This is a genomic window from Tepidisphaeraceae bacterium (assembly GCA_035998445.1).
Classification (GTDB): Bacteria; Planctomycetota; Phycisphaerae; order Tepidisphaerales; family Tepidisphaeraceae; genus DASYHQ01.
In genome coordinates, this window is the sequence record DASYHQ010000061.1 from 1 (window position 1) to 230,686 (window position 230,686).

General features: G+C 64.7%; 192 protein-coding genes and 1 tRNA gene (1 of these 193 cut by a window edge). 125 read left to right on the forward strand and 68 right to left on the reverse strand.

What is annotated here, in order from left to right; all coding sequences use genetic code 11:
• Positions 1-298: 298 nt before the first annotated feature.
• A complete protein-coding gene (locus VGN72_22420) occupies positions 299-1,846 on the reverse strand; it encodes a glycosyltransferase family 39 protein (protein HEV7302109.1) in 1,548 nt (515 codons plus the stop codon).
• Positions 1,847-2,041: 195 nt separating this feature from the next.
• On the opposite strand from VGN72_22420, the gene VGN72_22425 reads away from it, so the two are divergent.
• The 7 genes from VGN72_22425 to VGN72_22455 all read left to right on the forward strand — a co-directional run bounded on the left by VGN72_22425 (position 2,042) and on the right by VGN72_22455 (position 8,772).
• On the forward strand, positions 2,042-2,242 hold the full coding sequence (locus VGN72_22425; protein ID HEV7302110.1) for a hypothetical protein: 201 nt from the start codon (positions 2,042-2,044) through the stop codon (positions 2,240-2,242).
• A gap of 162 nt (positions 2,243-2,404) precedes the next feature.
• Positions 2,405-2,590, forward strand: a complete 186-nt coding sequence (locus tag VGN72_22430) for a hypothetical protein (protein HEV7302111.1) — start codon at positions 2,405-2,407, stop codon at positions 2,588-2,590.
• A 398-nt stretch (positions 2,591-2,988) separates the two neighbouring features.
• Positions 2,989-4,332, forward strand: coding sequence for a PEGA domain-containing protein (locus VGN72_22435; protein ID HEV7302112.1), 1,344 nt, complete (start codon positions 2,989-2,991; stop codon positions 4,330-4,332).
• Between the two features lie 114 nt (positions 4,333-4,446).
• Complete coding sequence (locus VGN72_22440) at positions 4,447-5,415, forward strand: hypothetical protein (protein HEV7302113.1); 969 nt, start codon at positions 4,447-4,449, stop codon at positions 5,413-5,415.
• Positions 5,416-5,984: 569 nt separating this feature from the next.
• Positions 5,985-7,439, forward strand: a complete 1,455-nt coding sequence (locus VGN72_22445) for a hypothetical protein (GenBank protein HEV7302114.1) — start codon at positions 5,985-5,987, stop codon at positions 7,437-7,439.
• A gap of 45 nt (positions 7,440-7,484) precedes the next feature.
• Positions 7,485-7,913: a YcfL family protein gene (locus tag VGN72_22450; protein HEV7302115.1), complete on the forward strand. Its 429-nt coding sequence runs from the start codon at positions 7,485-7,487 to the stop codon at positions 7,911-7,913.
• Positions 7,914-8,208: 295 nt separating this feature from the next.
• The gene (locus tag VGN72_22455; GenBank protein HEV7302116.1) at positions 8,209-8,772 is read left to right on the forward strand and encodes a hypothetical protein; all 564 of its coding nucleotides are present in this window, start codon (positions 8,209-8,211) and stop codon (positions 8,770-8,772) included.
• 114 nt (positions 8,773-8,886) lie between these two features.
• On the opposite strand, the gene fusA is transcribed toward VGN72_22455, so the two are convergent.
• Together fusA and VGN72_22465 are read right to left on the reverse strand one after the other, a co-directional pair.
• Positions 8,887-10,956, reverse strand: coding sequence for an elongation factor G (fusA, locus tag VGN72_22460; GenBank protein ID HEV7302117.1), 2,070 nt, complete (start codon positions 10,954-10,956; stop codon positions 8,887-8,889).
• A 174-nt stretch (positions 10,957-11,130) separates the two neighbouring features.
• Positions 11,131-11,403: a DUF2917 domain-containing protein gene (locus VGN72_22465; GenBank protein HEV7302118.1), complete on the reverse strand. Its 273-nt coding sequence runs from the start codon at positions 11,401-11,403 to the stop codon at positions 11,131-11,133.
• A gap of 184 nt (positions 11,404-11,587) precedes the next feature.
• Here VGN72_22465 and VGN72_22470 point away from each other — a divergent pair, with 184 nt between their 5' ends.
• The 4 genes from VGN72_22470 to VGN72_22485 are packed head-to-tail and all read left to right on the forward strand — an operon-like array spanning position 11,588 to position 14,698.
• Positions 11,588-13,051 carry a PLP-dependent aminotransferase family protein gene (locus VGN72_22470; protein ID HEV7302119.1) on the forward strand — a complete coding sequence of 488 codons (1,464 nt, stop codon included), beginning with the start codon at positions 11,588-11,590 and terminating at the stop codon, positions 13,049-13,051.
• 52 nt (positions 13,052-13,103) lie between these two features.
• Positions 13,104-13,853, forward strand: coding sequence for a polysaccharide deacetylase family protein (locus VGN72_22475; protein HEV7302120.1), 750 nt, complete (start codon positions 13,104-13,106; stop codon positions 13,851-13,853).
• Positions 13,854-13,889: 36 nt separating this feature from the next.
• On the forward strand, positions 13,890-14,324 hold the full coding sequence (locus tag VGN72_22480) for a GNAT family N-acetyltransferase (GenBank protein ID HEV7302121.1): 435 nt from the start codon (positions 13,890-13,892) through the stop codon (positions 14,322-14,324).
• 47 nt (positions 14,325-14,371) lie between these two features.
• Positions 14,372-14,698 carry a transcriptional regulator gene (locus tag VGN72_22485; GenBank protein ID HEV7302122.1) on the forward strand — a complete coding sequence of 109 codons (327 nt, stop codon included), beginning with the start codon at positions 14,372-14,374 and terminating at the stop codon, positions 14,696-14,698.
• 379 nt (positions 14,699-15,077) lie between these two features.
• Here VGN72_22485 and VGN72_22490 read toward each other — a convergent pair whose 3' ends face one another.
• On the reverse strand, positions 15,078-16,124 hold the full coding sequence (locus VGN72_22490; GenBank protein ID HEV7302123.1) for an SDR family oxidoreductase: 1,047 nt from the start codon (positions 16,122-16,124) through the stop codon (positions 15,078-15,080).
• Between the two features lie 318 nt (positions 16,125-16,442).
• On the opposite strand from VGN72_22490, the gene VGN72_22495 reads away from it, so the two are divergent.
• The 7 genes from VGN72_22495 to VGN72_22525 all read left to right on the forward strand — a co-directional run bounded on the left by VGN72_22495 (position 16,443) and on the right by VGN72_22525 (position 22,980).
• The gene (locus tag VGN72_22495; protein HEV7302124.1) at positions 16,443-18,191 is read left to right on the forward strand and encodes a phage portal protein; all 1,749 of its coding nucleotides are present in this window, start codon (positions 16,443-16,445) and stop codon (positions 18,189-18,191) included.
• Positions 18,192-18,384: 193 nt separating this feature from the next.
• Complete coding sequence (locus VGN72_22500; GenBank protein HEV7302125.1) at positions 18,385-18,561, forward strand: hypothetical protein; 177 nt, start codon at positions 18,385-18,387, stop codon at positions 18,559-18,561.
• A gap of 69 nt (positions 18,562-18,630) precedes the next feature.
• Positions 18,631-18,984, forward strand: a complete 354-nt coding sequence (locus VGN72_22505; protein ID HEV7302126.1) for a hypothetical protein — start codon at positions 18,631-18,633, stop codon at positions 18,982-18,984.
• A gap of 113 nt (positions 18,985-19,097) precedes the next feature.
• On the forward strand, positions 19,098-19,490 hold the full coding sequence (locus tag VGN72_22510) for a hypothetical protein (GenBank protein ID HEV7302127.1): 393 nt from the start codon (positions 19,098-19,100) through the stop codon (positions 19,488-19,490).
• Positions 19,487-19,747, forward strand: a complete 261-nt coding sequence (locus tag VGN72_22515; protein ID HEV7302128.1) for a hypothetical protein — start codon at positions 19,487-19,489, stop codon at positions 19,745-19,747. The genes VGN72_22510 and VGN72_22515 overlap by 4 nt, the downstream gene beginning before the upstream one ends.
• Positions 19,748-19,890: 143 nt before the next feature.
• Positions 19,891-21,384 (forward strand): argininosuccinate lyase, encoded by a 1,494-nt coding sequence (gene argH, locus VGN72_22520; protein ID HEV7302129.1) that lies wholly within the window; start codon positions 19,891-19,893, stop codon positions 21,382-21,384.
• A 162-nt stretch (positions 21,385-21,546) separates the two neighbouring features.
• On the forward strand, positions 21,547-22,980 hold the full coding sequence (locus VGN72_22525) for a hypothetical protein (protein ID HEV7302130.1): 1,434 nt from the start codon (positions 21,547-21,549) through the stop codon (positions 22,978-22,980).
• Positions 22,981-23,285: 305 nt separating this feature from the next.
• Here the strand turns inward: VGN72_22525 and VGN72_22530 are convergent, their stop codons facing one another.
• The gene (locus VGN72_22530) at positions 23,286-24,041 is read right to left on the reverse strand and encodes an FKBP-type peptidyl-prolyl cis-trans isomerase (GenBank protein HEV7302131.1); all 756 of its coding nucleotides are present in this window, start codon (positions 24,039-24,041) and stop codon (positions 23,286-23,288) included.
• Positions 24,042-24,289: 248 nt separating this feature from the next.
• Here VGN72_22530 and VGN72_22535 point away from each other — a divergent pair, with 248 nt between their 5' ends.
• Positions 24,290-24,469: a hypothetical protein gene (locus VGN72_22535; GenBank protein ID HEV7302132.1), complete on the forward strand. Its 180-nt coding sequence runs from the start codon at positions 24,290-24,292 to the stop codon at positions 24,467-24,469.
• Positions 24,470-24,528: 59 nt separating this feature from the next.
• On the opposite strand, the gene VGN72_22540 is transcribed toward VGN72_22535, so the two are convergent.
• The 4 genes from VGN72_22540 to VGN72_22555 form a co-directional block, all read right to left on the reverse strand.
• Positions 24,529-25,152, reverse strand: a complete 624-nt coding sequence (locus VGN72_22540) for an ATP-binding protein (GenBank protein ID HEV7302133.1) — start codon at positions 25,150-25,152, stop codon at positions 24,529-24,531.
• Positions 25,153-25,237: 85 nt separating this feature from the next.
• Positions 25,238-26,038 (reverse strand): DUF4198 domain-containing protein, encoded by an 801-nt coding sequence (locus VGN72_22545; GenBank protein ID HEV7302134.1) that lies wholly within the window; start codon positions 26,036-26,038, stop codon positions 25,238-25,240.
• Between the two features lie 12 nt (positions 26,039-26,050).
• Positions 26,051-26,746 (reverse strand): prepilin-type N-terminal cleavage/methylation domain-containing protein, encoded by a 696-nt coding sequence (locus VGN72_22550; GenBank protein ID HEV7302135.1) that lies wholly within the window; start codon positions 26,744-26,746, stop codon positions 26,051-26,053.
• Between the two features lie 72 nt (positions 26,747-26,818).
• Entirely contained in the window at positions 26,819-27,196 is a 378-nt protein-coding gene (locus VGN72_22555) for a hypothetical protein (GenBank protein HEV7302136.1), read from the reverse strand.
• 275 nt (positions 27,197-27,471) lie between these two features.
• On the opposite strand from VGN72_22555, the gene VGN72_22560 reads away from it, so the two are divergent.
• The gene (locus VGN72_22560; GenBank protein ID HEV7302137.1) at positions 27,472-27,948 is read left to right on the forward strand and encodes a hypothetical protein; all 477 of its coding nucleotides are present in this window, start codon (positions 27,472-27,474) and stop codon (positions 27,946-27,948) included.
• A gap of 42 nt (positions 27,949-27,990) precedes the next feature.
• Positions 27,991-29,493: a hypothetical protein gene (locus tag VGN72_22565; GenBank protein HEV7302138.1), complete on the forward strand. Its 1,503-nt coding sequence runs from the start codon at positions 27,991-27,993 to the stop codon at positions 29,491-29,493.
• Positions 29,494-29,706: 213 nt separating this feature from the next.
• Here VGN72_22565 and VGN72_22570 read toward each other — a convergent pair whose 3' ends face one another.
• Positions 29,707-30,894: an FtsW/RodA/SpoVE family cell cycle protein gene (locus tag VGN72_22570; GenBank protein ID HEV7302139.1), complete on the reverse strand. Its 1,188-nt coding sequence runs from the start codon at positions 30,892-30,894 to the stop codon at positions 29,707-29,709.
• A 99-nt stretch (positions 30,895-30,993) separates the two neighbouring features.
• Positions 30,994-31,740 (reverse strand): hypothetical protein, encoded by a 747-nt coding sequence (locus VGN72_22575; GenBank protein ID HEV7302140.1) that lies wholly within the window; start codon positions 31,738-31,740, stop codon positions 30,994-30,996.
• Positions 31,741-32,372: 632 nt separating this feature from the next.
• Between VGN72_22575 and VGN72_22580 the strand changes: the two genes are divergently transcribed.
• The 4 genes from VGN72_22580 (at position 32,373) to VGN72_22595 (ending at position 37,710) form a co-directional block, all read left to right on the forward strand.
• Positions 32,373-33,428 carry a rod shape-determining protein gene (locus VGN72_22580; protein HEV7302141.1) on the forward strand — a complete coding sequence of 352 codons (1,056 nt, stop codon included), beginning with the start codon at positions 32,373-32,375 and terminating at the stop codon, positions 33,426-33,428.
• Positions 33,429-33,591: 163 nt separating this feature from the next.
• Complete coding sequence (locus VGN72_22585) at positions 33,592-34,443, forward strand: rod shape-determining protein MreC (GenBank protein HEV7302142.1); 852 nt, start codon at positions 33,592-33,594, stop codon at positions 34,441-34,443.
• 173 nt (positions 34,444-34,616) lie between these two features.
• The gene (gene mreD / locus VGN72_22590; GenBank protein ID HEV7302143.1) at positions 34,617-35,144 is read left to right on the forward strand and encodes a rod shape-determining protein MreD; all 528 of its coding nucleotides are present in this window, start codon (positions 34,617-34,619) and stop codon (positions 35,142-35,144) included.
• 166 nt (positions 35,145-35,310) lie between these two features.
• A complete protein-coding gene (locus VGN72_22595; GenBank protein ID HEV7302144.1) occupies positions 35,311-37,710 on the forward strand; it encodes a penicillin-binding transpeptidase domain-containing protein in 2,400 nt (799 codons plus the stop codon).
• A gap of 303 nt (positions 37,711-38,013) precedes the next feature.
• On the opposite strand, the gene VGN72_22600 is transcribed toward VGN72_22595, so the two are convergent.
• The gene (locus tag VGN72_22600; GenBank protein ID HEV7302145.1) at positions 38,014-39,444 is read right to left on the reverse strand and encodes an NAD(P)/FAD-dependent oxidoreductase; all 1,431 of its coding nucleotides are present in this window, start codon (positions 39,442-39,444) and stop codon (positions 38,014-38,016) included.
• Between the two features lie 169 nt (positions 39,445-39,613).
• On the opposite strand from VGN72_22600, the gene VGN72_22605 reads away from it, so the two are divergent.
• Positions 39,614-40,477, forward strand: a complete 864-nt coding sequence (locus tag VGN72_22605) for an NAD(P)-dependent oxidoreductase (protein ID HEV7302146.1) — start codon at positions 39,614-39,616, stop codon at positions 40,475-40,477.
• Positions 40,478-40,630: 153 nt separating this feature from the next.
• Here the strand turns inward: VGN72_22605 and VGN72_22610 are convergent, their stop codons facing one another.
• Entirely contained in the window at positions 40,631-41,887 is a 1,257-nt protein-coding gene (locus VGN72_22610) for an acetylxylan esterase (GenBank protein HEV7302147.1), read from the reverse strand.
• Between the two features lie 238 nt (positions 41,888-42,125).
• Between VGN72_22610 and VGN72_22615 the strand changes: the two genes are divergently transcribed.
• The gene (locus tag VGN72_22615; GenBank protein ID HEV7302148.1) at positions 42,126-43,034 is read left to right on the forward strand and encodes an alpha/beta hydrolase; all 909 of its coding nucleotides are present in this window, start codon (positions 42,126-42,128) and stop codon (positions 43,032-43,034) included.
• An 86-nt stretch (positions 43,035-43,120) separates the two neighbouring features.
• Here the strand turns inward: VGN72_22615 and VGN72_22620 are convergent, their stop codons facing one another.
• Entirely contained in the window at positions 43,121-44,020 is a 900-nt protein-coding gene (locus VGN72_22620) for a hypothetical protein (protein ID HEV7302149.1), read from the reverse strand.
• A 291-nt stretch (positions 44,021-44,311) separates the two neighbouring features.
• Complete coding sequence (lpxK, locus tag VGN72_22625; protein HEV7302150.1) at positions 44,312-45,427, reverse strand: tetraacyldisaccharide 4'-kinase; 1,116 nt, start codon at positions 45,425-45,427, stop codon at positions 44,312-44,314.
• Positions 45,428-45,528: 101 nt separating this feature from the next.
• On the opposite strand from lpxK, the gene VGN72_22630 reads away from it, so the two are divergent.
• From VGN72_22630 to VGN72_22650, 5 genes are all read left to right on the forward strand, one after another.
• Entirely contained in the window at positions 45,529-46,956 is a 1,428-nt protein-coding gene (locus VGN72_22630; GenBank protein HEV7302151.1) for an aldehyde dehydrogenase family protein, read from the forward strand.
• Between the two features lie 148 nt (positions 46,957-47,104).
• The gene (locus VGN72_22635) at positions 47,105-48,178 is read left to right on the forward strand and encodes an ABC transporter ATP-binding protein (GenBank protein HEV7302152.1); all 1,074 of its coding nucleotides are present in this window, start codon (positions 47,105-47,107) and stop codon (positions 48,176-48,178) included.
• A gap of 636 nt (positions 48,179-48,814) precedes the next feature.
• A complete protein-coding gene (coaE, locus tag VGN72_22640; GenBank protein HEV7302153.1) occupies positions 48,815-49,435 on the forward strand; it encodes a dephospho-CoA kinase in 621 nt (206 codons plus the stop codon).
• Between the two features lie 571 nt (positions 49,436-50,006).
• Entirely contained in the window at positions 50,007-51,725 is a 1,719-nt protein-coding gene (gene rho, locus VGN72_22645; GenBank protein ID HEV7302154.1) for a transcription termination factor Rho, read from the forward strand.
• A 299-nt stretch (positions 51,726-52,024) separates the two neighbouring features.
• Positions 52,025-52,624, forward strand: a complete 600-nt coding sequence (locus tag VGN72_22650; protein ID HEV7302155.1) for a PEP-CTERM sorting domain-containing protein — start codon at positions 52,025-52,027, stop codon at positions 52,622-52,624.
• 124 nt (positions 52,625-52,748) lie between these two features.
• Here the strand turns inward: VGN72_22650 and VGN72_22655 are convergent, their stop codons facing one another.
• On the reverse strand, positions 52,749-53,360 hold the full coding sequence (locus VGN72_22655; GenBank protein ID HEV7302156.1) for a TetR/AcrR family transcriptional regulator: 612 nt from the start codon (positions 53,358-53,360) through the stop codon (positions 52,749-52,751).
• A 231-nt stretch (positions 53,361-53,591) separates the two neighbouring features.
• Here VGN72_22655 and VGN72_22660 point away from each other — a divergent pair, with 231 nt between their 5' ends.
• Both VGN72_22660 and VGN72_22665 read left to right on the forward strand, forming a co-directional pair.
• Positions 53,592-54,677, forward strand: coding sequence for a class I SAM-dependent methyltransferase (locus VGN72_22660; protein ID HEV7302157.1), 1,086 nt, complete (start codon positions 53,592-53,594; stop codon positions 54,675-54,677).
• Between the two features lie 725 nt (positions 54,678-55,402).
• A complete protein-coding gene (locus VGN72_22665) occupies positions 55,403-56,404 on the forward strand; it encodes an aspartate-semialdehyde dehydrogenase (GenBank protein ID HEV7302158.1) in 1,002 nt (333 codons plus the stop codon).
• A gap of 251 nt (positions 56,405-56,655) precedes the next feature.
• Here the strand turns inward: VGN72_22665 and VGN72_22670 are convergent, their stop codons facing one another.
• The 3 genes from VGN72_22670 to VGN72_22680 all read right to left on the reverse strand — a co-directional run bounded on the left by VGN72_22670 (position 56,656) and on the right by VGN72_22680 (position 58,123).
• The gene (locus VGN72_22670) at positions 56,656-56,901 is read right to left on the reverse strand and encodes a helix-turn-helix transcriptional regulator (GenBank protein ID HEV7302159.1); all 246 of its coding nucleotides are present in this window, start codon (positions 56,899-56,901) and stop codon (positions 56,656-56,658) included.
• 81 nt (positions 56,902-56,982) lie between these two features.
• Positions 56,983-57,456 (reverse strand): hypothetical protein, encoded by a 474-nt coding sequence (locus VGN72_22675; GenBank protein HEV7302160.1) that lies wholly within the window; start codon positions 57,454-57,456, stop codon positions 56,983-56,985.
• 226 nt (positions 57,457-57,682) lie between these two features.
• Positions 57,683-58,123, reverse strand: a complete 441-nt coding sequence (locus VGN72_22680; GenBank protein ID HEV7302161.1) for a LuxR C-terminal-related transcriptional regulator — start codon at positions 58,121-58,123, stop codon at positions 57,683-57,685.
• Positions 58,124-58,295: 172 nt separating this feature from the next.
• Between VGN72_22680 and VGN72_22685 the strand changes: the two genes are divergently transcribed.
• The gene (locus tag VGN72_22685; GenBank protein ID HEV7302162.1) at positions 58,296-59,891 is read left to right on the forward strand and encodes a glycosyltransferase family 39 protein; all 1,596 of its coding nucleotides are present in this window, start codon (positions 58,296-58,298) and stop codon (positions 59,889-59,891) included.
• 181 nt (positions 59,892-60,072) lie between these two features.
• On the opposite strand, the gene VGN72_22690 is transcribed toward VGN72_22685, so the two are convergent.
• The 5 genes from VGN72_22690 to VGN72_22710 form a co-directional block, all read right to left on the reverse strand.
• Positions 60,073-61,026 carry a lysylphosphatidylglycerol synthase transmembrane domain-containing protein gene (locus tag VGN72_22690; protein HEV7302163.1) on the reverse strand — a complete coding sequence of 318 codons (954 nt, stop codon included), beginning with the start codon at positions 61,024-61,026 and terminating at the stop codon, positions 60,073-60,075.
• A gap of 252 nt (positions 61,027-61,278) precedes the next feature.
• Positions 61,279-61,926, reverse strand: a complete 648-nt coding sequence (locus VGN72_22695; protein HEV7302164.1) for a class I SAM-dependent methyltransferase — start codon at positions 61,924-61,926, stop codon at positions 61,279-61,281.
• Positions 61,923-62,672 carry a methyltransferase domain-containing protein gene (locus VGN72_22700; GenBank protein HEV7302165.1) on the reverse strand — a complete coding sequence of 250 codons (750 nt, stop codon included), beginning with the start codon at positions 62,670-62,672 and terminating at the stop codon, positions 61,923-61,925. Before VGN72_22700 ends, VGN72_22695 begins: the two co-directional genes overlap by 4 nt.
• Entirely contained in the window at positions 62,669-63,874 is a 1,206-nt protein-coding gene (locus tag VGN72_22705; protein ID HEV7302166.1) for a glycosyltransferase, read from the reverse strand. Before VGN72_22705 ends, VGN72_22700 begins: the two co-directional genes overlap by 4 nt.
• Positions 63,871-64,959, reverse strand: a complete 1,089-nt coding sequence (locus tag VGN72_22710; protein ID HEV7302167.1) for a glycosyltransferase family 2 protein — start codon at positions 64,957-64,959, stop codon at positions 63,871-63,873. The genes VGN72_22705 and VGN72_22710 overlap by 4 nt, the downstream gene beginning before the upstream one ends.
• Before the next feature lie 96 nt (positions 64,960-65,055).
• Here VGN72_22710 and VGN72_22715 point away from each other — a divergent pair, with 96 nt between their 5' ends.
• Together VGN72_22715 and VGN72_22720 are read left to right on the forward strand one after the other, a co-directional pair.
• Positions 65,056-65,286 (forward strand): hypothetical protein, encoded by a 231-nt coding sequence (locus VGN72_22715; protein HEV7302168.1) that lies wholly within the window; start codon positions 65,056-65,058, stop codon positions 65,284-65,286.
• Positions 65,279-65,539: a type II toxin-antitoxin system RelE/ParE family toxin gene (locus tag VGN72_22720; protein ID HEV7302169.1), complete on the forward strand. Its 261-nt coding sequence runs from the start codon at positions 65,279-65,281 to the stop codon at positions 65,537-65,539. The genes VGN72_22715 and VGN72_22720 overlap by 8 nt, the downstream gene beginning before the upstream one ends.
• A 7-nt stretch (positions 65,540-65,546) precedes the next feature.
• Here the strand turns inward: VGN72_22720 and VGN72_22725 are convergent, their stop codons facing one another.
• A complete protein-coding gene (locus VGN72_22725) occupies positions 65,547-66,110 on the reverse strand; it encodes a hypothetical protein (protein HEV7302170.1) in 564 nt (187 codons plus the stop codon).
• 668 nt (positions 66,111-66,778) lie between these two features.
• Positions 66,779-67,348, reverse strand: coding sequence for a hypothetical protein (locus tag VGN72_22730; protein HEV7302171.1), 570 nt, complete (start codon positions 67,346-67,348; stop codon positions 66,779-66,781).
• Between the two features lie 265 nt (positions 67,349-67,613).
• Between VGN72_22730 and VGN72_22735 the strand changes: the two genes are divergently transcribed.
• Positions 67,614-67,811, forward strand: a complete 198-nt coding sequence (locus VGN72_22735) for a hypothetical protein (protein ID HEV7302172.1) — start codon at positions 67,614-67,616, stop codon at positions 67,809-67,811.
• Positions 67,812-68,131: 320 nt separating this feature from the next.
• Positions 68,132-68,833: a hypothetical protein gene (locus VGN72_22740; protein ID HEV7302173.1), complete on the forward strand. Its 702-nt coding sequence runs from the start codon at positions 68,132-68,134 to the stop codon at positions 68,831-68,833.
• A gap of 828 nt (positions 68,834-69,661) precedes the next feature.
• Here VGN72_22740 and trpE read toward each other — a convergent pair.
• Positions 69,662-71,167 carry an anthranilate synthase component I gene (gene trpE / locus VGN72_22745; protein HEV7302174.1) on the reverse strand — a complete coding sequence of 502 codons (1,506 nt, stop codon included), beginning with the start codon at positions 71,165-71,167 and terminating at the stop codon, positions 69,662-69,664.
• 139 nt (positions 71,168-71,306) lie between these two features.
• Between trpE and VGN72_22750 the strand changes: the two genes are divergently transcribed.
• The 3 genes from VGN72_22750 to VGN72_22760 all read left to right on the forward strand — a co-directional run bounded on the left by VGN72_22750 (position 71,307) and on the right by VGN72_22760 (position 73,682).
• On the forward strand, positions 71,307-71,831 hold the full coding sequence (locus tag VGN72_22750; protein ID HEV7302175.1) for a 6-carboxytetrahydropterin synthase: 525 nt from the start codon (positions 71,307-71,309) through the stop codon (positions 71,829-71,831).
• An 89-nt stretch (positions 71,832-71,920) separates the two neighbouring features.
• Positions 71,921-72,418, forward strand: coding sequence for a UvrB/UvrC motif-containing protein (locus VGN72_22755; GenBank protein HEV7302176.1), 498 nt, complete (start codon positions 71,921-71,923; stop codon positions 72,416-72,418).
• Positions 72,419-72,626: 208 nt separating this feature from the next.
• Positions 72,627-73,682: a protein arginine kinase gene (locus tag VGN72_22760; protein HEV7302177.1), complete on the forward strand. Its 1,056-nt coding sequence runs from the start codon at positions 72,627-72,629 to the stop codon at positions 73,680-73,682.
• 835 nt (positions 73,683-74,517) lie between these two features.
• Here VGN72_22760 and VGN72_22765 read toward each other — a convergent pair.
• Positions 74,518-75,063 (reverse strand): hypothetical protein, encoded by a 546-nt coding sequence (locus VGN72_22765; protein ID HEV7302178.1) that lies wholly within the window; start codon positions 75,061-75,063, stop codon positions 74,518-74,520.
• Positions 75,064-75,181: 118 nt separating this feature from the next.
• Here VGN72_22765 and VGN72_22770 point away from each other — a divergent pair, with 118 nt between their 5' ends.
• The 4 genes from VGN72_22770 (at position 75,182) to VGN72_22785 (ending at position 78,543) form a co-directional block, all read left to right on the forward strand.
• The gene (locus VGN72_22770) at positions 75,182-76,204 is read left to right on the forward strand and encodes a Gfo/Idh/MocA family oxidoreductase (protein ID HEV7302179.1); all 1,023 of its coding nucleotides are present in this window, start codon (positions 75,182-75,184) and stop codon (positions 76,202-76,204) included.
• A gap of 203 nt (positions 76,205-76,407) precedes the next feature.
• A complete protein-coding gene (locus VGN72_22775; GenBank protein ID HEV7302180.1) occupies positions 76,408-76,584 on the forward strand; it encodes a hypothetical protein in 177 nt (58 codons plus the stop codon).
• Positions 76,585-76,599: 15 nt separating this feature from the next.
• On the forward strand, positions 76,600-77,226 hold the full coding sequence (locus tag VGN72_22780; protein ID HEV7302181.1) for a YsnF/AvaK domain-containing protein: 627 nt from the start codon (positions 76,600-76,602) through the stop codon (positions 77,224-77,226).
• A 105-nt stretch (positions 77,227-77,331) separates the two neighbouring features.
• Positions 77,332-78,543 carry a YsnF/AvaK domain-containing protein gene (locus tag VGN72_22785; protein HEV7302182.1) on the forward strand — a complete coding sequence of 404 codons (1,212 nt, stop codon included), beginning with the start codon at positions 77,332-77,334 and terminating at the stop codon, positions 78,541-78,543.
• Positions 78,544-78,920: 377 nt separating this feature from the next.
• Here VGN72_22785 and plsY read toward each other — a convergent pair whose 3' ends face one another.
• The gene (gene plsY / locus VGN72_22790; protein ID HEV7302183.1) at positions 78,921-79,583 is read right to left on the reverse strand and encodes a glycerol-3-phosphate 1-O-acyltransferase PlsY; all 663 of its coding nucleotides are present in this window, start codon (positions 79,581-79,583) and stop codon (positions 78,921-78,923) included.
• A gap of 660 nt (positions 79,584-80,243) precedes the next feature.
• On the opposite strand from plsY, the gene accD reads away from it, so the two are divergent.
• A complete protein-coding gene (gene accD, locus VGN72_22795) occupies positions 80,244-81,089 on the forward strand; it encodes an acetyl-CoA carboxylase, carboxyltransferase subunit beta (protein HEV7302184.1) in 846 nt (281 codons plus the stop codon).
• 306 nt (positions 81,090-81,395) lie between these two features.
• Positions 81,396-81,716, forward strand: coding sequence for a hypothetical protein (locus VGN72_22800; GenBank protein HEV7302185.1), 321 nt, complete (start codon positions 81,396-81,398; stop codon positions 81,714-81,716).
• Between the two features lie 227 nt (positions 81,717-81,943).
• Here VGN72_22800 and VGN72_22805 read toward each other — a convergent pair whose 3' ends face one another.
• A complete protein-coding gene (locus VGN72_22805; protein HEV7302186.1) occupies positions 81,944-82,591 on the reverse strand; it encodes a response regulator transcription factor in 648 nt (215 codons plus the stop codon).
• Between the two features lie 543 nt (positions 82,592-83,134).
• Between VGN72_22805 and VGN72_22810 the strand changes: the two genes are divergently transcribed.
• From VGN72_22810 to VGN72_22865, 12 genes are all read left to right on the forward strand, one after another.
• Positions 83,135-83,692, forward strand: a complete 558-nt coding sequence (locus tag VGN72_22810; protein HEV7302187.1) for a hypothetical protein — start codon at positions 83,135-83,137, stop codon at positions 83,690-83,692.
• 131 nt (positions 83,693-83,823) lie between these two features.
• On the forward strand, positions 83,824-84,213 hold the full coding sequence (locus tag VGN72_22815) for a hypothetical protein (protein ID HEV7302188.1): 390 nt from the start codon (positions 83,824-83,826) through the stop codon (positions 84,211-84,213).
• 444 nt (positions 84,214-84,657) lie between these two features.
• On the forward strand, positions 84,658-85,800 hold the full coding sequence (locus tag VGN72_22820; protein ID HEV7302189.1) for a hypothetical protein: 1,143 nt from the start codon (positions 84,658-84,660) through the stop codon (positions 85,798-85,800).
• Positions 85,801-85,995: 195 nt separating this feature from the next.
• Positions 85,996-86,418 carry a hypothetical protein gene (locus VGN72_22825; protein HEV7302190.1) on the forward strand — a complete coding sequence of 141 codons (423 nt, stop codon included), beginning with the start codon at positions 85,996-85,998 and terminating at the stop codon, positions 86,416-86,418.
• Between the two features lie 123 nt (positions 86,419-86,541).
• The gene (locus VGN72_22830) at positions 86,542-87,579 is read left to right on the forward strand and encodes a hypothetical protein (protein ID HEV7302191.1); all 1,038 of its coding nucleotides are present in this window, start codon (positions 86,542-86,544) and stop codon (positions 87,577-87,579) included.
• 916 nt (positions 87,580-88,495) lie between these two features.
• Positions 88,496-89,434, forward strand: coding sequence for an NADH-quinone oxidoreductase subunit J (locus tag VGN72_22835; protein HEV7302192.1), 939 nt, complete (start codon positions 88,496-88,498; stop codon positions 89,432-89,434).
• A 97-nt stretch (positions 89,435-89,531) separates the two neighbouring features.
• Positions 89,532-89,840, forward strand: coding sequence for an NADH-quinone oxidoreductase subunit NuoK (nuoK, locus tag VGN72_22840; protein HEV7302193.1), 309 nt, complete (start codon positions 89,532-89,534; stop codon positions 89,838-89,840).
• Positions 89,841-89,920: 80 nt separating this feature from the next.
• Complete coding sequence (gene nuoL / locus VGN72_22845) at positions 89,921-92,191, forward strand: NADH-quinone oxidoreductase subunit L (protein ID HEV7302194.1); 2,271 nt, start codon at positions 89,921-89,923, stop codon at positions 92,189-92,191.
• A gap of 250 nt (positions 92,192-92,441) precedes the next feature.
• The gene (locus tag VGN72_22850) at positions 92,442-94,010 is read left to right on the forward strand and encodes an NADH-quinone oxidoreductase subunit M (GenBank protein HEV7302195.1); all 1,569 of its coding nucleotides are present in this window, start codon (positions 92,442-92,444) and stop codon (positions 94,008-94,010) included.
• A 179-nt stretch (positions 94,011-94,189) separates the two neighbouring features.
• Complete coding sequence (locus VGN72_22855) at positions 94,190-95,920, forward strand: NADH-quinone oxidoreductase subunit N (GenBank protein ID HEV7302196.1); 1,731 nt, start codon at positions 94,190-94,192, stop codon at positions 95,918-95,920.
• Positions 95,921-96,653: 733 nt separating this feature from the next.
• The gene (murA, locus tag VGN72_22860) at positions 96,654-97,961 is read left to right on the forward strand and encodes a UDP-N-acetylglucosamine 1-carboxyvinyltransferase (protein ID HEV7302197.1); all 1,308 of its coding nucleotides are present in this window, start codon (positions 96,654-96,656) and stop codon (positions 97,959-97,961) included.
• Positions 97,962-98,332: 371 nt separating this feature from the next.
• Entirely contained in the window at positions 98,333-99,208 is an 876-nt protein-coding gene (locus VGN72_22865) for a PEP-CTERM sorting domain-containing protein (protein HEV7302198.1), read from the forward strand.
• Between the two features lie 102 nt (positions 99,209-99,310).
• On the opposite strand, the gene rfaE2 is transcribed toward VGN72_22865, so the two are convergent.
• Positions 99,311-100,792: a D-glycero-beta-D-manno-heptose 1-phosphate adenylyltransferase gene (gene rfaE2 / locus VGN72_22870; protein ID HEV7302199.1), complete on the reverse strand. Its 1,482-nt coding sequence runs from the start codon at positions 100,790-100,792 to the stop codon at positions 99,311-99,313.
• A 417-nt stretch (positions 100,793-101,209) separates the two neighbouring features.
• Between rfaE2 and VGN72_22875 the strand changes: the two genes are divergently transcribed.
• The 5 genes from VGN72_22875 to VGN72_22895 all read left to right on the forward strand — a co-directional run bounded on the left by VGN72_22875 (position 101,210) and on the right by VGN72_22895 (position 108,244).
• Positions 101,210-103,195 carry a hypothetical protein gene (locus tag VGN72_22875; GenBank protein ID HEV7302200.1) on the forward strand — a complete coding sequence of 662 codons (1,986 nt, stop codon included), beginning with the start codon at positions 101,210-101,212 and terminating at the stop codon, positions 103,193-103,195.
• A 187-nt stretch (positions 103,196-103,382) separates the two neighbouring features.
• Positions 103,383-104,489, forward strand: coding sequence for an extracellular solute-binding protein (locus VGN72_22880; GenBank protein HEV7302201.1), 1,107 nt, complete (start codon positions 103,383-103,385; stop codon positions 104,487-104,489).
• 608 nt (positions 104,490-105,097) lie between these two features.
• Positions 105,098-106,732 carry a hypothetical protein gene (locus tag VGN72_22885; protein ID HEV7302202.1) on the forward strand — a complete coding sequence of 545 codons (1,635 nt, stop codon included), beginning with the start codon at positions 105,098-105,100 and terminating at the stop codon, positions 106,730-106,732.
• A 283-nt stretch (positions 106,733-107,015) separates the two neighbouring features.
• Positions 107,016-107,885 carry a hypothetical protein gene (locus VGN72_22890; protein HEV7302203.1) on the forward strand — a complete coding sequence of 290 codons (870 nt, stop codon included), beginning with the start codon at positions 107,016-107,018 and terminating at the stop codon, positions 107,883-107,885.
• A gap of 188 nt (positions 107,886-108,073) precedes the next feature.
• Positions 108,074-108,244: a hypothetical protein gene (locus tag VGN72_22895; protein HEV7302204.1), complete on the forward strand. Its 171-nt coding sequence runs from the start codon at positions 108,074-108,076 to the stop codon at positions 108,242-108,244.
• Between the two features lie 524 nt (positions 108,245-108,768).
• Here VGN72_22895 and VGN72_22900 read toward each other — a convergent pair.
• Positions 108,769-109,314: a hypothetical protein gene (locus VGN72_22900; GenBank protein ID HEV7302205.1), complete on the reverse strand. Its 546-nt coding sequence runs from the start codon at positions 109,312-109,314 to the stop codon at positions 108,769-108,771.
• A gap of 303 nt (positions 109,315-109,617) precedes the next feature.
• Here VGN72_22900 and VGN72_22905 point away from each other — a divergent pair, with 303 nt between their 5' ends.
• Entirely contained in the window at positions 109,618-109,953 is a 336-nt protein-coding gene (locus VGN72_22905; protein HEV7302206.1) for a hypothetical protein, read from the forward strand.
• 179 nt (positions 109,954-110,132) lie between these two features.
• On the opposite strand, the gene VGN72_22910 is transcribed toward VGN72_22905, so the two are convergent.
• Together VGN72_22910 and VGN72_22915 are read right to left on the reverse strand one after the other, a co-directional pair.
• Positions 110,133-110,585 (reverse strand): hypothetical protein, encoded by a 453-nt coding sequence (locus VGN72_22910; protein ID HEV7302207.1) that lies wholly within the window; start codon positions 110,583-110,585, stop codon positions 110,133-110,135.
• Positions 110,586-111,819: 1,234 nt separating this feature from the next.
• Positions 111,820-112,623 (reverse strand): SGNH/GDSL hydrolase family protein, encoded by an 804-nt coding sequence (locus VGN72_22915; protein HEV7302208.1) that lies wholly within the window; start codon positions 112,621-112,623, stop codon positions 111,820-111,822.
• Positions 112,624-112,750: 127 nt separating this feature from the next.
• Here VGN72_22915 and VGN72_22920 point away from each other — a divergent pair, with 127 nt between their 5' ends.
• The 4 genes from VGN72_22920 to VGN72_22935 all read left to right on the forward strand — a co-directional run bounded on the left by VGN72_22920 (position 112,751) and on the right by VGN72_22935 (position 119,786).
• Positions 112,751-113,719, forward strand: a complete 969-nt coding sequence (locus VGN72_22920) for a DMT family transporter (GenBank protein ID HEV7302209.1) — start codon at positions 112,751-112,753, stop codon at positions 113,717-113,719.
• A gap of 429 nt (positions 113,720-114,148) precedes the next feature.
• Entirely contained in the window at positions 114,149-117,277 is a 3,129-nt protein-coding gene (locus tag VGN72_22925; GenBank protein HEV7302210.1) for a VWA domain-containing protein, read from the forward strand.
• A gap of 72 nt (positions 117,278-117,349) precedes the next feature.
• Positions 117,350-118,645, forward strand: coding sequence for an H-X9-DG-CTERM domain-containing protein (locus VGN72_22930; protein HEV7302211.1), 1,296 nt, complete (start codon positions 117,350-117,352; stop codon positions 118,643-118,645).
• Between the two features lie 85 nt (positions 118,646-118,730).
• Entirely contained in the window at positions 118,731-119,786 is a 1,056-nt protein-coding gene (locus VGN72_22935; protein ID HEV7302212.1) for a MoxR family ATPase, read from the forward strand.
• 86 nt (positions 119,787-119,872) lie between these two features.
• Here the strand turns inward: VGN72_22935 and VGN72_22940 are convergent, their stop codons facing one another.
• Positions 119,873-120,442, reverse strand: a complete 570-nt coding sequence (locus tag VGN72_22940) for an LEA type 2 family protein (protein ID HEV7302213.1) — start codon at positions 120,440-120,442, stop codon at positions 119,873-119,875.
• A gap of 316 nt (positions 120,443-120,758) precedes the next feature.
• Here VGN72_22940 and VGN72_22945 point away from each other — a divergent pair, with 316 nt between their 5' ends.
• The 5 genes from VGN72_22945 to VGN72_22965 all read left to right on the forward strand — a co-directional run bounded on the left by VGN72_22945 (position 120,759) and on the right by VGN72_22965 (position 125,040).
• Positions 120,759-121,286 (forward strand): O-acetyl-ADP-ribose deacetylase, encoded by a 528-nt coding sequence (locus tag VGN72_22945; GenBank protein HEV7302214.1) that lies wholly within the window; start codon positions 120,759-120,761, stop codon positions 121,284-121,286.
• A gap of 88 nt (positions 121,287-121,374) precedes the next feature.
• Complete coding sequence (locus tag VGN72_22950) at positions 121,375-121,584, forward strand: hypothetical protein (protein HEV7302215.1); 210 nt, start codon at positions 121,375-121,377, stop codon at positions 121,582-121,584.
• Between the two features lie 3 nt (positions 121,585-121,587).
• Complete coding sequence (locus VGN72_22955) at positions 121,588-122,481, forward strand: DUF58 domain-containing protein (GenBank protein HEV7302216.1); 894 nt, start codon at positions 121,588-121,590, stop codon at positions 122,479-122,481.
• A gap of 93 nt (positions 122,482-122,574) precedes the next feature.
• Complete coding sequence (locus VGN72_22960; GenBank protein HEV7302217.1) at positions 122,575-123,009, forward strand: GIY-YIG nuclease family protein; 435 nt, start codon at positions 122,575-122,577, stop codon at positions 123,007-123,009.
• A gap of 3 nt (positions 123,010-123,012) precedes the next feature.
• On the forward strand, positions 123,013-125,040 hold the full coding sequence (locus VGN72_22965; GenBank protein ID HEV7302218.1) for a VWA domain-containing protein: 2,028 nt from the start codon (positions 123,013-123,015) through the stop codon (positions 125,038-125,040).
• Between the two features lie 660 nt (positions 125,041-125,700).
• On the opposite strand, the gene VGN72_22970 is transcribed toward VGN72_22965, so the two are convergent.
• Complete coding sequence (locus VGN72_22970; GenBank protein HEV7302219.1) at positions 125,701-129,099, reverse strand: valine--tRNA ligase; 3,399 nt, start codon at positions 129,097-129,099, stop codon at positions 125,701-125,703.
• Between the two features lie 255 nt (positions 129,100-129,354).
• Here VGN72_22970 and VGN72_22975 point away from each other — a divergent pair, with 255 nt between their 5' ends.
• From VGN72_22975 to VGN72_22985, 3 genes are all read left to right on the forward strand, one after another.
• Positions 129,355-130,524: an MFS transporter gene (locus VGN72_22975; protein HEV7302220.1), complete on the forward strand. Its 1,170-nt coding sequence runs from the start codon at positions 129,355-129,357 to the stop codon at positions 130,522-130,524.
• 441 nt (positions 130,525-130,965) lie between these two features.
• Complete coding sequence (kdsB, locus tag VGN72_22980) at positions 130,966-131,709, forward strand: 3-deoxy-manno-octulosonate cytidylyltransferase (GenBank protein ID HEV7302221.1); 744 nt, start codon at positions 130,966-130,968, stop codon at positions 131,707-131,709.
• A gap of 79 nt (positions 131,710-131,788) precedes the next feature.
• Positions 131,789-133,549 carry a CTP synthase gene (locus VGN72_22985; protein ID HEV7302222.1) on the forward strand — a complete coding sequence of 587 codons (1,761 nt, stop codon included), beginning with the start codon at positions 131,789-131,791 and terminating at the stop codon, positions 133,547-133,549.
• Between the two features lie 128 nt (positions 133,550-133,677).
• Here the strand turns inward: VGN72_22985 and VGN72_22990 are convergent, their stop codons facing one another.
• Both VGN72_22990 and VGN72_22995 read right to left on the reverse strand, forming a co-directional pair.
• Complete coding sequence (locus VGN72_22990; protein ID HEV7302223.1) at positions 133,678-134,883, reverse strand: aminotransferase class V-fold PLP-dependent enzyme; 1,206 nt, start codon at positions 134,881-134,883, stop codon at positions 133,678-133,680.
• A 237-nt stretch (positions 134,884-135,120) separates the two neighbouring features.
• A complete protein-coding gene (locus VGN72_22995; protein ID HEV7302224.1) occupies positions 135,121-135,765 on the reverse strand; it encodes a PEP-CTERM sorting domain-containing protein in 645 nt (214 codons plus the stop codon).
• Positions 135,766-136,085: 320 nt separating this feature from the next.
• On the opposite strand from VGN72_22995, the gene VGN72_23000 reads away from it, so the two are divergent.
• The 8 genes from VGN72_23000 (at position 136,086) to VGN72_23035 (ending at position 142,820) form a co-directional block, all read left to right on the forward strand.
• Positions 136,086-136,379 carry a type B 50S ribosomal protein L31 gene (locus VGN72_23000; protein HEV7302225.1) on the forward strand — a complete coding sequence of 98 codons (294 nt, stop codon included), beginning with the start codon at positions 136,086-136,088 and terminating at the stop codon, positions 136,377-136,379.
• 165 nt (positions 136,380-136,544) lie between these two features.
• The gene (locus VGN72_23005; GenBank protein ID HEV7302226.1) at positions 136,545-137,186 is read left to right on the forward strand and encodes a hypothetical protein; all 642 of its coding nucleotides are present in this window, start codon (positions 136,545-136,547) and stop codon (positions 137,184-137,186) included.
• Positions 137,187-137,304: 118 nt separating this feature from the next.
• Complete coding sequence (locus VGN72_23010; protein HEV7302227.1) at positions 137,305-137,934, forward strand: hypothetical protein; 630 nt, start codon at positions 137,305-137,307, stop codon at positions 137,932-137,934.
• 369 nt (positions 137,935-138,303) lie between these two features.
• Positions 138,304-139,284, forward strand: coding sequence for a hypothetical protein (locus tag VGN72_23015; protein HEV7302228.1), 981 nt, complete (start codon positions 138,304-138,306; stop codon positions 139,282-139,284).
• Positions 139,285-139,496: 212 nt separating this feature from the next.
• Positions 139,497-140,228, forward strand: a complete 732-nt coding sequence (locus tag VGN72_23020; GenBank protein ID HEV7302229.1) for a nucleotidyltransferase family protein — start codon at positions 139,497-139,499, stop codon at positions 140,226-140,228.
• Between the two features lie 156 nt (positions 140,229-140,384).
• A complete protein-coding gene (locus VGN72_23025) occupies positions 140,385-140,981 on the forward strand; it encodes an SIS domain-containing protein (GenBank protein HEV7302230.1) in 597 nt (198 codons plus the stop codon).
• A gap of 241 nt (positions 140,982-141,222) precedes the next feature.
• On the forward strand, positions 141,223-141,774 hold the full coding sequence (locus VGN72_23030) for an HAD family hydrolase (GenBank protein HEV7302231.1): 552 nt from the start codon (positions 141,223-141,225) through the stop codon (positions 141,772-141,774).
• Between the two features lie 323 nt (positions 141,775-142,097).
• Positions 142,098-142,820 carry a transaldolase gene (locus tag VGN72_23035; protein ID HEV7302232.1) on the forward strand — a complete coding sequence of 241 codons (723 nt, stop codon included), beginning with the start codon at positions 142,098-142,100 and terminating at the stop codon, positions 142,818-142,820.
• 267 nt (positions 142,821-143,087) lie between these two features.
• On the opposite strand, the gene VGN72_23040 is transcribed toward VGN72_23035, so the two are convergent.
• A complete protein-coding gene (locus VGN72_23040; GenBank protein ID HEV7302233.1) occupies positions 143,088-144,023 on the reverse strand; it encodes a DMT family transporter in 936 nt (311 codons plus the stop codon).
• Positions 144,024-144,236: 213 nt separating this feature from the next.
• A complete protein-coding gene (locus tag VGN72_23045) occupies positions 144,237-145,385 on the reverse strand; it encodes a TerC family protein (GenBank protein ID HEV7302234.1) in 1,149 nt (382 codons plus the stop codon).
• 991 nt (positions 145,386-146,376) lie between these two features.
• On the opposite strand from VGN72_23045, the gene VGN72_23050 reads away from it, so the two are divergent.
• The 8 genes from VGN72_23050 (at position 146,377) to VGN72_23085 (ending at position 154,960) form a co-directional block, all read left to right on the forward strand.
• Complete coding sequence (locus VGN72_23050; protein ID HEV7302235.1) at positions 146,377-147,405, forward strand: Gfo/Idh/MocA family oxidoreductase; 1,029 nt, start codon at positions 146,377-146,379, stop codon at positions 147,403-147,405.
• A 577-nt stretch (positions 147,406-147,982) separates the two neighbouring features.
• Entirely contained in the window at positions 147,983-149,503 is a 1,521-nt protein-coding gene (locus VGN72_23055) for a hypothetical protein (protein ID HEV7302236.1), read from the forward strand.
• 261 nt (positions 149,504-149,764) lie between these two features.
• Positions 149,765-149,977, forward strand: a complete 213-nt coding sequence (locus tag VGN72_23060) for a hypothetical protein (GenBank protein ID HEV7302237.1) — start codon at positions 149,765-149,767, stop codon at positions 149,975-149,977.
• 196 nt (positions 149,978-150,173) lie between these two features.
• Entirely contained in the window at positions 150,174-150,959 is a 786-nt protein-coding gene (locus VGN72_23065; GenBank protein ID HEV7302238.1) for a suppressor of fused domain protein, read from the forward strand.
• A 48-nt stretch (positions 150,960-151,007) separates the two neighbouring features.
• A complete protein-coding gene (locus VGN72_23070) occupies positions 151,008-151,421 on the forward strand; it encodes a thiol-disulfide oxidoreductase DCC family protein (protein HEV7302239.1) in 414 nt (137 codons plus the stop codon).
• 85 nt (positions 151,422-151,506) lie between these two features.
• Positions 151,507-151,998 (forward strand): SRPBCC family protein, encoded by a 492-nt coding sequence (locus VGN72_23075; protein ID HEV7302240.1) that lies wholly within the window; start codon positions 151,507-151,509, stop codon positions 151,996-151,998.
• A 244-nt stretch (positions 151,999-152,242) separates the two neighbouring features.
• Positions 152,243-153,934 carry a 1,4-alpha-glucan branching protein domain-containing protein gene (locus tag VGN72_23080; GenBank protein HEV7302241.1) on the forward strand — a complete coding sequence of 564 codons (1,692 nt, stop codon included), beginning with the start codon at positions 152,243-152,245 and terminating at the stop codon, positions 153,932-153,934.
• Positions 153,935-154,174: 240 nt separating this feature from the next.
• Complete coding sequence (locus VGN72_23085; protein ID HEV7302242.1) at positions 154,175-154,960, forward strand: PEP-CTERM sorting domain-containing protein; 786 nt, start codon at positions 154,175-154,177, stop codon at positions 154,958-154,960.
• A gap of 47 nt (positions 154,961-155,007) precedes the next feature.
• Here VGN72_23085 and VGN72_23090 read toward each other — a convergent pair whose 3' ends face one another.
• Positions 155,008-155,739, reverse strand: coding sequence for a family 16 glycosylhydrolase (locus tag VGN72_23090; GenBank protein HEV7302243.1), 732 nt, complete (start codon positions 155,737-155,739; stop codon positions 155,008-155,010).
• 510 nt (positions 155,740-156,249) lie between these two features.
• On the opposite strand from VGN72_23090, the gene VGN72_23095 reads away from it, so the two are divergent.
• From VGN72_23095 to VGN72_23110, 4 genes are all read left to right on the forward strand, one after another.
• Positions 156,250-156,936 (forward strand): hypothetical protein, encoded by a 687-nt coding sequence (locus tag VGN72_23095; protein HEV7302244.1) that lies wholly within the window; start codon positions 156,250-156,252, stop codon positions 156,934-156,936.
• 299 nt (positions 156,937-157,235) lie between these two features.
• Positions 157,236-158,417, forward strand: a complete 1,182-nt coding sequence (locus VGN72_23100; GenBank protein ID HEV7302245.1) for a hypothetical protein — start codon at positions 157,236-157,238, stop codon at positions 158,415-158,417.
• A gap of 749 nt (positions 158,418-159,166) precedes the next feature.
• Entirely contained in the window at positions 159,167-161,629 is a 2,463-nt protein-coding gene (locus VGN72_23105; GenBank protein ID HEV7302246.1) for a sigma-70 family RNA polymerase sigma factor, read from the forward strand.
• A gap of 159 nt (positions 161,630-161,788) precedes the next feature.
• Positions 161,789-162,856: an NADH:flavin oxidoreductase/NADH oxidase gene (locus VGN72_23110; protein ID HEV7302247.1), complete on the forward strand. Its 1,068-nt coding sequence runs from the start codon at positions 161,789-161,791 to the stop codon at positions 162,854-162,856.
• Positions 162,857-162,897: 41 nt separating this feature from the next.
• On the opposite strand, the gene VGN72_23115 is transcribed toward VGN72_23110, so the two are convergent.
• Positions 162,898-163,488: a hypothetical protein gene (locus VGN72_23115; GenBank protein HEV7302248.1), complete on the reverse strand. Its 591-nt coding sequence runs from the start codon at positions 163,486-163,488 to the stop codon at positions 162,898-162,900.
• A 144-nt stretch (positions 163,489-163,632) separates the two neighbouring features.
• Between VGN72_23115 and VGN72_23120 the strand changes: the two genes are divergently transcribed.
• Together VGN72_23120 and VGN72_23125 are read left to right on the forward strand one after the other, a co-directional pair.
• Positions 163,633-164,424 (forward strand): fumarylacetoacetate hydrolase family protein, encoded by a 792-nt coding sequence (locus VGN72_23120; protein HEV7302249.1) that lies wholly within the window; start codon positions 163,633-163,635, stop codon positions 164,422-164,424.
• Between the two features lie 84 nt (positions 164,425-164,508).
• Complete coding sequence (locus VGN72_23125) at positions 164,509-165,981, forward strand: hypothetical protein (protein HEV7302250.1); 1,473 nt, start codon at positions 164,509-164,511, stop codon at positions 165,979-165,981.
• 683 nt (positions 165,982-166,664) lie between these two features.
• Here the strand turns inward: VGN72_23125 and VGN72_23130 are convergent.
• The 5 genes from VGN72_23130 to VGN72_23150 all read right to left on the reverse strand — a co-directional run bounded on the left by VGN72_23130 (position 166,665) and on the right by VGN72_23150 (position 169,313).
• Positions 166,665-166,925, reverse strand: a complete 261-nt coding sequence (locus VGN72_23130; GenBank protein HEV7302251.1) for a type II toxin-antitoxin system HicB family antitoxin — start codon at positions 166,923-166,925, stop codon at positions 166,665-166,667.
• Positions 166,926-167,290: 365 nt separating this feature from the next.
• Positions 167,291-167,785 carry a DUF1259 domain-containing protein gene (locus tag VGN72_23135; protein HEV7302252.1) on the reverse strand — a complete coding sequence of 165 codons (495 nt, stop codon included), beginning with the start codon at positions 167,783-167,785 and terminating at the stop codon, positions 167,291-167,293.
• Positions 167,786-168,101: 316 nt separating this feature from the next.
• Positions 168,102-168,581, reverse strand: coding sequence for a tRNA adenosine(34) deaminase TadA (tadA, locus tag VGN72_23140; protein HEV7302253.1), 480 nt, complete (start codon positions 168,579-168,581; stop codon positions 168,102-168,104).
• On the reverse strand, positions 168,578-169,042 hold the full coding sequence (locus VGN72_23145) for a hypothetical protein (GenBank protein HEV7302254.1): 465 nt from the start codon (positions 169,040-169,042) through the stop codon (positions 168,578-168,580). The genes tadA and VGN72_23145 overlap by 4 nt, the downstream gene beginning before the upstream one ends.
• A gap of 46 nt (positions 169,043-169,088) precedes the next feature.
• Positions 169,089-169,313 carry a NifU family protein gene (locus VGN72_23150; GenBank protein ID HEV7302255.1) on the reverse strand — a complete coding sequence of 75 codons (225 nt, stop codon included), beginning with the start codon at positions 169,311-169,313 and terminating at the stop codon, positions 169,089-169,091.
• A gap of 483 nt (positions 169,314-169,796) precedes the next feature.
• On the opposite strand from VGN72_23150, the gene VGN72_23155 reads away from it, so the two are divergent.
• The 4 genes from VGN72_23155 to VGN72_23170 all read left to right on the forward strand — a co-directional run bounded on the left by VGN72_23155 (position 169,797) and on the right by VGN72_23170 (position 176,116).
• Positions 169,797-170,945 carry a glycosyltransferase family 4 protein gene (locus tag VGN72_23155; GenBank protein ID HEV7302256.1) on the forward strand — a complete coding sequence of 383 codons (1,149 nt, stop codon included), beginning with the start codon at positions 169,797-169,799 and terminating at the stop codon, positions 170,943-170,945.
• Between the two features lie 131 nt (positions 170,946-171,076).
• Positions 171,077-173,155 (forward strand): hypothetical protein, encoded by a 2,079-nt coding sequence (locus tag VGN72_23160; protein ID HEV7302257.1) that lies wholly within the window; start codon positions 171,077-171,079, stop codon positions 173,153-173,155.
• Between the two features lie 227 nt (positions 173,156-173,382).
• Entirely contained in the window at positions 173,383-175,134 is a 1,752-nt protein-coding gene (locus VGN72_23165) for a hypothetical protein (protein ID HEV7302258.1), read from the forward strand.
• 214 nt (positions 175,135-175,348) lie between these two features.
• Positions 175,349-176,116: a phosphoribosyltransferase family protein gene (locus VGN72_23170; protein ID HEV7302259.1), complete on the forward strand. Its 768-nt coding sequence runs from the start codon at positions 175,349-175,351 to the stop codon at positions 176,114-176,116.
• Between the two features lie 213 nt (positions 176,117-176,329).
• On the opposite strand, the gene VGN72_23175 is transcribed toward VGN72_23170, so the two are convergent.
• Entirely contained in the window at positions 176,330-176,833 is a 504-nt protein-coding gene (locus tag VGN72_23175; GenBank protein HEV7302260.1) for a hypothetical protein, read from the reverse strand.
• A gap of 68 nt (positions 176,834-176,901) precedes the next feature.
• On the opposite strand from VGN72_23175, the gene VGN72_23180 reads away from it, so the two are divergent.
• The 4 genes from VGN72_23180 (at position 176,902) to VGN72_23195 (ending at position 182,337) form a co-directional block, all read left to right on the forward strand.
• A complete protein-coding gene (locus VGN72_23180; GenBank protein HEV7302261.1) occupies positions 176,902-177,768 on the forward strand; it encodes an urease accessory protein UreD in 867 nt (288 codons plus the stop codon).
• 159 nt (positions 177,769-177,927) lie between these two features.
• The gene (locus VGN72_23185; GenBank protein ID HEV7302262.1) at positions 177,928-178,665 is read left to right on the forward strand and encodes an urease subunit gamma; all 738 of its coding nucleotides are present in this window, start codon (positions 177,928-177,930) and stop codon (positions 178,663-178,665) included.
• Between the two features lie 60 nt (positions 178,666-178,725).
• Positions 178,726-180,441 (forward strand): urease subunit alpha, encoded by a 1,716-nt coding sequence (gene ureC, locus VGN72_23190; GenBank protein HEV7302263.1) that lies wholly within the window; start codon positions 178,726-178,728, stop codon positions 180,439-180,441.
• Between the two features lie 717 nt (positions 180,442-181,158).
• The gene (locus VGN72_23195) at positions 181,159-182,337 is read left to right on the forward strand and encodes a prenyltransferase/squalene oxidase repeat-containing protein (protein HEV7302264.1); all 1,179 of its coding nucleotides are present in this window, start codon (positions 181,159-181,161) and stop codon (positions 182,335-182,337) included.
• 167 nt (positions 182,338-182,504) lie between these two features.
• Here VGN72_23195 and VGN72_23200 read toward each other — a convergent pair whose 3' ends face one another.
• Entirely contained in the window at positions 182,505-183,671 is a 1,167-nt protein-coding gene (locus tag VGN72_23200; GenBank protein HEV7302265.1) for a substrate-binding domain-containing protein, read from the reverse strand.
• Between the two features lie 436 nt (positions 183,672-184,107).
• Here VGN72_23200 and VGN72_23205 point away from each other — a divergent pair, with 436 nt between their 5' ends.
• Positions 184,108-186,423: a peptidylprolyl isomerase gene (locus tag VGN72_23205; protein HEV7302266.1), complete on the forward strand. Its 2,316-nt coding sequence runs from the start codon at positions 184,108-184,110 to the stop codon at positions 186,421-186,423.
• Between the two features lie 757 nt (positions 186,424-187,180).
• Positions 187,181-188,332 (forward strand): putative zinc-binding peptidase, encoded by a 1,152-nt coding sequence (locus VGN72_23210; protein ID HEV7302267.1) that lies wholly within the window; start codon positions 187,181-187,183, stop codon positions 188,330-188,332.
• A 235-nt stretch (positions 188,333-188,567) separates the two neighbouring features.
• On the opposite strand, the gene VGN72_23215 is transcribed toward VGN72_23210, so the two are convergent.
• Entirely contained in the window at positions 188,568-188,981 is a 414-nt protein-coding gene (locus VGN72_23215) for a PEGA domain-containing protein (GenBank protein HEV7302268.1), read from the reverse strand.
• A 265-nt stretch (positions 188,982-189,246) separates the two neighbouring features.
• Here VGN72_23215 and VGN72_23220 point away from each other — a divergent pair, with 265 nt between their 5' ends.
• Positions 189,247-190,464: a metallophosphoesterase gene (locus VGN72_23220; protein ID HEV7302269.1), complete on the forward strand. Its 1,218-nt coding sequence runs from the start codon at positions 189,247-189,249 to the stop codon at positions 190,462-190,464.
• A gap of 44 nt (positions 190,465-190,508) precedes the next feature.
• On the opposite strand, the gene VGN72_23225 is transcribed toward VGN72_23220, so the two are convergent.
• The 4 genes from VGN72_23225 to VGN72_23240 form a co-directional block, all read right to left on the reverse strand.
• The gene (locus VGN72_23225; GenBank protein HEV7302270.1) at positions 190,509-191,099 is read right to left on the reverse strand and encodes a DMT family transporter; all 591 of its coding nucleotides are present in this window, start codon (positions 191,097-191,099) and stop codon (positions 190,509-190,511) included.
• Positions 191,024-191,428 (reverse strand): DMT family transporter, encoded by a 405-nt coding sequence (locus VGN72_23230; protein ID HEV7302271.1) that lies wholly within the window; start codon positions 191,426-191,428, stop codon positions 191,024-191,026. The genes VGN72_23225 and VGN72_23230 overlap by 76 nt, the downstream gene beginning before the upstream one ends.
• A gap of 209 nt (positions 191,429-191,637) precedes the next feature.
• On the reverse strand, positions 191,638-193,908 hold the full coding sequence (locus VGN72_23235) for a vWA domain-containing protein (protein ID HEV7302272.1): 2,271 nt from the start codon (positions 193,906-193,908) through the stop codon (positions 191,638-191,640).
• A gap of 186 nt (positions 193,909-194,094) precedes the next feature.
• A complete protein-coding gene (locus VGN72_23240) occupies positions 194,095-196,083 on the reverse strand; it encodes a beta-galactosidase (protein HEV7302273.1) in 1,989 nt (662 codons plus the stop codon).
• Between the two features lie 270 nt (positions 196,084-196,353).
• On the opposite strand from VGN72_23240, the gene VGN72_23245 reads away from it, so the two are divergent.
• Positions 196,354-196,581 (forward strand): hypothetical protein, encoded by a 228-nt coding sequence (locus VGN72_23245; GenBank protein HEV7302274.1) that lies wholly within the window; start codon positions 196,354-196,356, stop codon positions 196,579-196,581.
• A 390-nt stretch (positions 196,582-196,971) separates the two neighbouring features.
• Here the strand turns inward: VGN72_23245 and VGN72_23250 are convergent, their stop codons facing one another.
• Entirely contained in the window at positions 196,972-198,282 is a 1,311-nt protein-coding gene (locus VGN72_23250) for an ABC transporter permease (GenBank protein HEV7302275.1), read from the reverse strand.
• Positions 198,283-198,404: 122 nt separating this feature from the next.
• On the opposite strand from VGN72_23250, the gene VGN72_23255 reads away from it, so the two are divergent.
• Positions 198,405-198,737 (forward strand): histidine triad nucleotide-binding protein, encoded by a 333-nt coding sequence (locus VGN72_23255; GenBank protein ID HEV7302276.1) that lies wholly within the window; start codon positions 198,405-198,407, stop codon positions 198,735-198,737.
• A 92-nt stretch (positions 198,738-198,829) separates the two neighbouring features.
• Here VGN72_23255 and VGN72_23260 read toward each other — a convergent pair whose 3' ends face one another.
• The 5 genes from VGN72_23260 to VGN72_23280 all read right to left on the reverse strand — a co-directional run bounded on the left by VGN72_23260 (position 198,830) and on the right by VGN72_23280 (position 207,113).
• A complete protein-coding gene (locus tag VGN72_23260) occupies positions 198,830-200,488 on the reverse strand; it encodes a HEAT repeat domain-containing protein (protein HEV7302277.1) in 1,659 nt (552 codons plus the stop codon).
• Between the two features lie 49 nt (positions 200,489-200,537).
• On the reverse strand, positions 200,538-202,202 hold the full coding sequence (locus VGN72_23265) for an ABC transporter permease (GenBank protein HEV7302278.1): 1,665 nt from the start codon (positions 202,200-202,202) through the stop codon (positions 200,538-200,540).
• Positions 202,203-202,230: 28 nt separating this feature from the next.
• Complete coding sequence (locus VGN72_23270) at positions 202,231-203,172, reverse strand: ABC transporter ATP-binding protein (protein ID HEV7302279.1); 942 nt, start codon at positions 203,170-203,172, stop codon at positions 202,231-202,233.
• Between the two features lie 92 nt (positions 203,173-203,264).
• Positions 203,265-205,757, reverse strand: a complete 2,493-nt coding sequence (locus VGN72_23275) for a hypothetical protein (GenBank protein ID HEV7302280.1) — start codon at positions 205,755-205,757, stop codon at positions 203,265-203,267.
• Positions 205,758-206,408: 651 nt separating this feature from the next.
• Complete coding sequence (locus VGN72_23280) at positions 206,409-207,113, reverse strand: lysophospholipid acyltransferase family protein (GenBank protein ID HEV7302281.1); 705 nt, start codon at positions 207,111-207,113, stop codon at positions 206,409-206,411.
• A 134-nt stretch (positions 207,114-207,247) separates the two neighbouring features.
• On the opposite strand from VGN72_23280, the gene VGN72_23285 reads away from it, so the two are divergent.
• Together VGN72_23285 and VGN72_23290 are read left to right on the forward strand one after the other, a co-directional pair.
• Positions 207,248-207,613 carry a hypothetical protein gene (locus tag VGN72_23285; protein ID HEV7302282.1) on the forward strand — a complete coding sequence of 122 codons (366 nt, stop codon included), beginning with the start codon at positions 207,248-207,250 and terminating at the stop codon, positions 207,611-207,613.
• A 58-nt stretch (positions 207,614-207,671) separates the two neighbouring features.
• The gene (locus tag VGN72_23290; protein ID HEV7302283.1) at positions 207,672-208,040 is read left to right on the forward strand and encodes a hypothetical protein; all 369 of its coding nucleotides are present in this window, start codon (positions 207,672-207,674) and stop codon (positions 208,038-208,040) included.
• Positions 208,041-208,099: 59 nt separating this feature from the next.
• Here VGN72_23290 and VGN72_23295 read toward each other — a convergent pair whose 3' ends face one another.
• Entirely contained in the window at positions 208,100-208,672 is a 573-nt protein-coding gene (locus VGN72_23295) for a hypothetical protein (protein ID HEV7302284.1), read from the reverse strand.
• A 90-nt stretch (positions 208,673-208,762) separates the two neighbouring features.
• Here VGN72_23295 and VGN72_23300 point away from each other — a divergent pair, with 90 nt between their 5' ends.
• From VGN72_23300 to VGN72_23325, 6 genes are all read left to right on the forward strand, one after another.
• The gene (locus VGN72_23300) at positions 208,763-210,694 is read left to right on the forward strand and encodes a 6-hydroxymethylpterin diphosphokinase MptE-like protein (protein HEV7302285.1); all 1,932 of its coding nucleotides are present in this window, start codon (positions 208,763-208,765) and stop codon (positions 210,692-210,694) included.
• Positions 210,691-212,193: a hypothetical protein gene (locus VGN72_23305; GenBank protein HEV7302286.1), complete on the forward strand. Its 1,503-nt coding sequence runs from the start codon at positions 210,691-210,693 to the stop codon at positions 212,191-212,193. Before VGN72_23300 ends, VGN72_23305 begins: the two co-directional genes overlap by 4 nt.
• On the forward strand, positions 212,190-212,915 hold the full coding sequence (locus VGN72_23310; GenBank protein ID HEV7302287.1) for an acylneuraminate cytidylyltransferase family protein: 726 nt from the start codon (positions 212,190-212,192) through the stop codon (positions 212,913-212,915). The genes VGN72_23305 and VGN72_23310 overlap by 4 nt, the downstream gene beginning before the upstream one ends.
• A 59-nt stretch (positions 212,916-212,974) precedes the next feature.
• On the forward strand, positions 212,975-214,015 hold the full coding sequence (locus VGN72_23315; protein ID HEV7302288.1) for an N-acetylneuraminate synthase family protein: 1,041 nt from the start codon (positions 212,975-212,977) through the stop codon (positions 214,013-214,015).
• Between the two features lie 34 nt (positions 214,016-214,049).
• The gene (gene neuC, locus VGN72_23320; GenBank protein HEV7302289.1) at positions 214,050-215,204 is read left to right on the forward strand and encodes a UDP-N-acetylglucosamine 2-epimerase; all 1,155 of its coding nucleotides are present in this window, start codon (positions 214,050-214,052) and stop codon (positions 215,202-215,204) included.
• Between the two features lie 137 nt (positions 215,205-215,341).
• Positions 215,342-216,214, forward strand: coding sequence for an HDOD domain-containing protein (locus tag VGN72_23325; protein ID HEV7302290.1), 873 nt, complete (start codon positions 215,342-215,344; stop codon positions 216,212-216,214).
• 459 nt (positions 216,215-216,673) lie between these two features.
• On the opposite strand, the gene VGN72_23330 is transcribed toward VGN72_23325, so the two are convergent.
• A complete protein-coding gene (locus tag VGN72_23330; protein ID HEV7302291.1) occupies positions 216,674-218,350 on the reverse strand; it encodes a HAMP domain-containing sensor histidine kinase in 1,677 nt (558 codons plus the stop codon).
• A gap of 241 nt (positions 218,351-218,591) precedes the next feature.
• On the opposite strand from VGN72_23330, the gene VGN72_23335 reads away from it, so the two are divergent.
• Together VGN72_23335 and VGN72_23340 are read left to right on the forward strand one after the other, a co-directional pair.
• Positions 218,592-219,989 carry a sigma-54 dependent transcriptional regulator gene (locus tag VGN72_23335; protein HEV7302292.1) on the forward strand — a complete coding sequence of 466 codons (1,398 nt, stop codon included), beginning with the start codon at positions 218,592-218,594 and terminating at the stop codon, positions 219,987-219,989.
• Between the two features lie 588 nt (positions 219,990-220,577).
• Positions 220,578-220,805, forward strand: coding sequence for a hypothetical protein (locus tag VGN72_23340; protein ID HEV7302293.1), 228 nt, complete (start codon positions 220,578-220,580; stop codon positions 220,803-220,805).
• Positions 220,806-220,975: 170 nt separating this feature from the next.
• Here the strand turns inward: VGN72_23340 and VGN72_23345 are convergent, their stop codons facing one another.
• Complete coding sequence (locus VGN72_23345) at positions 220,976-222,439, reverse strand: nucleotide pyrophosphatase/phosphodiesterase family protein (protein ID HEV7302294.1); 1,464 nt, start codon at positions 222,437-222,439, stop codon at positions 220,976-220,978.
• 62 nt (positions 222,440-222,501) lie between these two features.
• Between VGN72_23345 and VGN72_23350 the strand changes: the two genes are divergently transcribed.
• Positions 222,502-222,574 (forward strand) — tRNA-Phe (locus VGN72_23350).
• 184 nt (positions 222,575-222,758) lie between these two features.
• Positions 222,759-226,097, forward strand: a complete 3,339-nt coding sequence (locus tag VGN72_23355) for a PAS domain S-box protein (GenBank protein ID HEV7302295.1) — start codon at positions 222,759-222,761, stop codon at positions 226,095-226,097.
• Positions 226,098-226,368: 271 nt separating this feature from the next.
• On the opposite strand, the gene VGN72_23360 is transcribed toward VGN72_23355, so the two are convergent.
• The 5 genes from VGN72_23360 to VGN72_23380 form a co-directional block, all read right to left on the reverse strand.
• Positions 226,369-226,977, reverse strand: coding sequence for a nucleotidyltransferase family protein (locus VGN72_23360; GenBank protein ID HEV7302296.1), 609 nt, complete (start codon positions 226,975-226,977; stop codon positions 226,369-226,371).
• Complete coding sequence (locus tag VGN72_23365) at positions 226,970-228,076, reverse strand: XdhC family protein (protein ID HEV7302297.1); 1,107 nt, start codon at positions 228,074-228,076, stop codon at positions 226,970-226,972. The genes VGN72_23360 and VGN72_23365 overlap by 8 nt, the downstream gene beginning before the upstream one ends.
• On the reverse strand, positions 228,066-228,329 hold the full coding sequence (locus tag VGN72_23370; GenBank protein HEV7302298.1) for a hypothetical protein: 264 nt from the start codon (positions 228,327-228,329) through the stop codon (positions 228,066-228,068). Before VGN72_23370 ends, VGN72_23365 begins: the two co-directional genes overlap by 11 nt.
• A 157-nt stretch (positions 228,330-228,486) precedes the next feature.
• Positions 228,487-229,476 (reverse strand): FAD binding domain-containing protein, encoded by a 990-nt coding sequence (locus tag VGN72_23375; protein ID HEV7302299.1) that lies wholly within the window; start codon positions 229,474-229,476, stop codon positions 228,487-228,489.
• A 21-nt stretch (positions 229,477-229,497) separates the two neighbouring features.
• A protein-coding gene (locus VGN72_23380; protein ID HEV7302300.1) for a xanthine dehydrogenase family protein molybdopterin-binding subunit crosses the window boundary here: on the reverse strand, positions 229,498-230,686 show its final stretch. It continues 1,331 nt past the right edge of the window; only the last 1,189 of its 2,520 coding nucleotides appear in the window; its start codon lies off the right edge, out of view; its stop codon occupies positions 229,498-229,500.

Below are 230,686 nucleotides of genomic sequence, written 5' to 3' on the forward strand. Positions count from 1 at the left end.
CCCCCCTTGGGGTGCGCCGCGTGGGACGGCAACAGCGTCCGCACGTCCTCCCACACCACGTCGGGCAACAGCTCCTTCATCATGACCTCCGTGTCGTTCCACAATGGTAGGCACGCACCGGTTGTGAAACAGGCTCTAAGCAACCAGGCCAGTTCGTTTGGTGGTGTCGCGCTCTGGTCCCTCTCCCGGTACTCCGGGAGAGGTTAGGTGAGGGTGATTTCGAACTGCTGACGACAATGGAGAGAACAGATCACCCTCACCCAGCCTCTCCCGGAGTACCGGGAGAGGGGCCGGACCGTCACCTGGCAAACCGTAGCACGCGGACCAACCGCAACGGCGTTTCTTCGATCAATCTCCAGCGGGCGCGCAATTCACGCTCGGTCCGATCGTCCGGATCGGAAAACGCCTCGTGTGACAAAATCAGCACGATCTCATCCCAATTGCCCGAATCCATTTTGGCTCGCAGCGTGGCAAGGTCCGCGTCGGAGGTGACGCGCCGAATGGTCTTGGGTGGATCGAGGTCGAAGAACCCCGCGGGCGTGCCGGTGCGCGGCTCCGGTGGGCGCGAAGAATCGTGGGCGGCGTAATAGGCGAAGGGCAGTTCCCCCTCATTGGCCGTGAAGACGATCAACCGCCGCGGCGGGGGTGGCAACTGCGCCACGGTTGCGTACGCGCCGCGCCAATCTTCCTTGCGCGATTCCAACGACAACGCCGCGGTAGATACAGCCCCTAAGAGCAGTAGGGCGGACAGCATCGCGCTCGCGGTCCACCGCAGCGATCGCACGCGGTCGTGATCGATCGCCATCGCCAGCAGGATCGGCATCGCGGCGCTGCTGGCGATGAAGACGCGTTCCATGAAGATCGGCTGGCGCACCTGACTGTAGAGGAAGACGAGGACCACCGGCGCGATCGCGAACGCCGCCACCGCCAGCACGCACCGGCGGTGGGCCGCGTCGCGCGTCGACAGCGCGATCAATAGCAGGCCGAGCACGATCACGCCCACCGCCGTGCCGACTTGGCCCGCCGTCACACCGGTGCCGAACCAGCGCCATGCGAGGCCGGGTGGGGCGTAGACGTCGACGCCGGTGATCGCACTGGTGGTGACGCCCAGGTCGAACAGGTTTGGCCGCGTTGCCCAGAACGTGCCGGTCATCCACTTCATCTGTTGGAGCAACGTCGGCACCCACGGCAAGTACAGCACCACCACGATCCCATTCGCGATCGTGAGATCGATCAGTCGCGAACGCAGCGAGCGCTCGCCCGGCCAACACAGCCACGCGAGGTTCAACCCCACCAGGCAGAACATCATCATGTTGTGCGTGTACAACCCGACGATCACACACGCGACGAACCCGGCGATCGCGCCCCACGACCGCCGGCTGGCCAACGGCACTGTGCAGGCCAACGCCGTCATCGCGAGCAATGCCATTAGCGCGTAGTACCGGGCCTCCTGCGCGTACTGCACCTGCATGAACGAGATCGCCATCAGCAGCCACGCGGCGCCGATCGCCAATCGCGACTGCAGGACGCGGTAGGTGATATAGCCGAACGGCACAAGCGTCAGCGTCGCCGCCAGCGCGGACATTGCCCGCATCGCGGCCGCTGAGTCACCGAAAATCGTTTCCCACCCGCGCAGCAATAGAAAGTAGACCGGCGCCGCCACGTCACCGCGGATCGTGCGCAGCATTTCCGCAGGGGGCAGCGACGCCAGCCACCAGGTCATGCCCTCGTCGAACCAGAGGCTTTCCCGGCCCAGGCCGGTCCAGCGCAGCACGACCGCTACGATCGCGCAGATCGTCACCCAGCCAGTGGTTAGCCGCGCCGCCCGCGTCATCGTGCGGCACACAATACCGACAGGCGATTAAACGTCACGCGGTGGCGCTCGGTGGTGCGAGCATCCGGTTTGCTAACCTTTGCGTGATACAGACGTCATGCTTGTCATAGCCCGTCGCGGAAATCGCGCAGAAGGACGGTGGATCGCTGGTTTTCGGTGGGTCGGAAATATTGCCGTGGTAAAGTCAGCCCTATCAAGGAGACGCACATGATGGGGCTGATCAACGACTGGGTGTACATGCTGGAACGAACGTTCCCAAATCTTGCGGGGGCGAGTACGTTCCTCCTCGGTGCACTGCTGGTAATTGCCGTCTGTGCCGTGATGTACCTGTTCACCCGGCAGAAGGTTCACCTGTTGACGCTAGGCAGCGCCGCGATCTACATGGTTCCGCTCATGCTGAAGCATTGATTATCGGACTGCGTACGAAACGCCACCACAACTAATGGTGGAGCGACGAATGCGACGATGCTATGGACGACGTGGGTAAAGAAAATTTAGGTATATGTTAGGATCGGGTCGATAGCAACCGGCCATGGTCGATGAAGACCGTCGCGCACAGGAGCACGCATCATGATGAACACGATCACCCCCGGCCAAACCAGCATCGCCCAGCCCATCCTTGCGGCGCTGGGGCGTCTGAACCCCGCCCAGCAGCAGGCCGAGCGGGACAAGCGAGAGCAGTTTGACACCCCGGAACTCCGCGGCGCCCTCGAATCGCGTCTTGAAGATCCCGAGCGTTGGGACGGCATGGCGTAAGCCGACGTTCTTCCACTTGTCCGCGCGATACCCACCGGCCTGGTCGCTTGAGCGACCGGGCCAAACGCCCCGGGGGCACTTCCAACGCCTGTTTTGCCCAATCCGTCAGAATAAGCCTGTTTCACCCCGTTCTTTCTCTAATTCCCGACATTTTGGCGTATTCAGTCCTAACGTCCGCACCCAAACGTCGCGTCGGCTCGCGTGTCTTATCCGGTGTGCAGTTCGGCGACGGATGTTACCGATCCAAAGGCACGATATCGAAAAATTGCATATCCGTGGTGCGATTTTTTAGTAACTCGACATCGCGAACCGAATGACAATGACCGATTCGCAGTGCCGCCCGCGCAACACCTTTGAAGGTAGCGCGAGGGAGTACTGCGGTTGGCTTGGAGAAACAGATGAAGATCAGCAAATGGTGTCTTGTCGGATTGTTGACCGCGGCCGTACCGTCGTTGGTGCTGCCGCCGGTTCCCACGTTCGCCGCCGATGAAGCGACGACGCGGGACGCGAAGCCGCGCACGGTCGCGATCTTCGTGAAGAACCGCGCCAAGGAAATCGACGACGACAAGGTCACCGCGCTGGAAGACCTGATCGCGTCGCGGCTGACCGACCAGGGCTTCCAGATCATCAGCCGCGACGACGTGGTCAACGCCTTGAGCAACACGTATCGCACCGGCCCCAACGCCGGCAGCGCGACCGAGCCGGGCGCGATGATGGACGCGGTGCTGTCGAACAACACCTCGGCGTTGCGCCTGGCGCAGAACATGAACGCCGACTACGTGCTGGTCGCGTCGATCACCACGTTCGGCACCGACGTCCGCCGGTTCAATCGCGAGGGGATCAACACGGTCGTCACCGAGTCGACGATGCGCGTCAGCAGTCGGCTGTTGGACGGCGTGGTGGGTGGGTCGCTCACGGGCGACGTGGTCGAGGTGAGCGAGAAGGACATCGCCGACGCCGCCGGTCACACCGAGCGCGACGTGGTCAATGCGCTGCTGAACAAGGCCTCGGTAAAGCTTACCGACTCGCTCGGCGCCAAGGCCGCCAACAACCAGATCGCCGCCGCGCCCGCCGCGGCCAAGCTGGTCGACTTCAGCGTCGAGGCCAGCATGGCCGACCTTGCGATCCCCGAGATCGTGAAGGACGAGCAGGGCAACTACGTCATCCTGCCCAACAAGTACCGCATCGACGCGATGAGCGTCACCGTCGAGATGGACGGCGTGCTGCTGGGTTCCGCCCCGGGCACGTGGCAGGTCGCGCCTGGCCTGCACAAGGTGCGCCTCAGCCGCGAACTGTGCGAGGATCAGGAGACGACCGTCAACGTCGGTCGAAATGGCAGCACGTGGCGGCCCGCGATGAAGTTCAGCGAGGAAGGCCACGCCCGCTGGGCCCAGAACATCGCGTTCCTCGAGGAGATGCGCGACAAGGCCAAGCGCTCCGACGCCGAGATCAAGCAGATCGAGGCGATCGCCAAGATGTTCGAGCAGAGCGGGTTCCGCGTCGACAGCCGATCCGAAATCAAGGCCGACATCAAGGGCGACAGCCTCTGGCCCAAGATCGAGTACAACTCGATCGGCCGCGACGGACGCGATGGTCGGGACGGCCGGGACGTGCGCGAGGAACGGGAAGAGCGCGAGACGCGCGAGCAACGCGAACAGCGCGGGGCCCAGGAACGGGAGGATGCGCGACAGATGGTGCAACCTCCGGCCCCGGTCACGCCCGACGTGAAGCGTTTTGACTAACCTGCACCTTTGGCGTGCCCATATCAGTGGGCACGCCGAGAGCATCGCGAAGCTCGCAGGGGCAACTGCAACGAACAATGCGTCTCCCCACAGCAGGGGAACACGAGGCAACTCATGAACACGTTTAACAAGTCGATCATCGTCAGCCTGTGCGCCACCGTCCTGGCGCTGCCAACAATCGTGAGCGCGCAGGACACCACCAACGCACAAACGCCGCCCGCCGCGCCGGCGCCGAAGGGGCCGGACTCGGTCATCGTCACGCCCGCGACCGTTACCGAATCGCTCGCCGCCGCCAACGCGGCCGAGGGGCGCACGATTCAGATGAAGCGGGTCGCCGAGGCGCTGGACACGCAGCTGCGTTCGGCGCTGGGTGGCACGGGCAAGTACAAGGTGATCGTCGGCAGCAACTTCAAGCAGGTGGTCGACGAGATCACGCGCCAGCGCAACAGCGGCCTGTTCGATTCGGACAACGCCAACTTCCGCGGCATCGGCAGCATGGAACCGCCGAAGTACCAGATCGTGCCGAAGATCGACGACTTCCAGGACATCGCCGAGCAGGCCATGGTGGAAGGGCTCGAACTGACCGCCCGCACGCTGCGCATGTCGCTGGTCGTCAGCATCATCGACGCCACCGGCGCCGAGGTGGAGAATGCGAACATCACGGTCAAGAGCCCGCGCAAGAACACCCGCCGGGTGGAAGGCACCGGGCGCACCGGTGACGCCAGCGACGAACTGCTGATCGCCATGGCGCGCGAGGCCGCGATCAAGGTCGCCGACCGGTTGGTCGACGTCTCCTTCCCGGCCAAGGTCGCGGCGTTCAACGACAAGGAAGTGACGATCAACCGTGGCGACGGCACGAACGTCGCGCCCGGCCAGGTCTACAATGTCTACTTCGTCGGCGATGCCGTCACCGACCCCGACACTGGCGCCGTCCTCGGCAAGGAAGAGACCATGGTCGGCCAGGTGCGCGTCACCAGCGTGATGCCCAAGTTCAGCAAGGCCACTATCCTGACCAACAACGGCATCGACCGGGGTCACGTGCTGCGCCTGCACGAAGAACTGATCGAGGAACCGACGGAATAGCCATGCTGGGTGATTGAGGAATTGGCGCACTGGCGTGGTCGCTTGCGCGACCACGCCAGTGCGCAGTATGCGAACCAGCACTGCGCCATCTTTCAGAAAGGTCCGGAGAGGGCGCAGTCGGCGCATTTTACCTTACGCAATGCTCGTCATCCTGAGAGGGTGTTAATGAACAGTGCCGCGTCCGCTCCGACCGTGGCATGGGCGTCTCGCCCATGCGTGTCATGAGGCCGTAAGACTTGATTAGGGCCCGCGGCCTGATCGGCGCAGTCGCCAGCAAATGGAATTTCCCGTTCCAGTCCACAGGCATGGGCGAGACGCCCATGCCACGTGAAACGCGGACGCGAGCGCGTTCTTTACACCTCCGTGGTACTCCGAAAGATCTCTTCCGTCCCGCGACGAAGACGAAGAGATCCTTCGGAGTACCTCAGGATGACGGGTTCGCTGGGGGTTGTGGAAATTACATACGCGCCGCGCAGTCTTGATGGTCGTCCTTCTTCAAACCCGCTCGTTGAATTTCTCGTATCAATCCAGACGATACCGGTAGTCGGGGGCCCACGGAGCACGCACGCTTGAATCAGTCGGTCGTCAGCACACGAAAGAGCATCGTCCGCCGCGCCGTTGGCGTGGTGGTGATGTCGTTGCTGGGGCTGACGGGCTGCCAGACCAATTGGCACCAGAACTCGCACGAGTTCCTCGTGCCCTACGAGAACGGCAACTTCCAGCAGGCTGCCAAGGTGGTGACGACCCACGCCAAGAATGGCGTGGCGCACGACAAGGTGTTGCTGCATTTGGAGGAAGGCGCCATCCAACGCGCCGCCGGCAACCTGCAGCAAAGCAACGCCGCGTTCGACGCGGTCGACATGCTGGTCGGCGATTACGAGCAATGGCCGACCGTTCGCCTGAGCGAAGAGACCGCCATCGCGTTCACCACCGTGCGCAACGCGAACTATCGCGGCACGCTGACCGACCTGGTCTTCATGAACGCCTATCGTGCGCTGAACGCGATGGAAATGGGCAACGCGGAACTGGCGCGCGTGGCGCTCGTGCGGGCGGCGTTCGTGCAAGGGGACATCGCGGCCAAGTATCAGTCGGAACTGAACCGCGCGCAGGCGAAGCTCGACCAGCAGCGCAAGAGCAAGGACTACGACGCCGACCGGACGTTGAACGCCAAGGATGCCAGCGGCCTGAACATTCAGCAGCGCATCTCCGCCAGTTCCGGCCTGAACGAGCTGCAACCGTACGCCGACTACATGGGCCCATGGGCCGACTACCTGCAGGGCATCTTCTTCCTGGCCAAGGGAAGCGACGCATCGGACCGCGACCGGGCCCGCGTCGCCTTTCGGCGGGCCGCGGGCATGCTGCCCGGCAACGCCTACGTGGCGCAGGACGTCGCCGAGGCCGAACGCGTGAGCGAGGGTGGCCAGCGGTCGCCGATGACGTACGTCTTATTTGAAACGGGCCTGGCACCCCTGCGCGATCAGGTGCAAATCCCGTTGCCGCTGTTTCTGTTCGCCGCCCGCGCGCCGAGCATCGTGGTCGCGTTCCCGGTTCTGTTGGAGCGGGGCGGGCACGTTTCGTCGCTGAGCGTGTCGGCCGGGGGTGGCACGTTTCGCACGGAAATCGTCTGCGACGTCGACCGCGTGGTGAAGCAGGAGTTTAAGAACAACCTGTCGACCACGATCACCCGCATGGTCATCGCCGCCGTCACCAAGGCCGTGCTGGACGCGGCCACGCAGCAGGCGCTAAAGGATCAGGACCCGTCGGTGCAGGCGGTGGCCAGCCTGGGCATGCTGTTCTACCAGATCGCGTTCAACCAGGCCGACCTGCGCACGTGGAAGACATTGCCCAAACAATTTCAGGTGGCGCGTGTCCCTACTCCCAGCGACCGCGCGCTTACGCTGCACCTGTCCGACGGCGGGGGCAGCATTCCCGTGCAGCTGCCCGAGGGGCAGGTGAACGTGGTGTACGTGAAATCGGTGCGGGCCGGCGTGCGGCCAACGGTGCGCACGTTCATGCTGCGATAGCCGTTTCACCGAAGATGTACCAAGACCTCAGGAGCGAACCCGACTATGTTACGACACACACTCAACGTATCCCTGTTATCGGCCGTCGTGCTGATCGGCGGCTTTGGCTGCAAGTCGGTCAACACGACCGAACGCGCCCAGCCCACCTATGAAGCCGACCGCATCAAGGCCAAGAACGTCGTCACCGACGGCTACGCCCGCGACTACGCCAAGGTGCTCGACGTGCGCCAGTCGACCGTGTCGGGCGACATCATGAAGGTGCAGGTGGAGGTGCGCAACGACAACCTGCGCCCCGGCAATCTCGACTACAAGTTCGAGTGGTTCGACGAGAGCGGCATGATCGTCAACTCGCCGTCCAGCACGTGGCAGGCGCTGGAGATCCTGAAGGGCGAGACGAAGTCGCTGTCCAGCGTCGCGCCCAACTCGCGTGCCAAGGACTTCCGACTGAAGATCGAACGCCGGCGCCGGAACTAGTGGCGAGAAGCCGCTGATCCCCGTCATCCTGAGGTACTCCGAAGGATCTCTCCGCCTTTCCGTGGCATGGGCGTCTCGCCCATGCGTGTGGATTGAAACGGAGAGTAAAATTCATTGGCTGCTGCGCCGGCCGAGCGGTAGCTACAAAATTGAATCGCTTGGCCGAACAGCGAGCATGGGCGAGACGCCCATGCCACGGCCGGAGCAAACGCGGCTTTGTTCCTCCACGTCCTCTTAGGAAGACGCGAGTTCCCGTATGATATTTTCAGTACACGTAGAAGAAGAAGGCAGACTTATGACCAACATCCTCTCAACCAAGTTTCTCTCCCTCGGCGTCGCCAGCGCGCTCCTCGTCGCGCTCAACGTCGGCTGTGCCGATACGTCGGCGCGGCGCATCGAGACCGGCGGGCCCAACTCGATCACCACGGTCGACCAGATCGACGACCAAGATTGGGCCGAGGCCGCCAACACGCTCGTGGCCTCCATCGTCGATCAAGGCGAGATCACCGGTGGGCCCGGCGGGCGCAAGAAGCGGTTGGCGATCCGCAGGTTCGTCAACAACACCAGCCAGATGGTCGACGTGGACCTGCTGATCCGCCAGGTGCGCATCGGCCTGAACAAGACCGGCAAGGTCGTGACGATCGTGGAGGACGCCGAATCGCAGATGAACACCGGCGAGGTGCTCACGCCCGACTATCGCCTGGAAGGCAAGATGATCGAGAACCGCGCCCGCGCGGGGAACATCAAGCAGTCGACCTTCTACTTCCAGATGGGCCTCTACAACCAGGCGGGCGAAATGGTCTGGGAAGACCAGGTGCCGATCACGAAGGCCGGAAGCCGGAACTCGGTGGGGCTGTAGTCGTAAGGACGAACTTGAAACGTAGGGGCAGGCCTCCGTGCCTGCCCTTTTTTTGTTGCGCGGACGCCAGAAGCGGTTGAGGGCAGGCACGGAGGCCTGCCCCTACGGGAGGAATCACTCCTCCTCCACGTGCGGCTTGTACTGCGACACCACCTGCTGCTGCACCTGGGATGGCACGGCGTCGTAGTGGCTTAATTCCATCGCGAAGGAACCGCGGCCGCCGGTGACGCTTTTCAGCTGCGAGCCGTACTGCATCACCTCGCCCAGCGGCGCTTGGGCCGATACGACCGCCATCGCGCCCGTCGCGACGTCGGTCGAGTGGATCCGACCGCGCTTGGACGACAGGTCGCCGGTGATGGCGCCGACGGTCGTTTCCGGCACGGTCACCTCCATGTTCACCACCGGTTCGAGCAGCACCGGGTGCGCCTTGGCGAACGCCTCCTTGAACGCCATCCGGCCGGCGGTCTTGAAGGCGATCTCCTTGCTGTCGACGGGGTGGTGCTTGCCGTCCGTGACCACCACGCGCACGTCCTGCACCGGGTAGCCGGCCATCACGCCCTGGTCGATCACCTCGCGCACGCCTTTCTCGATCGCGGGGATGAACTGGCCGGGAATGCTGCCGCCGAACGTTTCGTCGATAAACTCAAAGCCCGTGCCGCGCGGCAGCGGCTCGACGCGCAAATACACCTCGGCGAACTGCCCCGCGCCACCGCTCTGCTTCTTGTGCCGATAGTGCCCCTCGGCCGGCGCCGACACCGTTTCGCGGTAGGCGATCTTCGGTGGCTTCGTGTCGACGTGCAGCCCGCGGGCGGTGAGCTTTTCGAGCACGAAGCGCAGGTGCATCTCGCCGACGCCGTTGATCACGATCTCGTGCGTCTGACGGTCGGTGTGCCACTTGAAGGTGGGGTCTTCCTCGGCCATGCGTGAGAGCACGGTGGAGATCTTCTGCTCGTCGCCGCGCGCCTTGGGCGTGATGGCCAGGCCGAACATGGGGGCGGGAAAGGTCAGCGGGCGCAGGTGGACGCTGTCGAGCGCGTGGTCGTCGTGCAGGACATCGTTGAGGTGGATGTCCTCGATCTTCGCCACGCCACCGATGTCGCCGGCGATGATCTCGTTGGCCTCGCGGTGCTCCTTGCCCTGCAGGTGGAAGACGTGGCCGAGCTTGATGCTCTTTTTGTTGTAGCCGATGTAGACGTGCGACTGGCCGGTGGCACGGCCCTGATGTACGCGGAAAATGGCCAGCTTGCCGACGAACGGGTCGTTGGTGACCTTGAACACGTGCGCCAGCAGCGGTTTGGTTGGGTCGTTCCAGTAGTCGAACGGTACCTCATCCTGCGGCGACCCCGCACGATCGCCGCCGCGATAGCTGAGGAACGGGCGCAGGTTGCCTTCTTCCGGGCTGGGGAAGTGCCGCGCGATCGAGTCGAGCAGCTCGGCGATGCCGACGTTGTTCTTCGCATCGGTAAACAGCACGGGCACGACGTGCGCCTCGTCCATGGCACGCTCGAACGGCGCGTGCAGCGCGTCGTAGTTGGGCTCCTCGCCGCCGAGGTAGCTTTCCATGAGATCCTCGTCCATCTCGACGATCTGATCGATGATGGCCGAATGCGCGGTCGCGACCGGTCCCAGGTCGCTGTCGCCGGCCTTGTTCAGCAGGCACTCGACGAGTTGCGTACGATTGGCCGCCGGCAGGTTGATGGGCAGGCATTCGCTGCCGAAGGTGGTGCGGATGTCGATCAGCAGGGCGTGAAGCTGGTCGGGATCGGTCGCGAGGTCGATCTTGTTGATGATGATGGCGCGCGGCAGGTTACGTTCGCGCGCGGCCTCCATAAGCCTGCGGGTGACGATGTCGATGCCGGCGGCGGCGCTGATGACGACGGCGACCGTCTCCACCGCGGGCAGACAGGCGATGGCTTGGCCGATGAGGTCGGGCGAGCCGGGGGTGTCGATCAGGTTGATGCGCGTGCCGGCATGGTCGGCGTGAAGCACGGCGGCGTAGATCGAGTGCTTGTGCTCCTTCTCTTCCCGCTCGAAGTCGCTGTAACTGGTGCCGTCGGTGACGCACCCCTTGCGCGTCACGATGCCGCTGGCCAGCAGCATGGCGTCGACGAGCGTGGTCTTGCCACTGCCGGCCCCGCCGGCGATGAGGAGGTTTCGGATATCTGCGGTGGTGTAGCTGAGCATGCGCCGTCTCCCGTGTGCACGAAAAACATCGACATGGCGGCCCCGCGATAGACGTGGAAACGATGGGGGCCGTCGGAACGACGTAAGCGTACAACGGTGGTGCGAGCCAGGGCAAGCGAAAGGTTACGTCGTCGTCGTCGGACGTGGAGGGACCCGATGCCTGGGAAACGCGTTCTAGATGCGGATCATTGAATCGACGAGCGCCTGCACCGCGACAGTCGCGTGGCGCACGTCGAAGGTTTGGCCTTCGATCAGCACGTGATCGCGCGCGTCGTTCGCCTGCGTGATCCACACCGTCCCGCGCACGCAGCGGATCTGGCGCACGCCGCGGGTGACGGTCCAAGCCGATCCGGTGCTCAGGCAGACGAACGAACAAGGCACGGCCTCCTGCGGCACGTCGCAGGCGGCGGGGCAGTCGAAGCGCGGTTGGTGGGGCGCCTTGGTCATACGAACACTATGACCCGGATCCGCCTTGCAGAACAGATGTAGGGCAGCACAATTGGCACCATAACAGTTGCGCGGTGGATGAACTGTACCTATCGGGATTCTGTGCCACTGTGATGGTGATTCCGACGGCCGTATCAGCGATCTTCATGGCACGATCGCAAAGTCCATCTTCACGGTGACGATCATGCCCACAGCAACGGCAGACAATCTCTACGAACAGACGGCGGCATACATCACGACGCTCATTGATGGTGGCACGCTGCGCGCCGGTGACCGCTTGCCCTCAGTGCGCAAGCTGAGCACGCAGCGTGGCGTCAGCATCGCTACGGTGCTCACCGCCTATCGCCTGCTGGAAGATGCCGGCCGCATTAAAGCGCGGCCGCAGAGCGGGTACTACGTCGCGCCGCGCGCATCGGGCGTGGCATCCGAACCGGGCATGTCGCAGCCGCGCGCCAAGGCGGGGCCGGTGAGCATTAGCGACCTGGTGCTGAAGTTCCTGCAGGAGAGCAAGGCGCCGGAAACCGTGGGCTTGGGCGCAGCCGTCAGTGGGTGCGATTTGCTGCCCACGCGCAAGATCAACCGCATGGCCGCCAGCATCGCCCGGCGAATGCCGCGGGCCGCCAGTGGGTATGACATGCCCCCCGGCTGCCCGGCCCTGCGCATGCAGCTGGCCCGCCGGGCCGTCGAGTTCGGCTGCGCGCTGTCGCCCGACGACATCCTGACCACCTGCGGCAGCCAGGAGGCGCTCTCGATCTGCCTGCGCGCCATCGCCAGGCCCGGCGGCACCGTCGCGATCGAATCGCCGACGTACTACGGCGTCCTTCAGACCATCGAGATGACCGGCCTGAAGGCGCTCGAACTGCCCACCTGCCCGCGCGAGGGCGTCAGTCTCGACGCGCTGCAGTTCGCGCTCGACCAGGGCGCCGTGCAGTCCTGCCTGTTCGTGCCGAACTTTCACAACCCGCTGGGCTTCTGCACCAGCGAGTCGCACAAGCGCAAGCTCGTGAAGATGCTGGCCGAGCGCGACGTGCCGCTCATCGAGGACGACATCTACGGCGACCTGCCGTTCGACAACAAGCGGCCCAAGGCCTGCAAGGCGTTCGACGAGAAGGGCCTCGTGCTCTACTGCTCCAGCTTCAGCAAGACGCTGGCGGCCGGGTTCCGCGTAGGGTGGTGCGCGCCAGGACGGTACTACGACGAGGTGGTGCGCCTCAAGCTCTTCACCAGCCTTGCCACGCCCACGCTCGCGCAGCTGACGATCGCCGAGTTCATGGCCACCGGTGGCTACGAGCACCACCTGCGCACCGTGCGCCGGCAGTATCAGAAGCAGGTCGCGCGGCTGTCGCAGCTGGTCAGCGAACACTTCCCCAAGGGCACCAAGATCACCCGGCCCGCAGGCGGGTTCGTCATCTGGGTGCAGATGCCGGCCCAGATCGATTCGATGGAACTGCACGACCGCGCCATGACCAAGGGCATCAGCATCGCGCCGGGCATCATCTTTTCGCCAAAGCAGAAGTACCGGAACTTCATTCGCCTGAACGCGGGGTTAGACTGGTCCGATCGCGTCGACTGGGCCGTTGCGAAGGTGGGCGAGATCGCTCACGAACTGCTGACCGAGGCATCGGCCGATGCGCGGCGTTCCAGTTAGTCGCGGCGCGGGTAAGATGCCAGCCGCAGTTTCGCACGCGCAGGAGCCCGACATGATCTTCCCAGGCAACCGTAAGGCCGCGCTCAGCATCACCTTCGATGACGCGCGCCCCAGTCAGCCCGACAATGGCTTCCCCATCCTCGACCGCCACGGCGTTCGCGCCACGTTCTACATCAGCACCTGGCTGATGGAAGAACGCCTCGACCGCTGGCACCAGGCCGTGGCGGCGGGGCACGAGATCGGCAACCACACGATGAGCCACCCGTGCAGCTTCAACTTTCCGTTCTCGCGGAAGAACGGCTTAGAGACCTATACGTTGGATCGCATGGCCAAAGAATTGGACGACGCCACCGCCGCCATCCAGCAACTGGTCGGCGTCACACCGACCACGTTCGCTTACCCGTGCGGCCAGTCGTTCGTGGGCATGGGCACCGAACGGCGCAGCTACGTGCCGCTGGTGGCCGAGCGGTTCACGATTGGCCGAACGTATCGCGTGGAATGGTCCAATCATCCCGATCTGTGCGACTTGGCCGCCGTGGGATCGACCGGGATTGATAAGCTGACTTGGCCGCAGGTGAAGGCCATCGTTGATCAGACGATCGACTCGGGCAGTTGGGGCATCCTTGCCGCCCATGATGTAGGAACGAACGACCGCCTGAGCCTGGATACCGACGTGTTGGACGCGCTGCTGCAGTACGTGCGCGAGCGCGAGGCCGACCTCTGGACCGACACGGTGGCCGCGGTGGGTGCCCACGTGCGCACGGCCCGTGCCGCGACGGCTTCGCCCGCAGTGCACCACTGAGACGCAATGGCCGACGGAACCCCTTCAACACGAACGATGCCAGCATTCACCGTCCGCACCGCAACGGCGGATGAGATTATCGACCTGCGGCATCGCATGCTGCGGCAGGGATTGCCGCGCGAGGCTGCCAAATTCGAGATCGACGCCAACCCGCATACCCTTCACGCCGCGGCTTTAGCGAGTGATGTCGTCGTCGGCTGCGCCACCTTCACGCCGTGCCCGCTGGACACCGAGCCCGCATGGCAACTGCGTGGCATGGCGGTCGACGGCGCCTGGCAGAACGCCGGCCTCGGCCGGGCGGTGCTGGCGTTCATGGAAGGGCAGCTCCGCGACCGCAGCGTTACCCTGCTCTGGTGCAACGCCCGCACGCCTGCGGTGCCGTTCTACCAGCGCCAGGGTTGGCGCGTGATCTCGGACGAATTCCACATCCCCACGGCCGGGCCGCACTTTCGCATGCGAAAGGATTTGTGAGGCAGAGTCGCTCAAGATTGGCGAGGCGTTCGTCCGATAAACAGAACATGCTCTCATTCGACCCGCTCGTCGCGAACCCTGGCCGCCTGTCGATCCTCACCGCGCTGGCGGTCGACGAACGGCAGGAGTTCGTCGCGCTTCGCCAGCGCACCCGCCTGACCGACGGCAACCTCGCCAGCCACGCCAAGCGCCTGCAGACCGCCGGCCTGGTGACGGTCGACAAGAGCTTCCGCGCCGGCAAGCCCGTGACGTGCTACTGCCTGACGCCGGATGGGCGTAGGGCGCTGGAAGTCCACGCCCGCCGGGTATTGGCCGCGATCAGCCACCGACGCATCGTGCCCCAGCCGGTCGAGACGCAGAATCTGGCGGCGTAATTGGTTCGTACGGATTCGGGAATTGAATAACGATACCGGCCCGGTTGCTTGAGCGACTGGGCCGGTGTCGTTTGTTTACGTTGGTTCATGCCGGTGGCGCGTCTCGCCGACCATGTCATCCTGATGGGAGCCTGAAGGCTAGCGGATTGAATCTTGTCGCATGGCGCTCACTTGTCATCCCGAAGGGAGCGGTAGCGACCTGAGGGATCTCGAACCACGGAAGGTTCTCGGCCTTGGGAGATCCCTCCCGTCGCCTTAGGCTCCGCTCGGGATGACATGGATTGTCATTCCCGCGGCGTTGCCCGTCATTCGAAAGGCACCCTCGCCTAACCTCTCCCGGAGAACCGGGAGAGGGACCGGAGTGGAAATATTCCACTGACTACCACATCCGCGCGTGGCGCTTACGCATTGGGCGTTTCGTCTCCCCGCTCACCAGTGCCGCGATCGCCAGTCCCGCGCCGGCCATTAATGCGCCGGACAGGAACGGGTGCATCTCGGCCTTGTTGTAGAAGCTCATCTTGGCGACGTGGCCGTCGTACTCGCCGCGTTCGGTCAGGTCGTTGCTCGGGCGGTCCAGCGCGTGTTGCGACCGGTCGCGCGGTGGCCGGCCGCTGTGCTGTTGCTTGAACATGGCCTTCTCCATGAACCGATCCGTCAACCGCGGCGCCCAGCTGCCCATGGCTGAGATCATCTTTCCACCGGCGCCGGCGAACAGGTCGCGCACCGGGTGCGTGGCGGCATACAAGATCGTCTCGGCGACCACGCCCGGCGCGTAGACCGGGGGTGGGTTCGTCGGCGCTTCCGACAGGTAGTTCTTCGCGTTCCGCGTGTACGGCGTATCGATGGCGGCGGGCTTGATCAGGGTCACCGAGATCGGCGCGCCCGCCTCTTCGATCTCCATGCGCAGCGCATCGGTGAACCCCTTCACCGCATGCTTGCTCGCGCAGTACATGCCCTGCAGCGGGATCGCACGATCGCTGAGCGTGCTGCCGATGTTGATGATCGCGCCACCGCCGCCGCGGTTGCGCAAATGCTCCATCGCCACCAGCGATCCGTTCACCACGCCCCAGAAGTTCGTGTCGAACAGTCGGCGGAACTCGTCCATCGGCACCTGGTCCAACCGGCCGTAGATCGAGACGCCGGCGTTGTTCACCCAGGTGTCGAAGCCACCGAACCGTTCGATCGCCACCTGGGCGACCGTCCGCAGTTCGCCCTCGTCGGCCACGTCGACCGCGACGTGGGTCGCGGTGCCGCCACTACCGTTGATCTCCTCGACCAGCTGCTGCAGCGCATCGTCACTGCGAGCCGCCAGCACCAGCTTCGCCCCGGCCTTCGCCGCCGCGCGGGCCGTGCTGAGTCCGATGCCGCTCGAGGCGCCGGTGATGACCATCGTTTGCTGCGCGAGGGGTTTCAGTATCGGGGTCATGAGTAAATTCCTTTCTCAAGATGAAGGCGCGTTCCAATCCGGAACCTATCGAACAGCAAGATTGGGACCAACCAAGCTCGCAACGCGACCGGCATCACACCGAGAAGCAGACTCGACAGGTTCATCGCCGTTAAACGGACCGTTGCGCGTTCGCATCACTTCACCAGCGCGTCGAACAAAGAAAAATCGGTGTATTCATCCTCGATTCGTCCCACAAATCCAGCCATTTCCGTTGCCCATCACGTGATTCTGACGCCCCGTGCGCAACACCTCCGGCAGGTTGTGATGACACCCAAACAACAACAACCCGGAGCAAGCATGATCCCAGACCCAAAGGTCCTCCAACAACGTCTGCGCGACGGCACCCAGCGGCTGCTCGCGATTGACGGCCCGCGGTATCGGCGGTTGTGGGCGTACTACCGCAACCCGATGCGCGTGGTCGCCGTCGACGCCGACGACAACGGTTCGCATCGCCCGTACCGGCAAGCGCAGGAGTGGGGCCTGCCGTCGCGCATCACCGGCGTGCGTAGCGCGACCGATCCCGATCAATCGCAGCAGGTTGACGGCGTGGCACGCAAGGAAGTCGTGGTCGAGAACGACATCGGCTGGCGCGTCGACACCATGGTCGACTCGCTGTTCGGCAAGCCGCTGGGCATCTCGTCGCTGGCGCCCGACCCGAATCGTCGCCAGATGATCAGCGAGCTGCTGCGCCTCATCGTGGCGCAGAACGGGGGCGTGTCGTTCCTGCAGCAGATCGCGCTGCTGGGCGGGGTGTACGGCTTCGTCGACGTGCTGGTGAAGCTCGACCGCACGCAGAAGATCCCGGCCGACGCGCTGGCGGCACTGTCGATGTGCGGCACAGGCGACCTGGGGCACGGCACCACGTGCGACGATCGCGCAACCAACGAATCTCCTGCCGCGGACGCGCCGTCGTCCGCATCGGCTGACTCGTCCACCATCACGCCGGTGGACGAGCCGGCGCCCGCCACCACGCTGCCCGTCACGGGGCTCGCGACGGTTGTCGACGATGCTGCTTCCGATGCGGCCCGGCACGCGACCCAAGCGGTGTCGCCCGATGTGCTGATGCACATCGCCCGGGTCATTCGGCTGGAGATCGTCGAACCGGCGCGGGCCCTGCCCGTCTTAGCCGACACGGACGTGCGCGTGGTGCAGGCGTACGCACAGGCGTACCACGCGCCGCGCATCACGACGGATAAACCGCAGCGGGCGTACAAGGCGCGCTGGATTGATCGCGTGAAGCGGTCGGCCGTCGGGCTGATGGGCGCACGCGACCCGCAGGACGCGCCACCCGCGGTGGGGGATGAGCAGGACGCGTTGATCATCGACCTGATCACGCCGACGCACTGGCAGCGGTACGAGGACGAACGGCTGGTGGCGTCGGGCATCAACGCGCTGGGCATCGTGCCACTGGTGCACGTGCAGAACGTGGCCGAGCCGTTCGCATACGAGGGCGCCAGCGACGTCGAACCACTGGTGCCGTTACAGGACGAGCTGAACACGCGCCTGAGCGACCGTGCCAATCGCATCACGCTGCAGAGCTTCAAGATGTACCTTGGTAAAGGCATCGAGGGATTCGGTGACCTGGCGGTGACGCCCGGGCGGATGTGGTCGACCGACAACATGGACGCCAACGTGATCGAGTTCGGCGGAGACGCCGCCTGCCCCAGCGAGGACGCCCACATCGCCGAGGTGCGCGAGGCGCTGGACAAGACCAGCGGCGTGACCCCGATCGCCGCCGGGGCCATCAAGGGGCGCATCGGACGGCTCACGAGTGCCGCGGCGCTGCGCATCACGCTGCAGGCGCTGCTGAACCGCACGGAGAAGAAGCGCACGACCTACGGCACCGCGATCGAGCGCATGTGCGAGCTGTCGCTCGCGTGGCTCGACGTCGCCGGCATCTTCAAGACCACGCCACAGGAACGCCGCGTCGAGCTGACTTGGCCGAGCCCGATTCCGCAGAACGAATCCGAACTGCTGGAGCAGGCGCAAGCCAAGCTGCGCGTCGGCGTGCCACCGACGACCGTGCTGCGGGAGCTGGGATATTGAGCTCGCCGACGCAGCACACTCCGGTCCCTCTCCCGGTACGCCGGGAGAGGCTAGGTGAGGGTGCCTTTTGTGCTGCCGAGAACCGTCAGCAGTTTGAAATCACCCTCACCTGGCCTCTCCCATGAGTACATGGGAGAGGGACCAGAAGCTCACGATCGCTTGACTGCAACATTCACTTTCTCAGGAGGTTTCCATGCCCAACGCCCCAGAGTCCATCACCGTCGATGCGCCACCCCCGGCCGATCGGCCAGTCGTTCGCGAGGGCGCCGATGCCCACGCGCGGCTGCAACGCCTGGCCAACGAGCTGACCGTGACGCACGATCGGCGGTACCTCATCGAGTACCTGCGTCTGCGGCGCGCCCTGCGCTAGCGGTCGCGGTTGCGTGCAGCAATTTCAACTTTCGATTTCCGAATTCCACCTTACCCACAGGAGATTCCCATGGCATTTACTGGAAAAGCAACGTACACCGCCGGCGCGAACCTGCCCGAGATCGCCGAGGACATTAGCGATTTGGTTGCGCTGGCCAGCCCGCACGAGACGCCATTGTTGGACGCGGTCGGCGACCCGGCGCGCGTGGCGCGGTCGACCGTGCACGAGTGGCTCGAGGACGAGCTGCTGCCCAACACCGATCGCGTGAACGACGCCACCTTCACCAGCGCCACTGCCGACACGAGCTTCGTGGTCGACCATGCCAGCCGGTTCCGCGTCGTCCGCCAGAACGCCGACGCGCTTGCGCGGCTCACCGTCACGCAGGAGCAGCTGTTGCACGAGCTGGAAAGGAAGGGGTCATGAAGAAGGATGAAGTGAGAAGGCTGAGGTCTGAAGGAAAGGCAAGAAGGAACGGGGCCGGCCGCATGCGCACGTCAAGGCGTCTGCTTTCAGCCTTCGTTCTTCACGCGTCGTCCTTGTTGATCACCGGTTGCGTGGCGTACACGCGGACGGAGATCGCGCTGGCGGATCAGGCGCGCAAGGGACTGACGCTGCTGCGCGCGGTGCACGCCGATCATGCGGCGCTGGCGGGGCGGTTGACGGAACTGCAGCGGAAGCAGTTGGACGCCGCGTTCGACACCGACGTGCGCGAGGCGGCGGAACTGTCGCCGGACTGGATCGTCGAACATCGCAAGGCTTACTCGGCCGGGCTAGACGCGTTGGCCCAGCAGCGTGCCGCCAGCACGAGCGCCGCCAGCGCTGCGGCCCGCAACGTGGAGGCCGCCGAGGCGGCGCTGTTGGAACTGCAGCGCCTGCAGAACGCGCGGCTGCGCCTCGAGAAGCACCTTTCACCGGAGCAGAGCAAATGAACACGCTGAACGTTCGCCCGTTGGTCGAGCAGGCGATCTCGAAGGAATGGCCCACCTTCGCCGCCGAGCACCCGCGCCTGGCCGCCATCCTGCACGATGATCTACTGTTGGAATCCGCCGTCGCCAGCTTGCACGACGACCCGGAGTATCAACAGGCCATGGCCCACGCCACCGCCGCGGGGCTGGCGGCGGATGCGCTGGGGGATTTGGTGGGGCGGGTGGTGCACCGGTTCCTGCGCGGTTTGTTGGGCTCGTAATCGAACGCGCGCCAGCGCGACGTCGAACGACTCTATATAGCCGCCGGCTTGCCGGTGGTCTTCTCTTCTGAGACGAAGTCAGAAGACCACCGGCAAGCCGGCGGCTATGTGAGTCCGGGGGGCCAGTCACTACAATGCCCGCCATGAGCAACGCCCCCGAGAAGCCGCAACAAGAGAAGTCCTGGCAGGCCCGCATTGGCGAGGCGACCGACGCCATCGCGCAGCAGTTCGTCGAATCGATGAGCTACGACTGGCGGCTGTACAAGGTCGACATCGCCGGCAGCATCGCCCACGCGACGATGCTGGAAAAGGTCAGCCTGATCACCGCCGCTGACCGCGAAGCGATCTTCGTCGGCCTGAAGGAGATCGAGGCCGAGATCTACAAGGACGGGCCGCGGTGGAAGGGGTTCAAGCCGGAACTGGAAGACATCCACATGTGCGTGGAGAGCGCGCTGACGGAACGCATCGGCGAGCCGGGGCGGAAGCTGCATACCGGGCGGAGTCGAAATGATCAGGTGGCGACCGATTTGGCGATGTGGTTGATCAAGGCGAATGACGATCTGTCTTCGAGCCTGCGATCGCTGTGCCTGACATTCGTTTCGCTGGCCGACAAGTCACCCGACGTCGTGCTTCCCGCGTTCACCCATCTTCAACGAGCGCAACCCATCTCCGCCGGCGCTGAGGCGCTTGCCTGGGCGAGCATGTTTGCTGCGGATCGGTCGCGGCTCGGCACGTTGTTACAGGAAACCATGAAAGAGTGCCCGCTCGGCAGCGGTGCGATCGCAGGGTCATCACTGCCGTTGGCACCGGTGGAAACGGTAGAGGCATTGAACGAGGCCGTTTTTGCAGGAGAAGCCGGCGGGTGGGAGGAGAACGAACGATTCGTACTGTTTGACGGCCCCCCGGGTAACAGCATCGAGCGCACTGCCTCCCGCGACGCGGCCTGCGACTTCGTCTACGCCTGCGCCATGATCGCCCAGCACCTTTCCCGCTGGGCCGAGCAGTGGATCATTTATATGACGACCGAGTTCGGGTTCATCAAGATCGCCGATCGGTATACGACCAGCAGTTCGATGATGCCGCAGAAGCGGAACCCGGACATGCTCGAGCTGATCCGCGGGCGGTGCGGCAACGTCTACGGCGATCTGTTCGCGCTCATGACGATCCTGAAGGGCCTGCCCATCGGCTACAACCGCGATCTGCAGGAGGACAAGCGCATCGTCTTCCGCGCCTACGACACCGTCAGCCAGTGCCTCACCATGGCGGCGGCCATTGTGAACAGCGCATCGTTCGACAAGGAACGCATCGAGCCCACGCTCGACAAGGGGTTCCTCGATGCGACGTCGCTCGCGGAGTACCTCGTGACGAAGGGCATCCCGTTCCGCACGGCCCACCACATCGTCGGCACGCTCGTGGCGCGGTGCGAGAAGGAAGGCAAGCACGCGCTGGGGCAGCTGTCGGTTGAGGCGTTCAACGAGGTGATCGAATCGACCAAGAGCGACGCGCGCGTGACGGACGACGTCTACACCTGCCTGGGTGCCGCCAACGTCGTCAAACGCTACCAAAGCGCCGGCGCAGCAGGGGGCAAGCCGTTCGAGGATCAGTTGAAGGCATGGAAGGAACGGCTCGGGGTGTAAGAACAGGGCCACGCACGCGACAATTTGCTTCAGCCCCGCCCTGGCATCTTCGACGCGGTGGCGACCCGTTTTCGGTTTTGTTGTATTGAGTATCGCTCCGCACCGACTAACCCTTCTGTCGTGTGAACTGTCCATTCAGTTGGTCGCTAGAAAGAGGTACGCATGTTCGGCAGGATGTTTATTGCGGTCGTGATGATGACGGTTTCACCACTGGTGCAGGCAAACGAGATCGCGTTCGAACTGGCGGCCCACCAGCGGCTGGATTGGGATGGGAAGGTGACCGACGCGAAGATCGAACGCAACTCGCACGGCGAAACCGACGAGAAACCGATTGGCATCGAGTTCAGCGTCATCCCCACGCGCCCGATGTCGGTCGCCACGTGGAACAACGCCGTCACCGGCGGGGTCGAACAGCGCCTCTGGGCGCGCATCGAGCACCCCATTCCCGTCCTGCGGGCTGCCCACGTGCGGTTCTACGACGGGGCGCCCGACCTGAACGCGCTCGCGGTGGATATCGTGCAGAAGGACGAGCACGAGGTCGAGGTGACGGCCGACAAGCCCATCGCGATCATCGGCGATGGCCAAGGGCGCGTCGTGATGATGACGTTCAGCAAGATCGAAATCCCGCAAGACCAGCCCGATCAGTGGCGGCTCGCGGGCACAATGAAGCCGATCACGCTCGTCGACCACATCGCCGACCCCGTCGCCGACCGCGGTCGGGCCGTGCTGGCGAAGGAGCCGCTCAAACTGGAGGGCTCGCTCATCTTCGGCCAGCGCGAAGACATGATGAAGCCGACGACGCTCTTCTCGCTGAACCTGGCCGGTGACGTGAACGCCAGTAAGCCGGACGTATTGGCGCGCGACATCACCGAGGGCCGCGTGGCGGACAACGGCACGGTCGTCGACCGCGTGGACATGCGCGTGCTGCGCGTCACCGATGCCAGCGGGAAGAAGCTGATCGAGCTTACCCAGGAGGACGAGATCGCCGAGTTCAACGTCGCGCGTGACGGCCGGTCGATCGTGCTGACGACAACGCTGCGGAAGGACCCGACCGACGACTGGTCGCCGCGCGATGTCGCGACGCTGATCTACTCGATCGACGGTCAACAGATCGCGAGGTTCTGGGCCTACGATGATGCGGCGTTCATGCCCGATGGGAACCTGCTGCTGACCGGAAAATGGTCGGACGACGGCCTGTTCATCGGCAACGTGAAGTCGGGCGAGGTGACGCGCATCGATCTGCGCGATGCCCCGAAGAACGAGGAGGAACGCGCCCCCGACTGGTGGGCGCGATCGCCCACGGTGTCGCCGGACGGCAAGCGCGTGGCGTACGTGTCGGGTCGCGGCGTGTACGTGGTGGGCACCGATGGCACGGGCTGGGCGCCCGTGTGGACGACCACGGGCGATCCCGAGCCGCAATCGGTGCCGGTCTTCTCGCCCGACGGCAAGTACATCGCGATGGTCGTAACGCCGTTGAACGTGATGACCGGGCCGGGCGAGGTCGTCGTGTTCGATGTGAACGCTCACGTTCGCCAGCACTTGCCGGCCAGTAAGGGCGTTGCCAACTCGGACATCCCGTTGACCTGGCGGCCGTAGTTTGGATTTCGGCCGCGGCCGACAGGATCGGGAGACGTGTCGGCGAACGACGGGACTGGGATCCGGCCGTGGCATGGGCGTCTCGCCCATGCTCGTTGTGAGGCCAAGAGATTTAATTGGTGGATGCCGCTCGGTCGGCGCAGCGGCCAATCAATCCCGTTTCCCGTTCCAGTCCAAACGCATGGACGAGGACGCCCATGCCACGATAAAAGCGACCGCGGGCGTGTGTTGTCACACGCCCGCGGCAGGATGATCGAACTGTCGTGGGCGGCCGTTGTGCGAACGGCCGAGTGCCGACGGGTCCGTTACTTACTCTCGATCCCCAGCAGTTCCACGTCGAACACCAGCGTGGCGTTCGGCGGGATGGGGCCTTGGCCACTGGCGCCGTAGCCGAGGGCCGGGGGAATGACGAGCTTGGCCTTGCCGCCGACCTTCATGAGCTGGAGGCCTTCGGTCCAACCGGGGATGACGCCGTTGAGGGGGAAGCTGATCGGCTCGCCGCGGTCGACGGAGCTGTCGAACTTCGTGCCGTCGATGAGCGTGCCGGTGTAGTGGACCTTGACGGTGTCGGTGGGCTTGGGCGAGGCGCCGTCCCCTTCGGTGGTCTTCTCGATCTGCAGGCCAGATGCGGTGGTAGTGACGCCGGGCTTCTTGGCGTTGGCGGCGCGGAAGGCTTCACCCGCCTCGGCGTTGGCGGCGCCCTGGGCCTTGGCGTTGGCCTCGCCTGCGGTGGCGGCCTGTTCCTGCAGGCGCTGCATGGCGGCGCGCAACTGGGGTTCGGGCACGGCGGCGGCCTTGCCACCGACCGAGTCGCGCAGGCCTTCGACGATGCGGTCAACGTCGAGCTTGAAGGGGGCCTGGGCGAGCTGTTGGCCCATGCTGTAGCCAATGCCGTAACTGGCGTCGTTGAGGTCGTTTTTCATGGTCTCTTGGGTGGTGGCGGCCGGGCCGGTCGTGGGCGACGTGGTCGCAGGGGCCTGCGTGGTCGTCTGGCCCATGGCGACGGTCGCGGTGGCGGCCAGGAACAGTACTGCAACGGTGGTCAACGGTCGGCTCATCATCTTCGGCACCTCGTTAGTCCGGCCACGCTAATCGCAGGTGACCTGTGCACGCAACCCCTCAAACTGGAAATTCATCATAGGCCAGGTGCCGTTGCCAGGCGCGAGGTTAGGGGGACGGGCTGATTGAAGTGAGCCCGCCGCGCCGGAGGAGGGGGCGTTCTTGTTTGCTGGTGAAGGGAGTTTTCAGGGAAAGCGAAAATCCCTCGGTCCCGGGTTTGCACGACGCGTGGGAACAAGGAGAGTCGCACATGGCGAAGACGAAACCCGCGGCCACGCAGGCCGAGCGAAACAAGCGGCAGGGCGACCGATGCTGGAAGGGCTACGAGCCCACCCCCGGCAAAAAGCCCGGTACCAAGGGCAGCTGCAAACCCACGGACGCGACGAAAAAGGCCAAATCCAAGTCCAAGAGTAAATCGAAATCGAAGTGACGCGGCTCCCCCTGGCGCGATCCGTGTGACGTAGTTCCCTTCGTCGCTGCGCGGCGGTCTCACTTCAGTGAGCCCGTCTTATCGCCCGCGCCTTGCGTCAACTTCGTCAGCACTTCGTCGACTGTGGCAATCTTGTCTGCCAGATTGGCGAATGCGCCGACATGCTTCAAGTTCGCGTGCCCGCCCCAAAGGCTCAGTAGCACCTTTCCGCTCGCCACGGCCGCCGGCGCGTCCTCGAAGCGGCAGGTGTTGCTCGCGTCACCGTCGTAAAGGCCAAGCGCCGCAGCGGTCTCCATCCAGATGATCGCGTCGTAGCGATTCAGCTCGCGCGCGTGCGTGGTGCCAAGGTCCTGCCAGTACGCCTCGGCTCCTTCCGGCCAGTAGGCGGCGCCGTCGATCGTGCCGCGATCGAGCAGCAGCACCTTCTGTGGATGCTCAGCCGCGGTGCGGTTTTCTTGTTCGACTTGGAGTCGGTAAATCTGCCGCTGCACGTCGCGCCGGCCGGGCAGGTCCAGCTTGTCCCAGCGCGTCTGCAGGCGGTCGTACACCTGCGTGGCCGCCTCTGGCACGCGCACGAAGCGATCGGGGTGGGCCGTCGCGAGATGGCTTGAGATGACCGATTTTCCCGCGCCGGGGCCACCCGTTAACACGATGCGTTGCACGATCGGTGTCGCGGGGGTCATCTGGGGCGCACTATAACGACATGCCCCTGGTCGCTAAAGCGACCGGGCCGGCGAGCTATCCGGCACCGGGCTGCGCTGCATGACGCTATTCTCCGCAACACGGACAGACGGCCGGCACGTACAGGCCGATGGTCGCGGAGTACTTCGTGCCGTCGTAGCCCTCCCCTTTGTCATCGTCGGCGTGGTGGGCGACGATCAGGTAGTAGTTGCCGTCGGTCGGCTCGAACGTGGCGTCGCCTCCGGCGTCGGTCTTGCGCTCGAACTTGTCGTCGAACCCGCTGGCGAGCGTGTGACCGCGCGGGATGAACGACACCCTCGTATCGGGCAGCGGCTTGCCCTTGTACAGCAGCCGAACGGTGATCGCGGTGCCGGGGCCCATCGGGGTGACGGGGTTCGTCTGCGGCACCAGTTCCAGTGGATGGCCGAGCACGCGATCAAAGCCGGGGTTGTCGACCGGCGGCTTGTCGAGGCTTTTCGATGCGACCAAGAACGCCTTGCCGCTCTTGATCGACCGCAGCGGCGCGTAGCTCACGACGGCGTCGCTCGTCTGCACGATCGTGTACATGCCGGGCTGGTCGGTCTGCAGGCGCGCGGTGTGGTAGCCTTCCTTGGGGGCGTAACCGAGGTCGGTCAGTGATGGCTTCAGGTCGCGCGACTGGCCGTCGGGCCCGATGACGTTCAGCGCAATCGTCTGGGGCGACGCCTTGCCGGCCAGCTTGAAGTCGCGGTGGTCGTTGCCGTGATTGCCGAGCATCAAATCGACGTGGACCACGTCGCCGACGCGCACGAGGTTGGCGTTGGTCTGCAGCCAGGTATCGTGCGCGTGGGCGACAAGCGAGGCGAGCGAGAGCGTGATCAGCAGCGTGATGAGCAGTGAGCGGTTCATGTGTGATGTCCTTTAGTTCAGGTCCCAGAGCGAGTCGGTGTAATTGGGATGGGCAGGGTCGATGATGCCGTTGGGCGTGTAGGTGCCGACCGAGCCCGGGTAAAATGGCGATCGCATCGGCAGGCGCTCGGCGTGACCGTCGACGAAGCCGACCGTGACCATCTGCTTCGGGTGCCGCCTGTGGTTGGGCCGACAGGATGACGCGGTCGCCGCCCGACCCGGTGGCCAACAGTGAGTTGCCAACGACGGGTTGCCTGCGGGCTGGTCAGCAAGGCCGGCGTCACACAGAGCGACGGCCTCGCTCCACATCCGTATCTTGTTCAGCCGAACACCGTTCAGCGTGACGTTGAAGCCGTAGCTGGCCTCGACGTCCACGCGATCGTTTGAAGGGCAGTGCCAGACCTGGTTGCCCACGTTGTCGGTGTTGTCCTTCCCCTGGCGCAGGTAGGGGTAAAGCAGTTCCTTACGGTCTTTCGCGGGCGTGGCACCGATCGGTGGCACGAAGGCGACGTAACGCTTTGTGTCTTGGGCGTACATGATGCCCGCAGTGGCGATCTGGCGAACGTTGGACATACAGGCGACGGCCCGTGCCTGGCTGCGGGCGGCGTTCAGCGAGGGCAGGAGGATGCCGATGAGCAGCGCGATGATGCCGATGACCACAAGCAGTTCGACCAGCGTGAACGCACGCGAGTACGGAACGGTCTTCATGATGAAGCTCCCGTTGATGGGGGACAGGTTGAATTGTGTCGAGACGCGCCCGCGGAATGGCGGGCGGATGGGTCAGGCAGTGACCGGTGGGGCGCGGCCGCTGTAGGGCTGGTGGGCTGGTGGGCAGACGATGCGATCGATAACGGGCGGCGCCAGCGAGCCAACGAGGCCGAGCTGAGCAAAGTCGAACGTCGCGGGCGGTGCGACCATCAGCGCCGCGGCGAAGTAGCAGACGGCGCACGCGGGTTTGACGGGGGACTGCTTCTGGTCGTCGGCCGGCGCGTGGGTCGCGCAGCAGCCGGCATCCGATGAAACGCGTCCGGGCGCATCGCCACCGCCACCGCCACTGCCCGGCATCTTGACGATGCCGCGCGTGTGGCCGGGCACGATCGCGCCGAACCAGACGCTGACGTAAAGCAGAATGAAGATGCGTAGGCCGCGGGAGCGCACTAGGGCTACAACCTAATGCGGCGCGGCAGCCTGTCAAAGCGGCAAAATGCCTTCAGGCGTTCTGCGATGCGTGAAAAGCTCGATAACATCGTCTTCAAGCACTGCGAGTCATGGTGTCTGTCCCCAGTTGAAGACGAAGAGATCCTTCGGAGTACCTCAGGATGACGAAACTTTCATGTGGGGCAGCAATGGAACGTGCCGCTGAATCGGCAAGCCCTCGGGGGTTCAGGAGGAACGGTTTGACACGCTTTTCCGTCACCTCTACGCTGGCGCCCATGCGTCTCCTGTGCGTGGTCCTGCTGTCGCTCTGCCTGTGCTCGTGCAAGTCGTCGCCGCGCGCCGCGGGCGGGCGGGGGGACCTGTTTCGCGCGACCGGCATGCGCGTCCACCCGATCTTCACCGGCGCCAAGGACTGGACCAACGACGGCAGCCCGGACGGCATCGAAGCCTTGGTGGAACTGACCGACCAGTTCGGCGACCCGATCAAGGCCAGCGGGCAGGTCGTCTTCGAACTGTTCCAGTTTCGCCGGTACAACGCCGACCCGCGCGGCCAGCCATTGCAGACCTGGACAATGTCGATCCGCACGCTCAAGGAACAACGCGAACATTGGCGGCGCATCGGGTCGGCCTACGCGTTCCAGCTGCCGTTCCCGCAGATCGACTCGTATTCCAGCAGTGTGCTGTCGGCCGAGGTGACGCTGGACAACGGTGGACGGCTGCGCGACCAGATCGTCCTGCAACGCCGCGATTGATCACCAGCGGCATACGAGATTTCGACTGAAGACACAGGTCCTATGACTCTCCCCAACCTGCTCAACCTCGAACCCGTCCCAACATTGTTGTCCCGCCTGCGGCAGGAGTTGTCGGCCGAATTTCCCGCCGGCAAGCCGGTGCGCATCAGCCGTGCGCCGGGGCGGCTGGACGTGATGGGGGGCATCGCCGACTACACCGGCAGCCTGGTGTGCGAGGCCACGCTCGACCGTGCCGCTGCGGTGGCGCTAAGCGAACGCGACGATCGGCAGGTGCAGGTCTTCAGCTTCAACCTGTTGGACGAGCACCGCCCGTTCACGCTGCGCGTGCCGCTCGATTCGCTTGCCACCGGCGACCTCGCCACGCTTCGGCGCGAGTTTGCCGAGCCGGGGCGCGGGTGGGCGGGTTACCTCGTCGGGTGCCTGTTCCTGCTGCACGAGCAGGGATACGTAAATCTGGCCGACCCGGGCATCAAGGGTTTGAACCTCGCGCTGCTCAGCACCGTGCCGCTGGGTGCCGGTGTCAGCAGCTCGGCGGCGATTGAAGTCGCGACGATGATGAACCTGTGCGCCCACTTCGGCATCGACGGCACGCCCGGCGTGCCGCAGCGCAACCGGTTGCAGATCGCCAACTGCAAGACGATCGACCCGATGAAGCTGGCCGCGATGTGCCAGGCGGTCGAGAACCGCGTGGTGGGCGCGCCCTGCGGCATAATGGATCAGGTCAGCAGTTGCTACGGCGAGTCAGGCGCGCTGCTGCGCATGGTCTGCCAGCCACACGAAATTCAGGAACCGCTCTTCCTGCCGCAGGGCATTCGGGCGGTGGGCATCAACAGCAACGTGAAGCACAGCGTGGGCGGTGGCATGTACGGCAAGACGCGCTGCGCGGCGTTCATGGGCCACAAGATCATCCTGGAAAAAATGCGCGAGATGGGCGCCGCGGCCGGCAAGACGCTGGTCGGCGACCCGATGAACGGCTACCTCGCCAATCTGGACCCCGACGACTACAAACGCCTCTTCCGCCCGTTCATCCCCGAGCTCGTCAACGGCGACGCCTTCATCGCCAAGTACGGCAGCACGATCGACACCGCGACCCGCGTCGAGCCCGACGTCGACTACCACGTGCAGCACGCCACCGACCATCACGTGCTGGAGGCCCGCCGGGTGCGCAACTTCACTGATTTCCTGCAGCAGGCCGCGGCGATGTCCGCGACCGACCCGTCGCGCAAGCTGCTGCTCGATAAGGCCGGCCACCTGATGTACGCGTCGCATCTGTCGTACACGAACGACGCGATGCTGGGCGCCGACGAGTGCGACCTGCTCGTCAAACTCGCCCGCGACCGCGAGCCTGAAGGTCTTTATGGCGCGAAGATTACGGGTGGGGGAAGTGGCGGCGCCGTTGCAATCCTCTGCGACATCAGCGACCGCGCCGATGCGGTGCTGGCGGAGATCATGACCGAGTACGAGAAGCAGACGGGCAAGAAGCCGGAGGCGTTCCTGGGTAGCAGCCCGGGCGCCTGGCATGCGGGGACGACGGTCGTCGTGTAAACAAGTCGATAAGTTCTTTGGGAAGCAAACCGGACTGGTCGCTTTAGCGACCAGTTCTTCCGCCACATACACCAGTGAAAAGAGAAAAGCCGGGGGGAGACACAGACAAGAATGTCTGTTCCACAGAAGACGGGGGGAGAGGAAGAGAGACAGGCAGGAATGCCTGTCTTACAGAAGACTTGATGCGTGCGTCTCGCGCGCTGTCGGGTGCTTTCAATCGAACTCGAACGCGGTGCGCGCCATCACCATGGGTCGGTTCTGACCGATGTTCAGCAAAAACCCAGCTGCGATAAAGCTGCTCAGCAGGCTGCTGCCCCCGTAGCTGACGAACGGCAATGTAATTCCGGTAACCGGGAAGATGCCGGTCGCCACGGCCAGGTTCAGGAAGGTTTGGCCGGCCAGCATCGTCACGATGCCCAGCGATACCAGCTTACCGAACGGTTCTTTGGTAGACGCGCTGATCTCGATGCCGGCGGTGAAGAAGACGATGTAAGCCCCCAGCAGCACGGCGCTGCCGAAGAAGCCGAACTGTTCGCCGACGAGCGCGAAGACCATGTCGTTGTGGCTTTCCGGCACGCGCCGGCCGATCGGGATCTCGCCGAAACCCTTGCCTGCCACACCACCGCTGCCAAGGGCGATCTTGGCTTGTTCCTGCTGGAAGCCAGTTTCCTGGAGCGTCTTGGGGTCGCTGCTGAACATCGCGTAGACGCGGGCGCGTTGGTACTCCTTCACGATCGCAGGCATGTGGCGGAAGATCGGGATCTCCTTCTGCCCGCTGAACCAGGCGAACGGCACGATCGCAAAGCCGATGCCCACCACGGCCAGCAGGTGCAGAAACTTCGCGCCAGCGGCGTACAGCATCGCGAACAGGCAGGGGATGAAGACCAACGCCGTGCCGAGGTCCGGCTGCTTCAGGATAAGGCCCAGCGGGATCAGCGCGATCGTGAACGGCAGGATGAGCCCGGGAATCGTGCGGTAGTTGCTGCGGAACCGCAGGTAGCGCGCCAGCACGAGGATAAAGCTGATCTTCATCAGCTCGGCCGGTTGAAGGCTGAACGTGCCGAAGTTGATCCAGTTGTAGGCGCCCTTCACGTTGCGAATGAGCGGCAGCGGGGTGTCACCCTGCCGGCCGGTGCCGAGGACCGAGCCCAGGACGGTGTAGCCGACCAGCAGGATGCTGACGACGTAGAAGACCCACGCGAGGCGCCCGAGGATCTGATAGTTGATCATCTGGATGCCCGCCATCACGCCGAGCCCGATGAAGATGAACAGCAGCTGCTTGCGCCCGTCGGCGTTGTCGTCGGCCCAGATCGAGATCACGCCCATGCCCACCAGAACCGCCGTGGCGGCCAGCACCGGCCAGTTGGTCGCGATCGCAAGTTGTTTCCAGAGGGCGTTCATGGGTTGATAACAGTGGGCGGTGGACAGTGGCCGGTGAAAGGCGGATCGACGTGTGGCCGTCTTCACGGCCCACGATCCACTGTCCACTTCATGCCTTCATCAACGATGGAACCATCCCGCGGCCACCATGCGGGCGGGGCCTTTGTGGATGACGGGGACCTCGTCGCCGGCCGACACGGAGGGGTGGCCGCTGGGCAGGTAAACGCTGGCGACGCGATTGTCGCCACCGTCGGTCAGCGTACAGCGGACGAGCTGAGACGCGGGCGCCAGCGCGGCATGACGAACCTCCACCACGCTGGCGGTGCTGGGTTGGCCATCGCGGTACAGCGAAAGCAACTGTCGGCGAGTCCAAAGGCCACCGGCCAAGCTCAGCAGTGCCAATGGCGCCAGCGTCCACGCCGCCACCAGCGCGGCGGCCAGGGAACTGGGCTGCGTGCGGCCGGTCCAGAGCTTGGGGTTCTTCGGATCGATGCGCAGCGGCACCGTGCTCTTGATGACGATTGGCTCGACGCGCCCCAACAGCGGGCCGATCACGTTGTGTGTGACACCCTCGTACTCGTACGTCAGGTTCACCGTCGTCTCCGGTGGCACCTTGGTGCCGGCGACGGAGAGGTTGTCGAACGACGACAGCACCACCGCGTCGACCGGTACGCCGACCGTCAGCAGTTGGTTTTCCTTGCGCCACGCGTTCACCTGCCCGTAGGCGAAGTAGGCCGCCACGAGCGCGATGCCGATGATCGCCAGCCACCACCCGCGCACGCGGGGCTCGGTGGTGGCGCGGGCCCGAACCTCGGACGACAGGGGCCGCGGGGGAGGGGGAAGGATATCGAGGGTCATGTTGCTCATGTGAAGGGTCCGGCGGCATTCTAAAGGCAGGCGGATGATATTGCCCGTCTGCCGCAGGCAATATCGACCGAGTCGGACTTGCCGATCCCCTATTCAGACGCGACCCGGGCGCGGTCACCGAACCGAAGCTGCCTTCCACGTTTCGCCGCAGGAGCAGCTTCTCGCTTTTTCGTTATCTCGTCAGACGAAAAGCCCGGAGCTGCGCTCCTGCGGCGAAAAGAGGAGGTGGCTGATACCGCTTCTGAAACATCGCGGGCCACAGCCTCGGCGCGGCTCGGCGACCCTCCGTCTGGTTTGCATCCCCCTCACAGTCCCTGTATTTTAACGCACGACCGGGCACCGGCTGACGTACATGCGTTAGGCGGTTAGGGATTGAATGGACGTCCGGGTTCCCGATGGATCGGGAAACCGCTGGTTTCTCGCTGAAAACGGGCTGTTTTGCCGTCGTGGGCTTTGCGGGCCAAAGGGCATTGCGAAGTTGGCGATCGGCGAGCAGGCACGCTTCGGCGCACGTCCCGATGAATCCTTTTTAATTGCCCGGCGATGCATCGCGTCTGTGGCGAGCGTCACTTTTCGATGTTTGGAGGGTGGCCGATGCCGGTGCGGTTGATGCCCCTTACGGGAGATGGCTTGTGATCTTCGATGGCCTGATGGGCATGTTCAGCATCGACATGGGGATCGACCTTGGCACCTGCAACACGCTGGTCTGCGTGAAGGGCGAAGGCATCGTCCTGAACGAACCGAGCGTCGTCGCCGTGAAAAAAGGCACGAACCGCGTGCTGCAGAACGGCAACGCGGTCGGCTTGGTCGCCAAGGAGATGCTCGGCAAGACGCCCGGCAGCATCACCGCGATCCGCCCGCTTAAGGACGGCGTGATCAGCGACTTCGAAGTCACCGAGGCGATGCTCGCCTACTTCATCCGCCGGGTGCATGGCCGTAAGCACTTCATCGGGCCGCGCGTCGTCATCGCGATTCCCTCGGGCATCACGGCCGTCGAAAAACGCGCGGTGCTCGATAGCGCCGAGCGCGCCGGTGCCCGCCGGGTGTACCTCGTTGAGGAACCCATGGCCGCCGCCATTGGCGCGGGTTTGCCCGTCACCGAACCGACCGCCAGCATGATCGTCGACATTGGTGGCGGCACGACGGAGGTCGCGATCATCTCGCTGGCCGACATCAGCGTGAAGGAGTCCGTCCGCACCGCCGGCGACGACTTTGACGACGCGATCGTCGCGCACATGAAGAAGACCTACAACATGGCGATCGGCGAGCAGATGGCCGAGCGCATCAAGATCGAGATCGGCTCCGCCGCCCAACTGAGCGACGACGAGCCCAGCATGGAAGTGCGCGGCCGCGACATGATCAGCGGTTTGCCGCGCAAGACGTCGGTGACGTCGGAAGAGATCCGCGAGGCGCTGCAGGAACCGGTCACCGCCATCATCGAGGCCGTCACCCGCACCCTGGAAATGGCCGAGCCCGAACTCGCCGCCGACCTGGTCGACAACGGCATCACGATGGCCGGCGGCAGCTCGCTGCTTCGTGGCCTCACGACCGTCATCAGCAACGCGACCGGCTTGGAAGTGAAGTTGGCCGAAGACCCCCTCACCTGCGTCGCCCGCGGCACGAGCGTGTACCTGGAAAATCTGGAACTCTGGAAAGACACCATGGAAAGCGACGCCGACGAGATGTAGCGGCGTCGGGTCCCCTCTCCCGGTACGCCGGGGGAGGGTTAGGGTGGGGGTGCATTTGACCTGCTGACGGTTCAGGAAGAACCAATCACCCCCTCCCAGCCTCCCCCGGCGTACCGGGAGAGGGGCCAGAGCAAGCCGCGGATTGCCTTCCCACTCCGACGCGATGAAACAGCTGAAGTTCCAACACGTCTTCACCGCGCTGATGCTCGTCAGCTTCGTCACCGCGTTTCTCTTTCCACGACAGACGACGCCACGGCGCCCACAGTTGGCGGGCTTGTTCGCACCGGTGTCGCGGCCGGCCAGCTCTTTTGGTGCGTGGTTTCGAGAACGATTTGATCGCAAGGAATCGACCGACGAGCGGACGGAAGAAGACGTGAAGGCCGAGAACGAGGCGCTGCGCGCGGAACTGGTCTACCAGGTGCGGCAACTCGACCTGCTGAAGAAGATCAACACCGACCGGGCGTTGCTCGGGTCGGTGCGCGAGTACTGCACGCCGGTGCGGGTCGTCGGTGGCGATCCACTGGCGGCCCGGCAGACGCTGTCGCTCAGCGGCTCCAGCAGTGATGGCCTGGCGACCGAGCAACCGGTGCTGTACGGCTTTTCGGTCGCGGGGCGCATCACCAACGCCGGGGCCGCCGGGGCACAGGCGCGACTCATCACCGACAAGGGCTTTGCCCTCAGCGGCGCGTTCTGCCGGTACGAGGCGACGCCCAACGGCGGCCAGGTGCTCAACCGCATCAACACGACCCCACCCGTGCTGGTGGGGGCTGGCCGCAACCGGTTGACGATCACCAACCTCTACATGAAGGAAGTCGAAGATCGCCAGGTGAAGATCGGCGACTGGGTGCTGCTGGAGGACGTGAAGTGGCCCGAACCGTTGCAGGGCCGCCTGATCGGCAAGATCGTCGCAATCAACCCGCTGCCCAGCGCCGCGTTGCACGCCGAGATCCACGTGGAGCCGGAAGCCGCCTTGTCGCGGTTGCGCGAGGTGATGGTGATGAACAAGGAGTTGTGAGGAGATGGCGATCGGGTCCCCTCTCCCGGTACGCCGGGAGAGGGTTAGGGTGAGGGTGATTTCGAACTGCTGACGACTCTCGAAAGAACGAATCACCCCCACCCAGCCTCCCCCGGAGTACCGGGAGAGGGGCCGGATCACGGCCGCGGAAGCTTCCTCGTACTGGTTCCCCTATGCGTCTCGTCCCCTACATCCTGCTGGCCTACCTCGCCCTGGGCCTCCAGGTCGGGCTGGGGCGGTACATGGAGTGGAACGGGGCGCAGCCGAACTTCGTGCTGCTGGCGGTCGTCTTTATCGCGGTGAACGCGCCGCGCGACGCGGCGTTGTTGGGTGGCTTCAGCATGGGCGTCCTGCAGGACCTGATGTCGCAGCAACCGCCGGGGTTGTACGGCATGGCGTACGGGGTGGTGGCGATGATCCTCAGCAACACGCAGACCACCGTCTACCGCGGGCACCCGCTTACCCATGTGTCGCTGGCGGCGCTGGGGGGTGTGGTGACGGCGGCGATGCTCTGGCTGCACTCGATCATCTGGGCCGGCAGCAGCGCCGCCGACCCGTCCCCGATCGCCGTCCGGCTCAGCCTTGTGCAACTGCTGCTGGCCGTCATGTACACCGCGTTGCTCGCCCCGTTCGTGATCGGGCCGCTGCAACGCATAAGGCGCGGGTTTGCGTTTACACCGAACCGGAAGGGAATGAGGTAGAAATAGTAGTCCGCCTCCGGCCCCTCTCCCGGTACGCCGGGGGAGGTTGGGTGGGGGTGATTTCGAGCTGCTGACAACCTTCGAAAGAACGAATCACCCCCACCCTAGCCCTCCCCCGGCGTACCGGGAGAGGGGACCGGATCACGGCTGCTGACATTGATAAGCCATGTTCGAACGTCGACTGAAAGTCGTGCTGCTGATCCTGTTTGCCATGACCGGCGTGCTGCTGGCCCGGGCTGCGCACCTGCAGGTGATCAACGGTGACGAATGGGCCGAGCGCGCCGAGGCGGCGATGAAGCGGCCGCAGTGGGTGGAGACGGTGCGCGGGCGGTTGCTGGACGTGAAGGGGCGCCCGGTCGCCGAGGATGTGGCCAGCACCGACGCGATGGTCGACTACCGCGCCGTGTTGCGCCCGCCGGACCCCAAGTGGGTCGCCAACAAGGCGATCGAGCGGTTGCGCCTGCGCATGGGGGACGGGTACCGCAAGGCCTCGCTGTCCGACCGGCGGTCGCTGCGGGACGACGAGGTGCAGTTCGTGCTGGCCGACATCGAGCGCATGTGGCTGCGGCTGGCGGACGTGTCGCGCCTGCCGAGCGAGACGCGCGAGCAGTCGGTCGCACGCATCGATGAGGTGCGGACGTCGATCATCGCCCGCGTCGAGATGCGCCGCCGGTACCTGTGGTATCACAACTACCACAAGGCGATCAAGGAACAGGAAGAGCAGCAGAAGCTGCGCGAGAACCAGAGCATCTGGGAGAAGTGGCTGCTGGACGCCAGCGCCACGCCACCGGACGTCGACAAGTTCATCATGACGGTCGCCGAGCAGGAACAGCCGCACGTCGTGCTGCGGGCGCTCGACCCGCACATCATCGCCGAGCTGGCGCGCGACGTGGAATCGCTGCCGGGCCTGTCGCTGTCGCCGAGCACGAACCGGTACTACCCGTTCCACGAGGTGGGCGCGCACCTGGTTGGCCGGCTGGCGCGCGTGGGGCCCGAGGACATCAAGAACGACCCGAACCGCCGCGGCACCGGTGGCGACGAGCTGCGGCAGTACTTCCCGAACGACTTAATCGGCCGGACCGGCTTGGAAGCGATGTGCGAGCCGGCGCTGCGCGGCACGCGCGGGCGCATCGAGCGCCGCGTGGACGCCGATGACGAGATCACCGCCAACGCCCACCCCCAACCGGGCAAGGACGTGCGCCTCGCGATCGACATGGACCTGCAGGCCGACCTGCAGCGTTTGTTCAAGCACGTGAACGTCGAACTGCTGGCCGGCGAGCGCGATCTGCCCCAGTTGTACGGCGCCGCGATCGTGATCGACGTGCCGACCGGTGAGGTGCGGGCCATGGCGTCCAACCCGTCGTTCGACCCCAACGAGTTCAACGAGAACTTCAACGCCTGGTACGACGACGCGATCAACCGCCCGCTGTTGAACCGCGCCACGATGATGGCGGTCGAGCCGGGGTCGACCGTGAAGCCGGTCGTCGGGCTGTCGGCGATCACCGAAGGGGCGATCGGCGTACACGAGGGCATCGAGTGCACCGGTTACCTGACCCTGGGCAAGTGGAGCTACCAGAGCGGGCGCTGTTGGACGGCCAACATGTACGGCAAGAAGTACCCCCACATGGTCGCCCATCACCAGCTGCCCGGTGGCTCGGCGCGGCACGTGGGACAGCACGGCAACCGCGACGGGTTCCTGACCTACGCCGACGGCCTCGAACGCAGCTGTAACATCTGGTTCGAAGTTGCAGCCGACCGGTTGGGGCCGGCGAAGATGCGCGACTGGATGCTGCGGTGGGGCCTGGGCCGCAAGACCGGCATCGGCCTGCCCGAGGCGTTCACGTGGCTGCCGAGCGACACGTGGCCGAAGAAGGTCGAACCGAAGACCGCGCACCTGCTGGCGGCGTTCACCGGCATCGGTCAGGGACAGATCACCGCCACGCCCATCCAGATGGCTAACGTGGCCGCGACGATCGCGCGCGACGGTGTGTGGAAGCGCCCACTGTTGGTTTCCACACAGAACAGCTTCGATGCGCTGCCGAAGATGGATGGTCCCGACGAGGTCGATCTGAAGCTGTCGCCCGGGGCACTGGCCGAGGCCAAGTTGGGCATGATGCGCGTCGTGAACCGCCTGTCGGGCACGGGCCACGATGCGTTCAAGAAGCACCCGGAACTGCTGACCCAGTTAAAGGTGGCCGGTAAGACCGGGTCCGCGCAGGCGGGCCGCGAGTTCAACGTTCCACTGCGCGACCCGGTGACCCGCGAGCCGCTGCGCGATGAGAAGGGGCGCGTCCAACGGCAGTACTTCAAGCCGATGGCCAAGGCGTTCGACAACGGCATGCCATGGTATCGCGGGGGTGGCGAGGACAACGACAAGCTCTCGCACGCGTGGTACATCGGCTTCGCGCCGCATGACAACCCGAAGATCGCGTTCTGCGTTTTCGTGGAGTACGGCGGCTCCGGTGGCCTTGCCGCCGGCGACATCGCCAGGCGCCTGCTTGAAGCCTGCCAGACCCGCGGCTACCTGCCGGGGGGCGCTATCGACGCGGGTATTGGGATGCGATGATCGGCGGTTTGGGCGGTCCCTTTGCGATTCCCATTCGGCACCCCGTGCGTTAGTTGTCATCCCGAACGGAGCCTAAAGGCTAGCGGACAAAACCTCCGCGCAATGCTCAACCTGTCATCCCGAGGGGAGCGGTAGCGACCCGAGGGATCTCCCATGGCCCACACCTCAGTTGATCGAGATCCCTCAGGTCGCTACCGCTCCCTTCGGGATGACATGGGGTTTTGTCCGTTGGCCCTAAGGCGACGAGAGGGATCTCGATTGACGGCCGCCTAGCGGCGATCCCTCGCATAACCCGGTTCCCCCTCATCCATTGGCCGCCGGCACTTGCGATTGCTGTGGCCGGCCGTCCGAGCCGTTGGCCCGTTCGCGCGTGGGGTCTTCGATTCGCGCCTCTTCCTGCGGCCGGGGCTCCGGTGGATCGCCGGGCGGGCGGCAGGCGACGTCCATCTTGACCAGGTCATTCTTGAAGAACAGCGTGATCGTCCAATCCAGCATAATGCGGATCTGGCGGTTGATGCGCGGCATCTGCATCAGGTAGTAGCTGCGCCACACCCACCACGCGATGAACCCCTTGATCTTGAACTTGTACACTTTGCCCACGCCCTTGAACTGCCCCAGCGACGCCAGCGTGCCCTTGCTCTCGTACTTGAAAACTTGGGTCGGCTTGCCCTCCATGGCGCACAGGATGTTGTCGGCCAGCAGGCGTGCTTCCCGAATCGCGTGCTGCGCCAGCGGGGGGTAGAACTTGTCCGGCACCGATGGGTCGGGCACCGCGGCGCAGTCGCCCAGCGCCCAGACGTACGGGTGCGACGTGCTGCGCATCGTGCCGTCCACCGCGATTCGACCACGGCGATCCTTGGCGAGCGGGAAGTGCGCGATCAGCGGGCTCGGCTTGACGCCGGTGCTGATGACGATTGTCTCGGCTTCGATCGTCTCGGTGTCGCTCACGATCACCTTGCCGCGCGCCATCGCCTTCACGCGCACGCCGTTGCGCACGATCACGCCACGGCTCTGCAGGATGCCCTTGGCGTAGCTGCTGAGGTCCTCGCTCATCTCGGCCATCAGCCGGTCGCCGGCCTCGATCAGGATGAACTGCTCGGCCCCCTCGGGGACGTTGCGGTAGTGCCGGGTAACGTTGGCGACGAACTCGGTGAACTCGCCGATCAGCTCCACGCCCACCAGTCCACCGCCGACGACGACGATGGTCATCAGCGCCTGCTTGCGCTTGGGGTCCAGTTCCACGTCGGCCCGTTCGAAGCAGTCGATGAGGTGGTTGCGCACGTGGATCGCGTCGCCCATCGTCTTGAACGTGAAGGCGTTGTTCGAGCCCGGCACGAGCGACGTGTTGGTGATCGACCCAAGCGCGACGACGAGCTCGTCGAACGGGGTGGTGTACTCGTCGCCGTTGGAGAGGACCGAGATGACGTTCTTTTCCTCAAAGTCGACGCGGGTGATCTCCCCCTCGACGAACTGCACGCGTTTGAACAGCGGGCGGATCGGGTTGACCGCGTGGCGCGGTTCGAGAATGCCCGAGCCGGCCTCGAACAGCAGGGGGGTCATCAGGAAGTAGTTGTCGCGGCTGATGAGCGTGACCTGCACGTCGTCGCGCCCTTTCAGCTTCTTCTGCAACCGCAGGGCCGTGTAGATGCCACCGAACCCACCGCCGAGAACGACGATGCGATGCGGTGTGCCTGCGGGCGCCTTCGCGGTGGTGGGCGTGGTGTCGTCGGTCATGATCTTCGTTTGTATGAGGCTTGGCGTGGTCAAGGCAAGGGTTAATCGCAGGTTTCACGAAAGCGCGACGGAAATGAACATGCGATGTTCCGAACATATGGACGAGGTGCGCGCATTCCCTTGGAACCGTCGCATCGCGTAAGCTTCCACCCGCCAAGGAGCAAGCAGCATGAAGAAAACCGTCGTGATCACCGGTGGTAGCGGCAAATTGGGCCGAGCCTGCGTCGCCCATTTTCTCGAGCACGGCTACAGGGTCGTGAACGCCGACCTCGTGCCGCCGGTTAAGCCTCAGGGCCTGTTCGTTAAGGTGGATTTGACCGATTTCGGGCAGGCAATCGACGCGCTGTCGGGCATCGACAACCGCCTGCAGGCGCCGGTGGACGCGGTCGTGCACTTGGCGGCCATTCCGGCGCCGGGCATGGAGACGAACGCGGTCACGTTTCGGCAGAACATCGTCAGCACGTACAACGTCTTCGAGGCCGCGCGGCGGCAGGGCGTGAAGAACGTGGTCTGGGCATCGAGCGAGACCGTCCTCGGCCTGCCGTTCGACGTGCCCCCACCCTACGTGCCGGTGGACGAGGCCTACCCCGGCCGGCCCGAGACGGCTTATTCGCTATCGAAGTATCTCGGTGAACAGATGGCCGAGCAGTTCTGCCGCTGGGACCCGGCGATGAAGATGATCGGCCTGCGCTTCTCGAACGTGATGGAGCCCGAGGCCTACCAAAACTTTCCGTCGTTCGAGCGCAACCCGAACGGCCGCAAGTGGAACCTGTGGGGCTACATCGACGCCCGCGACGCCTCGCAGGCGATCCGCAAGGCCGTCGAGGCCCCGCTGACCGGCGCCGACGTCTTCATTATCGCCAACGCCGACACCGTCATGACGCGCCCCAACAGCGACCTGCTGACCGAGATGTTTCCCAACGTGCCCGTGAAGGGGCAGGTGGGCGCCAACGAGACGTTGCTGTCGATCGAGAAGGCCCGCCGGGTGCTGGGGTACGAACCGCAGTACAACTGGCGCTCGGAGAAGGTGTAGCGGGTCGGCCGTGGCATGGGCGTTTCGCCCATGCATTTGAGAAGAACGCGAAGTGCCGTTCCGTACTATCGACGCCGGCCGCGCGGAAAATCACCCGCTCTGTCCTGTTTACGCGCATGGGCGAGACGCCCATGCCACGGTGCAGCGGCTCGGCTACATCTTCGGCACCGGCTCGCCGGCGCGGATCGCCTTGTTCCACTGGTTCACACGCGTGTAGTAGTCGCCGTGGCCCTTCGTGTGGTCGGCCGCTGGCAGGATGAGGATTTCCTTCGGCCCGTTCAGTTCGTTGTACATCGCGAACACGCCCGCGGGTGGGCAGGTGGCGTCGACCAGGCCCATGCCGACCAGCGTGGGCACCGTCACGCGCGATGCGAAGTTGACGGCGTCGAAGTACCGGCTGGTGTTCATGATCGCCTCGGCGTCGTCCCCCCTGGCGCGGCCCTGCCAGTAGGGCCAGCCAAAGGCGCGGTTGGCCTGCTTGGCCGTCGCGTCGCAACCGGCGGGCACGTTGGCCATGACGTGCGTGACCTTCGGGTGCAGCGCCGCCGTCACGATCGCCTGTAGGCCACCCTGGCTGCCACCGTTGACAATAAGGATCTTGCCGTCCCAGTCGTCGCGGGTGGTCAGGTACTCGGCCGCGCGGTGGCACGACAGGAACATGCGAAGGAAGTAGCTCGTCTCGCGATCGGTCTGGCCGATCGCCACGTAGTTGCCGATATTCAGCTTGGCGTACTCTTCCTTGGTCGAATCGAACTTCGCATCGTGCGCGGAAATGTTGAACGCCAGCCATCCCTCCTTCGCCCGATCAACCACCCAGCCCCGCTGTAGCGGATAGACGCCCGCCCACTGCACGATCAACATGGCCGAGAACTTCTTGCCCGGCTCGCTCGTGACCGGCTTGGCGAGCTGGCCGTAGACCTTGGAGCCGTTGATGTTGTCCAACGTAACGCGCGAATAGTCGACCTCGCTGATCTCGGCCACGGGTTCCAACTGCGCGTTTATCGGGATGGCCTGCAGCTGCGCGATCTTGCCGTCCCAGAACGCGTCGAAATCGTCCGGCCGGGGTGCCGACCGCTCGATCTGCTCGAACGCCACTACGGCACCGCGGCTGGCGACGATGGGCTTGGTCGTCGGCTGCTTCAGCGTGACGGCCACCTGCACCGTGCCGGGCTGGTCGATTGACGTCGACACTTCGGCGCTACCGTTGGCAAGATCGAGCGTGCCGGATTTCAGCGTCTCGCCGCCGTCGCGCTTTACGGTGTATTCCACTTCGCCCATGTCCGACGGCGCGTCGGCGAGGGATACGTCGAACCGAATGGTCTCGCCGGGCTTGTACTGTTCAGTGGGGCGATCGCCTTCGATCTTCAGGGTTGGCACTGCGACCTTATCCGGCGCGGTGGTCTGGCCCATGACAGGCGAAGCGAGGGCAAGCAGGGGCAACAGGAGCATCGCAGCGCCGCGAGGTGATGGGAAGGTCATGGCTATAGATTACGATGCTTTGAATCGCGTTTCACGTCCTCTGACTTCTTCGCAGGACGACGCACCCAATGCGGCATATCATGATGTGTCGCGGCCGACACCGGAGTGCAGACCGTAGCGTTGCGCTCGCCGCGTCACCCGACTTTCCAATGAAGGACACGCCGTGGAGATGAAGCTGACCATGCTGGTGGTCTCAGCCTTGTGCATGTTATTGATGAGCGTGGTTGCCGCGAACCCGCGCGGCACGCCGGTTTCGGGTGGGCAGGTCTATCGCGACCTGTCGTACGGCCAACCGGGGCAACGCCGGCACCTGCTCGACCTGTACGTGCCGCGCGGTGACCAAAACGGCCAGCCGCGGCCGGTGATCGTCTGGATCCATGGCGGCGCGTGGGAGCAGGGGGACAAGAGCCATGGCCCCGGCGCCGCCGGCATTCGCGCCGGATACGCGATCGCGAGCGTCAACTACCGCTTGAGCCAGGACGGGCCGTTCCCCGCGCAGATCCACGACTGCAAGGCCGCGGTGCGCTGGTTGCGCGCCAACGCGCAACAGTACGGCTTAGACCCCGACCGCATCGGCGTGTGGGGTGCCTCGGCCGGTGGACACCTGGCGGCGCTGCTCGGCACGAGCGCGGACGCGAAGGACCTGGAAGGGGAGGTCGGCGGCAACCTGGAGTTCAGCAGCCGCGTGCAGGCGGTGTGCGACTGGTTCGGCCCGACGGACTTGCTGGACAACCTGCGCGCCATCCGCAAGTTCGACCCGCAGAACGCGATCGTCGGCAAGACTGACGCCATTAGCCGCCTGCTGGGCGGGCCAGCGTTCGAGCGCGTCGACCTGGCGCGCCAGGCCAACCCCGCTACGCACGTCACGCCCACCACGCCACCGTTCCTGATCATGCATGGCGATCAGGACCAACTGGTGCCGCTGTCGCAGAGCCAGCTGCTGTACAAGGTGCTGAACGCGCAACAGGTCGAGGCCGAACTAGTCGTCGTAAAGGGCGGCGGCCACGGTGATGGGCCGTTCTATCAACCGGAACAGTTACTGCGCGTGATCGCGTTCTTCGACAGGCACTTAAAGTAGCAGTGCGTGGTCCGCTAGTGAGCTGTCGTCATCCTTCGGAGTACCTCAGGATGACAGGTGCTTCAGGAACTAACGTGCCTTTCACCTCACGTCGCCGCGGCGCAGGTCCAGACTGTTTTCCACTCGCAGCGTCCGCTGGGCCCGATGCGGGCGGCGGTGCCGTCTTTCACAGCCTGTTCAATGCGATCCGCCCGGCCGGTGGTCGCTTCAACGGCGACGTGGCGGTGGCTTTCCCAGCCGCCGGTGTTGATCCACACGCCCCAGTAACCGGTCGCGTCTGCCGAGGCATAGCTGATCTGCAGCTGGCGGTTTCGTTCGGGATAGTGCACGGTCGCGGTGCTGGCGATCGCGTCGGCCGAGTAGATCTTCCACCCGCGCTTCGCCGGCAGCGAGCTGGGTTGCGACAGGTCGTCACCCGCGGCTGTGATTGGCCAGGGGAAGGACTGATCGACCGGCTTTCCATCGTGGTCGTGGCTGATGGAGAACGGCGCGCCCTGCGGCATTCGCAGTTCGACGGGTGACGTCATCGACAGCAGCGCGTGTTGTGCCCAGACAAACCGAAACTCGAACGGCGACAAGTTGATCAACGTGTACTCGGCCACCACGCTCGGTCCGTCCAGGTACAGCTTGCGCGTCAGGCGGTAACCGAACCGCAGGCCGTACCAGACGGTGGTGACGCCGTCCTTCGTCGGCACCGCCACGGTCGACAGGCCCCACAGTTCACCGTGGTCCGGCACGCCGATGCCTTGGTATGGCCGGGCGGGATATGGCCCCGGCGCGATCGCGGGAAAGCACTCGTCCCAACCGGCGTACCAGCTGTCGCCGTAGGGGATGTCGTAGTAATTTTCGGTCGGAATTTCCGCGGGGAAGTTGAACAGCAGCTCGTGCCGGTCGGCCTTATCGATGATCGACCCCACCTTTCCGCCGAGGTTCGGGTAGACCTTGATCGCCAGATGATCGTTTTCGATTGAAACGGGTTGCTGCATTTCTCGTGGCCTCCGTGGCGGCCAATTGTAACCGCGGCCCCCGATGGCTAAAGGGGCGGAATTTGCGTCTCTTCTGTAGGACAGGCATTCCTGCCTGTTTCTCCCCCCGTATTCGCTCTTCTGTGGCAAAGACATAATACCTGTCCGGACCTATGCATTTGTCGAAACCTCGTCATCCTGAGGTACTCCGAAGGGTCTCCTTCTTCCCGACGTGAATATGGGGGGAGAGAAGACCGGGCGGAGAGACAGGCACGAATGCCTGTCCTACAGAAGAGGGGGGCGGCGGGCGGATCAGGCCGACCGGTATCGTTCGACGATCGCCTCGTACAGCCGCTGTTCATCGTCCCCCACGAACGCCAGCCCCACGTCCACGCGGTAGAACGGTACTGGCGACTCGCGGACGGTCGACAGGAAGACCAGCTTCGACCAATCCTTCTCCGTCGTCACGATCGCCGTTGCGCCGAGTTGGGTCGCGGTGGCGATCAGTCCCGAGACGTCGCCGTCCGTGTACGCGTGATGGTCCGGCCACCACGTGTGACCGACGAACGGACCGTCGAAGCCTTCCAACTGGCTCTGCAGCGACTGCGGGTGCCCGATGCCGGCGGTGGCGAAGAACGGCTGGTCGGTCAACGTGTTCAGCGGCACGTCGGGTGGCGCGTTGATCGGACACGTGGCGGTGCGCAGGCCCGCCAGCACGTGGTCGCACTGGTAGGTCGGCACGGCGGCGTTGGCGGCGCGAATGGTGGCGAGCGTTGCTTCGAGCGATGCGCCACCGCGCGAGGCGTGCGTGATCAGCACCGCGGTCGCCCGGCTCAGGCCGGTGATCGGCTCGCGCAGCAACCCGCGCGGGTGCACGTGGCCGTGCCCGAACGGGTCGGCGGCGTTGATCAGCACGAGGTCGAAGTCGCGCCTGGCCCGGCGATGCTGGAATCCATCGTCCAGGATGAATAGCTGCACCTGCGGATGCTCGGCCAGCGCCCGATCGGCGCCGGCGGCGCGGTCGGCGTTCACCATCACCACGCCGCCCGGTTCAATCGCGCGGGCGAGCAAATCGGCCTCGTCACTATGACCGGCGGCGCTACCGGCGTACCCGCGCGTCAGAACGGCGGGGATGATCTGGTCGGCCAGCAGCCGCTGGGCCAGCCAGCGCACGACCGGCGTCTTGCCAGTTCCGCCCGCGGTCAGGTTGCCCACGCTGATCGTCCAACGGCGAAGGTCGACCGACCGCTTCACGCCCCGGTCGAACATCGCGTTGCGCAGCCGCATGATGCCCGTGTATGGCAATTCCGCAGCCGCCAGCGCCACCCGCAACGTCGCTGGCCCCACCCCGCGGCGCTGGCCGGTGATCGTCTCGAGGTACAGCTTTTCCAGGTCGGCGGACACATGGGCGATGATACGGCTGCGCATAGGTAGGACAAAGCAGCCGCCGGTGGGGCGACCAATCATCGTCCCGTGAAGTCGCCCATCTGTCCGATCCCGGTGCCCTTGAATACAATGTGGACGTGCCCATGGACCTCTCTCATCCCCGCCTGTTGATCGGCCGCGATTGGGTGACTTCGCCCAAGTCGTACGACGTGGTTGACCCGTACACCGGAACGACGATCGCCAGCGTGCCGTTGGGCGACGCGGTGATGCTGGACCGGGCGATCGAGGTGGCGCACGCCGTCTTCGAGATCACGCGTCGCCAGCCGGCGTTCGAGCGGGCGGCGGTGCTGCATCGGGCGGCGGCGCTGATGGAGGATCGCAAGGCGCTGCTGACCGACACGATCGTCGCCGAGGCGGGCAAGCCGATCACCCTGGCGCATGCCGAGGTCAGCCGCGCGATCATGACGCTCACCGCCTCGGCCGAGGCGGCCCGGCAACCGAACGGGGAGGTGCTCGACATCGACGCCTTCTCCAGTGGCGCAGGGCATTTTGGTGTCGCCAGACGGTTTCCGATTGGCGTCGTCTACTGCATTACGCCATTTAACTTTCCGCTGAATCTGGTCTGTCACAAGCTGGGTCCGGTCATTGCGACGGGCAACACCGCGGTGCTGAAGCCGGCGCCGCGCACGCCGTTGTCGGCGCTGTTGCTGGCGGAAATTCTGCGGGATGCCGGCATGACGCCAGGGCAGGTGAACGTGGTCACCGTGCCGAACGAGCTTGCGAGCCGGCCATTGGCCGACGAGCGCGTGGCGATGGTCTCGTTCACCGGCAGTGTGAAGGTCGGCTGGTCGATTCGTGAGCAGGCGCCGCGCAAGAGGGTCGTGCTGGAACTGGGCGGCAACGCGCCGGCGATCGTCGAGCCCGACGCCGACCTGGAGACCGCCATCCCGATGCTGGCCACGGGTGGGTTCGGGTACGCGGGGCAGTCGTGCATCCACACGCAGCGCATCTATGTGCACGAGCAAATCTACGATGCGTTCCGCAGCCAGTACCTGGCGCAGGTGAAGGACAAGGTAAAGGCCGGCGACCCGCGCGACCCCACGACGCTCGTCGGCCCAATGATCGACCGCGGCAACGTCGACCGCGTGTCGAATTGGGTAAACGAGGCAATCGCCGGCGGCGCGACGTTGCTGTGCGGTGGCTCGGCCGAGGGTTCGACCTACGCGCCAACGGTGCTCGAAAACGTCCCCGCGTCCGCCAAGGTGTTGTGTGAGGAGATTTTCGGGCCCGTGGTGGTGCTGCAGCCGTATAAGACGTTTGACGAGGCAATCGAACTGGCCAACGGCACCCGCTACGGCATTCACGCCAGCCTGTTCACGCGCGATCTCAGCAAGGCACTGGCCGCGTACGATCGACTGGACTTCGGTGGCGTGCTGATCAACCAGGCCCCGACATTCCGCGTCGAAACGTTGCCCTACGGCGGCGTGAAGGACAGCGGCGTCGGCCGCGAGGGCGTGCGCTACGCGATGGAAGATATGACGGAGATCAAGGCGCTGGTGGTGAAGCGCTGATGGGTGAAGCGAACGCAAAGTCGCGAAGGTAGACACGAAGGGTACCGGGAGAGGGGACCGGACGAACGTGCGATGGAGTACGAATCGGATCGACATGACGGATAGCGCCAGCCCCATAGTTTCAACCTCGTCGTCACCGCCATCCGTCATGATCGACGTGCAGAACGTCACGAAGCGCTGGGGCAGCTTCACCGCGGTTGACGATGTGAACCTTCAGATCAAGGCTGGCGAGTTCATCACGCTGCTGGGGCCCAGCGGGTGTGGCAAGACGACGCTGCTGCGCATGATCAGCGGGTTCGAGGTGCCGACGGCGGGGCGGGTGATGCTGGACGGTCGGGACGTGACGAGCGTGCCGCCGTACAGGCGCGACGTGAACCAGGTCTTCCAGAGCTACGCGCTCTTCCCGCACCTGACCGTTCGCGACAACATCGCCTTCGGTTTGCGGATGAAGAAGGTCGCTCGCCGGGAGATCACCAGCCGCGTGGATGAGGTGGTGGCGATGGTCGCGCTGAACGGCATGGAGGACCGCCGACCGTCGCAACTGTCGGGCGGGCAACGGCAACGGGTCGCGCTGGCGCGGGCGATCGTCAACCGCCCCAAGGTGCTGCTGCTCGACGAACCGCTGAGCGCGCTGGACGCCAAGCTCCGCCATGCGATGCAGATCGAGCTGAAGCGGTTGCAACAGCGGCTGGGCATCACGTTCCTGTTCGTCACGCACGACCAGGAGGAAGCGCTGACGATGTCCGACCGCATCGCCGTCGTGAACAAGGGTCGCATCGAACAACTCGGCAAGGTCGACGACATCTACCACCGCCCGCAGACGGCGTTCGTGGCGCACTTCATCGGGCAGGCCAACGTGATCGACGTAACGGTGCGATCGATCGACAATGGCCGGGCCCGCATTCACCTCGGTGGCGACGTCGAACTGCTCGCCGACGCCGGCAACCTTGGAGCGGGCGCCACGCACGCCCGCGTCTCCATTCGTCCCGAAAAGTTCCACCTGACCAAGCACCCGCCGATTGGCGACAACGTCTTCCCCGCGACGGTGGTCGAAGAACTCTTCCGCGGCGCGATCGACGAGTTGCTGCTGCGCACCGCGTGGGGCCAGGAGCTGACCGCCGTCGTCGCCAACGAGGGCGGCATGACCGAATCGCTGCACGCCGGCGACGCGGTGTACGTGCAGTTGCACCCCGACGACATCGTGATCGTTCGGGATGAATGAGCGACTTCGCCCGATCGCACTCGCTAGTTGCCATGCTCTTCTGTAGGACAGGCATTCCTGCCTCTCTTCTGTGGCACAGGCATTCTTGCCTGTGTCTCTTCTGTCTTTGACTCTCTTATGGTGGGACGGACATCCTTGTCTGCCACGCGGCGGAGCCGCGATGGCGAAGAGGCAGAGACGCGAAGGCGCGAAGGACGCGAAGGCGGACGCGAAGAAAAGCTGAGCGCGTTGCGCTGAATCCACCTCAACTGCGCAGCGCGGGCGTAGAGATGGATAGCATGCTCTTTGACAACCGAATAGCCGACGAACTCGACAGCACCGTCGCGGTTACCCTCACTCGATGGTGCACAATGGTGCATAATGGTGCACGGATTCGCGTTTTCGCTTACCCAAACCGCCGCCGGTCCATCGGCCTGCAGAGTCTCCTTCGCGATTCCTTCGCGTCTTCGCGCCTTCGCGTCTCTGTTCGGCTGATGGAAGCGCAACGGTGGCGCGAAGCGAGACAGGCAAGACGGTCCGTCCTACCGAAAACGGAATACGGGGGGAGAGCGGGGGGAGAGACAGGCAGGAATGCCTGTCCTACAGAAGAGAGCGCGGGCAAGATATCGCGGGCGGTTCGGCTATCATCGGACGCACGTGTTCAACGGCAAACCCATCATCGGTGTCGCAGGGGGGATCGGCAGTGGCAAGAGCTTCGTCGCGCGGCTGTTCGGCGAGATGGGGTGCGTCGTCATCCACTCGGACGACCTCGTCCACCAGGCGTACGCGGACCCGCAAGTGCGGCAAACGGTGCGGCAATGGTGGGGCGAGGGTGTCATCCTGCCAGACGGAAAGGTCGACCGACGGGCGATCGGGCGGATCGTCTTTGCCGACCCCGCCCAACGGGAGCGGTTGGAAGGGCTGCTGCACCCGATCGTCGACCGCATTCGGCAGGCGCAAATGACGGCGGCGTCAGCTGGCACGTTGGCGTTTGTCTGGGATTCACCGCTGCTGTTCGAAACCGGGCTGAACAAGCGGTGCGACGCCGTCGTATTTGTGGAAGCTGACCCGGCGGTAAGGCTTGTGCGGGTAGCAGGGCGCGGTTGGGATGCGAACGAACTGGCCCGGCGGGAAAAAAATCAGTGGCCACTAGACAAGAAGCGTGCTTTAGCCGATTATGCCTTGGACAACACTGCCGACGCGGCCCAAACCCGCGATCACGTCAGTCGCCTGCTCTCCCGAATCCTATCGACTAACGCGAAGGAAACGGCCCGGTGAACCCCACCGAGGCGAGCGCAAGGAACTGAAATTGTCCCTTCCTCGGCAAAAGACGGGGCAACGCAGTGCGGTCGAACGTGTTGGGGTAGAACCTTCGAAGCGGTTTTGCTGTACTACTATTGGATTCGACCTTTTCCCCTTTGCATTAGCTGACTTCTGGCACGCGTCTCGCGTGTAGTGAAGTGCGTCTTTAGGCTGACCGCCGTCGTTTTCCCTTCTTCGATGAAGTGGATGAATCGACCGCGAGCAACTGAGGATGATGCAGGGACAGGACGAGGCGCGAGATCCGGGGAAGTCCGAGACTCATCGAAGTTCCGCCCGTTTCCCAGAACATATTCATGGGCCAACGATGGTGTTGGTCCAGCGCATCGGCGGTCGCTCCGCTGCCGGGTGCCGTGATATTCCGGAGCGCTTCCCAGGCGTCAATGACGTCGCCTGGTTCGATTCGATTTGTGCTTGTCTGAAGTTGATTCCACAGTCGAGCGGCCTACCGTTGCGTAGCCGCTGCCAAGCAAACGCAAATCCCAGTGAATTGAAACGTTTTTCATCCCCCCTTAGGAGGCCTAGCCACATGGCGAAGTCCACACCCCGTCCCCGACGGACTGCCGCGCAGTCCGAACCGGAAGTTCAAGACGCCCCACAGACCACCCCCGCCCCCGAGGCCACCGTCGCCGTCGCCGAGCCCCCCGTGGCCCGCGAAGAGCAGCGCCAGGAGCGCGCCCCTGCAGCACCCCGCAGCGAGCAGCAGCCCGCCCGCGCCGATCGCGGTGAGTCGCAGCAGCGCGAGGAACGCCCCCAGCAGCAGCGCGAAGAGCGCCCGCAGCAGCAGCCCCGCAACGACCGCGGCAATGACCGTGGCGGCGAGCGCAACGACCGTGGTGGCGACCGCGGTGACCGCGGGAACGACCGCGGTGGCCAGCAGGCGCGCAACAACAATAGCAACAACAACGACGGCGGCCCGACCGGCGCCACTGGTGAGGATGTTGGCTCGTTCGACGCCGAGACCAACGCCAAGTACGAGCAGGTGAAGGGCGGCAAGCTCTACATCAAGGACCTGCAGCAGATGGACACCATCGCGCTGCACGACATTGCTCGTCAAGAAGGCATTCAGGACTACGTCGGCCTGAAAAAGCAGGACCTGATCTTCCAGATCCTGCGCAGCCGCATCCGCCAGAACGGCCTGATGTACGGCGAAGGCGTGCTCGAGATTCTGCCCGACGGCTTCGGCTTCCTGCGCAGCCCCGAGTACAACTACCTGCCCTGCCCGGACGACATCTACATCAGCCCCAGCCAGATCCGCCGGTTCGGCCTGCGGAACGGGCACGTGGTGCAGGGTCAGATCCGTCCACCGAAGGAGAGCGAGCGCTACTTCGCGCTGCTGCGCGTCGAGGCGATCAACGGGGAAGACCCCGAGCGCATCACCGACACGAGCAACTTCGAAGATCTGACGCCGCTGCACCCGAACAAGCGCATCGTGCTCGAGTCCGACCCGAAGGATTTGAACATGCGCATCGTCGATCTGGTGACGCCGATCGGCAAGGGTCAGCGCATGCTGATCGTCGCGCCGCCGCGTACCGGTAAGACGGTGCTGCTGCAGAAGATCGCCAACAGCATCAGCGCCAACCACCCCGAGGTGGTGCTGATCATCCTGCTGATCGACGAGCGCCCGGAAGAAGTGACCGACATGGAGCGCAACACAAAGGGCGAGGTCGTCTCGTCCACGTTCGACGAGCCCTCCAGTCGTCACGTGCAGGTCGCCGAGATGGTGATCGAGAAGGCCAAGCGCTACGTGGAGTTCGGCAAGGACGTGGTGATTTTGCTCGACAGCATCACCCGCCTGGCCCGCGCCTACAACAGCGAGATCACCCACAGCGGTAAGATCCTGTCCGGTGGTCTGGATGCCAACGCGCTGCAGAAGCCCAAGAAGTTCTTCGGCGCCGCCCGCAGCATCGAGAACGGCGGCAGCCTGACGATCCTGGCGACGGCGCTGATCGACACGAACTCGAAGATGGACGAGGTGATCTTCGAGGAGTTCAAGGGCACCGGCAACGCCGAACTGCACCTGGACCGCCGGTTGGTCGACCGCCGCACGTACCCCGCGATCGATATCAACAGCTCCGGCACCCGCCGCGAGGAGCTGTTGCTGGACCGCAAGGAACTGGAGCTGGTCTACCGCCTGCGCCGCGTCCTGAGCGACATGAACCCGGTGGAAGCCGTGGAACTGCTGAAGGGTCGCCTGGAGAAGGTGCCGAGCAACGGACAGTTCTTGATGAGCATGAACCTGGATTAGGCGTCTGCTGTCCAATTCGATTTGACGAGAAGGGCTCGCCATGAAAATGGTGAGCCCTTTACTCATGGCGGATGACGACGGTGGCGTAGTTCGTCATCCTGAGGTACTCCGAAGGATCTCCCCCGTATGGGGTTCGGGGAAGAAGTGATCCTTCGGAGTATCTCAGGATGACGATGCTTCTTCAGGTCAAAAAAACTTCCCGCCCGACTTGCCCGATCGGGAAACCGGTATATATTGAATGCAACAGTTGTGGAGTGTTTCGGAACTCTGCGGCTGCACTTCTTTTCACGCGAGGGAAAATGGCACGTCTTGCAATTGCGTTAGCGGTCGGTGTCTCCATGTCCGCCGGGGCTGCCCACGGGGCGATCGTCAATTCGTGGGAGACCGGCGTCGAAGGATGGTCCGGGATCACAACGACCACCGGTACGGGTGTCACTCACGGGTCGTCTGCGGCCCTGCGCGATATGCCTGCTGGCTGGAGCAACACCATGCAGAGCGGCTACTCGAACGATATTCGGGTTGCGCTGACCGGTGAGAACCTGCTGAAGGTTGACGTGACGCCGGAGTTCGCGGCGCCTAGCTGGGCAACCTTCAGGATCACGGCGCAGGTGATCGCCAACGGTGGCGTCGATCAGCAACTCGGCGCGCAGTCGGTGATTGGCGGCGCGACTCAGACGCTGACGTGGGACTACAGTTCGATCAGCAGCGCGATCGACGCCGCCACCAGTTGGGGTCACGTTCGCTTCATCACCGAAGTGTACGGCGGCGTCGACGTTGGCAACGTCACCTTCGACAACCTGCGCACCGGTGAGGACGTGATGGTCCCCGAGCCCGGCGCGCTGGCGGCGGTCGCGCTCGGGGCGCTCAGCCTGACGCGTCGTCGTCGGCCAATCGCATAAGGAGTTACTTCCGATCGGGGTAGGTTTAGATCAGCGGCCCGCGCGTCACCACGACGCGTGGGCCGCGGTCGTTGTGGAGGGCATACCGTATCCGCTTCGGCGGGAGTGCGGACAGGCCGTGTGGTCAGACGGACAGAGCTGCCATCCCACGCCGCGGCGGGCATTCGGACGGTTCAAAGTAACGGTCGAGCAACGGCGTCGCGGTCTGTTTCGCGATGCGCGCGGCTTCCTTTCCACCACTGATATGCCGGTAAACGATCGCGCCGTTCAGCAGCAGCAATAACTGCTCGGCCAACACGCGCGGATGGCTGGCGCCAGCGAGGGTGGCCAGGTACTGCAGGTTCTCCATCACCGACTGCTCGTGATCGTTGGCGGCGATGTGGACCGGGTCGTGGTGGCTGGGGAACTCGGCGGCGGCGGTCAGGAAGATGCAGCCGCGGAACTCGGGCTCGTTGAACCACACCTCCAGCACGTCGAATAACGCGTACAACTGCGCTTTGGGGTCGGGCCCGGCCACCTGCTTGAACAGCTGCGCGAACTTCTTCGATTCCGCCTCGTGCCGCGCCGCCAGCACGGCCAGGATCAACTCGTCCTTGCTCGCGAAGTGGTTGTAAAACGTCTGCTTGCTCACGCCCGCGTCGGCGATGATGCGGTCCAGCCCGATCATGTGGAACCCGTGCCGGCCAAACAGCTCGTACGCGGCCTCGATCAACGTCTGTTTCGTGCTGCGTGCCATCGGATAACCCCTGTCGGTAAATGCGTGCGGTCGAAGGCGTGGCGACTGTTGCCAGGGGCGCCTGGTCAGACGCTGGGCAACCGCGAGCATCTTAAAACTATACCACAAGTCAAGCAAACTTAGACGAAGAGTAAAGTATCCCCTGCCCGTGGCGCATGTATGTTTCCTCGTCCAAGGGAAGCGAAGTGTTTCCCAATCGAAGCGAGGATCTGTTCCAACGGAGAACTTACGATGTGTACCGCATGTGCCCCCGCGATTGATACGACCGCAGTTGACGCCTTCGCCGAGAAGCTGATCGGCATGGTCAACGGCGCCGCCCTGATGCTGATGACCAGCATCGGCCACCGCACCGGGCTATTTGACACCATGGGCGACGGTGTCGCCCGCACCAGCACCGAACTGGCTGAGAAGGCCGGCCTCAGCGAGCGCTACGTTCGCGAATGGCTGGGCGCGATGACGACCGGCGGCATTGTCGAATTGAATACTGCTACCCGCCAATACACGCTGCCCGCAGCCCACGCCGCGCTGCTCACCCGCGCCGCCCGGCCGAACAACTTTGGCGTCACCGCCCAGTGGGTCGGCGTGCTGGCAAGCGTGGAAGATGAGGTCGTCGACGCCTTCTCGCACGGTCGCGGGGTGCCGTACTCGGCGTACAACCGCTTTCACGAGGTGATGGCCGACGAAAGCGACCAGACGGTCGTGGCGGCCCTGTCGCAGCACATCCTGCCGTTGGTGCCGGGGCTGCCTGCCAGACTCGAACAGGGCATCGACGTGTTCGACGTGGCCTGCGGCAGTGGTAGGGCGCTGTGCGAGATGGCTGAGGCGTACCCGAACAGCCGGTTCGTCGGGTACGACACCTCGCCCGAGGCCATCGCCGCCGCCAAGCGCGAGGCGGACCGCCTGAAGCTGACCAACGTCACCTTCGAGGCGCGCAGCGTCAGCGATTCGCTCGGCGAACGCCGGTTCGACCTCGTAACCGCGTTCGACGCCATCCACGACCAGGCGAAGCCCGAGACCGTGCTGGCGAACATCAAGAAGAGCCTCAAGCCCGGTGGGGCGCTGCTGATGCAGGACATCCTCGGCTCCAGCCATGTGGAACAGGACATTGCCCACCCGATCGGGCCGTACCTCTACACGGTCTCCTGCATGCACTGCATGAGCGTATCCCTCGCCAACGGCGGCCCCGGCCTGGGCGCCATGTGGGGCAAGGACGTCGCGCTGCGCATGCTCGGCGAAGCCGGCTTTGGCGACGTGCAGGTGCATACGCTGTCGCACGACATTAGTAATTACTATTACATCGCCGAAGCGGGGAAGTAGGCGGAAGCGAGAGGGTAAAAACTAGGAAAGGCTATGGCGCCCACAGTTGTCATCCCGAGCGGAGCCTAAAGGCTATCGGACAAACCCCTCGCGCTGATCAGGGACGTGTCATCCCGATGGGAGGCTTGCCGACCTGACCCATCTCCCAAGGCCGAGAACCGTCCGTGATTCGAGATCCCTCAGGTCGCCAAGGCTCCCATCGGGATGACAAGTGCGCGTGAGGCGACAAGGTGTTGTCCGCTCGCCTTAGTGAGGCGGGAGGGATCTCGACGCTACGATCGCCTCTTGGCCATTCGAGATCCCTCAGGTCGCTACCGCTCCCATCGGGATGACATTCTGCGCGCCTGCGACTGCGGCAGACGATGGATGCACGACACGGGAGCATCGTCGGAGTCGCCCTCGCCCAGCCTCTCCTATGCGTACACGGGCGAGGCGAGGGGCCCGGCGCACAGCGGCCGCGGTCGCTACCGGCCAGTTGCAGTCGGCCGATTCAGTTGCCATACTATTGCCACGAGACCGCCGCCTGGCGCAGTCGGCCGGTGGATCGTTGGTGTATCGAGTAACAGCCACGGCTAGCGGACCCGCATCTTGTTGACCACGACGACGAAAACGACGACGGCAAAGTGAACCCACCCGGTTCGCTCGCGGTCGTGTTTTGGTTCGTGAAGGTCAATAAGGTATCAGGTCGGCATCCGTGGCTGAACGTTTTTAGTGGAGCAGCGTAAATGTCCGTGAACCTTGCTGTCGTCGGCGTGACCGGTGCGGTCGGTCAGGAATTCCTGAACGTGCTGGCCGAGCGCAACTTCCCCATCAAGAACCTCAAGCTGCTCGCCAGCGCGCGCAGCGCCGGCAAGACGGTGGAGTTCAAAGGGACGACGTTCAAGGTCGAGGAACTGACCAAGGACAGCTTCAAGGACGTGCAGATCGCGCTCTTCAGCGCCGGTGGCAGCATCAGCAAGGAATTTGCCCCGGCGGCGGTGGCGGCCAAGGCGGTGGTGGTCGACAACAGCAGTTGCTTCCGCATGAAGGACGGCGTGCCGCTCGTGGTGCCGGAAGTGAATCCGGAAGCCATCAGCAAGCACGTCGGCCTGATCGCCAATCCCAACTGCAGCACGATCATCATGAACGTGCCGGTCTGGCCGCTGCACAAGGTGAACCGCGTGAAGCGCATGGTCGTCAGCACCTATCAAGCCGTCAGCGGGGCGGGCGCGTGGGGGCTGTACGAACTGGAAAAACAACAGCGCGACTATGCCAACGGCGAGCCGATCCAGAAGGAAAAGTTCCCGCATCAGATCGTCAACAACCTCTTCAGCCACAACACCACCATTGGTGACAACGGCTACAACGAAGAGGAGATGAAGATGGTCAAAGAGACGCGAAAAATCTTCGGCGACGGCCGGGTGATGATCAGCGCCACCTGTATTCGCGTGCCGGTGCCTCGCGCCCACTGTGAGGCGATCAATCTCGAATTCGAGCGGCCGATCACGCCCGAACAGGTGCGGCAGATTTTGAGCAAGGCCCCGGGCGTGCGCATCGTCGACAACGTGGCCGACAACCACTTCCCGATGCCGCTGGAGGCCAGCGGGCAGGACGACGTGCTGGTCGGCCGGATCCGCCAGGACATCAGCCGCGACGACGGCCGGGGGATTGATCTGTTCGTCGCCGGTGACCAGATCCGCAAGGGCGCTGCGACGAACGCGGTGCAGATCGCCGAGAAGCTGCTGTAGGGGATTGTGGGGAAACCTTCGGCGGATTGGCAGCGTGGTCTACTCGAAAGGCGTCGCGCCAAGAGGCCAAGTGCGCCAAGAAGTGAAGCGAGGCTAAAGCGCTTCCTCTAATTTGCCTTGGCGCTCTTGGCGAACTTGGAATCCCTGGCGCGATATCATCAAGATTCGAAAGCCGAAACACCCGCTAAACCGTCCCGTGTCTTCCCACCCTATTGTAAGACACGGGGCGGCTTTCGCCCTCGCGATCGCATTCACTCTCGCTTGCCACCGATGAACTTGGCCAGCAGCTCATTTCGCGTGTTCACCTGAAACGTGCGGTAGAGCGACTTCACGTACACGTGCACCGTGTGCGGCGACAGTCCCAGCGCGGCGGCGGCTTCCTTTTCACTGTCGCCGGCGAGCAGGCGGTCAAGGGTCTGGCGCTGACGCTCGGTCAGGCCGTCGATCTCCGGATGGGATGCGCTGGCGCCGCCATTGGGGTGGTAGAGCCAGTCCATCTCGCTGTGGATGACGTGCAGCAGCTCGCGATCGCGCCGCGAGAAGGCTGGCCCGCCACCGACGCGCCGGTAGAGGAAGATCTACGCCGACGTGTTCGTGCGCGGCAGCGGGTACATCGAGACGATGCACTCGTCGATCTTCATCGCTTGCCGGCGATGCCGGACCAGCGGGATCGCCGCCCACGCCGCCGCGTTGAAGAAGTCGCTCCGGCGGCAGGTCGCCAGGGCGTACCCGTTGCGCGCGGTGTGGTCGACGATGCGCTCGTACATCGGATCGGCACGGCAGTTGGCCTTGAAGTGCTGCGCCGCGGCCCGTTCATCGTCGGCGTGCGGCCAGCCGACCGTCACGACGCTGGTCTGGCCGTCGATGGGCTTCCCATCCCCCGCGGGCGAGGTGAGGTTCAGTCCGACGTGGGCGTTCAGCAGCTTGCAGAGCCCCTCGATCAGGTGCCGTCGACGGCGGTGCGGCGCGGTGGGCATCGAGTGCAGCTCGTTCGCCAGGCGCAACGCGCCGCGAATGTCGGTGGAGGTGAGCAACTGCAACGACGATCCCATAAAAACACCCCGCGGGCCTCTCTCGTACGTCCCTCTTCATCGGCCGGACGCACACCGCCCCTGACCGTTACAGCACGCGGAGTTATGCGCATTTTGGAAAAGATCGAAATTCACCTATTCAGGTTATCTGGGAAACTTGGGCTGAATTTGCCGGCTTTGTCGTGAGAATTCGGAGGGAAAGAACTTCGATGGCCCCCGTTGCGGTACGATTTCTCATCGATGGGGATCAACTGCGCTTAGTGACGCCGCGGGGCGCGGTGTCGCTGCGCTTCACCCAGCGCGCCAGCAGTTCGCCCCGGCTGGCGACGTTGAATCGCTTGTACAGCGCCTTCACGTACACGTGAACCGTGTGCGGGCTGATGTTCAGATGGCGGGCGACCTGCTTTTCGCTGTCCCCCTCGAGCAAACCGGCCAGCGTCTGGCGCAGGCGCGGCGGCAGGTCGGCGATGTCGTCGGGCGGTTGGGCGAAAGTCGCCGGCGGTGGGGTGCTTGCCTCCGGAGACGCAACGATCAGCCGGCAGAAGTCGGCGAGCATGCGGCGTTTCACGTCCAGCGGGTCGCCGGGCGCGTCCGGTGACGACGCCGCCGTCACGGCCCGCCGCGCCCGCACGCGGATCGCCACGTCACCGAGACCGGCCGTCTTCCGCGTTTGCTTTCGACTGGCCATCGCGCGTTCCCCTTACTCAAACAGGGTAATTGCATTCGCAGCGATGCGCGCCCCGTCGGTTCCGGATGATATCGGTTGAACCGCCGGCGGGGAACCGCCGCAGATCGGTATGTGACGGATTGTGCCCGCGCCTTCAACCGACGGGCGATCGCCGTTAGCATCACCCGCCCACATGACCGCACTGCCCCTGGAAGCTCGTCTGACCGATCGCCTGCTGCTCTGGGTCGACCGCTATCGCCACTTCATCTTCGGGGCGATCGCGTTGCTCTACCTGGCCGGCTACAACGCGCAATGGCGGGTGAACTCCGACAGCGCGCTGTACGCCGCCATCGCGCGCAACCTGGCGAGCGGGCAGGGGTACAGCTACCTGGGCCAGCCAGATCGCATCGTCGAACCGGGGCTGCCGTGGACCATCGCGCTGGGCTTTCGCCTGTTCGGCCAAGACAACTTCGTCCTGCCCACGCTCGTGCTGCTGCTGGCGGCGCTCGGGTCGCTGGCGCTCGTCTACCGCCTGTTCAAGCTGCACGTCGACCGCCCGACCGCGGTCATGATGGTCCTGCTGGCGGCGGTGGCGGAACGCGTCTACCGCTACAGCTTCGAGATGTTCACCGACATGCCGTTCTTCCTCGGCGTGATGCTCACGCTCGTCGGCTACGAACAAATCGTACGCGACCGCGGCGACGATGACGGCGACGTCGATCACAACTCGGGCCACGCCGCAGTGGGCTATCGCAGCCCGATCGCGTGGATCACCATTGGCCTCGGCTTGCTGATCATGAACGTGTTCCGCGCCACGTCGCTGACATTCATGGGCGCGCTGGCCTTGGCGATCGCGTGGCAGGTGTTGCGCGGACCGAAGCGGTATCGTCACCTGGCCATCGCCGGGCTGGCGGTGGCGATCGTGCTGGCGCTGCGGCTGATCGACCCGCGGCGGCAGCACGTCGATCAACCGCTGGCACGCGAGGCGCTGCTGGGCAGTTTGCTAACCGACCGGTTGTCGTGGGCGCTGAGCCGTACGTTCTTCGACTTCCTGCCGATGCTGACCGGCGAGACCGCGATCGAGGCCATCCTGACCTTCCGCATTGCGCCGGGCATCAACCACCTGTTCTGCCTGGGACTGGCCGCGATCGGCCTGTGGCTGTTCCGCCGGCGCGTGCTGTGGGGGTTGTGGGTGATGGCGACGCTGGCGCAGATGCTGGCGTGGCTGCCGCGCGAGCGCTACTTCCTGCCCATCCTGCCGCTGCTGCTGTTCGGTTTGTGGTCGGCCATCGTGTGGGTCAACCGCCGGCTGGACGCGCGCCGGGGCAACCTCGTGGCCGCGGTGGCGCTGGTGCTGCTGACCGTGCCGAACCTGATTCAGGTCGTCCGCTACATCGCCGTGCAACGCCGCACGCCGTTCTATGCGCATCATAACGATGGTGAGACCCAGCGCACGATCGACTTCGCGAGGCAGATGGGTTCCGCCACCCGTCCCGACGATCTGCTGGTGGCCGACAACGACCGCGTGCTGGCCTACTTCAGCGGGCGCACGGTGATCGCCTCGCCGTTCGCGCGGCGCATTCCACCGAGCGAGCGCGAACTGCAGGCCTACCGCGACCGACTGGCCGCCGCGCCACGGTTGCTGGTGCTGCTGCCGGGGGACAACGCCGAGGAAGCGGTCGAGGCGCTGGCCCTGCAGCCGCGCGAGGTAATCTTCGAGGGTGACGGACTTTCGTTATGGCAGACGATCGTGCCGATCGTGCTGCCAACGACCAAAATGACGGATTGAAGTTGATTCTGTGGAAGCGTCCACGCTCGCACCGATTGTCATCCCAATGAGAGCCTAAAGCCCAGTGAACAAAACCCCATGTCATCCCGAAGGGAGCGGTAGCGACCTGAGGGATCTCGACTGGCTGACGGTGCGGGCCGTGGGAGATCCCTCGGGTCGCTCTCGGGATGACATCGAATCGCTAGCCCGCCACCTGCGCCACGTGCGGCGACCTGCGCAGCGCCGGACGGATCATGCGGACCATGCCGACCTGGGCGATGAGGATGACGACCATGCTCCAGACCAGCCGATCGAGGATGGACGCCGCCAGCGCGACGTCGGGTGTCGTGTTCAGCAGCGGGGCCGAGTAGCTGATGGCCGCCTCGCGGAAGCCTAGGCCGGCGGGCGTGACGCTGACGAAGAACGCCAGATCGCCCAGCAGCGACGCCAGCAGCGCCGCCGGGTACGACACGGGCTGGCCGACGGCGTAGAACGACATCTGCACGCGCCACGCGCGCAGCAGCAGCATCGGCACGTTCCACGCCGCCGCGATGAGCACGGTACGCGGCTTGCCCATCTTGGCCCACCCTTCGCCTACGCGCTGCAGCACGCGCGCGATTCGCCCGCTCGGCTCTCGGCCGGTGGGCACGCGGATGAAGACCGTGCCGATCCCCACGATAAACACGGCCACGAAGCTCAACGTGATCGGCCACGGGGCCCGCGCGCCGTAGCTTAGCGCCAGCACGACCTCGCAGGCCAACCCGACCAGGCCGATCGTCACCAGTTGAAGCATGGTGGCGATCAGGCTCTGCGCGCCGAAGTCGGTGAATGGCACGCCGTGCGTCGCCTTCAGGTAGACCGCGGGCATGCCGATGCCCACGCGCGGCACCAGCAAATTCGCGTACGACGTGAGGATGACCAGCATCCACGCTTCGGCGAAGCCCACCGCGTACCCCAGCGCGCGCATGCAGACGCGCAACACCTGCCCGTTCAGCGCGCGCGTCGCCAGGTAACAGGCGATCATCGCCACGATTAGCCCCGGCGGCGCGTCGCGCAACCGATGCAGCTCGCCGTAGTACCGCCGGCCGAGGTAGGCGAGCGGCACGAGCACGATGATCGCGATGAGCAGTTTGAACAGGCGGGCGCGGGTGAGCAGGGGAGACCTCGCAAAGGAGAATGATCAAGCCCCAATGACCAACAAATAACCAATGATCAGATCCCAATCAGAGCGCGGTACGCTCTGGCTCCCTCTCCCGGTACGCCGGGGGAGGGTTAGGGTGGGGGTGATTCGTGGAATGACCAATGACCAAACCCGAATGACCAATCAAACTCCAAAGACCAGGATCCAATGGAAGCACATTTTCTTCCATGGTCATTGTGGCTTGGACATTCATTGGTCCCTTCCCACCTACGCTTTCACTTCCGCCAACACCACCGTCCACGGCGTGGGCGTGTGGCATTGCCGCACCGTCGCATGTTGCCCGACGAACTGCTGGAACTTGGCGCTCGACCAATGGTTCAAATGCCCCGGCGTGTTGCCGAGATCGGCAATGTACTTCAGGCGGGCCATGTTCAGCACGCGCCACATCGGCTCGCGCGGCACCGACGCAATTACCCACTTCCGCGACACCCGGCAGACCTCCGCCAGCGCGCGGGCGGGGTGGTCGAGATGCTCGAGGACTTCCAAGACGAAGACAAGGTCGTACGCGTTGTCCGGCCGGGCCAGGTCGTAGATGGACTCGCGGGCAATCGGGATGTGCGGGTTGCGCTCGCGGGCCTCGCGCACGAGGCGCTCTTCGATGTCGCTGGCCTCGAAGCGCGCCCCGGCCGGCAGCATCGCCTGCAGGCGGGCGGTGCTGAAGCCTTCGCCACAGCCGACCTCAATTGCGTTGCGCACGTCCAGCCCGCGGGTGGCCTGCGTGATCGCGCCGAAGAAGCCGTCGAGCAACCGGCGCGAGATGAAGTTCGTCTGCGTGTACTTCGAGCGAAAGTCGAAGCTCGTGTCGGCGACTTCCGCGGCGGCGTTTTGTGGATCGGTGGAAGGCGGCGGGTTCATCGCGCCTCCGGCTTCACCACTTGCCAGAACGTCAGGATGCGGGCCGGACCGGGCCAGACTTTTTCAATGCCGTGCAGCGTCCACGCCATCCAGCGGGGCAACAGGCGATAGGCGCGGGTCGGGATCACGTAAGCCGTGCGCCGTTGGCGCACTTCCAAGCCCAGTCCTTCAATGCCGCGGGACAACTCGGCGGGGTTGGCGAAATGCAGGCGCGTCGCGCCGTCCTTCTGCCGACCTGGGCTCGCCAGCGATGCCGCCCGGCGCAGCGAGAGCGGGTTGAGCGTGTCGAACACGATGCGCCCGCCCGGCCGCAACAACGGCGCGATACCGCGGATGATTGTCAGCGGGTCGGCATAGTGGAACATCAACCGTGAGATCAGCACCACGTCGAACGATTCATCCGGGAACGGCGGGTTGAAGATGTCGGCCCGCAGGACGCGGCCCGGGGCCTTGCGCACGGCCTCGTCCAGCATCGTCGGGCTGTAGTCGGCCGAGACGACGTCGAAGTCCAGTTCCTTTTGCAACTCGGTGAACCGCCCGGACCCGCACGGGATGTCGAGCGACCGCCCCGGCCCCTTGCCCAGCAGCGAGCGCACGATCTCCTCGTCGCGCTGCAGGGCATACCAGCCCATCTCCTGGATGTACGTGTTGATCTTGCCACGCGTCGCCCAGGCGTGGCGCTTTCGCTGGGCAGCTTCGTCGTCATCGGTGGCGGCGGGGGCATTGGCGCCTGAATCGGTCGTCACTGCGCGGCTCCTTCCGTGGCAGTAGAGGCGGGTGGCCTGACGCCCGGCGCCAGCATCGCCAGCACGCGGTCGCAGAAGACGTTGACCGCCAGTTCGCGCTCGAAAATGTCGCGGCAGACGCGGCCGCTCTCGTGGCGTTTCGACCCATCTGCCAGCATCTGCCGGATCGCCACCGCCAACGCCGGCGCGTCGCCCGGTGGGGCGAGCAGGCCGGTGATGTTCGGGCGAATCAATTCGCCCATGCCGCCGACGTCGGTCGTCACCACCGGCGTGCTGGCGGCGAAGCTCTCGAGCATCACCTGGGGCAAATGATAAATACTCGGGCTGACGTACGGAAGCACCGTCACGTCGCACGCGGCCAAGAAGACCAGCGGGTCAACCACGCCCAACTCGCGCGCCCGGCCACTGGCGATCAGCGCCTTGCGCTTCGCATCATGGTCAGCCGACAGTTTGCCCTTGCCGCTGTAGGCCAAACCGAGCACCGCGCCGGTATCAGCCAGATGATCGGCGGCATCCACCAGCACGCCCACGCCCTTGGCGGGGCTATAGTGCCCCAAGTAACCGTAGACGGGCTTATCGTCCCACCCCAGTTCACGGCGGGCCTCCTCGCGGGTGGGCACTGCCCGACTGGAGGTGAACCCCGCGCCCGGCAGCACGGTAATGTTCGACGCCCCCAGCGAGCGAATCTGCTTGGCCTGATACTCCGTGGCCGCGGCGAACCGCCGGTCGCGCCACGACTGCGGACGCGCCAGCAGCCGGCTCTTGCCGATGCCGTGCTTAATCGCCTGCCTGGTCAGCCCCGCACGCCGCAGATCCGCGGGCGTCGCCAGTGGCGTTAGAAAATACGTGAGCGTCGCCGCCGGTTTCGCAGACCAGCGGGCGGTGAAGCCCATCACCGGGTTGCTCTCGACCAGCAGCACCGCGTCGGCATCCTTTGATGCGGCCTTCAACGCCTTGCGATAGTTGAAGATGCCCTTCAGCCCGCTGTCGTAGAACAGGCTGACCACCGGCGAACCGACGAGCGGCTTGCCCGTGGGTGTCAGCACGTGAACGTCCCATCCGCGGCGCAGCATCTCGGCAGCGATGCCACGGATGAACGTCCCCACGCCCTCCAGCGTCACCGTGCGCGGGAAGAATGCAGCCACGAGCATGCGCGGCCGACCACCGGCGGTGGGGCGGGGTTCAACATCGGCTTGGCTCACAGCGCGGGCTCCTTGGCGACAACGGCGACAGAAGAGGCGAGGGCGGGCGCCGCCATTTGAGGCGACGTCAGCACCGCGGGATCGGTCGGCCCGTCCGACAGCGCCGGCATCGCCGACTGCACCGGCGGCTTGCTGCCAGCGCTGCCGGCCCGCAGCTGGTACAGCATCTCTTCGAGATAAATGCGGTGCCGGTCGAGCATGTCGCCGATCAGCCCCATGTAAAACATCATCAGCCCCAGCACCGCCAGCCCCGCACCCGTAAAGCCCGCCCACTTGTGCGGCGAGAACGCGCCCGTCGCCAAGTAGTGCCCGAAGAAGAAAATCTCCAGCACGATCGCCGGGATGATGAGCGCCGCAGCGATCTTCCCGAAGAACTTTAAGGGCCGATAGTCGCGATAGCACCGGAAGATAATGCCGCTGGTCTTCGTCGCGTACTGCCACAGGTTGCTCGCCACGCGGCTCTTGCCGAACTCGCGCTCGCCGCGCACCGGGATGGGCACCTCGGCGATCTTCAGCCCCTTAAACGCTAGGTTCAGGAAGACTTCCTGCGTGTACGTGAACTTGCCCAGCAAGTTCAAGCTCAGCATTGCCCGCCGGCTGTAGCATCGCATGCCGCATGACACGTCGTAATACGTGCCATCGGTCAGCCGCGACACCAGCCGGCTCATCATGCGGTTGCCCCAGAGCTTGATGCCCGGCATCACCGGGACGAGGGCCGGGTCCTTAAACCGCGACGCCGTCGCGAACTCCGCCTGCCCACTGACGACCGGCGCGATGAGCGTCGGAATGTCCGCCGGATTAAACTGTCCGTCGGAATCAATCGTCACCAGTAGATCCGCCCCCTGGCTAATCGCCCACGCCAGCGACGTATGAAACGCCGCCCCCACCCCGCGCGGCGTCGCATGGCTGACCACCGTCGCCCCCGCCGCCACCGACAGCGCCGCCGTCGAATCGGTGCTGCCATCGTTCACGACCAGCACGCGAATCTCCCCGACGCCCGGAATGCTGCGCGGAATCCCCCCGATCACCGTGGCGATCGTCTTCTCTTCGTTCAGGGCGGGCATGGAGACGACTAATTTCATCATGTTCGCATCGCTTCGCTTAAGCCCCCGAAGGTACCGGCGACCCCGACGCGACACAATCCGTTGCCCCACCGATTGCACGATCGCTATAATTCGATGATGAGCACCGCCACCCTGCGCAAAGAGCTGAAGGCGATGGTCGACGAGCTGTCGACGCCGCAGCTGCGCGTCGCCTCCGAGTTCCTGGCGTTCGTCCGCAGCCGCGACCTCGACCCCGCCACGCTCGAACTGCTCGCGATGGAGGGCTTCGAATCGTCCTACGCCCGCGGCGTCAAGGACATCAAGGCCGGCCGCACCACGCCCTGGCGCAAGGTCCGGTCCGATGTATAACGTCGAGCTGTCCCGCGAGGCCCAGCGGTTCTACGATCGCTGCGATCCGGCCACCGCCCGCAAGCTCGCCCGCTGCTTCCAATCGCTCGAGAAGAACCCGCGCCAGGGCAACAACGTCAAGCCGCTTAAGGGCCCGCTCGCCGGCTCCCTCCGCTACCGCCTCGGCGACCTCCGCGTCGTCTACACGATCAACGACCGCACCGTCACCGTCTTCGTCATCACCATCGCCCGCCGCGGCGACGTGTATGAGTGATCGCTCGTTAGGTCGCACCGGTGAGAGGGCGGCGGAGTTGATCGGCGATCCGTTGCGCAATTCGCTTGGGTAAATCAGGATCATCCGACGAGAAGCGAAATTGCAGGCGTCTGCCTTTCGATCGGTGAAGGTACAGGTCACCCGCCGTGCGCCACCACGCGATATTCCGGGTGATCGGGCGGTACTCGACCTTGACGATGTCGTCTGCGGCAACGGCGCGCTCGCGCATACGCCACATCCCCAGATCCGATACGACGAGCTGTCGGTCCGACACCGTGATGATCCGTGGCACCCGGCCCCACCGGCGGTACCGCCACCAGTGAAACGCGGCAATCGACCACCAGAACAACATCGCCAAACCGAGAACGGCGGCCGTTTTTGCCAGTTGCCATCGGATTTCCCCCGGCAACTGAAACGGGGCGGGCCCCAACCACCATATGAACCGGGAAAGCGCAAAGATTGCCGCACCCTGGCCAAAACCCGCAATCGCTCCACCGACTATCGGAAACACGTACACCCAAGTCGGATCAACCGGAAAGATCACGCGCACGGCACCATCCGCCTCTTCCATCCGTAGCGTCCGGGGCGGTGGCGGTTGTGGCTCGGCGTAAGGAAGCGTTCGACGGTCGGGCACGCGGGTAGGATACTGGGCCGGTGGCAAGTGATGTAGGGTTGGCAACGCCCTCCGTCGGTCCCGCATCATGGTTCTGGAACGCGGTGGGCTTCATCGGGTGATGAGGCCGCCCGTCGGCAGTCATCACTGACTCCTCTCCACTTCGAGTCGATCCACCCGGCCGTCCGGCGTGAAGTGCACGATCAGATTGTCGCGGCTACCTTCCGAACTCCACAACGGTGCGCTACCGAGATCATACCGCAACCCCGGAGCATGTTGTCCGTACGCTTCGGCCGAGTCCCCGCCCAGGCGGTCGATCACGGTGGACCGATCCCACCGCTCAGCAATCGCGACCTCTCGAAGGTCGGCGAGCATACGCTGGCGACGCGAATCCATCCCGCGGGACGCCTTCCACTCTTGAGAGTCGAAAGGAATCTCCCGCGGTGCGGTCCACTGGTACCACGCCACGATCAAGACGCAGGCTATGCCGAAACCGACGACCAGCCGGATCGACGTTCGTAGTCTGTGAGTAGATCGCAGTTCGTCACGGTCATTGAATTGCGATCTCGTTCGTACCATCGCTTCTCACTCGAAAGAGTTAACACACGCGGTGGGCGGTGCCGACCCTACGGCTCTGAACTCTGTGTGGTCGCCGGTGATGTGGTTAGTATTTGCCACTGATGGGTGCCGATCCACATTCGTGATCTTCCCGACTGCCCCTTCCACGTGATGACCTCGTCCGACTTATATCGATCTGGCCAAACGCTCAGTTGCCGGCCGTCATTGAAATGCCAGTTAATGATGCCAGTGCCTGACAACGGGTGCATCTGACCCGGCCCCAACTCTTCTACGATCGCACCTAATGTCACTCCGTCAGTAATGCGATCCAGTTTCGCCGCATCCAGAAGATGTGGCTGCGCGGCGGACCTTCGATAACTTCGAAACGCGGGCTTTGTCGATGGTTCCTCGGCCTGCGACATTGCCGCGGCAGCGTTGGCAGGTTGGGTGGCTGGTCGTGGCGCGGCAGACTGTGTTGTCGGCAACTCCGCGCCGCGGGCCTTGGTCAGACCGAAGATGCCGGTCAAGAGCAGTAGCGTGACGGTTGTGGAATGTAGAGTGGTGAACATGTTGACGTCTCCTGCGACGAGATTGGCAGGTGGCACGGGCCCGTCCGCCAACCCGTGTTTCACGTTCATCCCCGCGTGGTCGTTGGTCGGATTGTACGTGACGGCCGGCGGGGAGCCAACGATGGGCGTGCGGCGCGGCGCGTACCACGGGCGGCTCGCCCGTGTCTTTTGAGTCGGGGCCGAAGACATGGGCGGGCCGCCCATGGTACGGGGCGGCTGGCTCCCTCTCCCGCATGCGACGGGGGAGGGTTGGGGAGGGGGCGGGTGGCACGGTTTGGTACGCCAAGCCGTGTCTTCGGTGGGCAGGGGAAGACACGGCACGGGGTACCGTACCGTGGCACCCGACGAGTGGCAGGGTTGCGAAGTCATCGCGCAGATCAGCGAAGTCATCCTACACATCAGTCGGGTGGCCTTGCAGATGAGCCAGGCGACTTTGCAGATCAGTCGGGTCGCCTCGCAGGTCAGTCGGATGACCTTGCAGATGTGCGAAGTGACTTTGCAGATGTGCGAAGTGACTTTGCAGATGAGTTAAGTGATCTTGCAGATCAGTTGGGTGAGCGTGCAAATCTGTCGGATGGCCTTACTGCAGGTCGGCATGCCGTTTGGCATGCACGGCGGGGCGGGTTTTATCGGGTCGGGCGGGCGGCGCTGGTGGGTAGCGGGCGGGCGGGGCGGTGTTATCGGGTGGGGCGGATGGAAAGCAGAAGGGCGGTCGTGCGAGGATATTGATTGCAATCGTCGCAAACCGGTTAAGTGGAGGGCGCGTCTGGTCGAAACGAGTGATGCGGCTCACGGTCGGACGGCTTCGTCCGGGGTAGGGGCCGGGAGACGTCTTGCAGGACGAGGTGGATGATGGGCATTCCGAGAAGCGACGTGTTGCTGGCGCCGTACGTGACGAACTGGCACGCGCGCATCGCGACGGGGTTCGCGACGTACGGGCTGCGCAGCGAGCAGGCGGCGGCGTTCGCGGCGGTGTACGCGCCTTGGGACGCGGCGTGGACGGCGATGGTCGCGTCGCGCAGCGCGGGCATTCGGTCGGAATCGGAGACGTCCAATAAGGACAGCGCGAAGGCGCAGATGCTCCCGGTCCTTAGGGAATTGTACGCGATCGTGCAGGCGTCGCGCACGGTGAGCGACGGCGACAAGCACCTGCTGGGCGTGACGGTGCGATCGTCGGGCCGCGCGCCGCTGGCGGCCCCGGGACCGCTGTCGAACTTCACGGCAGAGATCAACGGCGATGGCTCGCTGACGATCCGCTGGGCGGCATCTAATCCCGCGGGCGCGCACGGGACGATGTACCAGGTATGGCGTCGCGTGGGCGCGGTCGGTCCGCTGGTGTATTGCGGCGCGACCGGGTCGAAGTCCTATACGGACGCGGCGGTGCCGGCCGGCGCGGTGGGCGTGATGTACCAGGTGCAGGCGGTGCGGTCGACGGCGGTGGGGCCTTGGACGCAGTTCAACGTGAACTTCGCCGCGGGCGGCAGCGGGGCGGTGTCGACGGGGCTGACCGTGAGCGCAAGCGGGTCGGCGACGTCGCCGAAGATGGCGGCGTGAGATGCGCAAGTCTGAAGGATGAAGTCTGAAGTGAAGATTGGGGCGCGGCCTGTGTGGCGCGCCCTTTCTTCGTTTCGGTTCGCGCCAAGATCGCCAAGACGCCGAGGACGCCAAGGGAAGGCGAAGCAAAGCAATTGTTTTCGCTCTTCTTTTCTTTCCTTGGCGTGCTTGGCGCTAAGTCCGATCGTCAACGGGTCCGGACCGGTGGCGCCTGGCCGGGCGATTTCATCCCGTCTTACGCGCTGCTCTGTGTCTGCCTCGGTGCTCTCTGTGTCCTCTGTGGTTCAAATTCTTCTTCGCGATGCCTTCGTGCCTTTGCGCCTTCGCGTCTCGTCCAGTTTGAGAAGGAAGAATAGAGACAGACAGGAATGTCCGTCCCACCCAATGCAAAGACAGAAGAGACACAGGCAAGAATGCCTGTGCCACAGAAGAGAGGCAGACAGGGGGAGAGACAGACAAGAATGTCCGTCCCACAGAAGACAGGGGGGAGAGACAGGCAAGAATGCCTGTCCTACAGAAGAAGGTCCGTGAGCGGGATGAATGCCACCCTACAACATTAAGGGTTGCGGTTGTAGCGAAGTAGAAGCGCGAAGTTCACCAAGCCGACAATGCAGGCGGCGGTGGAGAGGATTCGCCCTTGCAAAGTAGACGAGGGGCCCGGCGATACCCATGACCATATGACCATCAGCGGGAATACGACCACGCAAAACAGGTACACGTAGACCATTGACTTACGGTACAGGCCCATACCCCTACCCCTTCTTCTTGTATCCCGGCTTGCTGCGGGGTGATGCGCTTCACGTCCTCATCACTGATTTAAAACATGCTTCAAAACCCTTGGCCAGCGATCTCGACGGCCTTCAGCAACGCCTTGGCCTTGTTCATCGATTCTTCGTATTCACTCGCGGGGACGCTGTCGGCGACGACGCCGGCGCCGGCTTGGACGTCGTAGGTGCCGTTGCGCCAGACGATGGTGCGCAGGGCGATGCAGGTGTCCATGTTGCCGGCGAAGTCGAGGTAGCCGACCGCGCCGCCGTAGGGGCCGCGGCGGTGGGGTTCGAGTTCGTCAATGATCTGCATGGCCCTGATCTTCGGCGCGCCGCTGACGGTGCCGACGGGCAGGCCGACGCGCAGGGCATCCAACGCGGTGTATTGGTCGTCGAGGATGCCGGTGACGTTGGAGGTGATGTGCATGACGTGGCTGTACTTTTCCACGGTCATCACGTCGGAAATCTGCACGCTGCCGGTCTTGGCGACGCGGCCGATGTCGTTGCGGTGAAGGTCGACCAGCATGATGTGCTCGGCGCGTTCCTTGGGGTCGGCTAGGAGTTCCTTTTCGAGGGCGGCGTCTTCCTCGGGCGTGTCGCCGCGGCGGCGCGTGCCGGCGAGCGGGCGGCTGGTCATCACGCGGTCCTGCACGCGGCAGAGGATCTCGGGGGACGCGCCGATCAGCGTGCAGGCGGGCGTCTTCAAGTAGAACATGAACGGGGACGGGTTGATGATGCGCAGGGCGCGGTAGACGTCGAACGGGTCGGCGTCGCTGAGGACGCGCAGGCGTTGGCCGGGCACGAACTGGAAGATGTCGCCGGCCTTGATGTACTCCTGGCCCTTGCGGACGGCGTTTTCGTATTCGGCGCGGGTGAGGTTGCTGTCGAACTTGATCGTGAGCGGGGCGGTGGGGTCGATCTCGCCGAGCTTGCTGCTGGGGGGTTGCTGGAGCCGCTGGACGATGTCGTCGATGCGCCGGCAGGCGTCGCGGTAGGCGTCTTCGAGGGATTGCGGGCTATCCGATGAGCCGCAGTCGGCGTTGGCGACGACTTTGATCGTCTTGTCGACGTGGTCGAAGATGACCAGCTCGTTGTACAGGCCGAAGTGCAGGTCGGGCAGCCGGCGGTCGTCCTTCGGCGGGTTGGGGAGCTTCTCGCCTTCGTAATAGCGAATGGTGTCGTACCCCGCGTACCCCACGAGGCCGCCGGTGAAGGCGGGGAGGTTCTTCGCGTGGTGGTACGTGCGGCTGGGGAGCAGCTTGGCGAGGTCGGCTAATGGGTCGGTCGTTTGGAACTCGTCGGTCTTGCCGTTCCGGCGCGCGATGGCGGCGTTGGGGCCGGCGGCGGTGTAGATGAGGGACGGGCTGGTGGCGATGAAGCTGTAGCGGGCGATCTTCTCGCCGCCCACGACGCTTTCGAGCAGGAAGGCGTGGGCGTCGCGGCCGAGCACTTCAAACGCGCTGACGGGCGTGTGCCGGTCGGCGAGCAGTTGCCGGTAAACGGGGACGATCTGCGCGGTGGTGGCCGCCGTCTTGAAGTTGTCGAAGTCTGGGAAGTACCGCCGCATGGGGGGCATCTTAAAGAGGGGAAGGGCTAGGGGGTAGGGGTGAGGGGTTGGGAATTCGGGCGAGGCCAAGTGAGGGTGGCGTCCGAATGACCAATGAACAAATCCGAATGACCAATGAATGCCCAAGCTCCAATGACCAATGAAGAAACCTGTCGTTGGTCATTGGCAATTGGTCATTGGGGCTTCATTGGTCATTCTGGTTTGGTCATTCAAGCATTTTCCGCCGGTCGAAATGCACCCTCACCTGGCCTCCCAGCCCCTTGCGACGACGCTTCCCCCCGGCGTACCCTGCTCGTTCATGCCCTTCGAGATCACCACCACGCGCTTCTTCGCCGCCGCCCATGCGTTGCGGTTTCCAGATAAGTCGGTCGAGCCCATCCATGGGCACAATTGGCGGGTGAAGGTGACGGTGTCGGCGCCGCGGCTGGATGCACTGGGGTGCGTCATGGATTTCCACGAGCTGGAACGGCAGGTGGATGCGATCATCGCGCCGCTGCACAACCGGCACCTGAATGAACTGCCGCCGTTCGATGGGGAATTGAATCCCAGCACGGAAAATGTCGCCTATCATGTGGCAGTGAAACTAGCGTTGGCCGAACCGGTGATGTTGGTGTCGGTCGAGGTTTGGGAGACGGATACGAACTCTGCCGTTTACCGGCCGTAAGACGGGTTCCACGATTGACGTTCCCAACGCCGATAAATACGATTGGGCGAGGTACTTGTTCCCGTTCCCGCCCCTCACGCAAATCACCTATGAAGTGCGATAACTGCAACAAGGCCGCCGCCACCGTTCACCTGACCGAGATCAAGGGCGGCAAGAAGCTTGAAAAGCATTTGTGCGAGCAGTGCGCGGCCCAGAATGAAGGCCTGCCTGTCAAGACGCACACGCCGATCAATGAGTTGCTGACCAACTTCGTGCTGGCCCACTCCGGCCTGCAGAAGGAGACCGGCGTCGGTGGCTGCGAGCACTGCGGCATTACCTGGGCCGACTTCCGCCAGAGCGGCCTGCTCGGTTGCGAGCACGACTACGGCGTCTTCGAGAAAGATTTGACCCCACTGCTCCAGCGAGCCCACGAAGGGGCTACGCACCATGTGGGCAAGGTGCCGGCCCGCCGTGGTGAGGTGGGTGTGCCGATGAAGAAGTCGGTCGATCTGACGCGTCTGCGCAAGGACCTCAGCCGGGCGGTAGAGGCCGAGGATTACGAGAAGGCCGCGAAACTACGCGATCAGATTCGCCAGGCGGAAGAATAAACGCGGAGGCGCTGAGGGCGGAACGCAGAGAAGAGATCCCACGAATGGGCACGAAGGAACACGAATGAAGAATAAGACCGATTGCCTTGCCTTCATTCGTATCTTTTCGTGCTCATTCGTGGGCGAAAGTTTTCTCTCCACCTCTGCGACACTCCGCGTTCCCCACTCTGCGCCTCTGCGTTGAATTAGATAACGAGCGACACGAACCATGAAGTTAAGCGACCTCACCAATCACGCCGGCGAATGGCTCCGTGGCAGCGGGCCGATGAGCGAGATCGTCATCTCGTCGCGCATCCGGCTGGCCCGCAACGTCGCGGGGTTCCCGTTCCTGGCCAAGTCGTCGCGCGGGCAGCGGACGATGCTGGAAGGACGCATTCGCGAGACGATTTTGTCGTCGCAGATTGCGCCGCAGACGCTTTACGTCGACCTCGAGCAGGCCACCGACATGGACCGGCAACTGCTGGTCGAGCGCCACCTCATCAGCAAGCCCCACGCCGCCGCCGAGGGCAGCCGCGGTGTGGCGATTGGCGAGAACGAGACGATCTCGATTATGGTCAACGAAGAGGACCATTTGCGCATCCAGGTCCTCCGCAGCGGCCTGCAGTTGGAAGAGGCGTGGGAGCAGATCAGCAAGATCGACGATTCGCTCGAACGCCGGCTCGACTTTGCCTTCCACAACCGCTTCGGCTACCTCACCGCTTGCCCGACCAACGTCGGCACCGGTATCCGCGTCAGCGTCATGCTGCATCTGCCCGCTTTGAAGCTGACCGGTGAGATCGAAAAGGTCTTCCGAGCCGCCAAGGACATGCGACTGGCCGTGCGCGGCCTGTACGGCGAGGGCACCGAGGCGACCGGCGACTTCTACCAGATCAGCAATCAGACCACGCTGGGCAAGACGGAAGAAGAGATCATCAGCGACTTTAAGCACGTGGTGATCCCGAAGATTATCGATTACGAACACCACGCCCGCCGAACGCTGCTGAACGACCGCACGACGGCCCTCGACGACAAGGTCCACCGCGCCATGGGCCTGCTGAAGAGCGCCCGCCTGATCGCCAGCGAGGAAACGCTGTTCCTGCTGTCGCACCTTCGGATGGGTATCAACCTCGGCCGGGTGAAGGACATTGACGTGCGGACGGTCAACGAGCTGTTCCTGCTCACCCAACCCGCCCATTTGCAGCGCATCCAAGGCCGAAAACTGGAAGGCGACCTCCGCCGGGCCGTGCGGGCAGATTACATTCGCCAACGGTTGGGCGGGGTGTAGCGGACCTCGCTTCGGCGTCGGTTCCTCTTGTCTTCGCCTTCTGTAGGACAGGCATTCCTGCCTGTCTCTCCCCCCATATTCTCTCTGCCCCTCTTCTGTGGCACAGGCATTCTTGCCTGTGTCTCTTCTGTCTTTAACTCTCTGTAGTAGGGCGGACATTCTTGTCTGCCAAGCCGCGGAGCCGCGATGGCGAAGAGGCAGAGACGCGAAGGCGCGAAGGACGCGAAGGCGGACGCGAAGAATTGCGGATGGTGTTGCGCCAACCCCGCGTCTTCCGCGCAGCGCGGGCGTAGAGATGGATAGCGTGCTCTTTGATAACTGAATACGCGACGCGGTGAAGCTCGACAGTCGCCAACTCGACCACCCGATGGTGCAAAATGGTGCACAATGGTGCACGGATTCACGTTTTGCCTTGCCCAACCCGCCGCCGCGAACGGGCGTTGTCTTCTTCGCGGTTCTTCGCGTCTGCCCGTCGCGAGCTTCGCGTTCGCATTCTGAACGGTAGAGGCGCAATAGAGACAAACAAGAACGGACCTATGCACTTGACGAGACCTCGTCATCCTGAGGTACTCCGAAGGATCTCTTCCTTCACGAAGTGAATACGGGGGGAGATCCTTCGGAGTACCTCAGGATGACGAACTGCGAGGCCCTTTCGTCAAGTGCATAGGTCCGGACAAGAATTTCCGTCCCGCTGGCAGAGAAGACTGAGAGACACAGGCAAGAATGCCTATGCCACAGAAGAGAAAAGAATACGGGGGGAGATGAAGACGGGGGGAGAGACAGGCAGGAATGCCTGTCCTACAGAAGAGGCGGCTCGTCTCGGCGACCGAGCCAGCTACTTTCCCCGCAGCGCCAGGATCAATTCGATCTCACCGCGCGGCCGGTGCAGGCCGTCGGCGATCTCGGCGGGGCTGCGGCCTTGGTCGGCCAGGCTGTAGATCTCCTCGTGGCGGGGGTCGGTCGAGCGATTGCGGTCGGCGGGCACCAGCACGGGGGCGGCGTCGTCGGGATCGCGGTCGATGCGGAACCGCTCCCTGGCACTCGGGCCGGCGGCGGCGGAGAGGGCGCGCAGCTGCTCGATCTTGGCGTCGGCCTCTTCGATCAATAGCTCCAGCTTGGTCGCCCGGGTGTCGATCTGGGCCGTCATCTTGCGCGACATCTCCGACAGTTCGACCAGCAGATGCTGCATCTCCCGTTCCACGTGCCGCTGCTGGGCCAGCGTCTTTAAGGCGCTTTCCTCCTCCATCGGGTCCTTGGTCTTCTTGCGGCCCATGGGGCGCAGGACGAAGATGTAGAGCACGCCGATCACCAGCGCCGCCAGGGGCAGCCATTGCATGGTGTCGGTCGGAGGCGAGGCTTGCAGCAGGGTGAAGTGCATCACGCGTTAAATCAGAATGTCGCGATTGGCCGCGTTCGATGCAAGTAAATCGTCGGTTCGATTTCCCGCATTGCTGCGTTATCATCCCGGCCCCTCACTAAGGGGCAAACGGAAGGAACCTATGACCACGATCGCAGTTCTCGGCGTTAGTCACATCCACATCACCGGCTTTACGAAGATGCTGCAGGCGCGCAGCGACATCAAGGTGAAGAGCGTGTGGGACCCCAACCCCGTCCGCGCCAAGTTCTGGGCCGAGCAGCTGAACGCTACGGTCGTGGCGGACGAAAAGACCGTCTACAGCGACGCCGAGGTGCAGGCCGTCGTGATCTGCTCGGAAACGAACCGCCACGCCGAGCTGGTGGAGGGCGTCGCCGCGGCCAAGAAGCATTTGTTCGTCGAAAAGCCCCTCGGCATGGCCGCCGCCGACGCGTACCGCATGGCCGACGCGATCGAGAAGGCCGGCGTTATCTTCCAGACCGGCTACTTCCAGCGCGGCGCCGCCAATGTGCAGTTCCTGAAACAGCAGATCGACAAGGGGGCCTTCGGCAAGATCACCCGCGTGCGCGGCAGCAACTGCCACAGTGGCGCGCTCGGCGGGTGGTTCGACGCCAAGCCGGACGACGTCCCCCACGAATGGCTCTGGATGACCGACACCAAGCAGTCCGGCGTCGGCGCGTTCGGCGACCTGGGCACCCACTCGCTCGACATCCTCATCTGGCTGTTCGGCGAGATCGACACCGCCACCGCCCAGCTCGACAACGGCACCAATCGCTACGGCTGCGACGAGGCCGGCGAGGGGCTGATCCGCTTCAAGAGCGGCATCATCGGCACGCTTGCCGCCAGCTGGGTGGACACGACCGACCCGCTGAGCTACCAGATCACCGGCACCGAAGGCCACGCCGCCATCATCAAGGGGCAGTTGTTCTTCAGCACGAAGCACGACGCCAAGTACGACGGCAAGCAGCCGGTCGACCCCGCCGACATGCCCAAGGGCCTGCCGCACGCGTTCGAGCTGTTCCTCGACGCCATCACCGGCAAGAAGGATCTGCCGCTCGTGAAGCCCCGCGACGCCGCATACCGCAGCGCGGTGATGGAGGCGATGTACGAAGGGGCGCGCACCAACGCGTGGGTGAAGCCGAAGTAGTTCGCCTCCTGCCCCTCTCCCGGCCTACCGGGAGAGAGGAACGGACAACCGAAGCGACGACACGAGCCGTGGGTGCAACCCCGCGGCTTTTTCGTGCGCGGTCGCGTCCGTCTGCCGGGTCGTTTCGCGGCTTTCCGGTTGGCCTTTACACACCCGGCACTCCCGTTGCTCTAGAGGGATGCACAAACTGGAAAAGGAACCGCATGACCGTCCCATCGTCCGACAGCAACGCCGCCGTAACGTCGTCGTCCACGAAGCACGCCCGGGTGTACGAGCGCCCGTCGGCGTTCAAGCGGCTGTGGCCGCGCATCCTGCTGACCGTCGTGCTGATGATCGTCTCGCTGCTGCTGTCGTGGTGGTTGTGGACGAGCGTCTTTTGATCCCGGAGCAACCCCATGAACGATCCCATCAAAGTCACTTATCAGGATGAGTCCGTCGGCTCGGTCGACGCGACGGCTTGGCACCGCGACGACGACCAGCCTGTCGTGGTGCAACTGCGCGACGGCACGGAAGTGGTCGCCGAGCGAACTTTTTTTCGCAACGCCGCCGACGGCTCGCTGACCCTGCAACCGAGCGCAGGCAATCGGGCGACCACCCACGGCCAATCGTCCGCTGATGACGCCGCCGCGATGCAAGCGAACCTGGGCGAGCGGCTGGTCATCCCGCTGCTGCGCGAGCAGCTTGAGGTATCGAAGCGATCGGTGGAGCGCGGCCGCGTGCGCATCATCAAGAGCGTGCGCGAGGAGACCGAGACGATCGACCACCCGCTAATGAAGGAACGCGTAAACGTCGACCGCGTCGAGGTGAACAAGTTCGTCGACGGGCCGGTGCCCGTGCGCTACGAGGGGGACGTGATGATCGTGCCGGTGCTGGAGGAAGTGCTGGTCATCGAGACGCGGCTGATGCTGAAGGAGGAACTGCGCATCACGAAGACCGCCCAGCAGGTCCACGAGCCGCGCGACGTCACGGTGCGCATCGAGGAGGCGCGCGTCGAACGGGTGTCTAGCGAGGACAACAAATAATTCGATTCGGCACGGCAAGGCACGTCACTTGCAACGTACCGGACCGAAGCGTCGCACGGCGGCGTACGTGAACGAATGAACATTAGGGAACAAAGGAGTAGCGTCATGGCTAAGACAATCATTGGAATCTTCGACGAGATGGCGTCCGCCGAGCGCGCGGTTACCGCGCTGGAGCAGGCCGGGTTCAACCGCGATGACATCAGTGTCATTCGCAATCAAAACACCACTGGCAGCGGGACCACCGGCACCACCGGCACACACGATGAAGGCATGACGACCGGCGAGGGCGCCGCCGTCGGCGCCGGCACGGGCGCGGCGCTGGGCGCTGGCGCGGGCCTGCTGGCCGGGTTGGCCGGTCTGTTCATCCCCGGCATCGGCACGGTGTTGGGCGTCGGGCCGTTGGCGGCGACGATCATCGGTGGCGCGGGCATCGGCGCCGCGGCCGGTGGGCTCAGTGGCGCGTTGATGGCGTCGGGCGTCAGCGAGGAAGACGCGGCGATGTACACCGAGAGCGTCAAGCGAGGCAGCACGCTGGTCAGCATCCGCGCCGCCGACGACCGCGCCGATGAGGCCGCCGACCTGCTCGGCAGCTACGGCGCCGTCGACATCGACGAGCGCGCCGCCAGCTACCGCAACCAGCCCGTGCAGGACACCGCCGCCACCCGCACCACCGCCACCGGCGCCGCCCCGGCCGCGCTGGGCAGTGGCCGGCAGGACAACGCCGCCGCGATGCGCTCTGGCTCGCAGGAACTGCGCCAGGGCGAGGCCATCCCCGTGGTCGAAGAGCAGATCGCCGTCGGCAAGCGCCAGGTGAACAAGGGCGGCGTGCGCGTCTACTCGCACGTCACCGAACGCCCGGTCGAGGAACAGGTCACGCTGCGCGACGAGCACATCAACGTCGAGCGCCGCCCGGTCAACCGCGCCGCCAGCGAGGCCGATCTGGCCGCGTTCAAGGAAGGCTCGATCGAGGTCACCGAGACGGACGAGGAAGCCGTCGTCGCCAAGCGCGCGGTCGTGAAGGAAGAGATCGTGGTCGACAAGACGGTCGACCAGCACACCGAAACGGTCCGCGACACGGTCCGCTCGACCGACGTCGACGTGCAGCGGATCGAGGGCCAGCAGACGACCGGTTCCGCCGACTTCGACACCGACTTCGCCGAGTTCCGCAGCGACCGCCGATACGCTGAAGCGGGCTGGGACAAGGTGGAACCTGAGTACCGTCGTCGTTGGGAGACCCGCAACCCAGGCGGCACTTGGGAAGGCGTGAAAAACAACGCCCGCCAGGCGTGGGAACGCACGAAGAACAGCGTTCGGTAGTCAAGTGACACCCGCGGTGCGGGCGGCCCGACGATGATGTCGGCCAGCACGCTCCGCACGCAGCACCAACCGCTTGCGGTTTAGCTTTCCAAGATCGCTAAACCGCAAGCGGTTTCTTATGCGCAGTGCGGGCAATGTTTGTTGTTGAACGGCAGGCCTCAGGCGTGGTCGCGTCTTCACCGTGGCATGGGCGTCTCGCCCATGCGTGTAGGTAGCACAGGCGATCTGATTGGTGGCAAACCGCTCCGGCCGCGCGGTGGCTAGCTAATAAAAGCTGTCGGCCTCATCACACGCATGGGCGAGACGCCCATGCCACGGCAGGAGCGATCGCCCGCAAGCCGTGGGTCGCCATCTCGATGCACTGTCTTCCCGCGTCCCTACGCCTTCTTCCGCCCGAAGCGATGCTCGGTGCCATCGCGTAGCCGCGCGATGTTCGTGCGGTGTTTGTAGATCACCAGCCCCGCGATCGTCGTGATGAACGCCAGCAGCGGCCACTGCGCGCCGAACACCGGCCAGCCCAGCCACAGGCCAATGCCCATGTACAGCAGCGGGGCAGACGCGGCGGCGCAGATCGAGGCCAGGCTGACGTAGCGGGACAGCTTAAACACGATCGCGAACGTCGTTAGCGCCAGAATCCCCGGCACCGTGTAGTAGGGCCACAGCCCCAGCATCACGCCACAGCTCGTCGCCACGCCTTTGCCGCCTTTGAACTTCAGGAACAGACTAAACATGTGCCCGAGGATGGCCATCAGCCCGGCCCCCAGCCACAGCCAGTAGACCGCCGGCGTCTTCACCTCATCGTGCAGCAGCACCGCCGCGATCAGCATCGGCACGGCCCCCTTCAGGGCGTCCAGCACGAAGATCAGAAAGAACCACCGCTTGCTGCCGAGCATGCGGGCGACGTTCGTCGCGCCGATGTTCCCGCTGCCGAACTTGCGGGCATCCTTACCCTTGGCCAGGCCGACCAGCAGGCCGAACGGGATGGAGCCGAACACGTAGGCCAGCGGCAGCAGGGTCGCAAGTTGCGTCAGGGGCGACATATGGGGCGGCATGTTACCCCCAGCGGCCCGATAATCCATCACGCCCGATCGCGCCGCGGCAGGGGCGAAAGCAGCGGGCCGCACGGAAGTAGCTGCCGGCGCGCCGGAAGCATCTGCCGCCGAGGCAAAAACATCTGCCGTCGTGACGAAAACATCTGCCGTCGTGACGAAAACATCTGCCGCCGGGGCAAAAACATCTGCCGCCAAGGCAAAAACAGCTGCCGCCGAGGTGAAAACATCTGCCGCCGCGGTGAAAGTTGCTTCCTGCGCGCCGCACGTTGCGACATCTGGGGTTACGGACGCGACCGGCCAATAAAAAGCCGTGGTTCGCGGGCTGCAGACGACCAGATGCGGGCCGCGGGCCGTCTGACCCCTCTCCCATGGACCCATAAGGAAGGCTGGCTGGGGGCGTTGCAGAACGGCGAACGACCCACGAATGGGCACGAAGGATCACGAATGGGAACCGGCGAACGGGCTTGCCTGATTCGTGCCCAACCGCGAGCGGTATGCCGTTCGAATCACACCCACCTAACCTCCCCCGGCGTACTGGGAGAGGGACCGGAGCGGATCATCAGAACAGCTTTTATCGGAACGAGCCCAGCCGTGGGCTTTGTCTCCTGCTTCCCTTCCACGGCGTCTCTTGCGATAATGGGTCCCCTTATGTCGCAAGTGCCCTCCAACGACGTCGCCGTCCCGCCGCTTCGCATGCAGAAGGAGGGCATTCCCGAGGGGCTGTGGATGCGCTGCAGCGAGTGCGAGGAGATGCTGTACCGCAAGGTGGTCGAGGAGCACTTCAACGTCTGCCCGAGCTGCCAACACCACTTCCGCGTGAGCGCCCGCACGCGCGTGGCGCAGCTGGTCGACCCCGGCAGCTTCGAGGAGATGTTCGACGACCTGGCCCCGGTGGACACGCTGAAGTTCGTCGACAAAAAGAGCTACAAGGACCGCATCAAGGCCGAGCAGGACAAGACCGGCAACAAGGACGCCGTGGTGTGCGGTAAGGGGTTCATCAAAGGCCGGCCGATCATGCTGGGCGTGATGGACCCGACGTTCATGATGGGCAGCATGGGGAGCGTGGTCGGCGAGAAGCTGACGCTGACGATCGAGGCCGCCGCCGAGGAAGGTTTGCCGCTGATCATCGTCTCGTGCAGCGGTGGGGCGCGCATGCAGGAGTCGACGCTGTCGCTTATGCAGATGGCCAAGACCAGCGCCGCGCTCGCCAAGCTGGACGATGCCGGCGGCCTGTTCATCAGCCTGCTGGCCGACCCCACGACCGGCGGCGTGACCGCGAGCTTCGCGATGCTCGGCGACTTCATCATCGCCGAGCCCAAGGCCCTGATCGGCTTCGCCGGCCCGCGCACGATCTGGAACACGATTAAGGTCGAACTGCCCGAGGGCTTCCAGCGGTCGGAGTTCCTGGAAGAGCACGGCTTCGTCGACTTCGTCGTCCACCGCAAAGACCTGCGCAGCGAGATCGCGCGGCTGGTTGACTACTGCGGCAAGTAACGGCGCCGCGGAGCGGCGGTGGGACGGACGTTCGTGGACATTAACGTCATCAACGCCTGCGCCCGCAAGCACGCCCCTCCGGTCCCCTCTCTCGGTACGCCGGGGGAGGGCTAGGGTGGGGGCTCTGCCGAGCGCACGATTACGCCCAACGGTACATCACAAGACCCCCTCCCTAACCCTCCCCCGCGAGTACGCGGGAGAGGGGACCAGATTGTTCACCGCGCGCCCGCCCACTTTTCCCGTTGTCCCCTCACTGCGACAGCACATAGGCTCAAGCATGTGTGATGAGTTGTCTTAGGAGGCCGTATGATCCGCAGCACCTGTGCCGTCTTGATGTTGTGCCTGTTATCTACCGGTTGCGGCGGAACCAAGCCCGACCAGACGCTGTCGGTGAGCAACGCCGGCTACGCGCTCGATAAGCTCTTCACCGACCCCAACGGCTACAGCGTCTACCGCTTCTACGACCGCGGCGACTTCCGGTACTACGTCGTCGGCCCCAACGGCGCGCAAATGGTCCCCAGCAGCACGACGAACCGCTCCGGGCCTGAAGTGGGCTTGGGTTTCGGTGGCAGCACGGGGACTGGTGTAGGCGTGGGCGTTGGCGCGGGCATTCCGATCGGGCAGTGAAACGTCTTTCCGGGATAGACGACGTGACGGGCGGCGGCCTCTTCACGTAGCATGGGCGTCCCGCCCATGACTTCGGTTAGGGCCGGAGATTCTCTTTGTGGCTGCTGTTTGGTCGAAGCGGTCTGATTACTGCCGAGATTTCTATTTCAATCCACAGACATGGGCGGGACGCCCATGCTACGTGAAGCGCAGCGCGCGACGCCGATGGGCGCCCCTGGCCACGGACATCACAGCGACGTGATCCCCTCGCGCACGGCGAACTTCGTTAAATCCGCGACGCTGTCGATCTTCAGCTTTTCCATCACGTTGCGGCGGTGCGTCTCGGCGGTCTTCACGCTGACGCTCAGGTGCATCGCGACCTCCTTGGTGCTCTTGCCCTCGGCGATCAGCTGCAGCACCTCGCGCTCGCGGCCGGACAGGATGCTGTACGGCGAGGCGGGCTCGGCATCGTGGTTGCGCACGAGGTCGCCCACCACCAGACCGGCGACGGCGGGGCTGAGGTAGACCTTCCCCTTCATCACCACGCGGATCGCGTCGGACAGCTCCTCGAACGCCGCGTCCTTCAGCACGTAACCGACGGCACCGGCCCGCAGCATCTCGGTGGTCATCCGCTGATCGGTGTGCGACGACAGGCAGACGACCTTCACGTTCGGGTGGACGTTGAGGATCTGGCGGGTCGCCTCGATGCCGTTGAGCTCGGGCATGCGCAGGTCCATCACCACCACGTCCGGCCGCAGCTCGCGCACGAACGATACGGCCTCCCGGCCGTCGCCGGCCTCGCCCACGACCTTCATGTCGCTCTGAGCGCTCAACAGCGAGTTCAGCCCCTGCCGGATCATGCGGTGGTCATCAACGAGTACTAGTCGGATTTCCATGATTATGTCCTTCCCGTCCGCTCGGAGCATCAAAATAAGAACGGACGCTAACCAAACGACTTTACCGCAAAGCTAATCCTATTCGAAGGCACATTTTCCGCTATGCCCGATATTCCGAAAGGGCTGCGAAAGCGATGCTGAACGAGCGGGTAGCGCAGCGGTCTCCGCCATTGTTTGACGTGACAGACCGCTGATGTGTCCGTCATCCGCGAAGGCGCTGGTGACGCGGTGGGATGGCGGGCGTGTCGAGATGTCAGTCGCGAAGGACACGGCTGTCGCGGCACGAACTTGCGGCCGATCGTGCTCGGTCGCAAGCAGTTGATCTTTGACGATCGGCCACCCGTCGTCACGCGGTGCTGAAGGCGGCGCTCAGGATTTTGGATGACGTGCTTCGCCCATCAGCGCGACGCCGTTCATCCATTTGGCGGCGCGGGTGGCCGGGCAGCAATGGGGCACCCCAATTGCGTTGATTGCCCTGTGTAAATGACACGATCCGCCGCGTGGAAGAACGCCATGCATCGTGGGAACGAACGGAGTAGCGAGATGCCGAGCCCTGACGAGATTCACGCCGACCCCGATGCGGTTAACCTGCCCGACGCCGCGGCACAGTCGCCCAACACGTCACCGGCCGCCGCCGAGCGCATGCCCGTGCAGGCTGACACGCTCAACCCGCGCCCGACGACCAACCGGAGCGCCGATTCGCGCGATCGCGCCCGCGGCGTTGCCGACGACCACGACAACAACCCCGACGCCTCGATCGACACCGCTGGTCACGGGCGCTTCGGCAGGCGACCCGGTGACGTTGTCGATGCCCCTGATGCCACCGATGACGCAACCCGCACCCAGCCGGGCGACTCGGCCAACCAGCCGGGCGAGGGCGCGATTGACGCCACCGACGCGCTGGACACCGCCACCGTTTCGCTCGACACCGACGGCGACCGTGACCCGGCGGTTATGGGCGCGTCCGCGGGTGGCACGTCGTCCGGGCGCATCGAACGCGCCGGGGGCGAGCGACAGGCGACCGGCGCGCTCGACGAAGAGGACCTGCTGGCCGAGGACGGCTCGTCCGATCCCATCCCACAGAACGGGGACACCGACTAGGTCCGTTCCCGATCACCAACGAATCACCTGCAACGACATTCTGCAGGCGGGGCAACCGCCACGTGCGATTTGCCCCGCTTGCCATAGGACACCGCTCGACGTCGGTCGAGCAAAACAAAGGACTGTACTCCATGATCGCACTGCATGAGGAACCCGCCGCGTTGGAGAACGAACTGGCCCGCGTGACCCACGATTTGCTGGAGACGCCGGGCGCCCAGCGCGTGACCTTTGCCTGGGTCGACGCCATCACCGAACGGCTGTGCGTCAGCGAACTGCGCCCCGGCGATCGGGCCGAGGCATTCGACCCGCAGACCGATCGCAAGGCGATGTTCCTCGTGGGTCGCTTCCCGTTGGAAGGGGATGCCAGCAGTGGCGAGGTGACGGCCGCGATGAACGAACTGCGCAGCCGCGCCGGCCTGCCCCCGCTGCGCTGCACGATGTTCAGCCACCTGCACATGGGCGACAGCGGCCAGTGGGAAGGCGCGATCAAGATCAGCGCGGCCGTGGCGCTCGTGGCGTGACATGGAACACCTGGACTGACCGGGCGTCTGCTCTTCGTCACACATCGTCATCTTGAGAAGGCGCTAAAGAACACAGCAGCGTGGCTGCCTTGGCCGTGGCATGGACGCCAGAGCCCATGCATTGGGACTGGAATAAGATGCTTTATTTGTTGGCTGCTGCGCTGACCGAGCCGCTGCAACGAATGCTGTCTTCCTGCCCCAACACACGCATGGGCTCTGGCGCCCATGCCACGGTCGGAGCGGACGCGGCATCGTTCTTTGACACCGTCTCAGGATGACGAACTCGAAGAGGGATTCTCGCTTGGCGGATATTCACCTTCCTACTTCCCAATATGGCCGTCGCTGGCACAGCAATTGAAACGGTACGGCGATTCGGACGGCACGCGATTCTGGGCATGAGGCCTAAAAGATCGTGGCCGCACTACGACAAACTGGAGAGAACCGATGCGCCAGCCCAACCTACCGTGGTTCAAGGAAGTCATTGACGTTCACCAAGCCCCGTGCGTCTCGATCTACATGCCGATGCTGCGAGCCGCGCCACCGGCCAACGAGAATCAGCGGCTCTTTAACGAGCTGATCGACAAAGTGGCGGCTGAACTGGCCAGTGGGTACCCGAAAGAGGTCGTGGAGCCGCTGGTCAATCGAATCACGGCTGAAGCGAGCGGCACGGACTTCTGGATTGGCCCGCGCGACGGCATCGCGGTCTTCGCGTCGTCGGACTACCTGCGCATCGTCGACTTGCCGAGCCGGCCGGACGCGCGAGTGGACGTGGCCGACACGTTCCACGTGCGCCCGCTGATCACCAGCATGCAGGCCGACCGACGCTATCACGTGCTGGCGCTAACGCTGCGGCAGGCAGTTCTGTACGAGGGCAACCAGTACGGCGTGCGCCGCCTGGCGACGCCCGGTGTGCCGCAGGACCCGCACACGGTCTCGAAGATGCGCATGAGCCAGGAGATCGACGCCGCCTCGGACATCAAGACTGCCACGACCCAGTATCCGCAGGAGGGCACGATTCCCGCGGCCGTTAGCGAGGATCTGTTCCTGCGCGCGATCGACAAGGCGGTGTGGGAGCAGTTCTCGCGCGACGCGAAGCTGCCGCTGGTCCTGATGGCCGACGAAAATCGCAGTTCAGCGTTCCGCGCCATCAGCAAGAACACCTATCTGCTCGAGCAGGGCTCGATGGTCGACCCGCACCACCTCGCGCCCGAGCGCATCCATCAGGAAACGTGGAAGCTGATCGAGCCGCGCTTCGGCGCCGAAGCGCAGGACCTCGTTGACCAGTTCCAGGCCGCCCGCGCCCGAAAGCTGGGATCGGATGAGCTGGCGCCCGTCGTCGAGGCGGCGGCGGTGGGGCGCGTCGACACGCTGCTGATCGACGCCAACCGCCAGATCCCCGGCCGCATTGAGGACAGCGGCGACGGCGCCACGTTCCAGTTCAAGCCCGCGCCCGCCGGCGACCCGCGCGCCGATGACGTGCTGGATGACCTGGCGGAAATGGTCCTGAAGACCGACGGTGCCGTCATGATCCTGCCACCCGATCTGATGCCCAGCGACACCGGCGTCGCGGCGATTTATCGGTACTAGGTTGGAAGACGGACGAACTCGATCTATACGTTCTTGCGTAGGGGCAGGCCGCCGGGCCTGCCCTTTTCTTTTGGCTTGCCAAGCAACGAAGCGGATACCGCGCCTCTGGCACCGCCCGTGGTACGGCGAGAAATATCCGGCCGCTCCAAAAGTACCCCTCTCCGTTAGTCGAAGTAGGGAGAGTTAAGGAGCATTATGCCATCGACCGACATGCCGCCGTCCACGCTAGCGAACCCCCTGATCACCTGGCCGGAAGCGGCCCGGAACGTGCTGGCGGCGCTGGATAACCAGTTTCCCCCGCTGCAGGAACGCCGCAAGATCGCGCGGCATCGTTACAACGTCTCCGCCAAGCTGCAGTTCGGCGGCGCCGAAGGCAGCGAGATGTCGATCTACGTTCGCGACGTGAACGCCTGGGCGGTCGGGTTCCTCGTCCCCAGCCAGGTCGCGAGCCACGCCAAGGCCACGCTGACGATCGAGACGCCCGACGGGTCGATCATGAAGGCCAAGTGCCTGATCCGGCGTGCGCGTGAAGTAGCGCCGGGCTGGTTCGACGCCGTGCTGGAGTTCAACGTCGTGCAGCACGCGTTTGCGCCCGAGGCGCTGCGCAAGGTCGCGTAGTCGTCGGTCTTCCTATTGCACTGAACAACAAACACTGGCCTGGTCGCTTAAGCGACCAGGCCGGTTTTCGTTCATGCGCGTCCTGCGTCGATGGGCTAGACTATGGTCTATCCGGAGGCGCGCGTGAAGCTGATTGGCCTGATCCTCGTACTGTTGTTCTGTTCACCAGTGGTCACGGCTCAACCGAGCACCGCGCCCGCAAGCGACGAGCATCTGTTTGCCGACGACACGCTGCAGTTCACGGTGCCCGAGGGTTGGCGGCTATCGAAGATCAGCAACGACTCCCTCTGGGCGGAGATGAAGCGTGACGACGGGGGCGGGACGCTCGTGCTCAACACGACGCTGCAGACCGCCAGCCTCACGCAGAACCCCGACACGCGCATCAAGATCGGCGAGCAGATCGTCAAGCAGATGCACGACCAACTGGTCGCGCAAGGGCTGGAGATCGTCGATCGGCCGCGCATGAAACGGGACGACGCGTTCTTCCTGCGCGTCGAGGACCGCTACCGCGCCACCGCCACCGACGGCGGCAAGGTCGTCAGTCGGCTGCACGTTTACCGCGCGATGGGCATCCACTTCCTGATGGTGGTCGCCACCAGCTTCGACGAATCCCCCAACACAATCGCGGCCATCCACAAGGCGGGCGAGCAACTGCTGTACAGCGTCAAGCCCAACAAGGTCACCCGCAACCGCGGCGTGCCGACCGGCAACAAGCCGGCCCTGTTTCGTCAGGCAAAGGTGAAACTGTCGCCGGCCAAGGGATGGCTGGAGGACAAGAGCGACACGGCCGTCGGGACGATCGCGACCTATCGGCAACCGATCGGAGGCGCGGTCGTCACCGTGCGGGTGGTCCCGATGGCCGACCAGACGGACGCCCGCGACGTCGTCGCGGCCCGCATCGCTCGGGAAGACTTGGCCGCGATGATCGTCACTGACACTCAGGCGGGGCCGGTGGAGGCGGTGACCGACGACGCATTCATGAGTAAGTCCCGGCAAACCCACACCGGCGTCCGGCCCGCGGTGCGGGTGGAGAACCGCGTGCGGTCGGTGGGGAACGTGCTGTTGAGCGTCACGAGCTCGTCGGTCGAGGTGAAGGCCGACGCGGTGGGGACTTGGGCGGATGATCTTGCCAAATCGGCGGAAGTATTTGCGACGCGGTAGGTGCGGTTGGGTTTGCAGAGAAGCGAACACGAAGGGCGCGAAGGGCGGACGCGAAGGACCGCGAAGAAGAGGGTGAACCAGCGGGCGGCGGTCTGGGTAAGGCAAAACGCGATTTCGTGCACCATTTTGCACCATTGTGCACCATCCGATGTTGGTGAACGGACGGAGGAGGTTCCGCGGGTTGGCTATTCGGTTGTCAAAGAGCGCACTGTCCATCTCTACGGACGCGCTGCGCTATCGAGCACGAATGCGCGCAACAACCTTCGGATTTCTTCGTGTCCTCCTTCGCGTCTTCGCGCCTTCGTGGCTCTGCGCGTTTGATCGTTAGATCGCGGCTCCGCCGCGTGGCAGACAAGAAAGAATGTCCGTCCTGCCGAAAGGCTCGCGGAGAAAACTTTGTCGCATCGCGCGCACTTGTCATCCCGAAGGCAGCTTAAAGGCGGGCGGACAAATGCCCCGCGCAATGCCTAACCTGTGAGACCGAGGAGAGCGGTAGCGACCCGAGCGATCTCCCATGGCCGGCACCGTCAGTCAGTCGAGTTCCCTCAGGTCGCTACCCTCCCTTCGGGATGACATCCGGTTTTGTCCGCCAGCTTTTTAGGCAGAAGACAAAAGACAAAAAAGACACAGGCAAGAACGCCTGTGCCACAGAAGAAGGAATACGGGGGAAGAGACAGGCAGGAATGCCTGTCCTACAGAAGACCGCGAGGGTGCCTCTGATGGGCTGGGGTGACGGCACGGTGATTACCGGACCAGTTGCGGTAATACGGAGGCGTCACGTTCGTGAAAAGTCTCACAACCTATCTTGCAAAGGCTGGGGGCCACTCTTAGACTTCCGACCTTAGCGTCGGAGCACCGGCCGGTGGGGTCGCTCTTGGGAGCGATTCTGCGCGGGTCGGACCGAAGCGGAAATAACATGATCGCCCGTCTTTTCAACGCTGCCGACCCGTTCGCCTTCCTTGCCCAGGCCGTCGCCCCGGCGGCCAACGTCGTCGGGCCCGTCGCCGAGACTCCCAGCCCCATCGCGCCGATCATCGTGCTGGTGCTGTGCGCCGTCGCGGGCATCGGCACCGTGCTGCTGTTGCCCGGCAAGCGCGAGGCCTCAATCCGCAAGATCGGTGGCGTCGTGCTGGCGCTGGCGGCGCTGGTGTTCGCGGGCCTGCTGGCACGGGCCGCGGGGGGCATGGGGGCCTACTTCTGGATCTTCAGCGCGATCGCGATCGTGGGGGCCGTTCGCGTGGTCACGCACCCGCGGCCGGTCTACTCGGCGTTGTACTTCGTGATGACCGTGCTGGCGTCGGCGGGGCTGTTTGTGCTGCTGTGGGCTGAATTTATGGCCGCGGCGCTCATTTTGATTTACGCCGGCGCGATCCTCATCACGTATGTCTTCGTGATCATGCTCGCCGCCAGCACGACCAGCGACCGTGCCGCCGCCGCGGTGTCGGAGTACGACAACGTCAGCCGGGAACCGATCTTCGCGTCGGCCGTCGGGTTCGCGTTGATGGCGGTGCTGCTGTTCGTCATCTTCGACAAGAGCGTCCCGATTACTCCGCGTGGGGACGTGAGCACGCCCGCGGCGTATCGAGTGCAGGGAAACACGCAGCGTTTGGGTGCATATCTCTATCAAGATCAAGTGGTTAACCTCGAGATGGCCGGCCTGCTGCTGACGCTGGCGATGGTGGGCGCGATCGTGATCGCCCGCCGAAAGGTCTGGACGGGGCCGGCCAACGCCGGTCAGGCGCCCGGGGCCGCGCCCAACATCCACGATCGGAAGATTTTCGTCGACGACAACCCGCACTCGATCCCCGTGTACGGGACCGACAACCCGCGGCAAAAGGCGTATCCGGAAACGTAATAGGATTGCCAGATGCCGGTTGCCAAATGCCGAACGAAGACGAAGGGTTTGATGCCTTTCATTCGGCAATCTGCAATCGGCATTCGGCAATAACAAGATGTCCCAACTGGCCCTACAACATTACCTCGCGGTCGGGGCGATCCTGTTTGCGATCGGGATGATCGGGTTCATGACCCGCAGAAACCTGATCGTGATGTTCCTGTGTACGGAACTGATGTTCCAGGGCGTGGCGATCAACCTGATCGCGTTCGGCCACTTTCACGGGAACCTGAGCGGGCAGGCGTTCGTGATCTTCGTCCTGGTCATCGCGGCCGCCGAGGCCAGCCTGGCGCTGGGCCTGGTCGTGCTGCTGTTCCGCCAGCGCAACACGCTCGACGCGAACGCGTGGCGGGAACTTAAAGGTTGATGTAGGGGCGGCACTTGTGTCGCCTGGTGTGCTCAGCGGGACCGAACGAAAACGGGCGACACAAGTGTCGCCCCTACACCATGGAAAACTTCGCCATCCAATACGTCTGGCTGATCCCGCTGCTGCCCCTCATCGGGGCGGCCATCGCGGGATTCTTTGGCGCGCGGCACCTGCGCGGGGCGAGCCACTGGCCCATCTGGTTGACTGTCGGCGGTAGCGCCGTGCTGTCGATCATGCTGCTGGTCGCGCTGCTGGACCCGGCCAACACCGGGCGCGATGGGCTGGTCTACATCACAAAGACCGTCTTCACCTGGATTTCCGCCGGCGACCCGGCGACCGCAATGGTCGGTGGCGCAAGCGATTACCTCAACGTGAAGGTCGGCTACCTGCTCGACCCGCTGTCGGCGGTCATGCTCTGCGTGGTCTGCGGCATCGGGTTCCTCATCACCGTCTTCGCGGCCGGCTACATGAAGGGGGAGAGCGGCTACTGGCGCTTCTTCGCCTACCTCGGGCTGTTCATCTTCATGATGACCAATCTCGTCATGGGCGAGAACCTGCTCATGCTCTACCTGGGCTGGGAAGGCGTCGGCCTCTGCTCGTACCTGCTGATCGGGTACTACTACGAAAAGCCCAGCGCCCGCGATGCCGCGACGAAGGCGTTCATCGTTAACCGCATTGGTGACTTCGGGTTCGCGCTCGGCATTATGCTCTGCTTCGCGGCGTTCGGCACCGTTAGCTATCTGGGTGATGGCGTCGCGACGAACACGGGTTTGCTCGAGATGTTCGTCACGCCGTTCGACCAACTGAACAGCACGCAGCAGATGGCGGTGCAGTGGGTGCCGTTCCTGTTGATGATCGGGGCGTTCGGTAAGTCGGCCCAGTTTCCGCTGTACGTGTGGTTGCCGGATGCGATGGAAGGCCCGACGCCCGTGTCGGCGCTCATCCACGCCGCAACCATGGTGACGGCCGGCGTTTACATGATCGCCCGGTGCGGGACGATGTTCTTCCACAACATGCCCGGCGGCGCGTTCGACGCGCCGTTGTGGACGATCGCGATCGTCGGCGCCTTCACCGCGCTGCTGGCCGCCACGATCGCCATGCGGCAGTTCGATTTGAAGAAGGTCTTTGCTTACAGCACGGTCAGCCAGCTCGGTTACATGTTCGTCGCCGTCGCGGTGCTGGCGCCGGTGGCAGCCGTCTTCCACTTGGTCACCCACGCGTTTTTCAAGGCGTTGCTGTTCCTGGGCAGTGGCGTCGTGATGCACGCGATGGACGGCGAACTGGACATGCGGAAGATGTCCGGCCTCAAGAGCGTGCTGCCCAAGACGCGCTGGCTGATGCTGGCCGGTTGTGCGGCCTTGGCGGGGTTTCCGATCGTCACGAGCGGTTTCTACTCGAAGGACGAGATCGTAGCCGCCGCCTGGCACCACAACGCCATCCTCGCCGGCGTGCTGCTATTAACCTCGTTTTTGACCGCTTATTACACGTTTAGACTCTATTTCCGTGTATTTCACGGCCCCGTGGTCCTGCCGTCGCATCCGGCGGTCGACACCATCCCCAGCGAGGCCGAGGCGGGTGATGCGCCGGGTCACTTGGCCGAAGGACACAGCGGATCGGTCGCGGACAACCAGCATGGTCCGCATGGTGGACAGGCCGGACAACCGCATGGTCATGGTCATCACAACCACGAGCCTTGGCTGATGATCGCGCCGCTGGTCATCCTGGCGATTGGGTCGCTGATCGTCGGGCCGTTGCTCTACTTCGTGAAGTCCAACGAGGCGGGCGTTCCGAAGGAAAATCAGCAGAGCATTCTGTCGAACTTTTTGGGTAAGAGCCCGTCGTTCAACATCGCGTACACCGAGGCGAACCTAGCGTTCCCCAACGCCAGCAACGTCGCGTTCGGCGTCGTTCGGGATCGCGGGGGTTTGTTGGTGGAACGTGACGCCAGCGAGGTTGCCGACGAGAACCAGATGCACCTGTACATGATGATCGGCAGCGGCGTCCTGGCGCTGGCGGGCATCGGCATCGCGTACCTGCTGCACAAGAAGGACCGCCGACAGGCCGACGCGCTGGCCGACAAGTTCCGTGGCATCGCAACGGTGTTGGACCGCAAGTATTGGGTCGACGAGATCTACGACGCTGCCATCGTGCGGCCGCTATGGGCGGTCGGGCAGTGGTACGAGAAGTTTGACCGCTGGGTGATCGACGGGCTCGTCTGGGCCGTCAGCTTCGCCCCCCAGGTCGCTGGCTTCAGCCTGAAGCTCACGCTGCAACGTGGTTACCTACAGGGGTACGCCGCGGGCATGGTGTTCGGCGTTGTGGTGATTTTGGTGGCGATTTTTGTGCTGTGATTTATCCCTCCTCCCCCGGTACACCGGGAGAGGCTAGGTGAGGGTGATTTCAAGTAACGAGCGATTCGGGGCTGCAAAGGCAGGCGCATCCGCAGGTCGAAATCACCCTCACCCTAACCCTCTCCCGGAGTACCGGGAGAGGGGACCGGATCGTGTCCGTTGTGAAATGCGAAGATGTCAGTAGCCATTGTGCGTGCGGCTGCCAAGCGATGGCGCCCGACCACGGACAAGGGGTCACTGACCAACCATCATGCAATACCTCCTCCCCATCCTCCTCATCATCCCGCTGATCGGCGCGATCGGCGGGTCGTTGTTGCCGCACACGTTTACGGGCAAGTGGTGGGGCATCGTCGTCTCGATCGCCACGGCGATCGTCGGTGGCATCATCGCGTTCAACTACGACTGGGCGGCCGGTGGCGTGCAGTTCGCCTACGAGGGGGCGGTGTTCGAGCGGTTGAACTCGGGCATTCGGCTCGGTGTCGACTCCATCAGCATCTGGCTGGTTTTAATGACCTGCGTGCTGCACCCGCTGGCCACCACGGCCAGCTTCCGCAGCATTCGCAAGCGCACGAAGGAACACTACGCCTGGTTCAACCTGATCTTGTTCGCCATGATCGGGGCGTTCATCGCCCGCGACGGGCTGCTGTTCTACGCGTTCTTCGAGTTCTCGCTCGTGCCGCTGTTCTTCATCGTCGGCATCTGGGGCGGGCCCGATCGCAAGCAGGCGGCCGCCAAGCTGTTCATCTACACCTTCGCCGGCGGCGTCTTCACGCTGATGGCGATTTTGTACACCGGCCTGCAGGCTCACAGCTTCGACATGACGGCGATGATCACCCACGCCCAGACCGCCATGACCAGCACCGAGCGCTTCTGGGTGCTGCTGGGCCTGCTGGCGGGCTTTGGCGTGAAGACGCCGATCTTCCCGCTGCACACGTGGCTGCCCCTGGCCCACACCGAAGCGCCCACCGCCGGCAGCGTCGATTTGGCGGCGCTGGTGCTGAAACTCGGCACCTACGGCCTGGTGCGGCTGGCGCTGCCGATCGGCCTCGTCGGGCCCAACGGCACCGTGCTGTTCCCCGTCGTGCTGAACGTGCTGGCGACCCTCTGCGTCATCGGCGTCATCTATGGCGCATTGGTGGCTTGGGCACAAACCGACATCAAGCGCCTCATCGCCTACTCGTCCGTCTCGCACTTAGGCTTCTGCGTGCTGGGCATGCTGGCCTTAAATCAGGTCGGCGTGCAGGCGAGCGTCTTCTACATGGTGAACCACGGCATCAACACTGGCGCCTTGTTCCTCATCATCGGCATGATCTACAACCGCTACCACACGCGCGACGTGCGCGAGCTGAGCGGGCTCGGCAAGGCCATGCCGAAGATGGCGTTCTTCATGGTCCTGTTCATCATGGCCAGCGTCGGCCTGCCGGGCACCAACGGGTTCATCGGCGAATTTCTAACGCTGCTGGGTGCCTTCACCAGTGACCACCTGCACCGCGGTTATGCCATCGTCGCGACGATCGGTGTGGTGCTGGGGGCCGTCTACCTGCTGAAGCTGTCGGGCAGCATCCTGTTCGGCCCGCTGAACTATCCCCCGCTGCCCGAGAACGCGGAAGACGGTCACCGCACCGTTCACCCAAAGTACGTCACCGGCGGCGACATCACCGGCCGCGAGGTGCTGGTACTGACGCCACTGGCGATTTTGTCGATCGGCCTTGGCGTGATGCCGAGCTTTATGCTGCAGTCGATGGTCAACCCGGTGCGGGAGATCCTGGCCGGGCAACCGACGACCACGCAGAACGTGGCGATGGTGGTGGAGAAGTAGTTCGGCGTTCTTTGGACGCCGTGTCATGCGAATGGTTGTCATCCCGAGGGGAGCCGTAGCGACCCGAGGGATCTAGGACCGCAGACGACGTCAGCAGTGAGTCGCGATCCCTCAGGTCGCTACCGCTCCCTTCGGGATGACAGTAAAGCGCCACAGGGCGGAATGAATCCGAGTAAACGATGGATCAGATCATCCAAATGTTCTTCGCGCTGCTGCCCGAGTTCGTGCTCGCGGGGGCGGCGTGCCTGTTGTTCCTGATCGGCACGGCCAACTCGGCGCAGTACCGCCGTGGGGCGGCCATCCTGGCGCTGATCACCGTTTCGCTGGTCTTTCTGCAGCAGTTGATCGGGCACGGTTTCCTTCAACTCTTCAACGACGCCGGCGCCGGCAACGTCATCACCGACCCGTGGAACAGCGTACGGGTGACGGAATTCTCGAGCTTCGTGAAGCTGATCGCCTCGGGCATGGTCATCCTGCTCATCCTGCTCGCCTGGCCGACCAACAGCGAGGCAACCGGCGGCAACGCGTTCGAAGTGGGCCACGAGCTGGCCGAGTTTTACGGGCTGATGCTGCTGTCGCTGTGCGGCGTGTTCATCGTGGCCAGCGCCAACGACATCATCCTGCTGTTCCTGGGCCTGGAACTGGCCAGCATCCCGACCTACATCATGGTCAGCATCAGCCGGCCGATCCCGGTGGCGCAGGAAGCGGGCGTGAAGTACTTCTTCCTGGGCGCGATGAGCGCCGCGGTGATGCTTTTCGGCTTCAGCTACCTGTACGGCACGACGGGGCTGCTGAAGCTCGACGCGATTGCTGAGCAGTTCCAGTTGGCCTACCAGGCGTCGGGCGGCGCGTTGGCCGCCATGGGGTCGCTCACGACGTGGCAGGTGCTGGCGGTGCTGATGCTGCTGGCGGGCTTTGCGTTCAAGATCGCCGCGGTGCCGTTGCACAGCTATGCGGGTGACGTCTACACCGGCGCCGCGACCCCGGTGACGGCGTTCCTGGCGTTCGTGCCCAAGACGAGCGGCTTCATCGCGATCATCAAGCTGCTGTACGTCGTCGGCGGGGCGGATTGGGCGGTACCGGACGTGCTCGTGAAGCTGCTCTGGATCGTCGCGGTGCTGACCATGACGTTCGGCAACGTGCTGGCGCTGCTGGCGAGCAACGTGAAGCGCGTGCTGGCGTACTCGTCGGTCGCGCACAGCGGGTACATGCTGGTCGGCCTGACGGCGCTGGTATCGGCCCGCGGGAACCCCGAAGTGCAAAGCCTGGCGCTGCAGGGCGTGCTGTTCTACCTGGTGGCGTACGGCGTGATGAACATCGGCGCGTTCGGCGTGCTGTCGCTGATCCCCGCCCGCTTCCACTACACGTCGACCGCCGACACCGCCGCCAACCATCCCCCGGCCACCACGGCTGAAACGTACGAAGACTTGGCGGGCCAGGGTCGTCGGCACATCGGTCTGGGTTTGGCGCTGGCGCTCTGCTGCTTCTCGCTGACGGGCCTACCGCTCACGGTCGGTTTCTTCGGCAAGCTGTACCTCGTGCAGCCCGCGCTGGACCTTGGCGGCCCCGCGATGAACTGGCTGGTGGTGATCGTGATGATCAACGCCGCCATTAGCGCCGGTTACTACCTGAAGATCATCGGCACGATGTTCCTGCGTCCCGACCCGCACGGCCCGACCGTGCACGGCCACGCCACCGCGCTGCCGCAGATGCCACTGGACGCCCGCGCAACGCCCGTCATGGTCGCCGTCGCTTTGGCCGCCGTTGGCGTGATGCTCGCCGGTGCCGTACCGCGGGCCCACAATGCCCTCGGCGACCGGGTGAAGCGCGCCATCGCGATCGACCCCGTTCCGCCCGTGCCCGTCGCCGAAGCCGCCGCGGTATCGCTGCAAAGTCCCGCGGGGCGATAGTCTGTCGTCAGAGGCGCCGCAGCGCATGGTGGCGCCTCTGAATCTTCTGTAGGACAGGCATTCCTGCCTGTCTCTCCCCCCGTATGCTCTCTTCTGTGGCACAGATTCCTGCCTATGTCTCTTCCTATTTTCCCCCTTTGGTGGGAGGGACATTCTTGTCTATCTATCTTTGCTGCCTGTGCGCGCCAAGAACGCCAAGGCGCCAAGCACGCCAAGATTGAAGAGACGAGGAATAGGGCTGAAGACAATCCTCTTTTCTCTCTTACCTTGGCGACCTTGGCCTCTTGGCGTCCTTGGCGCGATGCGTCGCGCCGCAGAGGGGCATGAAGGTGAAGAGAGAAGAGACACAGGCAAGAATGCCTGTGCCACAGAAGAGAGGCAGAAAGCAATACGGGGGGAGAGACAGGCAGGAATGCCTGTCCTACAGAAGAGAAGCAACGGCGGCTCGCTTTCTGCCACCGCACCGAACCCGCATGCGCGCCGGACCGTACCACGCTTGCAAATCTTCCCGGTCAGCGTACTTTGGGAAGACGGACCCTCGGTCGCGGCGTTCGACAGGACGGCGCGACGGTGAGGCCGGGCTGAATCACGGGTGAGACAGCTTTCATTAAGAATCGGCCAATGGACTGGCCGATAGTCCGAATACCCGCCAGAACGGTCTTTGGCGGGCAAAGTTCGGGCCGCGAGCGTGGCGCAACGCCATCCGCGAGCCCCCAAGGATGGGATGTAATCAATGGACTCGTTCCTTATTCGCGGCGGGAACCGTCTCAAAGGCAAAATTGAAATCAGCGGTAGCAAGAACTCGGCGTTGCCGATTCTCGCCGCCACGCTGATGGCCGACGGCAAGACCACGCTTAAGGGCGTGCCGCGCCTCAGCGACATCGACTCGATGATCAAGCTCGTCGGCGAGCTGGGCTGCCACATCTACCGTCACGACAGCGACAGCGAAGCCGTCGGCGGTGGGCCGCAGCTCAACGGGCCGCTGGACATCGAGGTCACCGACGAATCGAAGGTTGAGGCCCGCTACGACATCGTGAAAACGATGCGCGCCAGCATCTGCGTCCTTGGGCCGCTGCTGGCCAAGCGCAAGAAGGCAATCGTCTCCATTCCCGGCGGTTGCGCGATCGGTGATCGGCCGGTCGATCTGCACGTGCGCGGGCTTCAGAAGCTGGGCGCCACCTTCCACACCGAGGGGGGCAACATCGTCGGTGAGGTGCGCGGACGCCTGAAGGGTTGCCGCATGTACCTCGGCGGCGCGCAGGGGCCGACCGTGCTGGGCACCATCAACGTGCTGTGCGCCGCAGCGCTGGCCGAGGGCGAGACCGTCCTCGTCGGCGCCGCCTGCGAGCCGGAAGTGTGGGATTGCGCGGAAATGCTCAACAAGATGGGCGCCAAGATCAAGGGTCACGGCACGCCGGAGATCCGCATCGAAGGCGTCGAGAAATTGACCGGCTGCGAGCACCGCATCATCCCCGACCGCATTGAGTGCGGCACCTTCATGATGGCGGCCGCCATCACCAATGGTGAGCTGGAACTGAAGAACTGCAATCTGGATCACCTGATCGCGGTCGTCGATCGGTTGGACGAGATCGGCGTGAAGACCGAGCGTCAGAACGGCACGATCTTCGTGTCGTCGTCCCGCCGGTTGAACCCCGTGGAAATGACGACCCAGCCCTTCCCCGGCTTCCCGACCGACCTTCAGGCGCAGCTGATGGCGCTGCTGTGCCTGGCTGACGGCATGAGCGTCGTCACCGAGCGCATCTTCCCCGACCGCTTTTTGCACGTCGGCGAGCTGAACCGCATGGGTGGCCGCATTCGCAAGGAAGGCCCGACCGCGATCGTGCAGGGCGTCAAAGAACTGGCCGGCGCCCCCGTGATGGCGAGCGACCTCCGCGCCAGCGCCGCTCTGGTGATGGCCGGCCTGGTCGCCAAGGGCGAGACCCGCATCGACCGCGTCTACCACATCGACCGCGGGTATGAAAAGATCGAACAGAAACTGCGGGCGGTGGGGGCGGATATCGAGCGCGTGAGCGATCGATAATCGCTTACCGACGATTGCAAAACGACTTCCGTGAAGCGCCGACCGATGAGGTCGGCGTCTCTCTGTTTAGGTTATGGATGCGCGACAATAGAAAGTTCAGCGACGAGCCCGTGGTAACGCCATTCCAAGTTCCATGTCATCCCGAAGAGAGCGGTGGCAATTTGGGGGATTCGTTCGTCCCCGAACCGGGGGCCAACGAAGTACCTGCCTTGACCCCGCGCTGGCGTCGATTGTCAATTGTTTCTCATATTGCGTAAGCTCCGCGATTTCCTAGGAGATATCGCAGCTGGCGAGGGTGACCTGCGCCCCGATCTGCCGAGAATAATCGGACTGAAATTTGCGATCGGCCAAACTGGGTATATATTTCGGAGATGGTAACTCAACTGTTGCGTAAGTGTCTATTCTCGGCGGTGGCCGGTGCGTTTGTGATGTCTGCTTCAAGCGCCCGGGCGGCGGTGCTTTACAACGAGTCGTTTGACACCGATGGCAGCATCGCCGACTACACCGGGATGGGCGAGCTTTTTCAGGGTTACGTGCAATCTAACGATGGAGGCCAGTCCGTTACGCGCAATGGGCTGAACCTGAACATCCTCCCGAACAACGATACGACCTCGGAGGATGGCAGCATGTATGCCGTCATCGGGTTGGGGGGTGTCAGATCACTTCTGTCGGTACAGATGGATTTCACTGGCATCACTTACAGCAGCGCTAGTTCGGCGTTCTCACTGTATGCCGGGACATTTGATCAGATCAGCGAGTTCAACCCGGGTGTCAATGGAAATGGCACCGGCCGAAACTGGGCGCGCATCAACGTCGCTGGCAATAATCCATATACCGTCCAGATGCGCGGTAATGAGTCGACGGGGCCCACAATGCAGGGTAGCACCGGCACGACCTACACATGGCGTGTGTACTTTAACGACTCGGGTGCCACGCAGACGTACGATGCACCGGACGGTACCGTTCATACGCTGAACGACAATTCGTTCACCATGTTTATCGGTGACGCGCTTGTAGGTGAGAACGTCGTCAAGGGTAGCACTGCTGGATACGCATCTGGTGCATTGGAGGGTTTGGCTCTCGTGGCCGGGCGTAATTTTGGTGGGGCGTCGTCCTCGACCACTCTCGACAACATCATCATCCGCGACGACCTCGCGTTGATCCAGACGGCCGTTCCGGAGCCCGCATCGATGGCGGTGTTTGGTGTAACGGGCTTGATGCTGATGGCACGCCGTCGCCGCGTATAACGAGCGGTCGATTCCGAGCCGAAACCAAATGACAACGCCGGTCCCGCTTTGGGACCGGCGTTGTCGCGTTCTAAGGGGGCTGCGGGGACGAAATACCGCGTTCTACGTGTACGCCGCCAGAATCCGCTGGATGACCGCCGAAGTGCTCTTGCCGTCGATGAGGGGGGCAAGCGAGACGCAGCCGCCGTAGGCTTCGACGAACTCCCAGCCGACGACCTGTTCCTTGGCGTAGTCGGCGCCTTTTACCAGCACGTCGGGGCGGATCGATTCGATGAGTTGCCGTGGCGTGTCCTCGTCGAAGCGGACGAGGTAGTCGATGCTTTCCAGTTCCTCCAGCACGCTGACGCGGTCGCCTTCGTTGATGATGGGGCGTTTGGGGCCCTTTAGCCGGCTGATGCTGGAATCGGTGTTCACGCCGACCACGAGCAGGTCGCCCTGGGCCTTGGCGTACTGGAAGTACTTCACGTGGCCAAGGTGAATGAGGTCGAAGCAGCCGTTGGTGAAGACGATGCGCCGGCCGGCGGCCCGGTGGCGGGCGAGCTCGGGGAGCAGGGTCTCCAGCGAGCGCTGTTTGCCAGCGTGCTCGTGATGCTCGGCCAGCAAGTCGGCGACGACCTCGTCCTTCGACACCGGCACGCAACCGAGCTTTTCGACTTCCAACCCACCGACCACATTGGATAACGCCGCGGCGTCGTGCCAATCGGCGCCGGCGGCGCGGGCGAGGGCGATCGCGACCAAGACCATGTCACCAGCGCCGGTGCCGTCGGCCACCTGGCGGGGGCGCGAGGCGAGCAGGGTACGCTCGCCGTCTGCGGTCGCGAGGTAGCAGCCTTTCTCGTTCAAAGTCATTACAACCGCGTCCAACTTCAGCGTGCTCAGCAGTTGCTCGGCGGCCGCCTTCAGGCCCTCGGGCGTGCGGGCGGATTGACCGGTGGATCGTTCGGTTTCCGGCCGATTGGGCTTTAGCAGCGTCGCCCCGGCGTACTTGCGATAGTCGGCCAGGCGGGCAGGATCGACGAAGACCGGCACGCCCTGCGCCTTAGCCGCCGCGATCAGCCGCTGGCAGACGTCGGCCGTCAGCACGCCCTTGTTGTAGTCTTCCAAGCAGAGCAATTTCGCCCCCGCAAGGGCCGCGGTCGCTTTGGCGACGATCTCATCCGCCACGCTCGCCGACACGGGTCCGGCGTCCTCGATATCCAAGCGGATCATCTGGTGGGGCGTGCGGTCTTCACTGGAGCCCAGAAAACGCGTTTTGGCGACGGTGGGGCGGTCTTTTACAGTGATAAGGCCCGCGGCGTCGGCGCCAAGCGCGTCCACGCGATGCCGCAGTTCCCGGCCGGCGGCGTCGTCACCCACCACGCCGATTGTTCGCACGTGCGAACCCAGTTCCGCCAATCCCGCCAGCACGAAACCGGCCCCACCCAGCCGGGCCTCTTCGCGCGCGTACTTCAGCACGGGAATAGGGGCCTCGGGGCTGATGCGCTCGGTGCTGCCGAAGATGTACCGATCGAGCATAAAGTCGCCGACCAAGACGACGGTGTGCCCGCTGAAGCGTTCGACGATTTCGATAAGCCGCGTTGGCATGGGCCGGCCAGTATAGCGGAAGGTGGGGAGGGAGCCACGGCGGCGCGAAGGCGGATCGGGAGCCTCGAATGCGCGAAGGCACGAAGGAGGACACAAAGGTGCGAGCGGCGGGGCATTGGCCGTGGCATGGGCGTCTCGCCCATGCTTGTGTCGAATGCGGTAATCATTATTTGTTGCAGACTGCGCGGACAAAGCTGGTTGCCACCAATCGAGCCCTACTGACCTTCCACACGCATGGGCGAGACGCCCATGCCATGGCTGGATCCGATCCTTCGTGTTCTTCTTCCTGCCTTCGCGTCCTCGTGGCTCCCCGCCATAATTCAGCAACTTCCCGCCGCGGACAGCGTCTATTTGGATGGCATTCGCCTGCAGGTCGCGCATAGAATGAAGACAGCTGTCCTTAGGGAGGATTCGACCATGACCCAGATCGATCGCCATGTCGCCGCCGTTCAGAACAAGCTGGCGTTTGCGCAGTTTCTGAAAGCGCTGGGATGGGCGCTGCTGATTTACGCCGGCATCGTCTGGATCAACATCCTGGTCGATCGGCTGTTCTCCGTGCGGCTGCCGTACTGGGGCATGCTGTTCTGGATCGGCTTGGGCGTCTCGGTGGCCGCGGCGATCGCGTACGCGGTCTGGCGCCGGCCCGACCCGCGCACGGCCGCGGTGGCGATCGACGAACGGCTGGGGCTGAAGGAGAAGTTCAGCACCGCGCTGTACGCCCGCAATCTGAAAGATCCCTTCGCCGCCGCCGCCGTTCGCGATGCAGAGGCGTCGGCTGCGGGGGTCGAGCTGCGCGGCAAGTTCAAGCTGGCGTTCCCGCGCGTCGGCTACGCGGCCTTGGGCGCGTTCGCCGTCGTGCTGCTCACGCATTCGTTCCTCGATCGGCAGAATTTGTTCGCGTCCCCCACGACGGTGACGAAGAAGAACGCCGAACAGGTCGAGCAGACCAAGCAGGCCAAAGAGGTCGTGAAGCGCGCCCTCAGCACGGTCGAGCAGGCGGCCAAGGTGGCGCCGGAGGACGAGAAGATCGCACTGGCCAAGAAGGACCTCGAGCAGGCGCTGAACCGTGCCGAGAAGGACCCCGTCGCCGCCAAGCGCACCGCGCTGAAGGCGCAGCAGGAAATGGAAGACGCGATCAAGCAGAAGATCAAGGACAACCAGAAGTTCGCCGAAGCGCAGAACAACGAGCGGATGATCAAGGGCGTCCAACCCCCGCCGACCGCGGAGAAGGGCCCCGTCGCCGACGCGCACCGCTCGATCGCCAAGGGCGAGTTCTCCAGCGCGGTCGAGGACATCTCCAAGGCCGTCGAGAATTTCGACAAGATGGACAAGGAGAACCAGGAGAAGGCCGCCAAGCAGATGGACGACCTCGCCAAGCAACTGCAGAAGATGGCCAACGACCCGAAGGTGCAGCAACAGATGCAGCAGCAGCTTCAGCAGATGGGCGCCAACCAGCAGCAGGCCCAAGACATCGCCAAGAAGATGCAGCAGGCCGCCAACGGCGACAAACAGGCCCAGCAACAACTGCAGCAGATGCAGCAGCAACTCACGCAGCAGATGAACAACGGCCAAGGCCCCACCCCCCAGCAACAGCAGCAGATCCAGCAGATGATGAAGCAGATGCAGGCCCAGGCCAACACGCAGCAGGGCGCCCAAGCCATGGCCCAGGCCGCCCAGCAGATGGCCCAGGCCATGCAGCAACAGGCCGGCCAGCAGCAGCAACAGCAGAACCCGAATCAACAGGGGCAGCAGCAGGCGGGCCAGCAGCAGGGCCAACAGGGCCAGCAGCAACAGGCGCAGCAAGGCCAGCAACAGGGTCAACAGCCCGGCCAGCAGCCGGGTGGTCAACAGCAGCAACAGCAGGCAATGGGCCAGGGCCAGCAGCAGATGCAGCAGCAGCTACAGCAGATGCAGGCGATGCAGCAGGACATGCAGCAGATGGCCGCCGCCCAACAGGCCGCCCAACAAGGCGCGCAGCAAGCGCAGAACGCCATGAACGGCCAAGGCGGCCAGCAGGGCCAGGGTGGCCAGGATGGTGAGGGCGAAGGTGGCCAGGGCCAAGGTCAGGCCGACGGTGGTCAGGATCAGCAAGGCCCCCCCGGCAACCAGAATGGCATGGCCGGCGGTGGCATCGGGGCGGGCGATCGCTCGGCCAAGCAGGCGGCACCGTTCACCGTGAAGCAGGAGATCAGCCAAAGCCAGGAGGACGACAAGGGCAAGATCCTCGCCAGTCGCTGGGTGAAGGCCGGCTCGATCAAGGGCGAAAGCAAGGCCGAACTCGCCGACGTCGCCGCCTCGGCGGAACAAGCCCAGACCGACGAGGTTGAACAGGAACGCATCACCGGCCAGGCCCGCGAGGCGCAGAAGCGGTACTTCAACTCGCTATCGCAGGATGCGGAGTAGTCGCAGCCATAACCTGTCATCCCGAGGGGAGCGGTAGCGACCCGAGGGATCTCGACCGACTGACGGTGCGGGCCATCGGAGATCCCTCAGGTCGCTACCGCTCCCTTCGGGATGACAACTTGCCATTGACGTGCGATGCGATAAACCGTGATTCATCTGCATTTGAAACGAACAAAAGGAATCGAGAATGGAGTCTCGGGAATCGAACGACCCCGCCGAACAGCGCAGGCGAAATCGGAAGCGGCACATCTCGCTGCTGTTGTTGCTGCTACCCCTGACGTTGCTGGCAGCGTTCATCCCCGGCAGTTGCTCGCGCGACAGCGATAGCGCTGCCCCCGCACCGGCGGCCAATGCGCTGGTGGTGTACACGAGCGTCGACGAACCGATCGCCACGCCGATCCTGAAGGCCTTCGAACAGAAAACCGGCATCCGCGTCGACGTGCGCACCGATACCGAGGCGACGAAGTCGGTTGGTCTCGTCGAACGCCTGATCGCCGAGAAGGCCAACCCGCGGGCCGACGTTTTCTGGGGCAATGAGGTCTTCCTGACCATGCGGCTGGCGGAAGAGGGCGTGCTGGCGCCGTACGAATCCCCCGCGGCCACCGACGTGCCACAGCAGTTTCGCGACCCGCAACATCGCTGGACGGGCAGCGCGTTGCGCGCCCGCGTCATCGTGGTGCAAGGCGCCAAGATCGTCTTCCCCAGCGGCGCGAGCTACCCACCGACGAAGCTCGCCGATCTGCTCGACCCATCGCTGAAGAATCAGATCGCGATCGCGCGGCCGACCGCCGGCACCACCGGTTCGCACGTGGCGGCGCTGTACGCGAAGCTGGGCGAAGAGCCGGCGGATCTGTTCTTCCGCGGGTTGCGCGCCAACGGCGTGAAAATGCTCGGCGGCAACTCGGTCGTCGCACGCGAGGTGTCGCAGGGCAACCTGCTGGCGGGCTTAACCGACAACGACGACGTCGCCGCCGTCAATGCCAGCGGTGGCAGCGCGCAGGCGATCCTGCCCGACCAGCAGCCCGCCGACGGCGACACCGCCGCCTTCGGCACGCTCGTGCTGCCCTGCACGGTCGGCGTCGTGAACGGCACGAAGCGCGACGCCGCCGCCAGACAACTGGTCGATTACCTGCTGTCGCCGGAGGTCGAGCAGCAGTTGATTGCCGCCAAGTTCGCGGCGTACTCCGTGCGCGACCCCGCATCGATCAAGACCATGGCCGTCGACTACCGCGAGGTCGCGCGGCTCATGCCCTTGGTCGTACCCCGAGCCATGGCGATCCTTGATGGCCGGTAGGGCGGATTCTGTGCAAAACCAATGTGCCACTGGCAGCTTGCCTGCCCGTGTCTTGCTTTGCTGATGGACAAAGACACAGGCGGGCAAGCCGCCGGTGGCACACCGCGGGACGTCCCCTAACCCGCCCCGCCGTCGTTCGCGTCGGTTTCTTCTCTTCTGTAGGACAGGCATTCCTGCCTGTCTCTTACCCCGCTCTCCCCCTGTATTCTCTCTTCTGTGGCACAGGCATTCCTGCCTGTGTCTCTTCTCTTTGGTCTTTCCTCCTGGTGGACTCTCTCTCTTCGCTGCTTCTGCGCGCCAAGGCCGCCAAGTCCCCAAGGCCGCCAAGGTCGAACAGGCGAGCGGCGAAAACAGTCCTTCTCTGCTTCTTACCTTGGCGGCCTTGGCCTCTTGGCGTCCTTGGCGCGATGCGCCGAGCAGTAGAGTGACAGACAGGAAGAATGTCCGTCCCAACAGAAAGACAGAAGACGGAATACGGGGAGAGAAATGCCGGGGGGCGAGACAGGCAGGAATGCCTGTCCTACAGAAGAATGTTGAACACGACCGCCGCTCGCCGCCGCGGCGTCCGTGTCCTTCCCGCCTGCGGGCGGTAAGCTTTCGGCCGTCGCATGATCGCTCGTCTGCCCCGCATCATCGTCGCCGTCCTCGTCGCGCTCTGCTGCGGCCTACCGACGGCGTGGGTGCTCTGGCAGATCGCGACGCACCCGGCGGCGCTGGGCGAAATCGTCGGCGATCAGTTCCGCCTGCTGCTGCTTGCCCGCACCGTCGGCTACAACGCGATCGCGGCAATCGTCGCGGTCCTGCTGGCGACGCCAGTCGCGATCGTGCTCGGACGGCGGCGAGGGCCATTGGTCGCGCTCATGTGGGCGGTGCTGCCGGGGTCGCTGCTGATTCCGTCGATAGTGTACTCGTACGGCTGGTCGCAGTTCCTATGGATCGTCAACTCCTATGGCTGGTCGCGGTTCTTCGGGCTAAGCGACGTCAAGCTCAACCCGGGATCGACCGCCGACATCGCCCGTTGCATCTGGTCGCTGGCGGCGTGGCTGTGGCCGATCCCCGCGGGATTGATGGGCCTCGCACTGCGCCGGCTTGACGGCAACCTGCAACAACAGGCGGTGATGGACGGCGTGCTCGGTCGCGTCACGCTGCGCCTGCTTTGGCCGACGATCGCCAGCGCCCTGGCCATCGTGCTCGTGCTGGCGATGCAGGAGTTCGCGGTCTACGAGCAGACCGGCATCAGCGTGATCGCCACCGAGGTGCGCACCGTCTTCGACACCGGCGGCGTGATGGCGCTGCTCGGGGCCGACGCCTGGCAGCCCGGCGGCGTGCAGTCGGCCGGCTTCAGCGGGGCGGACCAAGCCTCGCGCGCAGCGGCCGCCATCGTCACCGGCGCGCCGCTCGTGCTGGCGGTGGCATTCCTCAGCGGCATCGCGCTGTGGGGACTGTCGCGATTTTCGAACGATACCGAAGTCGACGTTGGCCCGCTGCCGGCGGTGTTGCGCGCAAGCTGGCGGTGGATCGTACCGGCGGTCGCCGTGCTGCTGATCGTGATCGCGGTGCCGGTGGGGGCCCTGGTGCTCTCGCACTCGGCGGCGCGATCGGTGGCGTTCATCTGGAACGAATTTCAACCGCAGGTCACCGGCACGCTGCTCATCGCGGGCCTCGCAGCCCTCTTCGCCAGCGCCGCGGCGCTTTTAGCGTGCAGCGGCAGGCAACGCATCGTCCTCATCCTCGCGATTGCCGCGTTCCTGATCGGCGGGCAGTTCATCGCGATCGCGCTCATCCGCATTTACAACCGCCCGTGGCTGCAATGGGCCTACGATGGGGTGCCGATCATGATCATCGCCTACCTCGCCCGCTTCGTCTGGATCGCGCTGCTGGCCGCCCGCGGCACCACCGGGCCTGCTTACCAACCCCTGCGTGACATGGCCGCGGTGGACGGCGCCACGCCCTGGCAGGCGACGGTCGCGATCATCTGGCCCATCGCCTGGCCCACGCTGCTGGCCGCCGGCGTGCTGGTCGGCGTGCTGGCGATGGGCGAGGTGCCCGCCACCACGTTGCTCTCACCCTTGCGCCCGCCGATGCTGGTGCCGAGCCTGATGACGTGGGTCCACACGGTGCGCTTCGACCCGATGATCGAGGCCAGCCTGCTGCTGGCCGGCCTTGCGATCGGCGTCGGGGCGGTCGTGGCGATGCTGGTGTGGCTGGGGCAACGAAACCGCGCGTGGCGCGTGAGGAAGTAGTGGCCGTTTACCGTGGCATGGGCGTCTCGCCCATGCCTGTGGACTGAAACGGGAAATACGATTGGTTAGGTGCCGCGCTGATCAAGCCGCTGAAACAAATCAAATTTTCCGACTTCACTACACGCATGGGCGAGACGCCCATGCAACGGTCGGAAAAGATTGTTGAACGCCAAGACGCCGAGAACGCCAAGAGAGGAAACGCCAAGTGCGGAGCGGTGAAGCAAAGAACAACTCCAACCACCCCCTCGCCTCTTGGCGCTCTTGGGTTGGCGTCCTCGGCGTCTTGGCGTTCACCCTCCTCGGCTGCGACCGCGGCAGCGCCCCCGACGCCGTCTGGCTCGAAACCGGCGTCGGCCCATCGCAGGTGATTTATCCTCGCGCCATCGCCTACGCGCCCGCCGACGACTCCTTCTTCGTCGTCGACCGCCGCGCCCGCGTGCAGCACATCGACTCGAACGGCGCTTTTCTGAACGACTGGATCATGCCCGAGCAGCGCTTCGGCAAGCCCACCGGCATCTCGGTCGGACCCGACGGCAACGTCTACGTCGCCGACACGCACTACAACCGCATCGTCGTCTACTCGCCCGATGGCCGCGAGCTGATGACCTGGGGCCACGAGGGCACCGGCGACGCCCAGTTCATCTGGCCCACCGACATCGCCTTCGACGACAAGGGCCGCATCTTCGTCAGCGAATACGGCGACAACGACCGCATCCAGGTCTTCGATGCCAAGGGCAACTTCCTCTTCAAGATCGGCTCCTTCGGCCAGGCCGACGGCCAGTTCAGCCGCCCGCAGTCGATCATCATCGACGACGGCACGCTCTACGTCGCCGACACCTGCAACCACCGCATCGCCGTCTTCACCACCGACGGCCAGTTCCTCCGCAACCTCGGCAGCGTCGGCGACGCCCCGGGCCAGTTCCGCTTCCCCTACGGCCTGGTGATGAACCCCGCCGGCCACCTCGTCGTCACCGAGTTCGGCAACAACCGCGTCCAATGGATCGACAAAACCACCGGCCAAAGCCTCAAACTCTGGGGCTCCCCCGGCCGCGACCTCGGCCAACTCGCCTACCCCTGGGCCACCGCCATCGACAAGCACGGCCGCACGGTGATCGTCGACGCGGGGAACAATCGGTTGCAGGTGTTGCGATAACGGATCAGCTATATACGACGGCGGGATGGCTACCACCCGTGACCGTTCCGCACTCGGGGCAGCGCCCGGTCGTGGCGCGAAGGTCATAGCCGCACGAAAGGCAGCATCCTCGACGTGATCGGCTGCGCCGTCGTAGAGCGACAACGGCCGCCGTCGCGCCAAACAGAATTGGATACACGGCACCGATTGTGATCAACGAAATCAGCAACCTTGTCGACGGCGTGCGGTACTGCTGGCTCGTGCTAAGCCACACGCCGCCCGAGCCTGGCGAACGGTATTCGGTCCCTCCAAGGACGGTCGTCGTCTTGGCCCATGCGCCGTACCACGACTCCCCGAAAGCGGTGCTGATGACTCGATAGGGCGCGGGTGATGGCGAAGGCAGCGTCGTCGGAACGCTCGCGTGCCTCGTGGCCACAAGCTGATCCTGCCATGGACTGATCTGCCAATCGCCAACTCGGAGATGGACTGAGCCAAATGGACCGAGGCCGAACCAGAGAACTCCAATCAAAATCGCCAGCGCAAAGCAAACGATCGTAAGCAAGAAAGGGAGCCGAGTGACGATCTGCCGCGAACGTCGCGTTGAGCCGCGCTCCGAGCACCATAGTACGAACAGTGCCAACCCGCCGCATACCAATACCAAGGCGAACGCTTGGACGAAGCGACCGCCGGGTATGTACCTCAGGTACTCGGTGTACGGAACGAGCAGCAACGCTTCGCCCGAGACAAGCAGGCCGATCGCCGCCACAAGCCGCCTAGGACCGGGAACGCCAAGAATGTCCACGAGACGGTGCCGGCGAGCCGTTGCCGCAGGTGGGGACGGATGGCGTGACATGCGGCCTCCAGCTTCGTAGCGTCCGCTGGTACGCCTGCGGACCATCTTCGCTCATCGTAAACCGAAACGGTCCGCAGGCGTACCAGCGGACCCTACAAGTCTGGCGATACGTGCGACCACTTCAGAATAGAATTGCTCTAGCTGGGCACGGGTCGGCTCGTCATGATACGGGCAGGACATTCGGAACTCACCGCCTTGGGCTCTAAGCACCACGACCTGTCTCGTTTTCCGCCCGGTCCGACGCCCGCCGCGTACCTGTTTGACCAATATGTGTACGGATTCGATCTCGCTATCCTTGAGCGAGACCGTCTTCCAGCAGTACCGCAATTCGATCCTATCGGGGTACACAGCAATCACATCCACCCCTGAAGAGCGAGGGATAGAAAACAGCAGAAATGTGACGACGCCGCCGACTGCCGCAAGTCCCACGGCCGCGATGGCATCGTCGCGTCGTTTCAAATTTACCTCACGTCGAAGGTGACGGATCGTCATGCGAAACGCCCCTGCGTAGAAGCCAAGCGCAAGCAGCCCGAAGAACACGAAGAAGAGAAGTGTTATGGCGGGCGAGTGCAGGACAATGAGGTTTGACGGTTCCATTGGGTCTCGTAGGGTTGGCACGGCCCACCGCGTGTGATGACGGCCAAGGAGAAACTACATTACTTCCTTCGTCAGCGTTTTGGCCACAAACGCAACCGCCGCGTCTGAACTGTCGGGCGAGGAAAAGGGGACATCCAGAATATCCACACAGGATCGTTGACGGGCCAACACCGCGAACGGATATTTTGGATGTCCCCTTTTCTGGTCCGTCCCCTTTTCTGGTCCCCGGACCGGCCGGGCGGTACGGTCCTTGTGTTTCCAACGCGGCTCGGCGCCCGGCCGGCCGTTGAATGCTGGTCCGTTATGCAGCAGCAGGCCCCCGACAGCACGTCGAACGATCTGATCGACTACCTGATGCAGCACTTCGGGCAGTTTGTCTCAGTCGATGAGAATCATGCGTTCTACCGTTACGTGATGTACGGGCCGCGCGATCCCGGTCCGCCGAACCCGGATGACCCAGAAGAACCCGGCCGTGCTGTCAGACAACTCCTCGCGGACGGCCCCGTCGAGTTCAAGCGGCGCATCGCCGAGCGCATTCTGCGAGAGCACGGGGAAGCCGTCTTCTTGAATCTCTGCCCGGGTTGCGGGGGATTGTGCCGGACCCCGAAGGCTCTGCAGTGCTTCCGCTGCGAGCGATAAAGGGGTCGCGGGGACGGAAAACGGGACATCCACCTTTGTTTTGCTCCTCGCAACCTGTGTTGTGCCGTACGGCCCGGTATCGTCGCCGATGCTTGATTGGATCGTCAAGCAGATCGATGCCACAGGTTGGGAGTACCCAACCCGTGCGACCCGCCGGCTCGGTCCACTGCATCGGCTGGTCATGTCCCCGTGCTCTCGATCCGAAGGATGACGTCTTCCCGTCGGTTTTCGTGCGTCAAGACAACCGGACGATCAACGACCTGCCCCAGCCACCTCATAAAGTCGATGAGCATGCAGACCGCGTCGTCGCTCTGCAAGTCGTTCGGCACGACGTCCAACTCGATTTCTTCCGCGGAGAAGAAGTGGCAGGCGAGGACGAGGTCTGGTGCCAGTGTGACGCGTAGAAGGGCATGATTCGTCTCGCGAAACTGCAAATCTCGGAAGCGGCTTAGCGGCTTGGCGGCCGACCGCTCCCCGTGCGTCAGTTGCCACCGGTACGGCGACCGGGGCAGTGCAGCTAGGAAACGGTCCCAATGCTGTTCGTCTGCTTTAAGGACATAAACATCGCGGAGCGCGCCATCGGGCTGCAGTCCCTCGCGAAGTCGTTGCCAGTCGATTGCGGAAGGGGACATAATGCAAATCCGTTCAGTGGCCGGGCCGGCGAGGGTCGTCCCACTGGCCTAGGGGTCGGTAAAGGGGTCGGAGGTCGTAAAGGGGTCGGGAGTCATTGTTCCCCTGGAGAAGGATAATAACGGGACAGGTCCAATTACTCATTTACCTGGACCTGTCCCGCTTTCTGTTTCCGTTTCTGTTTTCCCGCGGGCACGCCAGTTCCGCCTCCGGTAAGACGAAGGTGATGCACATCGAATCCGACTAATCGATCTGCGTCACCTTTTCCGTCTCCGACGATCTCCCGAGCGCGTGGCCATGCTACCGGCCTGAGGTGGGGAATCGTTGTTGGAGACCGCGTTTCGTTCGAGCGAACGTGAGTTTCCTTCGAGCAAAAGGGATTTTCCTTCGAACAAAAATGACTTTTGCTCGAACAAAAAAGACTTTTGCTCGAAGGAAAAAGACTTTTGCTCGAAGGAAACTACGTTTTGCGCGGGCGGTGGGTGGGGTTCAACGGGCGAGGCGGGGGATATCAGTACTGAAAACGCGGCTTGCGGGATCCGCGGTCGGGCGGGCGGCACAGGTTGGGTACTCGCAACCGGTGTTGTCGATCAGGCCGCAACGGCGAGGCGGTGGGGGCGCACTGAAGGTCCGTCTCGGTCGCACCCGTTGGGCGTACCCAACCTGTGCCACCCGGCACTGGTAAGGATGGTTTGTCGTCCACCACAGAGATTGCGTGGTCCACCACGGAAGTTCCGTGCACTTGCCCGGAAGTTCCGTGCACTTGCCCGCGAGTTCCGTGCACTTGCCCGGAAGTTCCGTGCACTTGCCCGGAAGTTCCGTGCACTTGCCCGGAAGTTCCGTGCACTTGCCCGGGAGTTCCGTGCACTTGCCCGGAAGTTCCGTGCACTTGTCCGGGAGTTCCGTGCACTTGCCCGGAAGTTCCGGGCACGTGCACGGAAGATTAACACCCCAGCACGGCGGCGGGAAAAACGGGATGTTATGGGGCGGCCGATCGGCGGCGGGCCAGGGCGGTTCTTATCGGGCGGGTCGGGCGGGGGGCAGGGTTTGTAATCAAACCTTGGCTCTCGACCTTTTATACGGATCAGGTTTGATCGCTGCGCGTACCACGGGCGGCCCGCCCGTGTCTTGCTTTAAGAAACACGGGCGAGCGCCCGTGGCACGTGAAGACGCCGCGCACGTATCGAGCCCGATCCGTATTGCCTCTCCTTCGGATCGAGGTCAGCCTTGGTCGGATTATCTCGCCGGTTGCGTCTGCCGCGACAGTAGGGCGGCCCAGGCCAGGTCGGCCCATTGGCGGTGCATCGGGTCGGCGTAATGCAGGCCGTCGGGCGCCAGCAGCGAGCCGGCATCGTCGGTGACCGAGCGGGACAGTGAGGTCACGTCCACGAACGAGACGTGGGCCGCGTCGGCGACATTGCGGCAGACGGCGTTGAACCGGTCGATGTCGGCCGACACGCTCGTGCCGCCCGCCGCGCCACCTCCGGTGTCGGCCGCGCCGCTCATGCTGCGGCCCATTCGGGTCGCGGACCAGTCGGGGATCGACATCACCACCACCCGCCGTTCGTCGCCACCGGCGCACGCGATCGCGCGCCGTACGAGGGTCGTGAGCTGCTCGCGGTAGGCGTCGATCGAGCGGCGCTGGAACTGGTCGTTCACGCCGACCATCACGCTGACGTAGTCGACCGCCCCCAGGGGTTCGGCCGCGTCGATGGCCGCCAGCAGGTCGCCGCTGGTCCAGCCGGTGGCGGCGATGATCCACGGTTCCTCGACGGTGCGGCCCTGCTCCCTCACGCGCGCCGCCAGGTGCACCGGCCACCGCGCCGCCGGCTCGACGCCTTCGCCGATGGTGTATGAATCCCCCAGTGCCAGGTACCGCACCACGCCCACCGGCCGCGTGGCTGGTGGGCGCGGCGCGGGCGCCGGCACGGCCGGGTACGCCCCGGACGGGCCGGTCTCCCGTGCCCGCTCGCCACGGTCGCAGCCGAGCAACAGCACGGCCCCAATCCAGAACGTCACGATCGCGCCAATGCATCGCATTGCGAACCTTACGCACGCCCGGGTCGAACGGATTTATAAGGCCCGCGGCCCGGGGAAAAACAAAGGCGGGTGGCACAGGTTGGGTCTGCCCAACCGCAACCCGGGGCGAGCGGGTACAGTCGCGGCGATGGATCACGGGCAATCACCTGGAACGATCGGCACGGGCGCGCCGGCAGCGCGGGCGGCGGCGGGGTGGCTGTTGCTGGCGTGCTTGTTCTGGGGGCTGAGCTTTACGTGGGCCAAGACGGTGGGGGAGACGGTGAACGGGGCGGTCGGGGCGGGGCCGGGGGCGACGCTGGGGCCGCTGTGGGGGTTGGCGGTGCGGTTTGGGATCGCGGCCCTTTTGTGGATCGCGATCGTGCCGGCGGCGCGAACGGGGTGGACGATCGGGGCGGTGCGGCACGGGGTGTGGTTGGGGCTGCTGATGTCGGCGGCGATCATCGTGCAGCATCTGGGGCTGGAGCATTCCGGGGCGGCCATCACGGCGTTTTTGACGAGTTTGACCGTGGTCTTTGTGCCGCTGCTGTCGTGGGCGGTGACGCGAAGGCGGCCGAGCAACGTCATCTGGATGGGCGTGGTTCTGGCGACCGTGGGCGTCTGGCTGATGACCGGGGCGACGGCGGAGGGGTTTGGCATCGGGGAACTGCTGGGGCTGATCTGCTCGATCTGCTGGGCGGTCTACATCTTCGTCATCGCCCATTCGGGCCTGCGCGAGCACCCGGCCCGCATGGTGGCGGCGCAGTTTATCGTGGCGGCGGTGCTGAGCGGTGGGTTGAGTCTGATGCTGGCGGGCGAGCGGTTGCCGGCGATGGTGGCCGCGACGATCGACCCGCGCGTGTGGCAGAACGTGCTGCTGCTGGCGCTCTTCGCGACGGTGGCGGCGTTTGGGATCTTGACGTACCAACAGCCGAAGATTGATGCGGTGCGGGCGTCGTTGATCTACCTGGCCGAGCCGATCTTCGCGGCGGCCTTCGCGTGGGCGTGGGCGGGGCATGGGATGACGGCGACGCAGATAGGGGGGGCGGTGCTGATTTTGGTGGCGAACGTGGCGGTGGAAGTGATCGCTGGGCGGGAATCGGTGGTGGTGCCGGATTGAGCGCTTTGGTTGGGGGATTTAGCGCCAAGAACGCCAAGACGCCAAGAGCGCCAAGGGGAGGAAAGGGTAAGAGGAGAGGGTGTTTTGTCCGGTCCCTCTCCCATGTACTTATGGGAGAGGCTAGGTGAGGGTGATTTCGAACTGCTGACGGTTCTCGACTGGTCGAAATCACCCTCACCTAGCCTCTCCCGGCGTACCGGGAGAGGGACCGGAGGGATTGGCTCGCGCTCTCTGTCTTCCTTGGCGAACTTGGCGTCTTGGCGTGCTTGGCGCTAAACAACGAACAGCGACCGCCCCCCAGATCTTCCATTAAGCCATCGCGAATCGCCCAACCACAGACTATGATCGTTCACGCACGGCGTAGGCTGGCGGACGGTTCAGCATCGGGCGGGCACCATCGAGCACCTTTCAGCGACAATCTCACCGCAGTTGGCCGTCGCGTGGCTCACGCTCGAGTATTACTCGTGGGGCACGGCTGCGCTGGCGTTCGCGGCGTTGGCGATCCCGGTCGTTCTGCTGGGCATCCGCTCGCTGAACGGGCTGGGGCCGGTGCGCAAGTGGGTGGCGATCGGCACGCGGCTGCTGGTCATCGCGATGATCGTGCTGATCCTGGGGGGCGTGCGCTGGCAACGGCAGCACAAAGATCTGGAGGTGATGTTCCTGCGCGACGTCAGCCAGAGCGCCGAACAGGTGCAGGACGCGCCGGGCAAGACCGTGCAGGAAGGCGTGGTGGCCTACCTGAACGACATCAGCCGGCGCACCGACAAGCCGCGCGGCGACCGGATGGGCGTCATCAGCTTTGACAACAACGCGGCCATCGACGCGCTGCCCAACACGTCGCTGGCGCTCAACACGAGCGCGATCCGCGAGTCCGGCAGCGGCACGAACGTCGCCAGCGCGATTCAGTTGGCATTGGCCACGATGAACCGCGACGCGATGCACCGCATGGTGCTGCTGTGGGACGGCAACGCGACCGCAGGTGACGTGAACACCGCCATCGCGCAGGCGGCGGCGCAGAACGTGCCGATCGACGTGGTGCCGCTGAGCTATCAGGTGCAGCGCGAGATCACGATGGACAACCTCGTCGCCCCCACCTGGCGGCGCGAGAACGAGCCGTTCTCGGTTGATGTCTTCCTACGCAATACCAACGACGGCCCGGTGACGGGCACGCTCACCGTTCGCCACCAGGGCGAGGCGATGGACCTCGACCCGTACACGGCCGGTGCGCAGACGACGCGCCAGGTGACGCTGAACCCCGGCACCAACAAGCAAAGCGTCGCGGTGCCGCCGTTGCGCAGTGGGGGCGTGCATAAGTTCCGGGCGACGTTTGATCCGGACCCGATCGCCGGACCGGGCGGCGAGCCGATCGTGGCGGATACGCTGGCGCAGAACAACGCCAGCGAGGCCTTCACGTTCGTGCGTGGCAAGGGGAAGGTGCTGTACGTCGACAACACCGGCGGCTCGGGCAGCATGCTGCGCGATGCGCTGGCGCGGGAAGACGTGCTGATCGAGAACACCGACCACATCACGCCCGATGGCTTCCCGACCGACCTCGTGCGCCTGCAGGACTACGACGCCGTTATCCTGGCCAACGTGTCGCGCGGGGCGGGGGGGCTAAGCGATGAGCAACAGCGCCTGCTCGCCAGCTACGTGCACGACATGGGCGGCGGGCTGGTGATGATCGGCGGGCCCGACACCTTCGGCGCTGGCGGTTGGCAGGGCAGCCGGCTCGAAGAGGTGCTGCCGGTCGAGATGGACATTCCCGCCCAACGGCAGGTGGGCAAGGGGGCGCTGGTCGTCATCGTCCACTCGTGCGAGTTTCCCAACGGCAACTACTGGGGCGAACAGTGCGCGATTAAGGCGGCCGAGACGCTGAGCGCCAAGGATGACATCGGCGTCGTCACCTACAACTGGGGCACTGGCACCAGCCAGTGGGACTACCCACTGAGCGAGAAGGGGGATGGCAGCCAGGTGATGGCGGCCATTAAAGGCATGCAGGTCGGGGACATGCCCAGCTTCGACAACGCGATGGACGTCGCGCTGAACGGCGGCAAGCCGGGCGTGACGGGGTTAAAGGACTCCAACGCGCGGCAGAAGCACGTCATCATCATCTCCGACGGCGACCCGCAGGTGCCCAACCCACAGCTGGTGGCCCAGTATCAAGCGGCCAAGGTGAGCGTGAGCACGGTCAGCGTCTACCCGCATACGCAGAACCCCGGGCAGATGCCGCCGAACATGAAGTACATCGCCGACAACCTGAAGGGGAAGGCCTACGGCCCGGTGAACGACAACTTCAACACGCTGCCGCAGATCTTCATCAAGGAAGCGACGATCGTGCGGCGTAGTTTGATCCTGGAAGACTCCGCGGGCATCCCACTCAAGCTAACGCCCAGCAACAGCGACGTGATTAAAGGGCTGGACTTCGGCGCGCCCGTCTTTGGAATGGTGCTGACGAGCAAGAAGCAGAGCCCGCAGGTCGAGATGCCCCTGGTGGCCGGCAAGAACAACGACCCCGTGCTGGCCCACTGGCAGAGCGGCCTCGGCCGGGCGGCCGTCTTCACGCCCGATGCGCACAACAAGTGGAGCGCGGGGTACGTGGGGTCGGACCAGTTCGGCAAGTTCTGGGCGCAGGTCGTCCGCACCGTCGCCCGCCCACCCATGAGCGGCGACTTCGACGTGCAGACCACGCAGGATGGCGAGAAGGGGCGCATCACCGTGGAAGCGCTGAACCGCGACAACGCGTTCCTGAACTTCCTGAACATCAAGGGCAACGTGCTGGGGCCCAACGGCGAGCCGATCGACGTGCGCATGGTGCAGACCGCCCCGGGCGTCTACACCGGCGAGTTCGACGCGCCGCAGCAGGGCACGTACGCCGTCGGGCTAACCTACAGCGGCACCAACACCGGTGGCACGCTGCGCAGCGGCCTGGTGGTGAATGATTCGCCCGAGTTGCGCGCCCTGCGCAGCAACGAGACGATTTTGCAGCAGATCGCAGACCGCACGGGCGGCCGGGTGCTGCCGGCGTTCGACGCGAGCGCCGCCGACGTCTTCACCCGCCTCGGCGTAAAGCAGACGGCCAGCCCGTTGCCGGTGTGGGACTTGCTGCTGCCGTTCCTGCTGGCGCTGTTGATTCTGGACGTCGCCATCCGTCGAATTGCCTGGGACTGGGCCAGCACGAAGCGGCTGGCGACCGCCGGCGCGAACGTCATTCGCGGCTTCACGGTAACGACGCGCAAGGTGGAGACGCCGAACCTGTTCGAGACCTTGAAGCAGACTCGCGAGGGCGCCGCCGAGCAAACCCAGCAGGCCGCCGCGACGGTAACCCCCGCGGCCCGGCCTGACCCCTCGCGCAAGTTCGAGGCCAAGCCCGGCGCCGCGGCCGCCGCCGATGGGGACATCGCCGACGTGATCGGCGGCGCAACGAACAAGCCGATCCCGTCGGCTCCGAAAGCCACCACCCCCAAGGGCCTGCAGCCCGACGCCGGCGGCATGGGCAGCCTGTTGGAAGCCAAACGCCGTGCGCGCGAAAAGATGAACCGACAGGACGAGGAGAAATGATGAACCTCGCTACCGACACGCTAAACGTCGATCACGGAATCGATCGATCTCATCAAGATTAAAGGGAGATTCATGTTCAAACGCATCGCCGTTGCCACCGTCGCGTCGCTGGTGTTCGCCGTGCAGGCATTCGCGCAAGACCTTGATGCCATCAAGCCGTTCCTCAGCGACAAGACGATCGTCGTCGTCGATGTGGACTTGGCGAAGTTCGACCTGAAAGCCTTTGAAGCTAAAGCCATCAAAGCGATGGAGGACGCCAAGGTCGGCGAAGCCCAGATGAAGCAGGCTCGCGAGGAGATGACGGCCAACATGGCGCGCGGGCAGAAGTGGCTCGACGCGCTGAAGGACGCCAAGGCCCAGCGGGCGTTCGTGGTCGTGTCGATGCCGCAGGCCGGGCCCGGCGGGCCGCCGATGTTCACCGTCGTGCCTACTGCCGACGATGCCGCTGCCACCGCGGTGGGCAAGACGATCGATGAAGCGATGGCCAGCGGTGAAGGTGAGGGCGGGCCTCCGCCGACCGCCACGCACGAGCGCATCGGCAACGCCGTGGTGATCGGCGAGGCTCCGACGCTGGCGGCGCTGAAGACGATCAAGCCGGTCGACCGCGCCGACCTGGCCACCGCCCACGCCACCGCCACCAAGGCCGGCGACGGCGCGATCCGCGTCGCGTTCGCGCCCACGGGTCCGATGCGCGGCATGCTGATGATGGCGGCCGACCCGGTCGTCGCCAACGTGGTGAACGCCGGCGTGCAGCATGCCGGCCTGAGCGTGGGCCTGCCGCCGAACGAGTCGCTGAACCTCACGATTCAATCGAAGGACGCCAAGTCGGCCGAGGCGCTGGCGAAGCTCATCAACGGCTTCATGCAGGACCTGCCGCCCGGCGCGCCACCGGAGATGGCGATGCTGCAGCCCAATGCCGCGGGCGATACCGTAAAGCTGTCGCTCGATCAGGCCGCGATGACGAAGCTCATCGACGGCGTTTTGCCGTCCATGATTCGGGCTCGCAATACCGCGTTCGCCGTGAAGTCGGCGTCGAACATCCGCACACTGCTAATGATGACCATCATGTACGCCCAGACCCGCGACGGGCAGTACCCCGACACGCTCGCCGACCTGCGCGAGGGCCAGCAAATGCCGCAGCAGGCCTTCGACGAGTTGATGACCAACCCCGCCCAGCCCACCATGAAGCCCGGCTACATCTACATCAAGCCGAAAGACGCCGCGGCGGCCCCCGGGGGTTTGGTCATCCATGAGGCGTTCGAAGGACCCTTCCCCACTGACGGCGTGAACGTCGGTTTCGGTGACGGCAGCGTGCGGAAGATTGGAGACGAGGCGCAGTTCAACGAGTTGTTGAAGGCAGCGAAGTAGTCCGCGCGTCGCACGGTTTTCAACCCGTGTGTCCGACCGAAATCACGGGTTGAAACCCCGTGCCGAGATCAAAGGAATAGAATCCATGTCCCGCACCAACACTCCCCCCCAGATCGACCCCGCCATCGAGCAGGCCACCGCCGACTTCCGTCGCGATTATGCGACGGTGAAGGCCGAGATCGGCAAGGCGATCGTCGGGCACGACGACATCATCGACGGCGTCCTCACCTGCCTGTTCGTCGGCGGCCACGCGCTGCTGGAAGGCGTGCCGGGGCTGGGCAAGACGGCCCTTATCCGCGCGCTGTCGCAGGCGTTGCACCTGAAGTTCGGGCGCATTCAATTCACGCCCGACCTCATGCCCGCCGACGTCATCGGCACGAACATCATCCAGGAGGACGAGCACGGCCGGCGGCAGTTCAAGTTCATGGAAGGGCCGCTGTTCGCGCAGATCATCCTCGCTGACGAAATCAACCGCGCCACGCCCAAGACGCAGTCGGCGATGCTGGAAGCTATGCAGGAACGCCAGGTGACGGCCGGCGGTGACATCCGCAAGCTCGAGCGCCCGTTCTTCGTGATGGCGACGCAAAACCCGCTGGAACAGGAAGGCACCTACCCGCTGCCCGAAGCGCAGCTCGACCGGTTCTTCTTCAAGCTGATCGTGCAGTACAGCGGCCGGCAGGAACTGCACGAGATCCTGAACCGCACGACCGCCGGCGCGCAGCCCGACCTCACGCCCGTGTTGGATGCAAAGCGCATCATCGCTTACCAGGAACTCGTCCGGCGGGTCGTCATCGCGCCGCACGTGCAGGACTACGCGATCAGGGTCACGCTCGCCACCCACCCCGGCGGCATGTACGCGATCCCCATGACCGGCCAGTTCCTGCGCGTGGGGGCCAGCCCCCGCGCCGCCCAGGCGATCACCCTGGCCAGCAAGGTAAAAGCCCTGCTCGACGGCCGTTTCCACGTCAGCTTTGCCGACATCAAGGCCGTCGCCATCCCCGCGATGCGCCACCGCGTCATTCTGAACTTCGAAGGCGAGGCCGAGGGCATGACGACGGACATGGTGCTGGAACGGATTCTCGCGGATACGCCCACGAGCGTGGAAGAAGGGGCCACCGTGGCAGCGGCGGGGCGGCGGTGAAGAACAGCTTCCGGCGTGCCCCCGGCAGTGACTCCCGTGCCCCCGGGAACGACCGCCGTGCCTCCGGGAATGCCTCCCTTGATCGGTTAGCGGCCGAGCGTCCCGCCGAGTGCGTTCCCAATCACCTTCTGCGCAAGCGCCCGGGCCGCCGGGCTTTGCAGGAGGATCTTCGGATCATTTAACACGTCGCGCAGCGGCAGGGTGCCGCTGTAGGAGAGGGGGACGCGGACGGATTGGCCCAATAGCGCGGTGCCGCGGCCGGCGCTCAGGCCGGCGTCCAAGGAAAAGGGGATGTTGCCGCCGGTCTTTACCAGGGCTTGCTCGGCGGCCAGCAGGTTCTCGAACGTGACGGCGACGGGCAGCACGAGCGACCGCGTGCCCTTGGCGGGCAGCTCGCCGCCGGGCTCGGCCTTTCCGTCGAGCACCTTCGTGCCGCTGATCGACAGCCCGTAGTCGGCCGCGGTTAAGGGGACGGCGAAGGCGTTGGGGTTGGTCACGTCGACGTCGAAGTTCATCGTTAGCCCGGTCGCGTTGATCGCCCCCAGCGACATGCCCTTCACGGCGGCCGTCGGCTTCTCCAGTCCCGCGCCGGCACAGGCCAGGGATAAGAGGCAGAACGGGACGAGCACGAGCATGCGGAGGGTGGAGGTGATCATGTTCCGCAGCGTACCGTTCGGCGGCGCGTTTCGGCAAATTGTTTTGGGCTTGGGCCTGTTTGGGTTCGCGCCAAGAGCGCCAAGACGCCAAGGTCGCCAAGAAGAGAGAAGACGAGATAGAAAAAATGGAGAGGGGCAGAGGGCGCACCCCTGCGCGCATGCGCTTAGCCGCGTTTCCGTCTGCGACTCTCTATCCTCGCTTCCTCTTCTTGGCGTCTTGGCGTGCTTGGCGCGAATCCCCTCTTACGGCATCGCCACGTCCCTCGACAACAGAACCAGCGCTCCGCATCGCATCATTCCGCATTACGATGTGAAGATGGAAGGCCTGCCCCTGGAAGTCATGCGCGGCGACATCACGACGCTAAAGGTCGATGCGATCGTGAACGCCGCAAACGAATCACTGTTGGGCGGCAGCGGGGTCGATGGCGCCATTCACCGCGCCGCGGGGCCGCAGTTGCTGGAAGAGTGCCGCACGATCGGCGGCTGCCCGACGGGTGAGGCCCGGCTGACCAAGGGGTACAACCTACCGGCCAAGTATGTCATCCACACCGTCGGCCCCGTGTGGCGCGGCGGTCAGGAGGATGAAGACCAAGCCTTGGCGGCCTGCTATCGCCACAGTTTGTCACTTGCGATGCGCACGCACATTCGCACGATCGCGTTCCCGGCCATCAGCACCGGCGCCTATGGCTTCCCGATTGCCCGCGCCGCGCAGATTGCCACCGACGAGACGGAGCGGTTCCTCGTGACCTATCCGCAGTACTTCGACCGCGTGATATTCGTCTGCTTCGACGACGCGAGCTACGCCGCCTACCGGCACGCCGTGGACGTGCTGGACGAGCGGTGAACGCAGCTTCGGTTTGCCCGGCGGTCGGGGTTGGACATAAGATAGACAACGCGGGGGCGGTTCCCCTTTTTTCACGAAGTCGCGTCTTATGCCGAAGATCATCGTTCCTCCCAATACCGGGTCCGTCCGCGTCGCCATGGGGTTGGGTGGCAAGTTCACCGTGTGGAACGGCAAGCAGGGCCAGCACGAGTTCAGCGTCGCGTGCCGCAACCGCGCCGCCGCCGTGAAGCTGGCCGCCGAGATCAACGCGCGCCGCAAAGAGGGGACGATCGAGGTGGAGTTCGACCCGGCGAAATAGCTTATGCCTGCCACCGACACCGACAAACTTCTCTCCACCGAGTTCATGGCCCGCCTGGACCAGTTGGACCTCGTGTCGCGCAAGATGCTGGCGGGCAAGCTGAAGGGCGAGCGGCGCAGCAAACGGCGAGGGCAGTCGGTGGAGTTCGCTGACTTCCGCAACTACGTGATCGGCGACGATCTTCGCTTCATCGACTGGAACATCTACGGCCGGCTCGATCGGCTGTTCCTCAAGCTGTTTTTGGAAGAGGAAGACCTCTCGCTGTACATCCTGGTCGATGTCAGCAAGAGCAGCGACTACGGCACGCCGAACAAGGCCGCTTACATGAAGCAGGTGGCTGCGGCGCTGGGGTACGTGGGGCTGGTCAACTACAACCGCGTGAACATCGTGGCGCTGTCGGACAAGGTGGTCGCCGAGACCGGCCCGCTGCGTGGTCGCCAAAAAGTGCGGCAGATGATCGACTTCGTCGGCAAACTGGAACCGCAGGGCAGCAGCCACCTCGCCGAGGCCGCCAAGCGGTTTGCCTTGGCCAACCGCGGTAAGGGCGTCTGCGTCGTGCTGTCCGACTTCTTCGACAAGGCCGGCTACGAGAACGGCCTGCGCTACGTCGCCACCGGCACGTACGATCTGTTCGCAGTGCAGATCCTGAGCCCGCAGGAGATCGACCCTGATTTACAAGGCGACCTGAAGCTGCGCGACCTGGAAGATGACGACCTGGCCGAGGTCAGCATCACGGCGCCGCTGATCAAGCAGTACAAGACGAACCTGAACGCCTATTGCATGAGCGTGAAGGACTACGTCACCAAGCGCGGCGGCAGTTACCTGTTCAGCAGCACGGCGGTGCCGTTCGATACGCTGGTGCTGAATTACCTGAGGGATCGGGGGTTGCTGGGGTAGCGGTGCCGTAATGCACCTTGTGTAGCCGTTGTATAGATTGTCATCCCGAGGGGAGCGGTAGCGACCCGAGGGATCGCGCACAGGGAAACCATCATGAAGCGGTACGATGTCTACATCCTCGCAAGCCCCTCGCGCGTCTTGTACGTCGGCGTGACGAGCGACTTGGCCGGACGCATGCACCAGCACCGCAACAGGCTCGTACCCGGGTTCACTGCGAGATACGGCGTCACGCGACTCGTCTTTCGCGAGACGTTCGGCGACGTGACGCAGGCCATCGATTGGGAGAAGAAGATAAAAGGCTGGCGGCGAGAAAAGAAAGTAAAGCTGATCGAATCCGTCAACCCGGAGTGGCGAGACCTCTACGATGATTCGACGGAAGGTGGACCGGGGCCATCGCTGACTGTGGCGATCCCTCGGGTCGCTACCGCTCCCCTCGGGATGACAACCGGAGCGGGTGGCGACGTACTTGATGGGCCACCGATGACCCTTCGCGACCCGCTGCATCCGATCCGCCGTATACTTGGGTGATACATGTCCTGGTTCCCCACCTTCCTCAACCCCCTCACCGCCCTCATCGCGGCGGCGATCGCGATTCCGTCGCTGCTGTTGCTGTACTTCTTAAAGCTCCGGCGGCGCGAGGTGGCGGTGTCGTCCACCATTCTTTGGCGCAAGGCGATTCAGGACCTTCAGGTCAACTCGCCGTTCCAGAAGCTGCGGAAGAACCTCCTGCTGTTGCTACAGATGCTGCTGCTGATCGCGCTGCTGCTGGCGCTGTCGCGGCCCATGGCGAAGCTGGCGGCGACGGCGGGGAAGACGAGCGTTATTTTGATCGACCGCTCCGCCAGCATGAGCGCGCCCGACGTGGATGGCGGCACCCGGCTGGATGAGGCCAAGCGGCGGGCCCGCGACCTCGTGAACACCATGGGGCGCGGCAGCAGCGCGATGGTGATCGCGTTCGACGACGTGCCGCAGACCATGCAGCCGTTCACCAGCGATGCGCAGGCGCTGCGCAACGCGATCGATTCCATCCAGCCCACCGACCGCAAGAGCCGACTGCAGCAGGCGTATCAGTTGGCGGATGCGCAGGTGCAGTTCCTGCCCGAGCAGAACCGCACGAACAAGGAACCGCCGGACGTGTGGTTGTATTCCGACGGCCGCATTGCCGATCCGGAAAACCTGCGGCTGACGGGTAACCTGAAGTACGAAAAGCTGGGTTCCGACGACACCTCGAACATCGCCGTGGTGGCGGTGTCGGCGCGGCGGAACTACGAGCGGCCGACGGAAGTGCAGGTGTTTGCGCGGCTGGCGAGCTTCGGGCCGCAACCCGTTGAAGCGCCCGTGCAGCTGTCGGTCGCGGCGATCGATCCGGCCGATCCGACGAACCTGAATTTTCAGGTCAACCGCGTTGCCGGCACGAGCCTGGTGCCGGACCGGTGGGGGACGGACAAGCGCGAGCAGGAGGTGAAGGCGCGAAATTTGTCGCCGCGCGAAGGCGTGGAGTTCACGCTGGAACTCGACACGGGTGCGGTGCTGAAGATCGAGCAGACGAACACCGATGGCGACGGCTTGGCCGCCGACGACGTGGCATACGTGGTGGTGCCTCCGCCACGAAATTTGGCGGTGTTGTACGTCGATGGGGGCGATGGCAACCCGTTCATCGAGCGGGCGCTGGACAGCCTGGACCTGAAGGACATGAAGCGGCTGACGCCGCAGCAGTACGAGGCCCAGATCCCGACCGAATTCGATGTCATCGTCTTCGATCGCTACTCGCCCACCGCGCTGCCCCCGGCCGGCAACTTCGTATATCTGGGTGGCGTGCCACCGAACACGAAGCTGACGGCCGAGACGAAGGAGGGCAAGCGCGTGGTGGCGGAGGGGGGCGAGGTGCTCGACTGGAAGCGCGACCACCCGATCCTGCGGCACCTGGTGCTGTCGAAACTCTACGCCGCCGAGATGCTGAGCCTGCAACCGCCGCTGGATGCCGAAGTGCTGATCGAGGGCGTGAACGGGCCCATGCTGGTCCTGTATCGCGAGGGGCGCGGCACGCACCTGGTGGTGTCGTTCGACACGCTGCAGAGCAACTGGCCCACCCGGCCGAGCTTTCCGGTGTTCGTCTACAACGCGATGCAGTTCCTGGCGCTCGGCACCGACATGAACGTGCGCCAGGCGTATGACCCCGGCGCGTCGCCGGTCATTCCCGCTCAGAACCTGCAGCGGGCGGGTGAAAGCGTTCGCCGGGTGCGGTTGAACGGCCCGGGTGGCTCGCGTGAGATCGACGTGCCACCGACCGGCGAGTTCGCGCTGCCGCCGTTGAACCAGGCCGGCATTTACACGCTGACGCCCGCCGTGCCACAGTTCGAGCAGATCGCGGTGAACCTGGTCGACCCGAGCGAGAGCAACCTGCTCCCCGTCGACACCGCGCCCGGCGGCGTCGGTGAGGCCGTCGCCACCACCAGTGGCCCGGCCCGCACGGAACTGTGGTGGTGGATCATCGCCTGCGTCGGCGTGCCGTTGCTGATGATCGAATGGTGGGTGTATACGCGGCGCGTGCACCTGTAGACCGCGTCTTCCACGTCATTCTTCTGTAGGACAGGCATTCCTGCCTGTCTCTCCCCCCGTATTTCTTTCTGCTTCCCTTTTGTGGCACAGGCATTCCTGTCTGTGTCTCTTCTCTGTCTTTCCGCCTTTCCGCTGCCGGTGGGGCGGTCCATTCTTGTCTGTCTCTCTTTCGCTTGTCAGGAAGGAAGAGACGCGAAGACGCGAAGGCGCGAAGGAGGGGGCGAAGGAAAACGAAGGGCGTTGCGCTAATACGACGTCTACCGCGCAGCGCGGGCGTAGAGATGGATAGCCTGTTCTTTGACAACCGAATACGCGATGCGGTGGACCGCACCGGCCACCGGATCGACCACCCGATGTTGCACAATGGTGCAAAATGGTGCACGGAATCGCAGTTTGTCTTACCCAAACCGCCGTCGCGAGTGGCTTTGTCCTCTTCGCGGTTCTTCGCGTCTGCCCTTTGCGACCTTCGCGTTCTATTCTGGTGCGCAAGAGAGACAGACAAGAATGTCCGTCCCGCCAAGAGAAGGAAGACAGTAGAGACACAGGCACGAATGCCTGTGCCACAGAAGAGAGAATACGGGGGGAGAGCGGGGGGAGAGACAGGCAGGAATGCCTGTCCTACAGAAGAGCATCCTGCCGGTCTCTCCGCCGCCGATGGTATCAACCCAGCTTGGCCAGTTCCGCCTCGGCGTCGGCCAGTTGTTGCTGCGTTTGCTGCACCAAATGCGGCGGGGCCTTGGCGGTGTAGGCGGTGTTGCTGAGGCGGCCCTTCAGCGCGGCGATCTGCTTCGCCAAATCGTCCCGCTGTTTGGCGATGCGGGCCTTCTCGGCGTTCTCGTCGACCAGACCCTCGATGTACACCTCGCACGCGCCGGCGGTGGCGCGCACGCTGTTAGCGGGGGGCGCCAGCAGTTCGTTGACGATGGCCGTCACCTTGCAGGTCGCCAGCGTCTCCACCAGTTCGGGATAGGCGGCGATCTGCTCGCCGCCGCACTGCGGCGCGACGATCGTCACGTTCACGCTCTTCTTCGGGTCCACCTTGTACGTGTTGCGCACGTTGCGGATGCCGACGATCAGCGCCTGGAACTGCTCCATGATCGCCTCGGCGGCGTCATCGGTCGGGCCGGCGGTGGGCCATTTGGCTTTGATCAGCCGCTGGCTTGGCGGGCAGTCGATCAAACTGGGCAGGCCGCGCGTGGGGCGGATTTCGTTCAACTGCCAGAAGATCGTTTCGGTGATAAACGGGATCATCGGGTGCAGCAGCCGCAGCGAACCGTCGATGATCGTCGCCAGCACGGCGCTCGTCTGCGGCGCGCGGGCGGGGTCCTTCATCGCGGGCTTGATGGCCTCCACGTACCAGTCGCAGAAGTCGCGCCAGAAGAAGTCGTAGCAGCCCTTGGCGTACTGGTCGAACCGGTAGACGGCCAAGGCCTTGTTCGCCTCGTCCACGGTGCGGTTGAAGCGACTGATGATCCACCGGTCGGCTAGCGACAGGCTCTGCGCCGTGGCATGGGCGTCTCGCCCATGTGGGTCAGCAGGCGAAAAGATTTGATTTGGGTCAGATGCTTTGGCCGCGCCGTTGGCAGAAATAGAATCGCTGGTTCCCTCCACAGGCATGGGCGAGACGCCCATGCCACGGCCGGAGGCGTCCATCCCCTGCAGGTTGCTCATCGCGAAGCGGCAGGCGTTCCACAGCTTCGTGGCGAAGTTCCGGCCAAGGTCGAACTTGTCGCTGGTCATGCGACCGAGCGGGGCATCGGGCGAACCCTTCAGCATGCCCAGCGGGCGGGTGACGGTCGTCTTGCACTTGGGGCAGGTCACCGTTTCGATCTTCGCGCTTTCCGGGTTGGCGATCAGCGTGCCGCAGGACGGGCAGACGATCTTCACCGGCATGCGGGCGTCCTGCGTCTCGGTCGCCATGGTGGTGAGGGTGAAACGCAGGGCATCGGCCCCGTGGGTGTCAATGATGTCGACGGGGTCCACCCCGTTGCCGGCCGATTTGCTCATGCGCTTGCCGTGCTCGTCGAGGATGGTGGGGTTGATCGCGACATGGGCGAAGGGGATGCCGAGCGCTTTCTCTTGTCCCCTCTCCCGGTACGCCGGGGGAGGGTTAGGGAGGGGGCTCCTGTCGTCTGCGGAGTTGCCAGCAGAACGGCCCCCACCCCTGCCCTCCCCCGGAGTACCGGGAGAGGGGGTAAGAGAGAAGCTGCCGCCCATGTTGTACATCCCCATCATCACCATGCGGGCGACCCACAGCGTGATGATGTCGCGGCCGGTGAGCAGGACGCTGGTTGGATACCACTTCGCCAAGTCCGCCGTCGCCGCCGGCCACCCGAGCGTGCTGTGCGGCCACAACGCGGAGGAGAACCAGGTGTCGAGGACATCCGGGTCTTGGGTGTACTCATCACCGAGCATCACGCCTCCACCCGGTTGCTCATTCGGCCCACTTAAGCACACATATGCGCGGACCATTCCGTCACCGATGCGTTCCGCGAAGAACGCCATCTCGCTTGTCGAGCCTGGAGGGGACCAGACGACCACTTTGCTGAAGGTCGTGGGGTCGTCGTTGTCATCGAATGCGTTTTCGCGTTGAAACTCGTACCAATCCGATCTGTATTCTTCTTCGGTTAAGGTTTCGCTCCACACCGGAATCCGATGTCCCCACCACAACTGCCGCGAGATCGGCCAATCGCGCTTCTCGCCCAGCCATGACAAATACTGCTGCGCGTGCCGTTCCGGGAAGAACTTGATCGTGCCGTTGCGCACCACCTCCAGCGCCGGTTCGGCCAGTGGGGCCATCTTCACGAACCACTGGTCGGACAGGTACGGCTGAATCGCGGTCTTGCTGCGGTCGGAGAAGCTGACGTTGGCCTCGTGCGGCTTGATGTCGGCCTCGGTCATATAGCCGCCGACGATCAGGTCTTCCACCACCTTCTTGCGGGCGGCGGTGAACGTGAGGCCGGTGTAGGCGGACCAGGACGCGTCGGCGTCGTTCACCTTGCCGTCGGGGGTCATCAGGTTCAGGATCGCGATCTCGGTTGGCGTGCCCTTGTGGCGGGCGTAGACGGCGTAGTCGTTGGGGTCGTGGGCGGGCGTCACCTTCACCACGCCGCTGCCGAAGGTCATGTCGACGAGAATCGGGTCGCCGATGATCGGGATCAGCCGGCCGGTCAGCGGCAACTTCACCTGCTTGCCGATCGCCCAGTTCCACCGCGGATCGTCCGGATGCACCGCGACGGCGGTGTCGGCGAGCATCGTTTCGGGGCGCGTCGTGGCGACGGTCATCACCGTGGCATGGGCGTCTCGCCCATGCATGTCAGCAGGCGAAGAGATCTTATTTGTTTCATTCGCTTCGGCCGCGCGGTTGCCACTAATTGAATTGCTTGGACCCCCTGCATGCATGGGCGAGACGCCCATGCCACGGTCATCCACGATCGGGTACTTGATGTGCCAGAGGTTCGTCTTCACCGTCTCGGTGTACAGCTCGTCGTCGCTGATGCTGGTGAGCAGGTGGGTGTCCCAGTTCACCAGGCGCTTGCCGCGGTAGATCAGGCCGTCCTTGAACAGCTTGAAGAACGTCTCGCGGACGGCGGTGGCGCACATCTCGTCCAAAGTGAAGCGCTGGCGGTCCCAGTCGCAGGAACAGCCGAGGCGCTTCAGCTGGCTGATAATGCGGTCGCCGTACTGCTGCTTCCAGTCCCAGATGCGCTCGACGAGGCCCTCGCGGCCCACGTCGTGCCTTGTCTTGTTTTCCTTCTCCTTCAGCTGCTTTTCCACCACCGCCTGCGTGGCGATGCCGGCGTGGTCGAGGCCGGGAATCCAGACGGCGTTCTTGCCCTCCATGCGGGCCTTGCGCGTCAGGATGTCCTGTAGCGTGTTGTTGATCGCGTGGCCCAAATGCAGCGCACCCGTCACGTTCGGTGGCGGGATGACGATCGCGAACGGCTCGCCGGCGTCGGTGGGGTCGGCGTGGAAGCATTTCTCGTCCAGCCACGTCTGATACGCGGCGGCTTCGACGGTGGTGGGGTCGTAGGTCTTGGGCAGTTCGGTGGCGGCCATAGCGCAGTCCGGCTTTCAATAAAAATCGGCAATCGACAATCGCAAATCGGCAATGAGAATACGGGGGTGGGGTTCAGCCGACAATCGGTCGGACAGAACCCTATCGTACGACGAGCGTGGGGGCGAGGCGGATCATTCGGATCTTACCTTATCGGCTGCGAAGACACCCGGCAACCCCATGCGCGGTGAAGGCGGCCCCGCGGCGCAGCTTCCGGCATGGTCAGCGGCGGGGCGGGCTGCTACCGTGGCCGCCCAATGCGGTCGCCGCCGGCGCTTTTGACCATTCTCGCGTTTCTGGCATACGTCAGCCTGGGCTTGCCCGATGCCGTTCCGGGGGTGGCGTGGCCATTTATTCGTGAAACGTTCAAACTGCCGATCAGCTCGCTGGGGACGCTGCTGGTGACCAGCATGGGGGGGTACCTTGTCGCCAGCTTTTACAGCGGAAGGCTCGTTAACCGCATCGGCGTCGGCGGTGTGCTGGCGGGCAGTGGGGCGTTGATCGTCGCAGGCATGACGGGGTACGCGCTGGCGCCCAACTGGCCGGTGATGGTGGGGTTCGCCGTCTTCGCGGGGCTGGGGGCCGGGGCGATTGACGCGTCGCTGAACCTGTACGCCGCCAATCACTTCCGGCCACGGTTGATGGTTTGGCTGCATGGGTGCTGGGGCGTTGGGGCGGTCATCGGGCCGCTCGTGATGACGGCGATGGTGACCTCGCGCTACGGCTGGCGCGGCGGGTACGCGGTGCTGGCGGTGATGATCGCGGCGCTGTCGATCGCGTTCCTCTTCACGCTTCGCCAGTGGGACGACGATCCGGAACCGGTAGAAGGCGCCCCGCCCCCGCCCGCCGCAGTCTCGTTCTCGACGGCGCTAACCGACGTGCGCGTCTGGCTGAACGTGCTGCTCTACTTCTTCTACACCGGACTGGAAATCTCGGTCGGCGCATGGATTACCAGCCTGATGCGCGAGGCCCGCCATGTGCCCGAAGCCCAAGCCGGCACGGCGACCGCGTTCTACTTCGCCAGCATTACGGCAGGGCGGTTCGTGATCGGGTCGATCGCCAACCGCGTGCCGTCGGAACTGATCGTGCGCGCCGCGACCTGGCTGGCACCGCTGGTGATTCTGCTGATCTGGCTGCCCAAATCGTACAGCATCAACGTCGTCGCCCTCATGCTGCTGGGATTCCTGATCTCCCCGCTGTTCCCCCTGTGGATGTCCCTGACGCCCGTGCGATTAGGCCCCGCAGTCACCGCCCACGCGGTGGGCCTGCAGATGGCGGCCGCGAGTTTGGGCATGTCCCTGATCCCCGGCGCCCTCGGCTACATCGCCCGCTGGCAGGGCTTAGAGGCCATCCCGATCGCGTTCCTGGCGCTGGCGCTCATCGTGCTGACCATCCACGAGTTCGCGAGGCGGATGACGGTGCGGTAGGGGAGCGTGGGCTTCAATCTTCTGTAGGACCGGCATTCTTGCCTGTCTCTCCCCGAATTTTCCAGAATCAAAATCCCAAGCCCCAATGGCCAAACAAATGACCAAGCACCAAATCACAATCGGAAAGACTCCCTGCTCTTGTGTCTGCCTCTGTGCTCTCCGTGTCCTCTGTGGTTCAACCTCTTCTTCGCGCTACCCTTCGCGACTCCTTCGCGGCCTTCGCGTCTAACTCTTCTGCATTGAATACGGGGGGAGAAGCAGACAGGGGGGAGAGACAGGCAGGAATGCCTGTCCTACAGAAGAGCGCACCGGGGGGTGCTATCGAAAACCTGACATCTGGCAGATCCGAAATTGACAGTCACCCGTACCCCCGTTAACGTCGCCCCACAGTTCAGAGTTGGCCCTGGCCACCGTTCGAACGGCCATTGAAAGGCGCGACTTTTGGCTGCGATCGTCGTCATCCCGGCACGTTACGGCTCTACCCGCTTTCCCGCCAAAATTCTCGCCGCAGAGACCGGCAGGCCGCTCGTTCAACACGTGGTAGACCGCGCCAAACGCTGCAAACGCGTCCGTGAGGTGCTGGTGGCGACGGACGACCCCCGCATCGTCGATGCGTTGCGGCCGTTCGAGACGAGTTGCGTGATGACCTCGCCGGCCCACCCCAGCGGCACCGACCGCATCGCGGAAGTGGCGGCCAACCGGCAGGACAACGGCGACGACATCATCGTCAACGTGCAGGGGGACGAACCGGAAATCGAGCCGGAGACGATTGATGCGCTCATCGAACGCCTGGAAACATCGCAAGACGACATGGCGACCGCGGCCACGCTGTTTCGGAATGATGCGGACGTGGCCAACCCCAACCTCGTGAAGGTCGTGATGGGGTTGGACGGGCGGGCGGTCTATTTCTCGCGCAGCCCGATCCCGTTTCGGCGCGAGGCGACCTTTTCCGAGAACGCGGCGTACTACTTGCATCTGGGCATATACGCGTACCGACGCGACTTCCTGTTAAAGTACGCCGCCTGGCCACCCACGCCCTTGGAACAGACCGAAAAGCTCGAGCAATTGCGTGCCTTGGAGCACGGCTGTTCGATGTACGTGCACGTCGTGAACCGCGCGACGCACGGGGTGGATACGAAGGAACAGTACGACGCGTTTGTCAGACGATTTAAGGAGGGTCATTAGTCATCGGTCATTCGTCACTCGTCCGGAAGAGATCGTCTTTCGCTAGTGACCAATGACCAATGACCAGTGACTAACAAAAATGAGCAACGAAGAACTACTCGCCAAGATCGGTCAATCGAACGCGGCCGACGAGACCGAGTTTTACACGCCGATGCCACCGGGCTACCGCAAGGGCCATCACAAGTACGTGATCGTCGTCGGCACCGTCATGAGCGGGCTGGGCAAGGGCATCTTCAGCTCGTCGCTCGCCAAGCTGATGAAGGACAAGGGGATGGTCGTCGCGCCGATCAAGATGGAGGGGTACCTCAACATCGACAGCGGCACGCTCAACCCGTACCGGCATGGCGAGGTGTTCGTGCTGGACGACGGCATGGAGACCGACATGGATCTGGGCACCTACGAGCGCCTGCTCGACCAGAACCTGGGGGCGGCCAACTTTACCACCAACGGGCAGATTCTGTCGGCCGTGCTGAAGAAGGAACGCGAGGGGGGCTACCTCGGCCGCGACGTGCAGGTCATCCCGCACGTGGTGGGCGAGGTGAAACTGAAGCTGCGCGAACTGGCGGCCAAGAGCAACGCCGACGTCGTCTTTGTCGAGGTCGGTGGCACGGTCGGCGACTACGAGAACTCGTTCTACCTGGAGGCCTGCCGTCAGCTGGCGTACGAGGAGGGGGAAGGGTCGGTCATCTTCGTCGCCCTTACGTACGTGCTGGAACCGGGCGCCCTTGGCGAGCAGAAGAGCAAGGCGGCGCAGCTGGGCATCAAGCGGTTGATGGAGGTCGGCATCATGCCGCACATCATCACGTGCCGCGCGAGCAACCCGGTGAAGGAGAAGGTCCGCGAGAAGATATCGATGTACACGAACGTGCCGATGAAGCGCGTCATCACGATGCACGACGTCGACAGCATCTACTCGATCCCCGAAAGTTTGCGCGAGGCCGGCATCGACCGAGAAGTGCTGACGCTGCTGGACCTGCACGACCGCGTGAACCAGCGCAACGAGGACCAGGCGCGCATGAAGTGGCGCTGGTTCAGCGAGAACATCGGTAAGGCCAAGAAGGACATCACGCTTGCCGTCACCGGAAAGTACGTCAGCCTGCGCGACGCCTACGCCAGCATCATCAAGGCCGGCGAACACTGCGGCGTGCACCTCGGCGTGAACGTGAACTTCAAGTGGCTCGACACCACCGCGATCGACCCGGCGAATGTCGTCAAACGCCTCGGTGACTGCCACGGCATCATCGTGCCCGGCGGGTTCGGCATTCGCGGCACCGAGGGCAAGATCGAGTGCATTCGCTACGCCCGTGAAGCCAAGGTGCCGTACCTGGGCCTCTGCCTGGGCTTCCAGATGGCGGTGATCGAGTACGCGCGCAACGTCATCGGCATCAAGGACGCCAACAGCACCGAGTTCGCCCCCGGCTGTCGCAACGCGCTGATCGACATTTTGCCCGAGCAGAAGAAGATCGAAGGCCTCGGCGGCAACATGCGCCTGGGTGGCAAGGACGTGCTGATCAAGCAGGGCACGCTGGCCGCCCGCTTGTTCAACAACGCCGAGAAGATCCGCCTGCGCTTCCGCCATCGGTACGAGGTCGACCCGCAGTACGTGGCGCAACTGGAAGAGGCCGGCATGATCTTCAGCGGCAAGGCGCCCGACTACCCGATCATGCAGATCCTGGAGCTGTCGCAGGACGTGCATCCGTACTTCATCGGCACCCAGGCCCACCCCGAGCTGACCAGCCGCCCATTGACGCCCCAACCGCTGTTCATGGGCCTGGTCAAAGCCGCCATGGAATACGCCGACAAGGGCGGCGTCCCCGAACGCGAGAAGCAGACGGTTTAACTCGTTTTTAACGCAGAGGCGCAGAGCAGCACGCCGAGTACGCAGAGGAAGAAGAAGCCAGGCAAAAAGGGCTTTGTCTTCCTCTGCGTCACTCTGCGCGTTTCTCTGCGCCTCTGCGTTGAACCGATCTATCGAGAGACGCCGGTCATGGCGACTTCGGCCAAAGCGTCGGTGGCGAAGCGGACGTCCTGCTTGCTCAGGAAGGGGCCGAAGCTGAAGCGGGTGGTGCCGCCGGTGGCGACGGTGCCGATGGCGGTGTGGGCGAGGGGGGCGCAGTGGATGCCGCTGCGGGTGAGGATGCCGTAGTGGGTTTCGAGGATCGCCGACAGTTCGTGCGGGTCGAGGCCATCGATGCGGACGCTGAAGACACCGATGCGGTCGCGGACGCCTTGGGGGCCGTAGTAGGTCAGGCCGTCGATCTCGCTGACGCCTTCGATGAAGGTGCGGACGAGGTCGAGGTCGTGGGCGTGGATCGCAGCGACCGTCTTCTCAAGCACGTAGCGGACGCCTTCGCTCAGGCCGGCGATGCCGATCGCGTTGTGGCTGCCGGGCTCGTACTTGTCGGGCATAAAGTCGGGTTGCGTGTCGTGCTCGCTGACGGAGCCAGTGCCCCCCTCCTTCAGCGGGCGCAGGATCTTTTCCAAGCCCGGTCGGATGTAGAGGAAGCCGGTGCCGAGCGGGCCGAGCAGCGCCTTGTGTCCCGGGGCGGCCAAGAGATCGATGCAGTCGGTTTGCACGTCGATCGGCAGGTGCCCGACGGACTGGGCGGCGTCGACGATGAACGGCACCGCCGCCTCGCGGGCGATCTGGCCGATGGCCCGGATGTTCTGCACGGTGCCAGTGACGTTGCTGACGTGCGTGATCGCGATCAACTTCGTGTCCCGCCGAACGGCCTTGCGGATGGCGTCGGGGTCGACCAGGCCGGTCTTCGGATCGACCGCGACGCGCGTCTGTTCGCACCAGCCGCGCTCGGCGAGGGCGTTTAAGGGTCGCAGGATCGAGTTGTGGTCGATGTGCGTGCAGATCGCGTGGCTCGACTTGGGCGTGGGGTCGATCAGGCCCTTGATGGCGAGGTTCAGAGCGTCGGAGCAATTCAGCGTGAAGATGACGTGCTCAGCCCGCTCGCCGTTGATGAGCGTATTGATGCGCTTGCGACAGTCGTGCAGAAGACGCGCCGATTCCACCGCCTCGGCGTAGGCGCCGCGACCGGCGCTGGCGCCGATCTCGGTCGCGTAACGCGTCATTGCCTCGATTACGCCACTGGGCTTGGGAAAGCTGGTGGCGGCGTTGTCGAGGTACAGGCGGCGCGGGGCAAAATCAGGTACGGCACTCATCGGGCCAAATCATAGGCCGATGGACGGTTGGGGGGAAGGTGAGGAGATGAAGCCGGAAGGACGGAGCCTGGATGGCGGGCAGAACGCCGCCCAATGCCAAACCTGTCATCCCGAGGGGAGCGGTAGCGACCCGAGGGATCTCGAAAGACGGAGACGCTTAAGCCAATGGGCGATCCCTCAGGTCGCTACCGCTCCCTTCGGGATGACACGGGTTGCCGGGGCCGCGTCTACGCCTCATCAACGCGTCGCCACGCGCGCACTACGCCGCAGGGCCAGTATTCCAATGGCCAGCAGCGCCAAACTGCTGGGTTCGGGGACCGCCGTCTCGGGGAATTCGATTGGCGTGGTGGCGGTGGCCAGCGGCGCGGCGATCGGGGTGGAGCCGAGGAACGACGGGCCGTCGGCCCCAACACCAAGCACGAAAGGGCTAAACGCTGGCGTGGCGAGGTCGCCTGTGGGGGCGTCACCATCAAAGGTGAGGCCCTTGCCGGTGATCTCCGGCAGGAACCGCTGCACGCCACCATTGCCACCGGGCAGTGAATCAGGCATCGCCGCGGGGGTCGAACGGGCGGGGGACCATTCGATCAACGGGCCGGGGACGGACGGGAACGTCAGCCCGTCGGTCACGCTGGGCATCCGCGGGGGCGGGCTCACGCGGATGGCCGAGCTGAAGAGCGTGGGCTTGGCGGCTTGGTCGAAAAACGAAGCCTGCATCGCAAGCGGGTCGACCGATTCGACGGCGGCGGGCTCGTTGGACCACGGGGAGGTCGTGTCGACGATCGCCACGGGTTCGATCGACAGGGCCGGCTGGACCCCGTCGGCCACCTCGTTGGCGATCGCGGTGGTGGCGAGCAGGAGCACGATGGTCTTGGTGTAACGCATGATTCGGGCGGCGATCCAACCCCAAGCCGGTCGCCGCTCCGAGTTTCGTATCGTCTAGTGGGTGGGGGGTGTTAACTGGAGGACATGAGAATCTGGAGAAAAAGTGCTGACAGCGTAGTTGAGGCCGGATTATCGGGCATCCAGTAGGGATGGCGGTGTCCACTAACGAGCTGAGCGAGCGTGGCTGGCGTGCCACCGGCGTCGGTGGTCCTTCGCTTGCGTCGGTGGTCAGAACGGGTTAAATTCTCCGCCCCTGTTCTGGCTGACGCTGCGCGACCTTTTCGCACGGCGCACGCTGGGACCGTTTGGAGCCGTATCCCATGAAAAAGAATGTTCATCCGAAGTACCGTCCGGTCGTGTTCCAGGACAACGGCGCCGGTTTCGCGTTCCTGACGCGTTCGACCATGCAGACGCGCGACACGATCAAGTGGGAAGATGGCAACGAGTACCCGCTGATCAAGGTCGACATCAGCTCGGCCAGCCACCCGTTCTTCACCGGCAAGCAGATGTTCATCGACACCGCCGGTCGTGTGGAACGCTTCAGCAAGAAGTTCGGCGGCACCTACAGCTTCCAGAAGGGTGCCGCTCCCGCGGCCGCCCCGGCGAAGAAGTAAAACGACGACGCTTTCGTCGTTCCCCGTTGTTGGCTTCATCCGTATAACCACGAGGGTGGAAGGCGGAAGACTGCAGATGACGATCGGGCCGTAAGGTCCGGGTCGCGTCTGGCGTCTTCGTCTTCCACCCTTGTTGTCGTTCGCGTTGACGTTGTACCCATCATTATGACGCCGTTGCCCACACGAGCCCCCGTCAATAGCCTGTGGGCAACGGCGTTCATTGTTGCGCTGATGGTTGGCGCGCTCGGGTCGACCGGGTGCAAGTCCAACCGCCCGCCGACCATTCAATCGCAGCCACCGGAACCGCTCGTGGGGTTGAACGACCCGACGCTGCGCGAGGATCTGCAAGCGCTGGTCGCGCCACCGCAGGGGTGGAACGCAGAGCCGATCAAGGCGTCGGGCAAACATACGCACCAGGTCTGGATCAGCCCGACCGGTCGCACGGCGTACGGGGTCATCAACTTCAGCCTGCCTTGGCCGGTCGGTCACGATTTGACGCTGCAGGGGTTCCTGCGCGAGATGAAGCGCACGGAGGGGGCCGCAAATCTGATTGAAAAAGAATACGATCCGAACCTGCCGGGCCTGCGGTTCGTTGCAGAGGGGGGCCTCTACCGCGTGCGTGGCAACCTGTTCGTACAAGGTTGGCGCGGTTGGGTCGCGTACGCGGGCACGAAGGTAAACGAAGCGATCGACGCGAAAGAGCTTGAAGTTGCCGAACAGGCAAGGGAAAGTACACGCATCGGGAACAAGGCCGTGCCGGGCAGCGCGACCTTACCCGCCAGTGAACCCAGCCAGAACCTCAATTAATCGCAAACCGGTGGTTGTGTCGATAAGACCACATCGGGGTTCGCGGCGCGATTGAAACCAGACGGCTGACCTGCGAAGACCAACCGACCGCGCGCCTCGCTCGTATTACGGAGACGCAATGGGCAAGCGTTTGACGTTCGCCACCGGCCTGGCGCCGGTGACTGTGCTATTCATCGGAATTCTGGGTCTGACATCGGGTTGTGCATCGCCGGCGTCGGTGGGGACGCATCGGTTGATCGAGCACCAGGCGATGATCGACTTCTCGGGCCTTGCGCCAACGGCCGAGAACCGGTCGCTTCGCGTCAACGCCGCCATCCCTGAGCGGTGGGAATCTCTTCCGATCCACGCGACCGCGCTATACACGCATCAGCAGTGGCGCAGCCCCGGCCGGATGACCGGCGTCGGCGTCGCGTACCTGCGCATGCCGTTGCCACTGTCCAGCAGCGCGATCCTCTGGTTCGCCAAGAACGAGTACAAGAAAAAGAAGACGCCCGAAGGCCGCACGATCGGCGAGTGGGTGGACGCCACCGGCCGGCACTGGTTCGAGGGCGAGAACGACAAGTACCACGTGCGCGGCTACGTGATCACTAAGGGCTTTGAGGCCTGGATCATCTATTTCGGCTACCGCATCCCCAGCATCCCCCACGCCGCCGAGCTGAACCTCGCCGCGCGGTCGGCCGACAAGATGCTGCCGACGCCACTGGTGTCATCGCGCACCCCAGAGACGAGCGCGGCGTCGGTGGACTAAGACGGCCGCGGAGCCACGAAGGCCCGCAGGGGAACACGAAGAACGAGGGCGCGTGGTCGACGCGCTCTTTACGTGGCATGGGCGTCTCGTCCATACGTGCGATGATGCCTGCAGATTCCATTTGGTTCATTCCGCGCGGTCGCAGCGATTTGCCACAAACAATAGTGCCATTTCATTCCACATGCATGGGCGAGACGCCCATGCCACGGCCGGAGACGCCTTCGCGTCCTCCTTCGCGCCTTCGTGGCTCCCCGTTTCCGCCATCATTCTCGGACGCGCCCGCGACAGCAGCCTACTCTTTCCCCGCCCGTAATCGATCGGTATCCTAGTCGTCTGTTAGAGCGAACCGAGGGATACCGGAGCAACTGAATGATCATCACGCGGAGTCCGCTGCGCATTTCACTGGGCGGTGGGGGAACAGATTTACCGTCGTACTATCGCAAGCACAGCGGCTTCCTGATCGCAGCGGCGATCGACCGGTACGTCTACATCACGCTGCACCAGACGTTCCAGCAGGAACTGATCATCAAGTATTCCAAGCTCGAGCACGCCGCCAGCGTCGCCGAGGTGCAGCACCCGATCGTACGGGAAGCATTGAAGGTCGTCGGCATCGATCAGCCGCACCTCGAGATCACCAGCATGGCCGACATCCCCTCGGGGACCGGGCTGGGCTCGTCCGGCAGCTTCACCACGGCGCTGTTGAAGGCGCTGCACGGCTACAAGAAGAACATCATCCACCCGCGCGAGCTGGCCGAGCAGGCCTGCGACATCGAGATCAACAAGCTCGGTGAACCGATCGGCAAGCAGGACCAGTACATCGCGGCGTACGGTGGCATCACCTGCTTCCAGTTCCTGCCGAATGATCGCGTGGAAGCCAAGCCGCTGAACATTACGTCGGAAACGCTTTACAACCTGGAAGACAACCTGCTGCTGTTCTTCACCGGCTTCAGCCGGGCCGCCGGCAGCATCCTGAAAGAGCAGGACCAGAAGAGCAAGCAGGCCGACACCGCCATGACCGATAACCTCCACTTCGTGAAGGAACTCGGCTACCAGTCGCAGGAAGCCCTCGAAACCGGCAACCTCGTGAAGTTCGGCGAACTGATGAACACCCACTGGGAACGCAAAAAACAACGCTCCGGCGGCATGAGCAACGGCAAGATCGACGAGTGGTACACGCTGGCCATGGAAAACGGAGCCATCGGCGGCAAACTCATCGGGGCCGGTGGCGGTGGCTTCCTCATGTTCTACACCGAAGACAAGACGCGCCTGCGCCACGCCCTGGCGACGACCGGTTTGCGCGAGGTGCGCTTCCGGTTCGACTTCGAGGGGACGAAGACGTTGATCCAGTAGAAGATACAGAGATGCGAAGCCGCGAAGGGGTCGCGAAGAAAGAAACGGATCGATCATGCGCATTTCGTCATCCTGAGGTACTCCGAAGGATCTCCCCCCGTATGACGCCCCGAAGAGATCCTTCGGAGTACCTCAGGATGACGAACTAAATCTTCTCCCTTAACTTCGGGATTCCTTCGCGCCTTTGCGACTTCGCGTCTCTTCTCCATCTCATGAAGCATTCACCCCTCGACAGTGCCACCGTCCCCGTCGCACTGCTTGCCGGTGGCCTCGCCACGCGGTTGCGGCCGATCACGGAGAAGATCCCCAAGGCGCTCGTCGACCTCGCCGGGCGGCCGTTCATCGATTGGCAGCTCGATCTGCTGGCCGAGAACGGCATAAGGCATGTGGTGATGTGCCTGGGATATCTCGGTGAAATGGTCCGTGATCACTGCGGCGACGGTTCTGCCCGCGGCATGCGCCTCGAGTACTCGTTCGACGGTGAAAAACTCATGGGTACCGGCGGCGCGCTCCTGCGGGCCCGCCATCTCCTGGGCAATGATGCCTTCTGGGTCATGTACGGCGATTCCTACATGGACATCGCCTACCGCGACGTGCTAGCCGCGTTCGCGCGGTCCGACGCGCTCGGACTGATGACCGTCCTCCGCAACGGCAACCAGTGGGACACCAGCAACGTCATCTTCCAGGACGGCCAACTGGTGCGCTACGACAAGAAGAACCGCACGCCGGAGATGCAGTACATCGATTACGGCGTCGGCCTGTTGCGCGCCAGCGTCCTCAATCGCGTACCGGCCGACCGCCCGTTCGACTTGGCCGAGCTATATACGGCATTAGTGGAAGAACGGCGGATGATCGGGTACGAAGTCACCCAGCGTTTCTACGAAATCGGCACCCCCGCTTCGCTGGAGGAAGCGCGGGTATATTTACAGTCGCGGAATCGTTAATACTCTTCTGTAGGACAGGCATTCCTGCCTGTCTCTCCCCCCGTTCTCCCCCCGGATTTCCGAGAGAACAAGACGGGGGGAGATGAAGAGAGACAGGCAGGAATGCCTGTCCTACAGAAGACTAGGCCGACAATTGGCAGTGATTAGAAAGTAAACATGTCCTTCTCCCAATCGTTCCTCACCGAAGTCACCCAGATCGCCCAATCCGTCGACGCCACGGCCATCGAGGCCATCGCCGACAAGCTCGCGGCCGTGCGGGTCAATGGCGGGCGGCTGTTCTTCCTGGGCGTGGGTGGCAGCGCGGGCAACTGTAATCACGCCGTCAACGACTTCCGCAAGATCGCTGGCTTTGAGGCCTACGCTCCCACCGACAACGTGAGCGAGCTTACCGCCCGCACGAATGACGAGGGCTGGGAAACCGTCTTCGTCGCCTGGCTGAAGGGCAGCCGGCTTCGCAAGGAAGACGGCGTCTTCGTCTTCAGCGTGGGCGGCGGCAGCCTGGAGAAGAACGTCAGCCCCAACCTCGTGCGCGCCCTGCAGCACGCCAAGGAAGTCGGCTCGACCATCGTCGGTATCGTCGGCCGTGACGGCGGCTACACCGCCACCGTCGCCGACGCCGCGGTGATCATTCCGACGGTCAACGCCGACCACGTCACCCCGCACAGTGAAGCGTGGCAGGCGGTCGTCTGGCACTTGCTCGTCAGCCACCCCAAGCTGAAGGCGGCGGTGACGAAGTGGGAGTCGACCAAGTGATCAAACAGGTGCGAACCACGAAGACGCGAAGGGCTTCAGGCCGTGGCATGGGCGTCTCGCCCATGCGTGTAGATAGGCAAAAGACCATAATTTGTGCAAGCCCGCTCCGGTCGCGGCGTCTGAAACAAATTGAATCAGCTGGCCTTATGACATGCATGGGCGAGACGCCCATGCCACGGTAGGAACGCTCGCTGCCTTTGTGTCGTTCTTCGTGCCTTCGTGGCTCCCGATAACGTGCGACATGCCCAGAGCCGTTTTTCTTGATCGCGATGGCGTCATCAACACCTGTACGGTGAAGGGCAGCACGCCGTATCCGCCAAACGGGGTGGACGAGCTCTGCGTCGAGCCCGGCGCCGCCGAGGCGATGGCGAAGTTGAAGGCGGCCGGTTACCTGCTGCTGGTCGTCACCAACCAGCCCGACGTGGCCCGCGGCACGCAGACCAAGGCGGGGGTCGAGGCGATCAACGAGGCGCTGCGCGGGCAGCTGCCGATCGACGACGTGGCCGTCTGCTATCACGACAACGCCGACAACTGCGACTGTCGCAAGCCCAAGCCGGGCATGCTGACGACGCTGGCGAAGAAGTGGCACGTTGATCTGCACCACAGCTTCATGGTCGGCGACCGCAGCGGCGACATTCACGCGGGTGAATCCGCCGGCGTGCGCACGTTCCTCGTCGACCGACCCTACAGCAAGGTCGACACCTGCCGGCCGGACTTCTGCGTGCGCGACCTAGCGCACGCCAGCGACATCATCCTGCAGATGGTCCGCATCGAACCGCCGCGGATGCCGTAGCATGGGCGGCTGCTCTTCGCGTAGCACGGGCGGCCCGCCCGTGGAGCCCCGGTACGCTGGGGTGTCGGGCCGTACTCGGCCCGAGCTAAAGAGCGCAAGCGATCTTCCATCCGGTGTCACGGGAACTCCCTTCGCTTGCGCGATCGAGGATTCGGACGGAGTACCATCCGACGTGCGTGGGTACACGCACCATGGGCGAGACGCCCATGCTACGGTAAAGATGCGCATGGCCGCGTCGTCTACTTCTTTGGCGTCCTTGGCGGTTCAATTTCCGCTGTGGTATCCTAGCGATTCGCTCAATAGAACTTTCAGGAGTCAGCCGTATGTCCAGCCCCAGCGTCGAACAGCTCAAAGTGAAGATTTACGCCGACGGCGCCGACCGGGCGGGCATGCTCGAGATGGCGGCCAAGCCGCACATCGCGGGGCTGACGACCAACCCCACGCTGATGAACAAGGCCGGCATCAAGGACTACCGCGCCTTCGCCAGGGACATCCTAAGCGTCATCAAGGACAAGCCGATCAGCTTCGAGGTCTTCTGCGACGAGTTCGAGGAGATGGAGCGCCAGGCGCGCGAGATCGCCAGCTGGGGCGACAACGTCTACGCCAAGATCCCCGTCACCAACTGTAGCGGCCAACCGGCGACGAAGCTGATCGCGACGCTGGCCAAGGCCAAGGTGAAGCAGAACGTGACGGCCCTGATGACGATGGCGCAGGTGCGCGACGTCTCGCTGGCGCTGGAAGATCATGCTCCCAGCAACATCAGTATCTTCGCCGGCCGCATCGCCGACACCGGCCGCGACCCCCTGCCCATGATGGCGGCAGCGGTCGAGATGATGAAGCCCTACAAGACGCAGGAACTGATCTGGGCCAGCCCCCGCGAACTGCTGAACATCTTCCAGGCCGACGCGATCGGCTGCCACATCATCACCGTCACCAACGACGTGCTGAAGAAGCTGTCGCTGGTGGGCAAGGATTTGAACCAATACTCGCTGGAGACCGTGAAGATGTTTTACGCCGACGCATCGGCGGCGGGGTTCAAGCTGTAGGGGAACGGATACCAGCGGTTGGCGGCGCGTAAGAGACGGGGCGGGTGGTGCAGAGTGTCATCCCGATGGGAGCCTAGGTACGGTCTGACGGATCAAAGTGAGTGCCCCTCCGAGCGGTTGTCATCCCGATGGGAGCCTAAGGCGACCTGAGGGATCTCGAACCACTAGAGTCGCTCGGCACTGGGAGATCCCTCAGTCGCCTGAGGCCCCGATCGGGATGACAGCTTGAATTTATCCCGGACGGACACGGACATTCGATGTCCACCGCTAATCCTCGATCAGCGCCGCCTCTTTCTGCATTTGCTGCATCTTCGGCCTTGATCGCATCACGACGATCACGCCGCCCGCCACCACTAGGGCGCTGGCGAGGTAGAAGCGGGCCTTGGGCACTTCACCGATGAAGATGAACGCCAGCACACCGGCGAAGACGAACTGACCGAGGTTGAAGATGCTGACGACCTGGCCGCGCAGGTGGCGCATCGCGTTGTTCAGCAGCGTGTGACCGACCACCGTGGGGCCGGCGGCCAGGGCGAATAGCAATGCGTAATCGCGGGCGCTGTAGTCGAACAGCGGGCGGGCGGTGGGGATGCACAGGCCGATGAAGAAGCAGAAGAAGCCCGCCATCCAATAAAGCGGCACGATGTACAACCAGAGCGATTCCCCCTCGCTGCGGTACCGCCTCGCGGCCAGCATGTAGAGGGCCATCATCAGCATTGACCCAAAGCAGATCACGTCGCCCAGCAGGTTGGGCCCGCCGAGGTGATAATCACCGGCCGTCAGCACGAGCACGCCCGCCAGGGCCAGGATGGAGCCGATGATCTCCCGCCGGGTGATGATCTCGCCCATCGCGGCCCACATCAGGAACGGCATGACGACCGGCACCATGTTCACCACGAGCGCCGCGTTTGCCGCCCCGGTCAGGCGGGCGCCGGTGTTCCAGCTGATGAAGTGCAGCGCCAGCATCGCCGCACCCGGCCCACTGCGGACCAGCAACTGCCGCATCGGCGTGACGCTTAGGCCCGACGCCCGCTGTTTAGCGCGAGCCCGGAAGAACAAAGGCGACAGCATGACGGCCGCCAGCAGCACGCGGTAGCTCGCCAGCAGCACCGGTGGCATCGTGTTCGACTTGATCATCACGACGGCCGTGGAACCAGCCATGACGGCGGTGATCAGCAGGACGTAATGGACGCTTTGGGCAGGCATGGGAAGAGAATAGGGGAGAGCGCTTGCGGGGTGGGAGGAGGGCAAAATCCCAAGCCCCGATGCCAAACAAATCACCGAGCACCAAATCCAAACCTCACCTCTCTGTGCCCTCTGTGGTTCAACTGCTTCGCCTCCACCGAATACGGGGGAAACGCGTACGGGGGGAGAGACAGGCAAGAATGCCTGTCCTACAGAAGAGGAACAGGCACCCCGCTACACCTCTTCAATCCCCGGCGGCGAGTGAAGCTTGCTGGCCTTCTCGTCGCGCTTGTTGGCCATAATCGAGGCGATCACGCCGGCGGCGAGGATTAGGAAGATGACGCCCAGCAGGTAGAAGTTGAAGTTGTCACCGACCCATTCCTTCAGTTGCTTGGCAATCAGCATCTTCACGCCCACCAGCGTCAGCACCAGCGCCAGCGAGATCTTGAGGTAGCGGAACAGGGTGATCATGCCAGCCAGCGCGAAGTAGAGGCTGCGCAGGCCGAGGATGGCGAAGACGTTGCTCGTGAAGACGATGAACGGGTCGCCGGTGATCGCGAAGATCGCGGGGATGCTGTCGACGGCGAAGACGAGGTCGGTGAACTCGACGACGATCAGCGCCAGCATGAGCGGCGTCAACATCAGCGTGCCGGCCTTCACCCCTTCCACCGCGGCGTCGACGGGACCGGTGGGAGTCTCGTAATTGAGCGTGTCACCCTTTTGCCAGACCTCCGGCTCGTGCGATGCTGCCGACCCTGCCCGCACGAAGAAGTGCTGGCCGTGATAGTTGTTGGTGACCGGCAACAGTCGCCGCGTCTGTCGAACGAGGAAGTTGTCGCCGATGTCGGCCGCGTCCTCTTCCTTGCTGAAGAGCATCTTCAGGCCGGTCAGGATCAGGAACCCGCCGAAGATGTAGATGATCCAGTGGAACCGCGCCAGCAGCACGGCCCCCAGGCCGATCATCGCGCCGCGCATCACCAGCGCGCCCAGGATGCCCCAGAACAGCACGCGATGCTGGTACATCGCCGGCACCTTGAAGTAGGTGAAGACCATGGCGATGACGAAGATGTTGTCGACGCTGAGGGACTTCTCGATCACGTAACCGGTGATGTACTTCACGGTCGCGTGATGGCCCTCCATCTCCTGCCCGTCGACGGGGTCGCGCGCGACGGTACCGTCGGCGGCCATGCCCAGGCCCATCCAGTGATTTTCGTAGCCGTAGTAGACGAACGCGCTAAAGGCCAGTCCGAGCGTGATCCACATCGCCGACCACTTCAGGGCCTCGCGAACGCCGATCACGTGAGCTTTGCGATTGAAGACGCCCAGATCGAGGGCGAGCATGAAGAGCACGAACAGGATAAACCCGGACCAGATCCAGAACATCACATCTCCAACGCTGGGGCGGGCGCGCTATGGCAGGTGCGCCCACTTGCGGGAAGGACCGGTGGTCTCGCCCGTGACGGTCCACGGGTGGACCGGTCAACCGCGCGGCCGGAGGGTCGATGGAAGACCCTCGTGTTGACGACCGGCGCAGCCCGCTTCAGCGGGGGGCTACTCCCCAACGTTAGTTGCTGCGCGCTAGATTAGGGGCGCAGCGGGGGGCCGTCAATGTGGGATGTAGAGCTGGCCGAGCCACCAGGCGCGGTGGGCCCGTTGGTCTTCACGTAGCATGGGCGTCTCGCCAATGCCTGTGGATTGAAATGGAGATCGACTTAGTGGCAACTCGCTTCGACCGAGCGGCGGCCACAAACGATATCCTTCGGCCTTATCACCGTCATGGGCGAGACGCCATGCTACGTGCGGAGCGACCGCGACTAGTTACAACGTCGCGGGTGAAAGCGATAAGGGACAACGGGTGAGCACCAATAAACAAGGCCTGGCTCTCCCCTGAGAAGCCAGGCCCTGCGACCCCTAAGGCGTACCAACTTGAAGGCGAACTTATAGTGCGGAACTGTGTGCGACGTATGAACGCGGCCGAAGGTTTCGAATAAACCCCCGGGCGAACGTGTCGTCCGACCGACCGTCGGCCGGACGACACTGCCCGTGGGAACCAACCGCGCTCCATGTTTTTTGAGCGGCCTAAGCCACTCATCACCGTCACCGCGACGGCAACGAATCTCCCTATAGAAAACGCGGTGCCAGAACCAAGATTGGTCGAGAATTTTCGCGGAAGCCGCGTTTCCCGCTGAATAACTCATGATTTGTCGACTCGCTCGCGCCGCAGTGCCAGTGGAAGGCGCGATGTGCATCGCGCGGTTCTTCGTCAATCAGGGTGCCGGTCGCCCAGAGATTGGGCAGACGATGCGCGCTTGTCGAATGTGCCGGTATTTCAGGCGTCTTGAAGGGGTTTCCCCGCAACTCTATGATTCTCGCCATGGTCGACAAAGCATTTCGCGTCGCGGTGGTGGGTTGCGGTAGCATGGCTAACGCGTGGGTCGAGACGGCACGGAAGGCACCGGGCGTGGAGGTGGTCGCGCTGATCGACCTGCGCCCCGAAGCCGCGCGCGCGATGGCCGACAAGCATGGCTTGCCGCACTCGGTGGTCTACGGCTCGCTCGCCGAGGCCGCGGCGACGGCCAAGCCGAACCTCGTGTTCGACGTGACGATCCCCGATGCCCACGAGCGCGTCGTCACCGAGGCCCTGCGGCTCGGTTGCGACGTGCTCGGCGAGAAGCCGCTGTCGACCAGCATCGAGTCCGCCCGCCGAATGGTCGCCACGGCACAGGAGACTGGCCGCATGTACGCGGTCATGCAGAACCAGCGCTACAGCTCACGCGCCGTGGCGGCGCGCGACTTCATCAAATCGGGTCGCATCGGATCGCTCGACGAGTTCCATGGCGAGATGTACCTCGGGCCGCACTTCGGTGGCTTTCGCGAGGAGATGCCGTACCCGCTGATCGTCGACATGCTCATCCACCTGTTCGACAAGGCCCGCTTCATGTCGGGCACCGACCCGGTCAGCGTCTACTGCCACTCGTTCAACCCAAAGCACAGCTGGTACAAGGGCGACGCCAGCTGCGTCGCGATCTTCGAGATGACCGGCGGCGTCGTCTTCAGCTTCCGCGCCAGCTGGTGTGCCGAGGGCCTGCCGGCCGACTGGGGCGGCGAGTGGCGCTTCATCGGCGCCGAAGGCACGATGAAGTGGGACACGCAGGGCCTGCGCGCCCAGGCCCGCAAGCCCGACGGCAAGCGCGAGTTCATGTACGAGATGGAAGACATCGCGATCCCGGAGACCGAGATGCCGCTGCAAGGCCACCCGGCGTTCATCACCGATGGCTTGGCCGCTCTGCGCGAGGGCCGCGCGCCGCAGACGGTCTGCACCGACAACATCAAGAGCCTCGCAATGGTCGAGGCCGCGGTGAAGAGCGCCAAGCAGGGGGCGAAGGTGAAGGTCGAGTGGTAGGGTCGCAACGGCCCGGGGGGCGGGGGATCTTCCCGGCGTCACGAAACGTCAGAGGGGGGCGAGGCACCGTTCCCCCTCTCCCGGTACCCCGGGGGAAGGCTGGGGAGGGGGCGCTCCGGCTATTCAAGTGTACTGCGTCGGGCGGAAGCCCCCTCCCCTACCCTCCCCCGGGGTACCGGGAGAGGGGGATCACGATCGGCTCGTATAAGCTGACCGACTACCCACCAAACCGCGTTGTATGTCACGTTAACGGCGTGGGAGGTCACGAAAACCCGATGTGCCGTCACGTTTCATGCATGCGCGGTCACGTTTCATGCATGCGGAGTCACGTTGCATGCATGTTGTGTCACGTTTGATGCATGCAAAGTCACGTTACATCGAGTTTTCGTGACATCGCATGCATGAAACGTGACACAACATGCCTCCCGCGTGACGTCGCAGGCATCGGCGAGACGTCCGTGCAACGCGATCGGCGGACGCGATGGTGATCGAGCGCCATCTCAAGCGGCGGGTGTTTCAGACGATGTGCGATCGCCGCGGCATAGGTCAACTTAACCTTCTGCGGTACGCTTTCAGCATGACGGCCACGCAACGAATCGTTTCCCGCACCACAGCCATCTGCATCTGCACGCTCGTCCTCTGCTGGGCCTTCGGGCTCGCCCCCTTGCCCGCCCGTGCCCAGGCCGCTGCCGCGCCAGCGGTGAAGTACAAGATCGGCCAGCTTGACCCCGCCATCACCGAAAGTTCCGGCATCGTCGCAAGTCGGCGGCATCCCGGCGTGTTCTGGACGCACGACGACAGCGGCAACGCGCCGCGCATCTTCGCGGTGAAGCAAGACGGCACGCTGCTGGCGACGTACACGATCGGTGCGAAAAACGTCGACTGGGAGGACATCGCGATCGACGATGACGGTCACCTGTACATCGGTGACATCGGCAACAACGCCCGCCGGCGCGATCGCGGGCCGGCGGTGTACCAGATCGACGAGCCTGACCCCAGCGTGCCCGTGCCCGCGGGCGCGCCGGCGCTGCGGGTGAAGGCGCGGTACCCGCTTGCGTACCCGGCCGACCCGTTCGACGCCGAGGCATTGTTCGTCTGGCAGGATCATGGCTACATCGTGTCGAAGCAGCGCGACGCGGCCGTGGCGCAGGTGCTGCGGTTCACATTGGCCGCGCCCAAGCCGGTGCCACAACGGATGGAAGCGGTGGCCGATTTGGCGTTGCGCACGCCCGTGACGGCCGCGGACATGTCGGCCGACGGGAAGGAACTGATGGTGCTGACGGTCTTCGGGCCGAACCGGTACGTGGTGAACGGCGACCCCGCCAAGGCCGCAACCGTGCCGCCGCGCAGCGTGATGTTCCTGCACCCGAACATGGAGGCCGCCACGCTCGTGCCCGACGGTGTGCTGGCGACCACCGAGCGCCGTGACATCCTGCTGTTCGACAACGCCGCGTTCGACGGCCCTCGGGCCGGGCAGGGCGAGCCGGCCAAGCGCATCGCGATCGCAGCCGCAACGATGCCGATCACGGTCGACGGGGCGCTTGACGACTGGACCGACCCCGCCACCCGGCAAGCCTTGTCCAGCGATCCCACCGACGCGCCCGACGCCGCCGCCGCCAAACTGTGGCTCGCCTGGCGGCCAGGGGGCCTGTACGTTGCCGCCCGCGTGCCACGCGGTGATCCGTCGGCATTGTTGACCGAGTGGTTCGGCGGTGACGCGATCGAGATCTTCGTCGGCCGACACGCGATCGACCGCCCTGCAGAATACGGAGCGGGCGACGACCGCTGTTACATCGGGTTCGCGCCACTACCAGACAAGGGCCGCGGCGCCGTCGTGCTGAAGTGGCCACGACGGTCCTCACCGCCCGTCGATGCACAGGTTGCCGGGCAAGTGAATGCCGATGGGAACTATGATGTTGAAGCGTTTCTGCCCGCCACGGCAATCGTTGCGGGCGACCCGCTGACCACGGGCCGCACGCTGCGATTGGAAGTGTCGCTGCTGGCCCGCCGGCCACGTGGGAACTGGTATCTCAGCGCCGCGAACGAAGCCGGCACGTGGATGAGCCCGCTGAAGTGGACCATCGCCACGTTGAAGTGAACCCCGGCTTGTCCTCGGGCGTAGGAACCACGGGTATCGAGTCGCGTCTGTTGGCGCCGACACACGTGTCGGCACTGATGGGGTGATCCGGCGGTTCAAGGTGCAAGAAATCCTTTGAATCTGCCGATCCTAATCGGTATGGTGCGCGGGACGGACGTTGTCGGGGCTGACGCGTTCGGAACGAGCCAACCTTGCGAACAACCAGACGCAGCCGAGCCGTGAACGGCTTGTGTGGCGTCGTTCTATCTTCGGGACACACGGATGCGTCAATTCATTCCCTCGGTGCGCGAAATCATCATCTTTGCGGTGCTGTCGATCACGATGGCGATCGTCGTCTCGTCGTTCATGAACGCCGCGTCGCACGATCTGGGCCTGTCGTTCCTGGCGATGCCGCTGTTCGTCTTCTCGGCCATCCTCGGCCTGCGCCGCAACTGGGCCCGCAACGCCGCCGAAACCGATAGCACCTCCGCCTGAACGAGCGTACGTCGGTGTGACGTTGGACGGTTGGCGGAGCGATCCTCAGGCCACGTCGCGTGGGAGCGGTCCGTCAGACGGTACTAAGTCGGTACTTGGCCGACGGGTATCGCAGTCCCATCGCATCGTTGCATTTTTCACTTGCATCGCGCCATGCCAGATGGAACCATCCGTACTCCACCAGGAGGGATGCGCGATGGCCGACGACAACGAGTACGACCTGAACCCTGAGCAATCCGCCGAACGCTCGCTGGCGGGTCAGCCGATCTATCGTCACAAGGAACGCACCAAACCGTTCGAGCCGGCGGTGGGGGACATGGAGACGATCGGCGCGGTCGAGGCGCACATCGCGGCCCACCTGGGCGAGGTCGACAGCGTCTTCCACGAGATCATCAGCGATCTGGTGCACATCGACGTGCACGTGGTAAAGCCGACCGATGATCGCCCATGGTACTCGCTGGTGACCAGCGGCATGAGCGACCGGCCGATGAACACGCCCGAGGGCGCGCACGACGTTCGCTTCGCCGAACTCATGATCAACCTGCCGGCCGATTGGCCACTGGAATCGAAGGACAAGCCCGGGCAGATCAACAGCGACCCCAAGGCGTACTGGCCGATCGGCTGGTTGAAGATGATCGCCCGCATGCCGCACGAGTACTCGACATGGGTTGGCTTTGGCCACACGATCCCAAACGGCGACCCGGCCGAGCCGTTCGCCGACAACACGAAGTTCATCGGCTCGATCCTGTTGCCACCGCTCCTGACGCCGGAGGGGTTTCACGAGCTGAAGCTGGAGGGGCGCACGGTCCACTTCTACGCGCTCTGTCCGCTGTACTCCGAGGAGATGGACCAGAAACTGAAGGGCGGCACCGAGTCGCTGTTCGCGGCCTTCGAGAAGGCCGGCGTGCCGCCTACGGAGGTGGAAGTCGTCACGCTGGGTCGAAAGAACGCCTGCAAGCGCAAGGGCTGGTGGCCGTTCTAAGGGCCGTTCGCGCACCGCGCGTCTTCAGATGGGCTATGATGGGGGAGAATGCCCGCAGCGCCACCGCGACAATCTCTCGTCGTCCTGTTCGACGGCCAGTGCAACCTGTGCAACGGCGCGGTCAACTTCCTGATCGATCGCGACCACGGTCGGCGGTTCAAGTTCGCCAGCCAGCAATCGGCCGCGGGCAAGGAACTGCTCGCCAGCTACGATCAACCCATCAATTTGAAGACTTTGGTCGTGATCGATCGCGGCCAAGCCTTCACCCGTTCCGCGGCCGTCTTGCGCTTGGTGCGGCACCTGCCGTTTCCATGGCCACTGCTCCAGGTCGGCGTTGCGATCCCGCGACCGATCGCCGACTGGCTGTACGATCGCGTGGCGGGCAACCGCTACCGCCTGTTTGGCCGGTCCGATGCCTGCCGTATGCCGACACCTGAGCTGGCGGATCGCTTCCTGGGTTAGCGGCTGGCCGACCCATCCTTTCAAAACCGGCGCGGACTTCCCCGCTGACACATCCAACCCGCCTCTGCCGTGCGTAGGATGGGGCGTGTATTACGAACTGACTGATGCCATCGTCGTGAAGACCGACCTGCAGGCCACTTGGGCGTTCTTCGGCCGGGCTGAGAATTTGCCCGACATCACGCCCCCATGGATGAACTTCGAGGTGCTGGCCGACGGGCCGATCAACATCGGCCAGGGCACGCACATCGACTACCGCATTCGCTGGGCGGGCATTCCGCTGCGTTGGCGCACGCGCATTATCGACTGGTCGCCACCGCGGCAGTTCATCGATCTGCAGCTGAGCGGGCCGTACGACCTTTGGCATCACCAGCACACGTTCGAACAGGTCGAAGACGGCACCCTCTGCCGCGACCGCGTGCTCTACCGTGTGCCGTTCGGGCCACTGGGCCGCATCGCCAACGCATTGATGGTGCGCCGGCAACTCATTGAGATCTTCGAGTACCGCCGGACGAAGATCGCCGAGCGAATGGGGCTGGTGAGGGCGGTGCAGGCGAAGGTGGAGATACGCAAAGTGTGAGCGAGCGCCGAGCGACCGGTCGGCGCAAGTTGTCATCCCGAGCGGAGCCCAGGGCGACGGGAGGGATCTCGATAGGCGAGCGATGTTCGGCCGTGGGAGATCCCTCAGGTCGGCAAGCCTCCCATCGGGATGACAGCCAATGCCGACTGACGGTGTCGCACGAAGCTAGCGGTTCGCCAACTCGTCCCCTCCGCCGTTCTGCGCATAGTCAACCGCCACCGTCACGGTTACGATTGCCGGCCTCATGAGCGAATCCCTCGGCACGCTTTGCATCGTCCTTCATGGTCACCTGCCGTACGTCCTGCACCACGGTTCCTGGCCGCACGGTGAGGCGTGGCTGTACGAGGCGGCCGCCGAGACGTACCTGCCGTTGCTCGACATGGTCGGTGAAGCCGCGTTGATGAAGTCGCGGCCGGCCTTAACCATCGGCCTGACGCCCATCCTGCTCGAACAGCTGTCGCACCAGCGCTTCAAGGACGGCTTCATCATCTACTGCAACGAGCGCATCGCCCGCGCCAAGCAGGACGAGGCCGACTTCAAGAAGGCCGGCGACGGGCACAAGGCCTACCTTGCGCAACGCTGGCAGGACTGGTACGGCAAGAAGCTCGAGCACTTCGACCGCATCGGCCGCGACATCCCCGGCGAGTTCGGCAAGCGCTTCCGGGAAGGGCACATCCAGATCCTCACCAGCAACGCGACGCACGCCTACATGCCGCTGCTGCTGAACGACCAGATGATGGCCGCCCAGATGAGCGCCGGCGTGAACACCAGCAAGCGCGTGCTTGGCATTCAGCCCCGCGGCATGTGGCTGCCCGAGTGCGCCTATCGCCCCAACTGGGATCACTGGATGCCCGCCGTCCTGTACGACAACCCGCGACAACGCCCCGGCGTCGAGAAGTTCATCGCCGACGCCGGCGTCACACATTTCTTCGTCGACACCCACATGGTCACCGGCGGCCAACCACTCGGCATCTACGAGAAGGGCAACTTCCGCACGGTTGGTGAACAACAGCTCCACTGGGACCAAAAACGCGGCTGGCGTCATCCGCTGGAACCCACCGGCGTTGCCAGCTGGCCCGAGGCCCCGAAAACCTTCGCCTTCGCCCGCCACCCCAAGATCAGCGAACAGGTCTGGAGCGGTTCCATCGGCTACCCCGGCGCCGGCCAGTACATGGAATTCCACCGCAAGCACGGCGACCGCGGCCTGCGCTACCACAAGGTCACCAGCAACAAGACCGCCCTCAGCGACAAGGAGCTCTACTACCCCGACGACATCCCCGCCAAGGTCTTCGAACACGCGCAGCATTTCGTCAACGTGGTCAAGCAGGTCTTAGGCGAATACAAGTTCTGGTCCGGCCGCGAGGGCGTCTGCGTCGCGCCGTTCGACGCGGAACTCTTCGGCCACTGGTGGTTCGAGGGCGTGCAGTTTTTACGCGACGTCATCCTCACCCTCGCCAACGACAGCCAGGTGAAGCTGATGACGGCTGAAGAAGCCATGTACCACCACCCGCCCGACAAGGTCATGCGCCTGCCCGAGGGCAGCTGGGGCGAGAACGGCAACCACAGCGTCTGGATCAACGACAAGGTCAAGTGGATGTGGGAGATCGAGTACCGCGCCGAAGGCCGCATGCTCAAGCTGCTCCACGAGCTGCCCTGGCAGACCAACGCCAAGGTCAAGGAACTGATGGACCGCGGCGCCCGCGAGTTGCTGCTGCTGCAAGCCAGCGACTGGCCCTTCGTCATCCACACCCAGGGTGCCGTCGACTACGGCATCCAACGCTTCAGCGGCCACGCCACCAACTACGACCGCATGATGACCCTCGCCGAGAAGGTCGCCAAGGGTCAGGAACTGGACGAGGTCGACAACGCCGAGATCCGCGAGGTCGATCTGCACGACAGCGTGTTCCTGGACGTGGACCTGAACTGGTGGATGTAGACGCGCAAGCTCTCCTTACGCTTCACTTTGAGTAGACGTTGCCGCCTGTGACGACTGCCGCTGCAGTACGCGGTAGCGGTCGGCCACGCGCTCGCGCATCCGCGTCGAAACGATTGCATCTCGTATGGGGACCGGGTTATACTCGGTCGTTAGGGCACGTATCACAAGTCCTACGGGCACTAATTAGGAATGAGGAGTCGCAGGTTGGCGCATGCGCCGTCTGCACAAGGGAGATCGACCATGCGCAATCGCGTTCTCGTGGGCCAACGGCGTTTATCTTTGGCACTGATGGCCTTCGCAGGCCTGTCTCTGGGCACGCCCGCGTTCGGGGCGAAGATCCTCATGGATTTCGGCAACACGGCGACCGGCACCGACGCGGTCGGGCGCGCGTGGAACAACATCGGGACGGCCAACGATACCGTGCCGAACAAGGTGCTGAACGACACCACGGGCACCGACAGCGGCTACCGGCTGACGATCGCCAACCCGCCCGGCACCACGAACGCCGTCGGCTTCAATGCCGAGAACACCAACGGCACGCCGACGCCGAGCGGCCAGGCGGCTGCGCGCAGCTATCCCAGCACGGCCACGGAAGACAACCTGTACGGCAACGTCGGTACGTTTAATGGCTTGGTCGTGCAGGGCGTCCGCCTGACGTTCTCGAACCTCAGCCCGACCGAGGTCTACAGCCTCGACTTCTTCGCCTCGCGCCTGTTCGTCTCCGACAACCGCGAGACCGAGTACGCCGTCACCGGGGCCGCCGGCACGACCAGCGTCTTCCTGAACCCGTCGAACAACGAAGGCAACGTCGTCGGCGTGTCGGGCATCAGCCCCGTCGAGACGACGTCCGGCTCGGGCCTGTGGCAGATCGTCGTCGACATCGACGCCGGCCCGAACAACAACAACACCAGCAAGTTCTTCCACGTCAGCGTCGCCGAACTGAACTCCACGCTGGTGCCGGAGCCGGCGTCGCTTGGCCTGCTGGGTGGGGCGCTCGTCCTGCTCGGCCGCCGTCGCCGCGTCTGACCGATGACGTGCAGCGGGGCGGGGCGATGTCGCCCCGCCCTGCGCCGTTACTCCTTCCGCCACACCTTCAGCGACTTCAGCACCATCGCGCCCGAGCCGTCCTCGTACTTCGACTCCGGCTTCGCCTTCACGGCGACGTTGGTTAATGGGTACCAGGTTTCGCCTTTAAAGGGGTTGGCGTACTGCATCGTTTCCACGCCGTCGACGAACATCGTGATCAGGTCCTCATCCACCGTCACGGCGAAGGTGTGGAAGTCGCTGTCGAGCGTGTTGGGCAGGCCGAAGGTCGACATCTTCATGCGCATGGCGGGGCGGGTGAACGTGCGCTGCAGCTTGTCGCCACCGTGCAGGTTGGTGGAGAGATCGGACGCGAAGACCCACGACCCGTTGTAGCCAAACCCCTCGTACACGTCGATCTCCGGCGGCCAGCCCGCCACCGGCAATAGCCACAGCGCCGGCCACGATCCCTTGCGGTTGGGCATCTTCGCGACCCACTCCACGCTGCCGTACTTGAAGTACGTCTCCGGCGTCTTATGGCCCGACAGTGCCGGGTGCCGGGTGCCACGGTTTGGTACTCCAAGCCGTGCTTGAGGCCGTGGGGAAAGACACGGCACGGAGTACCGTACCGTGGCACCCGGCGGGGCGGGGCGGGACGCGGCGGGCACGGGATTCCGGGCAGTGGGTCCGTTTGAAGTGGCACGGGTTTCCAACCCGTGTTCTGGAGCGAAGACACGGGTTGAAAACCCGTGCCACGGGGGAAGGTGTTGAAACTGACCCACTACCGGATTCCGATCCGGGGGCAGGGGATTCTATTTCATGGGCACGGAACGTCGTTCCATGGACACGGAATGGCGTTCGGAGGGTACGGAATCCCATTCCATAGGCACGGAACGTCGTTCCGGGGGCACGGGGTTCCATTCCGCGGGCATGGAACGTCGTTCCGGCGGCACGGGGTTCCGTTCCGCGGGCACGGAATGGCGTTCCGGGGGCACGAGGTGGCGTTCCGTGGGCACGGGGTGGCGTTCCGGGGGCATGGGGTGGCGGGTCGGGTGGGGGGCGATGGGGCTGGGGGGCGGTGGGGGCGGTTATTCTGGGACGGGGTGGGGGCGTGGCGACGGGCGGGGGGATTTGGTTGCGGCGGCGCTTCAGTCGCGCGGCGGGCGGGCCGATGGAAGGGGGGTGGGGCGATCGTCGTGATCGCCGTCGGCGGCGCGGCTGGTCGTGTGACCGGCGATCGCGCGGATCGGGCCGGGCGGCGGGCGGTGCCCAACGTGGAACGGAGTCGAATCATGGGAATGGTGCCCGAGAGGAAGCAGGAGAAGATCGCGTTCTTCGAGACGCACGTGCAGGCGTTGCTGACGAACGCCACGGCGATCGGGACGAGCACGGCGGCGGTGACGGACCTGCAGACGAAGACGCAGGGCGCGCGCACGCTGTATCAGGCGCAGCTGTCGGCGCAGGCGGCGGCGAAGCTGGCGGTGCAGGCGGCCGACCAGGCGGTGGAGCAGATGGCGATCGCCGGCGCGGCGGTCATCGAGCAGGTGCGGGCCAAGGCGCGCATGTCGGGCGACGGCATCTACACGCTGGCGGGCCTGCCGGCGCCGGCCACGCCCGCGGCGGTGGGCAACCCCGGCGAGCCGACGCAGTTGAAGGTGACGCTGAACACCAACGGCTCGCTCGACCTGCGGTTCGCCTGCAAGAACCCGGCGGGCTGCCACGGCGTGATCTACCAGGTCTACCGCAGGGTGGCGTCGACCGGCGAGTACCACTACATCGGCGGCAGCGGGCAGCGGTCGTTCACCGACACCACGGTGCCGGCGGGCGTGCCGAGCGTGATGTACCAGATCCAGGCGACGCGCTCGACGGCGGTCGGCAAGGTCGGCGAGTTCGTCGTGAACTTCGGCGTGACCCCCACCGGCATGACGACGACGGTGAGCAGCGCCAACACCGGCACGCCGGCGAAGATCGCGGCGTAGGCCGACGTCTGACATTTGCAGTTTGACGTGAAGAACGGGGCGCGGCCTGTGTGGCGCGCCCCGTTCCTTTGCGCGCCGAGATGCGAAGGGCGGAGCAGGAAGGGCAAGCCGCGCGTGCCACCGGCGGCTTGCCCGCCCGTGTCTTCGTTCCACAGAAACAGCCACGGGCGGGCAAGCCGCCGGTGGCACACTGCGGTCGGTGGGCGTCAGAGCGGTCCTCACTTCAGACTTCATTCTTCCGGGAACTTTCCGGATGGCGGTGCGTCCAAACGGGCAGACTTTCAACGAAGGAGCCGGTTATGCGGAAGCGTCGATTGGGATTGATGGCGTTGGTGGCGGCGGGGGCGTCGGTGGCATTCCTGCCGGGTGGGGTGGTGCGGGGGCATGAGCCGATCGTGGTGGATCATGGGCAGCGGCATCGGCAGCCGGTGATACAGATCGCGTTGCTATTGGATACGTCCAACAGCATGGATGGGTTGATCGATCAGGCCCGCACGCAGCTGTGGGCGATCGTCAACGAGTTCGCACGGTGCAAGCGGGACGGGCAGAGCCCGCGGTTGCAGGTGGCGTTGTACGAGTATGGGAACGACGGGCTGCCGAGCGCCAACGGGCACGTGCGGCTGGTGCAGCCGTTCACGGGCGATCTGGATTTGGTCAGCGAGAAGCTGTGGGGCCTGCGCACCAACGGTGGCAGCGAGTTTTGCGGGACGGTGATCGGGGCGGCGACCCGCGAGCTGGTGTGGGCCGATGAGAAGGACGCGTACCGCGCGATCTTCATCGCGGGGAACGAGCCGTTCACCCAGGGCGAGGTGGACTATCGCTCGGCGATCGGCATGGCGGTGGGCAGGGGCGTGATCGTCAACACGATTCACTGCGGCGATGACAACGCTGGCCGATCGGGCCAGTGGGCGGACGGGGCGCGGCTGGGGGAGGGGCGGTATCTGTGGATCGACCAGAACCGGGCGGCGCCGGCGGTCATCGCGCCGCAGGATGAGAAGATCCGCAAGCTGTCGCTGGAGCTGAACGAGACGTACGTGCCGTACGGCGATGCGGGGGCGGTCGGCGCCCTGCGGCAGGCGAATCAGGACATGGTCGCCACCAGTGCCCCCAGCGCCGCCGCGGCCGGGGCGGACGTGCAGCGGGCGGTGGCAAAGGCCAATGCGCAGTACAACAACGCCAAGTGGGACCTGGTGGATGCGCTGAAGGACGGCGAGGTGAAACTGGAAGCGCTGCCGGCCGAGGCGTTGCCCGAGCCGATGAAGGAGCTGTCGAAGGAAGAGCGGGCGAAGTACGTGGAAGGGCAGGCCACCAAGCGCGCGGAACTGCAGCAGCAGATCAACGCGCTGAACGATGAGCGTGGGAAGTACGTGGCGGAGAAGGAAAAGGAACAGGCCAAGGGTGGGGCGGAGACGCTGAACAGCGCGGTGATCAAGGTCGTCCGCGAACAACTGGCGGAGCGGCAGTTTGAGGTGGAGAAGTAGGGAGTGCGGGGAGGCGGCGGGAGACGCCGTGGGGCGGGCGTCTTCTGCCGGCCTTTGGGGAGGGGAAGCGAAATCCCAAGCCCCAATGCCAAACAAAATCCCAAAGACCAAATCCCAATCAGAGGGATTTCCTGCTCTGTGTCTGCCTCTGTGCTCTCTGTGTCCTCTGTGGTTCAACCTCTTCTACGCGCCACCTTCGCGATTCCTTCGCGTCTAACTCTTCTTCATTGAATACGGGGGGACAAGCAGACAGGGGGGGAGAGACAGGCAAGGAATGCCTGTCCTACCGAAGAGCCAAAGATCGCAGCTGACGCACGTTGTTCGCGCGGCGCATAAAAAAGCACGGACCGGCAGAGGGGCCCGTGCTGGTAACGAAGTGCGAGCGGCAACACACCACTCAGACGACCGACTCCTGGTTCGTCGGTACACCTCGTCTGCGATCGTCTCGGGCGTAAACCCGAATTGGCTGTCTGGTAGAGGGATGGCCCGGATTGGGGTCGGATGGCTGGCCAGCGCTGGCCGGGAAAGCCAGGTTGGCGTATGCTAGCCGTTACATCCTTGCGGGCCTTTGCTGCCCATAGAGACGACTGGCAGCGTGAAAAGTTACAACAAGGAAAGTTTTCCCGTTATCGCGGTCCTAGCGGCGTCGACTGTAGCCTTGGGAGGACGTTCTGCGCGCAACGAGTCTGATTGCTGATGAGCCTGTCGAGACCCTGCTGGCGGAGTTTTCCGCCAGTGGGCAGCAGCAGGTGTTCGAGGAGATCGTCCGGCGATACGCCGGGATGGTCTTCTCGGTCTGCCTGCGCACGTGTAAAGATGCCCACGATGCCGAGGACGCCACGCAGGCGGTCTTCCTGGCGCTGGCGGTACAGTGCAAAAGCGGCAACCCGGTGCGCCACTTGCCGGCGTGGTTGCGGCAGGTCGCCAAGCGAACCAGCCTAGACGTGCGCAAGAGCCGCAAGCGACGGGAAGCGCGCGAGGCCCGCCGCAGTGCGGAGAACAACGGCATTATCAACGACGACGATAAGCCGTCGGCGATGGACCTGAGCGAGATCGGGCACGTTCTAAGTGAAGAACTGGCCAAGCTGCCGGCGAAGTATCGGTTGCCGTTGGTGTCGCTGTACTTTGGTGGGTTGTCGCGCGAGGAGATCGCCGAACAACTGGGCCTGAAGCCCGGTGCGCTGGGCGTGCGGCTGCACCGCGCCCGCACGATGCTCGGCGAACGCTTGAAGCGTCGCGGGGCGATCACCGATGGCGCCGTGCTGTCGGCCGGCATGGCGCCGCTGCTGGAGACGGCGTTCGGACAAGCGCTGACGCAGCGCACGGTGGACGCGGCCGCGCAAGTGATGCTCGGGCACAGCCTGAGTGGCGCGGTGTCGGCCAACGTGTTGGCGCTGATGAACGGCACGTACACGGTGGTGTCGCTCGGCAAGCTGAAGATCGTCGCGTCCGTCGTGATGCTGCTGGCAACCGTAGCGGGGGGCAGCATGGCGGCGGTGCGGGCGCCGGAATCGATCCCCAGCCTCGTAACGCACGTACGGCAGTGGATCGAAGGTTTACGCTTCGAGTTCCACCTGCCCCGGTTTGAACTGCAGGCGTCGGCGAACGACCCGGTGCCACAGCCTGCCTTGCCGCAGGATCGTTACGCGACCGCGCCCGAAGGAATGTCGCCCGAGGCGATGATCGGCGACGTGGCGCACGCCCCGCAACCAACGACCTTCGTGCCCGCGCCGCAGCCTGCTCAGTCGCCGGCGCCCGCGCCGCGGACGACGCCATCCCTACTGCCGCCGCCAGGCCCGCGCGGCAACCCGTTCCCCACGGTGATCGCCAGCACGTCGACGTCGACATCCAGCAGTATGAACCTGCCCGACCCGATCGTTCGCGAGGACGACCGGGACGAGGTGGACGCGCAACAGCGCGCCGCGGCCAACGAACCCTCGCGTCGGCCGCCCGCGGCACCGACGGCGGGCTCGCCGGTGGATGGGCAGGATGCGATCGCGTCGATCGCGCCGACGTATGTCGGCACGAGCAGTGGGGCCGTCGGCGTCTCGCACGCGCCATCGCAGGGGTCCGCCTTCATCGCCTCTGCGGCCCGGCGGCCGATGCGCGGGCGCATCGCGGGGCCCACCGTTTCCGTCGGCGCGGCCGCCGGCACCTCCGGCACGCTTTCGATCGATGGCGGCACGCTCGTCGCGGGCCTTGAAGACATCGGCCGGGAGGGCCAGGGCACGCTCGCGCAGAACGGTGGGCTGAACATCACCACGCAGTTGCTGTTGGGCGAAGGGGCCGGCGGCTCGGGAACCTACCTGTTGCGGCGCGGCGAACTGCGCTTTGCGCGCAACGGGTCGAGCGCGTCCGTGGGCATGGTCGTCGGTGGGCGCGGCCGCGGCACGCTGCTGCTGGGCGATGCGCTCGGCAGCGGGAACATCACGACCGAGCCGCTCAGCGGCGTTCCCATCGGCACGCTGCCTCTGCCGCTCACGGATCGTCCGTTCGTGATCGTGCGCGGCAGCGACATGGGCTCGGGTGTCGTGCGCGGCTGGGGGCGCATCGACGCGCCCGGCGGCACGTTCGTCAACAACGGACAGGTGATCGCCGACGGCTACGGGCAGGACCGAGAACTGGCGCTGGCCGACTTCGCGCAGGTCGACAACCTCATCGAGAACCCGACCATCGGTGGCAACAACGGCTGGTTCGCGCAGAACCGCGGGCAACTCACGTTGCCCGCGCACGCGTCGGCCACTTCGCCGAACACGTTCACGTGGGGCGAGAGCCAAACCGACGTCACGCTGGATCTGGTGAACAGCGTTCGGCTGGTCATCGATCCGCCGCCGCAGATCGTGACGGTCTCGCTGCTGTCGACCGACCGCAGCGATATCCCGCAATTGCCCGGCGGGCACAGCTTCATCGGCGTCTGGTCGCTGGACACGGGTGACGTGGTGCCCGACAGCGTCGACGTCAGCGTTCGCTACGACGACGCGCTGGCGACCAACCGCGGGCTGGACGAGTCTGGGCTGAAGCTGTGGCGTTACGCCGACGGCGACTGGTCGCTGGTAACCGGGCAGACGTTCTGGCGCGATGTCGACAACAACCTCATCGGCGGCAAGACCGATGGGTTGACCTTGTTCGCCATCTCCGCGCCCGAGCCCGGCGCGGTCACGACGCTATTGGGTCTAGGTGCCGCGGCGCTGCTGCGTCGGCGACGGCGCTAATCCGTACCACGGGCGGCTCGCCCGTGCCTTTGCGTTCCAAACGAAAGAGCATGAACGGGCCGCCTATGGCGAGAGATGCCTGGTCGTCACATCGCGACGGCTTGAGACCTCCGCCGAGCGGTTCCAATCTTCCATTCACCAGCGCGCCTAGCATAGGCAATGTCCTCCGCTCAGCTCTTCGAACCGTTCCAGCTTCGATCGATCACCCTCCGCAATCGCATTGGCGTTGCGCCGATGTGCCAGTACAGCGCAACCGACGGCGTGCCCAACGACTGGCACTTCGTGCACCTGGGCTCGCGCGCAGTCGGTGGGGCGGCGCTGGTGATGAGCGAGGCGACCGCGGTTGCGGATATCGGCCGCATCTCGCCCGGCGACACGGGCATCTGGAACGATGAGCAGGTGGATGCGTGGCGGCGGATCACGCGGTTCATCGAGCAGCACGGCGCGGTGCCGGCGATTCAACTCGCCCACGCCGGTTGGAAGGCCTCTACCGCGGCCCCGTGGGATGGCGGCAAGGCCGTGGCGCCCGAGCAGGGCGGCTGGCAACCGATCGGCGTCGCCGGCGACGCGTTCGCGCCCCACTATCCTTCGCCGCGACAGGCGTCCGCGGCCGACATCGATTCGATCTGCCTCCAGTTCCGCGACGCCACTCGCCGCGCGATCGATGCCGGCTTTAAGGTCTTCGAGATCCACGCGGCCCACGGCTACCTGCTGCACAGCTTTTACTCGCCACTGTCGAACCGGAGGACCGACGACTTCGGTGGCTCGTTCGAAAACCGCACGCGGTTGCTGATGCAAGTCGTGCGCGACGTACGGCAGATCATCCCCGACCACCTGCCCGTAGTCGTGCGACTCTCCTGCACCGATTGGACCGAGGGCGGCTGGACGATCGACGACTCGGTGCGCCTCGCGACCCAACTGAAGCAGGCGGGCGTCGACGCGATCGACTGCAGTTCGGGCGGCGTCTCGCGCAGCGCGAAGATCCCCGTTGGCCCCGGCTACCAGGTGGAACTGGCCGCTGCGGTGCGGCGAGGCGCGGGCATCGCGACCGCCGCCGTCGGCATGATCACCGAGCCGCACCAGGCCGAGACGATCTTGCGCACCGGGCAGGCCGACCTGGTGTTTCTCGCGCGCGAGCTGCTGCGCGATCCCTACTGGCCGCGCCGGGCAGCTGATGCCCTGCGCGCGAAGATCACGCCGCCGGTGCAGTACGAACGTGCGTGGTAGCTCTACATGTTCGTGATGTTCGGGGCTGAGGGCTCTGAGGGCTAGTTATCGATCGTCCGTTCGAGCGTGCGTTCGCCGAGCGATACGTTGAGTGGGTACCGCTCCGCCATCGGCACGGTCACCTTCCACGCATGGCCATCAACCGACGCCTTCTCGCCCGCGACGCTGACCGAGGCGTCGGGGGAAACTTCGCCTTCGATCGTTGTCTTGCCGTCGGCGCTTTCCTTCTTCGTAACCACTACGAAAGGCGCCTTGGCGATCATTGCCTTGTGGTAATCGAACAGCACCTGCAGCTTCGGTGGGTCGACCGGCGCATTGCCCGGCCCGTCGGCCATGTTGTGGATCGCGGTCCTCAGCTCGGTGTCGTTCAGCTCGTCGATGGCCGCGTCACCGTAGGCTGAGCCATACTCGCCATGGCAGGTGGCGCAGCTCGTCTCGAAATAGGTGAACGCAGCGAACGACTGCACCGCGATCGGAGTCGCCGATGGAGTGGTCGTCGCACGGGTCGTCGCCGGTTGACTCGCTGGCGCGGCCGCCCTGATCGGCGTCACCTCAACTTGAAACGCCAGCGCAGCGGCGATGATCGCTACGGCGAGCACGATGAGGATGTTGCGCTTGCGTCGTTTCATCATTGGCATAGCACCGCTCCACACGAACAGGCACTGAACTTTAGCGATGCAGATCGCGTTTGTCGGCGGAGAAAGTCTGCCGGTGCCGGTCGCGCGTCACGGGCGGTTCCCTTGTCACCCGGCGAACCCTGCGTACCCTTAGCCGCCATGAAGATCGTTCGCTTTATCCACGCAGGCGCCACCCACTTTGGTCGACAGATCGACGATAGCACCGCCGAGATCATCGAGGGGGACCTGTTCAACTCGCTGCACCTCACCGGCCGCACCGTGCGCATCGAGAAATTTCTGGCACCGATCGTGCCCACGGACATCCTCTGCATCGGGCTGAACTACCGCAAGCACGCAGAAGAGAGCAACTCGGCCATCCCGAAGCACCCGATGCTCTTCATCAAGTCGAGCAACACGCTCAACAACCCCGGCGACCCGATCCGCATTCCACGCTTAAGCCGCGAGATCGACTATGAGGCCGAACTGACGGTGGTGATCGGCAAGACGGCGACCGACGTCAGCCCGGCCGACGCGCTGAGCTACGTCTTCGGCTACACGATCGGCAACGACGTGTCGGCCCGCGACTGGCAGCGCGACAAGAACCTCGGTGGTGGGCAGTTTGCGCGCGGCAAGAGCTTCGACGGCTTCTGCCCGCTGGGCCCGGCGATCGTCACCAGCGACGAGATCGAGAACCCCAACAACCTGTCGATCAAAACCACGCTCAACGGGCAAACCGTGCAGGACTGGACGACCGCCGACATGATCTTCGACGTCGCCAGCATTATTTCGAGCCTCAGCAGCACGATGACGCTGCGCCCCGGCGCGGTCATCCTCACCGGCACGCCGCACGGCGTGGGCTTCGCCCGCACGCCACCTTTGTGGATGACGGCCGGCGATCGCGTGGCGATCGAGATCGAGGGGCTCGGCCGACTGGAAAATCTTGTGGTCTAATCCCGCATTTTCCGATTGGCGGGCCGGGGGGTGGCGCGTACATTGTCGGTGGCAGAGGTTCCCCGGTTTGTCGGCCCACCCCTTATGCGAACCCTTTCCTTCATCATCGCGCTGGCCACCACTGCCGCCCTATCGAGCGGTGACACCATTCATCTGACCGACGGTCGCACGCTCACCGGTGACGTGAAGCGCACGCCCGACGGCTGGACCGTTGTCGCCGACGGGCAGACCCTGCAGCTGACGAACGACCAGGTGAAGTCGATCGAGGTGGGCTCGGCCGAGGGTGGCGCCACCGGCGACGCCGGGCTGGCGTCGCTGCGGCGATCGACGGCGTCGGCGACCGATCCGAAGACCGTCATCGACAAGTACGAGCGATTCATTACCGCCGCCAAGGGCAAGCCGGTCGCGGAGGTGGCGAAGGTCGACTTGCGCATCTGGAAGGACCGCGCCGACCGCGGGCTGGTGAAGTTCGGCGACAAGTGGCTGACGCCGGCCGAGGCGGATCAGGCCAAGTCGCAGTTCGACGACCGGCTAATCGAGGCGCGCGATCACCTGCTGCAGGGGCGCACGACCGAGGCCAGCAAGATCATCGATGCCGTACTGTCGGCCGACGCGCAGCAACCGGCGGCGCTGTACCTGCGCGGCGTGCTGGCGTTCGGCACGGGCGACGTGCCCGCGGCCCGCAAGGCGTTCGACGCCGCGGCCAATGCGCTGGGTCGCGACGTTCACGGGCCCACGCTGAACAACCTCGCCGTCGTCATGATGCGCCAGAACCAGACGCCCGCGGCGCTGAACACCTACGGCAGGGCGCTGACGGTGGCGCCGGAGGACATGCGCATCCTCGACAACGTCGCCGAGGCGCTGCAGGCCAACAGCCGCGACAACAAGCTCGCCGGCGCCGTGAAGAAACTGGCCGCCACGTTCTCACCGTTGGACATGGCGCTGGCCAAGCGCATGGCGAGCGAGGGCTTCTTCCGCTGGGGCGCCACATGGGTGCCGCAGGACCAGTTCCAGCACCTGCAGGCGATGGAACGGCAGGTGAACGAGCAGATCGCCGTCCACGAGCGCGAGTTCACCGCCGCCCAGGGCCGCGTGCGCGCGATCGACGACGAGGTGGCCGCCAACGAGCGATCGATGCGGCGCATCGAGGCCAACAGCGTCTTCCGCGACGAGACCGGCCAGCTCGTGCGGGTCGCGTACCCACCGGCGTACTTCGAGCTGCAGCGGTCCAACCAGGAACTGGCGACGGCCCGGCAGAAGGTGCTGACGGAGATCGAACAGATCCGCGTCGCTGCGAACCAGACGAAGGCGAAACTGCCGACGCCCCGGTATACCGGCGCACAGCGGTTAATCGGCCCCGAAGGCACGCCGAACCTGCCACCGGTTCCTGCAGAGGCCCCGCCTCAAGCGGCCGCGCCATCGCCCGCGGACCCCGCGGCGGCGCCACCACCACCGCCCCAACCCCTGGGTCCACCACCACCGGCCAGCGGCACCCAGCCGGCCAAGAATCCGCCATTGCCGAACCCGGGACCACCGCCGCGGTCGCAGTTGCCGTGAGGGTTCACGGTGGGTTGTAGGGCGGCGCAACGTTCGCGGTGCACTAGGCGGAAGAATGAACGTCAGCGCCGCGAAGAGCAGTCGCGAAGGGTCTCGCCGAAGACCGCGGTAGAACGTGGCGGCGGTTTGGGCAAGACAACGCGCGAATCCATGCACCATTTTGCACCATTGTGCAACATCGGGTGATCGAGCCAGTCGCCGGTAAGGCTCATCACGTCGCGTATTCAGTTGTCAAAGAGCACGCTATCCATCTCTACGCTCGCGCTGCGTAGAAGACGCGGGGTTGGCGCAACACCACCCGCATTTCTTCGCGTCCGCCTTCGCGTCCTTCGCGCCTTCGCGTCTCTGCCTCTTCGCCATCGCGGCTAGCGGCGCGTGGCAGATAAGAATGTCCGTCCCACCGAATAAGAAACACAGACAAGAATGCCTGTGTCACAGAAGAGAGAATACGGGGGGAGAGCGAGGGGAGAGACAGGCAGGAATGCCTGTCCTACAGAAGAGGGCGCGGGACGCGAGATCGGCGTTTGCGCGGTTCTTGCACCAGGGCCGCCGGACTGGCCGCTTTAGCGGCCAGTTCTTTCATCGCGCCAGAACACTCAGTCAACCCTTCGACGACACGGCGCGCGGACCGAATGTCGTGATCGATGAACGAACGCCAGGCATCCGACGCAAAACGTGCTGGGCTACGCCCACACGCGCATCAGGTATTGCATGTCGTCCTCGGGCGTCTCGATCTCGATCGTCTCGAGGAGGCACGAGGGGTCGAGCCCCATGCGGGCCTCGTCGCGGTGCGTCTCGAGCATCAGCGTCAGCGAGTCCTTGAGCTTGTGGCGGCACTCGTCCAGCGAACGACCGGTGGAGATCGTGCCGGGGACTTCCTCGACCCAGCCCACGAACCCGCCGTTGCTCTCGGGCTTGATGATGGTGTGGTACTGTTGTTTCATGGTTCACGTATTCTGCCGATGCGATTTGCGCCGTTGCAAGGCAATTCTGAGGGAAGCGTGAGATACTTTTGCCTGCGCGCGCGGGTCTGCGTGTGGCGCGACGACGCGTTGCCGGTCGTCAGGCGCGCTCAAGCGACCCTGCCAAGGGAGGCATATCGAGGTGTGCTGGGCGCCAGGTGCACGATCTAACGGCTGGCGGACAAAGCCCGTGCGTTGATCAGAGACGTGTCATCCCGATGGGAGGCTTGCCGACCTGAGGGATCTCGACCGAGTGACGGTGCGGGCCATGGGAGATCCCTCAGGTCGCCAAGGCTCCCATCGGGATGACAACCGGGCACGAGGAGACAGGGTTTTGCCCGCTAGCCTTAAGGCAACGTGATCTTCGGGTTGCGCGCATCACCCGTACGTTCCAGCGCGGCCTTGATGGCGTTAGCGATCACGTCGGCCTGCGCCTCCCCTTGGAAGCGCACCGCAACCAGCCTCGGCGACTCGTTGTACAGCGCCGGCGCGACGGACACGACGTGGATCTGCGCGTCGCGCAGCGCGTCGATCACGTCGTTCGACTCGTACTCGGCCAGGATGAACGTGCCGACGACGTTCGTCTTGCCGCACGGGCACATGAAGAAGTGAAACGTCGATTCGAGCCCCGCGGCCGTCGGGATGTCGCCGGCGTCGGGCGTCGACACCAGCAGGTCCTTCCGCGGCACGGTGACGGTGTAGACCGACTCCCGCTCGGTCCCCGTCAGCCCCAGCATCTTCGATAGCGCCGGCCAAGGCGACGCGGGCGCCGTCGTCGGCGCATCGGCAGCGAACAGCGGGACAGCGAACAGGACCGTGGCGAGGAAGAGGGTGAGTTTCATGGTGTCTCGTATTGTAACCAAACTGTTGTGGTCTCTGACGCTGGGAGCGTTTTATAACCCGCGATCGACGCCGCTTGCGGTTTCACGCGACGCCACACTGGCCCGTCTGCGAAACCCCAAGCGGTGTGGGCGCTTTACGTTACGGGAATCCGGACTCGACGCGTCAGCAGGCACAAATCGTCATCCTGTGGTACTCCGAAGGATCTCTTCCTTCACGAAGCGAATGCGGAGGGAGATCCTTCGGAGTACCTCAGGATGACGATGGGCTTGTAAAAGAGACGAGAACACGTTGCATATGCCTGCGCAAACAGAGCATCTACTGCTCCGGCGTCAACGGACTCTTCACGCGCCGGGCGCGGAAAAAGTCGCGTAAAAGCCGACCGGTTTCCTCCGCGCGAATGCCTGCGATCACCTCCAGCCGATGGTTCAGGCGAACGTCTTCGCACAGCCGGTACAGCGTGCGAACGGCACCGGCCTTGGGGTCGTCGCAGCCGTAAACCAGCCTCGGCAGGCGGGCGTTCACGATCGCCCCGGCGCACATCGGGCAGGGTTCGAGCGTCACCACCAGCGTGCAGTCGATCAACCGCCAGTGGCCCAAGGCTGTGCCCGCTTGGCGCATCGCGATAATCTCAGCATGGGCGGTGGGGTCGTGGTGGGTTTCACGCAGGTTGTGGCCGCGCCCGATGATCTGGCCGGTGGGGTGATGGACGATCACGCACCCGATCGGCACCTCACCCAGCGTGCCGGCCTTGGCGGCCTCGGCTAGCGCGTGCTGCATAGCGTCGTCGTCGGTCATTGGAATCGTCGGCGGGGGACGTCCTGGGTCGACAGGCTGGCGAACAGGTCGTTGATCGCCATCGCGCCACGCTGCAGCCAGCCCAGCTGGTCGGCGACGAGTGCCAGGGTAATGGTGACGAGCAGGACGGCACAGAAGCCGACGATGCCCCGTTCCACACGCTCGCCACGCCGGCGAGCCCGGCGGTTCGCCAGCAAGGCTGCGACGGCGGCAAATTGAATCACGGCAAGGGCGACCACCAGCACCTTGCTGCCGGCGCCAACGGTCTCGCGGCCCGCGTACGCCGCCGCCAGGCCACCGGCCAACAGCAGCACCGCGACGGCCGACAGCCGGTGGGCGATTTGCGATAAAACAGAACTGGACGGACGAGCCGGGCGGGCGGGAACATTAACGATCAGCGGAGCAGCCGGCGGGGGAAAGTCGCTGGCAATCGACACGTCTGCTATGGCAACGTCGGCCATCATTCACACCTGTGAACCAATCGGCCTCGCGCCAGGCGCGGCCGGCTTATACGACGGGGATCACCTTCGTCACTTCCGGCACGCGCTCGATCAGGTTGCGCTCGATGCCGTTCTGCAGCGTCATCGTGCTGCTGGGGCACCCATGACAGGCGCCGTGGAAGCGGATCGAGACGACCCCATCCTCGGCGACCTTCACGAGTTCGATATCGCCGCCGTCCGCCTGCACGGAGGGGCGGATGAGGTTGATGACCTCCTGAACTTTCTCAGTCACGCTTTGCGGTTGGCTCGTCGCTGTGCCCATCTGCAGACCTCTTGCGGTAAAGCAGGATTATAGCCGGTCGGGGATGGGATTGAAAATCCCAAGTGTTGATGGCCAACAAATCAAGCCTCAAGCCTCAAGCCTCAAATCCCAATGACCAACAAATGACCAAGCCCTAAATCCCAATCAATTCGCCTATCACCGGTTGAATGTCATCCCGATGGGAGCCTTGGCGACCTGAGGGATCTCGAAATACGGACGGTTCTCGGCCTTGAGAGATCCCTCGGGATGACAGGTAGCACATTGGGCTGAGGTTTTGTCCGCTAGCCTTAGGCGCCGCTCGGGATGACGGAGCGCGGCAAGCCGCGGGGCTTCTGATTTGGGATTTGGGGCTTGGTCATTTGTTGGTCATTGGGGCTTGGTCATTCTCTTCCCCATTCGCTCCCTCATTCTCCTTCCCCTAGTCACCTCCATGGTTTACGCTCCACGCGTCGCATGAAAATCGTTCACGTCATCACGCGCCTGATCGTCGGCGGAGCGCAGGAGAACACGCTGCTGAGCTGCGAGGGGCAGCACGACCTCGGTCACGACGTCACGCTCATCACTGGCCCGCCGGTAGGGCCCGAGGGGTCGTTGCTACAGCGGGCCCAGGCGTACGGGTACCGCGTGGACGTGCTGGACGAGATGAAGCGGTCGATCCTGCCGATCGCGGACTTGCGGGTCTACCACCGGCTGGTGAGCCGCTTCCGCGAGCTGCGGCCGGACGTGGTCCACACGCATTCCAGCAAGGCGGGCATCATCGGTCGCTGGGCGGCGCACCGCGCGCCGGTGCGGGGCATCGTCCACACGATTCATGGCCTGGCCTTCACCGCCAGCACCCGGCCGATCGTCAACCGGTTCTACGAGATGCTGGAACGGCAGACGGCCCCCATCTCGTCCAAGATCGTCTGCGTCGCCGACGCCATGCGCGACCAGTCGCTGGCGGCCGACATCGGCACCCCGTCGCAGTACGTCACGGTCTACAGCGGCATGGAGACGGCGCCGTTCGTCGATCCGCCCGTGCCGCGCGACGTTATTCGCAAGCAGCTGGGTTTGGCCCACGACGACATCGCCGTCGGCACGATCGCACGGCTGTTTCACCTGAAGGGGCACGACGATCTACTCGACCTGGCGCCGGAACTGTGCAGCCGATTTCCGAAGCTGAAGTTCATGTGGGTGGGGGACGGGTTGTTGCGGCCGGACTTCGAAAAGCGCATCAGAGCGATGAACCTGGTCGATCGCTTCGTGCTGACCGGCCTGGTGCCGCCGACACGCATTCCGGAACTGGTGAACGCGATGGACATTGTCGCGCATCCGTCGCGGCGCGAAGGCTTGGCGCGCGCGCTGCCGCAGGGGTCGCTGGCGGGCAAGCCGGTGGTTACGTACGACATCGATGGCGCCAAGGAGGGCGTTCTGGACGGGCAGACGGGTTTTGTGCTGCCGCCGTTCGATAAACGGCAACTGGGCGACAAGATCGCGGTACTACTGGAAGATGCCGAGTTACGATGGCGGTTCGGTGACGCCGGGCGGACGTTCGCGCTTGGGCGGTTCGACACGAAGGTGATGGTGGCGGGGCTCGAACGGGTGTACGCGGACTTGGTGTAGCCATCTACATAGCCCCCGGCTTGCCGGGGTTCTTCCGTCTTTTCCGAGAGATGGAAGAAGAGACCCCCGGCAAGCCGGGGGCTATGTGGGCGAGCAACACGATCGTCACTTGAGACAGGTGGAATAGATTGATGAAGTTGATCCCAATCCGACATGTCCTGCTCGCCGGCCTGCTCGCATCGCAGGCGATGGCGCAAACGCGCCCGCCCGCCCGGCCACCACGGCCGCAACCGCAGGAACCGGCCGTCGCTACCGCAACGCCGGAGGCGGATTCAAGAGGCTCGTACAAGCAGCAGCGCATCGACGCGATCGATGAGGAACTGGCCGTCCTGCTTCAGCGACGCGGCGAGACGGGCGTCGACCAGGCCATGCTCGAACTGCAGATCGACCTGCGCCTGCTCGCCCGCGGCATCGCCAGCATTATGCCCGACAAGCTGGACGGCAAGCCCGAGAACGCCGCTGCCTACCTGCGCCTGCAGCAGGTGGTGCGCGCCGGCGACGAGATCGCGCTCACCGTTCGCACGCTGACGCCACCCACGGAACCGCAGGCCAACGCGCTGAAGGCCCTGCACGAGCTGACGTATCGCCCAGCGCTCGATAAGCCGACCGTCGCGGCGATCGATGCGCTTACCAAGGAGATCGCGACGGCGCTGTCGGCGATCGTGCCCGCGCCGCCCGTCACGATGCGACCGCAGCGCGCCGTTGCACCGGCGACCGCGCCGGCCGGGAATGGCAGCCCGACGGAAGCGCCACTGGTGACGTTGTCGAACGCGGCGCGCCGGCTGAACGTCACGCCGGTGCTGCGCCGGCAGATCCTCACCCTCACCGAGGCCGCCAACGTCGCCAGTAGCACCGGCGACGCCACCGAGGCCCGCGTGCTGGCCGAGGGGTTGTCGGACGCCGTCGACCTGGCCTCCGGCCTGGCCGCCAACACCGCCGTCGCGATGGCGACGCGGCAGGAGATCGAAGGGCAATTGGCGCAGGGGCTGGCGCTGTTCACCGACCCGCGCACGCGCGACATCGGGCGCAAGCGCCTCAAGACGCTCGCCCCGTACCGCCAGACGCTGGCGCGCGTTGGTAAAATTGCGGAGAATCCGGACACGCGCCGGCTGGCCAAGCTGTTCGTCTGGGCGCAGGAGAATCCCGAGGACGGCCCGAAGGTGCTGAACGCCGTCGAGGCCTACAACCGTGTGGTGGCCGAGTTCGAGGGACGCCCGCGGCTCGCGTCGCTCCCACCGAACGTGAAGCGTGCCGCCGACGCCACCGTGCGCCAGTTTCAGACCGCCCGCGCGACGTTCATGGAAGAGGCGATCAGCCTGCCCGACGGTGGCATGATGGCCGCCACGCCCAAGCAGCTCAGCGACACGGTGGGTGAGATGTCGGCGGCGCTGGCGCAGCTGGATCTGATCGAGACGAGCCCGCGCTCGCTGGACGCGCTGCTGGCGTTCAAGCCACGGCCGATTGGGCTGCTCGACAAGCGCGTGATTGCGGCCGTCGGTGGGGCCGTGGGTGAAGGGAAGATGCTGCCCGAGGATGCGGTGGCGTTCCTGAAGTCCCTGCGCGGCCTGGCCGACGCCGCGGCGCGCATCGGCACCGATCTGCCCAAGGCCGCCACGGGCGCTGAGGCGTGGGCCGGCCAAGGCGCTGCGGCGCTGCAGGCCCGGTTGAACGCGATGCTGACCGAGGCCACCTCGACGTTGGCCAGCGCGGATGGGGTGGTGTCGCCCGACGTGCTGTCGCAACTGGCGATCGCCGGCGACCTGGTCGAGGCGCTGCGCGGGGCGGCGAAGATCGACGAGGCGATCGCGGCGTGCGCGCCGCTGGCGCGCTGGGCCGACTGGGGTGTGGACGTGCAGCAGCTGGAGGCGATCGTGAAGGCCTATCGCGACGGTACCGCGGCGGCGGTGGACGGGTTGATCGACGGCTCGAGCGGCGCGGTCGAGCAGTGGCCGCGCATGCGCCAGAAGTACCGGCCGGTGATTGAGTACCTGGAAGAGATCAGCGCGTACGCCCCCGCGTGCGCGACGCTACCGGAAGGGGCCGCCGGTCAGATCGCGGCGCTGGCGACGCCGTTCGACGCCGCGGCGTTTCGGGACGTGCGAATGACGGGCGCGACGCTCGGCATCTGGGGTGCCGCCGAGGTCGCCGCCGATCTTACGACTGCCGGTGAGGCGTCGGGGTTGGTGTCGAGGCAATTAAAGGCGCGGTAGGGGGATGCGATGCTTCTGTTCTACCCCGGTTAAGCCGGGAAACCCGGGCAGGTCCGGGGCTAGATGGGCTCTGGCGCACAAATTGCGTCGTTCGGATCGGTTACGTTTGCAGTTCAACCGTGCGATTGGCCGACAAGGGATAGATTGCCGGGTACAATCCTGAAGTGGCGCTGCAACTTATGCGCCCGCGGGTGCGTCCAATGAGCAGGGCCAAGGGAGTCGTCATCATGATGAAGCAACACAAAGCCATCCTGTCCGCCGCCGCCATCGGGGCGGCGCTCGCGGTGTCGTCGTCGGTCGCGGTGGCGCAGTACCGCGTGGGTAGCGACGGTCGGTTGAACGATGCCAACAACCGCATCGGCAGCAACGGGTACAACACTGGTGGCCCGATCATCCGTCCGTTGAACGGCGGCCTTGGCAACAACGTCGTCACCGGCAACGTCACCGGTGGCCGTGAGTTCCGCGGGCCGGTGGGATACACCGATCCTGGCGCTTTCCGCGGCAGTACCGCCGACGAGACGACCGACCGGTTTATCCGTGGATCGTCGGGCGCGTCGTTCACCGGCGCGCCGCAGAACAACGCGCAGAACGTGTTGCCGTTCTACGGCAGCAGTCGCGCCGCGCCACCGCCACCCGGGTTCGTAAAGCAGGGCCTCACCGATGCTTACATCCCCGCGCCGGCCATGGCGCGCCAGGGGAGCGATTTGCGCTTGGGTTCCGTCGTCACCACGCCGCAGACCGTGTTGCCGTCGCCGGGCGATCTCATGCTGCCCGGCCCCGTCAATCCCAGCACCGGCCTCAGCACGATCACCGCGTCGCCGTTGTACGGCGTTCGCCAGTGGCGCAGCGACGTGCCGGCCGAGCGCCAGTTCGTCGACCGCTTTGGTCAGGACCAGCGACCCGATGCGCCCGACCGCATGTCGCTGGACGCCAACACGCTCGAGCAGTACCGCGCCGAACTGCGCGTCTCCAACCGCCTGCCCGAGACGCCGGAGCAGGATGGAACCTCCAACGAGCTGGCGACCGGTGTCGACCTCAATCGCCCGCGCGTCGGTGAGGGGGACGCCACGGGTGCCAATCAGCAACTCGCCAACCAACCGCTGGCCAACAACGCGCTCGGCGGGCAGATCGGCCCCGATCAATCGACCCGCCAGGAGCTGATGACGCCGGCCGGCCAGAGCGCGCTTTACGCCCGGCTACAGGCGCAGTTCGACCAGCAGGGCGGTGGCGCGATCACCGACCAGGAAGCCCAGCGGCGCTTCGCGCTGCAGCGTAACCTACAGGCGAAGATCAACGCCGAAGCCAAGGCCGGCAAACCCGGTGAACTGCCCGAGCTGCCCGGCGACGCCGGACTTGATGGCGGTGACACCGGCGCCGGCGCCGGTGCCGGCGCGATCGACACCAGCAAGTTGCCCATGCAGGCGCAGCCGGGCGGCAACGGTGGCTCGAACGTCACGACCGAACCGGTGAAGGTGAACAACCTTGCGGAAGGTACGAACGCCAAGGGGCTGGCCAAACTGATGACCGGCGCCGAGGAAGCGATGCGTGCCGGCGAGTTCGGCACCGCCATCGACCGCTACGACGCCGCCGCCAGCGTCGCGCCGAACAACCCGCTGGTCACGCTCGGCCGTGCCCACGCGGAGTTGGGCGCGTCGTACTACGGCCGCGCCGAGGCCGACCTTCGCAAGGCGTTCACCAACGGCCCGGCGCTGCTGGCGGGTGAATATGATTTGATCACGTTCCTCGGCGCCGAACGCCTGCAGTTCGTCATCAAGGATTTGAAGGAGATCGCGAGCGCCGAGCAACAGCAGGCTGGCCCAACCTTCCTGCTGGCCTACATCGCCCGGAACATGGGCAACAGCAAGCTGGCCGCCGACTACCTGACGGAAACGGAGAAACGCCTCGGCGGGCCCGACCCACTGATCGACGCGATGCGCAAAGGCTGGCGCCTGCCCACCGCCGACGAGGCGGGAAAGTAGGTTAATAATCGGAAAGACACTTTAATTTCTAGGTATTCGGAAGGATTTTTCGGTCTTGCGACGCGGACGAAAAGATCCTTCGGGGTACCTCAGGATGACGCGTATATAGTTCTGCATTTCGTCGGGCAAGCCAGATCGGTTTTGCCCATGCTGCTGTTACCCTTCCACTTTTTCCTGCCCCTCCATACCTGAGATCGGTTAACCTCCCCAGCCCATGGGGCGGCTCAACATCATTCTGCAGGTTCGACAGTGGGGCGGCGATCTGCTGAACCTCTGCTACCCGGCCGTCTGCAGCGCGTGCGAGGCGCCGGCACCGGTGGGGGCATTTCTCTGTGAAGCATGCGAAGTGCAACTGGCGCAGCTGGCCCAAGCCGCAGCGTGTGAACGTTGTGCAATGCCGCTGGCAGTTCACGGTTCGCCATGCCCGTGGTGCGAGGGGGACGGGCTCAGGCCGTACGCGCGCATCGCGCGGCTGGGCACGATGTCATCGCCGTTGAAGCATCTGATTCATTTGGCCAAGTACAACCGCCGCTGGCCGATCGCGGAACGGCTCGCCGACCGGTTGATGGTCGATGCGCAGGTGCAGGCGATTTTGCGCGACACCGACGTGCTGCTGCCCGTGCCGCTGCACGCCTGGCGGCAGATGCGGCGCGGCTTCAACCAGGCCGACGTCATCGCGTCGCGCCTCGGCCGGTGCGGCAAGGTGCGCGTCGTGCGGCCCGTCGTCCGCTTGCGCCCGACCGACACGCAGACCCACATGCATGGACGTTCCAAACGCGCAGAGAACCTGAAGGACGCCTTCGGCCTGATCCGCCCGGCCGACGTCGCTGGGAAGCGCGTCACGGTCGTCGACGACGTGCTGACCACCGGCGCCACCCTGCAAAGCCTCGCCCGCACCCTGCGGCCCGCCCGCCCCGCGAGCCTGTCGGCCATCACGCTCGCAATCGCCGACCCGGAAGGACGACAGTTCGAGGTGGTGTAGGTTGGAGCGGATGCGGGTGAAGCCGTGAATGTTCGAACACGGTAGTGGCGACGCCTGCGTCGCGGTGCGGCGTAGCCGCATTCTCGTAACATGGGCGGCCCGCCCATGCTTTTGCCTTCCAACGCGAGAACACGGTCGGGCCGCCCGTGGTACGGGTGGACTCGATGCTGCGCATCGACCGCGACGCAGGCGTCGCCACTACGGGTGCATGTCTCACCGTGCTTGAGGTTTCGCGCTGCGCACCTCAAACCCCGGCGCCAGCTTCACGCCCTGCAGCACCGTGGCGCGCAGCGGCGCGAAGACGCGCCTCTCCGTGCGGAACGGCACGCCATACCGATCCAGCGCCTCCCGCGTCGGCCCGTCGGCGATCACGATCAATCGTCCGTTCGACACTTGGACCGGCACGTGCAGGTTGCCCAGTTCCAGCGCGACCGTCGCGAGCGCATCAGGATCAACCGGGTCGGTCACCCACACCTCGCACGCCGGCACGTGAACGCGTAGGACCGCCAGTTGTTCCCCCTCACGCGCAACGCCTGTCGCTTCAGCGGCAAGCACGTCGCCATCGCGCAGCGATCGTCCCAGGGGCAACAGGATGCGCACCTCCCGTCTCGCGCGCGTCGTCTTGCGCAACGCGCGAGCAGCGCACTCGTGCCACGCAATGTCGACCGAATCGCTCGGTTCGACGTCGGCGGAAGACAGGATGCGATCGTAAAGCATGACGGGTGGTGCCGACCGGCGGTGGCGCGTATGCTACCCGAGAACCGACCGCGCCGCCGCCACAGAGCATGCGATCCATCGCCGACGCCCAGCCCATTGCCCGCTCGCCAGCACTGCGTCATCGCGGGACCGGCCAGCTCGTCGCCACGCGCGTTGACGGCCAGACCGCCATCACCCGTTCCACCGCCACCAGTCCGCTGAAGCTGCTCGTCCCGCGCCCGCGTGGCGGTTGCGCCTGGGCGTTCGCCAGCACCTTCGGCGGGGGCCTGGTTGCTGGCGACGAGATCGATTTGTCCGTCACCGCCAGCGCTGGCACGGCGCTGCTGCTCGGCACGCAGGCGTCGACGAAGATCTACCGCAGCCCGCACAGCGTCGCAGCGATCCAGACGCTGAACGCCACGATCGCCGACGACGCGATCCTGCTCTCGCTGCCCGACCCCGTCAGCCCGTTCGCGACGGCCGTCTACGAACAACGGCAACGGTTTGAACTGACCCGCGGCGCGTCGCTCGTGCTGCTCGATTGGATCAGCAGTGGCCGGCTGGCGCGCGGCGAGCGCTGGGCGTTCACGCGGTACATGAGCCGCAACGATATCGTCGTCGACGGCCAGCACCTCGTGCGCGACGCGCTGCTGCTCGACGGCACCTTCGAGCCGATCGATGCGCCGCACCGCATGGGGCGGTTTGATTGTTACGCGACGCTGTTCCTCATCGGCCCGCGCGTGCGCGACGGCGCCGCGGCGATCTTGGACGAACTGAACGCCGCACCGGTGAAGCGAAACGCCGAGCTATTGGCCAGTGCCAGCCCCATCGGCGATGGCGGGGCGGTGCTGCGGGTGTTGGGGCCGTCACCGCAGTTGGTGGGTCAGTACCTGCGCGACCGCATGGCGTTCGCGTGGGCGATCGCCGGTGAGGATTTGTGGTCGCGGAAGTTTTAGAACGAGAGATGAATCTTCTGTAGGACAGGCATTCCTGCCTGTCTCTCTTGGTCTCCCCCCGTATTTCCTCTTCCGTCGAATACGGGGGGAAAGCGGGGGGAGAGACAGGCAGGAATGCCTGTCCTACAGAAGAAAGGCACAGACAGAGGAAACGACACGATGCATTTATCCCCCCGCGAGATCGACAAGCTGATGCTGCACAACGTGGGCTTCCTCGCCCAGAAGCGGCTCGCCCGCGGGCTGCGGTTGAATTATCCGGAGGCCGTGGCGCTGATCGCGGCGGTCTGCCTGGAATTCATTCGCGACGGCAAGCGCGTAGCCGAGCTGATGTCGCTCGGCCAGCAGTTGCTCGGCCGGCGGCAGGTGCTGCCGGGCGTGGCGGAGATGATCTACGACGTGCAGGTCGAGGGAACCTTCCCCGACGGCACGAAGCTCGTCACCGTTCACCACCCGATCGCATCGCTCGACGGCAAGCTGGAGATGGCCCTCTACGGCAGCTTCCTGCCCACGCCCGATCCGTCGCTCTTCGGCGACCTACCTGAAGACAACCCGGGCGAAGTTCAACCCGCCGCCGGTGAACTGGCTCTGAACGAAGGCCGCGACAGCGTCGACCTACCCATCACCAACGTCGGCGATCGCCCGGTGCAGGTGGGCAGCCATTACCACTTCGTCGAGACCAACCCCGCGCTGCAGTTCGACCGCGGCGTGGCCTACGGCAAACGCCTCGACATTCCCGCGGGCACCGCGGTGCGCTTCGAGCCGGGCGAGACGAAGAGCGTGCGCCTCGTCGACATCGCCGGCGACAAGGTGATCGCTGGTGGCAACAACTTCGCTTCGGGCCCGGTGACCGAAACCGGCCGTAAGAAGGCGATCGACGCAACGAAGGCCGCAACATGACGCGCTGTATCACGTTGCTGGGCCCGCAGAATCGAATCGAACAGTTGAGGTATCTGAACCATGTCCTACCGCATTCCCCGCTCCACGTACGCCGACATCTATGGCCCTACGGTTGGCGACCGCGTTCGCCTTGGCGATACCGGCCTTATCCTTGAAGTGGAGAAGGACTTCGCCGTCTACGGTGACGAGTGCAAATTTGGTGGTGGCAAGGTGCTGCGCGAGGGCATGGGCCAGGCGGCGGGCGTGTCGCAGGCGGATGCGCTCGACCTCGTCATTACCAATGCGCTTGTCGTCGACTACACCGGCATCTACAAGGCCGACATTGGCGTTAAGAATGGCCGCATCGCGGGCATCGGCAAGGCGGGCAACCCGGGTGTGATGGCGGGCGTGTCGGCGAATATGATCGTGGGCGTGACGACGGAAGTCATCGCCGGTGAAGGACTGATTTTGACCGCCGGCGGCATCGACGCGCACATTCACTACATCTGCCCGCAGCAGGCGTACGAGGCGATCGCGGCAGGCCTCACAACGATGATCGGTGGTGGCACCGGGCCGGCAGTGGGCACCTGCGCCACCACCTGCACGCCAGGCGCGTTTTACACGCAGATGATGCTGCAGGCGACCGATGCGCTGCCGCTCAACTTCGGCTTTACCGGCAAGGGCAACACGGCCCACCCGGCAGGGCTGGCCGAGCAGATCGTGTCGGGGCAGATCGGACTGAAGCTGCACGAAGACTGGGGCACCACGCCCGCGGCCATCGATTGTTGTTTAACGGTCGCCGAGCAGTACGACGTTGCAGTCACCATTCACACCGATACGCTCAACGAGTCCGGCTTTGTCGAATCGTCGATCGCGGCGTTCAAGAACCGCACGATTCACACCTACCACACCGAAGGCGCCGGCGGTGGTCACGCGCCCGACATCATCAAGGTCGCCGGGCTGCCCAACGTGCTGCCGTCGTCCACCAACCCCACGCGGCCATACACCGTGAACACGCTCGACGAGCATCTGGACATGCTGATGGTCTGCCATCATCTCGATCCCAGTCTGCCGGAAGACGTCGCCTTCGCCGAGAGCCGTATTCGTGGTGAGACGATCGCGGCCGAGGATATATTGCACGACCTGGGTGCCATCAGCATGATTTCATCGGATAGCCAGGCGATGGGCCGCATCGGCGAGGTCATCACGCGCACCTGGCAGACGGCCGACAAGATGAAGCAGCAGCGCGGCAAACTGCCCGGCGACCCGGCCGGCCACGACAACAACCGCATCAAGCGTTACGTCGCCAAGTACACCATCAACCCCGCGATCGCGCACGGCGTGGGGCACGTGGTCGGCAGCATCGAGGTCGGCAAGTTCGCCGACCTGGTCCTGTGGAAGCCGGCGATGTTCGGCGCCAAGTGCGAGATGGTCATCAAGGGCGGCATTATCGCCTGGAGCCAGATGGGCGACCCCAACGCCAGCATCCCCACGCCGCAACCGGTCTACATGCGCCCCATGTTCGGCGGCTTCGGCCGGGCGACGGGCACGGCATCGCTGGCGTTCGTCTCGCAGGCGTCGGTGGATGCGAACGTGGTGCAAGGGTACGGCCTGAACAAGCAAATCACGCCTGTAAAAAACTGCCGTAACGTGGGCAAAAAGGACATGAAGCTGAACGACGCGACGCCCGTGATCACTGTCGACGCCGAGACCTACACGGTGACGGCCGACGGCGAGGAACTGCGCTGCGAGCCGCTGGACGTTCTGCCCCTGGCGCAGCGGTACTTCCTGTTCTAAGGATGACGCGATTACCGGACGGATCGCGGGCTCGGCGTACCACGCCGTGCCGCCCGGCTTGCCGTCGCGTTCTGACTCACGGTGCGTCTCCCGCGTCTACAGCGCGCTTTCCATGCGAAGGGCGCGGCGCGGTTGTCATCGGCGCGGCGCGGTTGTCATCTGCGCGGCTAATTCTCCGCTTTAGAGCGGCTCTACCTCAGGTGTAGCGTGTCATCCCGAGGGGAGCGGTAGCGACCTGAGGGATCTCAAGTAAGGGAGGGCGCTCGACAGTGGCGATCCCTCGAGTCGCTACCGCTCCCGCTCGGGATGACAGGGTTGCGGCCAGACGCTACACCCGAAGTTGAACCGCTCTAGTGGTGGGAAACGGCGTTTTGCGACCGCGACAACCTGTCTCGACGAACGCCCTGCATCCGCGATCGCTAGAGCGTGTTATGCACTTTCCAGCTCAGAAACTGGCTTGGGTGCCACGGTTTGGTACTCCAAGCCGTGCCGGTACACGCAGACACGGCTTGGAGTACCAAACCGTGGCACCCAGCGTCGTCACGCCTGCGTTACTGGCCCCCAAAGTGGATAACACGCTCTAGGCTCTTGAAGGATGTCGAGACGCTCGACTGGTTCCCATAATATCCGCGTACACAGGCCGCCACTGAGCAACTTTTGTTCACACCCTGCGTATATTGAGGGGGGTACGGCTACAATGATTCCGGAGGTTCACCGATGACCAAGCCCCTGTTGATCTCGCTCGCGTTGTTCGCTGGTGTTGCGCCGATCGCTCACGCTCAAAATGCCCCTCAAGCCACGACGGCGGCCGCGCCGTTATCGGCCGAACGATTGCAGGAGGCGATCGACAAAGGGTTGGCGTTCCTGAAGTCGCAGCAGCTGCCCGATGGCGGCTGGGCAACCGAACGGCAGCCGCCGGCGATTTCGGCGCTCGTGCTGAGGGCGTTTGCGCAGGACCCGAAGACGGGCCCGCAGGCGGACTTCGTGAAGAAGGGATACGAGCGCCTGTTGAGCTTCCAGGTCGAGAGTGGCGGCATCTACAAGGATGCGCTGGCCAACTACAACACCGCCATCGCCGTCAGCGCGCTCGCGGCGGCGAACGATCCTGCGTACAAGGATCGGCTTGATAAGGCCGTCGCCTACCTCAAGAGCCTGCAGTGGACCAGTGGTGTCGTCGGCCCGAAGGGGGAATCGACGGCTGATGCAGACAAGGCCACGTGGGAAGGGGGCTGGGGCTACGGGCGCAACGGTCGGCCGGACTTTTCCAACACGCAGATGGCGCTCGACGCGATGCACGACGCCGGCCTGAAGCCCGACGACCCGGCGTACCAGCGCGCCCTGACCTTCATCCAGCGCACCCAGAACCGTAGCGAGAGCAACGACCAGGCGTTCGCCGGCAACGATGGTGGCTTCTTCTACACGCCGGCGCGCGGTGGCGAATCGATGGCGGGGCACATCGACGCCGCCGACAAGAAGGAACCGCGCAGCTACGGCTCGATGACCTATGCGGGCCTGAAGTCGTTCATCTACGCCGGCCTGTCCAAGACCGACCCGCGCGTGCAGGCGGCGTACGACTGGATCAAGCAGAACTACACGCTCGATGAAAACCCCGGCATGGCCGCCGCCGACCCCGAGAACGCGAAGAACGGCCTGTACTACTACTACCACACCATGGCCCGCGCCATGAACGCCTACGACGAGCCCACCTTCACCGACGCCAGCGGCAAGACGCACGACTGGCGCGCCGATCTAGCCCAGCAGCTCTTCTCGCTCCAGCAGCCCGACGGCAGCTGGGTCGGCGACAAGCGCTGGATGGAAGACAACCCGGTCATCACCACGTCCTACGTCGTGCTGGCGCTGCAGGAGATCCAGAAAGACCTGGCGGAGAAGCAGTAGGCCTGCTGTCTGACCGACGGATCGAGCACGTGGGTCAGCGTCTGTCATCCCGAAGGGAGCGGTAGCGACCAGAGGGATCTCGACGGGGCCAGCACAGTCCGCCGTGCCGATCCCTCAGGTCGCTACCGCTCCCGTTCGGGATGACATAGCGTTGGTGCCGGCCCTACCTACGTCGACTGATAGCTCAGCTTGCAACTCCTGCGGTACGCCGAGGCCGTCATGCCGACGGCGTTGCGGAAGACGTTCGCCATGCGCTCGGGGTTTGAGAACCCGCTGCCCTTGGCGATCGCGGGCATGGACAGGTCGGTGTTCGACAGCAACTGCTTGGCCTTCTCGATCCGCACCCGGCGAATCTCCTGCAACGGCGTGCGACCCAAATGCTGCAGGAACTTTCGCTCCAAATACCGCCGGTTCACCGTTACCACCTTCAGCAGCTTCTGCACCGTCACGCCCTCGTGAACGCGCTCGCGGATGTAGCGCAGCGCCTCGAGCACCTCGGGGTCGTTGATGTTCAACAGGTTGGTGCTTTGCCGTGAGATGACGCTGACCGGGGGGAACATGATCGCCTCGGCCGGTGGAGCGGCGCCGGACATCAGTTCGTCCAACAGTTTGGCGGCGGCGAAGCCGATCTTCTCGGTCGGCAGCGCGATGCTCGACAGTGGGGGGTGACTGAACTTGCTCACCAGCTCGTCATTATCGACGCCCAGCACGCAGACCTCTTCCGGCACGCGGATGCCGCTGTGCCGGCAGATCTCCAGGATCTCAGCGCCGGCCGGGTCGTGCGATGCGAAGATGCCGACCGGCTTGGGCAACGACTGCAGCCACGCCAGCACCGTCTGCGGGTCGCCCACCGGTGCCCGCGACCGCAGCGGTGGCCTGCCCTGCCTGCGGTAAAAACTGACCTCGATCTCCTCATCCTCCAGCGCGCTGGCGAACCCCTTTTGGCGGATCTCCGAGAACCCCGCGCCGGTCGGCCCGATGGTGCCGAAGTGGCGCAGGCCCAGGTCCAGAAAGTACTCGGCCGCCAGCCGGCCGACGGCCTCGTCGTCGGCGAGCACCGAGGGAAACGGTTGGGGCGGCCACCAGTTCGACACGTCGACCACAGGAATGTCCAGCTCGCGCAGCTGGTCGACGTAGTTCTTCTCGGAATAGGTGATGACGCCGTCGGCGCTACCGCGTGCGATGCCGTTGAGATATTGCGGCAACGGCAGGACGCGCGTCCACGTCCAGTCCGGCCGTTGCGTCAGGTACGCGGCGATCCCCAATTGCACGCCGTGCAGATATCCCATCCAGTTGTGCATCACGAGCAGTATGCGACGCTGCGGATCAGCCATGCACCAGTGGTAGCGAAGCAGTGACAATTAGGCAAGGCGTATTGTCGCAAAGCGGCAGTGCGATTGTTTCGTCTAACGCGGTGGTGGCTAGTGCCGCTCCTTGGCTGTGCGTTTTACGCGAGGAAGGGCTGAACTGAGAGCGCTAATTGGCTCGTCGCTGCTGGTAATTATTCGAGAAAGTGCCGGCGTACAACCGAAAAAACGGAAGCGAGCTGATCCGCGTTCGGACGGCGGCAGCTTTGTTGCGCAAAGCGGACTCATGCAATGTTCGTGGGGATCTGTAGTGCGTCGAGATCGGTCGTTCCGAAATTTGTCTTATTAAGGTAAAAGCTGCTCTGCCCAGTTCATCGTTGATGCCGATGGACTGATGTGGTACTAGTTTAGCACGCGTTGGCAGAGCGCGGCACGAGATACCCTTCCATTTTACGAGGTTTTGATGTCATTGCTTTCGCGTCCCCGCGCTAGTGCGCCCGTTGCTCCGATCGAGTCGCTCGAGTCCCGCCGTCTGTTGCACAACGTATTGCTGGCACCCATTGCGGACATGCAGGCGGTCGTCGGAACCGCGCAGACGGTCGACCTGAAGCAGCACTTCGACGATCCGGACGTCGCCCGCACCAAGGTGACGCTCGACACGAACTTCGGTTCGATCCCGCTCGAGTTGTACGACGACCTGACCCCGCAGACGGTCGAGAACTTCCTGAAGTACGTCGAGAGCGACCGGTACAACAACGTGCTGTTCCATCGCCTGGAGCCCGGCTTCGTCCTGCAGGGCGGTGGGTACACCAGCACCGGCGCCGAGGTCGAAGATTTCGGTAATGTCCCCAACGAATTCGACGCGAGCCACCCGAACGTCATGGGCACGGTCGCCATGGCCAAGGTCGGTGGTGACCCCGATTCGGCGACGAGCCAGTTCTTCTTTAACCTGGCCGACAACCGCGCGAACCTAGACAACCAGAACGGCGGCTTCACGACCTTCGCCGAAGCGCTGGACATGACCACGGTGAACAACATCGCGGCGCTCCCCACGAGCAACCAGGGCGGTGCCTTTAACGCCCTCCCGGCCGACGCGAGCGGCACCGTGCCCATGATCACCAACGCCACCCTGATGCCCAAGACGGCGTTCACCGTCATCAGCAGCAACCCGGGGATCCTGAACGCCTCGGTCGCCCCCGATGGCACGCTGACCATGACGCCGGTCTCCAGCGGCAACGCGACCGTCACCGTCACGTCCACGACCCTCGACGGCGACGTGATGAACGAGGCCTTCGCGGTCGACGTGGCCGCGCCGCCCGTCGTGCTCGGCACCGGTGAGGGTCAGTCGCGCTCCCTGGTCTTCATCGACGGCGACGGCACCCGCACCACCGTGCGGGCCAGCAACGCCACCGCCACGGTCCTCATGAATGGCACCGAGGTGGCCCTGAGCACCGTGCGCGGCGTGACGACCGTCACCGGTCTGAACCTCAGCATCGGCAGCATCGCCCTAAACGAAATCACCCGCGTCAGCAGCAGCCTGATCATCTCCTCGTCGGGTGGCGATAACTCGGTCGATATCGGTGACATCACCGCGGCCGGCACGCTCGGCTCGATCACGGCGACGCGCGGCAACCTCGTCGGTGACGTGAACGTCGACGGCGCGCTCGGCCGCGTTACCCTCGGGTCCATCAACGGTGGCTCGATCGCCTCGAACGTCGCCGGCACCGCGCTCACGCTTCGCGCCGGTGACGTGACCAACGCCAGCATCACGATGGTCAGCGCGATCCGCAGCATCACCGTCAACAGCTGGACCGACAGCGACGCCACGCCCGACGTTATCTCCGCGCTGGACATCACCACGATCAGCTCGCGCGGCGACTTCGGCGCCGACATCAACACGCCCGGCGGCCTGCGCAGCGCCAGCATCCGCGGCAACACGACCAGCGACAACTGGAACGTCGGTGGCACGCTGACCCGCCTGAGCGTCGGCAGCTGGGAAAACGTGGGTGGCAACGGTCAGGTGACGGCCGGTGACCTCGGCACGATCAGCTCGACCGGCAACTTCGGGCCCGACCTGACGGCCACCACTGGCCTGCGGTCGTTCTCGACCCGCGCCGACGTGACCGGTGGCGTGTGGAACATCGGCGCCGGCACCGCGTCGCGCGTCAGCGCGCTCAACACGGCGGCGGGCTGGATCGGCGTGTTCGCCGGGCCGGTCAGCTCCGTCTCGGTGCGCGGCACGCTCGACGGCACGCTGTCGGCCGGTTCGATGCGGTCTCTGTCGGTCGGCACGCTGGCGGCGCCGGTGTCGTTGACCGACGCCAGCGTCCCATACTCGCTGACCTCGTTCCGCGCGACGACGATGACCGACGCCGAGATTCGCTCGGCCGGGAGCATCCGATCGGTCTCGGTGCGCTCGGGCACGCTCCGCAGCGCGATCTTCGCCGGCGTCGCCGGTGGCGACGCCTCGGTCGAGGGTGCCGCCGACTTCGCCAACCCCAATGCTCAGATCGTCTCGGCCCGCTTCGGCGCGCCGCGCGGTCAGGTGGGCTTCAGCGAAAGCGCGATCATCGCGCCGACGCTGGGCAGCATCAACATTGGCACGATCGCCGACACGGCCTCCAGCATCCCGTTCCAGGGTGTGGCCGCCGACAGCCTGCGCCTGCTGACCTTCACGATCGACGGCCAGCGCGTCCGCCTGACGGACGCGACCCCGATCGACACGCAGCTGCAGGACCAGGGTGTGACGCTCAACAACTTTGAGGTCGTCGTGTTCTAAGTCGTCTGCCGAAGTTTGATTCACAAACCCAATCGCCCGTGGCAACCGCCACGGGCGATTTTTCGTTTCGGTTGGTTCAGGTGGCTCGCCACCGATCGACGTCGGTCCTCATCCTGTGCGGGTGCTTGTCGGGTTCCGGTCCCTCTCCCACGTACTTATGGGAGAGGGACCGGAGTGACGTCCTCCGAACTGAAGCGCGCACCTTCTCAGAGGGTGTCAAAGAACACGGTGCTGTTCGGTTTTCACCGTAGCATGGGCGTCTCGCCCATGGCCGTCTTGAGGCCGAGTAGGCATGTTTTCTTGGAGCCATTTCAGTCGAAGCGGGTTGCCTCAAATCCCATCGGTTGTCCTGCTGACGGACATGGGCGAGACGCCCATGCTACGGTCGGAGCGGACGCGGCGTCGTTCTTTAACACCCTCGCAGGATGACGCAGCTTGGAGCGGAACCATTTCTTCGGTCCTCTTTGAGCACCGTCCATTGTCGGCCACCGCGACAGCGGCGTCCGTTCCGGCCGTGGCATGGGCGTCTCGCCCATGCATGCGGGAGGCCAGCAGATTCAATTTGCATCTGTTGCGCGGTCGAAGCCGCCCGCCACCAATCGTGATTCCATTTCAATCCACAAGCATGGGCTCTGGCATCCATGCCACGGTTTAAGGCGACCCACGTCAGTGCCACCCACGCAAGGGCGTGCCTACACTTTCCCCGTATCGCGTTTCGATGTTGCGCGGTCGAATGCCCCCGGGAGTGTCAGCCACAATGCGCGTCTTTCACTGCGATCACTGCAACCACGCCATCTTCTTTGAGAACACGCTCTGCCAAAAGTGCGGCCACAAACTCGCGTACCTGCCCGACCTGAAGGTCATCGCCTCGCTCGACCTCGCCGGTAAAGCCAGGGACGGCAGCGACGAACTGTGGACCTCGCCGATCAAGCGGGCCGAGGGCAGGAAGTACCGCCTGTGCAAGAACTACGACCACACCGACGTCTGCAACTGGGCGGTGCCGGCCGATGACGACAACCCGCTGTGCCCGTCTTGCCGGTTGACGCGGACCATTCCGGACCTGAACGTCCCCGGCAACCTCGCTGCCTGGGCCAAACTGGAGACGGCGAAGCGGCGGCTCGTGTACAGCCTGATGGAGTTCGGCCTGCCGGTGAAGAACCGCATTGATGACCCGGGGGCCGGCTTAGCATTCGAGTTCCTGACCGACCCGCCGAACGGCCCGCGCGTGCTGACCGGGCACGACAACGGCGTTATTACGCTGAACGTGATCGAGGCCGACGACGTCGAGCGCGAGCGGGCGCGCGTCTCGATGCACGAGCCGTACCGCACGCTGCTGGGCCATTTTCGCCACGAGGTGGGGCACTACTACTGGGACCGGCTGATCCAGCACCGCCCGCGGTTGGAAGCGTTCCGCAAGCTGTTCGGCGACGAGCAGGTGAGCTACGCCGACGCGCTGCAATCGCACTACGCCAACGGCCCATCGCCCGATTGGCAGCAACACTTCGTGAGCGCGTACGCCAGCGTGCACCCATGGGAAGACTGGGCCGAGACGTGGGCGCACTACTTCCACATGACCGACACGCTCGAGACGGCCGCGGCGAGCGGGCTATCGCTGAAGCCCGACCGGGCAAACGAGCCGGTGATGGAGAAGCAGCCGCGCCTGCGCGCCAACGATCAGTCGTTCGACGACATCATCGGCAACTGGTTTCCGCTGACCTACGTGCTGAACGCCCTGAACCGTGGCATGGGCTTGCCCGACGCCTACCCCTTCGTGCTGCCGCCACCGACGATCGAGAAGCTGCGCTTCATCCACGACACGGTCTGCGAGGCGGACTGCACGAAACCGATGGACGAGACGGGGAACGCGCCACCGCCGGTCGCTTCATCGGATTTGGGGGCGCGACAGTAGCCGCACTTTAAGGCCAGCGGACAAGACCCCATGTCATCCCGATGGGAGCGGTAGCTGCCTGAGGGATCTCGATTGACTGACGGTGCGGGCCGTGGGAGATGGGTCGGGATGACAGGTAGCGCATTGGGCTGAGGTTTTGTCCGCTAACCTTTGACCTCGGGCTTGCCCGGGGATGGTTTGCACGTCGATCGCGGGCAAGCCCGCGGCTAGACGAGAGAGGTTTGGAGAGCCTCTCTTACGGACGCGCAGGCCGGGTCGCGGGCAGTCCCTGCTCAAGTTTCTCGGCCCGTTCGAGCAGCGCCTGCGCATCGGCAGGCTGCGTGGTGAGAGGCTTCAGGTCGTAATGCAGGCGTTGCCGGTCGTGCAGCGTGAACGGCATTGCGGTCGCGATCAGATCGAGCGGCACCCAGTTCCACCACGGCGCGATGACCACGCTTTTCGTCACCAGGGCCTGATGGCCCTCCCGGCGCACGTGAACGTCGTACGTGCCGTAAAACGTGAACTCGCGCGTGACCGGCGTACGACCAAACTCCACGTCGTTCAGGTAAACCAGCGCCCCCGGCGGGTCCGACGTGATCGTGATGGTCTGCTCGACGCACCCGCTTAAGGTGCCGACCAACAACAGCATAGTAACGAGCAAACGACCCATAAGGCCCGAGTATACGCCCGATCGGCCCGCGGATGTAGGGCACGACACGCAGCGCAATTCATGGAGATTTCGTTGTCCACCAGCGGCAGGCCACCACGAGCCTACAATCGGCACACGGTCGCAAGCTTGCGCTCCGACTGTAGCATGGGCGTCTCGCCCATGCCGTCATCAGTAAAGGTGACTGATTTTAACCGGGATGACGCTCGCGGCCGGTGCAACTAATCTCCGTCCCGATACTGCTGACATGCGTGGGCCGTAAACTCCTATGAGCACTTTCCTCCTGATCATCTTCACCCTGTTTGCCTCGAACTTCATCTGGTGGGCCTGGGCCGACGCCTGGCTGCGCAAGACCCATCGGGCCGTCGGCTGGCGCTTGGCCGTGGGGCTGTATGCGCTATCGCAGGCGGGGCTATTCGTCTTCATGATCTACGCCCGCATGGTCGACCTAGGCAGCGCCATGCCGCAGCCGTTGTTAATCGCGGTCTACGTGTGGCACCTGGTGATCCTGCCGGTGGTCATGCTCGCCTTGATCGGCCGCGGGTTGTTCAAGGGCGTCGCGGGCGTGGTGCGGGCGATTGCGGGGAAGAAGACGACCGCCGAACCCGAGACGTTGAGCAGCGACCCCGTGTTGGCCAACGGTCCCACGCGCCGGCAGATTTTGGCCGCCACGCTCGTCGCCGCGGCGCCACCGGTGGCGGAGCTGGCCGCCGTCACGACGGCCGTCACCACGCTGGGGTCGTTCCGCATCAACAAGATGGACATCGCCTTCCGCAACCTGCCGTCGCAGTTGGACGGCGTGACGATCGCGCACCTGTCCGACACCCACATCGGCCGCTTCACCCACCGCGGCGATATTCGCCAGATCGCCGAGGCGACCAATCGCCTGGACGCCGACGTCGTCGCCTTCACCGGCGATTTGATCGATTTCGACCTGGACGAACTTCCCAACGGCCTGGAGCTGCTGAAGGGGCTTCAGCCGCGCCACGGCGTGGTGGTGTGCGAGGGCAACCATGACTTGTTTCAGGACCGCAGCACGTTCGAACAGGGCGTGATGAACGCCGGCTTCCCGTTGCTGCTGAACGAGTCGCACACGATCGACATCAACGGCTATCCAATGCAGTTCCTCGGTTTGCAATGGGGCGAGGCCGCGCTGCGGCGCGATCCGATGCTGCAGCAATGGGCGGCGGTGGCGCTGGAGAAGCGACGCCCGGACGCGTTTGGCGTGATGCTGGCGCATCACCCGCACGCCTTCGACTACGCCGCCAAAGCCGGCGTGCAACTGACGCTCGCCGGCCACACGCATGGCGGGCAGCTGATGCTGTCCAAAAACGTCGGCCCTGGCCCGGTGATGTACCGCTACTGGTCGGGCCTTTATCGCCAGGGCAACGCGGCGTGCGTCGTCTCCAACGGCATCGGTAACTGGTTCCCACTGCGCATCAACGCGCCTGCCGAGATCGTCCATATCCGGCTGAGCAAGGCGTGATGCCAAAAGGCGTGCGAGGGCAAGCTGTCGGTGGCAGCTCTCGCTCAATCCCCCGCATTCGCGGCCGGCGGGGGAACGGCCCGCATGGCGACCTTGGGGGCCGTCGAGCCTTTCGATCGGTTAACGATGACCACGCCGAGGATCGCGATCGCGCCACCGATCATTGCCGGCGTGGTCGGCGCCTCGTGCAGCGTGACCCACGTCAGCAGGATCGTCATCGGTGGCATCAGGTAGACCAGCACCGCAAGCCGTGATGCCGGCACGTGGATGAGCGCGTACGCCCACAGCGTGTTGGCGATGGCCGCGGGGAAGATGCCGAGGTAGACGATGCCCAGCGTCGCGTGCAGCGGTGCCGCACGCACTTGTCCGATCAGGCTGCCGATCCACGGCGTCAGCAGCAGCGTGCCAAAGCAGATCGCGTAGGTGGTAACCCTGGTCGCGCCCACCCGCTGCGTCACCGGCCGCTGCACCACCGCCCAGATCGCCGCGAAGAACGCCGCCAGCAGGACGAAGAGCGCGCCGGTCGACAGCTGCAGGTGCCCGTCCTTGCCGACCGCGATCAGCATCGCGCCGGCGCAACTGACGGCAATGCCGATCCAGCCGACCGGTTGCAGGCGCTCGCGCAGGAACGCCACCGCAGTGCCGCGGTGAAGACCGGCGACGTGGCGATGATCATGGCGACCGTGCCGGCATCAACCGTCATCGCACCGTAGTTCAGCGACGAATGATAGAACCCCACGCCCACCACGCCGATCGTGGCCACGATCGGCCATTCGCGTTTCGGCAGGCTCAGCGAGCGCTTCGCGCCCGACATCAGCAGCATCGTCACCGACGCCGCGATGAACCGCCCGAGCGTCAACTCGAACGGGCCGTACCCGTTGGCCAGCGCATGGCGGATCATCGGGAACGCCGACGCCCAGAGAACCAACGTGATTGCCGCCGCCAGAGCCACCGACCCATTCATGTGCCGAATCGTATCGATGGCGACGCCGAAAGCACGCGATACGGAAAGGCTTGTCTGGCTTTCCGTGGCATGGGCGTCTCGCCCATGCATGTCATGAGGCCAGATGATTTGATTTGTTGATGCGGAACGGTCGGCGTGGTTTGCCACAAATAAAATCTGTCATTCCAGACTACACGCATGGGCGTCTCGCCCATGCCACGGCCGGAGCATCACGATCCTCGTCGCCAGGCAATTAGCGCCGTTGCGACGAAAAACCCGCCCAACATTGCCAGCGGTGGCGTGAGGCTGACGCGGTTCGCGTCGCGCGGGAGGTCGAGCGGTGTGACGACCGCGGGGTTCACCACCGCGCCGCCGGTGCGCTCGGCGAGGGCGCGCATGGCGGCGTAATCGTTGCCGATGGCCGCGAATTCCGGCGCATAGCGGGCCGGCAACGCGCGGCGGGCGATGACTTGGCCATCGTGCAGCACCGTCGCCAACGCGGCGCTCGGTGACGGATCGATCGTCAACTCATATCGTCCCGGCGCGACCTGCGGGACGGGCCGTGACTCCCCGGTGATGTCCAACACAACCGCGGCGCCGTTCAGCGGTCGACCTCGTTCGACGGCGTCAATGAGCATCCGCGTGCCGTTCTTCGACTCATCCCAACGCACCGCAAACCGCTCATCCCGCGGCGGGCGAGCCAGCCGCTCGGTTGCCAGCGCCACGGTCGCGGTGGGGGGCGTGTAGGCGAAGGCAATCACCCGACCCGTGCCGGCGTTCCACCAGGCCGCCAGCGGTTCGCCACCGGCAGTGTTCGTCGCGACGACCGTGGCGCCCGCGCGCGGCCAGAGCGGGTTCCACGGCGCCGCTTCGACATCGCCGGCCGTCGCAAGTTCGCCACTGAACCCGCCGCGAGCCGGAGACGTGCGAAGCTCGCCTGCAATGGCGGCGCGCAACAGCTGAGCCGCAGCGCGCGACCAGCGGGCGGGGTCGGCTTCCGTCACCACCGTGCCACCGGTCGCAACGGCGATCTGGGCAAGCGAGTCGCTCGCGGGGCCGTTGCCGATCGACAGAACGTTGAGCCTAGATGCCGCGTTGCGCAGTTGCTCGACGCGTGGCGCAACGTTTACCGGATCGGCGCCGCCATCGGTGATCAGAAGGATCTGGCGGGCCTTGGAACTTGGCGCCGCGACGATCGCGTCCAGCGCGGCCGCGAGGTTCGTCGGACCATTGGGCGCGATGGGTGGGGCGGTGGCGATCGCGGGCAGCGTGTCGGTGACGCTGCGGCCGGTGCTCCACCAGCGCACGTCGCGCGCGAACGAGCCGACCGACACGGTGTCGTTCGGTGGCAGCGCCGCCACCGCGGTGCGCGCAGCGGTGACGGCGGCATCGAAGCGCGTGCCGCCACCGCCTGCAGGGGCGGCCATCGAACCGCTGGCGTCGGTCAGGATCGTCCATTCGACCGTCGGTTGCGGCGGGGAACTAGCCAGCGGTGACAACGCGTCGAGCGCACTTCCCGCGTACCCACCAGCGGTGAACGCCGCGTCACCCCCGAGCAGGATCAGCGTGCCACCCAGCCGCCGGACGTAGCGGTCGAGCAATAGCTGCCGTTGCAGCGGCAACTCGTCGATCGACACGTTTTGCAGCACGATCACCGAGACGCCGAGCAACGCAGTGGCGTCGGTCGGCAGGTCGGCCGGCGCGAAGCGTCGCCACGGCGCGCCAGGATCGTCACGGCCAACCCACCAGCGTTCGAGATCGGTTGGTGGCGGTCGGACCGTCGCCATCGCGTCGTTCTCGGGCCAGTTGTCGCCGGTCGATAGACGCACGGCCGCACGATCGGCGTTTGGCGAGAGGTCGGCCTGTAGCGTGTAGTCGCCGGCGATGCGATCCGGAGCGGAATCGCTGACGCCGGTCCAAACGATTTCGCGCGGCGGACCATTGTTCGCGAACGCAGCTCGAAGCTGATTCATTTGCACGTCGACCGATGACATGCGCGCATCGACCGGGCGGTCCAACGCCGGGTCAATCACGATGTACGTCGGCGGGGCGGTCGCGGGAAGCTCGAAGCGCCCATCGCTGAAGACGATCGCGACGCCGCTGGCGGGTGGCGTGAAGATCGTGCGGTCGGCGGGCAGGTCGGGCAGGGGGTCGCCGGGTGGGGGCGTCGTGGTGGTTGTGCCGGCGAAGTATTGCAGTTGATACGGGCGGTCGCCCAGCAGTTGGCCCAGCCGGCGCTGGAGGGCTTGCGGGCCGCGGTACGTTGCGCCGCGCGTGCTTGCCGAGAGGTCGACCAGCACGGTGATGTCCTCGGCCGATGCGCTGCCGTCGTACGTCGGCTGGCCGGCGGCGATGGCGAGGCAGGCGGCGGCGATGATGGCAAGGATCTTTGTCGCGCGGGGAAGTGTTCGCCGCCACAGCAGCAGGGTGAAGATGCCCACCATCAGCAACGCGATCGCCAGCAGCGTCGGCGAGCGAAGTTGGATGAGGGGGAGAGACACGGCAATTGTAGAAAGGTCGCCACTTGCTTAGGAGATGCGCTCCGGTCCCTCTCCCGGTACGCCGGGAGAGGTTAGGTGAGGGTGATTTATTCGTATGTCCCAGAGTCGTCAGCAGTCCGAATCACCCCCACCCAGCCTCCCCCGGAGTACCAGGAGATGGGCAGGAATGGCGTTCGTTGCTGCTGGCTATGCCTCTTCCACCAGCGCGACGCCATAGCCCGGCAGGCGCAGTTCGCCGGTCTTGGCGAGGGTGCCATTACCACTGATGATCTTCGCGCCGAGCAAGCCATGAACGCGCTGGCCACCGGCGGCGTGGTTCAGCAAGGCGAGGTAGCGACGTTTGCCGTTCGATCGGGCGATCATCTCCACCGACTGGCTCGCCTGGGCCATCGGCTCTAGTGAAAGTTCCGCGGTCAAGTGCGTCAGCAGCGCGGCGACGGCGGCGGGCGTGGCGTATCCGCCAACGTAGTAGACGCGGCCCTTGCCGACCCTGTTGACGGTGACGGCCGGCGATTCGCCCAGCAGCGCGTCGCTGCCGGTCCACCAGGCCAGTGGCGTGGCGGCTAACGGGCGCAGGCGCTCGACGAACGCGTTGAACGGCAACGTGGCGCCGCTGGCCAGGCGGGCGTCGCGCGTCTCGTTGTCCGACAACGTCGTCCAGTCTTCAACCTCTACACCGGCCAGCTTGCGCAGCAGGCCGGGCAGCGGCATTTCCACGATGTGCAATCGATCGTCGTGCAGGCCCGACTGCGCCCCCAGCACCAGCGTGCCGCCGGCGGTGACGTAGTCGGTCATCTTCTTGGCGATCGCCTTGGTGACGATCTTCATGTGCGGCGCGACGAGCAACCGGTAGCCCGCCCAATCCGTCGCCGGCCACACCTGGTCGACGCTGAGGTGCCGCCGGCCCGCCTCGTGCAGCCATCGGGCCGATTCCCACGCGCCTTCTTTTACGTACGTGTTAATGCGACCCTCGTTGGTCTCGTTATCGAAGTCGCGCAACACCGCGATCGCCTTCACCGGCTTGGCTGCTAGAAATTCCTTCGGCAGCGCGAGGAATTCCTTGCCCGCCTGCACGGCTTCGCTCAGCCGACGGTTATCGCGGTCGTCCTGATCGAGAATGCCGTGCCAGTGCTGTTCGGAACCATACGGGCACGTGCGCCAGCGGAAGTACAGGACGCCGTTAGCCCCGTGCACGACCGATTGCCACGCGTACAAACGCATCTGCCCCGGGCGCGGGGTGCGCAGCAGGTAGTGCATTTGCCCGCCGGGGCCGGATTGTTGTTCCAGCACGGCGTACGGGAACGACAGGCTGCGCGCCTGCTGCAAGGGGAACGCGTACGACCACCAGTCGCCGTCGTTGTTGAAGTGTGGATATTGATCGTGGCTGAAAAAGTCCAGCTCGGCCGCCAGCTTCGGGCCGTCGATGTTCTTGAAGAGGCCGTTGTGGGTGATCTTCCACTTGCGGTCGTGGGCGCGCAGGATGTCGGCCTGCCGTTTGGCGAACGCCACGACGGTGTCGCTGATGAAGCGCACCTCGTCGAGCTGCGCGTGTGGGTTCTGGTACGTGGCGGTGGGGTGGGGCAAATCGATCTGGTCCCACGCGTCGTAGGTCTGGCTCCAGAACCGCGTGCCCCAGGCGTCGTTCAGCTTCTCCAGGGTCTTGTACTTGCCCTTGCACCAGGCGCGGAACGCCAGCGTGTCGCTGGGGGCGTAGCTGACATCCATGTGGCAGTTGAACTCGTTGTCCAGCTGCCAGGCGAGGATCTGGTCGTCCCCCTCGTAGTGCTCGGCCAGCGCGGTCACCAGGCGGTCGGACAGGTCCAGGTACTTCTGCGACGTGTAGTTGTAGTTTCGGCGGCTGCCGTGCGCCATGGGCTGGCGGTTGAAGTTCCAGCGGAGCACTTCCGGGTAGTTCTTCGCCACCCAAGCCGGGCCGGCGTAGGTGGGGGTGCCCATGATCACCTTCACCTTGTGCTTGCGGCACAAATCGATCACGCGGTCGAACATCTCGAACTGGTAACGGCCCTCCTGCGGTTCCCAGTAGCTCCAGGCCCCTTCGCCTAGTCGCACGACGTTGAACCCCGCTGCCGCGATGCGGGCGATGTCGGACGCATGGCGGGACGCGTCCCAGTGCTCCGGGTAGTAGCAGACGCCGTAGTGAAAGCGGTCGAGCATAATGCGAGGGGCTCCGGGTCTAGAGCAGGGGACATTCTCGCGTAGCGAGTGCCCGCTGGGTGCCACGGTTTGGTACGCCAAGCCGTGCCTGCCGCACGCCCGAGACACGGCTTGGCGTACCAAACCGTGGCACCCGAACGCTACGGCAAGGTGCGCCCTGCTCTAGAGGTCGCAGCAGGGTAACCCAGCGGAGCGGAAGCGAGAAGCGGTCGGCGGCTGGCGTGAGGACGCGCGGTCCGGCAAATCGAGCGTTGACAGCCCGAGCTTGCAATGGGAAAACCGCTCAAAATGGACATCACCCCCGCCGCGCCGCTTCCTCCGGAACTACCGCAAATGCCACCCACCGCACCCTGGAAGCGCCGGCTGCGCCTGGCAGGCATTATCGCAATCAACGGCGTGCTGGTCGCGATGATCATCGGCCTGCTCCTGGCTACCTGGATGCCGGCGTACATCTTCAAGAACCCGCAGATTGAAATCGGCGAGACGCGGAGCAAGTGAAGCACGACGTGGAAGAAATGCGCGGCGCGTTGCGCTAGCGTTGCATCGATCGCGCAGCGCGCCCGTAGAGATGGATAGTGTGCTCTTTGACAACTGAATAGCCGACGCGCGTGGCATGGTGAACGTTGTCGTCATCACCCGATGGTGCAAAATGGTGCATAATGGTGCATGAATCCATGTTTTGCCTTACCCAGACCGCCGCGGCCGCGATGATCGTGGCATGGGCGTCTCGCCCATGCGTGTGGAGTGGGATAAGAGGTGCAGTTTGTTGGCTGTTGCGCCGAACGAGATGCTGAAGCGAATTTTATCTTATGGCCTCATCACTAGCATGGGCGAGACGCCCATGCCACGGTTGAGTGAATGTACACCACCTCAACCAGCAACTGCCGTTCACTCGTGCCGCAGGGCTTCGATGGGGTTCATCCGAGCGGCCATCATCGCGGGGTAGAGGCCGAAGCCGATGCCGATCAGGGCGCTGACGACGAAGCTGCCGATGACGCTCCAGGGGGTGATGTTCGTCGGGTAGCTCTGCTCGCTGACGTACGCGACCATAATCGGCAGCAGCTTGGCGAACCCCATGCCGAGGCTGATGCCGATCAGGCCGCCACCGATGCTGATCGTGGTGGTCTCGATCAAAAACTGCAGCGTGATGTGCCGCCGTTTGGCGCCAAGGGCCCGGCGGATGCCGATCTCCTTCGTGCGCTCGGTGACGGTCGCGAGCATGATGTTCATGATGCCGATGCCGCCGACCACCAGGCTGAAGCTGGCGATGCCCACCATGATGAAGTTGAACATGCGGTTGAGCCGCTCGGCGTTGCGCAGGATCTGGATCGGCGCCTTTACCGTGAAGTCGACGTTGCGCTTGTGACCGATCTCCAGGATGTTCTGCGCGACGCTGGCGATCTTCTCGACGTCCTCGATTCGGTTGGCCTGCAGCCAGACCTCGCTGAGCTCGATCACCTTCCGTTCGACGCTGCCCGACTGGCGCTTCACGTTGGTGTCGCCGAACCGATCGGCCGCCAGCGACAGGGGGAAGTAGACGTCCTGGTCGAGGTCGCGATCGATGACGGCGGCGCCGTCGGAACCGGCGCGCAGGCCGGTGGGTTCGAGGACGCCGATGATCGTCAGCGTCACGTTGGCCGACGCGCTGGTGCCGACCTTCAGGGTCGAGCCGATCGGGTCCTGATAGGGGAACAGCTGCCGGGCGACGGTCGAGCCGATCACGCAGACCGCCTCGCTGCGGTCGTACTGCAGGCCGGTGAAGAGGTTGCCGCGTGACAGCTTGAGGTTGACGACCTCGAAGACGTTGGGCGTGGTGCCGATCGCGTTGGCGCCGAAGGCGCGGGTGTCGCCACGGCTGACGTTCTGCTCGGTGTCGCGAAGGGGGACGACGGCGGCCAGGCCGGGCAGCTCGCGCAGGCGGGCGAGGTCGATGCGCTTGATGCCGTACTGCAGCACCCGCTGCGCGCGACCGGACGACTCGTTCTCGGCCGGTCGGACCGACCGGATGACGATGTTCTTGGCGCCCAGCTTGTCCATCTGTTCGCGGGCCGACTGTTTGGCCCCCTCACCGATCGACACCATGATGATGACCGCCGCCACCCCGAAAATGATGCCCATCGCGGTCAGCAGGCTGCGCAGCTTGTGCAACCGCAGGTTGCGCAGCGCGAGGATCAGGGTTTCTTTGAGGAAGGAGAACATAGCGTCCGAGGTCAGTGGTTCGTGGTCAGTTGTGATGGGCGGCCAGATCGTGCATAGTCAGCAGCGCGGTGTGGAACACGTTCCCGCACGACGGATTACGGACCACTGACCACGGACATCCCATGACCATCTTCCAGAAAATCATCGACCGGCAGATCCCGGCCAAGATCGCGTACGAGGACGACAAGTATATCGTGATTCACGACGTCAGTCCGCAGGCGCCGGTACATTTGCTGGCGATCCCGAAAAAGCCGATCGCGACGCTGAACGACCTGCAGGCGGGCGACGCCGAGCTGGTGGGCGGGCTGTTCCTGGTGGGCAAGAAGGTGATGAACGAGCTCGGCCACACCGATTACCGCACGGTGTTCAATTGCGGCGCCGGCGCGCAGCAGTCGGTCTTCCAACTGCACTTGCACCTGCTGGCCGGCCGCGCGTTCACCTGGCCACCGGGCTGACGTCGACCGAGCCATCGCCGGACTGGCCGCTACAGTAGCCAGTGCCTCCCGCATCCCTGGCAACCCGCGAGCCCGCGCCGGTAGCGGCCTGCTTACCGTGTGAAGTCGCTCACGCTCACGTCGGCCTGCCAGGTCGATGCCGGCATCTCGAACGGCGTCACCTGCCCCCGCAGGCGGTCGCTCGACCAGTGGGCCGCAGCGGCCATGTCGCCGGACATCTGCACGGCCGCGGCCGACAGGATTCCCTTGGTCTTCTCGTGCTTCCGGTTGCCGACCGCTTTGATCGCCTCCATCTGAACGTCGGAGCTTTCCTCGAGGTCGCCGACGATGCCACCGAAGCGACCGAAGATCGCATCGACGTTGGGCGCGCCCAGCACGCCCACCGACCAGATGGCGGCGGCTCGGGTGCTCGAGGAGTAAGACTTCTGCGGAATCAGCTTGGAAACGGCGGCGCTGGTCGGTTCGTGACCCAGCAAAGTGCCGGCGACGATCGCGTTCGTCGCGGCGGCGTGCGCCGTCGGCTTCTGCTCGGTTGCGATCTGATCCGCCGTCGCCCGTTGGATGGCTGTCACCAGTGCCGGACCGGCCGCTGCGTCACCGATTTGACCGAGCGACCTGGCGACCTGCGCCACCAGCACCCAATCCGCGTCCTCCAGCAGCTTCACGTGCCGCTCGAACCCCTCGTGGCTCGCGAGCTGGCCCAGCACGTACGACCCGTCCTCGCGGCGGCGCGGGTTGGCGTGGTCCAACAGCGCCATGGCAGCGGCGGACGCGGGTTGACCGATCGCCACCAGCGCCTCACGCGCCGCTGTGTGCAACGGGGTGTACGGGTCGTCCAGCTGCTTTACCAACGGCTCGATCGCCGCCGGCCCCGGCACCTTTGCCAGCGCGATCGCTGCGGCGGTGCGGACGGATTCATCCGGGTCGCTCAGCATCGCGATGCCGCGCGTCCGCGCGGCGTCGGCGCTCAGCAGGTTCGGCAATGCCGCCACGGCATAGCGGCGAACGGTCGGGTGGTCGTGCTTCAACAGATCGACGACCCCTTGTGCATGCGGGGTCGCCTTCAGCGTGCCCAATGCCTCGATCGCGGACGACTGAACCAGCACGCTGTCGTCGGCCAACAGTCGCGCGATTGCGTCGGCCTGCGCGGTAACGCCCGCCCGTGCCAGCGCCGTGGCGGCCGCGGCGCGCAACATGGGATCCTCCGACGAAAGCTGCCCAGCGATGCCGGCGGCTTGATCGGCGCTGGCGACGGCAAGGGCGGCGGCGGCGACCGTGCGGTCGGCGTCATTCAAACCGGCGGTGACGAGATCGCCACTGCCCACCGCGGCTGCAGATCGGACGGCATTATCGCGCACGGTCGGGTCCGCATCGGTCGCGAGCCGCACGAGCGCGGCTGCGCTCTCGGGCGACTTGAACGTCCCCAGCGCCGCCGCGGCCGCCGCCCGCACGATGGCGTCGGGGTCGCTTGCCGCCTCGATGATCGCCGGCAGCGCAGCGGGCAGTTCCGTGGCGCCCAGGTCGCTAACCAGCTCGGCCCGCCGCTCGCGCGTCTGGCCCGGGCGCTTCAGCTCGGCCGCTAACAGCTGGGCGGTGCGCGGCACGGTCGTGTTGACGCGATCGGGCTGCGGTAGCCCCAGCGCGTCGGTGCCGAAGGGTAACGGCTTGTCGATCGGGGGCAGATCGACCGTCTTGGCTAGCGCCGGGCCCGCGAGCAGCAGCATTGCGATCAGGGTGCGATGGATGGGCATAACGTCTCTTTCGATGGACTTCCGAACCCCTTCGACTCTCCGGACCTCACTAACCCTGCTTCAGCAGCTGCCCCAGGCGCACGCGGGCGGCCAACAGCATCACCAGGCAAAGGCACGCGATGACGATCAGGTGCGTCTGCCACAGTTCCTGCACGGCCCGCGAGCCGGTGGGCATCAGGCTCAGGCCCATCACGAGCGGGCTGACCATCGACATCCACGCCGCGATGTTCTCACCGAGCTGCGTGCCCGCAGCGAAGTAGGGGAGCAGCGGCAGAATGAAGATCGCGGCGCAGATGAGGTACGCCGTCACCGTCGCGCGGGCGGTGTTGTCGAAGAAGCTGCTGGCGGCCAGGCCGACCGTGCAGCAGAGCAGCGCCGCCAGCGCGACGACCGGCAGCAGCAGCAGGAACCGCTGCGGATAGCTCGGATCGACAAAGCAGACCGCCCCGTATGCCGGCAAGAGCGCCAGCACGGGCAGCAGCGCCGCCGGTAGCGAGGGCAGCAGTTTGCCCCAGAAGATCTTGCCACCGCCTAAAGGCGTCAGGCGCAGCGTCTCGAACGTGCCGCTCTCGATCTCGCTGCTGATGCCGGGGCTGGTCAGGCTGGGGTCGATCAGCGCAATCAGGCCGAGCTGCAGCGCGACGAGCACGGTGGCAACGTGTGCTAACAGGTTGGTCTGCTCGACGCCGCCGTACAGGCTCATGACGGCCAGGCCGAGCGAGAGGACGAGCGACGCGTAGAACGAGCGGATCATCCAACGGCCGCTGCGCAGGGCGTTGGTGCGGTTCTCTTTGCCCATGATGGGGTTGAAGGAGCCGAGCGGCTTGCGCTGCTTCTTGTCGTCGATCAGGAACATGACCTTACGGCCGATCGAGCGGTTCTCCACCGCGATCGCGCCACCGGGCATGCGATCGCTTTCGGCCGGTGGCTTGCGCAGCTTGGCGACGATGGCAGCAAAGCAGACGGCGGTGACGATCAGCGCCAGCGGCACGAACGCCTGCCAGATCGGCACGAGGCCTTCGTCGGGCCGGCCACCGAACTGGGCGCCACCGGCATCCGGCCGCAGCACGCTGAGCGCAGCTGCGACGGGGGAGAGTGCGCGGGCGTAATGCAGCAGCGAAGCAAATGGGCCGCTCGTCTCGCGCAACACCAGCGCCGCCGGCACCAGCACGCCACCGCATAGCACGAGCACCGCGACGTACGAGATCACCAGCGCGTTGGACGTTTGCCGGCTGAAGGCTGAGACGGTAAGCGACACCATCGCCAAGAAGATCGCGGCGACGATCAGGATGATGTAGCTGTAGAGCAGGTTCTCGACGTTCACATCCCCGCGCCACACCAGCAGCGCCACGAAGGGCAGGCCCGCGATGATCAGCAGCACCGGAAAGCTGATGGCCGACAGGATCTTGCCGATCACGATCTGCCCGGCCGACAGCCGCGACGCGTAGAGCATCTCGAACGTGTTGCCGTCGCGCTCCCCCGAGATCGCGGTGGCCGCGATGCCGGGGACGAACAGCGTGAGAAGCACGAGCTGCCCGATCACGATGCCCAGCAGCAGGTCATCCCGCCCCTGCGCCGCCACCGCCAGCACGCCACCCTGCGGCCAACTGGTGAGCACCATGAACGCCAGCACCGCAACAAATGCGATCTGAATCGCCGCGACGCGCGGGAGGCGGAGGAGGTTGAGGAGGTCTTTTCTTAGTACTGGATTCATCGTTATCACTTCTTGAAGAACCGCGTCTCTACTTCGTCAGCGACATAAACACGTCTTCCAGATCCGCCGGCACTTCGGCGAAGTTCGAGACGGGGATGCCTTTCTTCAGCAGGGCAAGCAGCGCCATCGCCAGGTGCTGTTCGTCGGCCTGCACCTCGTAGCGAAGCACATTGGGCTCGTTCGACTCGATCGGTTCCCAGCCCTCCATGCCGGCCAGGACTTCCTTGGCGGCGTTCACGTGCTTGACGACCTGCACCTGCATCAGGCGCTTTTGACGCACCGTGCGCATGATGTCTTGAACCGCGCCGTTGGCAACCAGCTTGCCCTGCTGAAGGATGCCCACCGTGTCGCAGACGTCGGCCAACTCGGGCAGGATGTGGGACGAGACCAGCACGGCCTTACCCAGGTCGGCCAGCTCGCGCAGCAGGCGGCGCATCTCGATGCGGGCGCGCGGGTCGATCGTGGCGGCCGGCTCGTCGAGGATCAGCACCTGCGGGTCGTGCAGCAGCGTCTTGGCGATGCCGACGCGCTGCTTCATGCCGCGGCTGAGCGCGCCCACCAGCTTGTCGCGGAACTCGAACGAGTTGGCGATCTTCAGGCAGTAGTCGATGCGCTCCGGCCGGGCCTTACGCGGGATCTTGTAGGCGGCGGCGAAGAAGTCCAGGTACTCCCAGACGCGCAGCGTTGGGTAGACGCCAAAGTTGTCGGGCAAAAAGCCGACGAGCTGTTTAATGCGATCCTTGTCGTTCGTCACGTCCTCACCGGCGATGCTCGCCTTGCCCTCGGTGGGGTCCAGCAGGCCGCAGAGGATGCGGAACGTGGTCGTCTTGCCGGCACCGTTGGGCCCGATGTAGCCGAAGACCTCGCCCTTGTGGATGTTCAGCGTGAGGTTGTCCAGCGCCAGGTGTTGGCCGTAGCGCTTGGTCAGGTTCTCGGTCTGCAGGATGACTTGGTCGCGTTGAATGGGCATGTTCGAGGTTCCGGAGGTTGATGTGGGTCGTTTGATGCTGAATCGGTCGAGCAGACGTATGAGTACTGCGATCGGTCAAGATGCCAGGCGTCTCAGTCGCCGGACGGGGCGGCCGCGTTGACGCGCCCCTCGATGTCCAGGCCAAGGTCGTTGATGTTCCACAGCGGCACCACGCCGGCCGAAAGGGGGGGCGCCTCGATCTCCAGCGACAGCCAGACGGTGCCCGTCTCGTCGAAGTCGGCGGGCGTCAGGTCGAACGTCACCGGCTCGCGCTGGCCGAACGTGCGGTCCCACCGTGCGACGACCTCGCCGGTCGACATCGCGCTTTCGACCAGTTCGCCGTCGCGCACCTGGCCGCGGCGGACGATCATCGACTGCACGGGCAGCGAGACGTTGGCCCGCAGCGTGGCGCGCGTTGGCGTCAACTGGCCGATCTCGCGCGGCGGGCGGAAGCCGATCTGCCACAGCCCTGGCTGGCTCGAGGGCAGCCACGTGCCCGTCGTCACGTCCAGCACCGCAATCGCGGTCTTGCCCGTCACCGGCGTGTTGAAACCCGCATCCACCTTCACGGTGGTACCAGGTTCCGACGGTCGAAGGTTCACCGGAAACAGCGCCAGCCGCAGCGAACGGTCCAACTGCGGCGTTACGGACGGGTCGATGATCGACGGCAGCTCGCCGCCCTCAACCCAGCCACCAATCTGCAGGCGAGTGCCTCCGCTTGGTGGGGCGGCGCCGAGCGACTGGGCCGGCGTCAGGACCGACGACAGCACCAGCGCCCGCAGCTTGTCGGTATCGGTCAGGATCGGCCCGGCGTTCAGGTACTTCTGTGCCCGCGCCGCCACCTGGTCGGGTGACGACTGGGCCGACGAGCCGGACGAGTCGCTGGCGACGGCGCCACCGGTGTTACGTGCATCGGGCGCAACGGGCGTTTCCGATTTGCCCTGTTCCAGTGGCGACAAGCGGTAGACGCTGCCGCCGCTGGTTAATACGGGGGCCTGGAGTGCTGCACCCAGTTCGTTGTCGACCGACAGCCGCAGGCCCTCCTCACCGAACTGCCCCGTGGCGGTGGCGCCGATGCCGGGGGGCGTGCTGGCGCTGGCCTGCCAGACGCGGTCGATCCGGCGAGCGGCGGCGCCGGCGCCGGGCACGGTGAACGTGTCGGCGAGCAGGGTGGGGGCGTCGCTACCGTCGTAGGCGAACGGCTGCAGCGTAGCGCCGGGCAGGCGCGTGGTGAGCGTCAGGTCGGCCACGTCACCCGTGAAGGCGGCCATCTCCTGAATCAACCCGCCACGATCGGCCAAGTTCATGACCGACACGCGGCCGGCCGTCAGCGGCACTTGCTTTTGCGAGAGCAGCCCCATTCCCACTAGCGCCGCCGCCACGCCCAGCGCTACCACCGAGGTCGCAGCGAAGGCCCACGGCCGGCGCGCGCCGCGCCAAACCAACTGCAGTGCGACCACCACCACCGCAAACCCCGCAGCCAGCGCGACCGCGATCGTGCGCGGCGGGGCGGGCGTGCCGATCATCTCACCCAGGATGTCAGGCGATTGCGCGGGCAGGCGGCTCGCATCCCATGAGATCTGCGGACGCGACAGGCCCAGCAGCTCGGTCCAGAAGTCACGCATCCGCTCTTCGTCCCACTTGGGCGCGTTGACCGGGAAGCTGGTGAAGACGATGCGTCCCAGGCCCAACTGCCGGTAGGCGGCGTGCACGTAATGTTTGTCGGCCAGCAGAACCGTTGCCCCGTCGGCGGCGACCGCCTCGGTAATCTCGACCGGCTCGCGCAGTTCCACGGGGCCGGCCGTCGTCTGGATGCGGCCGGCCAATCGGTGGCCGATCGTGCGCACGGGCATCAGCGGCTCGAGCCACGTGCCGCGCACGTCGCTCTGGCCCAAGGGAGCGTAGATCCCCAGCGTGCCACCGGAGCGCACATATGAAAGCAGGGCCGCCTGCTCGGCGGGAGTCGCCTCGGCGACCGCAACATCCAGGAGATGGATGGCCCGGTACCCGTCGTAGGCGACCGGGTGGGGCGACAGGTTATCGGTGGAAATGCTCACGAGCGCCACCGGCACGCCCAGCGTTTCCGAAGCAGGCTTGCGCAGCGCGAAGGCGTCGTACGGGTCGCGGTCGTCACCCTCGCCGCCCTGTATGCCCAGCATTGTCGCGGCGCCGCCTTCGCCACCTTCACCGTCGGCCGCCGATTTCAGCAGCAGGTCGGTCTGAGCGAGCTTGCCGCCTCCCTCGAGCCACTCGAATATCGCCAGGGGTTTGCCACCCTGCCCGGCGCGCGGGCGATCCGGGTTTTCACCCAGCGGGGCGTACATGACGGTGTAGATGCGCGCGTTGGCCGGCACGGGAATGGCGGCGCTGAGCAGCAACGGCCCGTCGACGCCGGGCACGCGCGCCTCCACGCGGCCGTCGATGGCGCGGTTCGTGTCGTTCGTCAGCGTCACGCGCAGCGGCACCCACGCGCCCGGCACGTACTCCGGTGACCCGAAACGGTTCACCACCGATATGCTCGGTTCCGCCCATGCGTTGGGTGACGCCGTCACCAGCAACACCAGCGCAATCCAGAACGAACTCATCCAAAAACGCAAGCTCTGCGGCAGACGTCGCGATCGAATGGCAACCTCCGGCCAAAGGGGGAACGAGCCACGCGAGCCCGACCCGGGGAATTGAGTTCGGGAATCTATCAAAGCGGACGCTAACTGCAAAGATGGGAATCGCGAAGTGACGGATTTGGATTGAAAGGAAGTCGGTCACGGCAGTCACGCAAATCGTCCGAGCGCGCTTCGCACCTGACGGTCCGGCGACCGAAGCGGACGACATTGTTGTCGCGGCAGACTTCGGTGATGGAGGTTGCAGCCGATCTCGGTGCTCGTCCTGCTGATAGGCCAAGGGCGGGACGCCCACGCTACGTGAAGAGTGGACGCGACCAACTGCCCAACACCGCCGAAGGATGACGATTCGCGGCGGTTTCCCCGTTATGCGTAAACAAAAAAAGAAGACACCGGTGTTTCCACACGGTGTCTTCCGGAGGGGAGAAAATGCGCCATTGCGCAAGCGTTCTAGGTTGCCTATCTTAGCATAGCTAGGCTAGGTGGCTTGGGTCAATCTTTATTTTCAAAGCCAACAGGCCTTCCTAAAATCGATCGGCGAACGAGGTGCGAGTTCTCCAGCAAAAAGCGTTTGAATCGGTCCCACTTGAGGAACTTTATCCTGTTTACCGGGCCAAATTACGATTGTGGGGGTGACAGGCGCCGCCGGCGCGTGCCACTGGCCCGGCTGCGTTCCATGTCCTGTTTCAGGGTCTCGACGCCGTCGCGGATGCGGTCGGTCGCGGTTTCGAGCGACAGCCGCTCACCGTTGTCGGTCGAGAGCTTCACCGGGTCGCCGAAGCGCACGTGCGAACGCCCGGCGGTGCGGAATGCGGTCAGCATCTCCATGCCGCGCGGTGAGCCATCGAGGTACGCCGGGTACAACGGCACGCCGGTCTTCATCGCCATCATCGCGACACCGGTCTGAAATGGCATGAGGTTGCGGTCCGTCTCGATTTTGCCTTCCGGGAAAATGCCCAGCACCTTGCCGGCGTCCAGCGCCCGCAGCGCCGCGCGGGTGGCCGACGAGTCGCGCCCGTTGCGCGAGACGGGGATCGCCTCGATCATCCGGAAGAACCAGCCGATCGACTGGATCTCGTAGTACTCCTTGGCCATCATCCAGACGATGACCCGGTTCGACATCGCCTGCAATAGCAACGGGTCGAGCCCGCTCATGTGATTGCAGACCAGAATTGCCGGCCCGGTGCGCGGCAGCCGACAAGGCGTTTGCACCTGCAGTTGCTGGAACGTGCTGCAGTACAGCCGGTTGACCGCGCGGAAGAACCGCACCTTCGGGCGCGTTTCCAGCGGACGGGGATCGACGCGTTCACCTGTTGCTTCCACGCGCGAAGTTGTACCGCGGATGGACCGATCGCGGGAGGGCGCGGTGTGATTGTGAGATGCAGGCCGGGACTTCTCGGTACAATCACTACTGGGACCATTAAAGACACCGGTCGACGAGGGGCGGAAAGCCAGCCATGTCCTACTCACGCTTCAACACGCCCGGCCCTGCGGAAGACCCCGCGGTCAAACGCCGGAGGGAGCTGATCGGCCGCGGCACGCTGCTGGTGGTGGGGCTGTTGCTCATGTTTGCCGCGTGGAAGCTCTGGGGCGCCGCCGTCGAGTATGCCGAGCAGGACGCCAAGCTATACGAACATCTGAACAGCCGCAGCGTCGGCTTCCGCGGTCGCCGGCTGTCGACCAGCCCGTACCTGTATCCGCTGGCAGCGTTCCTGGGATTGGCAGGGCTGGCGGCGTCGATGATGGCGGTGATGTCGATCTCGCAGATGCACCGCGTCTTCCACCGACGCCCGCCGCGCACGCACGAGTTGGATGATTACTAATCGCTGATTCACACGCCTCCACTACAGCCGAATTGGGCCAACGTCCGATAAACCTGTTGTGAGCCTCTTCACCTGTTGCGAGCGATCGTTCAGCGCCTTATCCCGGGCCGCCGCCAAGAGCGCGGGATCGCGGATGCGTTCGATGGGGCTGTTGCCGACGCGGGTGAACTGGGCGGCCAGGGCGAGCCTGTGCGAGCAGTGCCCGCTGCGCCGCGTGCATCGCGGCGTCTCCTACTGTGGCCAACCGTTCTTCGAGAATGTGAACCGGGACCCCGTCACCGATGGCTGCGGTTGCCCCACGCGCGCCAAGGCCAAAGACCCGGCCGAGCACTGCCCCCTCAGCGCCCGCTACACCGCCGCCACGACCACGCCCGATGGCCATTGCAACTGCAAATGGTGTGCTTCAACCGCGTCCACGCTTTCGTAGGACGCCACGCTCGGAATCCGCCTACCATCTGTCCTGCATTTCGGCAGGGCTCGCCAGCCTTAAGGCGTCGGCAGCACCAGATTCCGGCTCACGTCATCGGGCGAGAAATTCTCCCGTGGCAGCGGCACGATGCGCGCCAAATACCACCCGTTCCCATCCGTCTGCCATTCGAAGCGCCAGTTTGACGGGTACGGGTAGGGCGCGATCTCCTGTTCACTCAACAGGCTGAGGTCCACCGTGATCAGCGATTGCGTCGGGCGGGCCTCGAGGTCCAGTATGCGCACCGATTGCAGGCCAATGCGATCGATCGTCTGCTCGGCCCCTTTCGAAAGCTGTTCCTTGCCGCGATAGACCAAAAGCGACGTCTTGCTGTCCAGCAGCGACGCGAAGGTCGTCCAATCACGATCCTCGACCGACGTGATCAGCAGCCGCGTTCTCCGAACGGCCGTCTCGGTGGGGGTGTCGACGAAATAGCCGATTGCCATCAGAACGACCGCCAGCAGCACCACGCCCAAGCCGACGTTGCGCAGCGTCGTGTCCTGCTTGCGATTGGCCGACCAGAACAGGTACGCGCCGACGGCAATGATGCCCAAGGGCAGCCACCACGGGGGATCGAACAGCATGTCGGACATGATGAATTGAACCTTTCCAAGGCAAACGTCCGATAAGCACGAAGTGCCCGGGCCCCGTTTCGCCGTGGCCGTTCTACTCGACGCGTGCCGATGACCGCAATTGCCGATCCCTCATTCGCCCACGTGCTACCGGCCGACGCGCCGTACCTGGCGAATCTCGCTGCGCTCTGGGCGACCGATCCCAAGCTCGCCGCTTCCATTGAAGCTGCGGGCGATATCGGTGTGCGCGTCGACCTCGCGAAGTCGGGCGAACCGACGCTGGCCGTTGAATCTACCACCGGCCAGCGAATCTATCTGCACAGCCGCTACCAACCCCTCGCCGAGGCCAAACGGCTGGCCGAAGCCGTCGACGTGAACGAACGGCTCGTCTTCTACTGCTACGGTTTCGGGCTTGGCTATCATATCGAGCACCTGTTCGACCGGGCGGGTGACGACGCGATCCTCTGCATCTTCGAGCCGCGCCTTGCGGTGCTGCGGGCGGCGTTCGAGCAACGCGATTTATCGAAATTGCTGATCAGCCGGCGCTTGATGTTCTTCACCACCGGCGACAAGGCCGATTTGTTCACCCGGCTGAACGACCGCATGGCGCTGGTGAACGTGGGCACCGCGGTGCTGGAACACTCGCCGAGCGTGCAGTCGTCGCCGGATTTCTTCGCAAGCTATCAGCAGTGGGTCGACGAGTTCGCGTCGCTCTGCCGCACAAGCATCACCACGCTGCTGCTAAACGGCCGGCGGACCGCGGAGAACATCGCGCGCAACCTCGGCTGGTACGCAGCCGTGCCAGGCGTGAACGCGTTGAAGGACCGCTACAAGTGCAAGCCGGCGATCATCGTCTCGGCCGGGCCTAGCCTGCGGAAGAACAAGCACCTGCTGCCGCAGGCCGCCGGGCAGGCGGTGCTGATCGCGGCGCAGACGACGCTGAAGCCGCTGCTGGAGATCGGCGTCGAGCCGAACTTCGTCACGTCGCTCGATTACTCCGATATCTGCACGCGCTTCTTCGAGGGCCTGCCGGACAAGTTGACGACCGAGCTGGTGGCCGAGCCGAAGGCGACGAACAAGATCTTCCAGATGCATCCCGGCCCAGTATCGCTGCTGGGCAACGACTTCGCCGACAAGCTGCTGCGCGAGATGACGCTGGACCGCGCCCGCCTGCCCGCCGGCGCGACCGTGGCGCACCTGGCGTTCTATCTCGCTGAGCATTTGGGGTGCGATCCGATCATCTTCGTCGGCCAGGACCTGGGCTTCTCCGACGGCCTGTCTTACGTGCCCGGCACCGGTCACGACGACGCCGCCCGCCCCGAATATGGCCGGTTCTACACGCCCGAGATGAAGCAGTGGGAACAGATCGTGCGCGACCGCCATATCCTGCGGCGAATCCCCGACGTGCATGGGCGACCGATGTACACCGAGGAACGCCTGTACGCCTACCTGCAACAGTTCGAGCGCGACTTCGGTGCCAGCCGATCGCGCGTGATCGATGCGAGCGAAGGCGGCGCGCTGAAGCGCGGCGCGACGGTGATGCCGCTGGCCGAGGCGCTGCGGGAGTTCTGCACAACGCCGCTCGATGCGATCGCACGCGAGCCCGCGCCACCACAGTGGGACCGGTTGCAGCAGTGCATCGATAGCCTGAACAACCGCCGCGACGAGGCGAGGCAGATTCAGGAGATCTCGCGCGACACGCTGCCGTTGTTGCGCGAGGTGAAGGACCACTTGGACGACCAGCCGCGCGTGAACCGCGCGATCGCCGCGATCGACGTGCTGCGGGCGAAGATGAACGGCTTGGGTCACTGCTACGACCTGATCATGCAGATGACGCAGCTGACTGAGATGCAGCGATTCCAGGCCGACCTGCGCATCAGTGCGTCGAAGCTGTCCGGCACCGAACGCCAACGGCGGCAGGTCGAGCGCGACATCGACAACTGCTGCGCCGTGCGCGATGCCGCCGGCGCGTTTCAAGCGATGATGGAGACGATCGTCACCGAACTGACGGCCCAAGGGGCTCACCGAAGCGAGGCCGCATGATGCGCGTCGCCGCCATCCTATCCATGCTGCACGAGCCGGCCGACGCCAACAGCGCCACCCGGCTGTTGCGCAACGCGCCGGTGTTGCAGTGGACGATCGACCGCCTGCGCAAGGCGAACGGTGTCGCGGGCATCGGCATCCTCTGCTGGGATGATCAACTGGCAGCCACCCGAATGTTCGCCGACCCCGGCACCGTCACCGTGCTTCCCAAGGGCGTTCGGCGGGCGATCCCGGAACTGGACCGCATCACCGTCGCCCGCACGTGGTCCGACGGTTGGCGCGGTGGGCTGCACAGCACGTGCGCGTTCGACGCCGGCTTCTACGCTCCATGGATCGTTGAATTGGCTGACTTGCTGAAAGCGGACGCCGTGCTGCTGGCGCCACCGAGCGCCGCTATGGTCGATCCACAGATTGCCGGTGCGCTGATCGAGCGTGCAACGTGCAACACGTCACTTGGCATCACGTTCTCCGCGGCGGCCCCGGGGCTGGGTGGGGCGGTGGTGACGCGGGCGCTGTTGAACACGCTGGTAACGCACGGGTCGCATCCTGGCCGGTTGCTGCACTACATGCCCGAACAGCCAATGCTGGACCCCGTGGGCGGCGAGGGGTGCGTGAGCGTGCCCGCAAGCGTCTCACGGACGCGCGAGAGCTTTTTAATCGACAGCGATCGCCGCGCCCGCCGCTTCACAGCGGCGGCCCATCCGCTGAATGGGCAGTTGATGACGACCGGGGCCGAAGAGCTCGCGCGACGGTTGTCTGCAGAACCGGCCGACGACGCGCCACCACGCGATGTGACGATCGAACTGAACACGACCCGATCGACGACGCCGATCTACCTGCCCGTGCGTGACGCGAGCGACGCCGGCGCAACGCTCGACCTGCGCGCGGTCTTCGGCCTGTTGAACGACCTGAAGCACACCGACGACATCCGCCTGACGATCGGCGGGCGTGGCGATCCGCTCGATAGCCCGATCCTGTTCGACGTGGTCGCAGCGGCGCGGGCGGCGAAGGTGGCGTCGATCCATGTCGAGACGGATCTGGCTACGTTCGACGCGAAGCAGATCGTGCAACTGGCCAGCAGCGAGGTCGACATCGTCAGCCTGTTCCTGCCCGCGCTGTCGCCCGACACGTACGCCACGGTGATGGGCACCGATGCGATGAAGCGTGTGCTGGACAACCTGAAGACGTTCGTCACCGTTCGCGCCGCGCGCGGCCGTGGCACGCCGCTGGTGGTGCCGACGTTCGTGAAGCTGGCAGCGAACCTGGCCGAGATGGACGCGTGGTACGACCAGTGGCTATCCGCTCTCGGCGTCGCCGTCATTGTGGGGCCGCGGGCGCTCGGCGCGGCACGACTGGAACTGGCCGACATGTCGCCCGCCATGGGTCGCAATGCCGCCGATCGGCCACTGCGCTTGTACCTGCGCTGCGACGGTAGCACGACGACGTGCGACGCGGATGTGATCGCACTTTCACCTCCTCTGGAGACGCAACTCGTATGAACACGCTCGGCGTCATCCTCGCGCGGGCCGGCAGTGTCGGCCTGCCGAGCAAGCACCTGCTGCCGCTGCTCGGCCGGCCGGTGATCTCGTACACGTTCGCCCACGCCCAGGCGGCGTTGTGGCTCACGCACGTCGTGCTCTCGACCGATTGCGCGCAGTTGCGCGGCATGGCCCAGGCCGTCGGCATTGATACCGTCGTCCGGCCGGCTCACCTGGCGACGTCGGACGCGTCGGTGCAGGACGCGATGCTGCACGCGATGGACGAGATCGAGTCGACCAGCGACTTCCACGCCGACGCGCTCGTCGTCCTGTACGGCAACGTGCCCGTGCGCACCGAAGGCGTGATTGACCGCGCGATCGAGATGCTGGAGCGCACCGGCTGCGATTCCGTCCGCACGTTCTGCCCGGTGGGCAAGTGGCATCCCGCGTGGATGTCGAAATTGTCCGACGATGGCATCGTCGAGGCATTGCACCCCGGCAGCATCCACCGCCGCCAAGACCTGCAACCGCTGCTGCTGCACGATGGTGGCGCGGTGGTGGTATCGCGCGAGTCGATGTTGCGCGGCCGTGCGATGCCGAACGATCCGCACGCCTTCTTCGGCGTCGACCGCCGGGGCGTTCGCACCGAGCAGGGCGACGTGATCGAGGTCGACCACCAGCGCGACCTATACTGGGCCGAGGCGGTACTGCGCGACCAGCAGGCGATGCGGAAGGCGTCGTAGCGGTCGGCGAGTTTCGCTTGGGTCTGGCTTGACGAACGAATCGAAGTTTCGGAACAACCATGCAAATCGCAGATCGACAAATCGGGATCGAGCACCGCACCTTCGTCATCGCCGAGATTGGTGTGAACCATAACGGGTCGGTCCGCCGGGCACTGGAACTGGTGGACCTGGCCGCGGCGGCGGGGGCGGATGCGGTGAAGCTGCAGCTGTTCTCGGCCGACCGGTTGATGAACGACGCCGCCCAGTTCGCGTCGTATCAAAAGTCGCGCGTCGACGCGGCGTCACCAGCGGCCATGCTGCGGCAGTACGAGCTGACGACGCTCGACACGCTGCGCGTCGTCGACGCGATCCGCAACCGTGGGCTGGTGCCGATCGCCACGCCGTTCTCGTTGGACGACGTGGACGCGGTCGTCTCGTTGAACCTGCCGGCGATCAAGATCGCTTCGCCCGACCTCGTGAACCGCCCGCTGCTGTCGCGCGCCGCTGAGACGGGCCTGCCGATGCTGGTCTCCACCGGCGCCGCGACCATGGGCGAGGTGTCGATCGCGACGGAATGGCTGACCGACCTGCAGGCGACGTTCGCGCTGCTGCACTGCGTCAGCAGTTACCCCACGACGCTGGCCGACGCGAATTTGCGATGGATCGGCGAGCTGGCGCGGTTCGGCTGCACGGTGGGGTATTCGGATCACACGACTGAACCGCTCGCCGGCGCGCTGGCGGTGGCGAGCGGGGCGAGCATTGTGGAAAAGCACCTCACCTACGACCGCGGCGCCGCGGGGCCCGATCACGCGGCCAGCGCCGACCCGGTCGGCTTCGCGCAGTACGTGAACGCCATTCGTTTGGCAGACACGGTGCGCGGCGCCGCGGGCAAGCGCGTGCTGGACTGCGAGCAGGACGTGCGAAAGGTCAGCCGGCAAAGCCTGGTGATCGCCCGCGCACTGCGCGCCGGTGAACGCGTGGGCGCAACCGATTTGATCGTGCAACGGCCCGGCGTGGGCATCCCCGCGGCGCAGTGGCCGATCGCGATCGGCAAGACCGTCCGCCGCGACGTGCCCGCGGGCACGATGCTGTCGTGGGAGATGCTCAGCGACGCGGCGTGATCTAAAGTGCGAAGTCGGAAAGTGAAAGGCGGAAGTGAAAGCGACGGCTCGCAAGCGCATCTGTTTCGTCACCGGCACGCGGGCCGAGTACGGATTGATGCGCTCCACGCTCGCGGTCATCGCGCAGCATCCAAGTCTAGAACTGCAGCTCGTCGCTACCGGCATGCACCTGCATCGGCGGTACGGACGAACGATCGATGAGATCCGGCGCGACGGGTGGACGGTCGACGCGACCGTGCCGTGGCCATTGGATGCTGACACGCCCGCGGCCGTCGCGGCCCGCACGGGCGCCGCGATGGCGAAGCTGGCGGCGACGTACGAGCGGTTGCAGACCGACGTCGTCCTCGTTGTCGGTGATCGCGTCGAGGCCTTCGCGGCGGCGGCGGCAGGGCAGGTGTCGCAGCGGGTGGTCGCCCATGTCCATGGTGGCGATCGGGCCGCGGGGCAGATCGACGACGCACTCCGCCATGCCATCACCAAACTCGCCCACGTCCACTTCCCCGCTACGCCTGCCAGTGCGGCACGCATCGTGAAGCTGGGTGAAGATCCTCGGCGGATCCATCGCGTCGGCGCGCCGGGCATCGATGGCATTGCGACCGCTGCGGCGCCGATGGCGGTGTTGCGCGAGCGCTTCCCCGGTTTGCGCGAGGGGCAGTTCGCGCTAATCGTGCTGCACCCGACCGACGCCACGGGCGAGACCGAGTCATCGCGCGCAAGTACGGTGTTGCGCGCCTCGCGGGCCGCCGGCATCGAGCAGGTCGTGGTGATCTACCCCAACAGCGACCCCGGTTCGCAGCCGATCATCCGTTGCTGGGAAGCGCGGCAGGCCGAGATCGACTTCCTGCTGCCCGACGCCCCGCGGGACGTGTTTCTCGGACTGATGCGCCGCTGCGCCGTGATGGTCGGCAACAGCAGCGCCGGCATCATCGAGGCCGGCGCCCTCGGGACACCCGTCGTCAACGTCGGCGACCGTCAGGCCGGTCGCGAGCGCGGGGCGAACGTGGCGGACGTCGGGTTCCGTGCCAGCGAGATCACGCTGGCGGTGCGAAGTGCGCTATCCATCGACCGAACAGGCAGGCCCGATAAAACGCATCCGTATGGTGGCGGGCGGGCGGGGGTTCGCATCGCGGCAGCGCTGGATCGCTTGATGATCAACAACCGGTTGCTGCGGAAGCTGATCGCGTACTAGCGGCCACCGTGACCGAGCGAAAGCATCTTCCCGCAAAAGCGGGGCGGGTCAGAATTAGGTTCAATCCGATGATTAAGCTCTGCGGGTTTCTGCTCGATACTGCAGGTAGCCGCTTAGTTTGTTCGAAGGATCGCTGAATGGGAACCACACCGCTGCCTGAATCGCAAAGCATTGTGTCCGACGCCGTGCGCAAGGTGACGATGCTCGCGACGTTGCCCGAGGTGACCTCGCGCATCATCCGCACCGTGGAGGACCCCAAGAGCACCGCCAGCGCGCTGCACAAGATCGTGTCGCACGACCCGGCGCTGGTCACCCGCATCCTGAAGGTCGTCAACAGTTCGTTCTACGGGTTGCCCGGGCAGATCGGCAGCATCGAGCGCGCGATCGTGCTGCTGGGGCTGAACGCGGTGAAGAATATCGCCGTCGCCGCCAGCCTCGGACAGATGTTCCGCGGCGCGACACTCTGCGAGGGATACACGGCCAAGGACCTGTGGACGCACTGCGTCGCGGTCGCCGTCACGTCGCGCGAGTTGGCCAAGCAGATGAAGGTCTCCCTGGCCGACGAGGCGTTCCTGGCCGGCATGATTCACGACGTGGGCCTGCTGGTGTCGCTTCAACTGTGGCCCGAGAAGCTGCGCAACATCTGCGACGCGTCGCGCACCGGCCAGCAGCCGTTCTGCGAGATCGAGCGCGCGATGGTCGGCGTCGACCACCAGCAGCTGGGCATGGGCCTGGCCGAGCAGTGGAAGTTCCCGCGGTCGTGCCAGCTGGTGGCGGGCTTCCACCATCAACCGCAGGTGCTGTCGGACGACAGCCGGACGCTGGTGACGATCGTCCACGTCGCCGACACGATCTGCTGCGGCACGGCGCACGGCTTCCCGCTGACGGCCGCCCATCAAACGCTCGACGCGCGCCTGCTGGCCGATGCGCACATCACGCCCGCAATCGTGGAAAGCGTGAAGGCCAGGCACGAGGAAATCCTTCAGGCCGCCGAGGCTTCGCTGGGGTGATCGTCGTTCTTCTGTAGGACAGGCATTCCTGCCTGTCTCTCCCCCCGTATTATCTCTTCTATCTTCTGTGGCACAGGCATTCTTGCCTGTGTCTCTTCCTTTCTTTTATCTTCCTGGTGGGACGACGGACATTCTTGTCCGGACCCATGCACTTGACGAAGGGCCTCGCAGTTCGTCATCCTGAGGTACTTCGAAGGATCTCCCCCCATATTCGCTTCGTGAAGGAAGAGATCCTTCGGAGTGCCTCAGGATGAGGAGGTTTCGTCAAGTGCATAGATACGGACAAGAATGTCCGTCCCACCAAGAGAATAGAGAGAAGAGACACAGGCCAGAATGCCTGTGCCACAGAAGAAAGAGGAGAAGACTACGGGGGGAGAGACCGGCAGGAATGCCTGTCCAACAGAAGAGGGGGGATTCTTCGCGGCCGTGGGTTTCCGTTGCCTTGGATCGACGAGCGCATTAAACCATCGTCGGTTGTCGGCGGACGTCCTTGGCGCCGCTGTCGATGCGCAGGGGAAGTTTGATCCAGAAGGTCGCGCCTTTGCCGGGTTCGCTTTCGACGCCGAGCGCGCCGCCGAGCAGGGTGGCCAGTTCTTTGGAGATCGCCAGGCCCAGGCCCGTGCCACTGTGTTGGCGGGTGACGCTGCCGTCGATCTGGCGGAACTTCTCGAAGATCATCTGCTGTTTTTCCGGTTCGATGCCGATGCCACGGTCGGCGACCGCGACGCGTACGCCGTCACCGTCGAGCCGCGCGGTGAGGTCGATGCGCTCGCCAGCGGGGGAAAATTTGATCGCGTTCGACAGCAGGTTGTAGAGGATCTGCTGCAGCTTGGCCGGGTCGTTCTGCAGGATCGGGATGCCGGCGGGCACGTCGATGTCGATCGAGAGTTTCTTCGGCTCGCACAGCGGCTTGAGGATGTTCGCCAGGCCCTCGAACAAATCGCTCAGGCTCAGCGGTTCCGATCGCACCTCCATCCGGCCGGCCTCAATCTTGGCCAGGTCCAGCAGGTCGTTAATCAGGTCCAGCAGGTTGCGGCCGCTCTGGGCGATGTTCTGCACGTAGCGCGTGCTCTTGGCGTCGGTGGGGGTCGTGTCCTTCAGCAGTTCGGCGAAGCCCAAGATGCTGTTGAGCGGCGTGCGCAGCTCGTGGCTGACGTTGGCGAGGAACTCGCTCTTCAACCGGTTCGACTCGTACAACGCCACGTTGCTCTCGGCCATCTGGCCCAATTTCAGGTCGAGGCTCTTGTTGATCGCGCGCAGCTGGTCGGCATTGCCCTTCAGGTTCGACAGCATCGTGTTGAACGTCTCCGACAGCTGTTGAAATTCGTCGCCGGTGCTGATGTCGGATCGAATGTTCAGGTCGCCACTGCTGACCTTCTCGGCCGTCTCCTGCAGCACGCGCACGGGCTGCAGGATAAGGCGCGTGATGATCAGGTAGAGCACGATGATCGCCAGCGTGCCCGCAAACAGGCCGGCCGCCAGCAGCAGCACGCGGTTCAGCAGCATCTGGTTGTCGTTCAACTGCGATTCGATGTCGACGCTGACGATGCCCAGCAGCGTGCCGCGCGTCGTCGGCTTCACCGCGGCGCTCGCGAGAACCCGCTGGCCGGCGGACAGGGTGCTGGGTGGCACCGCTGCGGTCGTCGGATTTGCGTTGCCGACACGTGCCGCTGGCGCGGTAGTTGCAAGACTGCTGACGGTCGCGTGGCAGCGCAGGCACTCGACCGTCGCGCGCAGCTCACGCGCGTAGCGGTATCCGATGCCGTCGGCACGGTCGTAACGCTGGTAAACGAAGTCCTGCTTATCCAACCGGCGCAACCGCGACGGCGCACGGCTCTCGAATCGCGTGAGCGACTCGGGATCGACGTCGCTGCCGATCAAACGGACGCCGTTGCGGGGCACTGTGGAACTGTCGTCGGGCCAGTCCAAGCGCGCGGTGGGATGGGCGATGTGATCGCGGATCGCCTGGTCGGCCAGCACGCTGGCGGCGCGGCGGTCAACGTCCTTCATCAACCCTTCGATCCGTTGGCCCGGCACCAGCAACGCTGCTGAAATGATCAGCACCACCGCGCCCCCGAACAGGAGCTGGCACTTGGCCGCAAGCGAGATGTGCGCTTCCCGGATCCGCTTGAACATGAGACCGCGATTCTACCGAAGGGGGCGGGGCATACCATTGATGTGCAGCTCAGCGAGTTTCGGGGAGCGTCTGAACCAGTACCGCTACCGTCCGCCGGCACTCATCAACCACCCCCCGTAGCTCCTGTGAAAGTAGTCAGATTTATCCAATCGCGAAGATTTGGCGTTGTCCGCCGTGTTCGGCATATGCTATGACGATTAGTCAGAGTCGTGCCATTTTACGCTTGAAAACGAGGACCCTATGGTCAGCCAAGGTCGTGTACTGGTTGTTGAAGATAACGAAACGGAACGGCGAGCGATTAGCCAACTGCTGAAGGCGGAAGGTTACACGGTGTTCGGCTCCGAAAGCGCCGATAAGGCCCTCAGCTATCTGGAAGAGAACATCGACGTCGTCCTTAGCGACCTCTACATGGGGGACGTCAGCGGTATCGATTTGTTGCAGCTCTGGAAAAAGCAGCGGCCCGAAACGCAGTTCATCCTCGTCACCGGTCACAGCAGTGTGAACTCGGCGGTCGAGGCGATGAAGGCGGGGGCGTTCGACTACGTCACCAAGCCGATCAACCTCGACGAGCTCGTCCTGTCCATTAAGCGGGCGATCGACGGGCTGCAGAAGGACAAGGAACTGGCCAATCTGCGCGAGCGGGTCGACCAGAAGTTCGGCTTCGACAACATCGTCGGCCAATCGAAGCAGATGAACGACGTGTTCGCCAAGGTCCGCAGGGCGGCGCCGGTGGATAGCACGGTGCTGATTCTGGGTGAGAGCGGCACCGGTAAGGAGCTGATCGCCCAGGCGTTGCACCACAACAGCCCGCGCAAGAAGGGCCCGTTCGTCGCGGTGAACTGCGCCGCGGTGCCGGCCACGCTGGTGGAAAGCGAACTGTTCGGCCACGTGAAGGGGGCGTTCACCGGCGCCACCGATCGCCGGGTTGGCCGGTTTGAACAGGCCGACGGTGGCACGCTGTTCATCGACGAAATTGGCGACTTCGAGATCGGCCTGCAGGCCAAGCTGCTGCGCGTGCTCGAGACGCTGCTGGTGACACCGGTGGGCGGGCACGAGGACCGCAAGGTGAACGTGCGCGTGGTGGCCGCCACGAGTCGCGACATTCGCAAGATGGTGGAAGATGGCACGTTCCGCGAGGACTTGTTCTACCGCTTGAACGTCGTGCAGATCTTGCTGCCCCCGCTGCGCACGCGTAACGACGACATCCCGATCCTGGTCGATCACTTCCTGAAGGAGATCAGCCAGAACAAGCACACCGCCCCCCGGCGGGTGTCCCCAGAGGTCATGCGCCGCCTGGCGAACTACCGCTGGCCCGGCAACGTCCGCGAGCTGCGCAACGCGCTGGAAAGCATGATGGTACTGGCCGACGGCGAGCTGCTGACCGAGAACGACCTGCCCGAGCGCATCATGCAGAGCGCCGTCGAAACGACCACTCCCAAGGAAGTGCCGACTGGCCTGACGATGGAAGAGCTGGAAAAGCTCGCGATCACCAAGGCCTTGGACCACTGCAACGGCAACCGTACGCACGCCGCTGGAAAGCTGGGGATCTCGGTCCGCACGCTTCAGCGGAAGCTGAGCCAGTATGCGTTGGAACAACGGGCTAAACCGTTCGTGAAGGACATGCTGACTGAAGTGTAGGGGGTGGTGAATCGGGGGAGTTCGCTCCGGTCCCTCTCCTGGTACTCCGGGAGAGGTCAGGTGAGGGTGCTTTCGAACTGCTGGCGCTTTCCGTCGATCGAAATCACCCTCACCCCTAACCCCCTCCCGGAGTACCGGGAGAGGGGACCAAACCGAATAATCACGCTCTCAGGATGACGGGGCTTCGTCAGGCGCATCGGGCCAGTTCTGACTGTCGCTTACGTTTTGCAGACGAATGCGTCTAGTTTTGCCAACGGCAAGCGATCAGGTTGCTTACGCTCGACTCCTCTAATTTCAACTAATCTGCGCCGCTCCGCAATTGGGTACGCAGCTCCGCGCCCTATATTTTACCTGCTTTACCACGACAAACTGAACGAACCACGACACGCTGCCGCGTCTGCGGCATCCTGTCGGGGTTCATAATGCGCCAATCTGTCAAAGACGGCTCAGAAACGCGTTTCTTGGGGGGCGGACTCAGGGAGTTCGGCCGTTCGGCGCGTCTGGTACAGCCTTTGATCTATGTCTCTCAGCTAACGGCTGGCGACGACAGATTAACGGATTGTAAAGCTTCAGTTGAAGGAGACTTATATGTCGATCGGGATGGATAAATTCGCGGCGCAAGGGCAGTTCCCGACGTACGAAGCGGTTCCCCGCATCAGTGCGAACGTGATGGTTTTCACGATTCAGTGCCGTTCCTGCGGGTACGAGCCGGATGACTCAGTTGTCGCACCGCGTCTTTGCCCCAAGTGCCACGGCAATGCCTGGGAACGCTATGCTCGTCCCGGCAGCATTCTCGAGAACGCCGATCGCTACTAAGCGATTCTTTATATCGGATTCCTGACACTCGCGGTCGGGCAGACAGTTCACTGCGATGCCTCGTGTTTCACGAGGTGTCGCAACGGACAGTTTGCCCGGCCGTTTACGTTGGTGGTGGGGCGGATTTTTGCCGGTTGAACTCGCGGCATTATCCGGCATTTCGGCCTAATTTAGTCTATTAAGTGGCGCATTAAGACGTTGCAGACGTCGGTCGCCGGCAGCATCTCCGACACGCCGATTTTTCGCGCGTTCGTCATTAACATGGGTCCTTCCCCAGCGCGCCGCGGCGCAACACCGTGCGATCCTTTGACCAAGGTCGCGTCGGTCGGGATGACTTCCATCAACGTCCGCATCCCCAGCTTTTTCTTTGCCAGCGTCAGCCCGATCTTCAGCTTCGGGTTGCGGATGGCCGGGTCCAGGAACAGTTCGACCGGGTCGTAGCCCGGCTTGCGGTGGATGTCGACCGTGTTGGCATAGTCGGGCCGGTCGGCATCGTACAGCCAATAGTAGTAGGTGAACCACGCATCGTGGTCCGCCACCGCGACCAGTTCGCCGCTGCGGTCGTGGTTTAGATGGACGGCCTGCTGGGCGTCGCGGTCTAACACCTGCGCCACGCCGGGCGTCGATTCGAGCAGCGCCCGCACGTCGTTCAGGATCGACCCATCATTCACATAAACATGCGCCAGCTGATGATCGACGGCTGCGAATGCCCGACTTGCGCCGGCGTCGAACACGTCCCGGCCCATCTCACGCCGAACGGCGATCCACCCGCGCTCGCGGAACAGCCGGTTGATGTGGATCGGCCGACTTACCGGGTAAATGCCGTACTCGGACAGGATGACGATCCGCGCGTTCTTGCCTTGGTAGTGGTCGATCAGCCCGCCACAGACGCGGTCGATGTCGGCCAGGTCCGTCGCGACCTTCGCCAGGTCCGGCCCGTGCCGCTGCAGGCCGTAATCCAGGTGGGGCAGGTAGATCAGCGTCAGCGTGGGGTCGTACTTGCGATCGGTGTGGATCGCGGCGTCAGCGATCCACTGCGACACCTTGATGTCGGTCGCGGGGCCCCAGAACTGGAACAGCGGGAACGTACCGAAGGTCGCCTGAAGTTCGTCGCGCAGTTCGGTCGGGTGCGTGTACACGTCCGGCACCTTCCGGCCGTCGGCGGGGTACATCGGGCGGGGGGTGACGGAGTAGTCGACCGACGAGTACATGTTGTACCACCAGAAGTGGTTCGCACACGTGAACGTCGGGTCGATCGCCTTGGCCATCTCCCACAGCTTGGGCGACTGCACCAGCTTGTTCGATTGCCGCCAGAACTTCACTTCGCACTCGTCGCGGAAGTACCACCCGTTGCCCACGATACCGTGCTCCGCCGGCCATTTGCCGGTCAGGTAGGTCGACTGCACGCTGCACGTCACCGCCGGCAACACATGCCCGATGCCGATTGGTGGATTCGCCTTCGCGAACGCCGCCAGGCGCGGGGTGTGGGGGCCGATGAGATCGGGGGTCAAGCCAACGACGTTCAGGACGACGGTCTTATGCACGGTACCGGGCAAGGTAACCGGTTCGGCCGTGCTCGGGTAGTTGAACCGTAGGGGCAGCCAGGGTCGACCGGTCGGGTGGGGTGTTGTCATCGGTCGGCCAATCCGCTACATTACCCGGTGTTCGGCGACTGGTTTTCCAGGTGTCGATCTGCGGGTCAGTAGCTCAGTTGGTAGAGCATGCGATTGAAAATCGCAGTGTCGCCGGTTCGACTCCGGCCTGGCCCATTCTTCCCTCCTCGCTTTTCACCCGTTTTGTCCCGGTAGATCCTCCTGCGAATCGGCGTTGTCCGACGCGCGGCCTATGATTACCGTGGTCGTCCCTCGTCCGGTTCCACCGCGGCGGCGGCGCAACGTGGGTTTGGTGCAATGACGGCCAATGGGTCGCGCACCGAAATAGGCTAGCCTGAACATGACGTCACCCGATTCCGAACCCCAAGCCGCGCCACCCACCGTGGCCGCCGGTGGCGACACCGCCATCGCGCCAACCGACTTGTTGCTGCGCCAAAGCGAGGGGCGCTTCCGCGCCGCGTTCGAGCAGGCGCCGCTGGGCATGGTGCTGGTGGACCTGAAGGGGCGGGTGCTGCGAACCAACGAGGCGTTCTGCAAGATCGTCGGTTACCCCGCCGACTACCTGATCGGCAACGACAGCTCGCGTTACACCCACCCCGACGACCGCCAGCGCAACATCGACCAACTGCAGCGCCTCGAGATGGCCGCCGTCGGCAGCGCGGTGTACGAAAAGCGATACGTTCGGCCGGACGGTCAGGTCGTCTGGGCGCAGGCGAGCCTCTCGCCCGTACGCGACGACGCCGGCGAGGTGATCGGCCTCATCGCGCTCGTGGAGGACATCACCGAGCGCAAGGCATCGCAGGACGCGCTTGCGCGCAGCGAGGGGCAGCTGCGCCTCATCCTGGAAAGCGTGACGGACCACGCGATCTTCACGACCGACCTCGATGGCCGCGTGACCAGTTGGAACAGTGGCGCCGAGCGGACGTTCGGCTACGCCGAGGCCGAGATCGTCGGACGAAGTGAGACCGTCCTCTGGACCGAGGCCGACCGCCAGGCCGGCAGCGACCAGCGCGAGCGCGACAGGGCCCGGCAACAGGGCAGTGCCGACGACCGCCGGTGGCACTTGCGGAAGGACGGCGCGCGCTTCTTCGCCGGCGGCGTGCTGCACGCGCTGCGCGACGCGGGCGGCCGGGTCGTGGGCTTCGTGAAGCTCTGCCGCGACGAGACGCTGCAGCAGGTCGCCGAGGAGCGCTTGCGCGTGTCGGCCGAGCAGCGCCGGCTCGCGCTCGACGCGGCACAGCTGGGCTGGTGGCAGATGGACGCCAACCGCAACGTCGACTGGGACGCCCGCGTGCGCGCGATCTACATGGAGCCGGACGAGGAGATGACCTACCAGGGCGTGATGGCCCGCATCCATCCGGAGGACCGCCCGCGCGTGGATGCGGCCGTGAAGGCCGCGATCGACCCGGTCGACCCGCAGCCGTACCGCGCGGAATATCGCGTGCGTCGCACGGACGGCAGCATCCGCTGGATCGCGTCATCGGGCAAGGCCTACTTCGACGGTGACGGCCCGAACCGCCGGCTGCTGAACTTCGTCGGCACCGCCGCCGACATCACCGATCGCAAGGTCGCCGAGCAGGCGCTGCGCGCCAGCGAGGCGCGCTTCCGCTTCCTTAGCGAGCTCAGCGAGGCCACGCGCGACCTGACCGACCCCGAGTCGGTCATGGCGGTGATCGCGCGCGACCTTGGTCAGCACTTGGCCGTCAGCCGATGCGCTTACGCGGAAGTGGCGCCGGACCAGGAACACTTCACGATTCGCCACGATTACGTGGACGGCTGCGCAAGCACCACCGGCGATTACGTGCTGTCGCTCTTCGGCCCGCGCGCCGCCAGCGACCAGCGCGAGGGGCGCACGCTGATCGTGCACGACGTGGACGGGGAGCTGCCTTCCGGCGAGGGGGCCGAGATGTTCAACGCGATCGGCATCAAGGCGATCGTCTGCTGCCCGCTGATCCGCGGTGGACGATTGGCGGCGATGATGGCGGTGCACCAGACCACGCCGCGCCGCTGGCAGCAGGAGGAGATCTCGCTGATCGAAGCGGTCGTCGAGCGATCGTGGGCGTACATCGAGCGCGCCCGCACGGCCCGCGCGCTGCTGCAGAGCGAGGCGAACTTCCGCCTGCTGGCCGACGCCATGCCGCAGATCGTGTGGGCCGCGCAGCCCGACGGCACGCTGGACTACTACAACAGCCGCTGGTTTGCCTACATCGGCCTGCCCGCGCACGCGATCGCCCATGCCACGTGGGACCGCTACGTCCACCCGGACGACCTGCCCGGCACCTACCATTCGTGGAAGCGCAGCCTGACGACCGGCGACGACTACACCGTTGAGTTCCGCGTGCGCGGCGCGAGCGGTGAGTACCGCTGGTTCCTGGCCCGCGCGTTGCCGATTCGCGACGCGGACGGAACGGTCGTGCGCTGGTTCGGCACCTGCACCGACGTGCACGACCAGAAGCTGCTTCAGGAACAGAACGAGCGCCTGCTGGCCAGCGAGCGCGCGACCCGCGCTGAACTGGAACGCCAGGGGCAAATGAAGGACGACTTCCTCGCCACGCTGTCGCACGAGCTGCGCACGCCGTTGAACGCGATCGTCGGTTGGTCGCAGATCCTGCGCAGCGGCACGTCCGACCCGAGCGATTTAGCCGAGGGCCTGGCGACGATCGACCGCAACGCGCGGGCGCAGTCGCAGATCATCGACGACCTGCTCGACATGAGCCGCATCATCAGTGGCAAGGTGCGGCTGGACGTGCAGCGCGTGAACCTGGCGAACGTCGTGAACAGCGCCGTCGAGACGGTGCGGCCAGCCGCCAACGCCAAGGGCGTGCGCCTGGTGGTGGTGATCGACCCGGCGGCCGGGCCGGTCAGCGGCGACCCCAACCGGTTGCAGCAGGTGATCTGGAACCTGCTCAGCAACGCGCTGAAGTTCACGCCGCGCGGCGGGCGCGTGCAGCTGGTGCTGCAGCGCGTCGATTCGCACGTCGAACTGAGCGTGGTCGACACCGGCATCGGCATCGAACCCGACTTCCTGCCCTACGTCTTCGACCGCTTCCGCCAGGCCGACTCGTCCACCACGCGCCAGTTCGGTGGCCTGGGGCTGGGCCTGAGCATCGTCAAGCAACTCGTCGAACTGCACGGCGGCACCGTGCGCGTGAACAGCGCCGGTCGCGACAGCGGCACGACCTTCGCGGTCTCGCTGCCACTGACCGCGCTGCACCCCGAGACCGATTCGGACGCCGAACGCCGCCATCCGACCGGTGGGCCCGACTTCGATCGCATGATGGAGGCCTGCCAGAACCTGACCGGCGTGCGCGTGCTGGTGGTGGACGACGAGCCCGACGCGCGAGCGCTGGTGAAACGCCTGCTGGACGAGTGCGGCGCCCAGGTGAGCATCGCATCGTCGGTCGACGCTGCGATGGCCGAATTTGCGCGCGCCGTGCCCGACGTGCTCGTGAGCGACATCGGCATGCCCAACGAGGACGGCTACTCCCTGATCCGCCAGGTGCGCGCGATGGGCCCCGCCCAAGGCGGCAACCTGCCCGCGCTGGCCCTGACCGCCTACGCCCGTGCCGAGGATCGCGTGAAGGCGATCCGCGCCGGCTACCAGATGCACGTGGTAAAACCCGTCGACCCGACCGAACTCATCACCATGGTCGCCAGCCTCGCGGGGCGCATGCGGTGATTGTTTCTGACGGTTGAGGCATCCCCAAACGCCCGGGTCATCCTGAGAGGCTGTCAAAGGGCGCGTTCGCCTTCACCATGGCATGGGCGTCTCGCCCATGCCTGTGGCCTGGAACGGGAAATGCGATTTACTGGCTGGTGCGCTGGCCAAGCCATAGGCTCAAATCTTATTGTCTGGCCTCACGACACGCATGGGCGAGACGCCCATGCCACGGTCGGAGCGGACACGGCCGCGCTTCGTGCTCAGGATGTCGGGTTGAATTCGTGCTTCATCAACTGCTTACGCTTGGCTTCACCGCCAGCAATGCCTTCAGCTGCGCCGCATCGTCCAAGTCAAACGATGCGTTCGGCAGCGTGACGTAAGCCGGCGACGCACGGGTTCCGTTGCGAAAGATGGCGCGAGCGCCCTGTTCGCCGCGCAGCGAAAGCAGATCCGGAAACATCGCCGCCGGCACGATCGCGGGCGGTCCCACGTAATCACCATCGGCCGAGAAGCACGCGTTCGCCGGCGTCGCCCGCCACGCGTGATGGAGCGAACGAAGGTCCGCGGACGTGATGCGGTACTGGTCGCACTGCAGCAACATCAGGGCGGCCGCGCCACCGTCGATGGCTGCTTGGGCGGCGCATCGCACCGAGGCGGCCAAACCTTCTTCCCATTGTTCGTTTCGAACAACCGCCACCGGCAAGTCGGCGATCGCGGTGGCGCACGCATCGAACTGACAGCCGAGCACAACGCCAACGGGGCCAAGGCCCGACTCGTGGGCCACGCGGCATTGCCGGTGCAGCAGCGTCTCGCCGTTCAGCGATACCAGTTGTTTCGGTTGCCCCAATCGCCGCGATGCGCCCGCGGCGAGGATGGCGATCAGCAGGTCGTCAGGCATTGCGCACCAGCGATGGGTGCCGGCCCGGCAGCGCTATTGGCAACGCTTGCGACAGTGGCCGGGCGTCGCAATCGTTCAACGTTGCCATGATGTCGGCCACCACCGCCACCGCGATGCCCGCGGCCGAGCGATCGCCCAGGTTCAGCCCGATCGGCCCGCGGAAGCGTGCGATGAAGTCGGCGGGCAACCCGGCGATCTCGCTCGCCTGTTCGATCAGCCACTGCCGACGATGCGGTGGGCCGAGCGACCCCACGTACGCCAGCGGCCGCGCTGCCAGCAGGGGCAGGATCGCGACGTCGTCCGGCAGGCTGTGCGTCATCAACACCACCGCGGTGCGCGGCGTCAGCCGAACGGCCCGCAGCACGTCTTCCCACGGGCCCGCCTGCACTTGATCGGCGGACGTGAACCGATCTGCCGTCGCCAATCGCGCCCGGCGATCGATTACGCTCACATGCCAGCCGAGCGAACGGGCGATGTCGGCGAGCGGCCGAGCGTCGTCACCACCGCCGCAGATGACGAGCCGCGTGATCGGCGGGACGTAGTGGGCCAGCACGCTCGTGTTATCGCTGATTGGCCCGTGACTGCTTCGGGCGTCGCTCGCCGCCCGTGCAGCCAACGTGCGAACGGCCTGATGATCGATGTCGGTACCTGCCGTCAGCCACTGGCGGAGCGCGGTGGGGTGGCCGTCGGATACGTCTAGCGTGCAGGCGAGCAGCGAAGGCGCGTCGGCATCGTGGGCCACTTGCAGCTGCCGCAGCAGGTCGAGGTGGATTGGCGTCAGGCGTTCGACGAGCACCTCGATCGACCCGCCGCAGCCCAGTATCGGTTTGCCGTCGTCACCATCCGGGTCGGCCGCGAAGCTGAGCACCTCGGCGGGTTGATGTTGCGTAAGCGATCGGCCGTGCCGCGCGACGTATTCCTCCAGGCAGCCGCCACTCACGCCACCGGCGATCAGGCCGGGCGGGCCGCTGACCATCATCGAGCCGAGCGGCCGATACGTGGAGCCGCGCGACGCGAACAGCGTCGCGAGCGTGCCCGGCTCGCCGGCGTTCAGCAGGCGCTCGGCCAGCGCGATCATGGCGGGCAGTTCATGCCGCATCGTCGCTGCCCTCCTTCGGTTCGTCTGCTGCCGGTGGGGGCGTGAAGCAGATGCGCGGGTGGACGCAAACGTGCGGGTGGACGTACGAATCGTCCGGCCCGGTGGCGTCGGCGGTCGCTAAACACCAAAACGTGGCGGTGGAGATGTAGCCGGCGTCGAAATCCACCGACGGCGAGTACGTCACCCCCGGCGTCCCCTTCGACCGCAGCCGGCGGCAAACGGTGGGGCGCTGCGAATCTGGTAGCGAAGGCAATTGCATCTTCGGCACGTAGCATGGGCGTCTCGCCCATGACTGTGGACGGGACGAACAATAGCATTGATGGCAGACCGCTTCGACCGGGGCGGTCAGAACAAAAACCAGCTTCCGGCGTCATCGCGGTCATGGGCGAGACGCCCATGCTACGGTCCATTCACGCCATCTCCGCCGCCTTCAGAATCGTCCGGCGAACGACCGTCTCCAGCAGCGCCACCTTATACCCGTTCTTAGACAACGGCGTCGCGCCCTGCACCGCCGCGGTGGCGGCCCGGCGGGCGAGGTCTTCGGTGATCGGGTGGCCGACCAGCATTTCCTCGGCGGCCGTCGCGTGCCGGGGCACGGGCGCGACCCAGCCCATCACGATCGAACAGCTGCCAACCTTGTCGCCGTCCATCACCATCACCACCGCGACATCGCAGATGGGCCAGTCGTAACTCTCCCGCTCGGTCTGCTTGTGATACGCCGCCTTCGCACCGGCAGGCAGCGATGGTACGAGCACGCGCGTCAGCACCTCGCCCGGCTCGATCTTCGCATCCACCGGCCGTTGCATGTCGGGTGGCAGGAAGAAGTCGGTCAGCTTCACGCTGCGCGTCTTGCCGTCACCGTCCGTCAGTTCGACACCGGCATCGTACGCCACGAGCGCGGTCGCGGGCGTGCTGGCCTGCACCATGGCGGTCTCGTTATTGTCGAAGATCGCGTGATACTGGTTCTGCCCGGCCTTCACGCGTTCCAGCGCATCGCCTTCCACGTTGTGGAAGTGGTCGTGCCGGTAGTACCAGCAGCGCGGCTTCTGCAGCAGGTTGCCACCGATCGTCGCCGCGTTGCGTACCTGCGGTGTGGCGGCATGACCGGCGGCTTCGGCGAGCGCGACGTATTGCTGGCGGATCTGCGGGTCGTTGTCGATGCGATGCAGCGTGACGAGCGCGCCGAGCGACAGGCCGTCTTTGTCGACCTTGATGTCGCGCAGGCCGTCGATCGTCTTCAGGTTGATCAACCGCGCCGGCGCGATCACGCCTTCCTTCATCAGGTCCAGCAGATCCATGCCGCCCGCCTTGGCCATCACGAGCCGGTCCGGCTTCGTCTCCGCCAGCAGGTTGGCGGCCTGCTGCACCGACTTGGCGTCGACCCATTCGAAGGTTTGCATGTGATATCCTTTCGGCGCTACTTAAGCTTTCAATGCCGCCAGCACGTTGGCCGGGTTCATGGGCATCGTGCGGATGCGCTTGCCGGTGGCGTTGAAGAACGCGTTGCCGATCGCCGCCGTCACGGCGACGTTGCTGGCCTCGGCGATGCCGCGGGCGTCGGTGGACGATTGGGCGCCCAGTTGTTCCAGCACCACGACGTCGATCTGCGGCATCTCGCGCGAGCCGACGATCTTGTACTGGTCCACGTTGGCGTTCAGCTGATGGCCACTGCCGGGATCTAGAATGCGGTCTTCATAGATCGCGTAGCTGATGCCCTGGATCACGCCGCCTTCAATCTGGCTTCGCACCAGCATCGGGTTGATCGGCCGGCCGCAATCGTGGACCGCAACGATGCGGTTCACCTTGATGACGCCCGTTTCGGTATCCACGGTGATGTCGGCGAACTGCACACCGCCCAGGCCGTGCTTGCTGATCGATGTGGAGCCCTTGATCGCAAAGCCTTCGTAATCGTCGCGCCGGCCGGCCATCGTGGTGATCTCACCGAAGCGGGCCTTCTTCGCGGCCTCTTTCAGTGGCACGGCACTGGAATTGTCGCCGCGCAACATGGCCTTACCGTCGGCGAAGATGATGTCGTCGGGATTGGCGTCCTTGAACACCGGCCCCGCGAGTTTGGCGGCCAGCTCGCGGGCGGCCTTGTACGCGGCGTTGCGGGCGGCGGGGGTGACGGAGCTGGTGACCTGGCTGCCGCCCGACGGTGGGCCGAACGGGAACCGCGTGTCGCCGATGTACACGCCGATCTCCTCGGGTTTCAGGCCGAACTCCTCGGCCACGGTTTGCGCCATCACGGTGCGCGTGCCGGTGCCGATGTCCTGCGTGCTGTTGTAGATCGCCACCGAACCGTCGTCGCTCACGCGCACCTCGACGTTCGTGCGCGTGTTGATCAGGTACAGCCACTGCGACTGCGCGAAGCCCATGCCGCGCTTGATCGGCCCCGCGTCGCTGCCGGCCGGCTTGCGATTGGCCCAGCCGATGCGCTCGGCGCCCACCTTGCGCTCGTGGGCGCGGGCGAACATGTCATCGGTCGGGTCGGTGTCGATCTTCTCGCGGTACGCCAGCGGATCAATCCCGATCTCGTGGGCAACCTCGTCGATCACCTGTTCCAGCGAGAAGATGCCCTGCGCCTGCCCAGGCGCGCGGAACGCCGCACAG

Coding starts and splice junctions, on each gene's coding strand:
- VGN72_22465 (HEV7302118.1), bottom strand. CDS start 11,403: ATGACCAAGGCGCCCCACCAACCGCGCTTCGACTGCCCCGCCGCCTGC.
- nuoK (HEV7302193.1), top strand. CDS start 89,532: ATGTCCCAACTGGCCCTACAACATTACCTCGCGGTCGGGGCGATCCTG.
- VGN72_22560 (HEV7302137.1), top strand. CDS start 27,472: ATGCGTCTCCTGTGCGTGGTCCTGCTGTCGCTCTGCCTGTGCTCGTGC.
- VGN72_23130 (HEV7302251.1), bottom strand. CDS start 166,925: ATGAAACAACAGTACCACACCATCATCAAGCCCGAGAGCAACGGCGGG.
- VGN72_22635 (HEV7302152.1), top strand. CDS start 47,105: ATGATCGACGTGCAGAACGTCACGAAGCGCTGGGGCAGCTTCACCGCG.
- VGN72_23160 (HEV7302257.1), top strand. CDS start 171,077: ATGAAGTTGATCCCAATCCGACATGTCCTGCTCGCCGGCCTGCTCGCA.
- VGN72_23260 (HEV7302277.1), bottom strand. CDS start 200,488: ATGCCCATCCATCGCACCCTGATCGCAATGCTGCTGCTCGCGGGCCCG.
- VGN72_22570 (HEV7302139.1), bottom strand. CDS start 30,894: ATGAACGCCCTCTGGAAACAACTTGCGATCGCGACCAACTGGCCGGTG.
- VGN72_23100 (HEV7302245.1), top strand. CDS start 157,236: ATGCGGAAGCGTCGATTGGGATTGATGGCGTTGGTGGCGGCGGGGGCG.
- VGN72_22995 (HEV7302224.1), bottom strand. CDS start 135,765: ATGCGTTACACCAAGACCATCGTGCTCCTGCTCGCCACCACCGCGATC.
- VGN72_22475 (HEV7302120.1), top strand. CDS start 13,104: ATGATCTTCCCAGGCAACCGTAAGGCCGCGCTCAGCATCACCTTCGAT.
- VGN72_23365 (HEV7302297.1), bottom strand. CDS start 228,076: ATGCGGCATGAACTGCCCGCCATGATCGCGCTGGCCGAGCGCCTGCTG.
- VGN72_22815 (HEV7302188.1), top strand. CDS start 83,824: ATGATCGCACTGCATGAGGAACCCGCCGCGTTGGAGAACGAACTGGCC.
- VGN72_23195 (HEV7302264.1), top strand. CDS start 181,159: ATGACCAAGCCCCTGTTGATCTCGCTCGCGTTGTTCGCTGGTGTTGCG.
- argH (HEV7302129.1), top strand. CDS start 19,891: ATGAGCAACGCCCCCGAGAAGCCGCAACAAGAGAAGTCCTGGCAGGCC.
- VGN72_22930 (HEV7302211.1), top strand. CDS start 117,350: ATGTTCAAACGCATCGCCGTTGCCACCGTCGCGTCGCTGGTGTTCGCC.
- VGN72_22650 (HEV7302155.1), top strand. CDS start 52,025: ATGGCACGTCTTGCAATTGCGTTAGCGGTCGGTGTCTCCATGTCCGCC.
- VGN72_22800 (HEV7302185.1), top strand. CDS start 81,396: ATGATCCGCAGCACCTGTGCCGTCTTGATGTTGTGCCTGTTATCTACC.
- VGN72_23215 (HEV7302268.1), bottom strand. CDS start 188,981: ATGGGTCGTTTGCTCGTTACTATGCTGTTGTTGGTCGGCACCTTAAGC.
- VGN72_22950 (HEV7302215.1), top strand. CDS start 121,375: ATGCCGAAGATCATCGTTCCTCCCAATACCGGGTCCGTCCGCGTCGCC.
- VGN72_22855 (HEV7302196.1), top strand. CDS start 94,190: ATGGATCAGATCATCCAAATGTTCTTCGCGCTGCTGCCCGAGTTCGTG.
- VGN72_23170 (HEV7302259.1), top strand. CDS start 175,349: ATGGGGCGGCTCAACATCATTCTGCAGGTTCGACAGTGGGGCGGCGAT.
- VGN72_22750 (HEV7302175.1), top strand. CDS start 71,307: ATGAAGAAACCTGTCGTTGGTCATTGGCAATTGGTCATTGGGGCTTCA.
- VGN72_22850 (HEV7302195.1), top strand. CDS start 92,442: ATGCAATACCTCCTCCCCATCCTCCTCATCATCCCGCTGATCGGCGCG.
- VGN72_22480 (HEV7302121.1), top strand. CDS start 13,890: ATGCCAGCATTCACCGTCCGCACCGCAACGGCGGATGAGATTATCGAC.
- VGN72_23310 (HEV7302287.1), top strand. CDS start 212,190: ATGAACACGCTCGGCGTCATCCTCGCGCGGGCCGGCAGTGTCGGCCTG.
- VGN72_22915 (HEV7302208.1), bottom strand. CDS start 112,623: ATGCGATGCATTGGCGCGATCGTGACGTTCTGGATTGGGGCCGTGCTG.
- VGN72_23040 (HEV7302233.1), bottom strand. CDS start 144,023: ATGCCTGCCCAAAGCGTCCATTACGTCCTGCTGATCACCGCCGTCATG.
- VGN72_23375 (HEV7302299.1), bottom strand. CDS start 229,476: ATGCAAACCTTCGAATGGGTCGACGCCAAGTCGGTGCAGCAGGCCGCC.
- VGN72_22535 (HEV7302132.1), top strand. CDS start 24,290: ATGGCGAAGACGAAACCCGCGGCCACGCAGGCCGAGCGAAACAAGCGG.
- VGN72_22680 (HEV7302161.1), bottom strand. CDS start 58,123: ATGGCCAGTCGAAAGCAAACGCGGAAGACGGCCGGTCTCGGTGACGTG.
- VGN72_22630 (HEV7302151.1), top strand. CDS start 45,529: ATGGACCTCTCTCATCCCCGCCTGTTGATCGGCCGCGATTGGGTGACT.
- VGN72_22655 (HEV7302156.1), bottom strand. CDS start 53,360: ATGGCACGCAGCACGAAACAGACGTTGATCGAGGCCGCGTACGAGCTG.
- VGN72_22775 (HEV7302180.1), top strand. CDS start 76,408: ATGACCGTCCCATCGTCCGACAGCAACGCCGCCGTAACGTCGTCGTCC.
- VGN72_23030 (HEV7302231.1), top strand. CDS start 141,223: ATGCCCAGAGCCGTTTTTCTTGATCGCGATGGCGTCATCAACACCTGT.
- VGN72_22820 (HEV7302189.1), top strand. CDS start 84,658: ATGCGCCAGCCCAACCTACCGTGGTTCAAGGAAGTCATTGACGTTCAC.
- lpxK (HEV7302150.1), bottom strand. CDS start 45,427: ATGCGCAGCCGTATCATCGCCCATGTGTCCGCCGACCTGGAAAAGCTG.
- VGN72_23175 (HEV7302260.1), bottom strand. CDS start 176,833: ATGCTTTACGATCGCATCCTGTCTTCCGCCGACGTCGAACCGAGCGAT.
- VGN72_22810 (HEV7302187.1), top strand. CDS start 83,135: ATGCCGAGCCCTGACGAGATTCACGCCGACCCCGATGCGGTTAACCTG.
- VGN72_22600 (HEV7302145.1), bottom strand. CDS start 39,444: ATGACCGACGACACCACGCCCACCACCGCGAAGGCGCCCGCAGGCACA.
- VGN72_23010 (HEV7302227.1), top strand. CDS start 137,305: ATGGGCAAGCGTTTGACGTTCGCCACCGGCCTGGCGCCGGTGACTGTG.
- VGN72_23355 (HEV7302295.1), top strand. CDS start 222,759: ATGACGTCACCCGATTCCGAACCCCAAGCCGCGCCACCCACCGTGGCC.
- VGN72_23205 (HEV7302266.1), top strand. CDS start 184,108: ATGTCATTGCTTTCGCGTCCCCGCGCTAGTGCGCCCGTTGCTCCGATC.
- VGN72_23300 (HEV7302285.1), top strand. CDS start 208,763: ATGACCGCAATTGCCGATCCCTCATTCGCCCACGTGCTACCGGCCGAC.
- plsY (HEV7302183.1), bottom strand. CDS start 79,583: ATGTCGCCCCTGACGCAACTTGCGACCCTGCTGCCGCTGGCCTACGTG.
- VGN72_23125 (HEV7302250.1), top strand. CDS start 164,509: ATGCGAACCCTTTCCTTCATCATCGCGCTGGCCACCACTGCCGCCCTA.
- VGN72_23005 (HEV7302226.1), top strand. CDS start 136,545: ATGACGCCGTTGCCCACACGAGCCCCCGTCAATAGCCTGTGGGCAACG.
- VGN72_23020 (HEV7302229.1), top strand. CDS start 139,497: ATGAAGCATTCACCCCTCGACAGTGCCACCGTCCCCGTCGCACTGCTT.
- VGN72_23285 (HEV7302282.1), top strand. CDS start 207,248: ATGTCCTACTCACGCTTCAACACGCCCGGCCCTGCGGAAGACCCCGCG.
- VGN72_22485 (HEV7302122.1), top strand. CDS start 14,372: ATGCTCTCATTCGACCCGCTCGTCGCGAACCCTGGCCGCCTGTCGATC.
- VGN72_22720 (HEV7302169.1), top strand. CDS start 65,279: ATGTATAACGTCGAGCTGTCCCGCGAGGCCCAGCGGTTCTACGATCGC.
- VGN72_23330 (HEV7302291.1), bottom strand. CDS start 218,350: ATGTTCAAGCGGATCCGGGAAGCGCACATCTCGCTTGCGGCCAAGTGC.
- VGN72_22440 (HEV7302113.1), top strand. CDS start 4,447: ATGAACACGTTTAACAAGTCGATCATCGTCAGCCTGTGCGCCACCGTC.
- VGN72_22495 (HEV7302124.1), top strand. CDS start 16,443: ATGATCCCAGACCCAAAGGTCCTCCAACAACGTCTGCGCGACGGCACC.
- VGN72_22730 (HEV7302171.1), bottom strand. CDS start 67,348: ATGAACGTGAAACACGGGTTGGCGGACGGGCCCGTGCCACCTGCCAAT.
- VGN72_23275 (HEV7302280.1), bottom strand. CDS start 205,757: ATGAGTTCGTTCTGGATTGCGCTGGTGTTGCTGGTGACGGCGTCACCC.
- VGN72_22945 (HEV7302214.1), top strand. CDS start 120,759: ATGGAAGGCCTGCCCCTGGAAGTCATGCGCGGCGACATCACGACGCTA.
- VGN72_22910 (HEV7302207.1), bottom strand. CDS start 110,585: ATGTCCCCTTCCGCAATCGACTGGCAACGACTTCGCGAGGGACTGCAG.
- VGN72_23045 (HEV7302234.1), bottom strand. CDS start 145,385: ATGTTCTGGATCTGGTCCGGGTTTATCCTGTTCGTGCTCTTCATGCTC.
- VGN72_22905 (HEV7302206.1), top strand. CDS start 109,618: ATGCAGCAGCAGGCCCCCGACAGCACGTCGAACGATCTGATCGACTAC.
- VGN72_22670 (HEV7302159.1), bottom strand. CDS start 56,901: ATGGACTGGCTCTACCACCCCAATGGCGGCGCCAGCGCATCCCATCCG.
- VGN72_22615 (HEV7302148.1), top strand. CDS start 42,126: ATGAAGCTGACCATGCTGGTGGTCTCAGCCTTGTGCATGTTATTGATG.
- VGN72_22525 (HEV7302130.1), top strand. CDS start 21,547: ATGTTCGGCAGGATGTTTATTGCGGTCGTGATGATGACGGTTTCACCA.
- VGN72_23180 (HEV7302261.1), top strand. CDS start 176,902: ATGCGATCCATCGCCGACGCCCAGCCCATTGCCCGCTCGCCAGCACTG.
- VGN72_23210 (HEV7302267.1), top strand. CDS start 187,181: ATGCGCGTCTTTCACTGCGATCACTGCAACCACGCCATCTTCTTTGAG.
- VGN72_22960 (HEV7302217.1), top strand. CDS start 122,575: ATGAAGCGGTACGATGTCTACATCCTCGCAAGCCCCTCGCGCGTCTTG.
- VGN72_22505 (HEV7302126.1), top strand. CDS start 18,631: ATGGCATTTACTGGAAAAGCAACGTACACCGCCGGCGCGAACCTGCCC.
- VGN72_23050 (HEV7302235.1), top strand. CDS start 146,377: ATGGTCGACAAAGCATTTCGCGTCGCGGTGGTGGGTTGCGGTAGCATG.
- VGN72_22665 (HEV7302158.1), top strand. CDS start 55,403: ATGTCCGTGAACCTTGCTGTCGTCGGCGTGACCGGTGCGGTCGGTCAG.
- VGN72_22880 (HEV7302201.1), top strand. CDS start 103,383: ATGGAGTCTCGGGAATCGAACGACCCCGCCGAACAGCGCAGGCGAAAT.
- VGN72_23295 (HEV7302284.1), bottom strand. CDS start 208,672: ATGTCCGACATGCTGTTCGATCCCCCGTGGTGGCTGCCCTTGGGCATC.
- VGN72_22900 (HEV7302205.1), bottom strand. CDS start 109,314: ATGGAACCGTCAAACCTCATTGTCCTGCACTCGCCCGCCATAACACTT.
- VGN72_23360 (HEV7302296.1), bottom strand. CDS start 226,977: ATGCCTGACGACCTGCTGATCGCCATCCTCGCCGCGGGCGCATCGCGG.
- VGN72_22985 (HEV7302222.1), top strand. CDS start 131,789: ATGAGCAACGAAGAACTACTCGCCAAGATCGGTCAATCGAACGCGGCC.
- VGN72_23325 (HEV7302290.1), top strand. CDS start 215,342: ATGGGAACCACACCGCTGCCTGAATCGCAAAGCATTGTGTCCGACGCC.
- VGN72_22425 (HEV7302110.1), top strand. CDS start 2,042: ATGATGGGGCTGATCAACGACTGGGTGTACATGCTGGAACGAACGTTC.
- VGN72_23135 (HEV7302252.1), bottom strand. CDS start 167,785: ATGAAACTCACCCTCTTCCTCGCCACGGTCCTGTTCGCTGTCCCGCTG.
- VGN72_23095 (HEV7302244.1), top strand. CDS start 156,250: ATGGGAATGGTGCCCGAGAGGAAGCAGGAGAAGATCGCGTTCTTCGAG.
- VGN72_23185 (HEV7302262.1), top strand. CDS start 177,928: ATGCATTTATCCCCCCGCGAGATCGACAAGCTGATGCTGCACAACGTG.
- VGN72_22805 (HEV7302186.1), bottom strand. CDS start 82,591: ATGGAAATCCGACTAGTACTCGTTGATGACCACCGCATGATCCGGCAG.
- rho (HEV7302154.1), top strand. CDS start 50,007: ATGGCGAAGTCCACACCCCGTCCCCGACGGACTGCCGCGCAGTCCGAA.
- VGN72_22955 (HEV7302216.1), top strand. CDS start 121,588: ATGCCTGCCACCGACACCGACAAACTTCTCTCCACCGAGTTCATGGCC.
- VGN72_22755 (HEV7302176.1), top strand. CDS start 71,921: ATGAAGTGCGATAACTGCAACAAGGCCGCCGCCACCGTTCACCTGACC.
- VGN72_22760 (HEV7302177.1), top strand. CDS start 72,627: ATGAAGTTAAGCGACCTCACCAATCACGCCGGCGAATGGCTCCGTGGC.
- VGN72_22430 (HEV7302111.1), top strand. CDS start 2,405: ATGATGAACACGATCACCCCCGGCCAAACCAGCATCGCCCAGCCCATC.
- VGN72_22470 (HEV7302119.1), top strand. CDS start 11,588: ATGCCCACAGCAACGGCAGACAATCTCTACGAACAGACGGCGGCATAC.
- VGN72_22970 (HEV7302219.1), bottom strand. CDS start 129,099: ATGGCCGCCACCGAACTGCCCAAGACCTACGACCCCACCACCGTCGAA.
- accD (HEV7302184.1), top strand. CDS start 80,244: ATGTCGCAAGTGCCCTCCAACGACGTCGCCGTCCCGCCGCTTCGCATG.
- VGN72_22770 (HEV7302179.1), top strand. CDS start 75,182: ATGACCACGATCGCAGTTCTCGGCGTTAGTCACATCCACATCACCGGC.
- VGN72_22740 (HEV7302173.1), top strand. CDS start 68,132: ATGGGCATTCCGAGAAGCGACGTGTTGCTGGCGCCGTACGTGACGAAC.
- VGN72_22595 (HEV7302144.1), top strand. CDS start 35,311: ATGTTCGAACGTCGACTGAAAGTCGTGCTGCTGATCCTGTTTGCCATG.
- VGN72_22965 (HEV7302218.1), top strand. CDS start 123,013: ATGTCCTGGTTCCCCACCTTCCTCAACCCCCTCACCGCCCTCATCGCG.
- VGN72_23080 (HEV7302241.1), top strand. CDS start 152,243: ATGAGCGAATCCCTCGGCACGCTTTGCATCGTCCTTCATGGTCACCTG.
- VGN72_22605 (HEV7302146.1), top strand. CDS start 39,614: ATGAAGAAAACCGTCGTGATCACCGGTGGTAGCGGCAAATTGGGCCGA.
- VGN72_23155 (HEV7302256.1), top strand. CDS start 169,797: ATGAAAATCGTTCACGTCATCACGCGCCTGATCGTCGGCGGAGCGCAG.
- VGN72_23015 (HEV7302228.1), top strand. CDS start 138,304: ATGATCATCACGCGGAGTCCGCTGCGCATTTCACTGGGCGGTGGGGGA.
- nuoL (HEV7302194.1), top strand. CDS start 89,921: ATGGAAAACTTCGCCATCCAATACGTCTGGCTGATCCCGCTGCTGCCC.
- VGN72_23145 (HEV7302254.1), bottom strand. CDS start 169,042: ATGGCCGACGTTGCCATAGCAGACGTGTCGATTGCCAGCGACTTTCCC.
- VGN72_23315 (HEV7302288.1), top strand. CDS start 212,975: ATGCAAATCGCAGATCGACAAATCGGGATCGAGCACCGCACCTTCGTC.
- VGN72_22825 (HEV7302190.1), top strand. CDS start 85,996: ATGCCATCGACCGACATGCCGCCGTCCACGCTAGCGAACCCCCTGATC.
- VGN72_23335 (HEV7302292.1), top strand. CDS start 218,592: ATGGTCAGCCAAGGTCGTGTACTGGTTGTTGAAGATAACGAAACGGAA.
- VGN72_22610 (HEV7302147.1), bottom strand. CDS start 41,887: ATGGGCCAGACCACCGCGCCGGATAAGGTCGCAGTGCCAACCCTGAAG.
- VGN72_23060 (HEV7302237.1), top strand. CDS start 149,765: ATGCGTCAATTCATTCCCTCGGTGCGCGAAATCATCATCTTTGCGGTG.
- VGN72_22540 (HEV7302133.1), bottom strand. CDS start 25,152: ATGACCCCCGCGACACCGATCGTGCAACGCATCGTGTTAACGGGTGGC.
- VGN72_23115 (HEV7302248.1), bottom strand. CDS start 163,488: ATGATGAAACGACGCAAGCGCAACATCCTCATCGTGCTCGCCGTAGCG.
- VGN72_22935 (HEV7302212.1), top strand. CDS start 118,731: ATGTCCCGCACCAACACTCCCCCCCAGATCGACCCCGCCATCGAGCAG.
- VGN72_23340 (HEV7302293.1), top strand. CDS start 220,578: ATGTCGATCGGGATGGATAAATTCGCGGCGCAAGGGCAGTTCCCGACG.
- VGN72_22685 (HEV7302162.1), top strand. CDS start 58,296: ATGACCGCACTGCCCCTGGAAGCTCGTCTGACCGATCGCCTGCTGCTC.
- VGN72_23070 (HEV7302239.1), top strand. CDS start 151,008: ATGCCCGCAGCGCCACCGCGACAATCTCTCGTCGTCCTGTTCGACGGC.
- VGN72_23250 (HEV7302275.1), bottom strand. CDS start 198,282: ATGTTCTCCTTCCTCAAAGAAACCCTGATCCTCGCGCTGCGCAACCTG.
- VGN72_23025 (HEV7302230.1), top strand. CDS start 140,385: ATGTCCTTCTCCCAATCGTTCCTCACCGAAGTCACCCAGATCGCCCAA.
- VGN72_23035 (HEV7302232.1), top strand. CDS start 142,098: ATGTCCAGCCCCAGCGTCGAACAGCTCAAAGTGAAGATTTACGCCGAC.
- VGN72_22550 (HEV7302135.1), bottom strand. CDS start 26,746: ATGAAGACCGTTCCGTACTCGCGTGCGTTCACGCTGGTCGAACTGCTT.
- rfaE2 (HEV7302199.1), bottom strand. CDS start 100,792: ATGCCAACGCGGCTTATCGAAATCGTCGAACGCTTCAGCGGGCACACC.
- VGN72_22715 (HEV7302168.1), top strand. CDS start 65,056: ATGAGCACCGCCACCCTGCGCAAAGAGCTGAAGGCGATGGTCGACGAG.
- VGN72_22620 (HEV7302149.1), bottom strand. CDS start 44,020: ATGCAGCAACCCGTTTCAATCGAAAACGATCATCTGGCGATCAAGGTC.
- VGN72_22490 (HEV7302123.1), bottom strand. CDS start 16,124: ATGACCCCGATACTGAAACCCCTCGCGCAGCAAACGATGGTCATCACC.
- VGN72_22885 (HEV7302202.1), top strand. CDS start 105,098: ATGATCGCTCGTCTGCCCCGCATCATCGTCGCCGTCCTCGTCGCGCTC.
- VGN72_23165 (HEV7302258.1), top strand. CDS start 173,383: ATGATGAAGCAACACAAAGCCATCCTGTCCGCCGCCGCCATCGGGGCG.
- VGN72_22695 (HEV7302164.1), bottom strand. CDS start 61,926: ATGAACCCGCCGCCTTCCACCGATCCACAAAACGCCGCCGCGGAAGTC.
- VGN72_22835 (HEV7302192.1), top strand. CDS start 88,496: ATGATCGCCCGTCTTTTCAACGCTGCCGACCCGTTCGCCTTCCTTGCC.
- VGN72_22455 (HEV7302116.1), top strand. CDS start 8,209: ATGACCAACATCCTCTCAACCAAGTTTCTCTCCCTCGGCGTCGCCAGC.
- VGN72_23345 (HEV7302294.1), bottom strand. CDS start 222,439: ATGACAACACCCCACCCGACCGGTCGACCCTGGCTGCCCCTACGGTTC.
- VGN72_23120 (HEV7302249.1), top strand. CDS start 163,633: ATGAAGATCGTTCGCTTTATCCACGCAGGCGCCACCCACTTTGGTCGA.
- VGN72_23220 (HEV7302269.1), top strand. CDS start 189,247: ATGAGCACTTTCCTCCTGATCATCTTCACCCTGTTTGCCTCGAACTTC.
- VGN72_23200 (HEV7302265.1), bottom strand. CDS start 183,671: ATGGCTGATCCGCAGCGTCGCATACTGCTCGTGATGCACAACTGGATG.
- trpE (HEV7302174.1), bottom strand. CDS start 71,167: ATGCGGCGGTACTTCCCAGACTTCGACAACTTCAAGACGGCGGCCACC.
- VGN72_22575 (HEV7302140.1), bottom strand. CDS start 31,740: ATGAGCAACATGACCCTCGATATCCTTCCCCCTCCCCCGCGGCCCCTG.
- VGN72_23305 (HEV7302286.1), top strand. CDS start 210,691: ATGATGCGCGTCGCCGCCATCCTATCCATGCTGCACGAGCCGGCCGAC.
- VGN72_22585 (HEV7302142.1), top strand. CDS start 33,592: ATGAAACAGCTGAAGTTCCAACACGTCTTCACCGCGCTGATGCTCGTC.
- VGN72_22500 (HEV7302125.1), top strand. CDS start 18,385: ATGCCCAACGCCCCAGAGTCCATCACCGTCGATGCGCCACCCCCGGCC.
- fusA (HEV7302117.1), bottom strand. CDS start 10,956: ATGCTCAGCTACACCACCGCAGATATCCGAAACCTCCTCATCGCCGGC.
- VGN72_23055 (HEV7302236.1), top strand. CDS start 147,983: ATGACGGCCACGCAACGAATCGTTTCCCGCACCACAGCCATCTGCATC.
- VGN72_22785 (HEV7302182.1), top strand. CDS start 77,332: ATGGCTAAGACAATCATTGGAATCTTCGACGAGATGGCGTCCGCCGAG.
- VGN72_22530 (HEV7302131.1), bottom strand. CDS start 24,041: ATGATGAGCCGACCGTTGACCACCGTTGCAGTACTGTTCCTGGCCGCC.
- ureC (HEV7302263.1), top strand. CDS start 178,726: ATGTCCTACCGCATTCCCCGCTCCACGTACGCCGACATCTATGGCCCT.
- VGN72_22675 (HEV7302160.1), bottom strand. CDS start 57,456: ATGGGATCGTCGTTGCAGTTGCTCACCTCCACCGACATTCGCGGCGCG.
- VGN72_22940 (HEV7302213.1), bottom strand. CDS start 120,442: ATGATCACCTCCACCCTCCGCATGCTCGTGCTCGTCCCGTTCTGCCTC.
- VGN72_23085 (HEV7302242.1), top strand. CDS start 154,175: ATGCGCAATCGCGTTCTCGTGGGCCAACGGCGTTTATCTTTGGCACTG.
- VGN72_22435 (HEV7302112.1), top strand. CDS start 2,989: ATGAAGATCAGCAAATGGTGTCTTGTCGGATTGTTGACCGCGGCCGTA.
- VGN72_22515 (HEV7302128.1), top strand. CDS start 19,487: ATGAACACGCTGAACGTTCGCCCGTTGGTCGAGCAGGCGATCTCGAAG.
- VGN72_22450 (HEV7302115.1), top strand. CDS start 7,485: ATGTTACGACACACACTCAACGTATCCCTGTTATCGGCCGTCGTGCTG.
- VGN72_22780 (HEV7302181.1), top strand. CDS start 76,600: ATGAACGATCCCATCAAAGTCACTTATCAGGATGAGTCCGTCGGCTCG.
- VGN72_23265 (HEV7302278.1), bottom strand. CDS start 202,202: ATGAATCCAGTACTAAGAAAAGACCTCCTCAACCTCCTCCGCCTCCCG.
- VGN72_23110 (HEV7302247.1), top strand. CDS start 161,789: ATGTCCTCCGCTCAGCTCTTCGAACCGTTCCAGCTTCGATCGATCACC.
- VGN72_23255 (HEV7302276.1), top strand. CDS start 198,405: ATGACCATCTTCCAGAAAATCATCGACCGGCAGATCCCGGCCAAGATC.
- VGN72_22875 (HEV7302200.1), top strand. CDS start 101,210: ATGACCCAGATCGATCGCCATGTCGCCGCCGTTCAGAACAAGCTGGCG.
- VGN72_22710 (HEV7302167.1), bottom strand. CDS start 64,959: ATGATGAAATTAGTCGTCTCCATGCCCGCCCTGAACGAAGAGAAGACG.
- VGN72_22865 (HEV7302198.1), top strand. CDS start 98,333: ATGGTAACTCAACTGTTGCGTAAGTGTCTATTCTCGGCGGTGGCCGGT.
- VGN72_22565 (HEV7302138.1), top strand. CDS start 27,991: ATGACTCTCCCCAACCTGCTCAACCTCGAACCCGTCCCAACATTGTTG.
- murA (HEV7302197.1), top strand. CDS start 96,654: ATGGACTCGTTCCTTATTCGCGGCGGGAACCGTCTCAAAGGCAAAATT.
- VGN72_23065 (HEV7302238.1), top strand. CDS start 150,174: ATGGCCGACGACAACGAGTACGACCTGAACCCTGAGCAATCCGCCGAA.
- VGN72_22725 (HEV7302170.1), bottom strand. CDS start 66,110: ATGGAAGAGGCGGATGGTGCCGTGCGCGTGATCTTTCCGGTTGATCCG.
- tadA (HEV7302253.1), bottom strand. CDS start 168,581: ATGACCGACGACGACGCTATGCAGCACGCGCTAGCCGAGGCCGCCAAG.
- VGN72_23270 (HEV7302279.1), bottom strand. CDS start 203,172: ATGCCCATTCAACGCGACCAAGTCATCCTGCAGACCGAGAACCTGACC.
- VGN72_23000 (HEV7302225.1), top strand. CDS start 136,086: ATGAAAAAGAATGTTCATCCGAAGTACCGTCCGGTCGTGTTCCAGGAC.
- VGN72_23230 (HEV7302271.1), bottom strand. CDS start 191,428: ATGAATGGGTCGGTGGCTCTGGCGGCGGCAATCACGTTGGTTCTCTGG.
- VGN72_22660 (HEV7302157.1), top strand. CDS start 53,592: ATGTGTACCGCATGTGCCCCCGCGATTGATACGACCGCAGTTGACGCC.
- VGN72_22975 (HEV7302220.1), top strand. CDS start 129,355: ATGCGGTCGCCGCCGGCGCTTTTGACCATTCTCGCGTTTCTGGCATAC.
- mreD (HEV7302143.1), top strand. CDS start 34,617: ATGCGTCTCGTCCCCTACATCCTGCTGGCCTACCTCGCCCTGGGCCTC.
- VGN72_22920 (HEV7302209.1), top strand. CDS start 112,751: ATGGATCACGGGCAATCACCTGGAACGATCGGCACGGGCGCGCCGGCA.
- VGN72_22990 (HEV7302223.1), bottom strand. CDS start 134,883: ATGAGTGCCGTACCTGATTTTGCCCCGCGCCGCCTGTACCTCGACAAC.
- VGN72_22545 (HEV7302134.1), bottom strand. CDS start 26,038: ATGAACCGCTCACTGCTCATCACGCTGCTGATCACGCTCTCGCTCGCC.
- VGN72_23245 (HEV7302274.1), top strand. CDS start 196,354: ATGGGAAAACCGCTCAAAATGGACATCACCCCCGCCGCGCCGCTTCCT.
- VGN72_23240 (HEV7302273.1), bottom strand. CDS start 196,083: ATGCTCGACCGCTTTCACTACGGCGTCTGCTACTACCCGGAGCACTGG.